This window comes from Rhizobium sp. P44RR-XXIV (assembly GCF_001999485.2).
Classification (GTDB): domain Bacteria; phylum Pseudomonadota; class Alphaproteobacteria; order Rhizobiales; family Rhizobiaceae; genus Rhizobium.
In genome coordinates this window covers 112,607-342,493 of record NZ_MPVZ02000025.1, presented here as the reverse complement: position 1 = coordinate 342,493, position 229,887 = coordinate 112,607, and the positions used below count along the sequence as shown (strand labels likewise).

The 229,887-nt window shown below is 60.3% G+C and carries 206 protein-coding genes, 4 tRNA genes, 12 pseudogenes and 1 riboswitch (2 of these 223 only partly in view); of the genes and pseudogenes, 153 read left to right on the top strand and 69 right to left on the bottom strand.

Features of this window, described 5'->3' with window-relative positions; translation table 11 throughout:
- From BSK43_RS07015 to BSK43_RS06990, 5 genes are all read left to right on the top strand, one after another.
- A protein-coding gene (locus BSK43_RS07015; RefSeq protein WP_077468585.1) for a HAMP domain-containing sensor histidine kinase crosses the window boundary here: on the top strand, positions 1–1,112 show its 3' portion. 409 nt of this gene lie to the left of the window's left edge; 1,112 of the gene's 1,521 nt are visible here — the last part of the coding sequence; its start codon lies off the left edge, out of view; it ends in the stop codon at positions 1,110–1,112.
- A gap of 124 nt (positions 1,113–1,236) precedes the next feature.
- Positions 1,237–1,313: transfer RNA gene (locus tag BSK43_RS07010), tRNA-Arg, on the top strand.
- 706 nt (positions 1,314–2,019) lie between these two features.
- The gene (locus BSK43_RS07000; RefSeq protein WP_077468587.1) at positions 2,020–2,877 is read left to right on the top strand and encodes a WcbI family polysaccharide biosynthesis putative acetyltransferase; all 858 of its coding nucleotides are present in this window, start codon (positions 2,020–2,022) and stop codon (positions 2,875–2,877) included.
- Positions 2,878–2,945: 68 nt separating this feature from the next.
- Positions 2,946–3,929: a GSCFA domain-containing protein gene (locus BSK43_RS06995; protein WP_246662510.1), complete on the top strand. Its 984-nt coding sequence runs from the start codon at positions 2,946–2,948 to the stop codon at positions 3,927–3,929.
- 57 nt (positions 3,930–3,986) lie between these two features.
- Entirely contained in the window at positions 3,987–4,847 is an 861-nt protein-coding gene (locus BSK43_RS06990) for a WcbI family polysaccharide biosynthesis putative acetyltransferase (RefSeq protein ID WP_077468589.1), read from the top strand.
- A gap of 86 nt (positions 4,848–4,933) precedes the next feature.
- On the opposite strand, the gene BSK43_RS06985 is transcribed toward BSK43_RS06990, so the two are convergent.
- Together BSK43_RS06985 and BSK43_RS06980 are read right to left on the bottom strand one after the other, a co-directional pair.
- The gene (locus BSK43_RS06985; RefSeq protein WP_136686790.1) at positions 4,934–6,487 is read right to left on the bottom strand and encodes an MDR family MFS transporter; all 1,554 of its coding nucleotides are present in this window, start codon (positions 6,485–6,487) and stop codon (positions 4,934–4,936) included.
- On the bottom strand, positions 6,484–6,933 hold the full coding sequence (locus BSK43_RS06980; protein ID WP_077468590.1) for a MarR family transcriptional regulator: 450 nt from the start codon (positions 6,931–6,933) through the stop codon (positions 6,484–6,486). The genes BSK43_RS06985 and BSK43_RS06980 overlap by 4 nt, the downstream gene beginning before the upstream one ends.
- A gap of 138 nt (positions 6,934–7,071) precedes the next feature.
- Here BSK43_RS06980 and BSK43_RS06975 point away from each other — a divergent pair, with 138 nt between their 5' ends.
- Positions 7,072–7,545 carry a BA14K family protein gene (locus BSK43_RS06975; protein WP_246662509.1) on the top strand — a complete coding sequence of 158 codons (474 nt, stop codon included), beginning with the start codon at positions 7,072–7,074 and terminating at the stop codon, positions 7,543–7,545.
- 47 nt (positions 7,546–7,592) lie between these two features.
- Here the strand turns inward: BSK43_RS06975 and BSK43_RS06970 are convergent, their stop codons facing one another.
- Entirely contained in the window at positions 7,593–8,540 is a 948-nt protein-coding gene (locus BSK43_RS06970; RefSeq protein WP_077468592.1) for an oxidoreductase, read from the bottom strand.
- 228 nt (positions 8,541–8,768) lie between these two features.
- Between BSK43_RS06970 and BSK43_RS06965 the strand changes: the two genes are divergently transcribed.
- From BSK43_RS06965 to BSK43_RS06940, 5 genes are all read left to right on the top strand, one after another.
- The gene (locus tag BSK43_RS06965; protein ID WP_077468738.1) at positions 8,769–9,467 is read left to right on the top strand and encodes a methyltransferase domain-containing protein; all 699 of its coding nucleotides are present in this window, start codon (positions 8,769–8,771) and stop codon (positions 9,465–9,467) included.
- 11 nt (positions 9,468–9,478) lie between these two features.
- A complete protein-coding gene (locus BSK43_RS06960) occupies positions 9,479–10,135 on the top strand; it encodes a TetR family transcriptional regulator (RefSeq protein WP_077468593.1) in 657 nt (218 codons plus the stop codon).
- Positions 10,136–10,382: 247 nt separating this feature from the next.
- Positions 10,383–11,264 (top strand): aldo/keto reductase, encoded by an 882-nt coding sequence (locus BSK43_RS06955; protein WP_077468594.1) that lies wholly within the window; start codon positions 10,383–10,385, stop codon positions 11,262–11,264.
- A gap of 622 nt (positions 11,265–11,886) precedes the next feature.
- Positions 11,887–13,152 (top strand): alpha/beta hydrolase, encoded by a 1,266-nt coding sequence (locus tag BSK43_RS06945; protein WP_136686805.1) that lies wholly within the window; start codon positions 11,887–11,889, stop codon positions 13,150–13,152.
- 163 nt (positions 13,153–13,315) lie between these two features.
- Positions 13,316–14,353, top strand: coding sequence for a 4-hydroxyproline epimerase (locus tag BSK43_RS06940; RefSeq protein WP_077468595.1), 1,038 nt, complete (start codon positions 13,316–13,318; stop codon positions 14,351–14,353).
- 3 nt (positions 14,354–14,356) lie between these two features.
- Here BSK43_RS06940 and BSK43_RS06935 read toward each other — a convergent pair whose 3' ends face one another.
- Entirely contained in the window at positions 14,357–14,791 is a 435-nt protein-coding gene (locus BSK43_RS06935; protein ID WP_077468596.1) for an RbsD/FucU domain-containing protein, read from the bottom strand.
- Positions 14,775–16,022 carry an ROK family transcriptional regulator gene (locus tag BSK43_RS06930; protein WP_077468597.1) on the bottom strand — a complete coding sequence of 416 codons (1,248 nt, stop codon included), beginning with the start codon at positions 16,020–16,022 and terminating at the stop codon, positions 14,775–14,777. The genes BSK43_RS06935 and BSK43_RS06930 overlap by 17 nt, the downstream gene beginning before the upstream one ends.
- Before the next feature lie 247 nt (positions 16,023–16,269).
- Here BSK43_RS06930 and BSK43_RS06925 point away from each other — a divergent pair, with 247 nt between their 5' ends.
- From BSK43_RS06925 to BSK43_RS06900, 6 genes are all read left to right on the top strand, one after another.
- The gene (locus BSK43_RS06925) at positions 16,270–17,295 is read left to right on the top strand and encodes a sugar ABC transporter substrate-binding protein (RefSeq protein ID WP_077468598.1); all 1,026 of its coding nucleotides are present in this window, start codon (positions 16,270–16,272) and stop codon (positions 17,293–17,295) included.
- A 171-nt stretch (positions 17,296–17,466) separates the two neighbouring features.
- Complete coding sequence (locus tag BSK43_RS06920; protein ID WP_077468599.1) at positions 17,467–18,531, top strand: ABC transporter permease; 1,065 nt, start codon at positions 17,467–17,469, stop codon at positions 18,529–18,531.
- Positions 18,528–19,316, top strand: coding sequence for an ATP-binding cassette domain-containing protein (locus BSK43_RS06915; RefSeq protein WP_077468600.1), 789 nt, complete (start codon positions 18,528–18,530; stop codon positions 19,314–19,316). Before BSK43_RS06920 ends, BSK43_RS06915 begins: the two co-directional genes overlap by 4 nt.
- On the top strand, positions 19,313–19,945 hold the full coding sequence (locus tag BSK43_RS06910) for a nucleoside triphosphate hydrolase (protein ID WP_068397470.1): 633 nt from the start codon (positions 19,313–19,315) through the stop codon (positions 19,943–19,945). The genes BSK43_RS06915 and BSK43_RS06910 overlap by 4 nt, the downstream gene beginning before the upstream one ends.
- Before the next feature lie 144 nt (positions 19,946–20,089).
- On the top strand, positions 20,090–21,130 hold the full coding sequence (gene pyrC, locus BSK43_RS06905; protein WP_077468740.1) for a dihydroorotase: 1,041 nt from the start codon (positions 20,090–20,092) through the stop codon (positions 21,128–21,130).
- Positions 21,131–21,327: 197 nt separating this feature from the next.
- Positions 21,328–22,479 carry a GGDEF domain-containing protein gene (locus tag BSK43_RS06900; protein WP_077468741.1) on the top strand — a complete coding sequence of 384 codons (1,152 nt, stop codon included), beginning with the start codon at positions 21,328–21,330 and terminating at the stop codon, positions 22,477–22,479.
- Positions 22,480–22,519: 40 nt separating this feature from the next.
- Here the strand turns inward: BSK43_RS06900 and BSK43_RS06895 are convergent, their stop codons facing one another.
- Complete coding sequence (locus BSK43_RS06895; RefSeq protein WP_077468601.1) at positions 22,520–22,999, bottom strand: anthrone oxygenase family protein; 480 nt, start codon at positions 22,997–22,999, stop codon at positions 22,520–22,522.
- A 2-nt stretch (positions 23,000–23,001) separates the two neighbouring features.
- Positions 23,002–23,826: an NmrA family transcriptional regulator gene (locus BSK43_RS06890; protein WP_077468602.1), complete on the bottom strand. Its 825-nt coding sequence runs from the start codon at positions 23,824–23,826 to the stop codon at positions 23,002–23,004.
- Between the two features lie 99 nt (positions 23,827–23,925).
- Here BSK43_RS06890 and BSK43_RS06885 point away from each other — a divergent pair, with 99 nt between their 5' ends.
- From BSK43_RS06885 to BSK43_RS06875, 3 genes are all read left to right on the top strand, one after another.
- Complete coding sequence (locus tag BSK43_RS06885) at positions 23,926–24,576, top strand: TetR/AcrR family transcriptional regulator (RefSeq protein WP_077468603.1); 651 nt, start codon at positions 23,926–23,928, stop codon at positions 24,574–24,576.
- Between the two features lie 133 nt (positions 24,577–24,709).
- Positions 24,710–25,408, top strand: a complete 699-nt coding sequence (locus tag BSK43_RS06880; RefSeq protein WP_068397458.1) for an orotate phosphoribosyltransferase — start codon at positions 24,710–24,712, stop codon at positions 25,406–25,408.
- 77 nt (positions 25,409–25,485) lie between these two features.
- Positions 25,486–26,412 (top strand): carbohydrate kinase, encoded by a 927-nt coding sequence (locus tag BSK43_RS06875; RefSeq protein WP_077468604.1) that lies wholly within the window; start codon positions 25,486–25,488, stop codon positions 26,410–26,412.
- 401 nt (positions 26,413–26,813) lie between these two features.
- Here the strand turns inward: BSK43_RS06875 and pgi are convergent, their stop codons facing one another.
- A complete protein-coding gene (pgi, locus tag BSK43_RS06870) occupies positions 26,814–28,439 on the bottom strand; it encodes a glucose-6-phosphate isomerase (protein ID WP_077468605.1) in 1,626 nt (541 codons plus the stop codon).
- A gap of 174 nt (positions 28,440–28,613) precedes the next feature.
- On the bottom strand, positions 28,614–30,311 hold the full coding sequence (locus BSK43_RS06865; protein ID WP_077468606.1) for a long-chain fatty acid--CoA ligase: 1,698 nt from the start codon (positions 30,309–30,311) through the stop codon (positions 28,614–28,616).
- 349 nt (positions 30,312–30,660) lie between these two features.
- Between BSK43_RS06865 and BSK43_RS06860 the strand changes: the two genes are divergently transcribed.
- On the top strand, positions 30,661–31,053 hold the full coding sequence (locus BSK43_RS06860) for a PRC-barrel domain-containing protein (protein ID WP_077468607.1): 393 nt from the start codon (positions 30,661–30,663) through the stop codon (positions 31,051–31,053).
- 59 nt (positions 31,054–31,112) lie between these two features.
- On the opposite strand, the gene BSK43_RS06855 is transcribed toward BSK43_RS06860, so the two are convergent.
- Entirely contained in the window at positions 31,113–31,508 is a 396-nt protein-coding gene (locus tag BSK43_RS06855; RefSeq protein ID WP_077468608.1) for a VOC family protein, read from the bottom strand.
- Positions 31,509–31,693: 185 nt separating this feature from the next.
- On the opposite strand from BSK43_RS06855, the gene BSK43_RS06850 reads away from it, so the two are divergent.
- On the top strand, positions 31,694–32,077 hold the full coding sequence (locus BSK43_RS06850) for a YciI family protein (protein WP_077468609.1): 384 nt from the start codon (positions 31,694–31,696) through the stop codon (positions 32,075–32,077).
- A gap of 51 nt (positions 32,078–32,128) precedes the next feature.
- On the opposite strand, the gene BSK43_RS06845 is transcribed toward BSK43_RS06850, so the two are convergent.
- The 4 genes from BSK43_RS06845 to BSK43_RS06830 all read right to left on the bottom strand — a co-directional run bounded on the left by BSK43_RS06845 (position 32,129) and on the right by BSK43_RS06830 (position 36,012).
- Positions 32,129–32,878: an ABC transporter permease gene (locus BSK43_RS06845; protein ID WP_077468610.1), complete on the bottom strand. Its 750-nt coding sequence runs from the start codon at positions 32,876–32,878 to the stop codon at positions 32,129–32,131.
- Entirely contained in the window at positions 32,875–33,813 is a 939-nt protein-coding gene (locus BSK43_RS06840) for an ABC transporter ATP-binding protein (RefSeq protein WP_246662518.1), read from the bottom strand. Before BSK43_RS06840 ends, BSK43_RS06845 begins: the two co-directional genes overlap by 4 nt.
- A gap of 5 nt (positions 33,814–33,818) precedes the next feature.
- Entirely contained in the window at positions 33,819–34,985 is a 1,167-nt protein-coding gene (locus BSK43_RS06835; RefSeq protein WP_077468612.1) for an ABC transporter permease, read from the bottom strand.
- Between the two features lie 118 nt (positions 34,986–35,103).
- A complete protein-coding gene (locus BSK43_RS06830; protein WP_068397439.1) occupies positions 35,104–36,012 on the bottom strand; it encodes an ABC transporter substrate-binding protein in 909 nt (302 codons plus the stop codon).
- A 446-nt stretch (positions 36,013–36,458) separates the two neighbouring features.
- Between BSK43_RS06830 and BSK43_RS06825 the strand changes: the two genes are divergently transcribed.
- The 3 genes from BSK43_RS06825 (at position 36,459) to BSK43_RS06815 (ending at position 38,657) form a co-directional block, all read left to right on the top strand.
- Positions 36,459–37,685 (top strand): LysR family transcriptional regulator, encoded by a 1,227-nt coding sequence (locus tag BSK43_RS06825; protein WP_077468613.1) that lies wholly within the window; start codon positions 36,459–36,461, stop codon positions 37,683–37,685.
- Positions 37,686–37,789: 104 nt separating this feature from the next.
- On the top strand, positions 37,790–38,005 hold the full coding sequence (locus BSK43_RS06820; protein WP_077468614.1) for a hypothetical protein: 216 nt from the start codon (positions 37,790–37,792) through the stop codon (positions 38,003–38,005).
- Positions 38,006–38,270: 265 nt separating this feature from the next.
- Positions 38,271–38,657 carry a hypothetical protein gene (locus BSK43_RS06815; RefSeq protein WP_077468615.1) on the top strand — a complete coding sequence of 129 codons (387 nt, stop codon included), beginning with the start codon at positions 38,271–38,273 and terminating at the stop codon, positions 38,655–38,657.
- 76 nt (positions 38,658–38,733) lie between these two features.
- Here the strand turns inward: BSK43_RS06815 and BSK43_RS06810 are convergent, their stop codons facing one another.
- Complete coding sequence (locus tag BSK43_RS06810; RefSeq protein ID WP_068397432.1) at positions 38,734–39,033, bottom strand: putative quinol monooxygenase; 300 nt, start codon at positions 39,031–39,033, stop codon at positions 38,734–38,736.
- Positions 39,034–39,298: 265 nt separating this feature from the next.
- Between BSK43_RS06810 and BSK43_RS06805 the strand changes: the two genes are divergently transcribed.
- The gene (locus BSK43_RS06805; RefSeq protein ID WP_077468742.1) at positions 39,299–39,904 is read left to right on the top strand and encodes a class I SAM-dependent methyltransferase; all 606 of its coding nucleotides are present in this window, start codon (positions 39,299–39,301) and stop codon (positions 39,902–39,904) included.
- 37 nt (positions 39,905–39,941) lie between these two features.
- Here the strand turns inward: BSK43_RS06805 and BSK43_RS06800 are convergent, their stop codons facing one another.
- The 3 genes from BSK43_RS06800 to BSK43_RS06790 form a co-directional block, all read right to left on the bottom strand.
- On the bottom strand, positions 39,942–40,403 hold the full coding sequence (locus BSK43_RS06800; RefSeq protein WP_136686786.1) for a hypothetical protein: 462 nt from the start codon (positions 40,401–40,403) through the stop codon (positions 39,942–39,944).
- 146 nt (positions 40,404–40,549) lie between these two features.
- Positions 40,550–40,625: transfer RNA gene (locus BSK43_RS06795), tRNA-Thr, on the bottom strand.
- Positions 40,626–40,761: 136 nt separating this feature from the next.
- Positions 40,762–41,721 (bottom strand): nitronate monooxygenase family protein, encoded by a 960-nt coding sequence (locus tag BSK43_RS06790; protein ID WP_077468743.1) that lies wholly within the window; start codon positions 41,719–41,721, stop codon positions 40,762–40,764.
- A 314-nt stretch (positions 41,722–42,035) separates the two neighbouring features.
- Between BSK43_RS06790 and BSK43_RS06785 the strand changes: the two genes are divergently transcribed.
- Positions 42,036–43,283, top strand: a complete 1,248-nt coding sequence (locus tag BSK43_RS06785; protein ID WP_077468617.1) for a hypothetical protein — start codon at positions 42,036–42,038, stop codon at positions 43,281–43,283.
- A 17-nt stretch (positions 43,284–43,300) separates the two neighbouring features.
- Here BSK43_RS06785 and ppk2 read toward each other — a convergent pair whose 3' ends face one another.
- Positions 43,301–44,182: a polyphosphate kinase 2 gene (gene ppk2, locus BSK43_RS06780; RefSeq protein ID WP_077468618.1), complete on the bottom strand. Its 882-nt coding sequence runs from the start codon at positions 44,180–44,182 to the stop codon at positions 43,301–43,303.
- Between the two features lie 280 nt (positions 44,183–44,462).
- Here ppk2 and phoR point away from each other — a divergent pair, with 280 nt between their 5' ends.
- The 7 genes from phoR (at position 44,463) to phoB (ending at position 52,092) form a co-directional block, all read left to right on the top strand.
- A complete protein-coding gene (gene phoR / locus BSK43_RS06775; RefSeq protein ID WP_246662508.1) occupies positions 44,463–45,689 on the top strand; it encodes a phosphate regulon sensor histidine kinase PhoR in 1,227 nt (408 codons plus the stop codon).
- 185 nt (positions 45,690–45,874) lie between these two features.
- Entirely contained in the window at positions 45,875–46,909 is a 1,035-nt protein-coding gene (locus BSK43_RS06770; protein WP_077468620.1) for a substrate-binding domain-containing protein, read from the top strand.
- 60 nt (positions 46,910–46,969) lie between these two features.
- The gene (gene pstC, locus BSK43_RS06765; protein ID WP_077468621.1) at positions 46,970–48,451 is read left to right on the top strand and encodes a phosphate ABC transporter permease subunit PstC; all 1,482 of its coding nucleotides are present in this window, start codon (positions 46,970–46,972) and stop codon (positions 48,449–48,451) included.
- Complete coding sequence (pstA, locus tag BSK43_RS06760) at positions 48,448–49,782, top strand: phosphate ABC transporter permease PstA (RefSeq protein WP_077468622.1); 1,335 nt, start codon at positions 48,448–48,450, stop codon at positions 49,780–49,782. The genes pstC and pstA overlap by 4 nt, the downstream gene beginning before the upstream one ends.
- Before the next feature lie 14 nt (positions 49,783–49,796).
- Positions 49,797–50,612 carry a phosphate ABC transporter ATP-binding protein PstB gene (gene pstB / locus BSK43_RS06755; protein ID WP_077468623.1) on the top strand — a complete coding sequence of 272 codons (816 nt, stop codon included), beginning with the start codon at positions 49,797–49,799 and terminating at the stop codon, positions 50,610–50,612.
- Between the two features lie 51 nt (positions 50,613–50,663).
- Complete coding sequence (phoU, locus tag BSK43_RS06750; RefSeq protein WP_077468624.1) at positions 50,664–51,377, top strand: phosphate signaling complex protein PhoU; 714 nt, start codon at positions 50,664–50,666, stop codon at positions 51,375–51,377.
- 31 nt (positions 51,378–51,408) lie between these two features.
- Complete coding sequence (phoB, locus tag BSK43_RS06745) at positions 51,409–52,092, top strand: phosphate regulon transcriptional regulator PhoB (protein WP_004128368.1); 684 nt, start codon at positions 51,409–51,411, stop codon at positions 52,090–52,092.
- 178 nt (positions 52,093–52,270) lie between these two features.
- Here the strand turns inward: phoB and BSK43_RS06740 are convergent, their stop codons facing one another.
- On the bottom strand, positions 52,271–52,819 hold the full coding sequence (locus BSK43_RS06740) for a GcrA family cell cycle regulator (protein ID WP_077468625.1): 549 nt from the start codon (positions 52,817–52,819) through the stop codon (positions 52,271–52,273).
- A gap of 426 nt (positions 52,820–53,245) precedes the next feature.
- On the opposite strand from BSK43_RS06740, the gene BSK43_RS06730 reads away from it, so the two are divergent.
- The 3 genes from BSK43_RS06730 (at position 53,246) to BSK43_RS06720 (ending at position 56,473) form a co-directional block, all read left to right on the top strand.
- Complete coding sequence (locus tag BSK43_RS06730) at positions 53,246–54,445, top strand: aspartate aminotransferase family protein (protein WP_077468626.1); 1,200 nt, start codon at positions 53,246–53,248, stop codon at positions 54,443–54,445.
- A 73-nt stretch (positions 54,446–54,518) separates the two neighbouring features.
- Complete coding sequence (gene argF / locus BSK43_RS06725; protein ID WP_068397404.1) at positions 54,519–55,436, top strand: ornithine carbamoyltransferase; 918 nt, start codon at positions 54,519–54,521, stop codon at positions 55,434–55,436.
- 47 nt (positions 55,437–55,483) lie between these two features.
- Positions 55,484–56,473, top strand: a complete 990-nt coding sequence (locus tag BSK43_RS06720; RefSeq protein WP_068397403.1) for an Hsp33 family molecular chaperone — start codon at positions 55,484–55,486, stop codon at positions 56,471–56,473.
- Between the two features lie 6 nt (positions 56,474–56,479).
- Here the strand turns inward: BSK43_RS06720 and apaG are convergent, their stop codons facing one another.
- Positions 56,480–56,872, bottom strand: coding sequence for a Co2+/Mg2+ efflux protein ApaG (gene apaG, locus BSK43_RS06715; protein ID WP_077468627.1), 393 nt, complete (start codon positions 56,870–56,872; stop codon positions 56,480–56,482).
- A 615-nt stretch (positions 56,873–57,487) separates the two neighbouring features.
- Between apaG and BSK43_RS06710 the strand changes: the two genes are divergently transcribed.
- A complete protein-coding gene (locus tag BSK43_RS06710; protein WP_077468628.1) occupies positions 57,488–58,201 on the top strand; it encodes a DNA helicase in 714 nt (237 codons plus the stop codon).
- Positions 58,202–58,274: 73 nt separating this feature from the next.
- On the opposite strand, the gene BSK43_RS06705 is transcribed toward BSK43_RS06710, so the two are convergent.
- On the bottom strand, positions 58,275–59,462 hold the full coding sequence (locus tag BSK43_RS06705; RefSeq protein ID WP_077468629.1) for an O-succinylhomoserine sulfhydrylase: 1,188 nt from the start codon (positions 59,460–59,462) through the stop codon (positions 58,275–58,277).
- 43 nt (positions 59,463–59,505) lie between these two features.
- Positions 59,506–59,584, bottom strand: a riboswitch (SAM riboswitch).
- Between the two features lie 171 nt (positions 59,585–59,755).
- Here BSK43_RS06705 and BSK43_RS06700 point away from each other — a divergent pair.
- From BSK43_RS06700 to BSK43_RS06690, 3 genes are all read left to right on the top strand, one after another.
- A complete protein-coding gene (locus tag BSK43_RS06700) occupies positions 59,756–60,850 on the top strand; it encodes a 2'-deoxycytidine 5'-triphosphate deaminase (RefSeq protein ID WP_077468630.1) in 1,095 nt (364 codons plus the stop codon).
- Between the two features lie 58 nt (positions 60,851–60,908).
- A tRNA-Gly gene (locus BSK43_RS06695) sits at positions 60,909–60,982 on the top strand.
- Positions 60,983–61,022: 40 nt separating this feature from the next.
- Positions 61,023–61,400, top strand: a complete 378-nt coding sequence (locus BSK43_RS06690; protein ID WP_077468631.1) for a VOC family protein — start codon at positions 61,023–61,025, stop codon at positions 61,398–61,400.
- Positions 61,401–61,413: 13 nt separating this feature from the next.
- Here the strand turns inward: BSK43_RS06690 and BSK43_RS06685 are convergent, their stop codons facing one another.
- Positions 61,414–62,316 carry a LysR family transcriptional regulator gene (locus BSK43_RS06685; RefSeq protein ID WP_077468632.1) on the bottom strand — a complete coding sequence of 301 codons (903 nt, stop codon included), beginning with the start codon at positions 62,314–62,316 and terminating at the stop codon, positions 61,414–61,416.
- A 101-nt stretch (positions 62,317–62,417) separates the two neighbouring features.
- Between BSK43_RS06685 and BSK43_RS06680 the strand changes: the two genes are divergently transcribed.
- From BSK43_RS06680 to BSK43_RS06670, 3 genes are all read left to right on the top strand, one after another.
- Positions 62,418–63,644 (top strand): MFS transporter, encoded by a 1,227-nt coding sequence (locus tag BSK43_RS06680; protein ID WP_077468633.1) that lies wholly within the window; start codon positions 62,418–62,420, stop codon positions 63,642–63,644.
- A gap of 120 nt (positions 63,645–63,764) precedes the next feature.
- Positions 63,765–64,352, top strand: a complete 588-nt coding sequence (locus BSK43_RS06675) for an acyltransferase (protein WP_077468634.1) — start codon at positions 63,765–63,767, stop codon at positions 64,350–64,352.
- 200 nt (positions 64,353–64,552) lie between these two features.
- Positions 64,553–65,362, top strand: a complete 810-nt coding sequence (locus BSK43_RS06670) for a transporter substrate-binding domain-containing protein (protein ID WP_246662517.1) — start codon at positions 64,553–64,555, stop codon at positions 65,360–65,362.
- A 24-nt stretch (positions 65,363–65,386) separates the two neighbouring features.
- On the opposite strand, the gene BSK43_RS06665 is transcribed toward BSK43_RS06670, so the two are convergent.
- The 4 genes from BSK43_RS06665 to BSK43_RS06650 all read right to left on the bottom strand — a co-directional run bounded on the left by BSK43_RS06665 (position 65,387) and on the right by BSK43_RS06650 (position 68,558).
- Positions 65,387–65,800 carry a tellurite resistance TerB family protein gene (locus BSK43_RS06665; RefSeq protein WP_068397371.1) on the bottom strand — a complete coding sequence of 138 codons (414 nt, stop codon included), beginning with the start codon at positions 65,798–65,800 and terminating at the stop codon, positions 65,387–65,389.
- 182 nt (positions 65,801–65,982) lie between these two features.
- Complete coding sequence (locus BSK43_RS06660) at positions 65,983–67,311, bottom strand: hypothetical protein (protein WP_136686785.1); 1,329 nt, start codon at positions 67,309–67,311, stop codon at positions 65,983–65,985.
- 15 nt (positions 67,312–67,326) lie between these two features.
- Positions 67,327–67,992, bottom strand: a complete 666-nt coding sequence (locus BSK43_RS06655) for a helix-turn-helix transcriptional regulator (RefSeq protein WP_077468636.1) — start codon at positions 67,990–67,992, stop codon at positions 67,327–67,329.
- A gap of 137 nt (positions 67,993–68,129) precedes the next feature.
- Entirely contained in the window at positions 68,130–68,558 is a 429-nt protein-coding gene (locus BSK43_RS06650; protein ID WP_077468637.1) for a hypothetical protein, read from the bottom strand.
- Positions 68,559–68,664: 106 nt separating this feature from the next.
- Between BSK43_RS06650 and BSK43_RS06645 the strand changes: the two genes are divergently transcribed.
- Both BSK43_RS06645 and BSK43_RS06640 read left to right on the top strand, forming a co-directional pair.
- Positions 68,665–69,021 carry a DUF952 domain-containing protein gene (locus tag BSK43_RS06645; RefSeq protein ID WP_077468638.1) on the top strand — a complete coding sequence of 119 codons (357 nt, stop codon included), beginning with the start codon at positions 68,665–68,667 and terminating at the stop codon, positions 69,019–69,021.
- Positions 69,018–70,106 carry a quinone-dependent dihydroorotate dehydrogenase gene (locus BSK43_RS06640; RefSeq protein WP_077468639.1) on the top strand — a complete coding sequence of 363 codons (1,089 nt, stop codon included), beginning with the start codon at positions 69,018–69,020 and terminating at the stop codon, positions 70,104–70,106. The genes BSK43_RS06645 and BSK43_RS06640 overlap by 4 nt, the downstream gene beginning before the upstream one ends.
- Here the strand turns inward: BSK43_RS06640 and BSK43_RS06635 are convergent.
- The 3 genes from BSK43_RS06635 to BSK43_RS06625 are packed head-to-tail and all read right to left on the bottom strand — an operon-like array spanning position 70,082 to position 72,220.
- A complete protein-coding gene (locus tag BSK43_RS06635) occupies positions 70,082–71,431 on the bottom strand; it encodes an MATE family efflux transporter (protein WP_077468640.1) in 1,350 nt (449 codons plus the stop codon). The two genes, BSK43_RS06640 and BSK43_RS06635, sit on opposite strands and share 25 nt — an antisense overlap.
- Before the next feature lie 17 nt (positions 71,432–71,448).
- Positions 71,449–71,952: a CAP domain-containing protein gene (locus BSK43_RS06630; RefSeq protein WP_136686783.1), complete on the bottom strand. Its 504-nt coding sequence runs from the start codon at positions 71,950–71,952 to the stop codon at positions 71,449–71,451.
- Between the two features lies 1 nt (position 71,953).
- A complete protein-coding gene (locus BSK43_RS06625; RefSeq protein WP_068397352.1) occupies positions 71,954–72,220 on the bottom strand; it encodes a DUF6460 domain-containing protein in 267 nt (88 codons plus the stop codon).
- A 162-nt stretch (positions 72,221–72,382) separates the two neighbouring features.
- On the opposite strand from BSK43_RS06625, the gene BSK43_RS06620 reads away from it, so the two are divergent.
- Entirely contained in the window at positions 72,383–73,327 is a 945-nt protein-coding gene (locus BSK43_RS06620; RefSeq protein WP_077468642.1) for a methyltransferase domain-containing protein, read from the top strand.
- Positions 73,328–73,433: 106 nt separating this feature from the next.
- The gene (locus tag BSK43_RS06615) at positions 73,434–74,069 is read left to right on the top strand and encodes a YitT family protein (protein WP_077468643.1); all 636 of its coding nucleotides are present in this window, start codon (positions 73,434–73,436) and stop codon (positions 74,067–74,069) included.
- 11 nt (positions 74,070–74,080) lie between these two features.
- Here BSK43_RS06615 and BSK43_RS06610 read toward each other — a convergent pair whose 3' ends face one another.
- Entirely contained in the window at positions 74,081–74,272 is a 192-nt protein-coding gene (locus BSK43_RS06610; RefSeq protein WP_068397346.1) for a DUF2735 domain-containing protein, read from the bottom strand.
- Between the two features lie 440 nt (positions 74,273–74,712).
- Between BSK43_RS06610 and BSK43_RS06605 the strand changes: the two genes are divergently transcribed.
- Positions 74,713–75,753 (top strand): glutamine synthetase beta-grasp domain-containing protein, encoded by a 1,041-nt coding sequence (locus BSK43_RS06605; protein WP_068397343.1) that lies wholly within the window; start codon positions 74,713–74,715, stop codon positions 75,751–75,753.
- Positions 75,754–75,971: 218 nt separating this feature from the next.
- On the opposite strand, the gene BSK43_RS06600 is transcribed toward BSK43_RS06605, so the two are convergent.
- Both BSK43_RS06600 and BSK43_RS06595 read right to left on the bottom strand, forming a co-directional pair.
- Positions 75,972–76,433 carry a carboxymuconolactone decarboxylase family protein gene (locus tag BSK43_RS06600; RefSeq protein WP_077468644.1) on the bottom strand — a complete coding sequence of 154 codons (462 nt, stop codon included), beginning with the start codon at positions 76,431–76,433 and terminating at the stop codon, positions 75,972–75,974.
- A 32-nt stretch (positions 76,434–76,465) separates the two neighbouring features.
- Positions 76,466–76,969 (bottom strand): Rrf2 family transcriptional regulator, encoded by a 504-nt coding sequence (locus tag BSK43_RS06595; protein ID WP_077468645.1) that lies wholly within the window; start codon positions 76,967–76,969, stop codon positions 76,466–76,468.
- A gap of 390 nt (positions 76,970–77,359) precedes the next feature.
- On the opposite strand from BSK43_RS06595, the gene BSK43_RS06590 reads away from it, so the two are divergent.
- Together BSK43_RS06590 and pdeM are read left to right on the top strand one after the other, a co-directional pair.
- Entirely contained in the window at positions 77,360–79,870 is a 2,511-nt protein-coding gene (locus tag BSK43_RS06590; RefSeq protein ID WP_077468647.1) for a ligase-associated DNA damage response DEXH box helicase, read from the top strand.
- A 41-nt stretch (positions 79,871–79,911) separates the two neighbouring features.
- Positions 79,912–80,649, top strand: coding sequence for a ligase-associated DNA damage response endonuclease PdeM (gene pdeM, locus BSK43_RS06585; RefSeq protein WP_077468648.1), 738 nt, complete (start codon positions 79,912–79,914; stop codon positions 80,647–80,649).
- Between the two features lie 53 nt (positions 80,650–80,702).
- Here pdeM and BSK43_RS06580 read toward each other — a convergent pair whose 3' ends face one another.
- Positions 80,703–81,263, bottom strand: a complete 561-nt coding sequence (locus BSK43_RS06580; protein ID WP_077468649.1) for a dihydrofolate reductase family protein — start codon at positions 81,261–81,263, stop codon at positions 80,703–80,705.
- Between the two features lie 111 nt (positions 81,264–81,374).
- Here BSK43_RS06580 and BSK43_RS06575 point away from each other — a divergent pair, with 111 nt between their 5' ends.
- Positions 81,375–81,878 (top strand): helix-turn-helix domain-containing protein, encoded by a 504-nt coding sequence (locus tag BSK43_RS06575; RefSeq protein WP_077468650.1) that lies wholly within the window; start codon positions 81,375–81,377, stop codon positions 81,876–81,878.
- Here the strand turns inward: BSK43_RS06575 and BSK43_RS06570 are convergent, their stop codons facing one another.
- From BSK43_RS06570 to BSK43_RS06560, 3 genes and pseudogenes are all read right to left on the bottom strand, one after another.
- A complete protein-coding gene (locus BSK43_RS06570; protein ID WP_068397325.1) occupies positions 81,879–82,688 on the bottom strand; it encodes a TIGR02186 family protein in 810 nt (269 codons plus the stop codon). It abuts the gene before it with no gap.
- Positions 82,685–83,608 carry a sulfite exporter TauE/SafE family protein gene (locus BSK43_RS06565; protein ID WP_077468651.1) on the bottom strand — a complete coding sequence of 308 codons (924 nt, stop codon included), beginning with the start codon at positions 83,606–83,608 and terminating at the stop codon, positions 82,685–82,687. The genes BSK43_RS06570 and BSK43_RS06565 overlap by 4 nt, the downstream gene beginning before the upstream one ends.
- Positions 83,609–83,878: 270 nt before the next feature.
- A pseudogene (locus BSK43_RS06560) lies at positions 83,879–87,558 on the bottom strand (peptidoglycan-binding protein).
- A 477-nt stretch (positions 87,559–88,035) separates the two neighbouring features.
- Here BSK43_RS06560 and BSK43_RS06555 point away from each other — a divergent pair.
- From BSK43_RS06555 to BSK43_RS06540, 4 genes and pseudogenes are all read left to right on the top strand, one after another.
- Positions 88,036–89,832 carry an acyl-CoA dehydrogenase C-terminal domain-containing protein gene (locus tag BSK43_RS06555; RefSeq protein ID WP_077468653.1) on the top strand — a complete coding sequence of 599 codons (1,797 nt, stop codon included), beginning with the start codon at positions 88,036–88,038 and terminating at the stop codon, positions 89,830–89,832.
- Positions 89,833–89,867: 35 nt separating this feature from the next.
- The gene (locus tag BSK43_RS06550) at positions 89,868–91,076 is read left to right on the top strand and encodes an acetyl-CoA C-acetyltransferase (protein WP_077468654.1); all 1,209 of its coding nucleotides are present in this window, start codon (positions 89,868–89,870) and stop codon (positions 91,074–91,076) included.
- 12 nt (positions 91,077–91,088) lie between these two features.
- Positions 91,089–93,301: pseudogene (locus BSK43_RS06545) on the top strand (3-hydroxyacyl-CoA dehydrogenase NAD-binding domain-containing protein).
- 100 nt (positions 93,302–93,401) lie between these two features.
- Positions 93,402–93,845: a nuclear transport factor 2 family protein gene (locus BSK43_RS06540; protein WP_077468656.1), complete on the top strand. Its 444-nt coding sequence runs from the start codon at positions 93,402–93,404 to the stop codon at positions 93,843–93,845.
- 8 nt (positions 93,846–93,853) lie between these two features.
- On the opposite strand, the gene BSK43_RS06535 is transcribed toward BSK43_RS06540, so the two are convergent.
- Positions 93,854–95,065 (bottom strand): MFS transporter, encoded by a 1,212-nt coding sequence (locus BSK43_RS06535; protein WP_077468657.1) that lies wholly within the window; start codon positions 95,063–95,065, stop codon positions 93,854–93,856.
- Positions 95,066–95,202: 137 nt separating this feature from the next.
- Here BSK43_RS06535 and BSK43_RS06530 point away from each other — a divergent pair.
- From BSK43_RS06530 to galE, 4 genes and pseudogenes are all read left to right on the top strand, one after another.
- Positions 95,203–95,768: pseudogene (locus BSK43_RS06530) on the top strand (TetR/AcrR family transcriptional regulator).
- A gap of 251 nt (positions 95,769–96,019) precedes the next feature.
- The gene (gene mscL, locus BSK43_RS06525) at positions 96,020–96,445 is read left to right on the top strand and encodes a large conductance mechanosensitive channel protein MscL (protein WP_068397306.1); all 426 of its coding nucleotides are present in this window, start codon (positions 96,020–96,022) and stop codon (positions 96,443–96,445) included.
- 144 nt (positions 96,446–96,589) lie between these two features.
- Entirely contained in the window at positions 96,590–97,756 is a 1,167-nt protein-coding gene (locus tag BSK43_RS06520; protein ID WP_077468659.1) for a pyridoxal phosphate-dependent aminotransferase, read from the top strand.
- 442 nt (positions 97,757–98,198) lie between these two features.
- Complete coding sequence (galE, locus tag BSK43_RS06515) at positions 98,199–99,233, top strand: UDP-glucose 4-epimerase GalE (protein ID WP_077468660.1); 1,035 nt, start codon at positions 98,199–98,201, stop codon at positions 99,231–99,233.
- 18 nt (positions 99,234–99,251) lie between these two features.
- Here the strand turns inward: galE and BSK43_RS06510 are convergent, their stop codons facing one another.
- Positions 99,252–100,178: a LysR family transcriptional regulator gene (locus BSK43_RS06510; protein ID WP_077468661.1), complete on the bottom strand. Its 927-nt coding sequence runs from the start codon at positions 100,176–100,178 to the stop codon at positions 99,252–99,254.
- Positions 100,179–100,349: 171 nt separating this feature from the next.
- On the opposite strand from BSK43_RS06510, the gene BSK43_RS06505 reads away from it, so the two are divergent.
- The 8 genes and pseudogenes from BSK43_RS06505 (at position 100,350) to mmsB (ending at position 108,715) form a co-directional block, all read left to right on the top strand.
- A complete protein-coding gene (locus BSK43_RS06505; RefSeq protein ID WP_077468662.1) occupies positions 100,350–101,558 on the top strand; it encodes an ABC transporter substrate-binding protein in 1,209 nt (402 codons plus the stop codon).
- A gap of 15 nt (positions 101,559–101,573) precedes the next feature.
- Positions 101,574–102,356, top strand: a complete 783-nt coding sequence (locus tag BSK43_RS06500; protein WP_077468663.1) for an ABC transporter ATP-binding protein — start codon at positions 101,574–101,576, stop codon at positions 102,354–102,356.
- A gap of 2 nt (positions 102,357–102,358) precedes the next feature.
- Complete coding sequence (locus BSK43_RS06495) at positions 102,359–103,060, top strand: ABC transporter ATP-binding protein (RefSeq protein WP_077468664.1); 702 nt, start codon at positions 102,359–102,361, stop codon at positions 103,058–103,060.
- A gap of 3 nt (positions 103,061–103,063) precedes the next feature.
- Positions 103,064–103,951 carry a branched-chain amino acid ABC transporter permease gene (locus BSK43_RS06490; RefSeq protein WP_077468665.1) on the top strand — a complete coding sequence of 296 codons (888 nt, stop codon included), beginning with the start codon at positions 103,064–103,066 and terminating at the stop codon, positions 103,949–103,951.
- Between the two features lies 1 nt (position 103,952).
- A complete protein-coding gene (locus tag BSK43_RS06485; protein ID WP_077468666.1) occupies positions 103,953–104,936 on the top strand; it encodes a branched-chain amino acid ABC transporter permease in 984 nt (327 codons plus the stop codon).
- A gap of 176 nt (positions 104,937–105,112) precedes the next feature.
- The gene (locus BSK43_RS06480; protein WP_077468667.1) at positions 105,113–106,708 is read left to right on the top strand and encodes a GMC family oxidoreductase N-terminal domain-containing protein; all 1,596 of its coding nucleotides are present in this window, start codon (positions 105,113–105,115) and stop codon (positions 106,706–106,708) included.
- 39 nt (positions 106,709–106,747) lie between these two features.
- Positions 106,748–107,805: pseudogene (locus BSK43_RS06475) on the top strand (enoyl-CoA hydratase/isomerase family protein).
- A gap of 22 nt (positions 107,806–107,827) precedes the next feature.
- Positions 107,828–108,715: a 3-hydroxyisobutyrate dehydrogenase gene (gene mmsB, locus BSK43_RS06470; protein WP_077468669.1), complete on the top strand. Its 888-nt coding sequence runs from the start codon at positions 107,828–107,830 to the stop codon at positions 108,713–108,715.
- On the opposite strand, the gene BSK43_RS06465 is transcribed toward mmsB, so the two are convergent.
- A complete protein-coding gene (locus BSK43_RS06465; protein WP_077468670.1) occupies positions 108,712–110,781 on the bottom strand; it encodes an ATP-dependent helicase in 2,070 nt (689 codons plus the stop codon). The two genes, mmsB and BSK43_RS06465, sit on opposite strands and share 4 nt — an antisense overlap.
- 275 nt (positions 110,782–111,056) lie before the next feature.
- Here BSK43_RS06465 and BSK43_RS06460 point away from each other — a divergent pair, with 275 nt between their 5' ends.
- Positions 111,057–111,932, top strand: coding sequence for an SMP-30/gluconolactonase/LRE family protein (locus BSK43_RS06460; RefSeq protein ID WP_077468672.1), 876 nt, complete (start codon positions 111,057–111,059; stop codon positions 111,930–111,932).
- 75 nt (positions 111,933–112,007) lie between these two features.
- Here the strand turns inward: BSK43_RS06460 and secD are convergent, their stop codons facing one another.
- The 3 genes from secD to BSK43_RS06445 all read right to left on the bottom strand — a co-directional run bounded on the left by secD (position 112,008) and on the right by BSK43_RS06445 (position 116,738).
- The gene (gene secD / locus BSK43_RS06455) at positions 112,008–114,566 is read right to left on the bottom strand and encodes a protein translocase subunit SecD (RefSeq protein WP_077468673.1); all 2,559 of its coding nucleotides are present in this window, start codon (positions 114,564–114,566) and stop codon (positions 112,008–112,010) included.
- 94 nt (positions 114,567–114,660) lie between these two features.
- On the bottom strand, positions 114,661–115,080 hold the full coding sequence (locus BSK43_RS06450) for a hypothetical protein (RefSeq protein ID WP_077468674.1): 420 nt from the start codon (positions 115,078–115,080) through the stop codon (positions 114,661–114,663).
- 161 nt (positions 115,081–115,241) lie between these two features.
- Positions 115,242–116,738: a glycosyltransferase family 39 protein gene (locus BSK43_RS06445; RefSeq protein WP_077468675.1), complete on the bottom strand. Its 1,497-nt coding sequence runs from the start codon at positions 116,736–116,738 to the stop codon at positions 115,242–115,244.
- Positions 116,739–117,443: 705 nt separating this feature from the next.
- Here BSK43_RS06445 and BSK43_RS06440 point away from each other — a divergent pair.
- From BSK43_RS06440 to BSK43_RS06380, 13 genes and pseudogenes are all read left to right on the top strand, one after another.
- Positions 117,444–119,089: pseudogene (locus BSK43_RS06440) on the top strand (globin-coupled sensor protein).
- A gap of 62 nt (positions 119,090–119,151) precedes the next feature.
- A pseudogene (locus tag BSK43_RS06435) lies at positions 119,152–119,447 on the top strand (STAS domain-containing protein).
- On the top strand, positions 119,444–119,809 hold the full coding sequence (cheY1, locus tag BSK43_RS06430; protein WP_004128526.1) for a chemotaxis response regulator CheY1: 366 nt from the start codon (positions 119,444–119,446) through the stop codon (positions 119,807–119,809). The pseudogene BSK43_RS06435 and the gene cheY1 overlap by 4 nt, the downstream one beginning before the upstream one ends.
- 16 nt (positions 119,810–119,825) lie before the next feature.
- The gene (locus BSK43_RS06425) at positions 119,826–122,108 is read left to right on the top strand and encodes a chemotaxis protein CheA (protein WP_077468676.1); all 2,283 of its coding nucleotides are present in this window, start codon (positions 119,826–119,828) and stop codon (positions 122,106–122,108) included.
- A 3-nt stretch (positions 122,109–122,111) separates the two neighbouring features.
- Complete coding sequence (locus BSK43_RS06420) at positions 122,112–122,579, top strand: chemotaxis protein CheW (RefSeq protein WP_077468677.1); 468 nt, start codon at positions 122,112–122,114, stop codon at positions 122,577–122,579.
- Positions 122,576–123,484, top strand: coding sequence for a protein-glutamate O-methyltransferase (locus BSK43_RS06415; RefSeq protein ID WP_068397242.1), 909 nt, complete (start codon positions 122,576–122,578; stop codon positions 123,482–123,484). The genes BSK43_RS06420 and BSK43_RS06415 overlap by 4 nt, the downstream gene beginning before the upstream one ends.
- Positions 123,481–124,524 carry a protein-glutamate O-methylesterase CheB gene (gene cheB / locus BSK43_RS06410; protein ID WP_077468678.1) on the top strand — a complete coding sequence of 348 codons (1,044 nt, stop codon included), beginning with the start codon at positions 123,481–123,483 and terminating at the stop codon, positions 124,522–124,524. The genes BSK43_RS06415 and cheB overlap by 4 nt, the downstream gene beginning before the upstream one ends.
- On the top strand, positions 124,524–124,913 hold the full coding sequence (locus BSK43_RS06405) for a response regulator (RefSeq protein WP_034488643.1): 390 nt from the start codon (positions 124,524–124,526) through the stop codon (positions 124,911–124,913). Before cheB ends, BSK43_RS06405 begins: the two co-directional genes overlap by 1 nt.
- Positions 124,910–125,464 (top strand): chemoreceptor glutamine deamidase CheD, encoded by a 555-nt coding sequence (cheD, locus tag BSK43_RS06400; protein WP_068397236.1) that lies wholly within the window; start codon positions 124,910–124,912, stop codon positions 125,462–125,464. Before BSK43_RS06405 ends, cheD begins: the two co-directional genes overlap by 4 nt.
- A gap of 16 nt (positions 125,465–125,480) precedes the next feature.
- The gene (locus BSK43_RS06395; RefSeq protein ID WP_077468679.1) at positions 125,481–125,870 is read left to right on the top strand and encodes a hypothetical protein; all 390 of its coding nucleotides are present in this window, start codon (positions 125,481–125,483) and stop codon (positions 125,868–125,870) included.
- Between the two features lie 165 nt (positions 125,871–126,035).
- Positions 126,036–127,716, top strand: a pseudogene (fliF, locus tag BSK43_RS06390) (flagellar basal-body MS-ring/collar protein FliF).
- Positions 127,717–128,233: 517 nt separating this feature from the next.
- On the top strand, positions 128,234–128,971 hold the full coding sequence (locus BSK43_RS06385) for a helix-turn-helix transcriptional regulator (RefSeq protein ID WP_077468681.1): 738 nt from the start codon (positions 128,234–128,236) through the stop codon (positions 128,969–128,971).
- Positions 128,972–129,012: 41 nt separating this feature from the next.
- Positions 129,013–129,729 carry a helix-turn-helix transcriptional regulator gene (locus BSK43_RS06380; RefSeq protein WP_136686803.1) on the top strand — a complete coding sequence of 239 codons (717 nt, stop codon included), beginning with the start codon at positions 129,013–129,015 and terminating at the stop codon, positions 129,727–129,729.
- Positions 129,730–129,884: 155 nt separating this feature from the next.
- On the opposite strand, the gene BSK43_RS06375 is transcribed toward BSK43_RS06380, so the two are convergent.
- From BSK43_RS06375 to motA, 6 genes are all read right to left on the bottom strand, one after another.
- Entirely contained in the window at positions 129,885–130,325 is a 441-nt protein-coding gene (locus tag BSK43_RS06375) for a hypothetical protein (RefSeq protein ID WP_068397223.1), read from the bottom strand.
- A gap of 5 nt (positions 130,326–130,330) precedes the next feature.
- On the bottom strand, positions 130,331–131,410 hold the full coding sequence (gene flhB, locus BSK43_RS06370; protein ID WP_068397215.1) for a flagellar biosynthesis protein FlhB: 1,080 nt from the start codon (positions 131,408–131,410) through the stop codon (positions 130,331–130,333).
- A 92-nt stretch (positions 131,411–131,502) separates the two neighbouring features.
- Positions 131,503–132,546: a flagellar motor switch protein FliG gene (gene fliG, locus BSK43_RS06365; protein ID WP_077468682.1), complete on the bottom strand. Its 1,044-nt coding sequence runs from the start codon at positions 132,544–132,546 to the stop codon at positions 131,503–131,505.
- 49 nt (positions 132,547–132,595) lie between these two features.
- Positions 132,596–133,126, bottom strand: a complete 531-nt coding sequence (gene fliN, locus BSK43_RS06360; RefSeq protein ID WP_077468683.1) for a flagellar motor switch protein FliN — start codon at positions 133,124–133,126, stop codon at positions 132,596–132,598.
- A 64-nt stretch (positions 133,127–133,190) separates the two neighbouring features.
- Positions 133,191–134,138 (bottom strand): FliM/FliN family flagellar motor switch protein, encoded by a 948-nt coding sequence (locus BSK43_RS06355; protein ID WP_068397209.1) that lies wholly within the window; start codon positions 134,136–134,138, stop codon positions 133,191–133,193.
- A 5-nt stretch (positions 134,139–134,143) separates the two neighbouring features.
- Positions 134,144–135,016, bottom strand: coding sequence for a flagellar motor stator protein MotA (motA, locus tag BSK43_RS06350; protein WP_077468684.1), 873 nt, complete (start codon positions 135,014–135,016; stop codon positions 134,144–134,146).
- Positions 135,017–135,238: 222 nt separating this feature from the next.
- On the opposite strand from motA, the gene flgF reads away from it, so the two are divergent.
- From flgF to fliP, 13 genes are all read left to right on the top strand, one after another.
- Complete coding sequence (gene flgF / locus BSK43_RS06345; RefSeq protein WP_068397204.1) at positions 135,239–135,973, top strand: flagellar basal-body rod protein FlgF; 735 nt, start codon at positions 135,239–135,241, stop codon at positions 135,971–135,973.
- 12 nt (positions 135,974–135,985) lie between these two features.
- Positions 135,986–137,374, top strand: a complete 1,389-nt coding sequence (gene fliI, locus BSK43_RS06340; RefSeq protein WP_077468685.1) for a flagellar protein export ATPase FliI — start codon at positions 135,986–135,988, stop codon at positions 137,372–137,374.
- An 84-nt stretch (positions 137,375–137,458) separates the two neighbouring features.
- Positions 137,459–138,004 carry a flagellar protein gene (locus tag BSK43_RS06335; RefSeq protein WP_077468686.1) on the top strand — a complete coding sequence of 182 codons (546 nt, stop codon included), beginning with the start codon at positions 137,459–137,461 and terminating at the stop codon, positions 138,002–138,004.
- Between the two features lie 118 nt (positions 138,005–138,122).
- Complete coding sequence (gene flgB / locus BSK43_RS06330; protein ID WP_068397196.1) at positions 138,123–138,515, top strand: flagellar basal body rod protein FlgB; 393 nt, start codon at positions 138,123–138,125, stop codon at positions 138,513–138,515.
- Positions 138,516–138,531: 16 nt separating this feature from the next.
- Positions 138,532–138,948, top strand: a complete 417-nt coding sequence (flgC, locus tag BSK43_RS06325) for a flagellar basal body rod protein FlgC (protein WP_068397193.1) — start codon at positions 138,532–138,534, stop codon at positions 138,946–138,948.
- Complete coding sequence (locus tag BSK43_RS06320; protein WP_068397190.1) at positions 138,948–139,298, top strand: flagellar hook-basal body complex protein FliE; 351 nt, start codon at positions 138,948–138,950, stop codon at positions 139,296–139,298. Before flgC ends, BSK43_RS06320 begins: the two co-directional genes overlap by 1 nt.
- Before the next feature lie 96 nt (positions 139,299–139,394).
- Positions 139,395–140,183, top strand: coding sequence for a flagellar basal-body rod protein FlgG (flgG, locus tag BSK43_RS06315; RefSeq protein WP_077468687.1), 789 nt, complete (start codon positions 139,395–139,397; stop codon positions 140,181–140,183).
- Between the two features lie 19 nt (positions 140,184–140,202).
- The gene (gene flgA / locus BSK43_RS06310) at positions 140,203–140,703 is read left to right on the top strand and encodes a flagellar basal body P-ring formation chaperone FlgA (RefSeq protein ID WP_077468688.1); all 501 of its coding nucleotides are present in this window, start codon (positions 140,203–140,205) and stop codon (positions 140,701–140,703) included.
- Entirely contained in the window at positions 140,700–141,818 is a 1,119-nt protein-coding gene (locus tag BSK43_RS06305; RefSeq protein ID WP_077468689.1) for a flagellar basal body P-ring protein FlgI, read from the top strand. The genes flgA and BSK43_RS06305 overlap by 4 nt, the downstream gene beginning before the upstream one ends.
- Before the next feature lie 68 nt (positions 141,819–141,886).
- Positions 141,887–142,366 (top strand): MotE family protein, encoded by a 480-nt coding sequence (locus BSK43_RS06300; RefSeq protein WP_246662516.1) that lies wholly within the window; start codon positions 141,887–141,889, stop codon positions 142,364–142,366.
- Positions 142,363–143,076, top strand: a complete 714-nt coding sequence (gene flgH / locus BSK43_RS06295; RefSeq protein WP_077468691.1) for a flagellar basal body L-ring protein FlgH — start codon at positions 142,363–142,365, stop codon at positions 143,074–143,076. Before BSK43_RS06300 ends, flgH begins: the two co-directional genes overlap by 4 nt.
- A 41-nt stretch (positions 143,077–143,117) precedes the next feature.
- Positions 143,118–143,612 (top strand): flagellar basal body-associated FliL family protein, encoded by a 495-nt coding sequence (locus BSK43_RS06290; protein WP_077468692.1) that lies wholly within the window; start codon positions 143,118–143,120, stop codon positions 143,610–143,612.
- A complete protein-coding gene (fliP, locus tag BSK43_RS06285) occupies positions 143,609–144,367 on the top strand; it encodes a flagellar type III secretion system pore protein FliP (protein ID WP_077468693.1) in 759 nt (252 codons plus the stop codon). The genes BSK43_RS06290 and fliP overlap by 4 nt, the downstream gene beginning before the upstream one ends.
- A 66-nt stretch (positions 144,368–144,433) precedes the next feature.
- Here fliP and BSK43_RS06280 read toward each other — a convergent pair whose 3' ends face one another.
- Positions 144,434–146,377, bottom strand: a complete 1,944-nt coding sequence (locus BSK43_RS06280; protein ID WP_136686781.1) for a glycosyl transferase — start codon at positions 146,375–146,377, stop codon at positions 144,434–144,436.
- 332 nt (positions 146,378–146,709) lie between these two features.
- Between BSK43_RS06280 and BSK43_RS06275 the strand changes: the two genes are divergently transcribed.
- Positions 146,710–147,618 carry a flagellin gene (locus tag BSK43_RS06275; protein WP_136686779.1) on the top strand — a complete coding sequence of 303 codons (909 nt, stop codon included), beginning with the start codon at positions 146,710–146,712 and terminating at the stop codon, positions 147,616–147,618.
- Between the two features lie 255 nt (positions 147,619–147,873).
- Positions 147,874–148,782, top strand: a complete 909-nt coding sequence (locus BSK43_RS06270) for a flagellin (RefSeq protein WP_136686777.1) — start codon at positions 147,874–147,876, stop codon at positions 148,780–148,782.
- Positions 148,783–148,891: 109 nt separating this feature from the next.
- On the opposite strand, the gene BSK43_RS06265 is transcribed toward BSK43_RS06270, so the two are convergent.
- Together BSK43_RS06265 and BSK43_RS06260 are read right to left on the bottom strand one after the other, a co-directional pair.
- On the bottom strand, positions 148,892–150,154 hold the full coding sequence (locus BSK43_RS06265; protein WP_077468697.1) for a glutathione synthase: 1,263 nt from the start codon (positions 150,152–150,154) through the stop codon (positions 148,892–148,894).
- Positions 150,148–151,635, bottom strand: a complete 1,488-nt coding sequence (locus tag BSK43_RS06260) for a pyridoxal-dependent decarboxylase (RefSeq protein ID WP_077468698.1) — start codon at positions 151,633–151,635, stop codon at positions 150,148–150,150. The genes BSK43_RS06265 and BSK43_RS06260 overlap by 7 nt, the downstream gene beginning before the upstream one ends.
- A gap of 454 nt (positions 151,636–152,089) precedes the next feature.
- Here BSK43_RS06260 and BSK43_RS06255 point away from each other — a divergent pair, with 454 nt between their 5' ends.
- The 24 genes and pseudogenes from BSK43_RS06255 (at position 152,090) to folD (ending at position 174,775) form a co-directional block, all read left to right on the top strand.
- Positions 152,090–153,010, top strand: a complete 921-nt coding sequence (locus BSK43_RS06255) for a flagellin (RefSeq protein WP_077468699.1) — start codon at positions 152,090–152,092, stop codon at positions 153,008–153,010.
- A 255-nt stretch (positions 153,011–153,265) separates the two neighbouring features.
- Positions 153,266–154,246, top strand: coding sequence for a flagellin (locus BSK43_RS06250; protein WP_077468700.1), 981 nt, complete (start codon positions 153,266–153,268; stop codon positions 154,244–154,246).
- A 248-nt stretch (positions 154,247–154,494) separates the two neighbouring features.
- Positions 154,495–155,127 (top strand): hypothetical protein, encoded by a 633-nt coding sequence (locus BSK43_RS06245; RefSeq protein ID WP_077468702.1) that lies wholly within the window; start codon positions 154,495–154,497, stop codon positions 155,125–155,127.
- Positions 155,124–156,551 carry a MotB family protein gene (locus tag BSK43_RS06240; protein ID WP_077468703.1) on the top strand — a complete coding sequence of 476 codons (1,428 nt, stop codon included), beginning with the start codon at positions 155,124–155,126 and terminating at the stop codon, positions 156,549–156,551. The genes BSK43_RS06245 and BSK43_RS06240 overlap by 4 nt, the downstream gene beginning before the upstream one ends.
- A gap of 3 nt (positions 156,552–156,554) precedes the next feature.
- Positions 156,555–157,859 carry a chemotaxis protein MotC gene (gene motC, locus BSK43_RS06235; protein ID WP_077468704.1) on the top strand — a complete coding sequence of 435 codons (1,305 nt, stop codon included), beginning with the start codon at positions 156,555–156,557 and terminating at the stop codon, positions 157,857–157,859.
- 2 nt (positions 157,860–157,861) lie between these two features.
- Positions 157,862–159,463 (top strand): flagellar hook-length control protein FliK, encoded by a 1,602-nt coding sequence (locus BSK43_RS06230; protein ID WP_077468705.1) that lies wholly within the window; start codon positions 157,862–157,864, stop codon positions 159,461–159,463.
- Complete coding sequence (locus BSK43_RS06225) at positions 159,411–159,998, top strand: lytic transglycosylase domain-containing protein (RefSeq protein ID WP_077468706.1); 588 nt, start codon at positions 159,411–159,413, stop codon at positions 159,996–159,998. The genes BSK43_RS06230 and BSK43_RS06225 overlap by 53 nt, the downstream gene beginning before the upstream one ends.
- Before the next feature lie 280 nt (positions 159,999–160,278).
- The gene (locus BSK43_RS06220; protein ID WP_068397132.1) at positions 160,279–160,950 is read left to right on the top strand and encodes a winged helix-turn-helix domain-containing protein; all 672 of its coding nucleotides are present in this window, start codon (positions 160,279–160,281) and stop codon (positions 160,948–160,950) included.
- A gap of 269 nt (positions 160,951–161,219) precedes the next feature.
- Positions 161,220–161,483 carry a hypothetical protein gene (locus BSK43_RS06215; protein WP_077468707.1) on the top strand — a complete coding sequence of 88 codons (264 nt, stop codon included), beginning with the start codon at positions 161,220–161,222 and terminating at the stop codon, positions 161,481–161,483.
- A 24-nt stretch (positions 161,484–161,507) separates the two neighbouring features.
- Positions 161,508–162,991: pseudogene (gene flgK, locus BSK43_RS06210) on the top strand (flagellar hook-associated protein FlgK).
- A 3-nt stretch (positions 162,992–162,994) separates the two neighbouring features.
- Positions 162,995–164,038, top strand: a complete 1,044-nt coding sequence (locus BSK43_RS06205; RefSeq protein WP_077468709.1) for a flagellar hook-associated family protein — start codon at positions 162,995–162,997, stop codon at positions 164,036–164,038.
- Between the two features lie 37 nt (positions 164,039–164,075).
- On the top strand, positions 164,076–164,423 hold the full coding sequence (gene flaF, locus BSK43_RS06200) for a flagellar biosynthesis regulator FlaF (RefSeq protein WP_068397121.1): 348 nt from the start codon (positions 164,076–164,078) through the stop codon (positions 164,421–164,423).
- A complete protein-coding gene (gene flbT / locus BSK43_RS06195; RefSeq protein ID WP_077468710.1) occupies positions 164,420–164,872 on the top strand; it encodes a flagellar biosynthesis repressor FlbT in 453 nt (150 codons plus the stop codon). The genes flaF and flbT overlap by 4 nt, the downstream gene beginning before the upstream one ends.
- Positions 164,860–165,348 carry a flagellar hook assembly protein FlgD gene (gene flgD / locus BSK43_RS06190; protein WP_077468711.1) on the top strand — a complete coding sequence of 163 codons (489 nt, stop codon included), beginning with the start codon at positions 164,860–164,862 and terminating at the stop codon, positions 165,346–165,348. Before flbT ends, flgD begins: the two co-directional genes overlap by 13 nt.
- Positions 165,349–165,380: 32 nt before the next feature.
- Positions 165,381–165,647: a flagellar biosynthesis protein FliQ gene (gene fliQ / locus BSK43_RS06185; RefSeq protein WP_068397112.1), complete on the top strand. Its 267-nt coding sequence runs from the start codon at positions 165,381–165,383 to the stop codon at positions 165,645–165,647.
- A 151-nt stretch (positions 165,648–165,798) separates the two neighbouring features.
- The gene (gene flhA / locus BSK43_RS06180; protein WP_068397108.1) at positions 165,799–167,886 is read left to right on the top strand and encodes a flagellar biosynthesis protein FlhA; all 2,088 of its coding nucleotides are present in this window, start codon (positions 165,799–165,801) and stop codon (positions 167,884–167,886) included.
- Positions 167,883–168,635 (top strand): flagellar biosynthetic protein FliR, encoded by a 753-nt coding sequence (gene fliR / locus BSK43_RS06175; RefSeq protein WP_077468712.1) that lies wholly within the window; start codon positions 167,883–167,885, stop codon positions 168,633–168,635. Before flhA ends, fliR begins: the two co-directional genes overlap by 4 nt.
- A gap of 3 nt (positions 168,636–168,638) precedes the next feature.
- Positions 168,639–169,058, top strand: coding sequence for a hypothetical protein (locus BSK43_RS06170; RefSeq protein WP_077468713.1), 420 nt, complete (start codon positions 168,639–168,641; stop codon positions 169,056–169,058).
- 132 nt (positions 169,059–169,190) lie between these two features.
- The gene (locus BSK43_RS06165; RefSeq protein ID WP_077468714.1) at positions 169,191–169,784 is read left to right on the top strand and encodes a rod-binding protein; all 594 of its coding nucleotides are present in this window, start codon (positions 169,191–169,193) and stop codon (positions 169,782–169,784) included.
- 13 nt (positions 169,785–169,797) lie between these two features.
- Positions 169,798–170,166 (top strand): hypothetical protein, encoded by a 369-nt coding sequence (locus tag BSK43_RS06160; RefSeq protein ID WP_068397097.1) that lies wholly within the window; start codon positions 169,798–169,800, stop codon positions 170,164–170,166.
- A complete protein-coding gene (locus BSK43_RS06155) occupies positions 170,163–170,690 on the top strand; it encodes a hypothetical protein (protein WP_077468715.1) in 528 nt (175 codons plus the stop codon). Before BSK43_RS06160 ends, BSK43_RS06155 begins: the two co-directional genes overlap by 4 nt.
- 202 nt (positions 170,691–170,892) lie before the next feature.
- A complete protein-coding gene (locus BSK43_RS06150; protein WP_077468716.1) occupies positions 170,893–171,729 on the top strand; it encodes a WecB/TagA/CpsF family glycosyltransferase in 837 nt (278 codons plus the stop codon).
- A 100-nt stretch (positions 171,730–171,829) separates the two neighbouring features.
- Positions 171,830–173,758 carry a succinoglycan biosynthesis transport protein gene (locus BSK43_RS06145; RefSeq protein WP_077468717.1) on the top strand — a complete coding sequence of 643 codons (1,929 nt, stop codon included), beginning with the start codon at positions 171,830–171,832 and terminating at the stop codon, positions 173,756–173,758.
- A gap of 117 nt (positions 173,759–173,875) precedes the next feature.
- Positions 173,876–174,775, top strand: coding sequence for a bifunctional methylenetetrahydrofolate dehydrogenase/methenyltetrahydrofolate cyclohydrolase FolD (gene folD, locus BSK43_RS06140; RefSeq protein ID WP_136686775.1), 900 nt, complete (start codon positions 173,876–173,878; stop codon positions 174,773–174,775).
- 109 nt (positions 174,776–174,884) lie between these two features.
- On the opposite strand, the gene BSK43_RS06135 is transcribed toward folD, so the two are convergent.
- Positions 174,885–175,910, bottom strand: a complete 1,026-nt coding sequence (locus BSK43_RS06135; RefSeq protein WP_077471445.1) for a substrate-binding domain-containing protein — start codon at positions 175,908–175,910, stop codon at positions 174,885–174,887.
- Positions 175,911–176,220: 310 nt separating this feature from the next.
- Here BSK43_RS06135 and BSK43_RS06130 point away from each other — a divergent pair, with 310 nt between their 5' ends.
- From BSK43_RS06130 to BSK43_RS06105, 6 genes are all read left to right on the top strand, one after another.
- The gene (locus BSK43_RS06130; protein WP_077471336.1) at positions 176,221–177,582 is read left to right on the top strand and encodes an ABC transporter substrate-binding protein; all 1,362 of its coding nucleotides are present in this window, start codon (positions 176,221–176,223) and stop codon (positions 177,580–177,582) included.
- 124 nt (positions 177,583–177,706) lie between these two features.
- Positions 177,707–178,723 carry a sugar ABC transporter permease gene (locus BSK43_RS06125; RefSeq protein WP_068397080.1) on the top strand — a complete coding sequence of 339 codons (1,017 nt, stop codon included), beginning with the start codon at positions 177,707–177,709 and terminating at the stop codon, positions 178,721–178,723.
- A gap of 1 nt (position 178,724) precedes the next feature.
- Positions 178,725–179,888: a carbohydrate ABC transporter permease gene (locus BSK43_RS06120; RefSeq protein WP_077471337.1), complete on the top strand. Its 1,164-nt coding sequence runs from the start codon at positions 178,725–178,727 to the stop codon at positions 179,886–179,888.
- 35 nt (positions 179,889–179,923) lie between these two features.
- Positions 179,924–181,576 (top strand): alpha-glucosidase, encoded by a 1,653-nt coding sequence (locus BSK43_RS06115; RefSeq protein ID WP_077471338.1) that lies wholly within the window; start codon positions 179,924–179,926, stop codon positions 181,574–181,576.
- A 23-nt stretch (positions 181,577–181,599) separates the two neighbouring features.
- Positions 181,600–182,691 carry a sn-glycerol-3-phosphate ABC transporter ATP-binding protein UgpC gene (ugpC, locus tag BSK43_RS06110; RefSeq protein ID WP_077471339.1) on the top strand — a complete coding sequence of 364 codons (1,092 nt, stop codon included), beginning with the start codon at positions 181,600–181,602 and terminating at the stop codon, positions 182,689–182,691.
- 197 nt (positions 182,692–182,888) lie between these two features.
- On the top strand, positions 182,889–183,242 hold the full coding sequence (locus BSK43_RS06105; RefSeq protein ID WP_068397068.1) for a hypothetical protein: 354 nt from the start codon (positions 182,889–182,891) through the stop codon (positions 183,240–183,242).
- A 19-nt stretch (positions 183,243–183,261) separates the two neighbouring features.
- On the opposite strand, the gene BSK43_RS06100 is transcribed toward BSK43_RS06105, so the two are convergent.
- Entirely contained in the window at positions 183,262–183,870 is a 609-nt protein-coding gene (locus tag BSK43_RS06100; protein ID WP_077471340.1) for a TetR/AcrR family transcriptional regulator, read from the bottom strand.
- A 213-nt stretch (positions 183,871–184,083) separates the two neighbouring features.
- On the opposite strand from BSK43_RS06100, the gene BSK43_RS06095 reads away from it, so the two are divergent.
- Entirely contained in the window at positions 184,084–184,725 is a 642-nt protein-coding gene (locus BSK43_RS06095) for a DUF3313 domain-containing protein (RefSeq protein WP_246662507.1), read from the top strand.
- A 3-nt stretch (positions 184,726–184,728) separates the two neighbouring features.
- Entirely contained in the window at positions 184,729–184,989 is a 261-nt protein-coding gene (locus BSK43_RS35600; protein WP_246662506.1) for a hypothetical protein, read from the top strand.
- Positions 184,990–185,047: 58 nt separating this feature from the next.
- Here BSK43_RS35600 and edd read toward each other — a convergent pair whose 3' ends face one another.
- The 5 genes and pseudogenes from edd to BSK43_RS06070 all read right to left on the bottom strand — a co-directional run bounded on the left by edd (position 185,048) and on the right by BSK43_RS06070 (position 192,112).
- Complete coding sequence (gene edd, locus BSK43_RS06090) at positions 185,048–186,868, bottom strand: phosphogluconate dehydratase (protein ID WP_077471341.1); 1,821 nt, start codon at positions 186,866–186,868, stop codon at positions 185,048–185,050.
- Between the two features lie 178 nt (positions 186,869–187,046).
- Complete coding sequence (gene pgl / locus BSK43_RS06085; protein ID WP_077471342.1) at positions 187,047–187,745, bottom strand: 6-phosphogluconolactonase; 699 nt, start codon at positions 187,743–187,745, stop codon at positions 187,047–187,049.
- 15 nt (positions 187,746–187,760) lie between these two features.
- Positions 187,761–189,235, bottom strand: a pseudogene (gene zwf / locus BSK43_RS06080) (glucose-6-phosphate dehydrogenase).
- 130 nt (positions 189,236–189,365) lie between these two features.
- Positions 189,366–190,663 (bottom strand): annotated as a pseudogene (locus BSK43_RS06075) (FAD-binding oxidoreductase).
- 12 nt (positions 190,664–190,675) lie between these two features.
- Positions 190,676–192,112 carry a glutamine synthetase family protein gene (locus BSK43_RS06070; protein ID WP_077471343.1) on the bottom strand — a complete coding sequence of 479 codons (1,437 nt, stop codon included), beginning with the start codon at positions 192,110–192,112 and terminating at the stop codon, positions 190,676–190,678.
- Positions 192,113–192,249: 137 nt separating this feature from the next.
- On the opposite strand from BSK43_RS06070, the gene BSK43_RS06065 reads away from it, so the two are divergent.
- From BSK43_RS06065 to BSK43_RS06060, 3 genes are all read left to right on the top strand, one after another.
- Positions 192,250–193,431, top strand: a complete 1,182-nt coding sequence (locus BSK43_RS06065; protein WP_246662505.1) for an NAD(P)/FAD-dependent oxidoreductase — start codon at positions 192,250–192,252, stop codon at positions 193,429–193,431.
- Between the two features lie 166 nt (positions 193,432–193,597).
- A complete protein-coding gene (locus BSK43_RS35035) occupies positions 193,598–193,741 on the top strand; it encodes a hypothetical protein (RefSeq protein WP_169055370.1) in 144 nt (47 codons plus the stop codon).
- Positions 193,742–194,063: 322 nt separating this feature from the next.
- Positions 194,064–196,601 (top strand): HAMP domain-containing methyl-accepting chemotaxis protein, encoded by a 2,538-nt coding sequence (locus tag BSK43_RS06060; RefSeq protein WP_077471345.1) that lies wholly within the window; start codon positions 194,064–194,066, stop codon positions 196,599–196,601.
- On the opposite strand, the gene BSK43_RS06055 is transcribed toward BSK43_RS06060, so the two are convergent.
- Positions 196,577–196,834 (bottom strand): hypothetical protein, encoded by a 258-nt coding sequence (locus tag BSK43_RS06055; protein WP_077471346.1) that lies wholly within the window; start codon positions 196,832–196,834, stop codon positions 196,577–196,579. The two genes, BSK43_RS06060 and BSK43_RS06055, sit on opposite strands and share 25 nt — an antisense overlap.
- 88 nt (positions 196,835–196,922) lie before the next feature.
- Between BSK43_RS06055 and BSK43_RS06050 the strand changes: the two genes are divergently transcribed.
- A complete protein-coding gene (locus BSK43_RS06050; protein WP_077471347.1) occupies positions 196,923–197,795 on the top strand; it encodes a LysR family transcriptional regulator in 873 nt (290 codons plus the stop codon).
- A 33-nt stretch (positions 197,796–197,828) separates the two neighbouring features.
- On the opposite strand, the gene BSK43_RS06045 is transcribed toward BSK43_RS06050, so the two are convergent.
- The gene (locus tag BSK43_RS06045; protein WP_077471348.1) at positions 197,829–198,827 is read right to left on the bottom strand and encodes an aldo/keto reductase; all 999 of its coding nucleotides are present in this window, start codon (positions 198,825–198,827) and stop codon (positions 197,829–197,831) included.
- Positions 198,828–199,157: 330 nt separating this feature from the next.
- Here BSK43_RS06045 and BSK43_RS06040 point away from each other — a divergent pair, with 330 nt between their 5' ends.
- The 4 genes from BSK43_RS06040 (at position 199,158) to BSK43_RS06025 (ending at position 203,251) form a co-directional block, all read left to right on the top strand.
- Entirely contained in the window at positions 199,158–200,246 is a 1,089-nt protein-coding gene (locus BSK43_RS06040) for a polyamine ABC transporter substrate-binding protein (RefSeq protein ID WP_234906161.1), read from the top strand.
- Positions 200,247–200,375: 129 nt separating this feature from the next.
- Positions 200,376–201,518, top strand: a complete 1,143-nt coding sequence (locus BSK43_RS06035) for an ABC transporter ATP-binding protein (protein ID WP_077471349.1) — start codon at positions 200,376–200,378, stop codon at positions 201,516–201,518.
- A gap of 2 nt (positions 201,519–201,520) precedes the next feature.
- The gene (locus tag BSK43_RS06030) at positions 201,521–202,432 is read left to right on the top strand and encodes an ABC transporter permease subunit (protein WP_068397026.1); all 912 of its coding nucleotides are present in this window, start codon (positions 201,521–201,523) and stop codon (positions 202,430–202,432) included.
- A gap of 3 nt (positions 202,433–202,435) precedes the next feature.
- The gene (locus BSK43_RS06025) at positions 202,436–203,251 is read left to right on the top strand and encodes an ABC transporter permease subunit (RefSeq protein ID WP_068397023.1); all 816 of its coding nucleotides are present in this window, start codon (positions 202,436–202,438) and stop codon (positions 203,249–203,251) included.
- A 32-nt stretch (positions 203,252–203,283) separates the two neighbouring features.
- Here the strand turns inward: BSK43_RS06025 and BSK43_RS06020 are convergent, their stop codons facing one another.
- Positions 203,284–205,185 (bottom strand): AsmA family protein, encoded by a 1,902-nt coding sequence (locus BSK43_RS06020; protein ID WP_077471350.1) that lies wholly within the window; start codon positions 205,183–205,185, stop codon positions 203,284–203,286.
- 164 nt (positions 205,186–205,349) lie between these two features.
- On the opposite strand from BSK43_RS06020, the gene BSK43_RS06015 reads away from it, so the two are divergent.
- Together BSK43_RS06015 and BSK43_RS06010 are read left to right on the top strand one after the other, a co-directional pair.
- Positions 205,350–207,302 (top strand): acetoacetate--CoA ligase, encoded by a 1,953-nt coding sequence (locus BSK43_RS06015; protein WP_077471351.1) that lies wholly within the window; start codon positions 205,350–205,352, stop codon positions 207,300–207,302.
- 354 nt (positions 207,303–207,656) lie between these two features.
- Positions 207,657–209,616, top strand: a pseudogene (locus BSK43_RS06010) (DEAD/DEAH box helicase).
- Positions 209,617–209,633: 17 nt separating this feature from the next.
- On the opposite strand, the gene BSK43_RS06005 reads toward BSK43_RS06010, so the two are convergent.
- Entirely contained in the window at positions 209,634–209,987 is a 354-nt protein-coding gene (locus tag BSK43_RS06005) for a hypothetical protein (protein ID WP_077471352.1), read from the bottom strand.
- Between the two features lie 197 nt (positions 209,988–210,184).
- Positions 210,185–211,081, bottom strand: coding sequence for a DMT family transporter (locus BSK43_RS06000; protein ID WP_077471353.1), 897 nt, complete (start codon positions 211,079–211,081; stop codon positions 210,185–210,187).
- Between the two features lie 175 nt (positions 211,082–211,256).
- On the opposite strand from BSK43_RS06000, the gene BSK43_RS05995 reads away from it, so the two are divergent.
- The gene (locus BSK43_RS05995) at positions 211,257–212,147 is read left to right on the top strand and encodes a LysR family transcriptional regulator (protein ID WP_077471354.1); all 891 of its coding nucleotides are present in this window, start codon (positions 211,257–211,259) and stop codon (positions 212,145–212,147) included.
- Between the two features lie 119 nt (positions 212,148–212,266).
- Entirely contained in the window at positions 212,267–212,668 is a 402-nt protein-coding gene (locus BSK43_RS05990; RefSeq protein ID WP_034488469.1) for a GFA family protein, read from the top strand.
- Between the two features lie 20 nt (positions 212,669–212,688).
- Here BSK43_RS05990 and BSK43_RS05985 read toward each other — a convergent pair whose 3' ends face one another.
- On the bottom strand, positions 212,689–216,327 hold the full coding sequence (locus tag BSK43_RS05985) for an ATP-binding protein (RefSeq protein WP_136686773.1): 3,639 nt from the start codon (positions 216,325–216,327) through the stop codon (positions 212,689–212,691).
- A gap of 222 nt (positions 216,328–216,549) precedes the next feature.
- On the opposite strand from BSK43_RS05985, the gene BSK43_RS05980 reads away from it, so the two are divergent.
- On the top strand, positions 216,550–216,996 hold the full coding sequence (locus BSK43_RS05980) for a phasin (RefSeq protein ID WP_068396997.1): 447 nt from the start codon (positions 216,550–216,552) through the stop codon (positions 216,994–216,996).
- A gap of 222 nt (positions 216,997–217,218) precedes the next feature.
- Positions 217,219–217,295, top strand: a tRNA-His gene (locus BSK43_RS05975).
- A 52-nt stretch (positions 217,296–217,347) separates the two neighbouring features.
- Here BSK43_RS05975 and BSK43_RS35030 read toward each other — a convergent pair.
- Complete coding sequence (locus tag BSK43_RS35030; protein ID WP_169055369.1) at positions 217,348–217,494, bottom strand: hypothetical protein; 147 nt, start codon at positions 217,492–217,494, stop codon at positions 217,348–217,350.
- Between the two features lie 193 nt (positions 217,495–217,687).
- Here BSK43_RS35030 and BSK43_RS05970 point away from each other — a divergent pair, with 193 nt between their 5' ends.
- On the top strand, positions 217,688–217,897 hold the full coding sequence (locus BSK43_RS05970) for a hypothetical protein (protein WP_077471355.1): 210 nt from the start codon (positions 217,688–217,690) through the stop codon (positions 217,895–217,897).
- Between the two features lie 27 nt (positions 217,898–217,924).
- Here BSK43_RS05970 and BSK43_RS05965 read toward each other — a convergent pair.
- Positions 217,925–218,805: pseudogene (locus BSK43_RS05965) on the bottom strand (LysR family transcriptional regulator).
- A gap of 112 nt (positions 218,806–218,917) precedes the next feature.
- Between BSK43_RS05965 and BSK43_RS05960 the strand changes: the two are divergent.
- The 9 genes from BSK43_RS05960 to BSK43_RS05920 all read left to right on the top strand — a co-directional run bounded on the left by BSK43_RS05960 (position 218,918) and on the right by BSK43_RS05920 (position 228,082).
- Complete coding sequence (locus BSK43_RS05960; RefSeq protein WP_077471356.1) at positions 218,918–220,414, top strand: CoA-acylating methylmalonate-semialdehyde dehydrogenase; 1,497 nt, start codon at positions 218,918–218,920, stop codon at positions 220,412–220,414.
- Positions 220,415–220,557: 143 nt separating this feature from the next.
- Positions 220,558–220,905: a VOC family protein gene (locus BSK43_RS05955; RefSeq protein ID WP_077471357.1), complete on the top strand. Its 348-nt coding sequence runs from the start codon at positions 220,558–220,560 to the stop codon at positions 220,903–220,905.
- A 186-nt stretch (positions 220,906–221,091) separates the two neighbouring features.
- On the top strand, positions 221,092–221,580 hold the full coding sequence (gene rirA, locus BSK43_RS05950; RefSeq protein WP_068396983.1) for an iron-responsive transcriptional regulator RirA: 489 nt from the start codon (positions 221,092–221,094) through the stop codon (positions 221,578–221,580).
- Positions 221,581–221,922: 342 nt separating this feature from the next.
- Positions 221,923–223,518, top strand: coding sequence for an ABC transporter substrate-binding protein (locus BSK43_RS05945; RefSeq protein ID WP_077471358.1), 1,596 nt, complete (start codon positions 221,923–221,925; stop codon positions 223,516–223,518).
- Positions 223,519–223,606: 88 nt separating this feature from the next.
- Entirely contained in the window at positions 223,607–224,611 is a 1,005-nt protein-coding gene (locus tag BSK43_RS05940; RefSeq protein WP_077471359.1) for an ABC transporter permease subunit, read from the top strand.
- Between the two features lie 9 nt (positions 224,612–224,620).
- Positions 224,621–225,514: an ABC transporter permease subunit gene (locus tag BSK43_RS05935; protein ID WP_077471360.1), complete on the top strand. Its 894-nt coding sequence runs from the start codon at positions 224,621–224,623 to the stop codon at positions 225,512–225,514.
- A complete protein-coding gene (locus BSK43_RS05930; protein ID WP_077471361.1) occupies positions 225,514–226,530 on the top strand; it encodes an ABC transporter ATP-binding protein in 1,017 nt (338 codons plus the stop codon). Before BSK43_RS05935 ends, BSK43_RS05930 begins: the two co-directional genes overlap by 1 nt.
- Positions 226,527–227,480 carry a peptide ABC transporter ATP-binding protein gene (locus tag BSK43_RS05925; protein WP_077471362.1) on the top strand — a complete coding sequence of 318 codons (954 nt, stop codon included), beginning with the start codon at positions 226,527–226,529 and terminating at the stop codon, positions 227,478–227,480. Before BSK43_RS05930 ends, BSK43_RS05925 begins: the two co-directional genes overlap by 4 nt.
- Before the next feature lie 74 nt (positions 227,481–227,554).
- Positions 227,555–228,082, top strand: coding sequence for a gluconokinase (locus BSK43_RS05920; RefSeq protein WP_077471363.1), 528 nt, complete (start codon positions 227,555–227,557; stop codon positions 228,080–228,082).
- Between the two features lie 8 nt (positions 228,083–228,090).
- Here the strand turns inward: BSK43_RS05920 and BSK43_RS05915 are convergent, their stop codons facing one another.
- Both BSK43_RS05915 and BSK43_RS05910 read right to left on the bottom strand, forming a co-directional pair.
- Entirely contained in the window at positions 228,091–229,338 is a 1,248-nt protein-coding gene (locus BSK43_RS05915; RefSeq protein ID WP_077471364.1) for an FAD-binding oxidoreductase, read from the bottom strand.
- A gap of 118 nt (positions 229,339–229,456) precedes the next feature.
- On the bottom strand, positions 229,457–229,887 hold the 3' portion of the coding sequence (locus tag BSK43_RS05910) for an isoprenylcysteine carboxylmethyltransferase family protein (protein WP_077471446.1). 67 nt of this gene lie beyond the right edge of the window; only the last 431 of its 498 coding nucleotides appear in the window; its start codon lies off the right edge, out of view — the gene reads right to left on this strand; the stop codon is at positions 229,457–229,459.

The window sequence follows — 229,887 nt, the reverse complement described above, 5'->3', positions numbered from 1 at the left end:
CGGCCATCAAGGACGCGCTCGATACCCTGCTTTTCGGCGGCAATCGCATCATCCGCGTCTTCGGCCCGGTCGGCGGCGATGCTGGCAGCGGCATCGAGGTGGTGCTGAAGGACACGCGTCTGCGCAATGCGATGCTCGCCTATTCCGGCAGCGTCTTCTTCATGTCGATCCTGATCTCGCTATTCACCGCGACGCTGATCTTCTTTGCGATCAACCGCATGATGATCCGGCCGATCCGCCGCCTCACCGACAGCATGCAGGCCTATTCTGACGACCCGGAGGATCCGGGCCGCGTGCTGGTGCCCGACAAGGGGGGCGATGAGCTGGCCGTGGCCGGCCGCCATCTGGCCTCGATGCAGTCGCAGCTGCAGAAGACGCTGAAACAACAGAAAAATCTGGCCGCCCTCGGCCTCGCCGTGTCGAAGATCAACCACGACATGCGCAACATATTGTCGGCTGCGCAGCTGATGTCAGACAGGCTAGTCGATGTCGACGACCCGATGGTCAAGCGTTTTGCGCCCAAGTTGCTGCGCACCATCGACCGCGCCGTCGGCTATACGACCGAGGTTCTGTCCTACGGCCAGACCTCCGAATCCGCGCCGCGCCGGCGCAAGATTCATCTCGTCGAGCTTATCGGCGAGGTGCGCGATATCCTGGCGATCGATCCCGAAAGCGGCATAGAATTCGTCGAACAACTCAGCCCCGAGCTGGAGGTCGACGCCGACAGCGAGCAACTGTTCCGCGTCATCCACAATCTCTGCCGCAATGCTCATCAGGCGCTGATCGCCTTTGGTGAGATTACGCCGGACAGCATCAGGCGCATTACTGTCTCGGCGCATCGAATCGGCAGCGTCGTCAGCATCACCGTCGATGACACCGGCCCCGGCATGCCGCAGAAAGCCCGCGAAAACCTTTTCACCGCCTTCCGTGGCTCGGCGCGCTCCGGCGGCACAGGCCTTGGCCTGGCGATTGCGAGAGAGTTGGTGCTGGCCCATGGCGGCACCATTGCGCTGGTGGAAAAGCCGGCGGCGGGAACGCAGTTCCGAATCGAAATTCCCGACCGTCCGGTATCCCTTGACGACTACCGCAGCCGGAGCTTTCAAGAAAGTTAAGTATTTTCAGATGCTTGCCGGCATCTTGCACGAAAATTGCGATCTTTTTCACAAATCCACTTGCATTCCCTCAAGGGAGGCTTTAGAGAACCGCCACACCAAACGGTTCCTTCCGTTTCGGCACGCACCCGTAGCTCAGCTGGATAGAGCACCAGACTACGAATCTGGGGGTCAGGAGTTCGAATCTCTTCGGGTGCGCCATTTCTTCCCAAGTTTATTTTGAGTGAGAACGCGGCAGATTGCCGCGCGAAGTGGATGTATCGTTCCGTCCTGAGTGATCTGTAGCCGACACGGAGAACATCCGTGTTCCGCGCCGATGATGAGCACCTCGTCCTCGGGGCGAGACGCTATCGAGCTCCCGCGGTTTGCCGGCTCAAGGCCATCAGCAAGAACCGCAAGGCCAGAGGCTTTCATCTTGTTATCGAGAGCGCTGATGTTGCTGCGTACTCCACCACTGTCGAGCCGCAGTCGCGCTGGTGGTGATTGGCAACCAAGCGCTGCGCGATCATTTCTCCCTTGCTGATCTTCGGCGGGCTGGCTTGTCTACCTTGAATAGAAAGGCTGATGCCAGCCTGTACTCGGTTTTGGCGAAGCCGCCAGTGGCCTGAAATCCTGGCGCGTTTCCACGATATGACGCTACCGGACTGGGGACGACGCTATCTGTATAGAATTGTAGAGACACAGCCAGTTTACTTCACGCACCGCTCAATTGCTTTGGGAGCATCAATGGAGCCAGCTGAGACAGGTCTTTCTACACTTTCTACAACTGAAGAATAACTCTTCTGTCTTTCCGATAACAAGAGAACCGGGGACTGCGCATTGCGAACCATGAATAGCATAGGGGCTATCTATTCGGCATCGCGTGGGCGGGATTTTGATGTCAATGCGCATATGTTAGGGGCGTGCCATGGAGCGTTGGCTGTTGGTTTCCAATTGCAACACGTATGGTCTTGCGCGTTCGTTGCAGTTGTTGAGCAACAGCTTCCATCTTGATTGCGTCGATGTGTGGCAATTCAAGCGGAATACGCAGGACTATGCGGAGAAGATCCCGACCTATGATCGGGTGATTGTAAATCCCGAGGTCGAGCTTAGCGGCTATGATTTCTCGACGGCGCGGAATCTTCAAAGGATTCCGAACCTGGAATTTGACGCCTACCACCCGGATTTCTGTTTTGCCGGAGCAAGGGGGACGCGTATTACCGAGCCGATGGCCGCTAGCCAGTCGATGATCGCGCTCGCGGCCTTTCAGGCGGAGTTGAACGTCGAGCAGACACTGAAGCTGTTTCGCCGCGACGTTTATGAGCGGTGCGGTTTTCTTGCGCGATGGGAGCCCGCGAGAGATAGGCTCATTTCAACATTCGCAACCTTCGGAATCGATTTATCGAATTCTTTCCGGCGCTGGTCACGCGGGGAAATTTTCATGCACAGTTTGGGGCACCCGAAGGCGCAGCCGATTTTCGATATCGCGCGGGCGTTTCTCAAAAATCAGAATGTGGAGATTAACAAGACAGATATTCTGCCGTTTGACACGATGGTGGAGGCAGCCTGCCTACCAGTCTATCCCGAGATCGGAGAGGCGCTCGGCGTCAATGGCTCCTATCTCTTCAAGCTTGCGGGCGAATACAAGCTGATCTCATTGCAGAAATTCATCGAGCGCAGCTTCGAGGTCTATCGGGGATACGATCTGAACGAGATTCAGGTCGAGCCCGGTTTTCGCAGTCGTTTTCAACAGGTCACAAGCGTTGTGGCGGAGATACATGCATGACTAATCCATATGCGGGAATTCAGGATTACCAACTATGGCGGCGGTCTGTCGCACGGGTGGAAACGCACATGTTCGACCCTATCGTCAATCCGAGATTCACGATCGACAAGACGTCAAAAGTCGCAACCGCCGGCAGCTGTTTCGCTCAGCATATTTCGCGGCAAATCCAGCGTATCGGCTTTCATTATTTCATTACCGAAAAGGGAAGCGAGCTTCCCGAAGCGGAGCGCACCAAGCGCAACTTCGGCGTTTTCTCCGCGCGATATGGAAATATCTACACGGCACGGCAACTGCTTCAACTTTTCGAAGAGGTGTTCGAGGGCCGTGTTCCCTTGGAAAAGGCGTGGTTGCGCAAGGACGGCAGGTTTGTCGATCCCTATCGCCCGCAGATCGAGCCGGATGGTTATGAAACAGCCGAGGCCGTTGCCGAGGCGCGCAGGCGCCATCTTGCGGCTGTTCGGTCGGCTTTCGTCGATTCCGACGTTCTGGTTTTCACTCTCGGGCTTACCGAGGCGTGGAGATCAAAGGCGGACGGTTCCATCTTTCCGTTGGCGCCTGGCGTCACCGCTGGTTCTTTCGACCCCGATCAGCACGAGTTCATCAATCTTACCCTCGACAATGTGAACGATGATCTGTCGCTTTTTCTCAAGAAACTGAAAGCAGTGAATCCCCAGGTGAAAGTGCTGCTCACCGTGTCGCCGGTGCCGCTGGTCGCGACTTATGAGAACCGAAGCGTCCTGGTTTCGACAACGTACAGCAAATCCGTGCTGCGCGTGGCAGCCGAGCAGATGCTCTCACGCTTCGGCTGGGTGGACTATTTTCCCTCCTATGAAATCATCACCGGAAGCTATGCGGGCGGCCTCTATTACGAGGACGACTATCGCGAGGTAAATCACCTTGGCGTAGCGCACGTGATGCGATGTTTCGTACGACATTACGTATCCCAGCCGGCCGAGGCATCGGCCAGGAAGGTCGAGATGTTGCCACCTCCCGTCGCCGAGTTTCAGGACGTGGTCTGTGAAGAGCGCGAAATCGAGATGCTGCGCCCCTGATGTGAGGGCAACGGATACCAGTTCGCCGCTCACACAAGATATGCATGGGAGTTTTTCGTGGAATCGTGGTTGGTCATTTCGAACGCACAGACGCACAACCTGGCAAACTCGCTGCGGCTGCTTACCAATGACGTTGAGATCGATGATGTCACCATCTGGCACCTGAAGGCGGATCTCAACAGCTATCAGCAAAAAATTCCGGATTATGACAGGGTGATCATCCATCCCTATATCGAGCAAGCCTATTGTGATTTCTCAACCGCGGCGAAGCTGGACAGAATACCTTCCATAGCGTTTGACGCCTATCATCCGGATGTCTGTTTCACCCTCATGCGGGGTCATATTTTCAACGGTGTCATGGGTGCCTATCATTCGATGATAGGACTGGTAGCCTTCAGAGCGGGGTTGAGTGTTGAGAGAACATGCTCCCTTTTCCGGCGCGATATTTTTGAACGGTGCGGATTTTTGAATCGCTGGGAGGGCGAGCGTCAGCAGTTGATGGACAATTTCGCTCGATACGGGCTGGATATTTCGGCTCCATTCAGATCCTGGGCGCGCCGGGAGAGCTTCATGCACGGCATTGATCACTCAAAAGCGCGTCCCATCCACGACATCGCCCGCACATATCTTCAATCCTGCGGGATGGAGCCCAATCCCACGGATATCGTACCGGCAGATTTGATCATGACGGGTGTGTGTTTTCCGGTCTATCCGGAGATTGCAGAAGCCCTCGGCGTTGAAGGCTCCTATATGTTCAAGCGATATCAGGAGTACAGGCTGATCTCGCTGGAGGATTTCATGGAGCAGAGCTTTGCGGCCTACTCAAAATTCCCTATCGACGAGATCACCGTCGATCCGCGTTTTCACCAACGCTTCGAGCTGGTACGATCCGTGATAGCTGAAGAAAACCAGCACTGACATGCTCGATGCCTATACGGCATCGAGCATGTCGTTTAGACGGCGGCGGCAATCGTCTTCTTGCGAAGAGAGCGGAGCCGTTGTCCTCACTTTCTTGAGGTTGCCTCTCCATGATCCGTCGCCAGCGGCAGTTCCGGCAGGAACAGCAGCGCGACCAGCGCCAATGCCACGATCACCGTTCCCGTTGCGAAGGTCATGGCGATGGCGTGGCGATAGAGGGCGATGGCGGCGGCATGGACTTCGGGGGAGGTATTGGCGAGCTGCTTCAGGCCGGCTTCGGTGAGCGATGACATATGCACGCCATCCAGCAAGCCGCCGGCATTCTGTACGCGATAGGCAAGGATTGCGCCGGAGCCTGTGACGCCGATGAGGCCGCCGAGCGAGCGGAAGAAGGCAAGTGTTGCCGTGCCGACGCCGCGATGAGCGAAGGGCAGGGCATTCTGCACCGCGATCGTCATCGTTGGCATGACGAGCGCCAGCCCCAGGCCAAGCGCGAAGACGGCCGGTTCGATCACCCAGAAGCCCTGGCTGGCGGCAGCGGCCCAGGCAAGCACCGCAAAGGCGATGGTTGCAAGGCTGAGGCCAAAGAGCTGCGCCGGCTTGTAGCGCCCGAAGCGATGCATCAGCACGCGGCCGTTGAGCATCGACGATATGACGACGCCGACCATCAGCGGGCCGGTCAACAGGCCGGAATGCGACGGGCTGACACCCATGACCATCTGGAAGAACAGCGGAAAGAACAGGCTTGCCCCCAGCATGCCCATGAAGGTCAGGGCCAGCACGAGACAGGCGACAACGAACAGCCGGTTGCGGAACAGATCGGGTGGCAGCACCGGTTCCGGTTCCCGCCGGATGTGGAAGACGAACAGAACGCAGAGAACCAGGGCGAGTGCGGACAGGCTGAAAATCTCCGGCGAATTCCAGGCCCATTCATTGCCGCCGAGTGCCAGCACCAGCAGGAAGCTGGTCGTGCAGGCCGTCAGCAAGGCTGCTCCGAGATAGTCGATGCGGCGGCTGTGTGATTGATGCGGTCGCTTGAGGGCGCGGCCGATCATGACGAGGGCGACTGCGCCGATCGGCAGGTTGACGTAGAAGATCCAGTGCCACGACAGGAGATCGGTAATGACGCCGCCGGCAATGGGGCCGATGACGCTGCAGATGGCGAAGACCGCCGCGATCGAACCTTGATTGCGTCCGCGCCTGGCCGGCGGCACGATGTCGCCGATGATGATCTGCGCCAGCGGCATCAATCCGCCGGCGCCGATGCCCTGGATGGCCCGGAAAATGATGAGCTGCGGTAGCGTCTGCGCCATGCCGCTCAGGACCGAGCCGAGAAGAAAGATCAGGATCGCCGCATAGATCATCGGTTTGCGGCCATATTGGTCGCTGAGCTTGCCGTAGAGCGGCATGGTACTGGTGGAAGCGAGCACGTACGCGCTGACGACCCAGGAGAGATGGGTCAAGCCGCCGAGATCGCTGACGATGCGCGGCAGTGCGGTGGCGACGATGCTCTGGTCGATGGCGCCAAGGCCGAGAACGATCATCAGGCCGAGAATGACGGCGCGAATCTCGCGGCGATCGGGCGGATTATCAGCGGCTGACGCCAGTGGGGGAACGGTATTCAGGGGCGCGCCGCTCATTGTCCGATTTCCCCAAGCGGCCCAACCGCGGAGCGGATGGCCGCACGCTCTTCGGGTGATAATTTGGCCAGTTCCGATGCGAGCCAGTCGGTTCGCTTCTGCTTCATGCTGCGCATGATGTCTTGACCTTTCTCGGTCGCTATCAGGCCGTTGCGCCTGCGATCACTGGGGTCGGGTTCCGAACGCATGATGAGGCCGTCCCGCTCCATCACCTTCACATGCCCGGATATCGTCGGACCGCGCAGCTTTTCCATCCGTGCCAGTTCGGCGACACCGATACCCGGTTGGCGCATGATGGCAAAGAGCAGCAGGGCGTGCAGCGGCGAAAGCCCGGGATCGTCGCTTTCGCGCCGCAATTGCCGATACAGGCGATGGAGGGCGGGGCGCAGCGCTTCGGCGAGCGCCTGTGCTTCTTCGAGTGCATGATGAGGGTCGGATTTATCCATTGGTCTCTATCGATATTAGATAGGTAGGCTTCCTATCTATATGTCGAGTCCTTGTACTTGCGCAAGCGGTAATATTGTGAAACATTTTCAATCATTGCGCGTTGTTCATCGGTGTTGCGACTCAAGAGGAGAAGAGCTGTGAAACGACTTCTGACAACGGTAACGGTGACTGCATTAAGTGCATTGATGGCGATTTCATCTTTCGATCCGGCTGCTGCTGGCCCGATCCAGCCGATGGTTCAGCCGGCGACTACGCACACAAGCACCCAGGCTGCCGGTGTGATCGACGTACAGTATCGTCATCACAACCGGCACTATCGCCCGCATCGACCCCATTTCCGCCCACACCACCGTCCGCATTATCGCGGCGGCTACTGGCATGGCCACCGCGGCTATCGCTATGCACGCCCGGGCTATCGCCGCTATCACGACGGCTACTGGTATCCGCTGGCCGCCTTCACGGCCGGTGCGATCATCGGTGGGGCCATTTCTCATCCGCCCCGCGGCAGCGCTCATGTTCGCTGGTGCGCCAGCCGCTACAAGACCTACCGCGCCTCAGACAATACCTATCAGCCGACCAATGGACCGCGCCGTCAGTGCGTGAGTGGCTGACGGGAGATAGGTAAAGCCCTTTCCGCGCTTGCGGAGAGGGCTTTACCTCAAGCCGTTGCGGGGACAGGCATCGTCAATCCCGTCAGCTGCTCCGAAACCTCCCAAAGCTGCCGCCAGATGGCCGGATCGAGCGCATGGGCGGCAATCTTGCCGCGGACTGGTGGGCCTTTGAGTTCGAACAGACCATTTGGGCCATACATGACGCCACCTTCTGCCTTTGGCGACGTGGAGGCATAAAGGGTCGGCAATGCACCGGCCGCAGCTGATTGTGAGAACATCGGCTGCATGATTTTCATCAGAAGTTCGAGAGAGCTGGTCTTGGTGCTACCCATGCGTGGGCCGGCACTCTGCAGGCCGGTGACTGCGTAACCAGGATGGGCAGCAACGCTTTTCAGGCTCCAGTCTCGAGATCGAGCGATGCGATCGAGCTCCAGGCTAAATAGCAGGGTTGCCAGCTTGGACTGGCAATAGGCGCGCCAAGCGCCATAATTCTTTTTCCATTGCAGGTCATCGAAATGGATCTTGCCGCCGCGATGTGCACCGCTGCTGACCGTGACCACGCGCGGAGCGTCGGCGGCGAAGACCTTGGGCAGCAGTCGCATCGTCCAGGCAAAATGCCCGATATAATTGGCTCCCATCTGCATCTCGAAACCGTCTTCCGTTTCGTGCCGATCCGGAATGGCCATGACGCCGGCATTGTTGATGAGAAGATCGATGCGCGGCACGGAAGCCGCGATGCGATCGGCCGTGCGGGCGACGGAATCGAGGCTGGAAAGATCGAGAGGTTCGAAGGCTATATCCGCATCCGGCGTTGCCGAGCGGATATTGGCGAGCGCCTCTGCGCCCTTTCTTTCATTGCGTGAAGCGATGATCACCTTTGCGCCGGCGCCTGCCAGCGCCTTGGCTGCTTCATAGCCGATGCCGCTATTGGCGCCGGTGATAACTGCAGTTCTGCCTGCTTGCGCAGGAATGTCTTTCACGGACCAATCTGGCATTGCGGAACTCCTGTGACGGGATTTGGCATCGCCTATTGTATCTGGTAATTTATTGCACTAAATGCAAGTTTGTAATTGATGAAAATAATTAAAGAGAAAAATAGGTGATTGCGCTGGCATATCAGCGATTCTGGACACTCTGATGGTGTGGCGCGCCTTTGAATTGCCATGCTGCTCGGTCCTGATCGCGCCACGCTTGCTTTCGTAGCCGGAGATTGGATTCGCGGAATGACGACAAAGACATCATGCTCCGATTTTGTGCAGTTTTTCCGCTCCTGGGTAAGCGATCCGATGCGGGTTGCCGCCGTCGCGCCTTCTGGTGAGCGCCTGGCCAGGCTGATGACGCAGGAGATCGATCCGTTTGACGGCCCGGTGTTGGAACTCGGTCCCGGCACCGGTGTGTTCACGCGCGCGCTCCTCGCCCGCGGGATTCCTGAAAGCGCCCTGACCCTCGTCGAATTCGGCGAGGAGTTTGCCGTTCGGCTGCGCGCCCGCTTCCCCCAAGCCCGGGTGGTGCAGATGGATGCGGCGCAGCTCGGGGATTGTGGCCTGTTTGACGGCGCACCTTTCGGTGCCGTCATCAGCGGTCTGCCGCTATTGTCCATGCCGCCTTCCAAAGTCGCGGCGATTGTCGGCGGCGCCTTCGAGACCATGAAACCGGACGGCGCCTTCTATCAGTTCACCTATGGCCCGCGTTGTCCGGTTCCTCGGCCTGTTCTGGAAAGCCTGGGCCTTAGAGGCAAGCGCATTGGCGGCACCGTGCGCAACATCCCGCCCGCAGGCGTCTACAGGATATCACGGCAAAATCCGCTTGAGCTCTCGATTGACGGCTCCAAATATCGTAGCACCGATGCGGGCGCGGGAATCGCCGCATATGCGGCGGAAGCCGGCAAGGCCGATACGGGACGGCCCGAAGCAAGTGCATAACGGGGGAGCAGATGGCGGATTTGCCTGGCGTCGATGTCGCGGTGAGGGAAGGGCGGCGTGAACGGAAGCGCCGCCAGACCCGGGAGCGTATCGAAAACGAGGCCCTGACGCTTTTTCTTGAGCGCGGCTTCGACAATACGACGATCGAAGACATCACCGAGGCCGCCGATGTCTCCAAGCGCAGCTTTTTCGACTATTTTCCCAGCAAGGAAGACGTGGTTGCCGCCTGGCAGGACAGCTTTGCCTCCGAGTTGATCGATGCCGTCGCAGCTCAGCCCCCGGACGCGTCGCTTGTGAACGTCATCGAAGCGGCGATCAACGCGGCTTTGCACGCCGCTATATCGGATCCGCGGCACCTTGCCGTCGCAGTCCTGATCCGTGACACGCCGGCACTTCGGGCCCGCGACCAGCTGAAATATGCCAAGCTCGAAAGAAAACTCGCGGATGCGCTGCATGCCCGTTGTCGCGGTGACCATAAGGAACGGTTCCGCCTGAGTGTGCTTGCGGCTGCCGTTGTCAGCATGCTGCGCATCGGCGGCGAACGCTGGAACGATGCGCCGCAAGAAGGGACTTCGCTGGAAGACTTCGCCCGCAACATGTTCGATGAGCTTTGGGGGGCGCTTGCCGATCTTGGCGTGCACGCGCAGCAATATTTGTCGGACCGCTAGGCTCGATGAGGGCTGGCGATGGCCCCCGGCAATTGCATGCTGAAACGAGCCGCGCCGATCACTGCATTCCGGAAAGAACAGGCCGTCTTGGGGCAGCGCATTGCATATGCTGAACTGCCGACCCATGTACTAAGGCGTCGCGGCCTTATTCCCCTCTTCGCGACCAGCTCAATTTGCTCGACAGGTCTCGGCCGTTCCGTTGCCGGGAACTCTATTCATATTTCAGATCAGCAAAGGGACCATAACCATGTCAGATTTCGACGCAGCCAAGTCCGGCCAATTCAAGATCGGCGGCGATCTCCCCGTTAATCGTCTCGGCTTCGGTGCCATGCGCATCACAGGTGCCGGCATATGGGGTGAGCCCGAGGACCGTGCGGAAGCCGTCCGCACCCTGAAACGCCTGCCGGAACTCGGCATCAACTTCATCGACACGGCCGATTCCTATGGCCCGGACGTGTCCGAACGTCTCATCAAGGAAGCTCTCCACCCCTATGGTCACGGCCTTGTCGTCGCCACCAAGGGCGGGCTTACCCGGACCGGCCCGAATGTCTGGGTACCTTTGGGTCGCCCGGAATATCTCATCCAGCAGGCGCATAAGAGCCTGCGCAATCTCGGCGTCGACCGGATCGACCTCTGGCAGCTTCACCGCATCGATTCCAAGGTGCCGGCGGCCGAGCAATTCGATGCCGTGAAGTCGCTGCTGAGCGACGGCATCATCCGCCATGCGGGCCTGAGCGAAGTCTCGGTTGCCGACATCGAAGCCGCATCGAAGCATTTCAAGGTCGTGACGGTGCAGAACCGCTACAATCTCGTCGATCGCACCAGCGAAGACGTGCTCGATTATTGCGAGAAGCACAATATCGGCTTCATTCCCTGGTTTCCGCTGGCCGCCGGCGATCTTGCCAAGGAAGGCTCGCTTCTCGATACCATCGCCAAGAAGCATGGCGCTGCGCCGAGCCAGATCGCGCTCGCCTGGGTGCTGAAGCGTAGCCCCGTGATGCTGCCCATCCCGGGCACCGGCAAGGTCAAGCATCTCGAAGAGAACACCTCGGCCGTGAACATCGTGCTTTCCGACGAGGAGTTTGCTGCGTTGGATGCCGAGGGCAAGAAGGCGTTCAAGGCGGCGTAAGGTAATCGGGGCTTCAACAAAGTCCTATCGTCCAATCGACAACGGCGAGGCGGCGGAGAAAACATCTCCGCCGCCTCGCGGCGAATCTGGGTGACATTGTACGCCGATGCTTGCGATCACGATGATGTGAATCGCGGATCCCTGCTATCCGGCGACTGTAAATTAGGCGGCGGAATACCGGAATGGCTGGAGATATGCGGCATTTCCGGTGTTTTCGCGTAAAAGCAATGCGCTTGTTGCATTGCTGCATTGCGAAAGCCTGCCTTTTCATGAATGCGCCAGCATTATATCTATTTGTCTCGAAGGAAGCGCACTCCTCCTCCCAGCGCTCCTTCATTGATTGGCAACACTCCTCCTCCCAGTTGCCAATCCGGATCAAGAGCCCGACGCATCCTCCTCCCGCGTCGGGCTCTTTTTTTATTCTCCTTTCTCTCGGCATTTCAGCTTCGATCAACGGCGTTGCGCCTTTGCAATGCCGTTACGAATTAGCATCACTTCATGTGATCAAGAACACCTTTGCCCGCTTGCGCCCAAGGTGGCGATGCGTAGAGTGGCGCGACATTCAGGCGTAGGAAGAGGTTGCATGATGCAGCGTATGGCAGGTTCGGGCCGATGGAGAGGGATGCTTCTCCGGGCTGCCGCCGTCTTCGTGACGCTTTCTCTGGTGGCTTGCGGCCGTCCGATCGGGGTCATGCAGCCGATCAGCGAAAATGTGTCGGGCACATCGAAGGTCGACCTGCTGGTCGCGACAACGCGCTTGCCGGATAAGGATCCGGCGATCCTGTTCTCGGGCGAGCGCGGCCTTGGGCTGAAGGTTGATGCGGTCAGCATCTCGATCCCGCCAGAAGCCAACCGCAAGGTCGGCCAGGTGCAATGGCCGAGCCGTTTGCCCGGCAACCCCCTGAAGAATTTCGTGACGACGGCGGTCAAGCCGCTGGCGACCGAAGCGGACGGGCGAGCCTGGCTGCATACGGAGCTGCCGAAGAACAAGCGGGTGCTGATCTTCGTGCATGGTTTCAACAACCGCTACGAGGATGCGGTCTATCGCTTCGCTCAGATCGTCCACGATTCGCATGCCGACGTCGCGCCCATCGTCTTCACCTGGCCGTCGCGCGCCAGCATCTTCGACTATGCCTATGACAAGGAAAGCACCAACTATTCCCGCGATTCGCTGGAGGAACTGTTGCGCCGCGTCGCTGCCGATCCGTCAGTCGGCGAAATAACCGTCATGGCCCATTCGATGGGCAGCTGGCTTGCCGTCGAATCCTTGAGGCAGATGGCGATACGCAATGGCCGCGTTGCGCCGAAGATCAAGAATGTCATCCTGGCGTCGCCGGATCTTGATGTCGATGTCTTCGGCAGGCAGTTTGCAGCGCTAGGCAAGGACAAGCCGCATTTCACACTGTTCGTCTCGCGCGATGACCGTGCCTTGTCGCTGTCCAGGCGCATTTCCGGTAATATCGATCGCCTGGGCCAGATCGATCCCGCGGCCGAGCCCTATCGCAGCGAGCTGGAAAAACAGGGGATCACCGTACTCGATCTCACCCAGCTCAAGACCGGTGACGGGCTCAATCATGGTAAATTCGCCGAAAGCCCGGAGGTGGTGAAGCTCATCGGCGCTCGGTTGATTGCGGGACAGACGATTACCGATTCCGATGTCGGTATCGGCGATGCCGTCGGCGCGGTTGCCATGGGTGCCGCCCAGACAGTCGGCAGCGTCGCCGGTGCCGCCGTCAGTGCACCGATCGCCATCTTCGACCCGCGCACGCGCCAGAATTACGGCGAACAATGGCGCCGCGTCGGTGCCTCCGCCGGCAACACCTTCGGCTCCGTCGGCGATAGCGTGCAAGCGACTGGCAGCAATGTCGGAGAGGCATTGGGTCAATAAAAGCCGCATGCCCCGACCTGCAACAACCGTCTTCGTTGCTTTTTGAAAACGCAATAGCCAGCTCGCGCGATCTGATATATCAGGGAAGGGCGCCCATTGGGCGACATGGTTTATTGATGATCGATAACGGCATCACGCGGCACGTCTGATTGGAGCAGATGAGATGAGATGGAAGCGCACGATCCAGTTGCTGGACGTTCACTGCGAGGGCGAAATCGGCCGGGTTGCCATTGGCGGCGTGCCGAAGATCCCCGGCAACAGCATTGCCGAGCAACTGCACTGGCTGAACACCGATCCGAAGGGTCAGGAACTCCGTCGTTTCCTCGTGCTGGAGCCGCGCGGTGCACCGATCGGCTCCGTCAACTTGCTGCTGCCGGCCAAGCATCCGGATGCCGATGCCGCCTTCATTATTCTCCAGCCGGACCAGGCGCATGCCAGCTCCGGCTCCAATTCGATCTGCGTGACGACGGCGCTGCTCGAATCCGGCATTGTCGAGATGAAGGAGCCGGAAACGGTTGTCACGCTCGAGACGGCGGCCGGCCTCGTGCGGGCGACGGCGACCTGCCGCGACGGCCGCTGCGAGAAGGTGCGGCTGACCATGGTGCCTTCCTTCGTGCATGAGCTGGATGTCGAGATCGACACGCCGCAATGGGGCAAGATCAAGCTTGATCTTTGCTATGGCGGTATTTTTTATGGGCTCGTCGATGTTGGCCAGATCGGCCTGACGATCGAGAAGGCCAATGCGGCCGCCCTCGTGCAGGCCGGCATGGTCCTCAAGGACGCGATCAACCGCACCAAGTCCGTCGTCCATCCGGAAATCCCGGCGATATCAGGCGTTGCCTATATCATGTTCCGCGATGTCGATGCAGACGGAGCCATCCGCACCTGCACGACCATGTGGCCCGGCCGCGCCGACCGCTCGCCCTGCGGCACAGGCAATTCCGCCAATCTGGCGACGCTGCATGCGCGCGGCAAGGCAAAGGTCGGCGATGTCTTCAAATCCCGCTCGATCATCGGCTCGGAGTTCGAGGTGGGCCTGCAGGCAGTCACCGAAGTCGCAGGCAAGCCGGCCATTATCCCCACCATCATCGGCCGCGGCTTCACCTTTGGCCTCAGCCAGGTGGCGCTCGACCCGTTCGATCCGATGGCGGATGGTTTCGCGATGACGGATGTCTGGGGGCCTTCGGCGGGGGAAATCTAAAGACTATCCCTTCGGATAGATCACGCCCTTGCGCAGAATAATATTCCCGTAGAGCCGCGGCTCGCTGGTCTGTATCAGCGCATGCGCCTGCTTCACCCGGTCGTAAAACTCTGCCGGCAGCAGGGGAACGACCTTCATCTCGGGCACATGCCGGGCGCAGCACTCGATCATTTCGGCATGAACCGGATCGACCGCATCGCGATCCTGGCGCACGGTCGCGCGGAAGATCGCCTGCGGCACGAAATCGTCGATCGGCATCACGCTGAGCACGGCGTCGAGCACGCGGACGACGCCATGGCCGTCGAGACGGATGAGGCGGCGCGCATGTTCTAGGCCCGGATAGTTGCCGTCGACGAGGGCGATCTCGTCGCCATGGCCCATGGCGCGCAAGGTCGCCAGCAGTTCCGGGCTCAACAGCGGGTCAATGCCCTTCAGCATGCTCTATCTCCTTGAAGAGGACGTTCTGGTCGATGAGGTAGCGCGCGAAGATCGGCAAGCTGGCGCCGCCGATGGCCCGCGCCTGCGGTCCCACAGCGCCTTCGATGATTTCGGGCATGACGACGCCTTGCAGATCCAGCTCCGAGGCGGCCTTGATGGTTGCGCGCACCACGCGTTCGCGCACCCAATCGGGGAAGCCGCCATCAATGACGGCGGCGCTGAAATCGATGACCGAGGCGCAAGCAACGATCGCCTGCGCCAGTGCCTTGGCCGTATCCTGTATCCAGATTTCCAGCGGTTCGCCGAAATCGATCCAGTTGTCGGCGGAGTACCAGAGCGGGCGCGGATCGAAACCGTGATCCCTCAACAGGTTTTCAAGCACGAAGATCGAGGCGATTTCCAGGAGCTGGCGGTTTTCGCCGTTGCGTCCGCGCACGGGCAGGGGGCCGAGCGCGCCGGCTGTACCGGTGCGACCGACGAAGATCGACGAATTGAGGACGATGCCGCCGCCGAGGAAGGAACCGATGAAGAAATAGACGAAGTCGGGGTAATGCGAACCGACGCCGAAGACGAGTTCGGCGCCGCAGGCGCTGGTGGCGTCGTTCTGCAGGAAGACCGGATAGCTGACGCGCGATGCGACTTCCGCCTGCAGGTTGAAGCCGCGCCATACGTCCATGGCGCCGGGCGGCGCCCCCACCTGTTCCGCCCAATTCCACAATTCGAACGGCGCGGCGATGCCGATCCCGGCAATTCTCCGCCGCTCCTCGCTGCTCAGTCGCGCTTCAAGCTGCTGGATGCCGGCCGTGATGAAGGCAATGATATCCTGTGGAAGGGGGTAGGGATAAGTTTGATGAAGCTGCATCCTGATGCCGCCGACAAAATCCATCAGCACCAGATCGGCACTGCGTCGACCGATCTTAACGCCGAGCGAGAGCACCGCATCCGGATTGAGTCGCATGGGGATGGACGGCTGGCCGACACGGCCGCGCACCGGCGCATCGCGAGACAATAGCCCGTCCTTCTCCAACGCCCGCATAATGACGGAGACGGTCTGGGCAGAAAGGCCGCTGCGACGGGCGATATCGGCTTTCGACAACGCGCTGTGGCGGCGCACGAGCGACAGCACGAGCCGCTCGTTGTGAGCACGCACACCAAGCTGGTTCGCGCCCCCGCTGGGGTCGAGAATTGCTGGCGTGGTGTGTACGTCCTCCGGGTCATGCACGAGAGACATGGGCCTGCTCCTTCCACCATGGCCATGCCCTATTTTCTACCAGAATGCCATATCCAATTAATAATTCAATCGGATTTATTTATTGACAGACGGAAATCTTTAGGCTCAGATGTGGACCGTCGAGGACGCGCATATGACCTGGGAGGAGGTCTTTCGGAACTAATCTGACAGGCATGGCGCATCTTTAAGCCGGGTTCGGGCCCGGGGCTGCCGGGTGGTCCGGCTTTTTAAACATCGGGAGGATTGAATGAAGAAATCTGTTATTTCCGCAGCTGTTGCTGCTCTGGCACTGGGTGTTGCCTTCGCTGCGCCGGCCAAGGCCGCAGGCGTCTCCGCCTGCCTCATTACCAAAACCGATACCAACCCCTTCTTTGTCAAGATGAAGGAAGGCGCTACCGCCAAGGCCAAGGAACTCGGCGTGACGCTGAAGTCCTATGCCGGCAAGATCGATGGTGACAGCGAAAGCCAGGTCGCCGCCATTGAAAGCTGCATTGCCGATGGCGCGAAGGGCATTCTGATCGCCGCTTCCGACACGAAGGGCATCGTTCCCTCGGTCAAGAAGGCCCGCGACGCCGGTCTGCTCGTCATCGCACTCGACACGCCGCTTGAGCCGGCCGATTCCGCCGATGCCACATTCGCAACCGACAACCTGCTCGCCGGCAAGCTCGTTGGCCAGTGGGCAAAGGAAACACTGGGTGACAAGGTGAAGGACGCCAAGGTCGGCTTCCTCGATCTGACGCCGTCGCAGCCGTCCGTCGACGTTCTGCGCGACCAGGGCTTCATGATCGGCTTCGGCATCGACCCGAAGGACCCGAACAAGATCGGCGACGAAACCGATCCGCGCATCGTTGGCCATGACGTCACCAACGGCAACGAAGAAGGCGGCCGCAAAGCCATGGAAAACCTTCTCCAGAAGGACTCCAGCATCAACGTCATCCACACGATCAACGAACCGGCCGCAGTGGGCGCCTACCAAGCCCTGAAGGCTGTCGGCCTCGAAAAGCAGGTGTTGATCGTCTCCATCGACGGTGGTTGCCCGGGCGTCAAGTCGGTCAAGGAAGGCGTCATCGGCGCGACTGCGCAGCAGTATCCGCTGATGATGGCGTCGCTCGGCGTCGAGGCGATCAAGAAGTTCGCCGATAGCGGTGAAAAGCCGAAGCCGACCGAAGGCAAGTCCTTCTTCGACACCGGCGTTTCCCTGGTGACGGACAAGCCGGTTTCCGGCGTCAAGTCCATCGACACCAAGGAAGGTCTCGGGAAGTGCTGGGGCTAAGCCCATCACGAATGTGATATGATCCCTTGGAGAGCCGCGTCGTGCGCCTGCTGGCGCGGCTCTTTCACAGGGAGCAGACAATCGCAATAATCATGTCGGTCGGGCTCATATCCTGGCCGGCTCCAACAGCCGGCGGTTCCCGCGCGTCCGGCGCGGTGGCGGAGGAACAAAATGTCCGGAGCACAGGAATTCGAACAGGTTCTCGATGGAAGCGACAAGAATGTCGCCTCGTTCGAACATCAGAATGTCTCTCTTATCAAGCGCATGCAGCATTTCCTGCACTCGACGCCGGCGGCCGTGCCGCTGATCGTGCTCGTGCTGGCGATCATCATCTTCGGCGTCACCATCGGCGGGAAGTTCTTCTCGGCCTACACCTTGACGCTGATCCTGCAGCAGATCGCCATCGTCGGCATTCTGGCGTCAGCGCAGACGCTGGTCATCCTGACCGCCGGCATCGATCTGTCGATCGGCGTGATCATGGTGATTGCCTCTGTCGTCATGGGCAACTTCGCCGTTACTTATGGCCTGCCCACACCGGTCGCTGTTATTGCGGGCCTGGTCGCGGGTGGCCTTTGCGGCCTGCTCAACGGTTTCCTCGTCGCCAACATGAAGCTGCCGCCATTCATCGTGACGCTCGGCACCTGGAATATCGTCATGGCGACGAATTTCATCTATTCCGCCAATGAGACCATCCGCGATACCGACGTCGACGAACAGGCGCCGCTGCTGCATCTCTTCGCATTCAGCTTCCGTGTCGGGGGAGCCGTTCTCACCCTCGGCGTTATCGCCATGGTGCTTTTGGTCGTCGGTCTCTGGTACGTCCTTAATCACACAGCATGGGGCCGGCATGTCTATGCCGTCGGCGATGATCCGGAAGCCGCAAAATTGGCTGGTATCCAGACCAGGAAAGTGCTGCTGGCCGTCTATGGCATATCGGGACTGATCGCAGGCTTCGCCGCCTGGGTCTCGATCGGCCGCAACGGCTCGGTCTCCCCATCGTCGGCCGTGACCGATTTCAATCTTCAGGCAATCACCGCAACCGTGATCGGCGGCATCTCGCTCTTCGGCGGCCGCGGCTCGATACTTGGCACGCTCTTCGGCGCGATGATCGTCGGCGTGGTCTCCATGGGTCTCAACATGCTCGGAGCCGATCCGCAGTGGAAGGTGCTTCTGACTGGCGTTCTCATCATCGGCGCCGTCGCGATCGATCAGTGGATCAGAAAGGTATCGGCATGACCCCGACAGGCGAACCCATTCTCACCGCCCGCGGCCTCGTCAAGCGTTATGGACGTGTCACCGCGCTCGATCACGCCGATTTCGATCTCTATCCCGGCGAAATCCTTGCCGTGATCGGCGACAACGGCGCCGGCAAATCCTCGCTGATCAAGGCGATCTCCGGCGCAGTCATCCCCGATGAAGGCGAGATCAAGCTGGACGGGAAAACCGTTCAGTTCCGCTCGCCGATGGAAGCGCGCGAGGCCGGCATCGAGACCGTCTATCAGAACCTCGCTCTGTCGCCGGCACTGTCGATCGCCGACAACATGTTCCTCGGTCGCGAGATCCGCAAACCCGGTGTTCTTGGCTCGGTGTTCCGCATCCTCGACCGACCGGCGATGGAAAAACGTGCCCGCGACAAGCTCACCGAGCTTGGCCTGATGACGATCCAGAACATCAATCAGGCCGTGGAAACGCTCTCAGGCGGCCAGCGCCAGGGTGTTGCCGTGGCACGTGCTGCAGCCTTCGGCTCGAAGGTGGTCATCATGGACGAGCCGACGGCCGCACTCGGCGTCAAGGAAAGCCGCAAGGTCCTGGAACTCATCCTTGATGTCCGCGCCCGTGGCTTGCCGATCGTGCTGATTTCGCACAATATGCCTCACGTCTTCGAGGTGGCGGACCGCATCCATATCCACCGCCTTGGGCGACGCCTGACTGTCATCGATCCCAAGGAATATACCATGTCCGATGCCGTCGCCTTCATGACCGGAGCCAAGGCTCCCCCTGTGGAGACTGTCGCTGCATGACTGTTGCGCTTGAGGACGTTGCCGGCGAAATCGTTGCGCGCGCCGGCAACGCAAAGAGGATCCTGGTGGCGATTGCCGGCCCGCCTGGCGCCGGCAAATCGACACTGGCCGACAACGTCGTCAAGGCGCTCAAGGCCAAGGGCGAAAGCGCCGAAGTCCTGCCGATGGACGGCTTCCACATGGACAATGCAGTCCTGATCGAAAAAGGCCTTCTGAAGCGAAAGGGTGTGCCCGAGAGTTTCGACGTACGCGCCTTTCTCGATATCGTCAGGGCTGTGCGCGCTGCCGATCAGGAAGTGCTCGTGCCGGTCTTCGACCGCTCGCGAGAACTAGCCATTGCATCCGCCCGCGTCGTTTCGCCCGATCATCGCTTCATCGTGGTCGAAGGAAACTACCTGCTGTTCAGCGAAGGAAAATGGGCGGAGCTGGAAGGCATGTTCGACTATTCGATCATGCTTGCGCCGCCGATCGAGGTGCTTGAGGAGCGGCTCTGGGCGCGTTGGAGGGGCTATAATCTCGACGACGAGGAGGCCAGCGCCAAGGTCTATGGCAACGATCTGCCGAACGGCCGGCGTATCCTCGAAAGCCGTCGCCCGGCCGATATCACCATCGACATCGTGCAGGATTGAATCTTACGATCATTTAACCGCCGTCGCGGATTGTTTTGCGGTGGCGGTTGGTGCTATCGAAGCGCGACAGCACGAAGCGTGATCCCGAAAAGTGTGAAGCGGTTTTCGGAAGAGATCATGCTCACATTTCCAGAGGTCGCGCCCATGCAAAAGCTCACCATCCGCCGTCCCGATGACTGGCATCTGCATTTGCGGGATGGGGCCATGATGGAAGGCGTGATCGGCGATACCTCGAGGCATTTTGCCCGCGCCATCATCATGCCCAATCTGGTGCCGCCGGTCGTGACCACCGCGGATGCGACTGCCTATCGCGAGCGCATCTTGAAGGCGCTGCCGGCTGGCGACCGCTTCCAGCCGCTGATGACGCTCTATCTCACCGAGCATACCAGCCCGGAGGATGTCGAAGAGGGAAAGAAGAGCGGCCTCATCACCGCGGTCAAACTTTATCCCGCCGGTGCGACGACCAACTCCCATGGCGGCGTGCGCAATCTCGATAATGCCATGCCGGCGCTGGAGCGCATGGCGAAGATCGGCCTGCCGCTTTGCGTGCATGGCGAGGTGACGACGCCCGAGGTGGATATTTTCGACCGCGAGGCCGTATTCATCGAGACCGTCCTTGATCCCTTGCGCCAGCGCCTGCCGGAGCTGAAGGTGACGATGGAGCATGTGACGACGTCGGATGGCGTCAACTACATCAAGTCGGCCAAGGCCAATCTCGCCGGCTCGATTACGACGCATCATCTGATCATCAACCGTAACGCCATTCTCGTCGGCGGCATCCGGCCGCATTATTACTGCCTGCCGGTTGCCAAGCGCGAAAGCCACCGCCTGGCGCTGCGTGCGGCGGCGGCGAGCGGCGATAGCCGGTTCTTCCTCGGTACGGATTCGGCGCCGCACGTCGATCCGCTGAAGGAATGCGCCTGCGGCTGCGCCGGTATCTACACCTCGATCAATACGATGAGCTGCCTCGCGCATGTTTTCGAGCAAGAGGGCGCATTGGACAGGCTGGAAGCCTTCGCATCGCTGAATGGCCCGGCATGGTACGGGCTGCCGGTTAACGAGGACAGCATCACCTTGGTGCGCCGTTCGGATGCCGTTACATTCCCGGCGAAGATCGAGACCGGGGCCGGCCCGGTCACCGTATTTGACCCGATGTTCCCGCTACATTGGGACGTTGAAGTATAATTTAGTTTTTGTGTATATAAGTATTCCTGAATTTATAAGCAGTATTAAAGATAAGTATTCGTTCTTTGTCGCGATATGGAACGTATATTTTGTTGAAATATATTTTCTTTATTATTTGCCGTAACTAATTTGATACCCTTGAGGGTTAGCGTGTCATTGATCCCCTACGGTAATGATGAGACCGTTGAAAGAGCATGATGCTGGTCGATTACAATTCCCTCCTTCTCGCGCTCGGCGTTTCGGCGTCCTGTCTTGCGGTCACACTGGTGGGGAGCTGGTTTTCGCGCCGGCCTGATACCTTTCTGTTGACGTGCTCCGCCGGTCTGGTGCCGCTTGTTGCCGGCATCTTCATATATGGCGCCTATGTCGACAGACCCCTGCCGATTTTTGCCAATCTGACTTTTGTATTGTTTTTCATCGGCTTCGCCACGATCTGGGTCGCCGGTCATCAATTCCGCACGCGCCGTCTTTCAAAGGCGCGCTTTCTGCTCGGATGCCTGGTCGGCATTGCCGCCTCGGTCGGGCCGATGCTGGCGGGCTATGATGGGCTGGCCTTCATCGGCGACAATCTCGTCATCAGCCTGCTCCTGCTGCTGACGGCGCGCGAGTATTGGCTGAGCCGTCATGAAGCCCCCACGCCGCTCTATGGCATCACCGCGCTCTACACATTGACGGCCGTCTCTTTCGTGCTCTGCGCGGCAGTGCTGATCGTGGACGGCAAGCTTGTGCTGGGCCGCGCGCCGGATAACTGGGCGGAGGATTTCAGCCTTGCCGTCTGTATCGCGGGCATGACCGGGATTGGCGCTCTGTCGCTTGCCCTGCACCAATGGCGGCAGGCGGCATTGCACCGGCAGGAAGCGATTACCGATTCCCTGACGGGGCTGCTCAATCGCCGTGCCCTTTTCGATCTCTACGGTCATCGTACCTTCGGCCCGTCGATGGCGGTCATCGTCTTCGATATCGATCGGTTCAAGGCAATCAACGATCAGCATGGACATGCTGCCGGCGATCTCGTGCTCAGGCTTCTCGGTAAGGAGCTGTCCGTAGGCCTGCGCTCGTCCGATACGGTGGCGCGGCTTGGCGGTGAAGAATTCGCGCTGGTGCTCGACAATACGTTGCCCGGTCGCGCCGAGCAGGTGGCCGAACGGGTGCGAGACGCCTTTGCCGCGCAGGTGGTCAGCATTGACGACAAGGCCCTGGTCTGCACGGTGAGTGCCGGCGTTGCAACCGGCACGGTCAAGGGGATCGGCTTCGATGAGGTTCTTCGTGCCGCCGACAAGGCGCTTTATGTGGCAAAGCGCAACGGCCGCAACCGTGTCGAGGTCGCGGCCTATCTTCACGCAGTCTAGGCAATCATTTCGTTAGACGCGTCGATGCTTTGCGAACCAGTCAGAACAAGGCTCGCACGAAGGCACATGCCGCAAGAAGCGATGCCACGGTGCGCACATGGTTCCAGCGTGTCCAGTCGCTGAGATAGGTCGACCAGAGCTGGGCTCCTTCCGCCGTGTGCCCGTCGACCTTATCCAGCGCGTCGTTCAACGGCACGTTGAACACCATGGTCGAAAGAAGGCTGGCGACGATATAGAGCGCGGCCCCGGCCAGCATCAGCACGCTGATGCCGCCGCGCCAATAGAGAATTGCCATCACGGCAATGAATATCGACAGCGCCGCCGTGAGCAGGAACAGCACGATAAAGGGCGAGCGCACGATCGTCGAGTTGATCGACTGCATGGCGGCGATCCCCTGGTCGGCGGGAAGGCGGGCAAAGGCCTGCATGATGAATGTCGAGAAGGCGAAGTAGACGCCGGCCAGAAGGCCGCTGCTGAGCGCCGCGACGATAAGGGCGATATTGGTGATCGGAAAGGTCATGGCTAGATGCTCCAGATGCCGGTTGATGCGGTTTCGCGGGCATAATCGGAAAAATCCCTTGGTTGCCTTCCAAGGATCTGTCTCACGCCGTCTTCGACACGCGAATTGCGCCCGTCCAGAACTTGCGTGAACAGTTCATGCAGGAGATCGGTCGCCTCCTGCGGCAAGCCGAAAGCGGTCATCTCGGCGATAAAGGCATCAATAGGGACTGTTTCGTAGGTGACAGCCCGGCCGGAAGCGGCCGCGATTTCGGAAACGGCGTCGCGGAACGTCAGAGCACGAGGTCCCGTCAGCTCGTAGGTCTGGTTGCGATGGCGCGAATTGGTGAGAGCCTCGACAGCGGCGTCGGCAAGATCGCCTGCATCAACGAAAGGTTCGACGACATCTCCGGCCGGCAAGGCCAGCTTTCCCTGGAGAAGCCCGTCCAGAAAGGCACCTTCGCTGAAATTCTGGTTGAACCAGCTCGCACGCAAAATGGTGTAGTCGACGCCGACAGCCTTGAGTTCCTTTTCGCTGAGGATAGCGCCGTCTTCGCCGCGGCCGGACAGCAGGACGATATGCCCGATACCAGCCTCGACTGCCGTCTTCGCAAAGGCCGAAATCGCTTCGGCAGCCCACGCGACGGCGAGATCCGGCTGGAACGTGACATAGGCGGCGGAAGCGCCTTCCAGCGCCTGATACCAGGTGCCGCGGTCCTGCCAGTCGAAGCGCGGTGTCGTCGAGCGCGATGCGGCGCGAACATTCATGCCGCGTTCCTTCAGTCGCTCGGCAACCCGGCCGCCGGTTTTTCCTAATCCGCCGATGATGGCGACTGTCGAGATCTGCATATCAAACTCCCCAGGTTCAAAATGTGATAAATTCTCTCATTTGCGAAATGTGATAAACTCTCTTATATTGCTTGTCAACAGTGGCGAGCGAGGAATGAAATGGCGCAGGAACCCGTGGCGAGACGCAGGCGCAGCAAGGATGAGGCGGGCACCCCCCGGCGCATCCCCAGTCAGCAGCGCGGCCGCGAACGGGTCGAGCGCATATTGGCTGTCGCAACGGAGCTGATCGCCAGCAATGGCAGCGATGCGCTGCGCATGGGCGAGATCGTCGAGAAGGCAGACGTGTCCTTCGGCTCGCTCTATCAATATTTCCCCGACAAGACCGCGATCATCCGCGTGCTCGCCGAGCGCTTCAACGAGCAGGGGCGGCAATGTGTCGAGGATGAGCTGTTGGCGATCAAGAGCACCGGCGATCTGCAGGCCGGGCTCGGCCGCATTATCGACGGCTATTACGCCATGTTTCTTGGCGAGCCCGTGATGCGCGATATCTGGCATGCCACCCAGGCGGACAAGCTGCTTCAGCAGGTCGACGCGGAGGACACGGAATGGCATTCGCAGGCCTTCCTCACGGTTCTCGTGCGTCTTTGGCCGGAGCGTGATCGCGTGGAACTCGCAAGGATTGCCCGACTGACCATGCAGCTGGTCGCCGCCGCCGTCCGCTATGCGATTTCGATCGAAAGAGATGAGGGGGATAGAGCGATCGCCCTGTTCAAGGCCATGCTTCCCGCCGATCTCGGTACAATCCGGTAGGCGCATCCGCCACAGCCTGCAGACCTTGCGTCTATCGTGGCGACAGATGCATGCAAAACCTTCTATTCGTCTGGAAACCAGGGCCGCCAACTGCTATTGCCGCTGGAACATTAGCGCTGCGAAGGAGACCCGAATGACCCAGATGACATTTACCGATCGCGCCGTCATGGCGGAGCTGGTGGCCAGGATGCTTTGGGAGATCAAGGCGGTCCATTTCAGCGCCGACAAGCCCTATAAATTTGCCTCCGGAATGGCGAGCCCGGTCTATATCGATTGCCGCAAGCTGATCTCCTATCCGCGCATCCGCTCGACGGTCATGGATTTCGCCGCAAGCATCATCGTCCGCAATGTCGGCTTCGAGCAGTTCGACTGCGTTGCCGGCGGCGAAACGGCGGGTATTCCTTTTGCCGCTTTCCTGGCGGAGCGGCTGAACCTGCCGATGATCTATGTGCGCAAGCAGCCGAAGGGACATGGCCGCAACGCCCAGATCGAAGGTGACATGAAGGACGGCGCCCGCGTGCTCGTCATCGAGGATCTGACGACGGCCGGCGGCAGCATGTTCACCTTCATCGACGCCATCCGCGCCGCTGGCGGCATCGTCGATCATGGCATGGCGCTGTTCTACTACGGCATTTTCCCGGAGGCGGTCGAACGTTTTGCCAACAAGAAGGTCCGCCTGCATCACATCGCCACTTGGCGTGATGTGCTGGCCGTCGCCAAGGAGCAGAAGCTGTTCGACGACAAGACGCTCGAGGAAGTCGAGGCCTTTCTCAACGCCCCGCTCACCTGGTCGGGCTGGAACGGCGGCATTTCGGAGCTGCCCACAAACTGACGCTTTGCTTTTGCCGTGAATTTATCTAATCGATTTATGAACCTGGATACGACAGACGCGCTCTTTGGGAGGCCGGAATGATATTGTGCTGTGGCGAAGCTTTGATCGACATGCTGCCGCGGGAGACGACGCAGGGCGAAAAGGGCTTTGCGCCCTATGCCGGCGGCGCGATCTTCAACACCGCCATAGCGCTCGGCCGCCTCGGCGTGCCCACAGGTTTCTTCACCGGCATTGCCGACGACATGATGGGTGAGATCCTGCGCGACACGTTGTCTGCGTCCAAGGTGGATTATAGCTATTGCGCCATCGCACCGCGTCCGAGCACGATCGCGTTCGTCAAGCTTGTCAATGGCCAGGCGACCTACGCCTTCTACGATGAAGGCTCCGCTGGCCGCATGATCACCGAGGCAGACCTCCCGGCACTCGGCGATGATTGCGAAGCCCTGCATTTCGGCGCGATCAGCCTGATCCCCGATCCCTGCGGCGCTACCTATGAGGCGCTGATGAAGCGCGAATATCAAAGCCGCGTCATCTCGCTCGATCCGAATATCCGCCCCGGCTTCATCAAGGACAAACAGGCGCATATGGGCCGCATCGGTCGCATGGCCGCCATGTCCGACATTCTGAAATTCTCGGACGAGGATCTGGAATGGTTCGGCATTCCTGGCAATCACGATGAGCTGGCTGCGCATTGGCTGAACCAGGGCGCCAAGCTGGTCGTCGTGACGAAGGGTGCCGAGGGTGCGACGGGCTACACCAAGTCGCTGAAAGTCTCGGTGCCGAGCGAACGCGTCACCGTCGTCGATACGGTCGGGGCAGGCGACACCTTCGATGCCGGCATTCTGGCGTCGCTGAAGATGAATGGTCTGCTGACCAAGGCGCAGGTGGCTTCGCTCGATGAGAGGGCGCTGCAGGATGCACTGGCTTTGGGCGCCAAGGCTGCGGCCGTGACGGTATCCCGTGCCGGTGCTAATCCGCCCTGGGCGCATGAGATCGGGCTTTAATCTCTCATCTGTTTTGAAAGTTTGGAGGGGCCGGTACCCCCCTCTGTCACTGTCGTGACATCTCCCCCACATGGGGGGAGATTGGTAGCTCGCGGCACTTCATTACCCCACGCCAATATCGCATCTGCTGAGACTGAATCTATTGTATCTGAGGAAGGTACGGCAGACTCCCACGATCTCCCCCCTTGTGGGGGAGATGTCCCGAAAGGGACAGAGGGGGGTGCGCACTCTCCATGTACTGAAGCGATGAGATCGGGCTCTAGTCTAACCCTCCCCTTGAGGGGGAGGGTCGGCACGCAGTGCCGGGGTGGGGTGATCCTTCGGGCAATGGGAGAGTTCAGTCACCCCCACCCGCCGCTTTGCGGCGACCTCCCCCCTCAAGGGGGAGGTAAATAAGCACTTTACTTCGCGCGGCTTGCCAGCGCAGCCACCAGACCTTGTGTCGAGGAATCGTGGCCTGCAGCGCTTTCCTTGCCTTCGACAACCGGCAGCAGACCGGTTGCCAGTTCCTTGCCGAGCTCGACGCCCCATTGGTCGAAGGAGTTGATGCGGAACAGCACGCCTTCGACGAAGACGCGATGTTCGTAGAGCGCGATCAGACGGCCGAGGGCGAATGGCGTCAGCTTGTCGTAGACGAAGGTGATCGACGGGCGGTTGCCGGTGAAGACGCGGTGCGGCGCGATGAAATCGGCCTTCTTGTCATCCATGCCCTTGGAGGTGAGCTGTTCCTTGGCTTCCTCGAAGGTACGGCCCTTCATCAGCGCTTCCGACTGTGCAAGGCAATTGGCCATCAGCAGCTGATGCTGGTGGCGCAGCTCGGGCTCGAAACCGTTGGCAGCAATCATGAACTCGGCCGGGATGACGCTCGTGCCCTGGTGAATGAGCTGGTAGAAGGCGTGCTGGCCGTTGGTGCCGGGTTCGCCCCAGACCACTGGGCCGGAATTGCCTTCGACCGGCGTGCCGTCGATGGTGACGCCCTTGCCGTTCGATTCCATGTCGAGCTGCTGCAGATAGGCCGGGAAGCGCGACAGGCGCTGGTCATAGGGCAGGATGGCGCGCGTCGTGTAGCCGAGTACGTTGCGGTGGTAGAAGCCGATGAGGCCGAGCAGCATCGGCAGGTTTTCCTTGAACGGCGCCTGACGGAAGTGGTTGTCCATCGCATGCGCGCCGTCGAGGAATTTGCCGAAGTTCTCCGCGCCGACGGCGATCATCAGCGGCAGGCCGATAGCCGACCAGATCGAGTAGCGGCCGCCAACCCAATCCCAGAAACCGAAGACGCGCTGGCCGTCGATGCCGAAGGCGGCAACCTTGTCGAGCGCCGTCGAGACGGCGGCGAAATGATGCTGCACGGCGGCTTCACCGAGCGCGTCGGCGATGAACTTGCGCGCCGTCTGGGCGTTGGTCATCGTTTCGATCGTCGTGAAGGTCTTCGACGCGACGATGAACAGCGTCGTTTCCGGCTTAACGAGCTTCAGGATGTCGGCGATGTGGGCGCTGTCGATGTTGGAAACGAAATGCGAGCGCGGACCGTCATGGAAGGGTGCCAGCGCCAGCGTCGCCATGACCGGGCCGAGATCGGAGCCGCCGATGCCGATATTGATGACATCGGTGATCGCCTTGCCCGTGGAGCCCTTGAGCGCGCCGGAGCGGATGCCGTCGGCAAACTTGCCCATGGCCGCCAGCACGGCGTTGACGTCAGGCATCACATCCTTGCCGTCGACCAGCACGGGCGTGTTGGAGCGGTTGCGAAGTGCTGTGTGGAGCACGGCGCGGTTTTCGGTGAAATTGATGGCAACGCCGGAGAACATTTCCTCGCGCTTGGCAGCGACGCCGCCCTCGGTTGCGAGCTTTTCGAGCAGGCCGAGGATCTGGTCGTTCACCGCCGTCTTGGAATAATCCATCAGCAGATCGTCGAACGAGGCGCTGAAGTGGGAGAAGCGCTTGGGATCGGCAGCAAAGGCGGCGCGAATGTCCGTGGCCTTCGTTGCCGATGTGGTGCTCTTCAGTTGATCGACGAGGGCGTTCATGGGAGGCTCCTTGCGGTTCGCGCCACAAGCCGTCAGACAGGGCAGGGCGCTTTGAGTTCGGTCGCGGAAACTATTCCCTATGTAGGGCGTAAATCAAGTTCACGTATCGTCCAAAACGAAAAAAGGCCGCTCGCGGATCAAGACGAGCGGCCCCCTGAATGACACGGAATTATGTCAGCCGCGCAACTCCTTGCGCAGGATCTTGCCGACATTCGATTTCGGCAGTTCGGTGCGGAATTCGATGAAGCGCGGACGCTTATAGTTGGTGAGGTTGGCGGCGCAATGCGCCTTGATGTCGGCCTCGGTCAAAGCTTGGTCCTTCTTGACGATGAAGAGCTTCACCGCCTCGCCGGAATGCGGGTCCGCAACACCGATTGCCGCCGCCTCGAGAACGCCAGGATGCATCATGGCGACTTCTTCGATCTCGTTCGGATAGACGTTGAAGCCCGAGACCAGGATCATGTCCTTCTTGCGGTCCACGATCTTGGTATAGCCGCGCTCGTCCATGAAGCCCATGTCGCCGCTGCGGAAGAAGCCGTCCGATGTCATCACCCGCGCGGTTTCGGCCGGCTGTTTCCAGTAGCCGGCCATCACCTGCGGCCCGCGAATGCAGATTTCGCCGACCTCGCCAAGCGGCAGCGAATTGCCGTTCTCGTCGCGAATGTCGAAATCCGTGCCTGTTATCGGTAGGCCGATCGTGCCGGAGAATTCGGAACTGTCGAAGCGGTTGGCGCTTGCGACCGGCGAGGTCTCGGAAAGACCGTAACCCTCGGTGATCCAGGCACCCGTCATCTTCTGCCAGCGCTCGGCCACCGGCCGCTGTACGGCCATGCCGCCCGCAAGCGTTGCGGTGTTGGAAAGGTCGAGCTTGGTGAATTCCGGATTGTTCATCAGGGCATTGAATAGCGTGTTGAGGCCCGGGAACATGTCGAACTTGTATTTGCCGAGCTCCTTGATGAAGCCGGGTATATCTCGCGGATTGGCAATCAGCACGTTGTGGCCGCCGAGCGACATGCCCATCAGCGAATTCACCGTCAACGCGAAAATGTGATAGAGCGGCAGGGCGCAGACGAAGGTCAGCTGCTCGGGTCGCGGCTTGTTGATGTAGGCGGATTGCAGCCACAGCAGCAACTGCAGCTGATTGGCGAGCAGGTTTGAATGCGTCAGTATTGCGCCCTTGGCGACGCCGGTCGTGCCGCCTGTATACTGCAGGAAAGCGATGTCGTTCCCGGAAAGTTCGGCGGGCTTCAATGGCAGCCGCGCACCTTCGGCGACCACAGCCTTGAAATTGCGATGGCCGGGAATCGACCAGGCCGGCACCAGTTTCTTCACCTTGCGGACGATGAAATTGACGATATGGCCCTTCACGCCCAGCATGTCGCCAAGAGACGTGACGACGACATGGCGCACATCCGTATGCGCAAGCACCTGCTCCACGGTATGGGCGAAGTTTTCAAGGACGAAGATCGCCTTGGCGCCGCAATCGCGAAGCTGGTGCTCAAGTTCGCGCGGTGTATAGAGCGGATTGACGTTCACGACGACGAGGCCGGCGCGAAGTATGCCGTAGGTGGCGATCGGATTCTGCAGCACGTTCGGCATCATCACGGCGACGCGGTCGCCCTTCTGCAGGCCGAGGCTTTGCAGCCAGGCGGCGATCTTGCGCGTCTGCGTGCCGAGGTCACGATAAGTGATCGATTTGCCCATGCTGGTGAAGGCGGGCCGGTCGGCGTAACGCGCGCAGCTTTCCTCCAACAGCTCGACGAGTGATGCATGCTCCAGCGGCGGCAGTTCCGCCGGTACGATATCCGGATAGGAGCCAAGCCAAATCTTCTTGACCTGCGGTCTATCCGAAGGAGCGGAGACTGAATTCATGCGCACTTCCTCCTCTACGCATCATCACCACGCCCCGCCGTTTGTAGCGGCGGTTATGTAAACTGTCACTGCGCGGCCGAAAAGTCTCCCGCTTTTCACGTCGTCGCAGCTTTCGCTCTCAACTAAATCATTGAAGCTTCGCGAAAGCTACAATAACCTTGACGTAAACGTCAATAACGACTGCATACTCACGTTTTTTTACAGTTTTGAAAAAAATGCTGGAACTTTTTCGACAACGGAGCGTTAATGGGTCCGTGGGCGGAAACCCACCGGAGCATCATCTTGCCTTGAAGAGCAGATCGGACGCTCCAATATTATATGTGACGCGTATCCAAAAGGAGGTGCGCATATGCATAGGGAGATTGCCGATACCTCTGGCCGTGACCTTTACGTCAAGGACATGTCGATGCTGGTTGCCTGCGACCGCGTCGAGGGATCCAAGGTATTCGGTTCTGATGGCAGGCAGATTGGTCATATCGAGCGCCTGATGCTTGAAAAAAGCGATGGACGCATCGCTTTCGTCATTCTGAGTTTCGGTGGCTTTTTCGGTATCGGTCAGGACCACTACCGTTTGCCGTGGGAAAAGCTGCGCTACGACGCCCGCATCGATGCCTATCGCGTCGGCATGACCAAGAACGACATTGAAAAAGCGCGCCGCTTTGCCAGCAAGGACGATCACGACCACAAGGATCATGGCCACAAGAGCCATGATTATTTTGGCGTGCCGCCCTATTGGATGTAAGCGCGCCGGTAGAGCCGGCCTCAAAGCCCCGCCTGAGCGGGGCTTCGGTTTGAGTGGTTTTACTGAAACCGCCCATGTCTTTGCACAACCTCGATCTTGTAGCCATCGGGATCGGCGACGAAGAACAGTAGGGCGAACAGCTTCCCATCGCGATTGAGTTCGACGATCTTGCCGGGATTGAGCCCGAGCGAGGTCATGCGCGCGTGCTCATCCTTCAGTTCTGAGACCGAAACCGCAAGATGGCCATAGGCCTCACCGAGCGCGTAAGCCTCGCTGCGGCCCTGATTTACCGTCAATTCAAGCTCGAAGCCGGTTTCGGCATTGCGGAGATAGACAAGCGTGAAGGTTTCGAAGGCGATGCGGTCGGCAACCTCCAACCCGAACGCCTTTTCGTAGAAGTCGACCGAACGTGCCTCGTCGAGCACGCGGATCATCGAGTGAATCATCTTGGCCATCGGCGCCTCCTTGGATCATCTGAATATGCAGTCCATGCCATCGGCCACGGGTTGATGGCAAGCATGGGAGAGATGATAGCTTAATCTGAGGGCTTCTGAATTTCGGTCAGTCTGCTTACAATCCCGCGCGGTGAGGAAACGGCTGGACCGGCCGAAGCTGATGCGTGTTCGAAGAGGGAGAGCCTATGTATTTTGCCATTCTGGCCTATCACGAAGAGGGAATCGTCAAATCCTGGAGCGAGGAAGAGGACGCGGCACTGATGGCCGATCTGCTTCAGATCAATGATCGTCTCGTCAAGCAAAAGTCGCTCGGGCCGGCTGCCCGCCTTGGTGCGACACAGGGCGCAGTGACCTTGCGCGGCAAGGGCGCGGGCATGGTTGTCGACGGCCCGTTTGCGGAAACCAAGGAGCAACTGCTCGGCTTTTATGTGGTGGATTTCCCGACTCTGGAAGCGGCCGTGGAAATGGCGCGCGATCTGCGCCGCGTCAACCCGACCGCCGTTTATGAAATCAGGCCGATCTCGCTTTATCTCCCGGGAGCATCGCTGGACGCCCTCGAGGAAGACTAGCAAGTTTCAGATGCCGCTGCTTGCGATTCGGTAAGACGACACGTCTGAGCGTCAATGAGGCTGCAGGCCGATCTTGCGGGTTATGGAATGTTCGATCATTTCCATGCCGTCATAGATCAGCACCGCCATAAGGCCGACGATCAGGCCACCTTGCAGGATGAAGGCGGTGTTATCGTTGATCAGCCCGGCGATAATGACTTCGCCAAGGCCCTTGGCTGCGACGGTGGAGCCGATCGTTGCCGTGCCGATATTGATGACGGTGGCGATCTTCAGCCCTTCGATGATCAGCGGCAGGGCGAGCGGCAGCTCGACCCGGAACAGCCGCTGCCAGCCGTTCATGCCCATGCCGTCGGCGGCATCGAGAACGGAGGCCGGCACCTGTTGCAAGCCGGCGACGGTATTTTCGAAGATCGGCAACAGGGCATAGAGAAAGAGCGCGATGAATGTCGGCACCGCACCGAAGCCGGTGGTGGAAATGGCCAGTGCCAGCACCGCGACGGGAGGAAATGTCTGGCCGGCATTGGCGATCGCGCGCGACAGCGGCAGGAAGTCGGCCCCCATAGGGCGGGTAACGAAGATGCCGCCGAGAACGGCCAGTATCCCGCTCGCTGCTATCGAGACGATGATGAGCTCGAGATGGGAGAGGGCCAGGCTCGGCAGGCTGTTCTGCGTATAGATCGGCGACGCGCCGAATTTGGTCAGCGGCGCCAGAACAGGTGTCAGCCATTCCGGGCGGAAGAGCATCACCAGCAGCAGCGCCAGTGCCAGGAGGCGGAAGAGATTGGCGGCAAAAAATCTCATGCTTTGCGACCCAGTTCGATCAGATGCTGGATCGAGATCGAGCCGACGGACACCTTGCGCTCATCCTCGACGGAAGCCTCATCCGCGCCCTGCCAGATGAGCTCGGCCAGGGCATCGCGCAGATTGAGGGTTTGCGGCAGGCTATAGCCGAGGCCGGCCCTCGGAGGCTGCATGCTGTCCTTTAGCGGCAGCAGCGACATCAGCTTCAGCGCGCGGTCGGACGTACCGGTCAATTGCTGAACGAAGGGATCGGCCGGCTCGGTCAGGATTTTTTCGGGCTCGGAACATTGCAGCAATTTGCCGCCGCTCATGACGGCGATCTTGTCACCGAGATGGAAGGCTTCGTCCATGTCGTGGGTGACGAGAATGACCGTCGTGCCGAACTGCTTCTGGATGGCGAGCAGATCGTCCTGCGCCTTGCCGCGGATGACAGGGTCGAGCGCGCCGAAGGGCTCGTCCATCAGCAGCACCTCCGGCTCGGCGGCAAGGGCACGGGCAACACCGACACGCTGCTGCTGGCCACCGGAAAGCTGGCTCGGATATTTGGCGGCAAAGGTGCCGGGGTCGAGGCGGAAGAGATTGAGGAGCTCTTCGACGCGGCCGTCGATCCGTGCCTTGTCCCAGCCGAGAAGCTCGGGCACGGTGGCGATGTTCTGCGCGACGGTGCGGTGCGGGAACAGCCCATGGCCCTGGATGGCGTAGCCGATGCGGCGGCGAAGCTCCGTCGCCTGCACGCTCATGATATCCTCGCCGCCAACGAAGATCTGGCCCTTGGATATCGGTACCAGCCGGTTGATCATCCGCATCAGCGTCGACTTGCCGGAGCCGGAGGTGCCGACGATGACTGTGATCGTGCCCTTCTCCATGCTCATGCTGACGTCGTCGACCACGGTGGCGGCGCCGTAGCGCTTGGTAACGCCATTCAACTCGATCATGTTGGTCATGTGCGTTGTCCCCGAATGCTGTCGATGACCGCATCGAGGATGACGGCCGATGAAAAGGCGAGAATGACAGTCGGCACCGCGCCGAGCAGCACCAGATCATTGGCCGTCTGGCCGATGCCCTGGAAAATGAAGAGGCCGAAACCGCCGCCGCCGATGAGCGCTGCAACTGTTACGAGGCCGATCGCCTGCACCAGCACGATGCGGATGCCGGTTAGGATGACCGGAAAAGCGAGCGGCAGATCGACACCGGTCAGGATCTGCCGGCGTGTCAGGCCCATGCCGGCGGCAGAATCGCGCACGGACGGATCGACACCGGTAAGACCGACGACTGTATTGGCGACGATTGGCAGTAGCGAATAAATGACGAGGGCCACCAGCGCCGGCGCGACGCCGATGCCCTTGATGCCGATATCGGCGGCGAAGGGCACATGGGCGGCGATATAGCCGAGCGGCAGCATCAGAATGCCGAAGAGGGCCAAGCTTGGGATGGTCTGCACCAGGCTCAATGCCCGCAAGACCACGGCACGCAGCCGTGGCTGCCAAAAACAAAAGATGCCGAGCGGCAGGGCAAGCACGATGGCGATGGCAACGGAACCGAGCGACAGGAACACATGGCCGAGCGCCTCGCGCCAGAACTTATCGGCATTGTTGGCGTATTCCTTCATGATCGACAGGTTGTCGAGCAGGCCGGAGCGCAGGATGGCGAAGAGCAGCGCGGCATAGAGCGCCAGTGCGGCGACCCTGAGCCAAGGCGTCAGCCGCAGCTTCACCAGCGCATCCGAGATCATCAGGCCGACAACGGCGAGCAGCACCCAGAAGCAGCCGCCGGGCGTAATGCGTGCCACGGTGCTTCCCGTTGGTGTCGCAGCCGTCGAAACCAATCCGAGCGTGACGATCAGCACGGCGATCGCAAGCGTGGCGATGCCGAGGCGGATGAGTTGGTTATGCAGGAAAAGCGCTGCGAGCGCGGCTGCCACAAGAAGGACAAGCAGGCATATTGCCGAGGGTTGGCCGAGAAGCTGCGTCAGCAATTGCGGCTTGCCAGCGGCGATGCGGTTTGCCTTGACGATGATGAACGGCATCCAGGTGAGAGCCAGCGCGCCCCCAGCCACCAGCACCACTCCGAGACGGTCCAATCTGCGGACTGTTAGCGCATCTTCCATAAGGCAAGCTCCGTCAGCGCATGAGCCCAAAATTCAAGGCGGGTTCGGACAAGATCATGCCCATTCGAGGTCCCGCGCTCCATGGATCGAAATGGAGCCGCGGGAGCAGTGATCAAGCTTACTTCAGGAAGCCATTGTCCTTGAGGTAGGATTCAGCGACAGCCTTGGCCGGCTCGCCGTCCACCTGGATGCGGCCGTTGAGCTTGCGCAGCACATCGGCGGTCAGGCCCTTGAAGATCGGAGCCAGAACTTCTTCGATCTTCGGATTGGCTTTCAGCACGGCTTCGCGGACGATCGGCGTCGGTGCATAGACCGGCTGCACGCTCTTGTCGTCTTCGAGAACCGTCAGTTCAGCAGCCTCGATGGCGCCGTCGGTGCCATAGACCATAGCCGTGTTGGCGCCGTTGGTCTGGTCGGCCGCAGCCTTGATCGTGGCCGCGGTGTCGCCGCCGGAAAGCACGATTTCCTGATCCGGCTTCAGCTTGAAGCTATAGGTCGTCTCGAAGGCGGGAAGTGCTGCCGGGGAGTTGACGAATTCGGAGGAGGCCACAAGCTTGGCCGCGCCGCCGCCGGCAACCCATTTGCCGAAATCGGACATGGTCTTGAGGTTGGCCGGGCCGGCAACATCGCTGCGCACGGCGATCGCCCAGGTGTTGTTGGCGGGCGAAGGCGTCAGCCAGACGATCTTGTTGGCGTCATAATCCAGCTTCTTGGCGAGGTCGTAGCCCTGCTGCAGGTTCTTCCAGGCCGCGTCGTCGGCCTTGTTGAAGAAGAAGCCGGCATTGCCGGTATATTCGGCATAGATGTCGATTTCACCGGCGGTAATTGCCTTGCGCACAACCGGCGTCGTGCCGAGCGCGATGCGATCCTGCGCCTTGATGCCGTTGGCATTGAGTGCGGCCAGGATGATGTTGCCGAGCAGGGTGCCTTCAGTGTCGATCTTGGAGGAGACGACGACGTCGGCGGCGCTGGCACCGCTGGCGAGAAGCGCCGTCAGCGTGGCGGCAAGTGCAAGCTTCTTGAACATGATGTTTCCCTTTGTACCCCGTTAAATCTTTGCCCTGCATGCCCGAGCCGCCTCAGGGCCACTGTCCGGACACGCAGGTTTTCGTGCGGGTCGGCGACCCACAGGCGAATTTGTGGCTGCTTCGGGTTAAGCGCACGCATCGGAAAAATCGATGGCGCTTCGGTTTCCCGCTGCAGTCGCGCGATTATGACGAGCGTACTCGACATTCGCGCGAAATTGGATTTCTTTTTTCGGGGGCAAGTGCGTTTGTTTTTGTTCCCCTTACCCGTTTGACGCTGTTCCGATCTCATTTTGGTGTCTGGATCAGTTAGGCGACGAAAAAACGATAGCGGTCGCCTTAGTTCTTAGGGATATCTTTTTTCGAGAACACGTCATATCGTCCGGATATCATCGGCGCCGCCGCGTCCGCACTAAGGGCGCGCACTCGGCTTGGAAGGAAGAACGGCTTGTATCTCGGCGCATTGTTCATAGCCGACATGGTATTTTCCATCGGCTCGGTAAGGGAGACCGCTCGCCGGCTTTCCTTTTCGGCCTCCACCGTCTCCAGCGCGCTTCGCCGTCTCGAAACGGAGTTGGCACTGAAGCTGGTCGAACGCGCTTCCGGCGAGCTCGCAACGCTCTTGGCCAGCTCGAAGGTGCAGAAGGCGCTGCAGCCGGTTCTTGCCGGCATTCGCCAGCTGTCGCTCCTGGTGAAGGAGCCGCCCCCACCGGATGGATATGACCAATGGGCCGCGCGTCTGTCGCTGAAGATTGCCACCATCGAGCGTTTCCTTGAGGTGGCCGATCAGGGCAGCATCAATCGCGCCGCCCGCCGCCTGCGCTTGGGTCAGCCGCAGCTTTCATTGCAGATCGCCAACCTGGAGGAACTGTTCGGCTGTCGCCTGTTCGAGCGCCAGGCACAGGGATCGGTGCTGACCGAGGCGGGCCAGGAGGTTCACACCATTCTTGCCGGCATCGCCCAGGCATGGGACGAGATGAAGGCGGCGGCGGACGAACGCTTCCAGCGGACCGCCCGTGCCGTGCGCATCGGCTCGATCATTCCCACCGGGTCCGAAAGCTGGGTCGCACGCTCGCTGGCAAGCCTGGTGTCGCGCTGGAACATCGGCGGCAACCGCAACATGCTGTCGCTGATGCTGATGACCGCCGACGATCTGCGCGAGGCGCTCCGATCCGGCCGCATCGATGTCGCCATCGTCGATTCCGTCTTCGGCCTCGATGCCTTCGAGCATATGGAGCTGGTCGCGACGGACATGGTGGCGATCGCCCCGCCCGACAGCAAGGAGGAAACCTTTGCCGCGCTGGTGGAAAATCATCCGCTCTGCGTGCCGAGCCCGCGCACCGGCATCGGCAACGCGGCGACGGCCTTCGGCTATGACAGTCATGATCGGCGGCGGTTTCGCGGTCGCGACATCACCTCGGCCGATTCGCTGCCCGTCATCGTCGACCTTGTCGCCAATCACGGCTACGTCTCGTTTCTCGGCCGCGTCAGCGCCATGCCGATTTCGGACAAGGTGAGAATCGTCGACCCCGATCAGATCCTGCCATTGTCCTATCATATCGCCCACAATAGCCGCAAAGCGTCGATCGAGGCCTGCCGGTTGATCCAGCAGGCAGTCCGCGAGCTGATGGTGGAGGCGGGAGCCTCCCGAAAATATGTCCCCACGCGTGGATAGGCGGAACCATCACGCCATCTTCGCGTTTAGATACGTTACGTTAGTCCGGACGTACGAAAATTTTAAGCCCCCCAAGATCTCGTCCGGCACCCAAGGAGATTGAAATGAAAATTTTGGCAACGGCGCTCGTCGCGCTGGGCATTCTTGCTTTGCCCGCAACCTATGCCGAAGCTCGTGATTATCATCGCTGGCACCATCATGGCCCGGTGATGGTTGAGCATCACCGCCACGATCATGGCTGGGACCGCCATCACGGTTGGGACCATCATCATCGCTGGGACAGGCGGTATCACAGCAAGCCGCATTTCTCGCATAACTGACAACTAACTATCCGACCTGCAAAACGCGCCTTCTGGCGCCGTTTCCTATTGAGCCAGTGGCGGTATCGATCTCTGGGTGGAGCATCTGCCCCTTCGATACCCACGGCCTATTTCAGGCTTGGCGATGAAGCTCGAGCCTCCGGAAAATACGTCGCCATCTCCGGATGTTTTGGAACTATCGGACCGCAACCGCGTTTACCTTATCGGTCCGGACAAGTGCGGATGAATGAGCCGCCTTGGTGTCCGGCATCGAAGGAGGCTGGAAATGAAAATTCTGGCAACAGCGCTCATCGCGCTTGGCGTAATCATTCTACCCGCAACCCATGTCGAAGCGCGCCCACATCACCGCGTGTATCACCATCATACGGTGATCGTCCATCGGCATTACCATCATTACTACCGGCCTTACTACTATCGGCCTTATGGCTACTACCGCCCCTATTATTATGACGATTACTACCAGCCCTTCGTGCCTTTCGCATTCTATGGCTGGGGTAACCACTATCATCGCGGCTGGTATGGCGGCCACAGATGGTATGGCGGCGGGTATGGTCACGGCTGGCGCGGTGGCGGCTGGCACGGCGGTGGCGGTTGGCATGGCGGCGGGGGCTGGCACAGATGGCATAGCCAGCCGCATTTCTCTCATAACTGAGCATGCCACCGATATGCAAAACGGCGCCTTTCGGCGCCGCTTACTTGGCGATTAGCAGCTGTTCGAAGTCACCGGCTCATGCCGGGTTCAGCACATGCACGGCGCGGGCTGCCATAAGGTGTTTCACTTTTTCGCCATAGGCGGCCATATGCGCCGCCGCGGCATGGGCCTTCAAGGCGTCCATGCTTGCCCACTTCTCGACAACGACGAATGTATCAGGCCCGAATGCCGGATCGGCGCCTTCCACATCCACAACAGCCGTATATTCGATGCAGCCATCTTCGGCATGCACGGCCGGAACATTGGCCTGGAAGGCTTCGAGCACTTCGGCCCTCTTGCCGGGCAGAGCGGTGAGGATCGCGAGAACGTGGATCATGATGATGTCCTTGAAACTATAGATAGCACGGGTGAAAAATACAGGATGCCGCCGATTCCGCGACCGGTCTCAACCACTATCACAGAAAGACGAGATTCGAACGACGATTGCCCATAAAGAAGCCAGTACTTTGCTCTCGATCCGCGTCTTTCGTTTCGAATGCCTGACGCAAGCCATGGATGGCAAGAATTCAGCCATACAAGCTTTTCAAAGCAGATCGCTTATCCGGCTTGGGCTGCAGCAACGTCGAAGGTATCCGCCGCACATGAACACCCGCGACTCGAGATTCTACTACAAGGGCGCTCTGCCGCAGACGCAGCTCAGCCTGCATCACACGGAAAACGCCCGATTGCTGCCCGACCGCGGCGAACTTCTTTATCGCTTGCCGCATGGCGGCATCGGTGCGGAAATCGGCGCGGCCTTTGGCGATTTCACCGGCGAGATTCTTGAAAAGAATGTGCCGCGGGAGCTCTATCTGATCGATGCATGGGACACGCCCCGCTATCAGGATGGCCTGACGCAGATCAAGACGAAATTCAGGGATGAGCTGGACAATGGTCGGCTGCATATCATGCAAGGCTATTCAACGGTAAGGCTGGCCGAATTTCCCAACGGCTTCTTCGACTGGGTCTATATCGATACCAATCATAGTTTCGAGACCACCTGGGAAGAGTTGGTGATCAGCCACGCCAAGGTCAAGCAGACCGGACGCATTGCCGGTCACGACTTCTGCACCGGCAACGTCGTCGATGCCGTGCCCTATGGCGTGGTCGAGGCCTGCACCAAGTTCTGCAAGGATTTCCACTGGCAGTTCGAATACCTGACCGTGGAATCCCAGGGACATTTCTCGTTTTCCCTGAAGCGGCTCTGAGCGCATCAGCAGCCGCACGTGCTGATTCCGAAGAGGCTTAGTTGGAGCCAGCAGGCGCGTATGGCTCGCATTTATAGGGTGTCGAGCCGGCCTTGTCGCGAACGACGGCATTGCCTTCCGCATCGAGCTTCAAGGTCCAGGATGTTTGCAGGCCGTTTGAGCCCATGACGCCTCCGGTGAAGGTCACGTCGTCTCCCTGTCGGGTGAACCCGGTGACGCCGCCAAGGTGGCGCTGATAGTCCTTCGGGCGCATGACGACGCCGACCAGGGCCGCTGTTCCGCTGGGAGCCGACAGGCCATAGCCGCCATCGGGTGCGCAAGCGGTCATGTCAGTGATGAACGGCCCGCCGACACAATTGAGGATATGGCCGAACTGCTTCTTGGAATTCAAGTGCACATAGACGGTGTCACTGCCATCACCCTTGCAGAGCAGATGTGTTGGAGCTGCCAACGCCATCCCGGTGGCTGCCAGATAAACGATGGCAGTGATTGTCGTCATGAAATTCATAAAAGCCTCCGACAGCAGTCATCATTGGTTGGCACCGTAGCAAAACTTCACCTGGCCAATGAAGCAACCATGAACACCGAGTTACGGGTGATTAACAACCGCAGCGTGGTGCATTCTGTGTTGGCTTTTTTGAAGAATGGTGCCGCTTGCAGGACTCGAACCTGCGACCCCATCATTACGAATGATGTGCTCTACCACCTGAGCTAAAGCGGCATTCAAGGGGCGTTCAATTTGGCCCCGCGATTTGCATGGCGCTGATACAGTCTATGCGGCCAGATTTCAAGCGTCCAAATCGCCATTTGGTAAAAAAGCGAAAAGTCTGTGGGAGAACAGCCCGTTTTCAGCCTGTTCAAAGCGCCAGCCGCGCCCGCGCCTGGCGATATTCCGCCTCCAGCCGATCGACAAGCGCGGCGACGGGCTGGATGGCTTTGACTGCACCGATACCCTGGCCGGAGCCCCAGATATCCTTCCATGCCTTGACGCCGGTCGTGGCAGCTTCGAAGTCCATTTTGGAAGGGTCGGCTTCCGGGAGCTCGTCGGGATCGAGCCCGGCGGCAACGATGGAGGGCTTCAGATAGTTGCCGTGGATGCCGGTAAAATAGTTGGAATAGACGATATCGGCAGCAGTGCCATCGACGATCGCCTGCTTGTAGGCGTCGACGGCGCGGGCCTCTTGCGTTGCGATGAAGGGCGAGCCGATATAGGCCATGTCGGCGCCGGCTGCCTGGGCCGCCAGAACGGCGCCACCGGTGGCGATGGCCCCAGCGAGCAGCAGCGGGCCGTCGAACCATTCGCGGATTTCCTGGACCAGCGCGAAGGGCGAGAGCTGGCCGGCATGGCCGCCGGCCCCGACGGCAACGGCGATCAGCCCGTCGGCGCCTTTGCGGATCGCCGAATTGGCGTGACGGTTGTTGATGATGTCGTGCAGCACGATGCCGCCATAGGAATGCACGGCCGCATTGACCTCGGGCACGGCGCCGAGCGACGAAATGACGATCGGCACCTTGTATTTCACGCAAAGCATCAGATCGTGTTCCAGCCGCTTGTTTGACGTATGGACGATCTGATTAACCGCAAATGGAGCTGCCGGACGCTCGGGATTTGCGGCATTATAGGCTGCAAGATCCTCGGTGATCATGGCGAGCCACTCGTCGAGCTGGCTTTCAGGGCGCGCGTTCAGGGCAGGAAACGATCCGACGACACCCGCCTTGCACTGTGCCAGCGTCAGCGCCGGATGCGAGATGATGAACAGCGGCGAGGCCACGACCGGCAACCGCAGGCGCTCGGTCAGGATTGAGGGGAGGGCCATGAACATCATCCCTTTCTTTGACGTTTACGAAAACGTCAAAGAATTAGCAGATGTCCACATGGCTGGAAAGAGGCAATAGCGAACTGCGCCCCTGCACAACCTTCGCGAAAGCCATCCCTACCGGACCACCATTCAGCCATCGCAATTGTGTCGTCTTTGACATTTATCCCCGCCCGAGTGCCTGTGGCTTTGGTCGAAGGCTTGCGTATTGACGGACAGGGCGTTACCGAATCCGGTTAACGAATGATAAAGACCTTGGCCGTCTTGTCGGTAGAGTCTGCAGGTATGTTGCGAGTGAGAGTAAAGGACCTGATGTGAGCGGATTAGAAACGGCTATCAGAAGCGCGTTGGACCGGTCCGATCGCGCCAATCCGGAAATCCGGGCTCGTATCTATCAATCGGCACGGCAGGCTCTGGAAGCCGGCCTCCGCAAGCAGGATATTACTGATATCAATGTCGTCTCCGCGCAGCGCCAGCGGCTGGAGGAAACAATCCGCGAGATCGAGGCGCAGGAGCGCACTCGCCCGGCGGAGAACCTATCCGTTTCGCCCGAGCTTGGCGCGCCGCATGTCTCTCCGAGCGCAGCGCGCCCCGTGCCCCAGCAGCCGGTGCAGCGGCAAGAGCCGGTCATGAGCGTGAGCGGCGAAACCCGCGATCCGCCCCTTTCCGCTCCCACCGCCGCTTCCGTGGAATCAGAGGCCTCCGAACCTCCGGCATCGGCGGGTGATTTCGGCGATATGCGTGCAGGCCCGGCCGATCATCTCGGTGCCGATAGCGACATGCGACCGGTAGCGGCAGCCGCACCGGCAAACACCCGATCGATGAATTTCAAACCGGAGCGTGCTGCCGTTCGCCGCAAGCCGCGCAAATTCTTCTCACGCCTGCTGGTCTTTTGCATCCTGCTCGCCTTCCTTGGTGTTGGCGCCTGGTGGATCAAGACCTCGGGCGTGCTGATGTCGGCGGCGCAAAGGGATACGAGCGTCCGCAATCCCCCGGCCCATGTCGATTCGCAGGACTTCAGCGGTGATAATGCCGACGACGACACGGCGGATGACGACAATAGCGGTCCGGTCAATCCGGGGCTGGCGACCATCGATCCGCAGAACAGGTTTTCCGAAGAGTGGATCGAAGTGCTGAAGCCGACCGAAGCCTCGAAGGTTACGACCAGTACGCAGGCGAAGGCTGAGAATGTCTCGGAGAACGAAGGGCCGGCCGTGCGGCTGACCTCGCTTAGCAGCGGCTCTGACGGCAATGCCTCCGTCGAAGTGCCGGTCACCGTGCTGCAGCAGATGGCCGGCAAGCCTTCGACGGTCGCGCTCACATTGCAATCGACCTCCGACGCGCCGACGCAGATTACCGTGGAGTGCGATTTCGGTTCGCTCGGCAGCTGTGGGCGTCACCGCTTCACGGTCAGCCGTCAGAAGACGGATGCGTTGTTCCAGGTTCGTTTCGATCGGTCGCTAGCGCCGACGAGCCCCGGCCGTCTGATCATCAATAGCGATCTGGACGGCAAGGCCCGCGGCGTCAACGTCTACGCCATCCGCGTCCTGCCCGGGCAATAGGCCCGGGCTGCTGCCTTCTATTTCAGAAAGTCCGATCCCGTGCCGAGGATCTTGTCGTCGATTTCGCCGATGGCCTTCTTGTCCTTGCCGTCATAATCGAGCGCCAGCAGGATGTGGCGGATAAGGTTCAGGCGAGCACGACGCTTGTCATTGGCGCGCACGACGGTCCATGGCGCATAATCGGTGTGCGTATCCTTCAGCATGCGATCGCGCTTTTCGCCGTAATCCTTCCACTTCGGCAGGGCGGCGATATCCATGGAGGATAGTTTCCAGACGGCACGCGGATCGTGGCACCGGTCGTGGAAACGCTTCAATTGCATCTCTCTGCCGATATCGAGATAGAATTTGAAGAAGTAGATGCCGTCCTGGACGATGAGCTTTTCCATCTGCGGCGCCTGCTTCAGGAACTGCTCGTATTGTTTCGGCGTGCAGAAGCCCATGACCGGCTCGACGCCGGCGCGGTTGTACCATGAGCGATCGAACAGAACGAATTCGCCGGCCGTCGGAAATTGCGCGACATAACGCTGGAAGTACCATTGTCCCGCTTCGCGGTCCGTCGGCTTGGTCAATGCCACGACGCGTGCGAGGCGAGGGTTCATATGCGCCGATGTTGCGGCAATCGAGCCGCCCTTGCCGGCCGCGTCTCGCCCTTCAAACACTGCCATTACCCGTTTGCCGGTCGCCTGCAGCCAGAACTGCACCTTGATGAGTTCGATCTGCAGCTTTTCCAGCTCTTCCAGATAATCCTCTTCCTTGAGCTTCTTCTTGTAGGGATAGTCGCCCGAGGTCAGTGCCTCGTCGTCGATCCAGCTTGGCAGTACGGGGTCATCGACATCGAACATGCGCTTGGTGCCATGGATGTCCAGCTTCACCGCGCGGCTCTTGGCTTCCTCTCCCATATATCCCCGGCTCCTCGGTTGTTTACGTTCCGTTAATCTCACCGCTTTGACGCGGCAAAAAAAGCTCCTCAGGCAAACTGGGGCTTTTATTCAATAGTTTCAACCCCTTTGCTGTTCGCCTCATTTGCCGGCTATATTTATTGCTGTGAGTTGGCGGCTTCTGTGGATGGAGCCGAATACTTCTGTCATGAATCCCGGCTAATAGGCGGAATCCAGCATTCCATGATGGCAGGCGAAGGGACGGGCGCAGTTGGAAGACGAATGGTCATTTGTCAGGAAATTGGCAGTACGGCTGCGGCAGGAGAGTGCCATCCTGATTTTGGCGACGCTGATCGCCGCACTCGCGCTCATGGAAAACATCAATACCGGCGCCGTGTTCTGGATCTGGGCTATCGTGGTCATCGTCGCGCTGATCCGCCCGCCGCTGGTGGAGCGGATCGTCGTGCCGTCGCAGGCCGAGCGTGAACCGGCCGATTCGGGCGTCCTGCTCAATACCGTCTTCGCAGGCTTGGCCGCGCTCGACATTCCGGTACTGATCATCGACCGCGAGGCATCGGTGCTGGTGCAGAACACCGCCGTCGAAAAGGCCTTCGGCGCCTTTCCGATCGGAGCCCATATTTCGTCGAAGCTGCGCTCCCCCGGCCTGCTCGACATGGTGCGCGAGACGATCGCGACCAACACGCCAAACCAGATCGAGCATTCCGAGCGCCTGCCTTCCGAGCGCGTCTATATCGTGCGCATCGCGCCAGTCGACCTGCCGCCATCCGACGCCGAGCTGGGCTCCTTTTTCCTGCTGTCGTTCCGCGATATTTCGGAGCTTCGGCATATCGATCGCATGCGTTCCGATTTCGTTGCCAATGCCAGCCATGAGCTGCGCACGCCGCTTGCCTCGTTGCGCGGCTTCATCGAAACCATCCAGGGTCCGGCGAAATCGGATATCAAGGCGCAGCAGCGCTTCCTTGGCATCATGTTCGATCAGACCACGCGCATGAGCCGGCTTGTCGACGACCTTCTGTCTCTATCCCGATTGGAGCTGAAATCGCATCTCGCACCGGATCAGAAGGTCGATCTCGTGCCGCTGCTCGGCCATGTACGGGACTCGTTGCTGCCGCTTGCCGGCGATCTCGATGTGACGATCAATCTGAATGTTCCCTCCGGCAAGGTCGAGGTGCTGGGTGACCGGGATGAACTGGTGCAGGTCTTTGAGAATCTCATCGAGAATGCCTGCAAATATGGCCAGGAGGGCAAGTCAGTCGAAGTCTCGCTGCTGAACGAGCCGGGCCAGGCGGTCGAGGTCATCATCTCGGACAAGGGTCCGGGGATACCCGCGGAACATGTGCCGCGCCTGACCGAGCGCTTCTATCGCGTTAACGTTGAGGACAGCCGTTCCAAGAAGGGTACGGGCCTGGGGCTTGCCATCGTCAAGCACATTCTGACGCGCCATCGCGCCAGGCTGATCGTCAAGTCGGAAGTCGGCAAGGGAACGGACTTCACGGTCCGTTTCTGAAAGCCTCTGTGAATCGCCCGTTTTTGGCGTGTTTTATCTCATGTATTTCAAATGGATAGCTTGTCATAATTGTTTCACTCGCCTGACATAAAAGGGCGGTGCTTGGTCAGTAGAAAAGAGATGCTGAAACTGGCGGATGTGGCATTCGTCGCAGCGCTCTTCAAAGCTTGCCAGGGGGATTCATTATGAATGCTTTGAAACTATTCATTCTTGCAATGGTTGCGTCGACCGCTTTTGCTGGTGTCGCCGCGGCTCGCGATCAGATTCAAATCGCTGGCTCGTCTACTGTTTTCCCGTATGCGAAGATCGTTGCAGAAAGCTTCGGCGAGACCTTTACCAATTTCAAGACGCCGGTCGTCGAGTCGGGTGGTTCTGGCGCCGGACTGAAGGAATTCTGCAAGGGCGTCGGCACGGACTCCATCGATGTCGCCAATTCATCGCGCCCGATCAAGGATAGCGAAGTCGAGGCCTGCAAGGCTGCCGGTGTTGCCGATATCCAGCAGGTCAAGATCGGCTATGACGGCATCGTCTTCGCCTTCGACAAGAGCAATCCGGATATCAAGTTCGAACCTGTCGATCTCTACAAGGCGCTCGCCGCCGAGGTGGTGGTTGACGGCAAGCTGGTTGCAAACCCTTACAAGAAGTGGTCGCAGATCAATCCGGCGCTGCCTGATTTCGAAATAGCGGCCTATATCCCGGGCGAGAAGCATGGCACGCGTGAAGTCTTCGAAGAGAAGGTTTTGGCGGCCGGCTGCAAGGCTTCCGGCGCGGCAGACGTCATCAAGGCGACGGTTTCAGATGCCGGCCAACAGGCCAAGAAATGCGTTGCCGTGCGCAAGGATGGCGTTGCCGTCGATATCGACGGCGACTACCCCGAGACGCTGGCTCGCATCGACGCCAACAAGCACGGCATCGGCGTTTTCGGCCTCTACTTCTTCCAGAACAATGCCGACAAGCTGAAAGTCGCGACCGTCAGCGGCATCGTGCCGTCGGGCCAGACGATTGCAGACGGCACCTATCCGGTGTCGCGTCCGCTGTTCTTCTACGTCAAGAAGGCACATCTGGGCGTCATCCCGGGCCTGAAGGAATATGTCGACTTCTTCACGAGCGATCAGATGATCGGACCGGACAGCCCGCTGGCGGAATATGGCCTTGTGCCTGCTCCGGATAGCGAGCGCGACCAGATCCGCAAGGACTTCGCCAACGGGAAGATCATGTAAGTGCATTGAGATTGCGTCGGTGCGGGTTGCATCCGCACCGGCGTTTGCCGGGGAGTGGGAATGAGCGTATCGCTGCTGTTGTTGTGCCTGTCGGTCATCGGCGCCCTTGCCTTCGTGCTTGGGCGTGTGAGGGCGACTGCGCTATCCGACGGCAGATCTTCGTCGATGCATTCCCGGCTTGGCTATCATGGCGCCTATGCCGCGATCTGGGCGGTTCTGCCGGCTTTGGCGCTCGTCTGCGTCTGGCTGATCGTCAGCCCGATCGTCATTGATCGGCTGGTGATCAAGTCGTTTCCGGAGGAGGTGAAGAGCCTCCCGGCGGCAGAGCTCAATCTCAGCTACGGCATGGTGCGCAGCATCGCCCACGGCATGCGCCTTCTCGATGATCAGGAGCTCGCCGCCGTCGACGGTGGCTCGGCCGACCTGCAATTGCTTCTGGCGCAGAAGGGCGTGCCGCTCGCGGTTCGCCCGACGGGCTATATGATCGACGCCGCCAACAAGTATAACGGCATGCGCGAGGTCAGCCGGACAGTGATGTCCGCATCGGCGATCCTGCTGTCATTGCTTTGTGCAATCCATGGTCTGCGCGCCATCGCCTTGCGCTTTCGCGCCCGCAACCGCGTCGAGCAGGTCATTCTCGGCGCCCTGATCGTCGCATCCTCCATCGCGGTGCTGACGACGGTTGGCATTGTCGTTTCGATGCTCTCGGAAGCGGCCCGTTTCTTCAGCATGGTGCCCGCCAGCGAATTCTTTTTCGGCACGGTCTGGGATCCGCGCTTTACCGGTGCCGGCTCACAGACATCGGGCACCTTCGGCCTGATCCCGTTGCTGGCCGGCACGATCTATATCGGCTTGGTCGCTATGCTGTTTGCCGTACCGATCGGATTGTTCGCCGCAATTTACATGGCGGAATATGCATCGACCCGTGTGCGCTCCATTGCCAAACCCATGCTGGAAGTGCTGGCCGGCATTCCCACCATCGTCTACGGCTTTTTTGCCCTCGTCACGGTCGGGCCTTTCCTCAGGGACATCTCGGCCGAGATCAATGGTCTGATGACGGGAAGCTATCGAAGCTTCATTGAGGCGCAGAGCGTGCTGACCGCCGGCTTCGTCATGGGTGTCATGCTGATCCCTTACGTCTCCTCGCTGTCGGACGATATCATCATGGCCGTGCCGCGCTCGCTGCGTGACGGTTCGCTCGGTCTGGGCGCCACGCGATCCGAGACGGTGAAACGCGTCCTGTTGCCGGCGGCACTTCCGGGCATCGTCGGTGCGCTGCTGATGACGGCATCACGGGCGGTTGGCGAAACGATGATCGTCGTGCTGGCGGCAGGCGTTGCCGCCCGCATGCAGCTCGATCCCTTCGAGCCCATGACGACGGTGACAGTGAAGATCGTCAATCAGCTGACCGGCGATCTGGAGTTCACCTCGCCGCAGACCCTGGTCGCCTTCGCGCTCGGCATAACGCTGTTCTGCCTGACCCTCTGCCTGAACGTCTACGCGCTCTACATCGTCCGCCGCTACAGGGAGCAGTACGAATGAGCGGCGTCGTATCCTCCTCGTCACAGACTATTCCGCGTGGACTGGCGCCCGGCGCGCCTGTGCGACGCGATATCGGCATCAGGCGCCGTTATGCCGCCGAACGCCGCTTTCGTGCCTATGGCCTCGCTGCTGTCGTCTTCGGCCTCGTCTTCCTTTTGGCGCTTGTGTCGACCGTGGTTCGAAACGGCTATACGGCCTTCGTGCAGACGTCGATCACCTTGCCGATCGAGTTCACCGAGAAGGTCATCGACCCCACGGGCAAGCGCGCCAGCGACCCGAAGGTGCTGATGGTCGCCAACTATCCGGTCCTGATCCGCGATGCCCTGGTAAAAGCGCTTGATATCGACCCTTCCAACCGTGCGCTCGTGCGCGAGGCAACCGCCATGGTGTCGGATGGCGCCAGGATCGTGCTGCGTGACAAGGTGACCGCCAATCCGTCGATCGTGGGGACGACGCAAAACCTCACCGTCCTCGCGAGCGCCAACATCGATTCCGCCAACAAGGGACAGATCGACCTGACGGTTGATGAGAAGGATCGCAAGGTGTCGGACCGGCAGCTCGGCTGGATGAAGCAGCTGACTGCGAGCGGCGCTCTGCACGAAGCCTTCAACAGCGGCCTGTTTGTGTCGGGCAACTCAAGCCGCCCTGAGGCTGCCGGACTCGGCGTCGCACTGATCGGCTCACTCTATCTGATGCTGACGGTGCTGGTTCTGGCGCTTCCCGTTGGCGTCGCTGCGTCGATCTATCTGGAGGAATTCGCGCCGAAGAACCGGCTGACGGACCTCATTGAGGTCAACATCAACAATCTGGCGGCCGTGCCCTCGATCGTTTACGGATTGCTCGGGCTTTCGGTCTTCATCAACATGATGGGCCTGCCGCGCTCGGCCTCGCTGGTTGGCGGCCTGGTGCTGAGCCTGATGACGTTGCCGATGATCATCATCGCCACACGTTCGGCATTGCGAGCGGTGCCGCCCTCGATCCGCAGCGCAGCGCTTGGCCTCGGTGCCTCGCGCATGCAGATGGTCTTCCATCACGTCCTGCCGCTCGCCATGCCCGGCATATTGACGGGCACCATCCTCGGACTGGCGCATGCACTCGGCGAGACGGCGCCGCTGCTCCTGATCGGCATGGTCGCCTTCGTTGCCAACTACCCGGCATCGCCGCTCGATCCTTCGACGGCGCTGCCGGTGCAAATCTACATGTGGGCGAGTGAAGCCGAACGGGCGTTCGTCGAACGAACCTCCGGGGCGATCATCGTCCTGCTCTTCTTCCTCGTTGCGATGAATATCGGCGTGATCCTGCTGCGCCGCCGCTTCGAACGGCGCTGGTAGGGGAGGGCGATCGAATGAACATGATGACGGAAGCCGCAAGTGAAAGAGCATTGGCCAGGAAGATGACGACGATCCCCTACAAGATGATCGGCCAGGACGTGTCCGTCTTCTACGGCGACAAGCGTGCGCTCTTCGACGTCAACCTGAACATCCGTGCCAATACGGTTACGGCGTTGATCGGTCCTTCGGGCTGCGGCAAATCCACCTTCCTGCGTTGCCTCAATCGCATGAACGATACGATCGAGACCTGCCGCGTCACCGGCAAGATCACGCTCGACGATCAGGATGTCTACGACAACAACATTGATGTTGTGGAGCTGCGCGCGCGGGTCGGCATGGTCTTCCAGAAGCCCAATCCGTTCCCGAAGTCGATCTATGAGAACGTAGCCTATGGCCCTCGCATCCATGGTCTGCATCGCTCGAAAGCTGATCTCGAGCATATCGTCGAAACCAGCCTGCAGAAGGCCGGTCTGTGGGGTGAGGTGAAGGATCGGCTGCATGATGCCGGCACGAGCCTCTCGGGCGGTCAGCAGCAGCGCCTGTGCATCGCCCGTGCCGTCGCGGTCAGCCCGGAGGTCATTCTGATGGACGAGCCCTGTTCGGCGCTCGATCCCATTGCCACCGCCAAGGTCGAGGATCTGATCCACGAGCTGCGCGAAAACTTCACCATCGTCATCGTCACGCATTCCATGCAGCAGGCAGCCCGCGTGTCGCAACGTACCGCAATGTTTCATCTCGGCCATCTGGTCGAGGAGAACGATACCGATAAGATGTTCACCAATCCCGACGATTTCCGCACGCAGGATTACATCATGGGCCGTTTTGGTTGATGATGCCGTGCGCGCGGCTCCTTTCACACAGTTCACCTTGAGGATAGAAAAATGGTCTCCACTCACATTCTCTCTGCCTATGACGAAGACCTGAAGTTCCTGACGCGCCGTATTGCGGAAATGGGCGGCCTGGCCGAGCAAATGGTCAGCGACAGCGTTCGGGCGCTGGTCCAGAGCGACACTGGTCTTGCGCAGAAGGTCATCTCCGACGACGTCATCCTCGATCATGCCGAGCGGGAAGTCGGCGACAAGGCCATCGTCACCATCGCCCGTCGTCAGCCGATGGCTGCCGACCTGCGCGAGATCATGGGTTCGATCCGTATCGCTTCCGATCTGGAGCGCGTCGGCGACCTCGGCAAGAACACCGCCAAGCGCGTCATCGCCGTGCAGGGTACGGGCGTTCCGCGTCGCCTGGCTCGTGGCATCGAGCACCTTTCCGAATTGGCGCTTAGCCAGCTCAAGGAAGTCCTCGACGTCTACGCCACACGCTCGCCGGACAAGGCCGTGTCGATCCGCGAACGCGACGAGGAAATCGACGCGATGTACACCTCGCTCTTCCGCGAGATGCTGACCTACATGATGGAAGATCCGCGCAACATCACCACCTGCACGCATCTTCTCTTCTGCGCCAAGAACATCGAGCGCATCGGCGACCATGCCACCAACATCGCCGAGACGATCTATTACATGGCGACGGGTGCTCAGCCCGAAGGCGAGCGCCCGAAGGACGATACCGCCAATACCGTCGGCGCAGTGACGGAATAATCCGAAAGCGAAGAAAGGAGACCATAGGCGCATGGTTCCGAGAGTTGCTGTTGTAGAAGACGAGGAAGCGCTCAGCGTTCTGCTGCGCTACAATCTCGAGGCCGAAGGCTTCGAGGTCGACACGATCCTCAGAGGCGATGAAGCCGAGTTGCGTCTCCAGGAGCGCATTCCCGATCTTCTGATCCTCGACTGGATGCTCCCCGGTGTATCCGGCATCGAGCTCTGCCGCCGGCTGCGCATGCGGCCGGAGACGGAGCGCCTGCCGATCATCATGCTGACGGCCCGCGGCGAGGAAAGCGAGCGCGTGCGCGGTCTTTCCACTGGCGCGGACGATTACGTCGTCAAGCCGTTCTCGACACCCGAGCTGATGGCTCGCGTCAAGGCGATGCTGCGGCGCGCCCGTCCGGAGGTTCTCTCCACGGTGTTGCGTTGTGGCGATATCGAGCTGGACCGCGAGACGCACCGCGTTCACCGCAAGAGCCGCGAAGTGCGGCTGGGACCGACCGAATTCCGTCTTCTGGAATTCCTGATGTCCTCGCCGGGCCGCGTCTTCTCGCGCTCGCAACTGCTCGACGGCGTGTGGGGGCATGATATCTATGTCGACGAACGCACGGTCGACGTGCATGTCGGTCGCCTGCGCAAGGCGCTCAACTTCTCCAATATGCAGGATGTCATCCGCACCGTTCGCGGCGCGGGCTACTCCATGGAGGCCTGAGCGGGAATACCCGATCAGGCACTCAACATTACAGCGCCACGCGTCTTTCAAGACGCGTTAAGGTCGCTGTAATATCTTAGAATTCTGCATAATTTTCCCTCAAATCGGTTCCGATTTAAGGAATTATGCAGTCGCGGCGGAAACAGAAAACGGGCCCCAAAGGGCCCGTTTCTTTATCTCAGTGATGAAGTGTCTCAGCCGCGCGCTGAGCTGGCCTGCGCCGTTCATGCACCGGCTGGTAGGCCAGGCGCTGATGGTAGGTGCAGTAGGGCGATGAATCCGGGCTCTCGTTGCCGCAGAAGTGGAAATCGTCCTTCAGGGGATCGCCGACCGGCCACTTGCAGGTGCGCTCCGTCAGCTCCGTCAGGCCGAGGCGCCGGGAGATTGGAACGACCACATTGGCAGCCGGGCGATACTGGATCTCGTTGACCGTATCGATCTCGACCTCTTCCTTCAGCATGGTTGCGCCCTGCTGGCGGGTAACCGTGCGGGTTGCGACGCGCGCCTGATAGTTCGAAGCCCGCGGCGCCGTGGCGCTGCGCTTCGGCGTGCGAGCCGCCGCCGTCGTACCGCCAGCCTTCGCTCGGCCGGGAAGGTTCAAGCGATGCACCTTGCCGATAACGGCGTTACGGCTGACGCCACCGAGCTGTGCCGCGATCTGGCTGGCGCTCAACCCTTCGGACCATAGCTTTTTCAGCTTCTCGACGCGTTCGTCTGTCCAATTCATGCCCTGTCTCCGCTGTCGCGTTTCCGATGGCAGAATCCCTCACCATTGCCTCGCATGGGGATCGAGGCACGAAACGCTCTAAAATTGTGGTGACTAGTTCCGCCGCATGCAGTCTAGCAATTGGTTTTTAACCTAGTGTGAGGCAGACTCCGTGACAAGAGTCGCGGGAATCTTGAGGAATCGATTTCGAGGTTTTCCCCAACTTGCTGTCCGGGCGTGGCATTTCTGCAATATGCGGCGCCGAACGTATCCCTTTTGCGCGCAAGCACTTTCTCGCACCTGCTAAAGCGCCAGTTTTGTTGACATCGCGGTGCAAAACAACAATAGTGACCGGGCCGCCGCAAGGCGGCATTTTTGATTTTTTCGGACCCCTTTCGTAAAAACGAAGCGATTGGTCCTTAAAGTTGTGATCGAGGAGATATGGCCATGGCCGAGACCGCGCCGCTTTATGATACCTACATGCGAGCTCCGCTGCGGTTCGAGCGAGGCGAAGGCGTATGGTTGATCACTGAAAGCGGTGAACGCTATCTCGATTTTGCAGCCGGCGTGGCGGTCAATTCGCTCGGTCATGCTCATCCCCATCTTGTCGCCGAGCTGAAGGCGCAGGCTGACAAGGTTTGGCATCTGTCCAACCTCTACGAGGTGCCTGGCCAGGAAAAGCTGTCGAAGCGGCTGACGGAAGCCACTTTCGCCGACAAGGTGTTCTTTACGAATTCGGGTGCCGAAGCGTTGGAATGCGCCATCAAGACGGCGCGGCGTTATCAGTTCGCCAAGGGGCATCCTGAGAAGTTTCATATCATCACCTTCGAAGGTGCCTTCCATGGCCGCACCATCGCGACGATCGCGGCCGGCGGCCAGGAAAAATATATCGAAGGCTTCGGTCCGAAGGCTCCCGGCTTCGATCAGGTACCGTTCGGTGATCTCGATGCCGTGCGCGCAGCCATTACCGAGGCGACGGGCGCTATCCTGATAGAGCCGGTGCAGGGCGAGGGTGGTATCCGCCCGGCGACCAATGAATTCCTGCGTGGTCTCCGCCAGATCTGCGACGAGCACGGCCTGTTGCTGGTTCTCGACGAGGTGCAGTCCGGCGTCGGTCGTACCGGCAAGCTCTTTGCCCACGAATGGGCTGGTATCAAGCCCGATATCATGGCGGTCGCAAAGGGTATCGGCGGCGGCTTTCCGCTCGGCGCATGCCTGGCAACGGCCGAAGCGGCTTCCGGCATGAAGGCCGGCACGCATGGATCGACCTATGGCGGCAATCCGCTGGCTATGGCAGTCGGCAATGCGGTGCTTGATATCGTGCTGGCCGATGGTTTCCTGGAACATGTGCGCGATATCGCACTGGTCTTCCGCCAGGGCCTCGCCTCGCTCAAGGATCGCTTCCCGGATATCATCGAGGATATTCGTGGCGAAGGCCTCATGCTTGGCATCAAGGCGGCTATCCCGCAGGCGGACCTCTTGCAGGCGATCCGCGCCGAACATCTGCTTGGTGTCCCGGCTGGCGATAACGTCATCCGTCTGTTGCCGCCGCTGATCGTCACCGCCGAGGAAGCGCGCGAAGGCCTTGCCCGTATCGAGCGCGCCGCAGAGCGCGCGCGCGCCGTTCGCGTCAAGAAATCAGCTTGAATTCAGCGCCCGCAGTCGGGGCGTTCGTGCCCCACGCGGGCGTTATTGTTTTTTCTGGAGTACAGGTAAGGACATGGCTTCTCCGAAACACTTTCTCGACCTCTCGGCCGTAGCAGCCGCCGATCTGCGCAACATCATCGATGATGCGATCGTGCGAAAGCAGGCACTGAAGGCCGGCACGGCCGACAAGCCGCTCGCCGGCAAGATGCTTGCGATGATCTTCGAGAAGCCTTCCACCCGCACACGCGTATCCTTCGACGTCGGCATGCGCCAGCTCGGCGGCGAGACGCTGTTCCTGTCGGGAACCGAGATGCAGCTCGGCCGCGCCGAGACGATCGGTGACACGGCGAAAGTATTGTCGCGCTACGTCGATGCGATCATGATCCGCACGACCGATCATTCGCGCCTGCTGGAGCTGGCGGAGCATGCGACGGTTCCCGTCATCAATGCGCTGACCGACGATACGCATCCCTGCCAGATCATGGCCGATATCATGACCTTCGAGGAACATCGCGGTCCGATCAAGGGCAAGACCGTTGCCTGGACCGGCGACGGCAACAATGTGCTGCATTCGCTGATCGAAGGCGCCGCGCGTTTCGGCTATCGCATGAACATGGCGGTACCCCTTGGTTCCGAGCCGAAGGATCACTATCTGAACTGGGCCCGCAACGAGGGCGCCGAAATCATGCTCTCGCATGATGCAGACCGTGCGGTCGCCGGCGTCGATTGCGTGGTAACCGATACCTGGGTTTCCATGAATCAGGAACACCGGGCTCGCGGTCACAACGTCTTCCAGCCCTATCAGGTCAACAAGGCTTTGATGGCACAGGCCGGCAAAGACGCGTTGTTCATGCATTGCCTGCCCGCTCACCGTGGGGAGGAAGTGACGGACGAGGTGATCGATGGCCCGCAATCCGTTGTTTTCGATGAGGCGGAAAACCGCCTTCATGCGCAAAAGTCGATTCTTGCTTGGTGCCTGGGCGCAATCTGAGGATAGGAAGCCGCGTTTGAGAGCGCGGGCGCAGTAGGAGTAAGGCAATGGCCGAAAATGCAGCCTCGCTGGGTCAGTTCGATTTTGCCGGTGACGATCACGTTGTGCCCTTCCAGGTCGAAGGGCTCGATGTGCGCGGCCGTGCCGTGCAGCTTGGTCCGTTGTTGGATGCAATCCTTGCCCGGCATGATTATCCGACGCCGGTGGCTCGCCTTTTGGCCGAGGCTATCGTTCTCACGGTTCTGCTCGGCACGTCGCTGAAGTTCGAAGGCAAGTTCACCGTACAGACGAAGGGCGACGGCCCGGTCGACCTGCTGGTCGCCGATTTTTCGACGCCTGAAAATGTCCGCGCCTATGCGCGCTTCAACGAAGAGGCACTGGCAAAGGCTGTTGCCGAAGGCCGCACCGAGCCGGAGCAGCTGCTCGGCAAGGGCGTTCTTGCCTTTACGATCGATCAGGGCCGCTACAGCCAGCCCTATCAAGGCATCGTTGCTCTTGACGGGGCTTCGCTCGAGGACATTGCCGGCACCTATTTCCGCCAGTCGGAGCAAATCCCGACGCGTGTACGCCTTGGTGCTGCAGAGCTCTTCGACCGTGATGAGAACGGCAAGCCGCGTCATCGCTGGCGGGCGGGTGGGCTGATCGCGCAATTCCTGCCCGAGGCACCGGAGCGCATGCGCCTGCCGGATCTGCACGGCGGTGACGGCGACGAGCTCATCGGCAATCATGTCGAGGACGATGCTTGGGCCGAAGCACGCAGCCTCGTGGAGACCATCGACGCCGATGAATTGACGGATCCACTTGTCGGCACCGAACGCCTGCTGTTCCGCCTCTTCCATGAGCGCGGTGTGCGGGTCTATGAGCCGAAGGCGGTTTTTGACCGCTGTTCCTGCTCGCGCGACAAGCTGAAGGGTGTGTTGCAGGGTTTTTCGGCCGAGGAGATCGAGGCCAGCCAGGAGAACGGTGAAATCGCCGTCACCTGCGAATTCTGCTCGACCACCTACCGCTTCGAAGTGGCTGAGGTAAACGCGGCCTGACGGAGCTCAGTTCAGCGTGCGCAGCAGATTGGGCGTATCGAGAGAGAAGGCGGGGATCTTGACATGGAACTGTTCCCCGTCGTCCGTCTCCATCTGGTAATGGCCGAACATCATGCCTGAAGGCGTGTCCAGCGGGCAGCCCGATGAGTATTCATAGGTGTCGCCGGGGTTGAGATGCGGCTGCTCGCCAACGACGCCTGGCCCCGTCACCTCATCCACGATACCGTTCATATCGGTGATGTGCCAGTAGCGCGTCACCAATTTGACGGACATCTTCGAATGATTGGAGATGACGATGCGGTATCCCCAAACATAGCGATCGTCGTCCGGATCGGATTGCTCCTCCAGATAGAATGGCTCTACGACAACTTCTATGTCGCGTGTTAAGGCGCGATACATGCCTGATTACCTTGCCACTGCTCTGAAGCGACGAGCGTTCTTACAAGCGCCACTTACGCTCCAGCATTTTTAAAGTCCGCGGCATATTACCCGCTTTCCATGCTTCCCGCAAAGTGCAGGATATCTAGCGGTATCCTATAACCAGCCCGTTCCGTCAAGGAATGGAATGATGAAAATTCTCATCGGCGATTGTTCCTTGGAGAATTGGAGATATTACGACAGAAAACGAAGACTATCAGGTTGCCGTCAAAAGTATCTCGCCTTACTTGTCCTTTAGTGTTTTCTACCATAGCTCCACTCGCTATGTCTTGGTGAGGTGGAAAGGCTTGGCATCATTTAGGGTGCACTTGAGGTTTGACTGCCATATCTGTCGGGCGCCACTCGAAAACTCTCGGCCATATGAAGCTTGGTCGAGCCTTCAGGTCTGCGAAAAGAACGTCCGCGCGATTTCCCGACGACGGGATTTCGACTATCATTTGATTCTGGCATGGCCCGTGCCTCCCCCCTCCGTCCGGGAAAGTATACTTCATGCGGGGCTGTCGATCATCAAACCGACTGTTTGAGCGCCTGGCATAAGGAGGGGTTGCGGTCACTGCTCGCAATAGGAGGTTTACAATGAGGCTTTCCGCCCCTGTTTATCATTTGAAGCGCAAGGCGCGGCTTTTGTCGCGCCAGCAGAATATCCCCCTGCACGCCGCACTGGATCACATCGCGGCCGGCGAGGGGTTTGGAGGATGGAGCTTGCTTGCGTCCAAGACGCAGGCTGCCGTTTCCCCCGATGATTTCTTCTCGCTGTTGAGCCCGGGCGATCTGGTGCTGGTCGGCGCACGTCCCGGCCAGGGCAAGACGCTGATGAGCCTCAAGCTCGCCGTGGGTGCCATGAAATCGGGCAATCGCAGCGCCTTCTTCACGCTCGAGGATACCGAAAAGGTCGTTCTGGATCGTTTCCGGATCATCGGCGTGGATCAGGCCGAGTTCAGGGAGCTGTTCGAACTCGACAGTTCCGACGCCATCAGTGCCGACTACATTGCAAACAGGCTGGCCTCGGCGCCACGCGGCACGCTGGCAGTCGTCGACTATCTGCAGATACTCGATCAGAAGCGGGAGAAGCCGGAACTGGAGACGCAGGTCCGCGCGCTGAAGACGTTCGCGCGTGAGACGGGCGTAATCATCGTGTTCATCTCGCAAATCGACCGTTCATACGATCCGGCGCTGAAACCATTGCCCGATCTCGATGACGTTCGTCTGCCAAACCCGTTGGATCTGTCGCTTTTCGATAAGATGTTCTTCCTGCACGCCGGCAAGGTTCAATACAAGGCGGCGAGCTGACGACGACCGCATGGCTCCAATAGGAGCATGTCGAGCCGCCCGGAGAATCTCCGGGCGGCTTGAAGGAATAGTATCAGGCGGAAACCTGTTCCAGGGCGCGGGCGAAATCCTCGACCAGATCCTGGCTGTCCTCGATACCGGCGGAGAAGCGAACGGTGCCCGGTGAAATGCCAAGCTCCGCGCGGGCCTCGTCGGTGAGGTTCTTGTGCGTCGTGGTGGCCGGATGGGTGATCAGGCTCTTCGAGTCGCCGAGATTGTTGGAAATCTTCACGATCTCCAATGCATTCTGCAGCTTGAAGGCTGCTTCCTTGCCGCCCTTCAGCTCAAAAGCCACCAGCGTCGAGCCGCCGGTCATCTGCTTGGCGATGATGTCGGCCTGCGGATGGTCCTTGCGGCCGGGATAGATCACGCGAGCGACCTTGTTGCCCTGCTCGGCGAGGAAATCGGCCACCTTGGCAGCGTTCACCGTCTGCTGTGCCACGCGCAGCGGCAAGGTCTCGATGCCTTTCAGCAGCGTCCAGGCGGTGAATGGCGACATGGCCGGACCGGTATGGCGGAAATAGTCCTGCAGGTTCTCGTCGATCCACTGCTTGTCGGAGAGGATGACACCGCCGAGCGAGCGGCCCTGGCCGTCAATATGTTTGGTAGCGGAGTAGACGACGATATGGGCGCCGAGTTCCAGAGGTTTCTGGAAGAGCGGGGTCGCGAAGACGTTGTCGACCACGACCTTGGCACCAATCTGGTTGGCAAGCTTGGCCACCGCAGCGATGTCAACGACTTCGAGCGTCGGATTGGTCGGGCTTTCCAGGAAGAACACCTTGGTGGTGGGGCGGATCGCCTTTTCCCAGTTCTCGACGAAACGACCGTCGACCAGCGTGCATTCGATGCCGTATTTCGGTGCCAGCGTCTCGACGACCCAGCGGCAGGAGCCGAAGAGGGCGCGGGCGGCAACGATATGGTCGCCGGCCTTCAGCTGGCAGAGGATCGCGGCGGTGACAGCGGCCATGCCCGAAGCCGTGGCGCGGGCATCTTCAGCGCCTTCCAGCGCGCACATGCGCTTTTCGAACATGTCGTTGGTCGGGCTGCCATAGCGGGCGTAGATGAAACCATCCGTCTCGCCCTTGAAGCGGGCTTCCGCCGCTTCCGAGGTGTCATAGACGAAGCCCTGGGTCAGATAGATTGCTTCGGATGTTTCGCCAAATTGCGAACGGAGCGTTCCGCCGTGAACGAGTTGGGTTGCGGGGCGCCAAGTCTTGCTCATGCCATCACCACTTTCAAAACAAAAAAACCGGCCGCAATTGCAGACCGGTTTCAACCCGGTCTTTTTAGCCATTTGTTTAACGTGGCTGCAAGCCGACCGGCCAAATCACCACGGGATAAGTTGCAATACTGCCGTTGATCGCTTGCGTCAATTCCCTGAGTTTGGTTTTGTCTGCGACAAATACTGCCCGCGCGTCTCTCTGGATGCGCTAAGGTCGCAGTAACGTTTTGAATCAGCCCGCAGGCATACAAGTCGAATATGGATTTGCAGGCGTATGGGCTGGGGAAAGAGGCATGATGGCTCGCAATACAGGAATTCTAGCGGATCGCGCCATTGCGGCGCTCTTTGACGCCGGACGGCTGACGAGCGAAAGAGAGCTGGACGTCGATCAGATCCAGCCGGCAAGCCTTGACCTGCGCCTCGGTTCCCATGCCTTCCGCGTTCGCGCCAGCTTCATGCCCGGTCCGTCGCATCTGGTTGCCGACAAGCTCGACTGGCTGAAGTTGCATGTCGTCGATCTCTCCGAAGGTGCGGTGCTGGAAACCGGCTGCGTCTATATCGTGCCGCTGATGGAGCGGCTGGACTTGCCGGCCGATATGTCGGCCTCGGCCAATCCGAAGAGTTCGACAGGCCGCCTCGATATCTTCACCCGCGTCATCACCGACCGGGCGCAGGAGTTCGACAAGATCCCGGCCGGCTATTCCGGCCCGCTCTATCTCGAAATCAGCCCACGCACCTTTCCGATCGTCGTTCGCCGTGGTTCGCGCCTGTCGCAGATCCGTTTCCGCGTCGGCCAGGCTCTGCTTGACGAGCCAGAACTGCTGGCACTGCACGAGACCGAGACGCTGGTCGCCAGCAAGAAGCCGAACATCACCGGTGGCGGCATCGCGCTGTCGATCGATCTTGCCGGCGACAAGGAAGGCCTGATCGGCTATCGCGGCAAACACCACACGGCCGTCGTCGATGTCGACAAGAAGGCCCAGCACGATATCTTCGATTTCTGGGAGCCGCTTTATAGCCGCGGCCGCACCGAGCTGATCCTCGATCCCGACGAATTCTACATCCTCGTTTCGCGCGAGGCCGTTCATGTGCCGCCGCATTATGCCGCCGAGATGACGCCGTTCGATCCGCTGGTCGGCGAATTCCGCGTCCATTATGCCGGCTTCTTCGATCCCGGCTTCGGTCATGCCCCGGCCGGCGGCCGTGGCAGCCGCGCTGTGCTCGAAGTGCGCAGCCATGAAGTGCCTTTCATCCTCGAGGATGGCCAGATCGTCGGCCGCCTGATCTATGAACACATGCTGGAGCAGCCAAGCAGCCTCTACGGCTCCGGCCTCGGCTCGAACTATCAGGCACAGGGCCTGAAGCTGTCCAAGCACTTCCGGCTCTGAGGACCTATCGTCCGGCCTTGACAGAGGCCGCCAACTGTTGGACATCTCGGGATGTCAGGCGGGTGTAGCTCAATGGTAGAGCAGCAGCTTCCCAAGCTGAATACGAGGGTTCGATTCCCTTCACCCGCTCCAGCTTCCTTCCATCGTCAATGATCTCAGGGATGCGCTCGACATGTTTGATCACATAACCATCGAAGTGAGCGATCTGGAGAAGAGCAAGGCGTTCTATGAGCGCGCTTTCGAGCCGCTGGGTTACGGCTTGTCCTTTGGCAAGGAAGGTGTGTTCTGGGCATTCGACGTTGGCGACGGCAGCCTGTTCGAGATCCAGCACACGGGCAGCAAGCCGCCCTTGACGCATTTGCATGTTGCCTTTCGCGTCGACAGCAGGGCCGAGGTCGATGCGTTTTATCGCGCCGCTTTGGAGGCCGGCGCTGAGGACAATGGCGCTCCCGGCCCCCGGTCGGAATATACGGCGGATTATTATGCCTGCTTCATCCTGGACCCGGATGGCTACAACATTGAAGCGATGATCAACAAGCCGGGCGCTTGAGATCGAAACCAGTTCAGAAACTGGCTCTGTCTTTCAAAGCCTCCGTCAGCGCTTCGCCGAAAATCGCGATCGGCCGGGCGAGGCGCCCAGCCGGTGGGCGATGCACCAACCAGTTGACGACCCTCGGGCTGAAGTCCGGCGCCTCGATGACCTCGATGGAATTGCGCCAGCGGCTGCCTGATAGCGCCGCCGGCGTGAGGACGCCGATGCCGAGGCCGCGCGACACCAGCGACATGCGCAAATCGGCGCTCATGGCCTCGACGGCGACGTCGAACGGCAGTCGCTCTGCCTCGAAGCGATGATGAATGAAGGCGCGGAAGCCGCAACCGCTCTGGTTCATGATCCAGGGAAAGCGGGAGAGCTCATCGAGTTTCGGCGCCTTGGGAACTCCGAGCGAAGGCGATGCGACGAGAATGACGTTATGGATCCCCAGCATGTCGCCGACGACATTGTCCGGCGGCTCCGTGCCCTCCGCCAGGCAGACGGTCGCCGCATCCAGCTGGCTATGCGCGACCTGTTCGACGAGCTGCGGCGACCAGCCGGAGACGATGCGCAGTGTCAGTTGCGGAAATTGGCTGCGGAGTTGATCGAGCGGGGCCGAGAGTGCTGCTTCCGAGAGATAGGGCATGACGCCGAGGCGGAATTCGCCGCTGATCGCGCCGCCCGGGGAGACGCCGGCCTTGAGATCATCGAGCGAGCGCAGGACACGGCGTCCGTGCTCATAGGCTTCACGCCCCGCGGCGGTCGGCTTGAGCGGCTTGGATTGCCGATCGAGCAGGGCGATGCCGAGGCTATCCTCGAGGCTCTGTATCCGCCGGGTAATGCCCGGCTGGGTCAGGTTGATGCGTGCGGAAGCGGCAACGATAGATCCGGTTTCCACCACGGCGACAAAGGCTTCGAGATCATGAATGTTCATGAGGAACTCGCATAATCATTATTAGCTCATTTCAATTGCCGCATTATGCAACAAAGCGATAAAGATGGCTAACAATATTATTTAGGCTCATTGGAGAATCCATGGCTCAGGTCCCCGAATGCATTGCCAGCGAGCCGGAGGACGAGGCGTCCGAGACGGTTTTGGCCCCTCCGACATTGTTGTTCGCCATAGCCACCGGCGTCATCATCACCAATCTTTTCGCGCCGCAGACGCTTGTCGGCATCATCGGCCCGTCGCTTGGTTTTTCTGAAAGCGGCGCGGGCCTCGTGGCGATGGCCTCCCTGCTTGGCTATGCCGCCGGCCTGTTTTTCCTGGTGCCTCTCGCCGACCTGATGGAAAATCGCCAGCTGGTGCTGCGCATGCTCGTCTCGGCCATGGTAATGGCTATCGCTGCTGCCTTTGCGCCGACAGGATGGAGCCTCCTCATCTTCCTGTTCCTCCTGGGCGCGGCCTGTTCCGCCATCCAGATTCTCGTGCCGATCGCCGCCGCCATGACGCCGCCGGAGCATCGTGGCCGGGTCATCGGCAACGTCATGAGCGGCGTCATGGTCGGCATATTGGTGTCGCGGCCACTGGCGAGCCTGGTTGCCGATTTCTGGGGCTGGAGGAGTTTCTATGCCATCAGTGCTGCAGCCCTTGCGCTTCTTGCCGCCGTGCTCGCCCTGCGCCTGCCCGAACGGCGCCCCCTGGTGAGTTCCAGCTACGGCGCCCTGATCGGCTCGCTGTTCCAGCTGCTGCGCGATGAGCCGATACTGCGGCTGCGCGCCTTTACCGCCGCCTTGATGATGGCGAGCTTCAGCCTGTTTTGGACCTCTGTCGCCCTGCGGCTGGTGCAGCCGCCATTCTCGCTCGGCCAGTCCGGCATCGCGCTGTTTGCGCTGGTTGGAGCCGGTGGCGCTGCCGCCACCTCTCCCTTCGGTCGCATGGGCGACAGGGGCTGGACGCGGATAGCAACATTTGTATCACGCCTGATCATGCTTGCCGCCCTGGCATTGGCCGCCTGGGTGGGCGGAATACGGTCCGGTGATCCGCTGACCCTGCTGATCCTGCTTGGTGTCAGTGCCGTCATGCTCGACGTCGGCGTCACCGGCGACCAGACCTTGGGACGCCGCGCCGTCAACCTCCTCAATCCGGAGGCGCGAGGGCGGATCAACGGTCTCTTCGTCGGCATCTTCTTTCTTGGTGGCGCACTTGGTTCGGCGCTTGCCGGCACGGTGTGGGACTTTGGCGGCTGGGTCGCAGTCTGCGCAGCAGCGGCCGGCTTTGGCGTTATCGCCTTGATTACGGGCTTTGTCGCGCGCAACTGACAGTGCAATGCGTGTAGCCAACACTTGCGCTACCCCTCCGGCATCGCCATGTTCTAGCCCATTCAGGTGGGGGCCGGAAAAGCATGAGAAAACGAGCGCCCCTTGTCAGGAGCGTTTTGAATGCGTGGCATAGCATGGCTTTACAGGCTGAGGGCTCTTTTCAAGAGCGGTGTGCTTGAGATCGGCCGAAGTACGAAAGTTCCGCTCGACACCAGGATTATCTGGAAGCGTGGTGACGTTCGCATTGGCGAAAGAGTCCATTTCCGCAGGGGCGTCGTCATCGATGCACAAGAAGGCAGTATCGAAGTCGGCAACCACGTCTCCTTCAACGAATACAGCATCCTGCTAGGCCGTGGCGGCATTTCCATAGGTAATGACGTGCGGATTGCCGCCCATGCCATGGTGGTGTCCTTCGATCATAATTTCGATGATCTCACGCAGCCCATTCGCCTGCAGGGCGTGACGAAGAAACCGATCGTCATTGAAGACGACGTGTGGATCGGGGCGGGAGCGAAGATCCTGGGCGGCGCACACGTCGCACGAGGGTGCGTCATCGGTGCGAATGCCGTCGTCAAGGGAAAGACGGAGCCCTATGGAATCTATGTCGGCGCGCCGGCAAGATTGCTGAAGCGGCGCGGAGAAAAAACTAACCCGACAACCGAAAATATCGAGCTGCTGCCCGCTGCGAAAATATCGGCGAACCGATAGGCCGCCCGCTTGGTGAGCTATGGCTCGCTCTATCCCTTCGGCCATGGTGCGATATTCCCCCTGCGACGTGACTCTGCTAAACCGGATTCGTGAATCAAGGATGTGCAGCCACGACCGGAGGCCGGATCAAGACCATGCGTGTTTGCCTTTCGTCGATGATCTCCACGGCCCGGCTTTTGACGCACGCAACATTGATTGCGATGTCTTGCGCTCTGTCGCTCTCCGCCCAGGAGGCAAAGCCGCCCAGTTTGCCGATCCTGTTCGATGCCCGGGAGCGACTGCCGAAACCCGACCTGTCTACGCTGGTCAGGCTGCGGTTCCTGACATCGGTCGATTTCCCGCCCTTCAACTTCCTCGATCAGAACGGCAAGCTCACGGGCTTTCACGTCGAGCTCGCCCGCAAGATCTGCGACGAGCTCGCCATCGCGGACAAGTGCCAGATCCAGGCTCTGCCCTTCAATGAATTGCAGGGCGCGCTTTCCGCCTCGCAGGGCGATGCAGTGATATCAGGCGTCGCAGTGACGCCCGAGCTGCGCAAGAGCTTCGCTTTTTCCCGTCCCTTCCTGATGCTGCCGGCGCGTTTCGTGCGCAATCTCAAGGCGCCGATCAATGGAACGACGGCGGCCTCGCTTGCCGGGCACCCGGTCGGCGTCGTCAAGGGCACCGTGCATGAGGCGATGATGACCGCCTTTTTCCCCGCGATCAAGCCGGTGCCGTTTGACGACAAGGATGCGCTTCTCGCTGCCGTCAGGGATGGCAAGGTCGACGCTGCCTTTGCCGATGGCCTGCAGCTATCCTTCTGGGTGTCGTCACCGGCGGCCGAAAAATGCTGCGCCCTTTTCGACGGGCCGTACATGTCTCAGCAGTTCCTCGGCGAAGGCATGACGATCATGTTGCGCCAGCAGGATGCCGATCTGACGGCCGCTATCAACCATGCGCTGGCAACCCTTTCGCGTGACGGCAGGCTGCAGGAAATCTATCTGCGCTACTTCCCATATGGGCTCTACTGACGAGAGCAGTTTGAGGAAAACGCTCTAGGCCTTGCGGTAGCGGGCAATCGCGCTGCGCTCGATGGCGGCACAGGTCAGCTTGTCGAGGCCGAGACGGTCGCGGAGCAGGCTGAGGAGACGCAGTTCCTCGGCCTTGACCGACAGGTCGGCCGAAGCGACTTCCACGGCAAGCGCATAGGCGGTGTCGTAGAGCCGGGCCGGCAGCGTATCGCGCACGGTTTCGAGCACGATATCGAGGCCTTCGCTGCCAGAAAGCAGCTTGGCACAGTCGCGGGAGACGGCGATCAGCTTCTCGTCGTCAAAACCCTTGAAAACCGGCAGTGCGTGGATGAGTTCCCCGATGCGGCTGAGCTCGCGGTCGTTCATCGTTCGGTCGACGGCCGAAGCCAGCACCATGACGTAGATCAGGGCCTCGTGAGCAGAAAGCGGCTTGTTCATGACAGGCGAAGTCCTTTGAATTTGGCAGACTGAAAAGTCGCGCGTCTCATGGCAAAAGTTACTGCATAATTCCTTAAATCGGAATCGATTTAAGGGTAAAGTTATGCAGCAGATTTAAAGTGCTGCAGCGACCTTTGCGCGTCATATATGACGCGCGGCGCTGTAGTGGCGGAGGCAAGGCATCAGATTGGATTGAGCGGATCTTCCTTGGGCAGGGCCGGCCCAAGCGTCGACTTTCCATTCTTGCGCGGATCGTCGCCATACATGCCGCGCTTTTTCTGCTTGGCCTCGTCGACAAGCGCGACCAGCGGCGAGCCGGGTTCCGGATCGGCCCAGCCGAAGCGGACCAGCCAGGAGCTGAGATCGATGCGGACGTAGCGGCACGCACCGGTCACCGTGCCGGTCCAGGTCGCGCTCGGCAGATCGCAGTCGATGGATCGCCCGCGCAGATACATGCGGAATGCCGTGCGGGCGGCCTGACCGCAAGGCCAGTCCTTGCCGCTCGAGCTGGTGCACATGCGGTCGACATCGGTCGGGATGATGCCGACGAGCCGCACGCTCTTGCCCGCGATCGTAACTATGCCGGCCTGATCGGAAAAGGGGCGGTTGAGTTCGATGGAAGTCGTCTGCTCTTGCGGCTTTTGCGCCGGACCCAGCGAGGCCTGTTCCGATTGAGGTTGGGATTCTGGCTGGAGCTGGGGCTGGGCTTGGGGCGGAAGGGTTCGATGAGCCGATGCCGCGAGCTCCCTGTCGATCTGATCGGCTGGGATACGGTTGTCTGGTGCGGGATCTGCCTTGGCTTGATCTGTGCCGGCAGCTTGCGGGGATGCCGGCGTTGCGCTGGAGGCTTCGGGAGCGACGTCGGCGGGCTTCGGAATTTCGGCGGCAGCGGTTTCAGTGCTTTTTGCGGCGTCCGAGGTTGCGGGTACCGGCTGAGCCTCGCCCGGCTTTGCCGACGCGTCGTTCGACTGCGCTGGGTCTGTGGCGGCTTTGGTCTCGGGCGGTGCCGCTGGCTGCGCGGTTGCTGCCTTGTTGTCTTCGGTCTTGGCCGTATCGCCGTCTTGCGTTTTCACAGCATCGTCGTTTGTAGGTGCTGGAGTCGCAGCGGCAGCTGCCGCTACGGCAGCCTCGGAGAGCTGGGAGCTCCCATCCGGCGTGGCGGGTGAAGCCGGCGCTGCAACTGTCGGCGTCACCTTGTCCGGCACCGTCTCCGTTGCGGGCTTGGCAGGTTGCGTCTTTGCCTGGTCTTCCGGTTGTGGCTTGCTGGCGGCAGCATCATCCTGCTTGGCTGTTTCGGCCGGCTTCGGTGTATCGGCATTCTTGGGCGGCGTGAGATCGGCCTTGGCTGTTTCCGCGGGAGCGGGTGCTGGAGCCGGACGGTTGTCCGCCATCGTGTTGCTGCTGCGGCCAGGCAAGGAAAACCCATGCTCGCCAAGCTGGAGCACAATCAGGGTCAACCATGAACCGATCACCGCGCCTGCCACACCTGCAAGCAAAATATCACGACGCATACCGAGAAAACTTTCCTATTGGCTGGCCCATATGATCCGGGCAATCCATTCCACATCCGCCAGCTCGAAGCTGCGATTGGGATGTTCGGGGTTGAGCGACAGTAGCTCGATAGACCGCGCGCTCTGCCTCAGCAAGACCTTGGCCATCACTTCGCCCTCGCGGGTCTTGACCACGACGCGATCGTTTTTCCTGATTTGAGCCCCAGGCTCGACGATCAGAATATCACCATCGCGATAGAGCGGCAGCATGCTTTCGCCCTGCACCTCCAGCGCATAGGCGCCGGTCCTGTGCCCGGCGGCCGCGGGAAATTCCACCATGTCCCAGCCCTGACCGGCCGGAAAACCGCCATCGTCGAAGAAACCGCCGGCACCCGCCTGGGCAAAGCCGATGAGCGGAATTGAGCTGCCGGGCGAGGAAATTCCGTTTGCTGGCGCAGTATCCGTTACCGCGCCCGGCCGGATGAAGCTCAGAAACTGCTCGAGACTTGCCCCCGTTGCCTCCAGCACCTTGGCGATCGATTCCGTCGAGGGCCAGCGCAGGCGCCCATCCTGGCTCAATCGCTTCGACTTGTTGAAGGAGGTGGCATCGAGCCCGGCGCGGCGTGCCAGACCGGAGGGCGTCAGGGCGTGCCGCTCGGCAAGCCTGTCGATCGCACCCCATATCTGCTCATGTGACAGCATCGCCGCTCAGCATCTGTACGCCGGCTTAACCGGCTCAACTCATTTAAAAAATGTTAACCGAGGCGTATGGGCGAGTAAAGACCGGCATAGGAATAGGATCCTTTATCCCCGTGCTTTGCCAGCCGGATTTCCTGGCTTCACGTCTTCTGCGGCAGCGGTTTGGTATTCGGCTCTTCGCTCTGGAATTCCTTCGCCATGCCCATGAAGCCGCGCACGAATTTCTGCATGATGCCGAGCGTGCGGTCGACATCGGCGTCGCTTGGCAGGCTCGATCCCTTGTTCGAGGCAACGGTCTTTTCCAGTTTCGTCACGCGGTCGGAAAGGCGGTCCAGCTCGTCGTCATAGGCGGCGCGCTCGTCGGCCGCCATGCGGCAGACGAGGTTGCCTGTCTGATCCTGGCAGATGGACATCGCGCCGGTCTTTCGGTCGAGGCGGACGAAGTGATCGCCGCTGCGCTCCAGCTGGAAGCGTGCCGTATCCTGTTCGGCTGACAGAGCCGGCGTTGAGAGAAGAAGAGCGGCTGGCAAAAGCATGGCTGCAAGGCCGATTTTCAGTTCCTTCGTCATGTCATCCCCCGGATTTTCTGCGTTAAAATCTCAAATCCACCACGGAAACCGTGGACATTGGCCGATGTTTTCGTGCAAAGCCCTATCACGACAGGTTTACATAGGGATGATGACCGCCATGCCAGTGGTTTACAAGATCGTGCCGGATGCCCTCTGGCAACAAGCCAGACAAACCGGCGTTTTTCATGGCGCGGCAATCGACCTGACAGACGGTTTCATTCATCTCTCCACGGCCAAACAGGCGGTGAAAACCGCGGAACTCTATTTCGCCGGCCAGACGGGCCTGCTGCTGGTGGCGGTCGATGGCGATGCGCTTGGCGACAAGCTGGTCTTCGAACCCTCGCGCGGCGGTGACCTCTTCCCGCATCTCTATGCGCCTCTGCCGCTTTCCGCCGTGCTCTGGGAGAAGCCGCTGCCGATCGGCGCCGATGGCGCGCATGTCTTTCCGGAGATGGCTGAATGATCGACGCCTTTCGCGACCTCGGCCGACGCGGCCTCTTTCTTTTTGATCCGGAAACGGCGCACGGCATGTCGATTGCGGCGTTGAAGTCCGGCCTCGTGCCGACCTGCCGCCTCAAGGCCGATCCGCGCCTGCGCCAGACCGTGGCCGGGCTCGACTTCGCCAACCCCATCGGCATGGCGGCCGGCTTTGACAAGAATGCCGAGGTGCCGGAAGCGCTTTTGAGGCTCGGCTTCGGCTTTACCGAAATCGGTACGGTGACGCCGAAGGCGCAAGCCGGCAATCCGCGCCCGCGCATCTTCCGCCTTATCGAGGATGAGGGCGTCATCAACCGCCTCGGCTTCAACAATGAAGGCCACGAGGCGGCTCTTCGCCGGCTGCAGGCTGTTCGCAGTGGCGGCATCATCGGCGTCAATATCGGTGCGAACAAGGACAGCGCTGACCGCATCGCCGACTATGTCGCCGGTATCCGCCGCTTCTATTCCGTCGCACGCTATTTCACCGCAAATATATCTTCGCCCAATACGCCGGGCCTGCGCGATCTGCAGGGACGCGAGAGCCTCGCGGTGTTGCTGTCGGCCGTGCTCGCCGCGCGCGACGAAGAGGCAGCGAAGGCGGGCAAACGCATCCCGGTCTTCTTGAAGATCGCTCCGGATCTGACTGAAGAGGGCATGGACGACATCGCGGCGGAAGCCCTGTCGCATGCGCTTGACGGCCTGATCGTCTCCAACACCACGCTTTCACGCGACGGTTTGAAGGATCAGCGGCAGGCGAAAGAGGCGGGCGGCCTTTCCGGCAAGCCGGTCTTCGAGAAGTCGACGGCGGTATTGGCGAAGATGCGCCGCCGCGTCGGCAGTGCGCTGCCGATCATCGGGGTCGGCGGCGTTTCGTCGGCCGAAACGGCACTCGAGAAGATCAAGGCGGGCGCCGATCTGGTGCAGCTTTATTCCTGCATGGTCTATGAAGGCCCGGGCCTGGCAGGTCAGGTCGTCTCCGGCCTGTCGAAGCTCATCGACCGCGAGCGCGTTGGTTCGATCCGAGATCTCCGCGACACCAGGCTGGACTACTGGGCGAACCGGAACGTCTGATCGGCCCGCGTCTTCAGGCCCATGGCCAGGAAGATGCCGCGGAACAGCAGAAAGGCATTCATGGCCATCCACAGGCCGTGATTGCCGAGTGTCGGCACCAGGACCGCGAGCGCCACGAGGTAGCCGCCGAAGGACATCAGCATCTTGTTGCGCATCTCGCGTGACCATGTGGCGCCGATGAAGACCCCATCCATCAGGAAGGCCAGCGCGCCGGTGAGGCCGGTGACGGCCGCCCATGGCAGATAGGTTTCGGCAGCGAGGCGCACCTCCTCCGAGGTCGTCAGCAGGCGGATCAATGCCGGGCCGAGGGTGAAGAAGAAGATGGCGGCGGCAAGCGCCAGCCCGAAGGACCAGAATCCGGTCAGCTTTAATCCGCGCTCGAAGGCCGGCCGATAATTGGCGCCGATCGAGCGGCCGGTGATCTGCTCGGCCGCGTTTGCCAGTCCATCGAGATAATAGCCTGACAGCAGGAAGAAGTTCATCAGCACTGCATTGGCCGCCAGGATGACTGCGCCAAAACTGTTGCCGATGCGCGTCATCAGCGTGAAGGCCCCGATCAGCACGAAGGTCCGGATGAGAATATCGCGATTGAGCGCGAAGAGCTGCGTGAGCTTGGCGCGCGACAGAAGTTCGGCGCGTGCCGGCCGCTTCTCTCCAGCAAAGCTCCGCAGCACGATGGCAAGCCCCAGCAATGTGCCACTCGCCTCGCCGATCAGCGTGCCCCAGGCGACACCTGCCACGCCCCAGCCGAGCCACAGGCCAAGCCAGATCGCCAGCACGATGTTCACGCCGTTGATGACGGTTTGCAACAGCAGCCCGATGCCGCCCTGGCCGCGGCCGAGCACGAAGCCGAGCAGCGCATAATTGGCAAGCGCCGCCGGGCCGGAGAGCATGCGGATGGAAAAATAGGTGCGCGTCGCCTCGGCGATGGCGCCTTGCGGCCCCATCAAGGCGATGCCGAGCCAGAGCAGCACGGGTGAGAGCAGCACGATCAGGGTGCCGGAGCCGAGCGCCGAGATCAGGGCACGCCAGAAGACAGCTTGCTGCTCGTGCCGGTCACGGCGGCCATAGGCCTGGGCGGTAAGGCCCGTGGTCGAGGCACGCAGGAAGTTGAAGCTTGCGAAGATGAGATCGAACAGCACCGCGCCGATCGCGAGCCCCGCCAGCGCATCCGGCTGGCCGAGATGGCCGACCACGGCGGTGTCGACCAGGCCGAGCAGCGGCGTCGTCATGAAGCCGAGGGTCATCGGGAGCGCGATCGACAGCACGAGCCGATGCGTCACGTCGAAGGGCAGGACCCTTCTTTCTCCCTCTTGAATATCCATGTCTGCTTTGTGCCTCCTCAATCCGAGGAGAGCACCATGGACCAATAAGGCTTGCCACCGGAAGAGGGGGAAGAGGAGAGAGCGACACCAAGCCCGTCATATTTGCCGAGCATGTTGTGCAAATGCTTCGGCGAATTGATCCAGGCCGTGACCGCGGCGTTCACGTCGCGCTGGCCCTCGGCGATGTTCTCGGCGGCCGGCAGCTTGACGCCGCTTGCCTTGACCCGCTTGCCGAAAACGTCGCCGATGCCGATCAGATGCTCCATCTTGCCGGCATCCGCCATGCGCCGCGCCTGGTACATGGCGGCGCTGCTGGCGGCTGCATCGATCTTCAGCGGCGGCAGCCCGTTCCTGGCGCGCAGCGCGTTGACGAGCGGGAGGGCTGACGCGGTCTGGTCGCTGGCGGGCGTATTGGAAACGCGGGCAGGCGGCGTGGCGCAGCTGGCGATGGAGGCGGCGAGCGCAAGCGCGGCGAGGCGCAGCGCATAGCGGCGCGAGTAGATGAGTGTCTGGGAATTCATGTCAGCGGCGATGATTGAACAATCGGAGGATGATGAAGAGCGGGATGACGATGGTGGCCCCGAGCATCAGATAATCGCCGAATTCGCCCAGCGCCGCAAAGCCGCTGTGCCAGAGATCGACGACGAAGCGGCGGAAGCCATACAGGAAATCAAGCGGCCGCCAGCCGAAGAACTTCATGAGAAAGCCGACGACGAGCGACACGACGATGAGCTTCACCACCGTGCGTCCCGGCGAATCGCCGAGGAATCTGTTCACCTGATCGGACATGCTGACGTCTCCATAATGGCAGTCGGTTTTGAGATAGGGCTGCCGCCCGCAACGCGCAAGCGCTTTTGCCCGGCACTCACCTCAAACACGCGTCTGCCTGAAATAGGACTTGAGTTTTTTTGTGGCCGCGCGCAAAGCCGGACGTCAAACAGGATGAAAACCATGCTGCCGAGCCAGCTTTCCTCCGGCGATGTCATTGCCGACCGCCGTGCCGACTACGCCAGGATGCTTGCGGAAAGCGGCGAGCCCGCCAGCGCCGCCGAATTGATGGAGCAGGCGCTGGAGCTGGTGCCGGGCTGGGCTGCTGGCTGGTTCACCCTTGCCACCTATCGCGAAAAGGCTGGCGATGCGCCGGGCGCGATCACGGCGCTGAATGAGGTGCTCGCGCTCGATGCGGGCGATGTCTTCGGCGCCCGCCTGAAGCTTGCAGTTCTCGGTGGCGCCGATATGCCCGACCGGCCGCCGAGCCTTTATGTCGAGCGCCTGTTCGACGACTATGCCGATCGCTTCGAGACTTCATTGGTGGAAAAGCTTGGCTACACCGTGCCCGGCAAGCTTGCGGCTCTGATTGCCGGGGCGGCTGAAATTCCCGAGCATTTTCGCCTCGCCGTCGATCTCGGTTGCGGCACGGGGCTTTTCGGGCCGGAGATACGCGGCTGCGTGGATCGGCTCGAGGGCTACGATCTCTCGAAGGGCATGCTCGCAAAGGCGGCCGAGAAGCACGTCTATGATCATCTCGGTCAGGCGGATCTGTCGCTGGAGCCTTCGCTGTCAGGCATCTTCGATGCTGGCCTGGCGCCGGCGCGTGCGAACCTGATCACCGCCGCCGATGTCCTGATGTATCTGGGCAATCTGCAAGGGGTGATGGCGATCGTGCGTGAGCTGGCGGCTGACGGGGCCGTCTTCGCCTTTTCGGTCGAGGATGCAGAGCAGCCGGCGGGCTATGTGCTGCGCGATTCCCTGCGTTTTGTCCATTCGGAGGCCTATGTCAGGGAGGTATTGGCCACGCATGGCTTTGCGGTGCAAGATTTGGCACGCAGCGTCATTCGCATGGATGGCGGAAAACCGATCCATGGCATTCTGTTCATTACGCGCAAATCCGCCTGATTATTCGAATCTTGCGAATATCAAATAGGTCAGCATTGCTTACATATTTTCTCTTGATTGTAACTCGGCCTTTCAGCAGAAAGCCCGGGAACAAAGGGGAAAGCACATGGCGAACGCAAGGAGCGCTTTTGGCGTCTGGAATACATCCGCGACCCGGCATTCGCTGGTCGAGGACATCCAGGGCATATTTTCCGGAAGTCTGGTTTCGGCGCTCGGGCTCTTCTGCCTCTCGAGCGCAGGCCTTTTGACCGGCAGCACTGCCGGCGTCGCCTTCTTGCTGCATTATGCCATCGGCGTGAATTTCGGCCTGGCCTTCTTCGTGGTCAACCTGCCGTTCTTCTATCTGTCGCTGAAGCAGCTCGGTCCCGCCTTCACCATCAAGACCTTCATCGCCATTGCTTTGACTTCGCTGCTTTCCAACCTGCAGCCGCTCCTGTTCAACGTTGCCCATATCAATCCGCTATGGTCGGCGCTTCTCGGCGGCATCCTGCTGGGCTTCGGCCTGCTCGCGCTTTATCGCCACCGCGCGAGCCTCGGCGGTGTCGGCATATTGGGGATTTATCTGCAGGAGCGTTTCGGCATCAGGGCAGGGCTGGTGCAGCTTGCGGTCGACCTGTGCGTACTCGCAGTCGCCTTCGCCGTGACCACGCCTTTCGTGGTCATCTGCTCGGTATTGGGCGCAATCGCCCTCAATCTCTTCCTCGCGATCAATCACCGCTCGGATCGTTACATCGCCTTGTAAAAACCAGCGATTTACTGTTTGCGGGTCTCGTCGGATTCAACGATCGCGGCTTCGTGATACCAGCTGTCGAATGCAGCCGTCGCGATGCTTGCGCCGATATCGGGCGTGAGGTTGACCTTCGGGCGCTGGTTCACCGCCGTCGGGCGGGCCGCAACGGGAAACTGATAGATCTTTGCCGTTTCATGGCGAGCAATGAATGCCATTCGCTGTCTCTCCCTTTTGGTTTTCAAGCGGGCGCGCTTGAAGAGACAACTCATATATAGCAAACCCCAAGGCAAATATCAGCATTTTGCTCAAAAAAAATGCTAAACGTTGAAATTATAGGCAATTCCCTTTTGGCGAGACCCTCTATCGTTGTTTCAACCTGCCAATTTTCCAGGCTGAACCCCACTGATAGGGGTGCGACAAGTTGGCAGCCCTCCGGTGTCGGGTCGCTCGCGATTCGAAAAGAATCCGGCATTTAGCGCCCAGAAATTCCCGCAAAAGCTCCAGAATTGTAAAAACTTCGCGGATCGAATGGGATGTCTGCGCGATCTGGCATGTCAAATGCATGTCATATGGCAGCCGCTTGTAGTGAAGGATTTTTCGGCGGGCGCCGGCAATTTTTTCTACTTCGCCTGATTAACTGTTATGAGGTGCGTTAATGACGAAATATAAGCTCGAGTACATCTGGCTCGACGGGTACACCCCGGTGCCGAATCTGCGCGGTAAAACGCAGGTCAAGGAATTTGCCGATTTCCCGACGCTCGAACAGCTCCCGCTCTGGGGCTTCGATGGTTCGTCGACGCTGCAGGCCGAAGGCCGTAGCTCGGATTGCGTGCTGAAGCCCGTCGCCATCTACCCGGACCCGGCTCGCACCAACGGCGTACTCGTCATGTGCGAAGTCATGATGCCGGATGGCGTTACGCCGCATGCATCCAACAGCCGCGCAACCATCCTTGATGACGAAGATGCATGGTTCGGCTTCGAGCAGGAATATTTCTTCTACAAGGACGGCCGTCCGCTCGGCTTCCCGGAATCCGGCTACCCGGCTCCGCAGGGTCCGTATTACACCGGCGTCGGCTACAGCAATGTCGGTGACATCGCTCGCGAAATCGTCGAAGAGCATCTCGATCTTTGCCTGGAAGCCGGCATCAACCACGAAGGCATCAATGCCGAAGTGGCCAAGGGCCAGTGGGAATTCCAGATTTTCGGCAAGGGCTCCAAGCGCGCTGCCGACCAGATCTGGATGGCTCGCTACCTGCTGCAGCGCCTGACGGAAAAGTACGGCATCGACATCGAGTTCCATTGCAAGCCGCTCGGCGACACCGACTGGAACGGCTCGGGCATGCACTGCAACTTCTCGACCAAGTTCATGCGCGAAGTCGGCGGCAAGGCCTATTTCGAAGCGCTGATGGCTCAGTTCGACAAGAACCTCGAAGCTCACATCGCCGTCTACGGCCCGGACAATGACAAGCGTCTGACCGGCAAGCACGAAACTGCTCCGTGGAACAAGTTCAGCTACGGCGTTGCCGACCGCGGCGCTTCGATCCGCGTTCCGCACTCCTTCGTCAAGAACGACTACAAGGGCTACCTCGAAGATCGTCGCCCGAACTCGCAGGGCGACCCCTACCAGATCGCTTCGCAGGTTCTGAAGACCATTTCGGAAGTCTCGACTGAAGGCTTCGCTTCGGCTGCTGCCTGATAACGTCTTTGCTTAGCTTGCTGAGCATGGGAAAATCAACAAAAGACGCGGGGCTTCGGTCCCGCGTCTTTTGTTTTGGTGTTATCAAATGGCGGTAATGCTCAGCCTCTCTTAGGTCTCCGCTACCCACCCCATATTCCGTCATCCTCGGGCTTGACCCGAGGATGACGGAGTTCAAGGGAGAGCTCCGGGCCACATTATGCTCAGAGAAACCAGGCTCAAGCTGCCTTGTGCGGTGCGTCGATCGGATGCTGCGAGCGGAATCCGACGGCAAGGCGGTTCCAGACGTTGATCGTGGCGATCGCGACGGTGATCTTGACGATGTCCTCCTCGCTGAAATGCTGCTTCAGCGGCTCGTAGTCCGAATCCGGTATGCCGGTCTGGGCAATCTTGGTGACGGAGTCGACCCAGCGGAGCAGGGCGCGCTCGCGATCGTCATAAACGGGCGATTCCCACCAGACGCACATCAGGTTAATCCACTGTTCGCTCAGGCCGTCGTGGCGGGCTTCCTTCACATGCATGTCGACGCAGTAGGCGCAGCCATTGATCTGCGAGGCACGAAGCTTGATCAGATGGATGAAGCGGCGCTCCAGACCCGAGTTCTGGACGAAGTTTTCCAGCGCAGCGACCGCCTTGTAGGAGTCGGGCGAGGCTTTGGCGAAATTGAAACGGGGATGCATGGTCTTCTCCTTGGGCTTTGGTTTTCGCGGGTTCAGTTTTTGGTCTTGCGTTCATGGATCTCGAGAAAGGCGCAGCCTCTCGCATTGATGCCGCCGTCCGTATCCGTCTCGCGGAGATCGGTCAGCACGTCGGCGATGCTCGTCTTGGCCAGTTCGGCTCGATAGACGCGTTCGGCTGCGAGCATGGCGACATTGATGCCGCAGGGCTTGACGAAATAATGCCCTTCCAGCGGGTTCGGACCACGCTGGCGGATTTCCGAACAGCGAAAGGCCGGCGCCGGCCCTTCGGCGGCCAGCACGATGTCAAGCAGGGTGATGGCCTCCGGCTTTCGCGCGAGCCGATAGCCGCCCTTCGGTCCCGGCACGGTGTCGAGAATGCCGGCGCCCGAAAGCGCCTGCAGATGCTTCAAGAGATAACTGACCGAGACGCCGTGAAATTCGGCAAGGGCCGCCGCCGAAAGCACGCTGCCATCCGACAGACCCGCCAGCATGCTGACGCAGTGGATGGATTGTTCGACACCGTCTCCGAGCTTCATGTCTTGGCCTCTCAAATCATGGATATTTTTTATCTATGATTATTTTGGGAGTCAATTCCTTTTTTGAAGCGAGGCTGGAGGTAACTAAGTTCGGCATATGCCGTGCGCCCGATACCCCCATCTGTCACTGTCGTGACATCTCTCCCACATGGGGGGAGATCGTTTGGAGCATGCAGCAACGCTTCCACATGCATCTTGCTTTAATCCCTGCAGACACAATGTTTGTTTGAGGCAAGCAGGTGCCACAGGTTATCGATCTCCCCCCATGTGGGGGAGATGTCCCGAAAGGGACAGAGGGGGGTACAGACTCTCCGCAAACCTTGAAGCCAAAGATGCGAACTCAAATATCCGCAGCTTCTCATCCGTAGCATATCCATTACATTTAGCCTCATGGACCAGATCGACCCCGAGCACCGTCTTGCCCTGCCTGCACCCTTCCTCCGCTGGTTTGCGGAAAAGGGCTGGCAGCCGCGCGCGCACCAGCTCGAACTGCTGGCCCGTGCCGAGGCCGGTGAGAGCACGCTGCTGATTGCGCCGACGGGCGCGGGCAAGACGCTTGCCGGCTTTCTGCCGTCGCTCACTGATCTCACCCGGCGCGGCAAGATCCCGCCCGGCTCGGCCTTCACCGGCATCCATACGCTCTACATCTCGCCGCTAAAGGCGCTCGCCGTCGATATCGAGCGCAATCTGATGAAGCCGGTCACCGAGATGGGCCTGCCTGTATCGGTCGAGAACCGCACCGGCGATACGCCGTCTGGCAAGCGGCAGCGGCAAAAGCTCAATCCGCCCGATATCCTGCTGACGACGCCGGAACAGGTGGCACTGCTGCTGGCCAATCGCGAGGCCGAGCGCTTCTTCAAGGATCTGAAATACATCGTCTTCGACGAATTGCATTCGCTCGTCACCTCCAAGCGTGGGCATATGCTGTCGCTCGGTCTTGCCCGTATCCGAAAGCTTGCGCCGCGCGTGCAGACCATCGGCCTTTCAGCGACCGTTGCCGACCCGATGGACCTGCAGAAATGGCTGGTGGCGCAAGAGCCGGGAGAGGAGCATCATGCCGGCCTCGTCATCGTCGAGGGCGGTGCCAAGCCGGACATATCGATCCTGTCGACTGAGCAGCGCATTCCCTGGTCCGGCCATTCCGCGAAATACGCGATCCCTGATATCTATCGCGAGCTGAAGGCGCATCGCACGACGCTCCTTTTCGTCAACACGCGCTCCCAGGCCGAAATGCTGTTTCAGGAGCTGTGGACGGCGAATGACGACAATCTGCCGATCGCCCTGCATCACGGCTCGCTCGATGTCGGCCAGCGCCGCAAGGTGGAGGCGGCCATGGCCGACAACCGGCTGCGCGCCGTCGTCGCCACCTCGACGCTCGATCTCGGCATAGACTGGGGCGATGTCGACCTCGTCATTCATGTCGGCGCACCGAAGGGTGCCAGCCGCCTTGCCCAGCGCATCGGCCGCGCCAATCACCGCATGGACGAGCCGTCGAAGGCGATCCTGGTGCCGGCCAACCGCTTCGAGGTGATGGAATGTCAGGCCGCTCTCGATGCCAACTATATCGGTGCGCAGGATACGCCGCCGATCGGGGCGGGCGCGCTAGATGTTCTCGCCCAGCATGTGCTCGGCATGGCCTGCGCCGAGCCGTTCGACATGCTCGAACTCTACGATGAGGTGCAGAGCGCCGCCCCCTATGCCGATCTCTCGTGGGAGACCTTCGAGCGCATCGTCGATTTTGTCGCGACCGGCGGCTATGCGCTCAGAACCTATGAACGCTATGCCCGCATCCGCAAGACGGTGGATGGACGCTGGCGCGTCTCCAATCCGCAGGTCGCCCAGCAGTATCGCCTGAACCTCGGCACGATCGTCGAAGAGGCGATGCTGAATATCCGCATGGTCAAGCGCAACGCGCTGGGCTCGCTCGGACGAGGCGGGGCGCCGCTCGGCAAGGTCGAGGAATATTTCGTCGAGCAGCTGGCGCCCGGCGACACCTTCCTCTTCTCCGGCAAGGTGCTGCGCTTCGAGGGCATCCGCGAGAGCGAGTGTTTGGCCTCGCAGGCCTTCTCGCTGGACCCGAAAATTCCTTCCTATGCCGGCGGCAAGTTTCCGCTTTCGACCTATCTTGCCGATCAGGTGAGGGCGATGATCGCCGATCCCGACCGCCGGCACCGCCTGCCGGATCAGGTGCGCGACTGGCTGGAAATACAGAAGGAAAAATCGCTGCTGCCGAAGCGTGACGAGTTCCTGATCGAAACTTTTCCACGCGGCAGCCGCGCCTACATGGTCGCCTATCCCTTCGAGGGACGCCTAGCCCACCAGACGCTCGGCATGTTGCTCACCCGAAGGCTGGAGCGGGCAGGGGCCAAGCCGATGGGCTTCGTCGCCACCGATTATTCTCTCGGCATCTGGGGGCTGGAGGATATGGGGCTGATGATCGCTAACGGGCGTCTCAGCCTGTCCGATCTCTTCGACGAGGATATGCTCGGCGACGATCTTGAGGCCTGGCTCGACGAATCCTTTCTGTTGAAGCGCACCTTCCGCAATTGCGCCGTGATTGCCGGCTTGATCGAGCGCCGCCATCCCGGCAAGGAAAAGACCGGCCGTCAGGTGACGGTCTCCGCCGATCTCATCTATGACGTGCTGCGCAGCCACGAGCCGGATCACATCCTGCTGCAGGCAACACGGCAGGATGCGGCGACCGGACTTTTGGATATTGGCCGGCTTGCGGATATGCTGAAGCGAATCAAGGGCCACATTACCCATCGCGCGCTGGATCATATTTCGCCGCTCGCCGTGCCGGTGATGCTGGAAATCGGCAAGGTGCCGGTGCCGGGTGAGGCTCATGATGTCCTCCTGGCCGAAGCGGCTGATGATCTGATCCGCGAGGCCATGGAATAGGCAGGCTGCGAAACGGACGAAGAAGGTAGATTGGTAAGGTGATGAACAGCCTGGCGCTAGCGCGAGACATGAACGGACAAGGCAACGGCGCGACATCAGCGTCGGGCGTCGACACCGTCGTTCATGGCGTTGCTGCCGTCTGCGATCCGCTCGGCGCGCTCTATCTGCCGGATGCCGGTATCCTCGTCGTTTCCGATCTGCATCTGGAAAAGGGTGCCGCCTTTGCCCGTCGTGGCATGCTGTTGCCGCCCTACGATACGCTCGCGACACTGACCGTTCTCTCGGCCGTCATCTCCCGATACGATCCGAGACTCGTCGTCTCGCTCGGCGACAATTTCCACGACCGCGTCGGCTCGCAGCATCTGCCGGAAGAGTTTCGCGACCTGATCGTCACCATGGCGCGCGGCCGCGAATGGATCTGGATCAATGGCAATCATGATCCCGATGGTACGGTCGATCTGCCTGGCCATTCGGTCGACGAGATGCATTATGGCGGGCTGACATTCCGTCATGAGCCGAAGTCTGGTCTGCAGGCTGGCGAGATTGCCGGCCACCTGCATCCTTCCGCCACCGTCCGTCGTCGTGAAAAGTCGGTGCGCCGCCCGTGCTTTGCAACGGATGGCGCCCGCCTGCTCATGCCCGCCTTCGGTGTGATGACCGGCGGCCTTGATCTTCGTCACAAGGCCATGGCCGGTCTGTTCGAGCGGGAGAGCTTGATAGCCCATCTGCTTGGCCGTGACCGCATCTATTCCGTTCGGTTTGGCAATCTGTCGGCCTGAAGCAATTCCAGAAAAGTGCGTAGCGGTTTTTCGTCCGGAATTGCGCAGCTATCTCAGGCGGCTTTCACCGGCTCGTAGCGCAGGATCAGCCCGCCGGTCTTGAGCGCTTTGGATTCGAGCAACTTCAGTGGCACCTGTTCCGTTGCCGGCTTGAAATGCGGGTTGCCGCCACCCAGAATGACCGGAACGAGGCAAAGGCGGATTTCGTCCACCAGTCCGGCCTTGAGCAACACATCTGCAACCTCGGCACTGCCGAAGACGAAGATGGTCTTGCCGGGCTCATTCTTCAGTTTTTTCACTTCAGCGGCGATGTTGCTGACGACGCGGGTATTGTTCCAGTCCGCCTTGTCCAGCGTCCGCGAGGCGGCAATTTTGGCGATGCTGTTCATATAGGCGCCGATCTCAGGTGTTTCCGTGTCGGTCGGCCAATAGGATGCCATGCCTTCATAGGTCCTGCGGCCGAAAATCAGCAGATCGCCTTCATTGCCGAGCTCGGTCGCCAGGCGCTCCAGCTCATCGCCCCAGGCGAGCATGTGAAAATCGATGTCCCAGGGATTGGCTCCCTCGAAATAGCCGTCAAGCGTCATGAGATTCCAGACCACAAGCTTCCTCATTACATTCCTCCATCGTGATAACCGTATCATAATCAAAACCGGTTGCTAAAAGCAATCAGTTGAAAATTAGGCAGACTGATGGCAAAATGCAAGCAGTTTTTGGAGACCATTATGGACGCATTGCATCGCTCCGGCTGCCCGATCAATCTGACCCTGGAAATCCTCGGCGACCGCTGGAGCCTGATCGTCATTAGGGACATCATGTTCGGCAATCGCCGGCATTTTCGCGAGCTGTTGCAGGCGTCGCAGGAGGGTATTGCGTCGAATATCCTTGCTGACCGATTGAAGCGGCTGGTCGAGCGCGGTCTTCTCACTCGCGAGGATGATCCCACCCACAAGCAGAAGGCGATCTATAGCCTCACGGAGATGGCGATCGACCTGGTGCCGCTCTTTGCCCATATGGGCGCCTGGGGCCGCAAGCATCTTCCGGTGTCGGAAGAACTGTCGATCCGCGCCGAGCTACTCGAAAACGGTGGCCCGAAGCTATGGGAAGAATTCATGGACGAGCTTCGCGCCAAACATCTCGGCAAGGTGCTGCCGGCGGACACGCCTTCGGTGCTCGGCCGATTGACGGAGGCCTATCTTGAAGTGGCCAATCGGAAGAAAAGCGGTTGATCAGTTTTTCCGGAACATGAAGCTGGCGCCCCATCCCGTCACCAGAGCCAGCAGCACCGAGAAGACGCCATAGGCGATCGGCCGCTGATGCGCCGCGTCGGTTATCATCTGCTCGATGCCCGTCTTGATGACCCGCAACGGCAGGGATTTTTCGTTCAGGAACTTGCCGCTCTTGAAGAGATAGGCGCGCACGGTGTGCACGCCGTTCGGCACGTCGGCCGGAAGCCTCAGGGTCGCCTTGAACAATGTGGAGCTGACGAAGCGAACGCCGGCCGGATCGCTCTCATAGAGGCCGCCGGCCGTTTGCAGCCGCCGAAAGGCCTGCCGGAATTCCGGCACATCGGCGACATTGCCGACAAAGCCTACAGGGGTGAGGGGAATATGGTCGACGCCGATGCCGCGGTCGCTGAGCTCCAGCGGGGCTGTAATATTATCCACTGCACGCGTACTCGACAGCGAATAGGCCTGCGGCACATGCTCGAAGGTCATTGAGCGCGTGTTGACCCAGATGCCGAAGACGCGCTCTTTCCTGCGCACCGTGGCATTCTCGCGTGGCCCCTCCAGCACGACGACGATGTCATATTGGCCGATTGCCAGAAGCAGCTGATCGGTGTTGGAGAGCGCGCCGAAGATCGTCAGATCGGCGCCGGCAAAGTCCGAGGTGATGGCTATCTCGCTTGTGGAGGTGCCGATCTCCATCGTTTCGCGCGATGTGTTCGAGGTCGTCGGCTGGTCGAGCAGCACCTGCGCCTGGGCGGCAAGTGGCGCCAGCAGCAAGGTCGTGGCGAGAAGCAGCGCGAAACCTCTCATCGACTCACCCCTTCCAGCACGACCGAATAGACGTCTGCCGGCGTCACCACCAGGGCGATCGCCAGACGCAGCCCGACGGCGAGAACAAGCAGGCCGAGCAGGGCGCGAAGCTGCTCGCCGCGCAGCCTTTGGCCGACGCGCACGCCGTATTGGGCGCCGACGACGCCCGCAACCATCAGCAGGAAGGCCAGCACGATATCGACGGAATAGTTGGTGGCGGCCTGGACGATGGTGGTGAAGGCCGTCACGAAGATGACCTGAAACAGCGAGGTTCCCACGACCACGTTCGTCGGCACGCGCAACAGATAGATCATCGCCGGCACGAGGATGAAGCCGCCGCCGATACCCATGGGGGTCAGCATGCCGACGAAGAAGCCGAGGCCGATGACGGGAATGGCGCTGAGATAGAGCTTGGATTTCTTGAAGCGGAGCTTCAGCGGCAGGCGCTGCACCCAGCTGTGATGGCGCGGCTTGCCCGTTGCCGGCGGCAGTTTTCCGGCGGCACGGCGCATGGCCCGCACGCTCTCCCACAGCATCAGGGTTCCCACGGTGCCAAGCAGGAGCACGTAGATCAATGAGATGATCAGGTCGATCTGGCCCAGGCGTCGTAGCAGCACGAACAGCCAAAGGCCGAATGTCGCGCCCGCCAGACCGCCGGCAAGTAGGATTGTGCCCAGCTTCAGATCAAGCGAGCCGCGGCGAAAATGGGTGAGCGCGCCTGAGACCGACGAGGCAACGACCTGATTGGAACCAGTTGCGACCGCAACGACAGGCGGGATGTTGTAGAAGATGAGGAGGGGCGTGATGAGAAAGCCGCCGCCGACGCCAAACATGCCGGAGAGAAACCCTACGGCTGCGCCCATGCCGAGAATAATGAGAATATTCACCGACAGTTCTGCGATCGGCAGATAGATCGTCACACGTTGTTCCCGCTTACAGGCATTCCGGCGTGGTAACCGCAGCCTGGACCATTTTCCCCTTAAACGGCGGATTCTAATCTGAAATCATTGCCAGAGCCTTAGGAAAAGCTGTGTCGCCTCAGTTTTCGAATTGCCGAATTTACTCTAGCGCGACCTTTTCCGCATTTCTGTGACGGTGATTGGACGATCGGTGAAGACGGTGGTGTCCCCGGAAAACAAAAATGCAGGCGTCATTGCGCCGGCATCTTCATATTCCCAATTTCGGCAGGGCTATTTGTTGCGAGCGAGAAGCTCCTTGACGACCTGATCGGTCACGCGGCCATCCGATGGCAGGCCGACGGATTTCTGGAAGCTCTTCAGTGCCGCAACCGTCTTGTCGCCCATGGAGCCATCGGGCGCGCCGGCATCGAAGCCATTCTTGTTGAGGATCGCCTGGATATTGCGGATGGCCTTTTTCATGTCGATGGAAGCGGTGTTCACACCCTTGCCAGTGGTCCATTCGTCGGGAATGTCGGTGCCGTTGGCCTTGGGATCGGCCGGCTGTACCTTCCAGAGATCGACCTTGGCACGCGCGCTCTCAAGATCGGCCGGCTTCATGGCGTTGGCGACTTCGTCACGCTTCTGCGCCGCGTCCTTGTCGCCGCTCTTTGCGGCAATCGCGAACCACTTGTAGGATTCCTGCAGATCCGTCTTCACGCCATTGCCGCGTGCATAGAGGATCGCCAGATTGAACTGGCTGTCGGAGACGCCGAGGTTGGCGGCGCGGATGAACCAGTTTGCCGCCGAATCATAGTCCTGCTGGCCAACTGAGCCGGAAGCGTAGAGCACGGCAAGGTTGTGCATGGCGCTGGCATTGCCCTGATTGGCGGCCTGATCGTAATATTCCTTGGCCTTGGCAAGATCGCGGTCGATGCCGTTGCCCTTCTCGTACATGCTGGCAAGCCGGTACTGCGCCGGTGCATAGCCCTTGTCGGCCGAGAGCTGATACCAGTTTGCCGCCTGCTTGAGATCCGCTGCGACACCGCGGCCATCCGTGTAGCGCGCGCCGATCTCGAAGAGGGCCACTGGGTCGCTGGATTTGGCGGCGGCCACGAGCGATGGCGGCTGAATGCCGTCGGGCACCTGGATATCCGCGGCTGCCGGAGCGGCGGCGGCCGGCGCCGTCTTGTCGGTGGGGACGAAGGCTGCCGTTTGCTGTGCAGAGGGCGCGTTGCCGGCCGGCGCCAGGGTTTCGCCTGCTGCCTGGCTGCCATCGAGAGGAGCTGCCGCCGTCAGATGGCCGCTTGTCGGGGCAACTGCCGGATTGGTAGGAGCTGCCGCGGGCTGGGCTTCGGGCGTTTCCGTCGCGGAGACAACCGGCGTCGCGGCCTGGTTGACGGCCGACGCCGGATTGTTGCTGGTCGGAGCCGGATTGATGGCGACGCTGTTGGTTGCTGCGCTATCTGGAGGGTGCAACCATCGTCGAGACTTCAGCGGGCGGAGGCGCCTTCTGGCCGCGTGTCAGCGTATTGACCAGCGGGAAAGCCATGATCGCCAGCAAGGCCGCGCCAATGGCAAGCAGGATCGGACGGCGGAAGCGCGAGAACGCACCACCCTTCTTCGCATCCTTCTTGGAGGAAGGTGCCGAGCGCTGTGTCTGGTCGACCTCGACCGCCGCCGCCTGGGCGGCGCGGCGGGCGGCAGCGATATAGTCGGCGCGCTCGTTTTCGGTTGGTTGGCGGCCGCCACGCGTGGAATTCTGGCTGGCGCGCACGCGCTCAAGGATCTTCTTGATGTCCGGTGCGCCGGAGCCTGGCTCCAGCAGTTCGTTGGCTTCTTCTCCCGGCATGACGTCGGCGGGGTCGATCGACGGGGCCTGCTCGATGACTGGACGGTCCGGCGGGAAGATCGGTTCGGCTTTTTCCGGCGTGAAGAAACGCTTGCCGAGACCGGCAAGCAGCCCGGCCTTCGAACCGCTCTTCTTGGCGGCAGCCTTGATTTCGGCCTTCGTGTTGGCATCGATCGCTTCGGCAACGGCGGCTTCGGAAGAGGCGGCAGTTTCGGCAGGTGCAACCGTACGGATGATCGGACCGGCCTTTTGCGGCGCAGCCATTGGCGGCTTTATGGCCGGGGCGTCCTCTTCAGCGAAGACATCGCTTTCGAAGGCTGCTGCGGGCATGGCGGGTGCCGGCCTGCGGTGTTCCATATGGTCGAGTCGATCGGCGATCTGCAGCAGCGTGCCGTGCAGCGCCTCGAAGGTGCGGTGCGTACGCTCGTCGCTGGCGCGGCTGAGATCTTCGAGATGGCGGAGGTCTTCCGCGAGTGCCGTCAGCGCCGCCATGTCGCCGGCCTGCGCGCCACCACCGATCCCGCCTTCGCGCGAATAGGCCTCGACGACAGCTTCGGCCGCATGGCGTGCAGCCTCGATGATGTATTCGTCATTCGTCGCCATATAGTCTTCGATGGCGCCCATCCGGCGATCGAGATCGACAGGGATATGATCGACGGCGGCTCGTGGCTCGTTGACGAGCAAGGCGGACAGATGGGCAATCTGGTCTTCGAGATTGCGCAACGCCTGCGTATCTGTTGCCGGTGCCGCAGTGCTGGCTTCCAGCCGCGCCGCGATATCGGAGAGGCGGCCTTCCAGCCGGCGGGCCATTGTGTCGTCCAAGCCTGCTGGCGCGACCGGCGGATGATAGTCAATCTCGTCGATACGGCGAGCAAGGTAGTCCAACCGGTCCGCCAGCACATTGCCGACGGATCCATGTTCCAGCGCATCGATCTTGTGGGAGATGTCGGCGAGATAGCTGACGAGTTCTGGCTGCGGCGCAGCCTTCTGCGAGCGCTCCATCAGGTGCGAGAGCTCATCGATGCGTTCTTCGAGGCGGGCAACGGCCTTGGCGCCGCCCAGCTCATCGATGCGCATGGCGAGGGCTTCGAGACGGCCGGAAAGATCATCGGCCGGCTGGCGCTGCGCGGCATCACGGCTCATGAGATCGATCTGGTCGGCAAGGCCGCCGATGCGCCCTTCCAGCCGCTGCATCGCCTGGTCCTGCGGCTGCATCATGCTGCCAAGGCTTTCCATCGCGGTTGCGATCGTCAGCAGCTTGTTTTCGAGCGCATGCACGGCGGGGCTGTCGTTCATGCCGCCGAGGTGCTGCTTGATATCGTCGAGACGGTAGGCGAGCGAGACGAGTTCATCCTGCAGGCCTGATGTATCGATCGCCTTTACCTGGCGCTCGACATGGTGGAGGGATTCCTCGCGGGCAAGGCCGTCCATCAGCGAACGCAGCTCGTCGAACTCGGCCTTCAGGCCCGCCGTCTCCGGCTGCCCGGTAAGCTGGTTGATGCTGTCGGCAAGCCGCGCCATGTCTTCGCGCACGTCAGCTGCAAAATGCTTGTCGCCGGCATGTTCGCGGATATCGCGGATTTCGGCGCGCAGCGCGCCAACTTCGCGGGTCACGCTCTCGGCAATATCACGCTTGAGATCCTGGCGAAGACTGACAAGCGCCTGGGCGATGTCGATGGAGCTTTCGGCGGCCGGCCGCTGGGGTTGGCGCGGGTTATAGGGATCGAGCGGACGGCGGGCTGGGTGGGGTTCGGCCTGCGTGATTTCCTCGCGGCGGGCATGCAGCCGCTCGCGGTTTGCTTCAAGTGCGCGCTGGCGCTGGCGGATTTCCGCAAGCGGATCGGGGCGGACATCGCTCTCCTGACGCTCGGCACGGCAGGCGACGCTCATAGGGTCGGCTGACGGGAATTTCGCGCTCGGTGCGTGGCGGCATGCGTTCGGGCGGGGCGGCACGCCCCGGAACTGCGCCATAGCCGGCCGCGACGCGCTGGTGCGTCTCCCGCGAGGCGGCGGTGCCCATCAGACCCTCGATGCGGGCCTCCAGCCCTTCGATGGTGCGGCTCAAAGCATCCAGCGACGCCCAGTCGCCCGTGCCGGTAGGATTTGATCGCGATCCGCTCATGTCTTTGCTCGCTTCGAACTATGGACCACTCGGGCCACCGGACCGACAGGGTGAGGACATCGCGACATCTCCGCGCTGTCCTCATCCCGCCATCGGGAAAGGGATAAATGTATTGGCTTTCCTCAAACCGAGCCGCAAAACGGCGTCCCCCAAAGGATAAGATGAAGAAACGCGAAGCATTGCTGCTCAACACATACAATTTACGAAACGTGGTAAACAACTCGTTAAGTTTCGTCGAAGTCTTAACCTTTTATTCTGGTTCTGCTCTCGAATGGCCTGCTATTCTTATGTTCCGGCTGCATCGACGATCTCAGGAGCGGCATTTTGCGTTGCCTCCATCTTGGGAGCCGGCTCATCCCCTCACCAAAAATTCAGCGCTCGATACAGATTTGACGTTTACGCAAACGTCAATATTTTGTAAGAGTAATGCAATGGCCGGAATTTGAGGTCCGGCGGCGAATTGGAGGAATTCGAGAAATGCCAGTCTACAAGGCCCCGGTGAACGATACGCTGTTCGTCCTGAACGATGTGCTCGGGCTGGAGCGCTACAACAATCTTCCGGGCTATGCCGACGCCACGCCCGACATGATCGAGGCGATCGTCGGCGAGGCGGCCAAGATCTCGGAAGAGGTGCTCTTCCCGCTCAACTATTCCGGTGATCAGGAAGGCTGCGTGCGTCACGACGACGGCACCGTGTCGACGCCGAAGGGCTTCAAGGAGGCCTATGACGCCTATCGCGAAGGCGGCTGGCTGGGTCTGGCCGTGCCGGAGGAATTCGGCGGGCAAGGGCTTCCCTATGTGCTGCACTGTGCCGTCGGCGAATATACCTCCGCCGCCAACATGTCGCTGATGATGTATCCGGGCCTGACGCAGGGCGCGATCGCCGCCATCCTCGTCCATGGCTCCGACGCGCAGAAGCAGACCTATCTGCCGAAGATGGTCGAGGGCAGCTGGTCCGGCACTATGAACCTCACCGAGCCGCATTGCGGCACCGACCTCGGCCTCTTGCGCACCAAGGCGGTGCCCCAGGCCGACGGCAGCTACAAGATCTCCGGCCAGAAGATCTTCATTTCCGCCGGCGAGCACGACATGACGGACAATATCGTCCATCTCGTCCTTGCCCGCATCGAAGGTGCGCCCGAGGGCACCAAGGGCATCTCGCTCTTCATCGTGCCGAAGTTCCTCGTCAAGGAAGATGGCTCGCTCGGTGCGCGCAACCCGGTCTCCTGCGGTGCGATCGAGCACAAGATGGGCATCCACGGCAATGCGACCTGCGTGATGAATTATGACGAGGCAACGGGCTTCCTGATCGGCGCGGAGAACAAGGGCCTCAACGCCATGTTCGTCATGATGAACGAGGCTCGCCTCGGCGTCGGCCTGCAGGGTCTGTCGATCGCCGAAATCGCCTATCAGAATGCCGCCAACTATGCCCGCGAACGTATTCAGGGCCGGTCGCTCTCCGGCCCCAAGGCACCGGACAAGAAGGCCGATCCGATCATCGTCCATCCCGATATCCGCCGCTCGCTGATGACCATCCGCGCCTTCAACGAGGCCGGCCGCGCCTTCCTGCTGTGGACAGCGCTGAAATCGGATATCGCCCATCGCTCGCCGGACGAGAAGGACCGTCAGGCCGCTGATGATCTCCTCGGCCTCGCGACGCCGATCCTCAAGGGCGTCATGACCGACAAGGGCTTCGAGCACGCCGTCATGGCGCAGCAGGTCTTCGGCGGCCACGGCTATATCGAAGAGCATGGCATGAGCCAGTATGTTCGCGATGCCCGCATCGCCATGATCTATGAGGGCGCCAACGGTATCCAGGCGCTCGATCTCGTCGGCCGCAAGCTGGCGCTGAACGGCGGCCGCGCCGTCATGGCTCTCTTCAAGGAAATCGGCGATTTCTGCGAGGAGAACCGCAACGACGAGCAGATGGGTTTCTTCACCAAGCACCTGAAGAAGGGCTTGAACGACGTGCAGGCCTCAACCATGTGGTTCATGCAGAATGCCATGGCCAAGCCCGATAATGCCGGCGCCGGCTCGACCGACTACATGCACCTCTTCGGCCTCGTCGTCCTCGGCTATATGTGGGCGAAGATGGCAAAGGCGGCGCAGGATGGCCTTGCACGCGGCGACACTGCGCGCGAGGATTATCTGAAGAACAAGCTTGTCACGGCGCGGTTCTACATGGAGCGCATCATGCCGGAAACGGCACTGCGCAAGGCCCGCATCGAAACCGGCGCCGACACCATGATGGAACTGGCTGCGGAAGCCTTTTGATCAAGGCGGCGTTAGCCGCCGCAGGGAGATGAGACATGACCGAGGTTTTCATTTACGACCATGTGCGCACGCCGCGCGGGCGAGGCAAGAAGGATGGGTCGCTGCACGAAGTGCCCTCCGTTCGCCTCGCCGCCAAGACACTGGAGGCGCTCCGCGACCGCAACGGCCTCGACACCGAAACCGTTGACGACATCATCATGGGCTGCGTCGATCCGGTCATGGAAGCCGGCGCCGTTATTCCAAGGGGTGCCGCCTTCGAGGCCGGCTATTCCACCAAGGCGCCCGGCATGCAGATCTCCCGTTTCTGCGCCTCCGGCCTCGATGCCGTGAACTTTGGCGCGGCCAAGATCGCGCAGGGTGCCGACGATATCGTCATTGCCGGTGGCGTCGAAAGCATGTCGCGCGTCGGTCTCGGCATGTCCGGCGGTGCCTGGTTCATGGACCCCTCCGTCAACTTCCCGGCCTATTTCATGCCGCAGGGTGTCTCGGCCGATCTCATCGCCACCAAATACGGCTTCTCGCGCGATGACGTCGATGCCTATGCCGTCGAGAGCCAGAAGCGCGCCGCCAATGCCTGGGAAAAGGGTTACTTCAAGAATTCCGTCATCCCGGTGAAGGACATCAACGGCCTGACGATCCTCGATCGCGACGAACACATGCGTCCAGGCACCGATATGCAGGCGCTGGCTTCGCTCAATCCGTCCTTCCAGCTGCCGGGCGAAATGGGTGGCTTCGAAGCTGTCGGCATCCAGGCGCATCCGGAAGTCGAACGCATCAACTACGTCCATCACGCTGGCAATTCCTCCGGCATCGTCGATGGCGCGGCCGCCGTGCTGCTCGGCTCCAAGGCGGGCGGCGAGAGTATGGGCCTGAAGCCGCGCGGCCGCATCAAGGCTTTCGCCAATATCGGCTCCGACCCAGCACTGATGCTGACCGGTCCGGTCGACGTTACCGAAAAGCTGTTGAAGCGCAGCGGCCTGACGCTTGCCGACATCGATCTGTTCGAGCTCAACGAAGCCTTCGCCGCCGTCGTGCTGCGCTACATGCAGGCTTTCGATATCGAGCATGACAAGATCAACGTCAATGGCGGCGCCATCGCCATGGGCCATCCGCTGGGTGCCACCGGCGCGATGATCCTCGGCACTGTGCTGGACGAGCTGGAGCGCCGCGACCTCAATACCGCGCTGGTAACGCTCTGCATCGGTGCCGGCATGGGCACCGCCACGATCATCGAACGCGTCTGAGGAGGGAAAGCAATGGCTTACGCAAATTTCACCGTTGAGACCGACGCAGACGGCATCGCACTCGTCACCTGGGATATGCCCGGCAAGTCCATGAACGTCTTCACCGCCGAGGTGATGGATGAGTTGAACGCGATCATCGACGCGACCGTCGCCGATACAGCCGTCAAGGGCGTGGTCATCACCTCGGGCAAGTCCTCCTTCTCCGGCGGCGCCGATCTGTCGATGATCAAGTCGATGTTCTCGCTCTATCAGGATGAGAAGGCGAAAGACCCGACTGCTGCCGCGCAGAAGCTCTTCAATCTTGTGGGGCGCATGACGGGCCTCTTCCGCAAGCTCGAAACCTGCGGCAAGCCATGGGTCTCGGCGATCAACGGAACCTGTATGGGCGGCGCCTTCGAGCTGTCGCTCGCCTGCCACGGCCGCGTCGCTTCCAATGCCAAGAGCGTCAAGATCGCGCTGCCCGAAGTCAAGGTCGGCATCTTCCCCGGCGCTGGCGGCACGCAGCGCGTCTCGCGCCTGACGGACGCCCAATCCGCCTTGCAGATGATGACCACGGGCCAGTCTGCTGACGGGCGGCGCGCGCCAAGGCGATGAACCTTGTGCATCAGGTGGTCGAGCCGGATCAGCTGATTCCGGCCGCCAAGCAGATGATCAAGGACGGGTTGAAGCCTGTGGCACCTTGGGACGAGAAGGGCTTCAAGGCGCCGGGCGGCGGCATCTGGACGCCGGCCGCAGCCCAGCTCTGGCCGGCAGCACCGGCCATCCTGCGCCGCGAGACATCGGGCAATTATCCCGCCGCACTCGCCATTCTCAAATGCGTTTACGAAGGCCTGCAGGTCCCCTTCGATACCGGCCTGAAGATCGAGCAGCGCTATTTCACCCATGTGCTGCAGACTACCGAAGCCTATTCGATGATCCGCTCGCTGTTCATCTCCATGCAGGAGCTCGGCAAGGGCGCTCGCCGTCCGGCAGGCCAGCCGAAGACCGAGCTGAAGAAGGTCGGTGTCGTCGGCGCCGGTTTCATGGGTGCTTCCATCGCTTATGTCACCGCAGCCGCCGGCATCCCGGTCACGCTGATCGATCGCGATATCGAAGCCGCGACCAAGGGTAAGGGCGTCGGCGAAGGTCTGGTCAAGGATTCGATTGGTAAGGGAAGAATGACGCAAGACGAGGGCGCTGCTTTGCTTTCGCGCATCACGCCTTCGGCTGACTATTCCGATTTGAAGGATGCAGATCTCGTCATTGAAGCCGTGTTCGAGGATCGCGAAGTCAAGAAGGCTGTGATCGAGGCTGTCGAAGCCGTATTGCCGCCAACGGCCATCTTCGCTTCCAACACCTCGACGCTGCCGATCACCGGTCTTGCGAAGAATTCCAAGCGCCCGGCGGACTTCATCGGCGTCCATTTCTTCTCGCCGGTCGAGAAGATGATGCTGACCGAAGTCATCCTCGGCAAGGAAACGGGCGACCGCGCCATTGCCGTCGCGCTGGACTACGTCGCCGCCATCAAGAAGACGCCGATCGTCGTCAACGACACGCGCGGCTTCTTCGTCAATCGTTGCGTCTTCCGCTATATCCACGAAGCCTATGACATGCTGATCGAAGGCGTGCCTGCGGCGATGATCGAGAATGCCGCCAAGATGGCCGGCATGCCTGTCGGCCCGCTGGCGCTCAATGACGAAGTCGCCATCGATCTGTCCTACAAGATCCTCAAGGCGACCGTTGCCGATCTCGGCGAGAAGGCTGTCGACCCGCGTCATATGCAGCTGGTCAGCGGTCTTGTTGAAGGCGAGGGCCGTCTGGGCCGAAAGAATTCCAAGGGCTTCTACGACTATCCGCCGAAGCCGGCCAAAAAGTCGCTTTGGCCCGGCCTTAGGGAACTCTACCCGCAGAAGAAGGCCGATGACGTCGATGTCGGCGTGCTGAAGCAGCGCTTCCTCGTCACCATCGCGCTCGAGGCGGCCCGCACCATCGAAGAGGGTATCGTCACCGATCCGCGCGAAGCCGATGTCGGCTCCATCCTCGGCTTCGGCTTTGCCCCCTACACCGGCGGCGCGCTATCCTACATCGACGGCATGGGCGCCAAGACCTTCGTCGATCTCTGCGAAAAGCTGGCGGCTGCCTATGGCCCGCATTTCAAGCCGACGGCGTTGTTGAAGGACATGGCCGCAAAGGGCGAAACCTTCTACGGCCGCTTCGATCCCTATCGCGTCGAAAAGGCCGCTTGAGGCAGTACTCCATCGCTGACAGCAAATATTGGGCCGCTCCTGTCGGGAGCGGCCCTTTCCGTTCGTCCTCTGGTCAGTCCATCAAACCAAGGAGAATGACATGACGGAGATCATCGGCAATCACGGCGAGGCCGAGGCCATCGGCATGGTGCTGGCAAGCTGGGCGGCCGCCCTCGGCAGCAAGGATGCGGCAGGCGTTGTCGAACATCTGAGCGACGATATCGTCAGCTTCACCCTGGCGGCACCCCTAGCGCACAAGGGCAAGGGTGCCGGTGGTTTAGAAAGCTGGTTTTCGACCTGGGACGGGCCGATCGGCGGCGATGCCGTTGATGTCAGGCTGACGGTCGGTGGCACCGTCGCCTTTTGGACCGGCCTTGTGCACATGACTGGCAGGAAAACCGATGGTTTCCAAGTCGACCTCTGGTTCCGCCAGACGCTTGGCCTCAGAAAAGAGGCCGGCACGTGGAAGATCGTTCACGAGCATACGTCGGTGCCGTTTGCGATGGATGGCAGCGGCCTCGCCGAATTGGGATTGAAACCGTAAGCGTATTTTTACGCAACACTTAAAGGCTTCTCCCGGCTGGCGCGTAATGCCAGCACGCCCCAGCCGACGAGCAGAAGGATTGCTGCCGCATAGATATCGGCGGCCTCGGCATATCCGAGTGCCTTCGAGAGAAAGCCTGCGAGGATGGCGGGCACGCTGAAGGCGAGATAGCTCTGGATGTAGAAGGCCGAAAGCAGCCCGGCGCGTTCGTCGGGCTTCGCCAGCGGCATGATGCTTCTGACCGTGCCGAGGAAGGCCGCCCCGAAGCCCGCCCCGGCAATCAGGGTTCCGAGGGCGAGAATCGATACCTCGGCCGCATGCATGCCGGCGATGACGGTCAGTATGCCGAGCGTCATGCTCGGTATGCCGAACCTCATGATCGTGGTGGCGGATTTCTTGCGCAGCAGGAAAACGGCTGCCGCACCGCTGATCGTCAGGGCCGCGACCACGGAGCCGCCGACCAGCGGCGCGACGCTGCCCGTCGTCGCACGGACCACTGAGGGCACCAGCGACAGATAAAAGCCGGCGAGTGCCCAGACGGCGACATTGATCGGCGTCAGCGCCAGCAGTGTCCGGCGCACTTGTTGGGGAACCGCGACTTGCGGCTTCAGCGACGCTAGCAAACCGGCGCGCCGGACCGTGGTCTCCGGCATCAGCCAGAGCAGAACGGCTTGCAACGCGAGCAGAACAAGTGTGACGATGTAGACGAGCACGGTCGGCGCCGGCGCAAATTGGATCAGCAGGCTCGTGCCGAGCGCGCCGATCGCCATGCCGGCAAGCGGTGCAAGACTGTTGGTGATCGATCCCCTGATCGGATCGAGATCGACAAGGGCGGCGCCGACAGAGCTTACCGCCGTACCCGTTGCAAAGCCCTGTACGATGCGGGCGGCAATCAGCCAATCCGGACCCTTAGCCATTAAAAACAGCGCCGTCGCCACCATATTGAGGAGGATTGACGCGAAGATCACCGGGCGACGGCCGAGATGATCGGACAGCGAACCGACGATAAGCAGCGCGGCGAGAAGCGAGAAGGCATAAACGGCGAAGATGATGGTGAGCAGCACCGGCGAGAAGTCAAAGGCCCGCTGATAGAGGGGATAGAGCGGCGTCGGCGCGGATGAGGCGGCCAGAAACAGTGCGCTGGTCGCAGCATAGTAGGACGGCGCCAGGCGTCTGGCCGATGAAATCGGCGTGCCGGCGGTGGAATCGAACTCGCTCATCGATTATATCCTGCCTAAAGCTAAAAGATTGCGTTAGGTGGATATAGGTCGCTTGATGCATAAAAGCAAATAATTTGCGTTAGTGAATAACCGACGGTCATTCGCTATCAGCAAAAGGGAAAGATTGGCAAAGACGTATGGGCTACAGAGAAAATCCCCGCCCCGGCGGGCGCAGTGCCAGAGTGCAGGCCGCCGTGCATCAATCCGTCCGCAACATGCTTGCAACGATGGATCGCGCCGATGTGACGATCCCATTGATCGCGCAGCGCGCCAATGTCACGCCGTCGACGATCTATCGCCGCTGGGCGATCTTCAGGAGCTCCTGGCCGACGTCGCCGCCGCGCGCCTGCAGCAGGAAGGCGAGCCCGCCACGATCGGCAGCGCTCGCCAAGATCTGGAGGCCTGGGTCGAGCAATATGCCGATGAGATGGCCTCTGGCGTCGGGCGGCAGATGCTGCGCGACATTCTTGCGGCAGCCGACAGTGCAAATGCGGAGAAATGCGGCACCTATACGCGCTATCAGCTTGGCGTTTTCATCGCGCGGGCGGAGAAATGCGGCGAGCCCTTTCCGACGTTGGAGGAGCTGATGGATCACGTTATCTCGCCGATCATCTATCGTATTCTTTTCGACTGCCTGCCTGACACGGGCTACGTTCCGGGACTGATCGCAAAGGTGATGCCGAAGGGCCTGCCGGGGGCTTGAAGCATGGTCGCTGACACCGGGCGACTCACCTGAGAACCGTCCAGGCCTATGCCGAGCGCCCTTGGTAGCGTTGCCCGCGACTGACGAAGGAGCAGCTCCGTCTCTGCACTTTTAAGGTGCCAAAAAGGCAATTGCCGTGGGATATGCGTGCCGGAACGGGGCATTCAGCCAATTTACTATTGAAAAATAAGGAAAAAGATGGTGCAAATCACCAATAGTGAATTCAACGGCAACGCGAAGGGGACTGCTCCATGCTTAATGAATTCAAGGCATTTATCGCTAAAGGCAACGTCATGGATCTCGCGGTCGGCGTGATCATCGGCGGCGCTTTCGGTGGCATCGTGAAATCGTTGGTTGATGATATCATCATGCCGATCGTCGGTGCTATTTTCGGCGGCTTCGATTTCTCGAACTACTTCATCGGTCTCGCCTCGGGGGTCAACGCGCCGACGCTTGCTGCGGCCCGCGCCCAGGGTGCGGTTCTCGCCTACGGTAGCTTCATCACAGTCCTGATTAATTTCCTCATTCTCGCCTGGATCATCTTCCTGATGGTCAAGGGTGTGAATGCGCTCCGCGCCCAAGTCGAACGCAAGGACGACAAGATCGCCGAAGCAGCACCGCCGCCGGCCGACGTGCAGCTGCTGACGGAAATCCGCGATCTTCTCGCGAAACGCTGACACGCTTCATTTAATCTATTAGAAGCCTCGATCCCCCAAGGATCGGGGCTTTATGCATCACGAAAATCGATCATTCGCTAAGGCAAAGTCATGGGATTTGTCCGCCGCTCTGCTTTATGAAAGCAGAAACCGGAGACTTTTTGCATGCCAATACTGAACAGCCTCAGCCCGCGTGCGCTTGCAGCGCCCGAAAGCGGGATCGTCGAAGTGGTGAATTACGCCCGCGGCCGCGAAGGCCTTTTGCCGCTCTGGGTCGGCGAGGGCGATCTGCCGACGCCGGATTTCATCAATCGCGCCGCCGTGGCCTCGCTCAATGCCGGCGAAACCTTCTACACCTGGCAACGCGGCATTCCGGAATTGCGCCAGGCGCTTGCCGATTACTATGGCCGGCATTTCGGCACGTCCCTGCCAATGGAGAATTTTTATGTTGTCGGCTCGGGCATGCAGGCGATCCAGCTGTCCGTGCAGGCGATCACCTCGCCCGGCGACGAGATGGTCTATCTGACGCCGGCCTGGCCGAATATCGCAGCGGCTCTGGAGATTGCCGGTGCCCGCTCTGTCGGCGTGCCGCTGCAATTCGACAATGGCAAGTGGTCGCTTGATTTCGAGCGGCTGGAAGCGGCGATCACGCCGAAGACCAAGGGTCTGTTCATCAACACACCATCGAACCCGACCGGCTGGACGGCAACCCGCCAGGACCTGATTGATATTCTGGCATTGGCACGCAAGCATGATCTCTGGATCATGGCCGACGAGATCTATGCTCTGTACTATTATGCCGGCGGCCGGGCGCCGAGCTTCCTCGATGCCAAGGAAGCCGACGACAAGATCCTGTTCGTCAATTCCTTCTCTAAGAATTGGTCGATGACCGGTTGGCGCGTCGGCTGGATTGTTGCCCCTGCCGAACTTGGGCAGGTGATCGAAAATCTCGTGCAATATTCCACCTCAGGCGTGGCGCAATTCATGCAGCGGGGCGCGGTCGCGGCGTTGAACGAGGGCGATGATTTCGTCCGTTCCAATATCGCCAAGGCCACCCGCTCGCGTGACATTCTCTGCGACGCTTTGATCGCCACCAATCGCGTGCAGACGCTGAAGCCGGATGGGGCGCTCTATTCCTTCCTGAAGATCGATGGCGTCACCGACAGCCGCAAGGCCGCGATCGACATCGTCGACAAGACGGGCGTCGGCCTGGCGCCCGGAACGGCGTTCGGGGAAGGCGGCGAGCTGTTCATGCGCGCCTGCTTCCTGCGCGACCCGGCCAAGGTGGCGGATGCGGCCGAACGGTTGAGCCGGTATATCTTGAGTTTGTAGAAGCGGTCGCTCTTCTCGACGTAAACGCATAGGCTCGGGTCAAAAGGCATCCTATGTTTGCCGAACCTCTGTCACCCCCCTCTGTCCCTTTCGGGACATCTCCCCCACAAGGGGGGAGATTGGAAACTCGCGGCAGCCTCTTCCAATAAACCAATATCGCATCTGCTGAAGCCGAGGCTCGTTGTTCGTGTAGGAGGGCGGCAAACTCCCAACAATCTCCCCCCATGTGGGGGAGATGTCACGACAGTGACAGAGGGGGGTGCGCACTCTCCAAACTCGTTGCAAAAGCCATCGCGCACCCGACCCGTAAAATACAATCGATCCGCGAAAGACTATCCTAACCATTCCACCAATCTTCACCCGCCCGCCTTTCCGTTTTAACCAAATTGGCAAGTAGCGCGGCCTCATATATCGCCGATAGGACTTGGCGGGGACGCGAAGAATGACGGTGTTGGTGACGGGTGGAGCCGGTTATATCGGCAGTCACATGGTCTGGAAATTGCTGGATGCGGGCGAGGAGGTGGTGGTCATCGACCGTCTGTCCACCGGCTTCCGCTGGGCGGTTCCGCCGGCTGCCCGCTTCTATCTCGGCGATGTCGCCGATGAAGCGCTGCTGCAGACGATCTTTGCCGAAAATGACATCGACGCCATCATCCATTTCGCCGGTTCCGCCGTCGTTCCGACCTCGCTTGAGGATCCTCTCGCCTATTATGAAAACAATACCGGCAAGACCCGCATTCTGATGAGCGCCGCCGTCAGGGCAGGTATCCGTCATTTCGTCTTTTCCTCGACGGCTGCCGTCTATGGCCGGCAACCGGCGGACAGGCCGGTCGGTGAGGACGCGCCGCTGTGCCCGGAATCTCCCTATGGCCAATCCAAGCTGATGTCTGAGCTGATGCTACGCGATGCGGCGGCGGCCTATGATTTCGGTTATGTGGCGCTGCGCTATTTCAATGTTGCCGGCGCCGATCCGGAAGGGCGTGCCGGCCAGTCGAGCGAGGGCGCCACCCATCTCGTCAAGGTTGCCTGCGAGGCAGCACTTGGCCGCCGTCGGCAGGTGGATATCTACGGCACCGATTACCCGACGCATGATGGCACGGGCGTGCGAGACTATATTCACGTCAGCGATCTCGCCGAGGCGCATCTGCTGGCTTTGCGGCATCTGCGCAGCGGCGGCAGGTCGTTGGTTGCCAATTGCGGCTATGGCTCGGGCTATTCCGTGCTCGATGTGCTGAACATGGTGATGCGCGTGCATGGTCGCGCCTTCCGCATCCACATCGCCCCGCGCCGGCCCGGCGATACGGCGAGTGTTATTGCCGATGCAACGCTTGCCCATCGCGAGCTGGGTTGGACACCAAAACACAATAATCTCGAAACGATCGTCCGCTCGTCGCTGGATTGGGAGCTTCGTCTTGCCCAGCGCTCTGGCTTCGATGCCGGAGGACTGAAAAAGGTCTTCGCCGCCCCGAGCATCTGACCGGCAAGGGCGGCACCGTCAGTTATCCGTAGCCCTCCAGGGCCCGAGAAAGGCCGGCGCGTTTTTGCGCACGGCTTCCGCCACGAAATCGATGACGGTGCGCACCCGCGGCGACTGGCGCAGGTCGCGGTGGCATGTAATCCAGTAATGGCGTCTCAGATCCACCTCCTGCGGCAGCACGACTTGCAGATCCGGATGCTTGCCGGCGATGAAAAATGGCAGCACGCATAGTCCCAGCCCGTTCTTCGTCGCCGTCAACTGCGCGAAGATGCTCGAGCTCTGGAAGTGCGGCTTGATGCGTGGATGGACATCGCCGAGATAGTCCAGTCCCGGCGCGAAGATCATATCCTCGATATAGCTGATGAAGGCAAAATCGGGCAGTTCGTCACGGCTTTCGATGGCTGGATGCCGAGCGAGGTAATCTCGCGAACCATAGACCTGCAGATGATAGTCGGTCAGCTTCTCGGTGAAATAGGGGCCGGCCTTCGGCGGGTCCAGCACGACGACGATGTCGGCCTCCTTGCGTGAAAGCGACATGATCTGCTGGATGGTGATCAGTTCCAGCGAAATATTGGGATGTCTGGCGGTAAATTCCGGCAATACGCCGGTGAAGAAGAAGTTGGAAAAGCCCTCTGGCGCACTGATGCGCACGACACCGCGCTGCGCCGCTGATCCCGTTGACAGATCCGCCCTTAGGCGTTCTGTTTCCAGCTCCATGCGCTCGGCCGTCTCGATGAAGCGCTGACCCATGCCCGTTAGCATGTAGCCGCGGGGATTGCGTTCGAAGAGCTTGACCTTCAAGGCGAATTCCAACCGGTCGATGCGGCGCGAAACGGTGGCATGGCTGGTGCGCAACTGTCGGGCCGCGGTCGAAAGCTGCCCCGTGCGCGCCACCGCGAGGAAGAACTGCAGATCGTCCCAGGTAAAATGCGGCGTGACCTTCATATCTCCCCCTCTGTTCAAAAATGAACAGACCTTGTTTGCAATTAGTTGCAATCGCGACTTGCGTCAACGCGTGATTTCCTTGATCCTACGGGCACGGGAAAGTCGTTTTGAGGAAGTCGACTGGCCAATTTTGAACAGATCTGTTTTGCCAAATCTCTGGGAGGAGAGGATATGCGAAAGAGTCTTATTGCATCCCTGGCGTTTCTGCTTGCAACCAGCACCGCGGCCTTAGCCGCCGGCGCGTCCGATGGTGTCGTGAAGATCGGCATCCTGAACGACCAGTCCGGCGTCTATGCCGATTTTGGCGGCAAGTCGTCGGTGGAGGCTGCCAAGATGGCCGCCGAGGATTTTGGCGGCAAGGTTCTGGGCGTGCCGATCGAGATCGTCGACGCCGACCATCAGAACAAGCCGGATATTGCCTCCAACATCGCCCGCCAGTGGTACGACCAGGACAAGGTCGATGCGATCATGGAACTGACGACGTCTTCGGTGGCGCTGGCCGTGCAGGCCGTTGCCAAGGAGAAGAAGAAGATCGATATCGTCACCGGTGCGGCGACATCGGATCTGACCGGCAAGCAGTGCTCGCCCTATGGCTTCCATTGGGCCTATGACACGCATGCCTTGGCCGTCGGCACCGGTGGTGCATTGGTCAAGCAGGGTGGCGACACCTGGTTCTTCCTGACGGCAGACTATGCCTTCGGCTATTCGCTGGAGCAGCAGACCGGGGATTATGTCAAGGCAAGCGGCGGCAAGATCCTTGGCTCCGTTCGCCATCCGCTGTCGACGAACGATTTCTCGTCCTTCCTGCTGCAGGCGCAGTCCTCAGGCGCCAAGGTTATCGGCCTTGCCAATGCCGGCCTCGATACATCAAACGCCATCAAGCAGGCCTCCGAATTCGGCATCACCCAGGGCGGCCAGCATCTGGCAGCGCTTCTCTTCACGCTGGCGGAAGTCCACGGTCTTGGTCTGCAGGCGGCGCAGGGCCTGACGCTGACGGAAGGCTACTACTGGAACCTCGACGACAAGAGCCGCGAATTTGGCAAACGCTTCTTCGCCCGCACCGGCAAGATGCCGAACATGGTCCATGCCGGCACCTATTCCGCCGTTATGCAATATCTGAAGGCCGTGCAGAAGGCCGGCACGGACGATACCGAGGCCGTCGCCAAGGAACTGCATGAAATGCCCGTCGACGATTTCTTCGGTCGCGGCGGCACGGTCGGCGCCAACGGCCGTATGATCCACGACATGTATCTGCTCCAGGTCAAGAAGCCGGAAGAGAGCAAGGAGCCGTGGGATTACTTCAACGTGCTGGCGACCATTCCTGGCAAGGAAGCTTATATCGATCCGGCCAAGAGCGGTTGCGATCTCGTCAAGCAATAAGGTTGCAGCCGGCTTATGGCGATTCCAGCGACACATCAAACTGAAGAGCCTCGGGCGGTGTTATCCGCCCGAGGCCTCCGCCGCGATTTCGGCGGCTTCACCGCCGTCAAGAATGTCGATCTCGATGTGCATCATGCCCAGGTCCATGCCTTGATCGGACCCAATGGCGCCGGCAAGACGACGGTGTTCAACCTGCTCACCAAGTTCCTGCAGCCGACGCACGGCACGATCACGCTGCTCGGAACGGATATTACCCGCACGAGACCGGACAAGGTCGCCCGCATGGGCCTCGTGCGTTCCTTCCAGATATCGGCTGTTTTTCCGCACCTCACCGTCCTCGACAATGTGCGTGTCGCCCTGCAGCGGACGAGCGATCTTGCTCATCAATTCTGGCGTCCGATTTCGGCGCTCGACAGCCTCAATGCCCGCGCCGAGCAACTCCTCGCCTCGGTCGGTCTTTCCAAGGAGCGCGATGCCATCGCCGCCGATCTCTCCTATGGCCGCAAGCGCGTGCTTGAGATCGCGACGACCCTGGCGCTCGACCCCAAAGTGCTGCTGCTGGACGAGCCGATGGCCGGCATGGGGCTGGAAGATGTCAACACAGTCTCCGCCATCATCCGCGATGTGGCGCGTGACAGGGCCGTGCTCATGGTGGAGCACAATCTCTCCGTTGTCGCCGATATCTGCCATCATGTCACCGTGCTCCAGCGCGGCGAGATCCTGGCCCAGGGCGACTACGCCACTGTCAGCAGCGACCCGCGCGTCCGGGAAGCCTATATGGGCACGGAGGAAGCTTGACGATGGCGGCGTTGCTTGAGGTTCAGGGTCTCAATGCCTGGTACGGCGAAAGCCACATCCTGCATGGCGTCGACATGCGGGTGGGCGAGGGCGAAACCATTACCATCCTCGGCCGCAATGGTGTCGGCAAGACGACGACATTGCGCACCATCGTCGGCATCGTCCGTACCCGCAAGGGCAAGGTCGCCTTTGCCGGTACGGACATGATGCAGGTGCCCTTGCACAAGACGGCCCACAAGGGCATCGGTTTCGTGCCGGAAGAGCGCGGCATCTTCTCGACGCTCAGCGTCCATGAAAACCTCATGCTGCCGCCGGTGGTGGCATCGGGCGGTATGACGGTTGATGAGATTTTCGAGCTGTTTCCGAACCTGCATGAGCGCCGCAACAGTCCCGGCACCAAGCTCTCCGGCGGCGAGCAACAGATGCTCGCCATGGCCCGCATCTTGCGCACCGGTGTGCGCATGATGCTGCTCGACGAGCCGACGGAAGGTCTTGCACCTGTCATCGTCCAGCGCATCGGCGACGTCCTGCAGAAACTGAAGGCGCGTGGCATGACCATCCTGCTGGTCGAGCAGAATTTTCGCTTTGCCAGCCGCATTGCAGACCGCTTCTACGTGATGGATCATGGCCAGATGGTTTCGGAATTTCCGGTCGGCGAACTGCCCGAGCGCATGGACATGCTGCACAAAGTGCTGGGGGTCTGAACCATGATGACGATATTCGGTATCCCCGCCCAGGCCCTTCTCGGACAATTGCTCATCGGCCTCATCAACGGCTCCTTCTATGCGCTGCTGAGCCTGGGGCTGGCGATCATCTTCGGCATGCTGCGGGTGATCAATTTTGCCCATGGCGCGCTCTATATGCTCGGCGCCTTCACCGCCTATCTGCTGCTTGCCTATGGCGGCATCGGCTACTGGCCGGCCTTGATCCTGGCGCCGCTGATCGTCGGGCTGTTCGGAGCGGTGGTCGAGAGGCTATGCCTGCGCCAGCTCTACAAGATCGATCCGCTCTACGGCCTGCTCTTCACCTTTGGCATGGCGCTGACCATCGAAGGCACGTTCCGTTATTTCTATGGCTCCTCCGGCCAGCCCTATGCGGTTCCTGCCGAGCTGGCGGGCGCCCGGAACATCGGCTTCATGTTCCTGCCTGTTTATCGTGGCTGGGTGGTCATCGCCTCGCTGATCGTCTGCATCGGCACCTGGCTTCTGATCGAAAAAACCAAGCTCGGTGCCTATCTGCGTGCGGCGACGGAAAACTCCACCCTTGTCCAGGTCTTCGGCGTCAACGTCCCCGTGCTGCTGACGCTGACCTACGGTTTCGGCGTTGCACTCGCGGCCTTTGCCGGCGTGCTGGCTGCGCCGATCTACCAGGTCTCGCCGCTGATGGGATCGAATATGATCATTATCGTCTTCGCCGTGGTCGTCGTTGGCGGCATGGGGTCGATCATGGGCGCGATCGTCACTGGCTATATGCTCGGGATTGCCGAGGGCCTGACCAAGGTCTTCTATCCGGAAGCGTCGAATATCGTCATCTTCGTGATCATGGCGATCGTGCTGCTCATCAGGCCCGCGGGCCTCTTCGGTCGGGATGCGTGAGATGGTCGATCTAACCACATTGGGATCCAGGCGCCGCCAGAGGTTCTCGGCGCAGAAACTATTGCTTGTTCTCGGCGTCATCGGGCTGATCTGGGCGCCGTTCTTCATCTACCCGATCTTCGTGATGAAGGTGCTTTGCTTCGCGCTCTTCGCCTGCGCCTTCAATCTGCTGCTCGGCTATGCCGGGCTGCTGTCCTTCGGTCATGCCACCTTCTTCGGTGGAGCCGCCTATTTCACGGCCTATACAGTGAAGCAATGGGGCGTGCCGCCGGAACTGGGCATCCTCATCGGTGTTGCCGGTGCGGCATTGCTCGGCCTCGTCATGGGCTTTGTCGCGATCCGCCGGCAGGGCATCTATTTCGCCATGATCACGCTGGCGCTGTCCTACATGTTCTATTTCTTCTGCCTGCAGGCGGAATTCACACAGGGTGAAGATGGCATACAGTCGGTACCGCGCGGCTATCTCTTCGGCATCCTCGACCTCAGCAACTCCTTCAACATGTACTACTTTGTCCTCGCCGTGTTCCTGATCGGCGTTGTGATCACCTGGCGCTTCATCAATTCGCCCTTCGGCATGATCCTGAAATCGATCCGCGAAAACGAGCAGCGGGCGATTTCGCTCGGCTATTCCGTGGCGCACTACAAGCTCGGCGCTTTCGTCATGTCGGCGGCGCTGGCGGGTCTTGCGGGTGCGGTCAAGGCGCTGGTCTTCCAGTTCGCGACGCTGACCGACGTCGCATGGCAGATGTCGGGCGAGGTGATCCTGATGACCCTTCTCGGCGGCATCGGCACGCTGATCGGTCCGCTTTTTGGCGCGGGTTTCATAGCAACGCTGGAAAACTATCTCGCGCTGTCGGAATTCCCGGTCACCATCATCACCGGCATCGTCTTCATGGTTTGCGTCCTTCTCTTCCGCCGCGGCGTGGTCGGCGAATTATACGCGTCGCGGTTGGGACGAAAACTGGGATTTGAATATCGCCGTTGATTGCTTTGCCTTTGCTTCTCCCCATCCAGCGCTTGCCTGAGGGCGGGGAGAAGATGCCGAAGGGCGGATGACGGCTGTTTCGACATTGATCGAAAAGCCTAGACTTGCCGAACCTTCATACCCTCTCACCCTAACTCTCTCCCGCAGGCGGGAGCGGGAACCGACGAGTTTTGACTATGGATCGCTTCGACTACATTATCATAGGTGCCGGCAGCGCCGGTTGCGTGCTTGCCAACCGGCTCTCGGCCGATCGCAACAACAGGGTCTTGCTGTTGGAGGCGGGCGGCAATGACAATTACCACTGGATCCATATCCCGGTCGGCTATCTCTATTGCATCAACAATCCCCGTACCGACTGGTGCTTCACCACGACGCCCGAGGCGGGGCTGAACGGCCGGTCGCTCAGCTACCCGCGTGGCAAGGTGCTCGGCGGCTCCTCCTCCATCAACGGCATGATCTACATGCGCGGCCAGGCGCGCGACTATGATCTCTGGCGCCAGCTCGGCTGCGCCGGCTGGGGCTGGGAAGACGTGCTGCCCTATTTCACCAAGTCCGAGGATCACTACCGGGGCAAGGACGAGATGCATGGCGCCGGCGGCGAATGGCGGGTCGAAAAGGCGCGTGTGCGCTGGGCAGTGCTCGATGCCTTCCAGGCGGCGGCCCGTGAGGCAGGGATTCCCGAAACGGTCGATTTCAATCGTGGCGACAATGAGGGATCGAGCTATTTCGATGTCAACCAACGTTCCGGCATCCGCTGGAATACCGCCAAAGCTTTCCTGCGACCGGCACTGAAGAAGGGTAATCTGACCGTCTGGACTAAGGCGCAGGTCCGCCGCCTGATCATCGAGGGCGATGCCGTGACCGGCGTCGAGTTTCAGCATGACGGCGTGACGAAGCGCGCCTATGCCAACAAGGAGACCGTGTTGTCAGCCGGTGCCATCGGCTCTCCGCAGATCCTCGAACTCTCGGGCATTGGCCAGGGCGACGTGTTGCGCAAGGCCGGTATCGAGGTTACGCGCGAGGTCGCGGCGGTCGGCGAGAACCTGCAGGATCATCTGCAGCTTCGCCTGGCCTACAAGGTAACAGGCGTTCCCACCTTGAACGAGAAGGCGACGAAACTCCTGGGCAAGGCAGCAATCGGCCTCGAATATCTGATCCGCCGCTCGGGTCCGATGGCGATGGCGCCGAGCCAGCTCGGCATCTTCACCCGCTCCGGACCGGACAAGGAAACGCCGGATCTGCAATATCACGTGCAGCCCGTCTCGCTAGACAAGTTCGGCGATCCAGTCCATCCCTTTCCGGCCATCACCGCCAGCGTCTGCAATCTGAGGCCGGAAAGCCGCGGCTCCGTGCATATCGGCAGCCCCGATTTTGCCATGCAGCCGGCGATCAGCCCGAACTATCTCTCCGCTCCGCGCGACAAGGAGATTGCCATGCGATCCATCCGCCTGACGCGGCGGATCGTGGCGCAGCCTTCTTTCGTCAAGTTCAGGCCGGAGGAGTTCAAGCCTGGACCGTCCTATCAGACGGACGCAGATCTGGAGCGCGCGGCCGGCGAAATAGGCACGACGATTTTCCATCCAGTCGGCACATGCCGGATGGGCGGCGATCCGCAAAGCGTTGTTGATCCGCGCCTGCGTCTGCGCGCCCTGTCAGGGCTCCGGATTGCCGACGCCTCGGTCATGCCGTCGATCACATCAGGCAACACAAATTCGCCAACGATCATGATTGCCGAAAAAGCCGCAGAGATGATCCTTGCCGACAACCGCTGAGCGCCTATTGATAGAGGAGAGCAAGAGGAGGAGATTTGCATGAGCGGCACGGACGAGGTGATCATCGAGCGGCGAGGTTCCGCGGGCATCATCAGCCTTAACAGGCCAAAGGCGCTGAACAGCCTGACGCTGCCGATGGTACGGGCCATAGCCTTGGCCCTTGAGGATTTCGCCGCCGATCCCGCGATTGCCAGTGTCATCGTCAAAGGCGAGGGTGAGCGCGGCCTCTGTGCGGGAGGCGATATCCGCCTGCTGCACCAGAGCGGCAAGGATGGCTCGGACGAGGCCGAAACCTTCTGGCGCGACGAGTTTCTGCTCAACCATGCCATTTCACGCTATCCCAAACCCTATGTCGTGCTTATGGACGGTATCACCATGGGCGGCGGCGTCGGCCTCTCGGCGCATGGCAGCCATCGTGTCGTGACCGAGCGCACGCGCCTCGCCATGCCGGAAACCGGCATCGGCTATTTCCCCGATGTCGGCGCCACCTGGCTCCTGCCACGCGCACCGGGCGAGGCCGGCACCTGGATGGGGCTGGCGGGCCTTCCCATCGATGCGGCTGACGCATTGCACGCGGGTTTCGCCGATCACTATGTTGCATCCTCTGCGCTGCCTGCATTGGAGGATACCATCGCGGCGCTGCCTGCTCAGGCCTCAACTCAGGACGTGCATGCCCTGATCGAAACCGTTGCAACGCATGCCGGTGAGAGCCGGCTTGCGATCAATCGTGACCTGATCGATCGCGCCTTCGCCGGGGATACGGTGGAAGGCATTCTGCAGGCTTTGGGGCAGGAACCTGGAGAATTCGCCGCCGAAACTGCCGGCGTGATCGCCAGCCGTTCGCCGACTAGCCTCAAGCTGACGCTGCGGCTGCTACGCGCGGGCCGTGCGAGCGCAAATCTTGCGGAATGCCTCGATCGTGAACTCGGCGCCTGCATGGGCATATTGTATAATCCTGATTTTTACGAAGGCGTGCGCGCCGCTGTCATCGACAAGGACCGCAACCCGAAATGGTCGCCGCCGGCCTTGCGGAGGTGACGGTGGAGAGTATCGATCGCTTCTTCGTGCCGGCGCAACCGCCGCTTTTCGCAGCATAATGGATCATGGGAGGAGAAAATCATGACACGGATCGCATTCATCGGCCTCGGCAATATGGGTGGGCCGATGGCCGCCAATCTGGTCAAGGCCGGCCACGCCGTCATCGGTTACGATCTCTCGCATGACATGCTCAAGGCCGCCGAGGCGGCGGGCATCAAGGCGGCGAACGTGCTGACGGAAGCCTTGGCGGAGGCCGAAGTGGTCGTCACCATGCTGCCCAAGGGCCAGCATGTCCTCACCGTCTGGACGGATATCCTCCGCTCCGTGCCGAAGGGGACGCTGCTGATCGACAGCTCCACCATCGATGTCGATAGTGCCCGCACGGCTCACGTCATGGCAGGGCAAGTTGGTTGCCTATCGCTCGACGCGCCGGTCTCGGGCGGCACAGGTGGCGCGGCGGCGGGCACGCTGACCTTCATGGCGGGCGGCTCCCCGGAAAGTTTTGCGGCGGCCAAGCCGTTGCTCGAGGTGATGGGCCGCAAGATCGTCCATTGCGGCGATGCCGGAGCAGGGCAGGCGGCGAAGATCTGCAACAACATGATCCTCGGCATTTCGATGATCGGCGTCTGCGAGGCCTTCGTGCTCGGAGAAAAGCTCGGCCTCTCGCATCAGGCCTTGTTCGATGTCGCCTCGACCTCGTCCGGCCAATGCTGGTCGATCAACACCTATTGCCCGGTGCCGGGACCCGTGCCGACCTCGCCGGCCAACAACGACTACAAGCCCGGTTTTTCGGCGGCATTGATGCTGAAGGATCTCCGCCTGTCGCAGGAGGCGGCTTTGTCCAGCGGCGCGTCGACGCCGTTGGGTGCTGAAGCCGCACAACTTTTCGGCCTGTTCGATAAACTCGGCAATGGCGGCCGCGATTTCTCCGCCATCATCGAGATGTTTCGGGAAGCTGATCGAAGCTAGCGCCACATGCCCCGCATGCGTGCGCCCACATCGACACGCACCTGCCGCGCCCGAATGGCGGCGGGACTCTCTGCCTTTGCCTGAGGCCAGCCGCAGACTTCGAAGAATTGCAACAAGGTCGCTGGGATGAAGCGCGTGCGCGAGGCGAAGACATGCTTGTCGCCTTGCGCATGCTGGCCGTGGACGAAGAACCGCTGCGGGATGACGAGATCGAGATTGTCCTTTGCCCGCGTCATGGCAACATAAAGCAGCCGCCGCTCCTCCTCGATCTCAGCCGATGATCCGACAGCGAGATCGGCGGGGATGCAGCCGTCGACGGCATTGAGGATGAAGACCTTCGTCCATTCCTGACCCTTGGCCGAATGGATGGTCGACAGGATCAGATAGTCCTCGTCGAGCAAAGGCACGCCGGCCTGGTCGCTGGTGGCGTCAGGTGGATCGAGCGTCAGTTCGGTGAGGAAGCGTTCGCGCGAGCCGTAGCCGGCGGCGATCTGCTCAAGCTGGACAAGGTCCGCCTGGCGTGTCGCGGCGTCTTCATGCGCACGTTCGAGATGCGGCTCGTACCATTGCCGCACCAGCCCGATTTCCGTCGGCCATCCCGCCTTGCCGCTTTTGACCTCGCGCATCGTCTCCACGAATGCAGCCCAGTCGTCTCCGGTGCGGGGTGGGGGTGGAAGCTCGGTGAGCGCCGTGATCGGGCTTGCCGCTTCGCCGATCTGGTCGAGCACGCGTTGCGCTGTGGAGGGGCCGACGCCAGGCAAGAGCTGCATCAGCCGGAAACCCGCCACCCGGTCGCGCGGGTTCTGGGCGAAACGCAGCGCCGCCAGCATGTCCTTGACATGGGCGCTGTCGAGAAATTTCAGCCCGCCGAATTTGACGAAGGGAATGTTGCGACGGGTGAGCTCCACTTCCAGTGGTCCGCTGTGACTTGAGGTACGAAACAATACCGCCTGCTGCTTCAGCCTGGCGCCGCCCTCGCGATTTTCCAGCACTTGATCGGCGACGTAACGCGCCTGATCGCTTTCGTCGCGCACCGTTACCAGCCGGGGACGCTCGACGCTTTGGCGTTCGGTGCGCAAGTTCTTGGTGAAGCGCTCCGAGGCAAGGTCGATCACGGCATTGGCGGCGGCAAGGATCGGCTGCGTCGAGCGGTAGTTGCGGTCGAGCGTCACTATGTCGGCCGCCGGCGTGAAGGCTTGCGGGAAATCGAGAATGTTGCGCACCGTCGCCGCACGGAAGGAATAGATCGACTGTGCATCGTCACCGACGACGGTGAGCCCATGGCCGTCCGGTTTCAGGGCCAGCAGGATCGACGATTGCAGCCGGTTGGTGTCCTGATATTCGTCGACGAGCACATGGTCGAAACGGCTGCCAATGTCCTCGGCGATCAGCGGCTCCTGCAGCATATGCGCCCAGTAGAGCAGCAAGTCGTCGTAATCGAGCACATTCTGTGCCTGCTTGGCTTCGACATAGGCGGCGAAGAGATCGCGCAGCTGTGGCTCCCAGGTGGCGCACCACGGAAAGAAGTCGCGCAGCATCTCGGCAAGCGGCGCTTCCGAATTGACCGACCGAGAATAGATGGAAAGGCATGTCGCCTTGGTCGGAAATCGGCTTTCCAGCTTGGAAAATCCGAGATCGTGGCGCGCGAGGTTCAGCAGGTCGGCGCTGTCTTCGCGGTCATGGATGGTGAAGGCCGGGTCGAGACCGATCTGCTCGGCATAATCCCGCAGAAGCCGCGCGCCGATGCCATGGAACGTGCCGCTCCAGGCAAGGGCATCGGCAGTGACGCCCGCATTGGTGCCGAGCACTTCGCGACATATCCGTTCGACACGGCGGCCCATTTCGGCGGCGGCGCGGCGTGAGAAGGTCATCAGCAGGATGCGGCGTGGATCGGCGCCCTTGACGATCAGATGCGCGACGCGATGGGCAAGCGTATTCGTCTTGCCCGAACCGGCCCCGGCAATGACGAGTAACGGTCCGGCGACATGGCCGTTGCCCGTCGTCGTGCCGTGCTCGACTGCAAGTCGCTGCTCCGGGTTCAGCTTTTCCAGATAGGCGGCGGTCATGAACTCTCCCGATGCGTCGGATGAAGGGCGCCAGGCGCAATCCGCGACGAATCGCATGGGCGAAATGATCCGGACGTTCTATGGATGTTCCGAATCGCTCAAGCGTGTCAAGCTTGGCCGATCTGCACGCAGATGTGACCTTTCGCGCAATAATCTTATCCGGATTCGCCAGAGGCCGGCTCGAAAATGACTTTCTTCGTGCTTATGTATCATTTTGGCGCGGCAATTTGAGTTTTTGGGGATTCGCGTAGTGCGTAGAATGAAGGCTTCAGAACATGAACGAAACGATTGCCACTGGGCTGCGTCTGCCTAGCGGATTGGTGGCTTTGTCGGACGGGCGCTTTGCGCTCGTGGAGATGGATGCGAGCCGTCGCTGTCTGAAACTTTTCGACACAAGCGGCGCTTATCAGGAAATTTGCCGGATCGGTGGGAGCCCGACCGGGATTGCGATCGACGGAGACGGATGCTTCTGGGTCGCCGACGGTCCGGAGAATTCCCTTGTCCGCGTGTCGCCGCAGGGACGTGTGCTGCAGGTGATCGAAGGCAGCGCCGATGGTCCGTTCCTTCATCCCAATGCTCTCGCCTTCGGGCCTGACGGCCTGCTTTACATGACCGATTCCGGCATCCGTCTCGACGACTTGCTCGAAGGCGGCCATATTCATCCCGATTTCTTCAAGGCGGCCTATAATGGCTGTGTCTATCAGATCGATCCTGCCGAGGGCAGGGTCATCAGGGTCCTGGCCGCGGGGCTGCTGCTTGCCAGCGGCCTGGCTTTCGATGCCGATGGACTGCTTTACTACAGCGAGACGCTAACCGGAAAAATCCACCGCCAGATCATCGGCGGCCGGCAGGAGCTTTTTGCCCAGTCGATGACATCGCCTGCCATAAACGTACTGCGCGGACCGTCCGGTCTTGCCTTCGATCGCAGCGGCACACTCTATTGCGCCATGTATGGGCTGGGTGAGATTTCGCTTGTCGATGTAGACGGTAAAATGGCGGGCCATATCCGCACGAACGGCACACGGCCGGGCAATATCGCCTTCACCGTCGATGGCAAGCATTTGCTCGCCAGCGAGCAGGAAAATGGTGTCGTTGAAAAGATAACGGCGCCGCGTCCGGGGCTGCCGCTGCATATGCCGTCCATTTCGTAGAACGGCCCCATTTCTCAGGGTAGCCGGCGGACATGCCCGGTGACCGGGCATGTCCTTTTTTAATCAATTCAGAGCTTATTCGGCAGCAGGGATCTGCTTGTTGCCCTTGGTCGACTTGCCGTCTGTCGGTGCCGCATCGTTGGCAGCGGGCTTGGCATGGCGACGGCGCCAGTCGCCGAGGAAGAGCAGGATCGGCGCTGCGATGAAGATCGACGAGGCGCCGGCGACAAGTATGCCGAACACCATCGGGATCGCGAAGCTGGAGACGGCGCTACCGCCCCAGATCGCCATCGGCACCAGCGCCAGGAAGGCGGTGGCGTTGGTATAGAGGCTTCGCGCCAGGGTCTCGTTGATCGACCTGTCGATGATCTCGCGCAGCGGCATCGATTTGTAGAGCCGCATGTTTTCACGCATGCGGTCATAGACCACGACCTTGTCGTTCACCGAATATCCCACAAGTGTGAGGATCGCGGCGATGGCCGTAAGGTTGAAATCGAGGCCGGTGATCGCGAAGAAGCCTATCGCCTTGGTAACGTCGAGTACCAGCGTGACGATGGCGCCAACCGCAAACGGCCATTCGAACCGCACCCAGATATAAACGAGCATCGCCAGGCTGGCGATCACGACCGACAGGATGCCGGCCCAGGCAAGCTCGCCCGAGACCTTCGGTCCGATGACGTCGGTGCCTTCGATGGTCGCGGTCGGGTCGATCTTGACGATTTCCGCCTTGAGCTTGGTCACCGCGGCAGTCTGCGCCTCTTCGCCGCCGTCCTGGCGCTGGGCACGGACGAGAAGGCTGTTGTTATCGCCGAAGGACTGCAGCGCAATTTCGCCGAGGCCGAGCGTGTTCAGACCCTCGCGGAAGGTCGACAAATCGGCCGCGTCCTTGGTCTTGACCGACATCTGGATGCCGCCGCGGAAATCGACACCGTAGTTGAGGCCTGGATGGAAAAACAGCACGACCGAAGCGAGCGACAGGATCGCCGAGACGGTGATGCCAAAGAAGCGGGCCTTCATGAACTGGATGTGCTTGTCATAGGGGCTGAAGGGGATCAGCGGCCTGATGTTGATCACCTTGAACTTGCGGCGACGGGTGATGGCGATCATCACGACACGCACAAAGGCGACGGAGGTGAACATCGAGATAATGAGGCCGAGACCCATGGTCACGGCAAAACCGCGAACCGGGCCGGAGCCAAAGTAGAACAGGATGGCGGCCGCGATCAGGGCCGTCATGTTGCCGTCGATAATCGTCGAATACGCCTTCTTGAAGCCGTTATCGATGGCGGCGAAGGCGCCGCGGCCCTTGCGGGTTTCTTCGCGGATACGCTCGTTGATGAGAACGTTGGCATCAACCGCAAGGCCGATACCAAGCACGATGCCGGCGATACCGGGCAGCGTCAAGGTGGCGCCAACCAGCGTCAGGGCCGAGAAGGTCAGGACCGTGTGAATGAGCAGTGCCACATTCGCGAGGATCCCCCAGGTGCCGTAGAGCACGAAGATGAAGGCGGCAACCAGGACGAAGCCGACCAGGCCGCTATAGATGCCCTTCTGGATCGCATCGGCGCCGAGGTCGGCGCCGACGGTGCGTTCTTCGATGACCGTCAGCTTGGCGGGAAGCGCACCCGCGCGCAGCAGGGCTGCAAGCGTGGTGGCACTGTCGGCGGTGAAGTTGCCGGAAATCTGGCCCGAACCACCGGTGATCGGCTCGCGGATATTCGGCGCGCTCAGCACCTTGTTGTCGAGCACGATGGCGAAAGGCTTGCCGACATTTTCGCGGGTGATTTCCGCAAAGCGGTTGGCGCCGGCGCTGTCGAAGCGGAAGGTGACGAGCGGCTCATGCGTGTTCGGGTCGAAGCTGACGCGGGCGTCGGTCAGACGGTCGCCGGACAGTTCGATACGGTCGAGAACCGGATAGCTGTTGCCCTGCTCATCCTTGAGGATGGTGACGCCGGGACCGGGATTGTTCGGGTCGGCATTGTCGGCAAGCAGGTGGAAGGACATCTTCGCAGTCGAGCCGAGAAGCTCGCGTAGACGCGAGGGATCCTGAGCGCCCGGAAGCTGCACGAGAACGCGGTTCGGGCCAACACGCTGGATCGTCGGTTCGGCAACGCCCACCTGGTCGACGCGCTTGCGGATGACTTCAAGGCTCTGCTGGACGGCGGAATCGACATTGCTGGCGATGCCGGCCTGCGAGAAGGACATGGTGATCGTGCCGCCGTTCGGGGCGATCGTCAGGTCGGACTGCCCGGCGGAGAGGCCTGAGGTGACCGTGTTGGCAAGCGTCTGCAGCTGCGTCACCGCATCGCCGCTCTGTGTGGGATCGGTCAGCGTTACGACGACCTGGTTGCCGTTGCGCACGATCGAGCGGGTCTGGATGTTCTTGTCGCGCAGAACGCGGCGCGAATCCTGCTGCAGCGATTGCAGCCGACCGTTGGTCAGGTCCTTCTCGTCGACTTCGAGGACGAGATAGGAGCCGCCGCGAAGGTCGAGGCCGAGGGGTACCTGGCTATGCGGTAGCCAGTTTGGGACTTTGCTGAGAGCGGACTGCGGAAGGACGTTCGGCAAGGCGATGAGAAAGCCAAGCACGATGATCACCGAGTAGAGTGCCACCAGCCATGGTGAAGTGCGCATGGGTATTATCCTTGGAAATACACTTATGCCGGCGGTCGGGCCGCTGGCGGACGTAGGTCATGTCGGGGAATGCGCCAAAGGGCGCGTTAACCTGTCAGATGAGGCTAACCGGCGGGGCGCGAGCGAGATAGGCGCTAAATGCCAGGATTTCAGGCTGCGTGGCGTCGCTGCGATCGCGCGGCTGCCAGAGATCGATGAGAACTCGGAACGATGGGGCGACCGCGAGTGTGGCAGGCCCGATATCATGCCAGGTGGCTTTCGGCAGAGCCGTACGATCGGCGACCACCATGCCGCGAACCGGGTCCCGCAGCGAAAGGTAAAGCGGCTGATTATCCTTGCCGGAAGAAAGTGCATCCGCATCCGAGCGAGCGGCAAGATTGATGCCGCCGCCAAGTGCCAGCCCGAGATAGGCGAAGAAGGCGAGGAACAGCGAGGCAATCACGCGCGCTCCGGCGCGGTGCGTCCTGTCGTCCTTATCTTCGCTGTCGGCGGCGCCGAATTCGAGCGGGCTCAACGGTAAAAGATGCCTTTATTCCTCTGCCGGTTCGGATTCCGGCGGTTCGGTCATAATATCAGGACGCCTAGCGTCTTCATAGTGCGGCCTGTCATGCTGCACTTGTGCGAGCCGGTCAACCGTCCCGGTGCGATTTCTTCGCGCGTTACCCCGCTCAAGGATCAGGGTTTCGGCGCCAGGCAGCTTGCCGGCACGCGATAGGCATAGAGGGTTTTGCCCTTCATGTCGCCGAAGGGGGGCGACCAGCTCTTGATGAGCTCGGTCTGACCCTCGGGGCAGGTGATCGGATCGTTGTCGACGAACAGCACCGGGCCGGTCACATCGGCAGGCAGAGAGAAATTCTGCTCGTAATAGCTCTTGGGAAAGCCACCGAAATTGCGGGCGTAGATGCGGAATGGCTTCCCTTTCAGCGTATAGAAGAGATCGGCGATGATATCGCGGTCCGGGGATACGATGTCCGTTGTCTTTGCCGTCGTGGCGATATCGGCGATTTCCCGGCTTATGATGCTGCGGCCGACATAGCGCTTCATCACAAGATCGCCGTTCGGCAATTTGATATCGAGAGCGAAGACCGTCAGCACCGGAATGACGAAGGCGACGACTGCCCCGATGATCAGGGAGGTCATCAGCCCTTTCTTCGTCAGCCGGTAGAGCAGCAAGACGGCGAGGATGGTGCCCGCGGCATAGGCGGAAACCGCCCAGTTGGCATAGGCCTTGGCGAAGAGGGCCTGCAGCGTGATCAGGATCACCACCGGCATGGACAGCCAGAACAGCAGCTTTTCCCTGTCATCGCCCTGTCCACGGATCAGCCGCCATGTCGCCCACAAGAGAGCATAGAACACCACCGGTCCGACGACGCCGAACTGTGCCCCGGCGAACTCGAGCCCGTTGAGCACATGCTTCAGCAGGCTCGTTCCGCCAGTGCCCGTGCTCCATTGGGCAATGCTTTCGGTATGCTTTACGGTCGCCGCGCCATGCGTCAGGTTCCACCAGAGATTGGGCGCAACGACGATGGCGCCAACGATAGCTGCGATGACGACGTCCCGCCAGGCGATCCGCGCCGAGCGCAGCGTCAGCATGGCAATGCCCACCCCCGGCAACAGGAAGAGCACGGAGTATTTCGTCATGAAGGCAAGGCCGAGGCTGATGCCGAGGATCAGCGCTTCGGAAATGGACGAGCGCTTGGTCAAGCCGATGAAGGCCCAGATGGCGATCGTGATGAACAGGATCTGGATCGTGTCCGTCGACACCAGCACGGCCGAGAGCGAGGCAGCCGGCAGGGTGATGAAAATGACGCCGGCCCAGGGAGCGATCTCGCGCCCTGTCTCGTCATCGAACAGCCGCCGCGTCGTGCAGATCAGCATAAGCGCTGTCGCGAGATGGAAAAGCGGTGCGGACAGGCGGATCCAGAAGGTCGAGTCCGATCCCGAGATCGTATTGAAGAAGCGGATGACCCAGGCGATCATCGGCGGCTTGGAATAATAGCCGAAGTCGAGATTCTGTCCCCAGAACCAGTATTGCGCCTCGTCGACGAAGAGGTCGGTCCTGTTGGCGAGCAGCATGAGCACACGCCAGAGCGTCACGCCGAAGATGATTGCAAGCGCCACTCCCAGCGAAAGTTTCTGGGTGTTTGTTGGGGATTGGGTAGTATCGGACATTAACGGATGGATCTCGGTGCCGGGTCTTGAGGCTTAATACGGAACTATTAAGCCCAATGCTAGCTACCGCCGGACGAGAAAGATGGCGGGATGCTGCCCTGTATCGGCCTCGGAAAACCTCAGCATCCGTCTCGATTTGGGATGATTAAAGGACGCGGGAGGCGGCCCTGCCGCGTGCCCCTTCGAGACGGGATAGAAGCATGAAGGCAGCGAGCGTCATGCCGGCCATCAGCGAAGCGGTCAAACCAAGAACAATCATTGCTCTCTCCGTATCGACATCGAAGGTGTCTATAGCCTTCAGCCGTAAGGTATGAAGCTTGCTTGTGACTTACGCTGCGTGAGTTTTTCTTTCGATAAAACAAGTATTAAGGGCGGCTCTAAATTAGAGATGTTCGAAACAACGCGGTCGGCCTGCCGTCATTAACCTTCGGGCAAGGAATTAACCATAAACATTGAGCTTGAACGTCGGAATGGGAAAATTGTGACTCGTTCTCACCAGGCATGAAGCCGCCCCGCCGTACCGTATAGATCCGGTATCCATCTCATCAGACAGGTCCGCGAAAGACTTTGATGAACGAGCGAGCTTCAGCGCCACGGTCATGTGATCCGTAGCGGCCTGTGCCTTTCCTCGCCTCCTCATAGCGCTTGGCGCGGATCATCGGCAGTTTCGCCTGCGCAGGCGCGGGCAGTTCGGCGGGGACGATTTTGGCGCAGGATTCGCCGTCAGATCAGGCAGGCAGGGCGCAGGCTGGCAGCCTTCGCGACCGCTTGCGTTTTGCTGGTCTCGATGCCGGACAATGCGAAACCTTGCGCCGCAACCGGCCGGTGCTCGAGGCCCATCTCAAGGCCGGGCTTCGTGACCTCTTTCATCGTTTCCAGGCATTCCCGGACGCCGCGCGCAATTTTTCCAGCGAAAGCCAGCTCGAGCGTCTCCAGGATCTGCAGTCCTCGCATTGGGATGTGCTGACGGATGCACGCTTCGACAGCCTCTATGCCGAGCGCGTCAAGGTTCTGTCCGACAGCGAAAGCAAGATGGGCCTCGATCCGCGCTGGCATGTTGCCGGCCACGGCGTGGTCCTGGAGCATATTCTTGCCGGCCTTCTCGACGAGATGGGCGGCCGCGCCATTCTGCCCGGAGCCAAGCGCCGCGCTCGTGAATTGAGCGAGCTGGTCACCTCGGTCGTTCGCCTCGTCATGGTCGATGTCGAAATTGCCGTGTCCCTGCGCTTCAACGAATTGCGCATCGGCCATCAGCGCGCGCTCGCCGAGCAGCGGACAGCTGATCGCGCCGAGGCGGCGGATCTTTTTGCCGAACTGGCCAATAGTCTTACCGACCGCGATCTGACGGCCCGTCTGCCTGCCGATTGTCCCGAAGCCTATACGGACGTTGCCGAAGCGCTGAACGTCGCGCTGGCTGATATCCAGCAGCAGTTTGCAGCGCTTTCCAGCGGCGTGCAGGCAGCGGAGACGACCACGGAAGCCATCGCCCGCGCCTCCAGGTCTTTCGCCGAGGATTCGGCTGAACAGTCGCGGGGGCTCGCAACTTCCGCGCGGCAGCTCGCGGAGCTTGCCGATCAGGTGCGCGGCAATGCCGCCAATACACGCTCGGCAGAACGCACGGCCGCTTCCACGCGCTCGGCTGCCGAAGACAGCGGCCGGATCGTCGGTCAGGCAATCTCGGCCATGGCCGACATCGAGACCTCGGCCGAAAAGATCGGCCAGATCATCGGCGTGATCGACGAGATCGCCTTCCAGACCAATCTTCTCGCATTGAATGCCGGCATCGAGGCCGCCCGCGCCGGCGATAGCGGCCGCGGCTTTGCCGTCGTCGCGCAGGAGGTTCGCGCGCTTGCGCAGCGCTCCGCCGATGCGGCACGCGAGATCAAGGTCCTGGTGACGGGCACCAAGGCGCAGGTCGATGCCGGCGTCCAGATGGTCGGCCGCACGCAGGATGCGATCGGCAGCATCGTCCGCCAGGTGACCGATATCAACGAAGCGATCACCGGGATCGCAGCCGCCAGCGACGTGCAGGTCGCCGGCCTTACGTCGCTCACGGCCGATATCGGCGGCTTCAGCGAACGTGCCGCGGCAGGAGAGAGCCTGGCGAACCGTTCGCAGGAAGGTGCGGATCATTTGCAGACCGTGGTCGTCGAGCTTGGCCGGACCATTCGCGAGTTTCGCATCGAATGCGAGCGCGCCATGCGGCGGCTCCGGCTCCGGCGAAAGCCGTTCAGCAGCGACAGCTTCCCGTTCGCGATGAGTTTGCCGCCGGGCGCGACGAGGATGAGATGGCCGATTTCGGCTTCCCGTTTCGCCGGACTGCCAGGGGAGGCGAACGGAATGCCTACTGATTTTACTGTTTCATGTGCATGCGGGCCGGTGGGCCTGATTTCAGACAACAAGGAATGAAGCGATGCCGAGCAGGAAGGGCGAAAAGACAATCAGTCTGGCTGCGGTGCTGGACCTCAACGAGGCCTCGACGCTCCGGGGCAAGTTGATGGGGTTGCGCGGCAGCAATGTCGCGATCGATGCATCCGGCGTCGAAAGGATTGGGGCCTTGTGCGTGCAGGTCATCATGCGGCCGCCAAGACTTGGGATGAGGACAAGCTGTCCTTCACCTTTTCCAAGGTGTCGGATGCATTTCAAAAAACGATGCAGGTGATCGGGGTCGATATCTCCCATCTGCTTGCCAAGGAGATCCGGCAATGAAGAAAAAAGTGCTGACCGTGGATGATTCACGGACCATTCGAAACATGCTTCTCGTCACGCTCAACAATGCCGGTTTCGAGACCATTCAGGCAGAAGACGGCGTCGAGGGCCTGGAAATTCTGGAAGAAGCCAACCCGGACGTCATCGTCACCGACATCAACATGCCGCGCCTCGATGGCTTCGGCTTCATCGAGGGCGTGCGCCGCAACGACAGATACCGCGCCGTTCCGATCCTCGTGCTGACGACCGAGAGCGACGCTGAAAAGAAGAACCGTGCCCGCCAGGCCGGTGCGACCGGCTGGATCGTCAAGCCGTTCGACCCTGCCAAGCTGATTGATGCCATCGAGCGTGTAACCGCCTAACCAGGATCCGCCCCTCATGGATATGAACGAAATCAAAGAGATTTTCTTCCAGGAGTGCGAAGAGCAGCTCGCCGAACTGGAATCCGGTCTCCTGAAAATGAATGATGGCGACCGCGATCCGGAAACCGTCAATGCCGTCTTCCGCGCCGTTCATTCCATCAAGGGTGGGGCAGGGGCCTTCGGTCTGGATGACCTGGTCTCGTTTGCCCACGTCTTCGAGACCACGCTTGATTGCGTTCGATCCAACAAGCTGGAGCCGACCCAGGATGTCCTGAAGGTCATGCTCAAGGCCGCCGACGTTCTGGCGGACCTCACCAATGCCGCCCGTGACGGCGGCAGTGTCGATCAGGCTCGCAGCCGCGGGCTGGTGAAGGAGCTGGAAGCCTTGGCAAACGGGCTGCCGGCACCGTCAGCAGCCGTCGCAGTCGAGGCCGCTCCGAAGGCAGCCGCACCCGCGCCGACCGATGAGAGCGGTTTCCAGCCGATCCCCTTCAGCTTCGACGATGATTTCGGTCTCGATGAAGAGCCCGCCGCCGGAATGCCGGAATACGAGGTCAGCTTCAAGCCGCGCTCCGATCTCTACGCCAAGGGCAACGACGCCACGCTGCTGCTGCGCGATCTGGCGCGGCTGGGCGAGATGAGCGTCCATTGCGACGTGGATGCGCTGCCGGGTCTCACCGAACTCGATCCGGAAGGCGCCTATTTCAGCTGGACGATCTCGATCAAGACGGACAAGGGCGAAGACGCCATTCGCACCATCTTCGAATTTGCCGAATGGGATTGCGAGCTCGATGTGCGCCCGGTCGCAGCCGGTGGCGGCTCTTCCGACGACGAGGAACTGCCGATGGTTCCCGTGCCCTTCGATCTCTCCATTCTAGACGAAGACAGCAGCGAGCCCGTGGCCGCAGCGATCGAGGAAGCCTCGCCAGCCAAGAGCGACACGGCCGCCGCCGTTGCGGCTGCTGAAACTGCGAGCAATGTCACCCAGCTTGCCGCCGTTGCCGCCCGTGTCGAAAAGAAGGAAGCAGCCCTGGCCGCGTCCGCCGCCGCCAGTGCCGCTGCCGCGCAGAACAACGCCGCCGCTGCCGGCGTCGGTCAGACCATCCGCGTTGATCTCGACCGCGTCGACCGGCTGATCAATCTGGTCGGCGAGCTCGTCATCAACCAGGCGATGCTGTCGCAGAGCGTCGTCGAGAACGACAATAATGGTGCGTCCTCGATCAACATGGGCCTCGAAGAGCTGCAACAGCTCACCCGCGAGATCCAGGACAGCGTCATGGCGATCCGCGCCCAGCCGGTGAAGCCGGTGTTCCAGCGCATGTCGCGTATCGTCCGCGAAATCGCCGATATGACCGGCAAGTCGATCCGCCTGATCACCGAAGGCGAGAATACCGAAGTCGACAAGACCGTCATCGACAAGCTCGCCGAACCGCTGACCCACATGATCCGCAATGCCGTCGACCACGGCATCGAGAGCCCGGAAAAGCGCGCGACGCTCGGCAAGAACCCGGAGGGCACCGTTCGCCTGACGGCCAAGCACCGTTCCGGCCGCATCCTGATCGAACTCGCAGACGACGGCGCCGGCATCAACCGCGAGCGAGTGCGCCAGAAGGCCATCGACAACGACCTGATCGCTGCGGACGCCAATCTCTCGGATGAGGAAATCGACAACCTGATCTTCCTGCCGGGCTTCTCGACCGCCGACAAGATTTCTGACATTTCCGGCCGCGGCGTCGGCATGGACGTGGTCAAGCGCTCGATCCAGGCCCTCGGCGGCCGTATCAATATCAGCTCCAAGCCGGGGCAGGGCTCGGTCTTCACCATGAGCCTGCCGCTGACGCTTGCCGTTCTCGACGGCATGGTGGTGACGGTTGCTGGCCAGACCCTGGTCGTGCCGCTGACGGCGATCGTCGAGACGCTGCAGCCAGAGGCTTCCGCCATCCATTCCTTCGGCGCGAACCATCGCCTGATCTCGATCCGCAACAGCTTCTGCCCGCTGGTCGATGTCGGCCGCATCCTGAACTTCCGCGCAACGCAGGCCAATCCTGTTGAGGGCGTCGCGCTGCTGGTGGAATCGGAAGGGGGCGGTCAGCGCGCGCTGATGGTCGATGCCATTCAGGGCCAGCGCCAGGTCGTCATCAAGAGCCTCGAAGCGAACTACACACATGTGCCCGGCATTGCGGCCGCCACCATCCTCGGCGATGGCCGTGTCGCGCTCATCCTCGATGTCGATGCGGTGGTCGGTGCTTCCCGTGGGCAGTCGCTGAAGGCCGAAATGTCCTACGCGGCGGTGGGGTAATCCATGTCTGTTGCCGTCAAGAACCTGACCCAGGAAGCACGCGAGCTGATCGCCTTCCGGATCGGCGACCAGGAATTCTGCATCGACGTCATGTCGGTGCGCGAAATCCGTGGTTGGACGCCGGCAACTGCCATGCCGCATGCGCCGTCCTACATGCTCGGCGTCATCAATCTGCGTGGCGCCGTGCTGCCGATTATCGATCTCTCGGCCCGGCTCGGCATGAAGCGTGCGGAGCTGACGGCGCGGCATGTGATCATCGTCGCGCAGGTCAAGCGTAAGGTCGTCGGTCTTCTGGTCGACGCAGTATCGGACATATTGACGATCGCGACCGACCACATCCAGCCGACGCCGGAAATCTCTTCCGACCATGAACGGCAGTTCGCGCGCGGCATCGTCGCGATCGACCGGCGCATGATCTGCCTGATCGAACTGGAAGCTCTGTTCCCTGAAAACGAAAGCGAAGCTGCATGACTGTGATGGGAGCGATAGATCTCAAGGCATCGCCGGACGAGGTCCTGGCCAGCGGCGAATATCCGCTGACCCGGCGCGATCTCGCCGAGATCGCTGCCATGATCTATGCGGACGCGGGCATTTCCCTCAATGAAAGCAAGGCGTCGCTGGTCTATTCGCGGCTGTCGAAGCATATCCGCGCGCTCGGTCTGCGCGGCTTCCGCGATTACTGCACGCTGGTGTCTTCTCCGGCCGGAAGTGCTGCACGACGTGAGATGCTGTCGCATCTGACGACCAATTTCACCCGCTTCTTCCGCGAGAACCATCATTTCGATCATCTGCGCGACGAGGTGCTGCCGGGTCTTCTGGCGCGCGCCAAGGCCGGTGGCCGGGTGCGTATCTGGTCGGCTGCCTGTTCCGATGGGCAGGAGCCTTATTCGATCGCGCTCACCGTACTGGCGCTGATGCCGAATGCGGCGGAGTTCGATTTCAGGATCCTGGCGACGGATATCGATCCGAAGATCCTCGGTCTTGCCCGCGCCGGCGCCTATGATGAGGCGGCACTCGAAACGATCTCGCCTGCCATGCGCAAGCAATGGTTCCAGGAGGTCGATGTTCAGGGGCGTCGCAAGTTCCAGATCGACGATCGCGTCAAGCGGCTGATCACCTTCAACGAATTGAACCTGCTGGCGCAATGGCCCTTCAAGGGCACGTTCGACGTCATCTTCTGCCGCAACGTCGTCATCTATTTCGACGAGCCAACGCAGACGAAGATCTGGGGGCGGTTTGCCGGCCAGCTCCAGGACCACGGCCACCTCTATATCGGCCATTCCGAGCGCGTTGCCGGCGACGCCAAGCACCTCTTCGACAATATAGGCATCACCACCTATCGCTATCTCGGCAAGAACGCGGGGAGGAAATCATGAGCGCTGCTGCCCGTGTTCTCGTGGTCGATGATTCCCCGACCATGCGTGGCCTGATCACAGCCGTATTGCGTTCAGATCCCGAGGTTGATGTTATCGGCCAGGCCGGCGACGCGCTTGAAGCGCGAGCCGCCATCAAGGCGCTCAATCCCGATGTCGTTACCCTCGATATCGAGATGCCGAACATGAACGGCCTCGAGTTTCTGGAAAAGATCATGACGCTCAGGCCCATGCCGGTCATCATGGTCTCCACCATGACGCATCGCGGCGCCGATGCGACGCTCGCAGCCCTGGAAATCGGCGCCTTCGATTGCGTGGGGAAACCCTCTCCGGGCGAACCGCACCCATTCGGCGACCTGGCCGAGAAGGTCAAGGCGGCCGCTCGTTCGCAACGGCAATTCGTCAAGCCCGCCGCCCAGCGCGCGCCGCCGCCCGCCGTCGCCGATTTCCGTGTCGGCCGCAAGATCGTCGCCATCGGCTCATCCACCGGCGGCGTCGAGGCCTTGATCACCGTATTGCAGAAGTTTCCCGCCAACTGCCCGCCCACGGTCATCACCCAGCATATGCCTCCGAGCTTCACGCGGAGTTTTGCCGAGCGGTTGAACCGCCTTTGTGCGCCTGTCGTCGAAGAGGCGACAGACGGGGCGCGGCTGGCAATCGGCAAGATCTATCTGGCGCCCGGTGGTGACAGGCACCTGCGGGTTGTCAACCCATCGGCGCCCCAGTGTCGTCTGGCGGATGGAGGGCCGGTGAACGGTCATCGGCCATCGGTCGACGTGCTTTTCGATTCGGTCGCCGAACTGGCTGGCCGCAACGCCGTCGGCGTGATCCTGACCGGCATGGGCCGCGATGGCGCTGCCGGTCTCCTCAAGATGCGCCACGCCGGTGCGCGCACCATCGGCCAGAACGAAAAGACCTGCGTGGTCTACGGCATGCCGAGGGTCGCCCATGAGCTTGGTGCCGTCGAACAACAGTTTCCGCTGAACGCCATTGGCGAGGAAATCTTGAAAATTACAGCCGCCCGAAAGGAAGGGAGCGAATAATGTCTCTAGCGGAGAAAATCAAAGTTCTGATCGTTGATGATCAGGTCACCAGCCGTCTCTTGTTGAGTGATGCGCTGACGCAGCTCGGCTTCAAGCAGATCACCTCCGCCGGCGACGGCGAGCAGGGCATGAAGATCATGCAGCAGCAGCCGCATCATCTGGTCATCTCGGATTTCAACATGCCGAAGATGGATGGGCTCGGGCTGCTGCAGGCCGTCCGCACCAATCCGGCAACCAAGAAGGCGGCCTTCATCATCCTGACGGCACAGGGCGACCGTGCCCTGGTCCAGAAAGCGGCCCAGCTCGGCGCCAACAACGTCCTGGCCAAGCCATTCACCATGGAAAAGATGAAGGCAGCCATCGAGGCCGTGTTCGGAGCACTGAAATGATTGTCGAGGGTGCAGCCCGTCGCATGCACATCATTCAGGGCGAGTACAAGGTTGTCAGCGACCCGGACGTGGTGCTGGCAACCATTCTCGGCTCCTGCGTGGCGGCCTGCCTGCGCGATCCGATCGCCGGCGTCGGTGGCATGAACCATTTCCTCCTCCCGGGAATGGCAAGCTCGCCGATGAGCGGTGGTGATGCGACGCGCTACGGCGTGCACCTGATGGAGCTTCTGATCAACGGCCTTTTGAAGAAGGGTGCGCGGCGCGATCGGCTGGAGGCAAAGGTCTTCGGCGGCGCCAAGACGATTGCGACTTTCTCCAATGTCGGCGAGCAGAATGCCGCTTTCGCCATGCAGTTCCTCAGGGATGAAGGCATCCCGGTCGTCAGCTCAAGCACGGGCGGCGAACATGGGCGCAAGATTGAATATTGGCCGATCTCCGGACGCGCCAGGCAATATCCGCTTACCGGCGCGGAGACACAGAAGACCGTGGCGCTGGAACAGCGTCCGGTCGTCGCTCCAAAGCCGGTCGACAACACGATCGAATTTTTCTGATCAGCGAGGCTACTGCATGACTGCCTTCCAGCGCGCCGAAATGACCGCCATCGAGGAAACCCTCCCGGCCATCCTTTTGCGTATCGTCTCCGAACTGCATGACGTGGCCTATCTGATCGAGCGCATCGAGCCGCAGCTGCTCGATGTCGGCGGTGCGCATGTGCTGGAATCGCCCGATGCGGTGAAAGTCATTCAGGGCATCGACCTTGCCGTCCAGAAGACGCGCGGCATTGCCGAATTCATCGATACCATTGCCGGCGCCATGCCGGACGGATGGACGGTCGATCTTGCGACGGCATTGAGCCTCGTCAAGCTGACGGAGATGCAAAAGGCACTCGGCGGAGGCACCTTGCATGCCCACTCGCAGCCCATGGCGAAAGCCGCTGGCGATTTCGACTTCTTCTAGTCGAACGCTCAACATGTATATTGTTTTTCTTATATAATTTTAACCACTTCTCCCCGGCTTTTTCCCCTTTTCCTGGCCGGACGAAACGCTCGCACAAGTTTCGATTTCTATTTTCGCTGCAGGACACAAAGCCATCAGGTCTTTGACGAATCGTGCGAGAACAGAATGAATCTGTTAAATCAATTAGTTCCATTGTTCCGGAACATCCAGAATCTCGGGAGAACGCGGCTGCTGATCCTGGGTGGCGTGGGCGCTGTGTCCATGGTCCTGATCCTGTTTGCAGCCCTTTACGTCAATAAGCCTTCCCAGGAGACGCTCTATGTCGGCCTGGATGCGACGGATCTCAACCAGATCAGCATCGCGCTCGCAGAAGCCAAGATCAATTTCCAGGTCGGCACGGATGGCACCAGCCTGACCGTTCCGGCAGGCATGACCGGCAAGGCTCGCGCACTGCTTGCCGAGCGTGGCCTGCCCAATAGCGGCAATGCCGGTTACGAGCTGTTCGACAATGTCGGTTCGCTCGGCCTCACCTCCTTCATGCAGGAAGTCACCCGCGTTCGCGCCCTTGAGGGCGAAATCGGCCGTACCATCACCTCCATCGCAGGCATCAGCGCCGCGCGCGTCCATATCGTCATGCAGGATACCGGCAATTTCCGTAAGGCGGATCAGAAGCCGACGGCCTCGGTGATGATCCGTGCCAGCTCCGAGGCAGCCCGCAAATCGGCATCGGCGATCCGGCATCTCGTTGCCTCGGCCGTTCCGGGGCTCGAGGTCGACGACGTTACCATTCTCGACTCGACCGGCCAGCTGCTGGCATCGGGTGACGACCCCAGCAATGGCGTGCTCACCCGCAATCTCGGCATCGTCCAGAATGTACAGAGCGAAGTCGAATCGAACATCAACAAGGCTCTCGCCCCCTTCCTCGGCATGGACAATTTCCGCTCGAGCGTAACGGCGCAGCTCAACACCGACAGTCAGCAGGTGCAGGAAACCACCTACGACCCGGATTCGAAGGTCGAACGTTCGGTCCGCACAGTGAAGGAAGCGCAGAAGTCGCAGCAGAACCAGCCCGATACCGCAGCGACCGTGGAACAGAATATTCCGCAGGCCGCTCCGCAATCCGGCGGCAATACGCCGACGTCGAACGACCAATCCGACAAGCGCGAAGAGCAGACCAACTACGAAATCAACAGCAAGACGACGGCCACGACGCGCAACAGCTACAAGATCGAAAAGCTCTCCGTCGCCGTGGTGGTCAACAAGGGCCGCGTCGCACAGATGCTCGGCCAGGGTGCCGATCAGGCGAAGATCGATGCCTATATCGCCGAAATGCAGAAGATCGTGGCGACTGCTGCAGGCGTCGACCAGGGGCGCGGCGACATCGTCACCGTCAATGCGATGGACTTCCTCGACAACCAGCTGCTCGAAGATACCGCCTCCAGCTTTAGCATCACCGATATGCTGAGCCGCAACATGGCCGGTATCATCAACTCGCTGGCCTTCGTCGCCCGTCGCCTTCCTCATCGTCTGGATGGGCTTCCGTCCGCTGATCCGCTCGCTTGGCGGCGGCGCAGCCGGTGGCACGGCATTGCCTGAGGCGGCCGGCTTGGAACTGCCCGACTTCGCTCCCGCCGTCGGCGGCCCCGGCGCCGCGCTGATGGACGGCTTCGGCTCCGACTTCGGCTTCGACAGCACCGACGATCTGCTGACGATGGGCGACGATAGCGGCACCTTCAACCGTCGGGTCAAGGAAGGACCGGAGCGTCGCCTGTCGCGGATGGTGGAAATCAGCGAGGAACGCGCCGCAAAGATCCTCAGAAAATGGGCCGTCGACAAGGCAGCCTGATCAACAGGACCGGGAGAAATCCCGGTCTTTTTGTTTTATCCCGGTGGTTTCTGCCTTCAATACTGAGAAAACTGTGACCCGTTAGCCGCTGCCGGATAGTTTGACGTGTTCGTAAGATGGAATTTCGCTTGCAATTCCGTTGCTGGGCATAAAGAATCGACTTACTGGTAAAGTGCCTTTGCGTATCAGTTGTTCAGTTCGCGCGAATAGGCCTTCGATTTCAGCGTATCGCCGGTTCGAAGTGTTGCAGAGTCCGGAGCGCGGGAAAAATCAGTTCATGGTTCGCTGATTGTGTCCGCAACGCCTGTGCCGATCCGGTTGCCCACATGAAATTCAATGATGGGTGTATTTCATCCACCCGCCTTCACCGGGATGTGTTTGTATCGCGGTAGACAATGATTCGGTTCTGATGCCCTGCGGAAGGTCGATATTCGCTTTCCAGGGTGATGCACCGGGTTTCAACGGAATAGTGCTCTCGTTGACGAATGATCGTCCAACAGTGGCAGGAAATGCAAGAATGGACATGCAGATATCGCAGACGAGCAAAGGCGATTGGGATGCGCGGTCGGTCGCGTCCACGGGCGCCATGTCGCGCGAGCAGCTCATTCTTCAGCTGGGTACCGTTTCCGGCCCGGCCTATCTGCAAGCCGGCCTTCGCTCGCTGACGAGCTATGCGGGTGCCTACGGCTACCTCTTGGCGCGCTGCGATCTCATCCAGGAAAGCGGGCTGGACTTCGTCGTGTCCTCCGACTGGCCTTTCGATCTCGTGAGGCGGCTGGCATCGGAATTGACGGGCGGCTATGGCCGTATCGGCGAGCTGGAAAAATGCATGTCGCTGTTCCAGCCGAGCCTGGCCTCCTTGCCGGATGACGTCGAGCTGCCTGATGGCATCAGCCGCCGATATTACGCTTTGACCTTCAATGTCGGTCGTACACGCTTCTCTCTATTGCTGCTGGTCCGCGAATCCGAGACGCTCTCGCCGGAGCGGCTGCGCGATGTCGGCCTGCTGTCAGGCTATCTCGCCAGCTCGATCCGCTGCTTCGAAAGCAAGTCGGAGCGCGATTTCGATCTTACCGAGCGTGAGCTGGAATGTTTGTTCTGGATCGCCGAAGGCAAGACCAGCGACGAGATTGCCATGATCCTCGGCATCTCGCGCAATACCATCAACAACTACATCACCAGCGTCATGCGCAAGACCGCCACCAAGACCCGGTCGGAGGCAATCGCCTTCGCCGTGCGAAACAATCTCGTTTGAAGGCTCACTGAATGCGCTATCAGCCAGACAGGACGACGGATATGCCGGCGGAACCGCGGCTAACCCGTTCGGGCCGGATTTCTGGCCGCTCCGATCTCTTCCCGAAGCTGGTGTCGATGCAGAAGTTGATCGATGCGCAGCATTTCGCAGTTTATCGCCTCCATGGCTCCGGCCTGCCGCACAAGCAGCGTCTCGTCAGCGAACTCGACAATTGGGGGTCGGCCAATTCCGTTATGGGCAAGGCTTTCGTCGAGGCTTACAGCGAAGCCATGATCGAGCACATCGACAAATCGCTGCTTCCGCTTATGTGGAATGGCAGGGATAGCGACAGCACCGCCGAGACACCGGACTTTGCCGCCTTTACTCAGCGCCTGAAACCGCATCTTCTGCCCTTTGCCGGCGTCGCCTTTCCCGTACGTCTGGGGGCGGTTGGCAACGGCTATGTGGTCTTCACCGCAAAATTCATGGATCTGGCGAGCGATATGATCGTCGAGCTGCATGGTCGCAGCTGCCAGATCATGATGGCGCTATTGTCGCTGGACGAGCGCCGCTCCCAGGACGCCGAAGCCCTCAGCGAGCGTGAAATCGCCTGCCTGCAGCTTGCCGGCGACGGGCGCATCAGTGAAGAAATCGCCGAGAAGCTGGGATTGTCGGTCCACACTGTGAACGCCTATCTCGGCTCTGCGACCATCAAGCTCGATAGCGTCAATCGCATCCAGGCGATCGCGAAAGCGATCCGCTTCGGCTACATAAGCTGATTTTCAGCGCCTCGGCGGATAGCTTTCGTCAATCTCTAGAGCATTTCCGCTTTTCTTCGAATCGCGAAAACGCTCTATCTTTTTGTTTCTTGACGCATTCCGGACGGAAAACCGCTACGCACTTTTCCTGGAAGTGCTTTGACGTCTTGAACGGCTCAGAACACGCGTGCCGTTTCGCCGCGCGTCACATAACGCGCATCCCTGAGGCTACGCGCGAAAAGCGCCGTGTTCTCATCGGGATCGGTGGACGCCTTGTCGAAGGCGATATGGTTGATCTCGATGCCGGCATAGTGCTCCGCCAGCGCCAGTTTGGCATAAACGGTCACGCCCGGCGGCTTGATTTCCAGGTCGATCGTCACTTCCGCAGGGCCGCCCCAATCGAGCTTGTAATCGCCACCGAGGCCGAAATTGACAGTACCGGGCAGGAAATAGAGTTCGGCCGCCGAGGCTACGAGGTCGGCGAGATTGCCGTATCGTTCGAAGCGGAGCAATGAGATCAGATCGGCGGCGTCGAGGAGGCGGAGCTCGCTCGCGACGGGGCTGATGGCTTCCGCGAGGATTTTTTCACGTTCGGCAGAGTAGGGGCATTTTTTCATTTGGTTTATCGTACCCGTTTTCTATTCGACTGCGCGGCATAGATCCGATGGATGAGCTCGGCGACGGCCTTGTAAAATACTGACGGTATGACGCTATCAACCGAGACTTGCGCAAACATGGAGCGCGCGAGGGGTGGATCCTCGAAAACCGGAATATTGTTGGCCTCGGCTATCTCTCTGATCTTCAACGCAATCAGGTCCTGGCCCTTGGCGACGACGACGGGCGCGTCGCCTTCCTCCCGCACGTAGCGCAGCGCCACGGCAAAGTGTGTCGGATTGGCGATGACGAGGGTGGCGCGCGGAACCTGTTTCATCATGCGCCGGCGGGCGCGATCGCGTGCGATCGAGCGCTGGCGCGACTTGACGATCGGGTCGCCCTGCGACTGCTTGAGCTCGTCCTTGACCTCCTGCTTGGTCATCTTCAGCTCGTCGAACCAGTGATATCGGCTCCACAAAATGTCGGCGATGCCGACGACGGCGGTTGCCAGGAGCACGATGATGAGGATTCGCTGAACGATCGTCGACAGGCGCACGAAGATGGTTTGTGGGTCCGAAGCCATCGAATCGATCGAATGAAAGAACTGGCTGCGCAGCACGAAAAACATGACGATGCTGACGAGAACGATCTTCGCAAGCGATTTGCCGAATTCCACCAGGCCGGTCATGCTGAAAAGGCGTTTCCAGCCGGATGCGGGTGAGATCCGCGAGAACTGCGGCCTGATTCGCTCCAGAACTGGTGTCGGCAGGTTTTGGAAAATCGAGGCGCCGATGCCGAAGGTGAAGAAGAGCACAACGGCGGGCATCACGAGGTTACCGGCTTCCCAGCCTATGCGGGTGAAAAGCGAAATCGCGTCGGGCCCGGTTTCGATCTGCCATTGATCCGGCTTTTCGAAGAGATCGCGCAGCACTTCTCCCATGCGGCCGATGCGCTCCGGCAGGAAGAAGGTGACATAGATGACGGTCGCGAGCATGGAGGCAAAGATGGTTGCCTCCCTGGAGTGAGGCACATTGCCCTTCTCCATGGTGTCGCGGAGTTTTTTCTCCGTCGGCCTTTCTGTTCTACTGTCTTTGTCTTCGCCAGCCAAAGCAGTCGTCCTTCGCAAACGGAAAGGGGCCGCGCATCATACGCGGCCCTAAGCTAAGCACTCTAAGACGAATCAAGTGAGTCGCGGTGAGATCAAGCTGCTTCTTCCACAGGCGTATTTTCCTTGGGCTTGAGCTCGATCTGGCCAGAGTTGGCAAGACGGATGGCTTCCTGTGCGATGGCCCGCCGCGCGATGGCGATTTCGCGCGGGTTGACGCCGGCATTGCCCATCTGCAGATCCGATTCGATCATGCGGCGCTGACGCGGGCTGATCGAGGAGAGGACGATCTCGCGAATCTCGTTGCTTGAGCCACGTAGCGCCATGGTCAGGATGTCCGAGGCGATGTCGTTGAGCAACAGGACGCGGCTTGGCTGCGGCATGCGGATCAGATCGTCGAAGAGGAAGATCTTCGGACGGACCTTCTCGACCGATTCCTTGTTGATCGTTTCGAGCGAGCTGAGCAGGGTGTCGACCACGGGCTTGTCGAGTTCGTTCATCAGGTCGGCGACCTTGGTCGAGCCGGAAGCATTGCGCTCCGCATCGATTTCCGCCATCAGGCCGAGAACGCGGTTCTCGATGATCTGTGCTGCCTTCGGGCTGACGTCCTTCAGGTTGACCGTGCGGTTCATGATGTCGGGACGCTGCGCTTCGGGAAGCTGCAGCAAAACTTTCGCGCCGAAAGCGGAAGGCATCATCGACAGCACATAAGCGATGGTCTGCGGATGCTCGCGCAGGAGGAATTTGGCCACGAAGACCGGATCGGCCTCGCCCAGGCGATCCCAGATGGAGGTTTCGTAAGCCTGGAAGGCGGTGCGGCGGCCGAGCAGGCTGTCCACTTCGTCCGGTGTTAGGCCTTCCTCGAGAATGCTCTCGATGGCCTTCGCATTGTCCATAAGGCCTGCGCCTTCGGTGAACAGATCCTCGAATTCCGCCACGAGCTGCGCCAGTTCGTCCGGCGGAATGAGCCTCAGCGACTGCGCCGAGGCGATGATCATCTGCAATTCATTCTGGGTAAAATATTTGAGCAGCCGTCCTGCTACCTGCTTTCCCATGGCGAGAAGGACGGCGGCCGCTTTTTCAGTCTGCGATAACGGTTTCTCGGCGAGTGCGCCGCTGAAATCGTCAAAGTCCATCATGGTCTTCGTCTCCATCCCTCACCGGGATTGGGCTCATCATGAGCCGGGTTCAGCTTTTCTTTGTGTTGTATATTTCTGTGAGCTTGATACCGAACCTGGTGTCATCATGTTCCAGAACGGTAATTTCGCCCCGACCGATCTTGCGGCCGTTTACTGTGATTTCGACCGGTTCGCCGATCTTCTTGTCGAGCGCTATGATTGCGCCTTCGGTCAGGTTCATCAGGCCGGAGACCTGCATGCGGCTGGTGCCGAGCACGATCTGGACGTCGATCGGGATATCCATGATCATGTCGAGATTGGCGGCCAATGCGCTGCCAAGAGCGGCGGGCGCCGGAGAGGCTTCGCCGAAATCGCTGTCCGCGAAGGCTGGGCCGGAATCCTCGTCGCCGAAATCGCCGAAGGTGGAGAGGTCGGTGCTGGGCTCCGCGCCAAACTGGTCAGCTGCGAAATCCGGCATGCCGCCGTCGCTATCCTTCTTCAGGACGCCGCGCAGACCATCGATGGCGTCGTCCAATGCGGCGTCGCTGTTTGGAAATTCCAGCGATTCCTCGTTGCTTTGCTGTGTCGTCTTCGTAGCCATGAAATCACTATTCCAGTTGAAACTTGCCTCAAGCTGCCGTGGGTGGGAGCCACCCGCCGGCTGATCAATTCATCAGGTGCCGCAGAAGCTCGTCGTCGGAATTCACATTGTCCTTGACGCGCACCGTGTAATTTTCGCCAGAGCGGCCGAACTCGCAGATATAGAGGTCCTTGCTGTTGGCGCTGACCTCGACCCGCACGTCGCCGCTATTGTCCATGAAGGGAATGGTATCGCCGACCGCAAGCTTGGAAATCGTGTCGAGCGTCAGGGATTGCAGGCGGATGCGTGCCTCGAGCGTCACTTGCGAGCGGCGAACCTGCTCGTTGAGCTGGTCCGACCATGCCTGCGATGCGGCCGTCGGGTTCTTCGCCCGCGGTGCGCTGACAACGGTGCGCAGCAGATCGCGCTGCGGCACGATGATGACGATCTGGGAAATGGACTTGCCGAGCGAAACCGTCATCGTGATCGCAGCGGCGAAATCGTCATTCTCGTCGGTGATCTGCGCCATTGCCTCTTCGACATTGTAGGGCGGATCGAGATAGGGCTCGAAGCCGCCCTGAGCATTGACCGCCGAGCGGAGCACATTGGCGATCTTTTCGAACACCATGACGGAAAGATCGAGTTCGATCACCGAAAGCGGCCGGGCAATGGCCGCTTCCATGTCTTCGGCGCGTCCCCCCAGCATATGCTCCATCAGCGTCATGATGAAACCGGAGCCGCAGCCGAGCACGAATTTGGATGACCAATTGCGCAGCGAGGCGTTGACCAGGGCGTGGTTGCCGCCAAGACCGGCGATCAGGTCTTTCATGAGGCCGGACTGGCAGCCGCCATAGGCGATACCGCTGTCGAGACCGGTCTCGTTCTTGATCATATCCGGCAGGAATTCGGCATAGACCTGGGAGAAGGCCGTGCCGATCTTGGCAAGCAGCGCCTGATCGCCAAGATTGCCTGTGAGCTTGGCGAAGAGGGTGCGGTCCATCGTCTGTGCCTTGGATGCGGATTGCTGGCTCATGGTTTTCAGGCTGCCTTGCTTTCACCGCCGGGGTTCATCATTTCCTGCTCGACGGCGTCAATGGACGGACGCTCGTAGGAGGAGATGGTCTTGCGACCGTATTCGAGCGCCACCTGCGGCACGGAGCCGTTCATGTAGGCCAGCAGCGTCTGCTTCACGATGACGTAGAGACGATGCTGCTTGCTGCGGACGATCTTGATCTGCGACACCAGCGGCGCACAGACGGAATAGGACAGGATGATGCCGAGGAAGGTGCCGACCAGCGCCGATCCGATCAGGTGGCCGAGAACCTCGGGTGATTCGTTGATGTGGCTCATGGCCTTGATGACGCCGAGAACGGCGGCAACGATACCGATGGCAGGGAAGGAATCGCCCATGATCGTGATGGCATGATAGGGCTTCATCTTGTCGTGCTGCATGGTGTTCAGCTCTTCATCCATCAGCGCCTCGATCTCGTGCGAGCGGGCGTTGCCGATAATGATGAGACGGACGTAATCACAGATGAAAGCTGTCAGATCCTTGTTCTTCAGAACCGTCGGAGCGGCCTTGAAGATGACCGATTCATCAGGATTATCGATATGGGCTTCGATTTCGTTGCGCGACTTGGTGCGCAGATCGCGCATCAGGGCGTAGAGCACGCCGAGCGTGTCGAGATATTCGCGCTCCTTCGGAACCGCGTGACGGAAGGCCTCCAGCAGTGCCTTGCCTGAGTCCTTCACGATTTTCATCGGATTGGCCATGATGAAGCCGCCGAGACCGGCGCCTGCGATAATGACAAATTCGAAGGGCTGGAACAGAGCGCCTACGTCTCCGCCCATGGCCATGAAGCTGCCTATGATGCAGCCGCAGGTCACTACAAATCCGATAATAATGTTCATCGTCGGTCCACACCTGAACGTTGCTTCCTAAGATGAACTAGGGGAGCTGCCTTGCGTGAGGCTGTTCGATGCGGTCGTTCGGCCACCTTTTGCCTTGTCAGCTTCGCACAAGCCAATGCCGGCAGGATAGCGGGTAAGGGCATCCATGCCCCGCTAACGAAATGTAGGAGCGCTCCGGCGTTTCCTTTCCCGTTATTCTCCAATGTCCGGAGGGCGTTGAAAATGCAGTCTGGTATCTATGTGGCGCTATCGTCCCAGATGGCGCTCGAGCGGCGTCTGACAACGATCGCCGACAATTTGGCCAACGTGAACACCACGGGCTTCCGTGGCACCGAGGTCAAGTTCGACCAAGTCCTCAGCAATACCGAAAACAAGCTCAATGCCAAGGTGGCCTTCGTCTCGCAGGGCAACGACTATCTGTCGACCGACAATGGCGAATTGCAGAACACCGGCAATCTCTTTGATTTCGCCGTCAAGGGCGACGCCTGGTTCGGCCTCAACACGCCGGCTGGCCTGGTGGTGACGCGCGACGGACGTTTCACCATGACAGACAATGGTGCGCTGGTCTCGGTGCGCGGCTTCCCGGTGCTTGATCCCGGCGGCGCACCGATCCAGCTTGACCCGCGCGGCGGCGCGCCGACGGTTTCCTCGGACGGCACCATCTCGCAAGGTGGCAAGCGCATGGGCCAGATCGGCCTTTACAGTTCAGACGTCAGCAAGGGCTTCCTGCGTTACGAAAATAGCAGCATCCTGCCGACGGATACGCCGCAGCCGGTCATCGATCGCTCGAATATCGGCGTCGCTCAGGGCTACCTCGAAAACTCCAATGTCAACGGCATGCGGGAAATGACCAATCTGATCGAGGTCAGCCGCGCCTTCGACAATATCAGCACGCTCACCAGCAGCAGCGAGGGCACCCTCACCGACGCGATCAAGACCCTCGGCGGCAGCCAGTAACGAGGGCGGATCATGATCGAGGATCAGTTGCCGGAGGCTGCATTGTCGCCGAAGCTTTCACATATGGCCGTGCTTGCGGCGCAATATGCGACGGCGGAGAATACCGTGGCCCATGGCGGCCATGTGCGCACCATTGCGGCCGGGCATTATACGGTCGCCGGCCTTTCCAGGCAGGTCCGTCTCGGCGATTTCGTGGCGCATCGCTCCTCGACCGGCGTGCATCTCGGCGAGGTCGTCCGTGTCGAGCCCGATCTGACCTATGTCTGTCCGATCGAGCCGGGTGAGCCGATCGGTATCCAGGACACCATCATCCGCAGGGGGGCGTTTCGCATTTCTCCCGATAACAGCTGGTGCGGCCGCACGATCAATTCGCTTGGCGAGCCGATCGACGGGCTGGGCCCCCTGACGAAGGGGTTCGATGCGCGCTCGATCTCCAATACCGCTCCGCCTTCGATGACGCGCAAGCGCGTCGAAACCGGCTTCAAGACCGGCGTTCGCGCCATAGACATCTTTTCGCCGCTCTGCCTCGGCCAGCGCCTCGGCATCTTTGCCGGCTCCGGCGTCGGCAAGTCGACGCTCCTGTCGATGCTGGCCAGAGCCGATGCCTTCGACAAGGTCGTCATCGCGCTCGTCGGCGAACGCGGCCGCGAAGTGCGCGAATTCATCGAGGATACGCTCGGCAGCCATCTGCAGAAATCGGTCGCCGTTGTCGCGACCAGCGACGAAAGCCCGATGCTGCGCAAGATGGCGCCTCTCTCCGCGATCACCATTGCCGAACATTTTCGCGATCAGGGCGACAATGTGCTGCTGATCGTCGACAGCGTTACCCGCTTTGCCCATGCCATCCGCGAGGTCGCTACCGCCTCCGGTGAGCCGCCGATCGCCCGTGGATATCCGGCCTCTGTCTTCACCGAATTGCCGCGCCTGCTCGAGCGCGCCGGACCGGGACCGGAAGGTACCGGCACGATTACCGCCATCATCTCCATTCTGGTCGATGGCGACAACCATAACGATCCGATCGCCGATTCCACGCGCGGCATTCTCGACGGGCACATCGTCTTGCAGCGCAGTCTTGCCGAGGAAGGCCGTTATCCGCCGATCGACCCGCTGGCCTCGGTCTCGCGTCTGGCTCGCAAGGCATGGACGCCCGATCAGGAGAAGCTGGCATCGCGGCTGAAAGCGCTGGTGCATCGCTACGAGGAAACACGCGATCTGCGCCTGATCGGCGGCTATCGCCAGGGCAGCGACCCGGATCTCGATATCGCCGTCCGCCAGGTGCCGATCATCTACGACATCCTCAAGCAGACCCCGGGCGAACTGCCATCCGAAGACGCCTTCACCGACCTTGCGACGGCCCTGAAGAATGGCTCCGCGGCGGCGGTACCGGTCAGGGGACGGTGAGGATCGCATGAGACATCAACTCGATTATCCATTGTTCGCAGCTAGCCGAAATTTCCGAATTTAGTGCCGAAAGAGGGGCCAGACGTGACAGAAACCGACACAGACGAATCGGTCAATCCGCCGAAGGCGGCAAAGAGGCGGACCATTACCGACAGGGCACTCGTCTGCACGGGACTGGTGCTTGCCGGCGCCTCGGCCTTCTTTCCCTGGTACGTTTTCCTCAACCCGGACAAGTTCGGCATCCATGTGGCTGAAGGCGATCGCACGCGCGATCTGCCGAATTGGCCCGGCCGCGAAGTCGTGAGCGTATCGCCGCTGGCTATGGTCAATAAGAATCCCAGCGAGCCTCGAGATCTCATTCCCGATCCTTTGACGACCGCGACGATCAGCAATACCGGCCGCGAGGATGACAAGGGGCCGCCGGCCGAACAGCAGCCACTTCCCGGCAAGCTCCCATTCCACCTCCTGCACGTCGTCAATGGCCGCGCGCTGATCGAGGACGACACGGGCATGTATGTCGTGCGCGTCGGCTCGGTTCTACCCGACAACAGCCGCCTCGCATCGATCGAACAGCGTGCGGGAAAATGGGTCATCGTCACGTCTGCGGGCGATGTCTACGGCAACAACTGAAAAAACGCGGAGATGCCTGAGTTTCAGGCATTTTGAAGAGTTTACAGGAACGCATTTCTCGCAAGTCCCACGCAAGATTATCCCGCTAGATTCCTAGTGTAAGAACGGAGAGAAGCCCATGCAACCGATTCAGCTCTTTGACCTGGCCTCGCGGCAAGCCGAGTGGCTTCAGGCGCGCCAGGAGGTCGTTGCCGGCAATATCGCCAATGCCAATACCCCGAAATACCGTGCCAAGGACGTGACGCCATTTCAGGCTGTTCTGGATAACCAGAACATCAGCATGGCGAAAACCAATCCCGCGCATATCTCGGGCAACGAATTCAGCTCGAGCGGCAACATTAATGTCGAAGAGGCGCCGCTCAGCCAGGAAATAGGTGTCCAGGAGTCGGGTAACACCGTCGGCCTGGAGGATGAACTCGCCAAATCCGGTGAGATCAAGCGCCAGTACAGCTTGAACACCGCACTCGTGAGTTCCTTTCATCGCATGATGTTGATGACCGTAAAACAATAGATGAAGTGAAGATGTCATGGACCCCTTATCAGCCGCATTGAAAATTGCAGGCTCCGGCCTGGAGGCTCAATCGACTCGTCTGCGTATCGTCTCCGAAAATATCGCCAACGCCCGCTCGACGGGTGACACCCCTGGTGCCGATCCCTATCGGCGCAAGACCGTGACATTCGGCGCAGAAATGGATCGCGCCAACGGCCTGACGACGGTCGGTGTGAAGAAATTGGGCGAGGACACGGGCAAGTTCGTCGAAGAGTATGATCCGGATAACCCCGCCGCCGACCCGAAGGGCTACGTCAAGATGCCCAACGTCAACATCCTCGTCGAAATGGCCGACATGCGTGAAGCCAATCGTTCCTACGAGGCCAACCTGCAGACGGTCAGGCAGGCTCGCGATCTCATCTCTTCCACCATTGACCTGCTGAAGAACTCATAATGATCGATTCCATCAAGAATGTAGCCTCCCTCTCGGCAACCCGCGGCCTCGGCAGCATCACCACGGATCTGACATCCGCTGCTTCCAGCGCGCTCAACGCCTCTCCGGCCGTTGCCATGGGAGCGGACGCCGGAATGAGCTTTGCTTCCGTTATGTCGAACGTGGCGAAGGACTCCATCAACACGCTGAAGGAAGCTGAAAATGCCTCCTTCGCCGGCATCAAGGGCACGATGAGCACCCGCGAAGTCGTCGACAAGGTCATGCAGGCCGATCAGACGCTGCAAACCGCGGTCGCGCTGCGCGACAAGGTCGTCTCCGCGTTTCTCGATATTACCAAGATGCAGATCTAGAGCGGGATTTCTCGCTCTAATTACTTGATTTGGCGTGAATAATTCGCGGGCCGCTTTCGGTTTCGAAGATCACGCCCCAGCTCGAAGGACGAAAGCATGAGAGCGCTCGCAATTGCCGCAACGGGCATGGACGCCCAGCAGACCAATCTTGAAGTCATCGCGAACAACATCGCGAACATCAACACGACGGGTTACAAGCGTTCGCGCGCAGAATTCTCCGACCTTCTCTACCAGACCGAGCGCGCCAAGGGCATCTCCAACCGGCCGAACCAGGCGGTGGTGCCGGAAGGCGCCAACATCGGCCTCGGCGTGCAGACCGTGGCCGTGCGCAACATCCAGATCCAGGGCGAGTTGTCGCAGACCCAGAACGAGCTCGACGTTGCGCTTGTCGGCCGTGGATGGTTCCAGATCCAGATGCCCGACGGCACGACCGCCTACACCCGCGCCGGCTCTTTCAACAAGAGCGATACCGGCCAGATCGTGACGCCGGATGGCAATGTGCTGCAGCCGGGTATCACGATCCCGAACAATGCCACCAGCCTCGCCATCAACCAGTCCGGCCAGGTTTCGGCGATCATCGGCACGGCGACCACGCCGACCGTGCTCGGCCAGGTGCAGATCGCCAACTTCGTCAACGAAGCCGGCCTGCAGCCGATGGGCAGCAACCTCTTCACGCAGACGCCGGCTTCCGGCGATCCGGTCATCTCCGATCCGAACCAGAACGGCTTCGCCTACATGAAGCAGTACTACCTGGAATCGTCGAACGTCGATCCGGTCAAGGAAATTACCGATCTGATCACGGCGCAGCGCGCTTATGAAATGAATTCGAAGGTCATCACCACTGCCGATGACATGGCGCAGATCGTCAGCAAGAACCTGAAGTAGCGAAAAGGACGGGCCGAACATGAGGTTTCGCCGGATGAAAAGCTTAGCAATGGCCTGGTTCGCCGCGGCGAGCCTTTCCGTCGTGTTCGCATCGGCCGCGCCCGCAGGTGCAGCAAGAGCCGATGAGGGCAGCATGGGGACCGCCGTGGTCCCGACGGAGACGATCTACCCCGGCGACATCATCAGCGGCGGTCAGCTCGAAGAGGTTGAAGTCACCAACCCCAATCTGACGGGCGATTATGCCAAGCGGATCCGGCAGGTCACCGGCCTCGTATCCAAGCGGACGCTTCTGCCCGGCCGAACCATCTCCATCTCCTCGCTGCGCCAGCCCTATGCCGTGACGCGTGGTTCCAATGTCCGCCTGGTCATGAGCATGGGCAGCATGACGATCACGGCGGCGGGGACGCCACTGGATGATGGCGCTGTCGGCGATAGCGTGCGGGCCCGCAACATGGACTCGGGCATCATCGTCAACGGCACGGTTCTCGAAAACGGTACGATCCGCGTGGTCGCAAAATGAAACGGCTTCGTCAATTTCTCGCAGTTCTCTTCGCATTGCCCAGCCTGATCATTGCCGATCCGGCTGCAGCGATGCAATCGCGCATCAAGGACATCGCGTCGCTGCAATCCGGCCGCGACAACCAGCTCATCGGCTACGGCCTGATCGTCGGTCTCCAGGGGACGGGCGACGGCCTGCGTTCCTCGCCGTTCACCGAACAATCCATGCGCGCGATGCTGCAAAACCTCGGCATCTCGACGCAGGGCGGCCAATCCGCCGCCAAGAACACCGCCGCCGTCATGGTGACGGCGAACCTGCCGCCCTTCGCCAGCCCCGGTAGCCGTATCGACGTGACGGTCAGCTCGCTGGGCGATGCCACGTCGCTTCGCGGCGGCACGCTCATCATGACGTCGCTCAGCGGCGCCGACGGGCAGATCTACGCCGTGGCCCAGGGTTCGGTCATCGTTTCGGGCTTCCAGGCCCAGGGCACTGCGGCAACCGTCACCGAAGGCGTTACCACCGCCGGCCGCGTGCCCGGCGGCGCGATCATCGAACGTGAGTTGCCCTCACGCTTCAAGGATTCGGTCAATCTGGTCCTGCAGCTGCGCAATCCGGACTTCTCCACCTCGATCCGCATTGCCGACACCGTCAATGCCTGGGCAAGCTCGCGTTTCGGCGGGCCGATTGCCGAGGCGAAGGATTCGCAGGAAGTCACGCTCAACAAGCCGAAAATGGCCGACCTGACCCGACTGATGGCCGACATTGAAAATCTCAATGTCCAGACTGATACGCCGGCCAAGGTCGTCATCAACGAGCGCACCGGAACCATCGTCATTGGCGCCGACGTTCGCGTTTCCCCGGTTGCGGTCAGCTATGGAACGCTGACGGTGCAGGTGAGCGAGAACCCGCAGGTGATCCAGCCCGAGCCCTTCTCGAATGGCCAGACGGCCATACAGGACCAGACCGACATTACCGCCACCAAAAGCGGTGGCCGGGTTGCGGTGCTGGAAGGGCCTGATCTGAAGACATTGGTCGCGGGTCTCAACAATATCGGCGTCAAGCCGGACGGCATTATCGCCATTCTCCAAGGCATCAAATCGGCCGGCGCCCTGCAAGCGGAGCTCGTATTGCAATGATATCGATCGTCATCGCCAGAAGAATACTAGTCTCTTGCGGCCTTTCGGCAGGTTCGACAGCGGCAGCAATGCTGCTGTCGCTTGGCGTTGCAGCCGCGCAGCAAGCGCCGAAGCCCGTCGTCGATCCGGCCTCCAGCCAGGATGAGATCCGGCAGTTCTGCACCAATATCGCCGATCCGGCCCGCGACCAGCGCTATCTGCTGCAGAAGCAGGAACTTGAAAAGCTCCAGGCGGATGTCGATCAGCGCATCGCCACGATGGACAAGCGCAAGGCCGAATACGAGGACTGGCTGAAGCGGCGCGATGACTTCCTCAAGACAGCGGATCTCGGCCTGGTCGATATCTACAAGAACATGAAGCCGGACGCCGCGGCGGCAAGCCTCAATGATGTCAGGATCACCGTGGCTGCGGCGATCATCATGAAGCTCTCGGCTCGCCAGTCGAGCCTCATTCTCGCGGAGATGGATGCGAAAAAGGCGGCAGCCATTACCAACATTATGGCCAGCGCATCTGATCCGAATACATCGAAGTCGAAGGACCCCTCATGAACATGCGTCTTACGGCCACCTGCGCAATTGTCGTCTTACTTGCCGGCTGCCAGTCGCAGGCCCTCAAGGAAATCGGCAGGGCGCCTGCCATGAGTCCGATCGGCAGTGGCCTGCAATATGCTCAGACGCCACAGATGTCGCAATATCCGAAGCGGCCGCACCAGGTCGCGCAGGGATATTCGCTCTGGAACGATTCGCAGGCAGCCCTGTTCAAGGATTCGCGCGCCCTTAATGTCGGCGACATCCTGACGGTGACGATCCAGATCAACGACAAGGCGAACTGGGACAACGAGACCAATCGCAATCGCACGAACAAGAGCGATATGAACTGGAATATTGCTGCGAAGATTTTCGGCTGGCAGCCCGCGACCAACGCGACTGCCACCTCGGGCTCTGACACCAGCACCGATGCCAAGGGCAAGATGCAGCGCTCCGAGCAGATCAACCTGCTGGTTGCCGCGGTCGTTACCGGCATTCTCGAAAACGGCAACCTGATGATCAGCGGCTCGCAGGAGGTCCGCATGAACCAGGAAATCCGCATTCTCAACGTCGCCGGCATCGTCAGGCCGCAGGACGTCACCTCCGACAACACCATTTCCTACGACAAGATCGCCGAAGCCCGCATCTCCTACGGTGGGCGTGGCCGTCTGACGGAAATACAGCAGCCGCCGAGGGGACAGCAGGCCGTCGACCTGCTGTCGCCGCTCTGATCTGATGGCATCGGCCAGTTTGACAACGAACGGATAGGGACATGGCAGCAGCCGCAGACGAACCGGCAAAAGGCAAGGGATCGCCGCTGATCCTGACGATCGTCGGACTATTGGTGCTGACCGTGCTCGGCGGCGGTGGCGGCTGGTTGCTCGGCACCGTGGTTGCGCCCAGGATCAAGGCGGCCACTGCCGCTATACAGGCAACGGCGGCAGCCGCCGGCGACAGCAAGCAGGCCGCTGCAGCCGCGCAGGCAAACGGCATCATTGCACTTGACCCGATCACCACCAATCTCGCCTATCCCTCGCAGAGCTGGATAAGGCTGGAGCTTGCACTGGTTTTCAAGGGGCCGCCGGACGCCCAGCTCGCCCAGGCAATCCATCAGGATATACTGAGCTATGTGCGAACGGTGTCCCTGCAGCAGATCGAAGGCGCGCGGGGCCTGCAATATCTTCGGGATGACATTCAAGAGCGTGTTGACCTGCGCTCGGAAGGACGAGTATCGAAAGTTATGTTCAGAACTTTCGTGATCGAATGATTCGACCAATACTTATTTTGTCTATATTAGCTATTGCTGTTTTGTCGCCTGAACTGGCGATGGCGCAGCAATTGCCGTCGCAACTTCCCACCGATCTTCTGAACGCCCCGGTGAACGGTTCCGTTGCCGCCTGGATCATCCGCACCTTCGGACTCTTGACGATCCTGTCGATCGCTCCGGGCATTCTGATCATGGTGACGAGCTTTCCGCGCTTCATCATAGCCTTCTCGATCCTGCGCACCGGCATGGGGCTCGCGACGACGCCGTCGAACATGATCCTGCTGAGCCTGGCACTGTTCATGACCTTCTACGTCATGTCGCCCACTTTCGATCAGGCCTGGAAAGACGGCGTGCAGCCGCTGCTCGCCAATCAGATTTCGGAAGCCGACGCCGTGCAGCGCATCGCCGAACCCTTCCGGACCTTCATGTCCAACAATACCCGCGACAAGGATCTGAAGCTGTTCGTCGATCTGGCGAAAGAGCGCGGTCAGACGACCGTGGTCGACAACAAGATCGACTACCGTGTGCTGATCCCCGCTTTCATGATCTCGGAGATTCGCCGCGGCTTCGAGATCGGCTTCCTTGTCGTGTTGCCGTTTCTCGTCATCGACCTGATCGTATCGACCATCGTCATGGCCATGGGCATGATGATGCTGCCGCCGACATCAATCTCACTGCCGTTCAAGATTCTCTTCTTCGTGCTGATCGACGGCTGGAACCTTCTGGTCGGCAGCCTCGTGCGCTCTTTCCACTGACCAATAATTGCCTGATCGGTACCGGAAGGCCGATCGCCGGAATTTTCATCCCGGCGATCTCCAGCCTTATTCGGCAGCGATAGCCGCCGAGCGTCCGTCTTCCGTCAGGAAAGGTTCCGTGCGGGTGGGCAGTGCCGGGACATCCATGTGATCGGGCGCGAGGCCCTGTTTGGCACGTTCCACCATCATCTCGAAGGCCGTCTCCAGATGCTGGGTAATGCGCTCGGCATCGAAGAGCGGCTTGATGTAACGATTGGCGAAAAGCGCCTCCTTGAACTGGGCGACGCGCGCCGGTTCGTTGGAGAGCTCCACGGCCATGTCCTCATAGGCCTGGACGTCTTCGGCAATCAGCTCAGGTACGCCGATCGCGTTCAGCAGGCTTTCGCTGACGCGGGAGGCGAAATTGGTGCCCTTCATGGTAAGGACCGGCAGGCCGCCCCACAGCTGTTCCGAAGTGGTGGTATGGCCGTTGACCGGGAAGGTGTCGAGGCCGAGATCGGCAAGCTGCTGACGATCGATGTGGTCTTCGTAGCGAATACGCGTGGTGAAGATGACGCGCTTGCGGTTGATGCCGCGCGCTTCCATGCGTGACCAGAGACTGGCCTCGGACCGGGGATGATTGCACAGCAGCCAGAGCACGCTGTTCTTGCTGCGCTTGAGAATATTGCACCACACGTCGATCATCTGCGGAGTGACTTTGCGATTGCCGTTGAACGAGGCAAAGACAAAGGCGTCCTCGGGCAGCCCATGCTGCGCGCGCGTGACTGGCCGCGGCTTCGGACGATGTAGAGGATCGTTCGGCTGATAGCATTCCGGCAGACGGCAGAATTTCTCGTGAAAATGCGGCTTCGAATGCTCCGGCAGCACGTAGTGATCGCCGATGATGTAGTCGAGGTCGATATTGACGGTCGTGCCGGGAAAGCCGAGCCAGGCAACCTGGATCGGAGCGGCCATATGGTTGAGGATGCGAGCGCGGCTTTCCTTCGTGTGCCCCTTGAGATCGACGAGGATGTCGATGCCCCGGGCGCGGATCGCCTCTGCCGCAGCCTGATCGGACAGGCTGCGGACATCGACCATCGTTCCCCATTTCTGATGGTCGAATGGCTGCTCGTTCTGGGAGACGAGATCGGTATGGTCGAAGAGAAAGATCTCAAATCGATCCCGGTCATGCAGTTCCAATGTCCGCTGCAACAGCTTCATCGTTGCATGCTCCGGCCAGAAATCGGACGAGAGATAGCCGATGCGGATCTTGCTGCCCCAAGTGTGTGGAATCCTGCGGCGGGCCTCGGCGTGGCCGACAGGCAGCGCCGAGGTGTCATGGATCGCGTACTTGTTGATTGCTTCGTCGCCGCACCAGTGCAGATGGAAGAAGGGGTTGTCCGGGATCACATAGTCGAGATTGCCCTGGGCCATCGCTGCCGTGATCGGGGCCATGTGCTTTTCAACAGCGGCGAGATCGGACAGTTCCCGGGCGAAGATCAGATAGAGCGTGCGGAAGATGATGTTGTCCGGATGGTTCTTGAACAGCGTCGCGACGATGTGCCGGTTGCCCTCGTCATAGAGATCATCCGTGAGGAGCTTGGCCGCCAGCAGCCGATGCCTGAGTTCAGGCCCTTCGACCAGCACGGTCTTGAAGCCGGAGAGGAGTTCTCTTTGCTGACGGCTGAGGAAGATGCGGGTGAGAATGAAGGCAAGTTCCGCGTCCTTGAACGCCAGGGGCAGGATCAGGCTTCCCACCGCAAGCGCCTGATCGTCATTGCCGCATTCGCCATGGAGCAGCAGCGCCTCGCGAAGATAGTCGTCGCGACGGGGCGGCTGTCTGCCGGCTAGTTCATAGGCGCTGGCTGCATCGGACTTGAAGCCGAGTTTCAGCAGGGTTTTTGCGAGAAGCGCATAGGTCTTGGGAGACGTGTCGACGTTCAACAGCTCGTTCAGCGTTTCGAGCGCGCGCGTATATTGTCCCTTCTGATAGAAGCCGGACGCAGTCACAAAGGCGTTTTTGGTATTCACGAGCGAGAACTCCGGACGGAATGTTGAACTGGCTCTCGTCGAAGGCCGAGTGCCGGCATCATGGATTCGCCTAATCATCGCGCACGTAGCTTGCCTGAAACCGAAGCAACGGCCGAAAAGGCCTTTACGCATTCTTAGCCACGTTCCGGACAAGCTTTTTCCGGCCGCCCGCGTTTAAGGAATTCGCAAGCAATGGATGCGACTTTCACTGCGACATGACGGGTTTGGTCCTCTAGGAAAACGGATCGAGGGGCATGAAGCTGCTCCGTCATCGCCGGTATTTACAGTCCGGTATGTCCTCCTTTTGTATCCAGTTTCCAGGGGACACTCCTATGACCAGCATTCTCACTAACAATTCCGCAATGGCTGCTCTCCAGACGCTGCGTGGCATCAGCAGCAACCTGCAGGACACCCAGGCTGCCGTTTCTTCCGGCCTGCGCATCTCCAAGGCTTCCGACAACGCTGCTTACTGGTCGATCGCCACGAGCATGAAGTCCGACAACGGCGCCATCGGCGCAGTATCTGACGCTCTCGGCCTCGGCGCCGCCAAGGTTGACACCGCAACGACGGCCGTCACCAGCGCCATCGACATTGTCGGCCAGATCAAGAACAAGCTTGCGACCGCCATGGAGCCTTCGGTCGACAAGAAGTCCGTTCAGGAAGAAATCAGCCAGCTGCAGCAGCAGCTGCAGAGCGTTGCCCAGTCGGCTTCGTTCAACGGCGAAAACTGGGTCATGGCCAAGGGCGGCGACTCCGCTTCGGTTGTTTCCTCGTTCATCCGCGGCACCAACGGCACCGTTTCGGTCAGCACCACCTCCTACAAGTTCGACTCCGGCGCAACCGGCAACGTTCTGTTCGGTGCTTCGGCAGCCGGCACGATCCAGACGAGCTCTGGTATTCTCGGCACCAAGACCGGCAGCTACTCGGTCTTCAGCCTTGACATCAGCAAGATGACCAGCGGCCAGATCTCCAGCGCACTCAACATGGTTCAGACCGCTCTGAACGCCATGACCAGCATGGGTTCGAAGCTCGGCTCGATCTCCAGCCGTATCGACCTGCAGACGAGCTTTGCTTCCTCGCTCTCCGACTCGATCCAGTCGGGCGTTGGCAAGCTTGTAGACGCTGACATGGAACAGGAATCGAGCAAGCTGTCTGCTCTGCAGACGCAGCAGCAGCTGGCTATCCAGTCGCTCTCGATCGCCAACTCTTCGAACCAGCAGATCCTGTCGCTCTTCCGTTAAGCGGATAGGCCGGCGCATAGCGCTGATCGAATTCCTAAACAAGAAGTTAACCGCGCCTATCTAAGGCGCGGTTTTTTTTTATGTTTTCTGGGTAGGAGTGGTTCAGGTTTTCTTAACTATATTGCTGTTTCTTAGGACCATCGAAACGGCGAGTTAACCTTAACGAATTGGGTTAACAGGCATGATGCTGAATGCCGTTACCGGTTTTAGGTCCGGAATGTCCCTTATTTAACCAATGCCAAAGGGGCAAATATTATGACGAGCATTCTTACCAACAACGCCGCAATGGCTGCTCTCCAGACGCTGCGCACCATCGGCAGCAACCTGCAGGACACCCAGGCTGCCGTTTCTTCCGGCCTGCGCATCTCCAAGGCTTCCGACAACGCTGCTTACTGGTCGATCGCCACGAGCATGAAGTCCGACAACGGCGCCATCGGCGCAGTATCTGACGCTCTCGGCCTCGGCGCCGCCAAGGTTGACACCGCAACGACGGCCGTCACCAGCGCCATCGACATTGTCGGCCAGATCAAGAACAAGCTTGCGACCGCCATGGAGCCTTCGGTCGACAAGAAGTCCGTTCAGGAAGAAATCAGCCAGCTGCAGCAGCAGCTGCAGAGCGTTGCCCAGTCGGCTTCGTTCAACGGCGAAAACTGGGTCATGGCCAAGGGCGGCGACTCCGCTTCGGTTGTTTCCTCGTTCATCCGCGGCACCAACGGCACCGTTTCGGTCAGCACCACCTCCTACAAGTTCGACTCCGGCGCAACCGGCAACGTTCTGTTCGGTGCTTCGGCAGCCGGCACGATCCAGACGAGCTCTGGTATTCTCGGCACCAAGACCGGCAGCTACTCGGTCTTCAGCCTTGACATCAGCAAGATGACCAGCGGCCAGATCTCCAGCGCACTCAACATGGTTCAGACCGCTCTGAACGCCATGACCAGCATGGGTTCGAAGCTCGGCTCGATCTCCAGCCGTATCGACCTGCAGACGAGCTTTGCTTCCTCGCTCTCCGACTCGATCCAGTCGGGCGTTGGCAAGCTTGTAGACGCTGACATGGAACAGGAATCGAGCAAGCTGTCTGCTCTGCAGACGCAGCAGCAGCTGGCAGTCCAGTCGCTCTCGATCGCCAACTCTTCGAACCAGCAGATCCTGACGCTCTTCCGTTAACAGGAAGCGCTGGCGCCCAGGCGTCGGCAGAGCATTCAGGACAGGGACTTAACCGCGCCTTCTCACGAAGGCGCGGTTTTCATTTGAGGTGGCCGCGCCGCTCCGGCCTTCAGGGGGCTGTCGGCGATATGGCGCCAGGCTTCCGGCGAACAGCGTCAATGAAGCCGTCGAACAGCTTGCGCATGGCGATCTGCTTGTAGGGATAGACGACGGGATCATCCATGTTGTGGACGACCATCGCCACATCGAGTTCGAACACCAGAAGCCGGCCATCGGGTAGTTCGGCGCAATCTATGCCGAAATAGTCGAGCCCGATGTGGCGGTAGAGCGCTGCAAAGCTATCCTCGTGCCGAACCACGAAATCGGTGTCAAAATTCTCCATCCAGGCCTGCTCGACCGCGCGCTTTTCCGGGCTCTGTCCCATGCCGGCGCTCAGATAATGCACGATCCAATGATCGGAGAGCGCCATATGGCTTGCGAACGCCTTGCCGTTGATGAAGACGACACGCTGCTTGTTGTAGAAGCCATCGGCACCCCGGAAATCGATGAAGGGCGCGACGTATAGTTCCTCAGCTGGTTGGATTCCCAGCCAATCCGACAGCCCCGAAAGATCCGTGATGCGCTCCATCCCATTGCCGGCATGCGTGCTGATCGGTCTGACGACAAGAGGAAAGGCGAGGCCCGAAATGCAATCTTCCAGGCGTTTGGTACCGGCGCTCACCGCGACGAGATCCGCGCGCGACACCCGGTAGGTGCGCGGCGACAGGATGGATGGCTCGCCGGCGAGCATTCCACTGACGCCGTCTCGCGTCAGTCTGCTGATCAGTTCAGGATTCCGGTTCATGACCGGACCATCGAAGCCCGCAAGCAGCTTTTGCATGTGGGCGAGAAGGGGAGCGTTCTCGGTTGATTCTCCGATCGCCATGAAGGCCACGTCATATTCCGGCAGATCGGCGAGCGCGGTCGTTTCAAGACCGACATAGTGCAGCCACAGCACGCAATTGCTGCCCGCCAGCAGGAAGTCCAGCGGCGTATTAGCCATGAAGTCGCCCACAGTGACGAAGGCGAGGAGACGTGGCCCGCTCCCATCGCCATGAATCACGCAGAAGTCGCGGCGGAGCGCGACGGCAGATGTCAGCAGCTGCCGAGCTTCGTCGGCGCGGCCAAGCGTGTGCAAGATCGTCGCCATGTCGAGAAGCGTGGCCGCGTCGGTCTGGTCTGCCGTTGCCCGCTGCATGAGGTCGTTCCAAAGCGGGGTGACGTCATGGCCGGCATAGATGAGGGAGACAATGCTCTGCATGCCAAGGATTCGGGCACGATCCGGTATTTCCGAAGAAGCCGGGAGAGCAGGATGGGCTTTGGTCATCAGCATTGGGTAAGTTCCTGTCGTGAGCCAAGTGTCAAAACGCCATGCACGAGGGCGTCCATATCTGCCTGTTGCGTGCGATGATTGACGATCGCGGCACGTATCGCCGGCTGTCCGTTGAGAATGGTCACGGACGGAGCAACACGGCCTTCAGCGTGAAGATGTTCGACTATGCGAGAATTGATGGCCGGCGCTGCCTTGCCGTCGATACCGGCATAGGCAAAGCAGACGATGTTGAGTTTGACCGGCGCAAGCAGCCTCAAGGCAGGTTCCCGCTCGATCCTTTGCGCGAGGCCGCGGGCCAGCCGGCAATTGGCGCTCATGGCATCTCCCAATGCCTTGATGCCATAGGTTTTCAGGGTGAACCACGTCTTCAAGGCCCGGAAGCCGCGTGAAAGATCCGGCCCGTAGTCGCAAGGCCACCAGTCTCCTCCGGCAAGACCGGTGCTGGCGCGGCTGAGATAGGCGGCGTCCGAGGCAAAGGTCTGCCGTTGCCATGCACTGTCGCGAACGAGCAGGAAGCCGGCATCGTAGGGCACCTGGCCCCATTTGTGAAAGTCGAAGGCCAGCGAATCGCAGGTCTCGATACCCGCAAACAGAGGCGCGAGATCCTGGCTCAGAACGCCGAGCGCGCCCAGCGCACCATCGACATGAAAATGAAGATCGTAAGTGTCTGCGACCCGACGCAGGGCAAGGAGATCGTCGACCGCGCCCGTGTTCACCGTCCCGGCGCTTCCAACAATCAGGAAGGGCGTGTGGCCCTCCTGCCTGTCGTGCAGAATGGCCTGCTCCAGCGCCTCGACATCGATCTGCCCAGCACTATCGACCGGGATGCGCCGCAGTTGGTTGCTGCCGATGCCGGACATTTCGAAGGCCCGGGGAACGCAGCCATGCACTTCGCTCGAGGCGTAAGCGACCAGTCGGGTGTCCTCGCGTGAGCCGGTTTCTCGAACGCCAACGCCGAGTTTGCGGCATCTCGCTATCTGCACCGCCACGAAGTTGGCTTGGGACGCGCCGGTCAGGAATATGCCGCCAGCCGTATCTGGAAACGAAAATATCTGACGCGTCCAGCGGATGATCTGGCGTTCGACCTCGATGGGCATGTGATCCCGCCCACCGAGATTGGCGTTCAGGCCGCCGGCCAGCATTTCGGCCAACATGCCGGCAACCGTACCGCCGCCCTGGACCCAGCCCATGAAACCCGGATGAATGTTGCCGCTGCCATAGGGCAGGATGTCATCGCGGAAGATGGCATGAACGTTGGCCAAGTCGCTGGGCTCGACCGGCAATGGCGCATCGAAAGAGGCGCGCGCGGAGGAAGGAGGTTGTTGCCAAACCGGCTTCGTGCCGAGCGTTTGCAGATGGTCGAACATGTCGTCGAGCATCTGATGACCCTGCTCACGCATCTTCTGCCAGTCGTCGGGGTCGAGGCTTGTTCGTTGATGGCGATCGACCGCCGCTCGACCGGCGTCCTGCAAGCTGAACATCATAACCTCTTATATGGCCGGAAGGGCCGACGTTAACGTCGGAGTGCAGCGGAGGGCGCCTGGCCGCATCTCACCGACATTGGGCGTATCCTGACTATGCTACGCCTGCGAAGATGGCGCGAAGCTGACTTGCGTGCTCGAGGAGGTGTCAGGAAGCTGTGTTTCAAGGAAATACGCGGGCTTCCCACACGCCTCACGGAAGTCAATCGGTCGGGTTCAATGAAAGGTGGTGGAGATGGCATCGCCGGCCGGAATCGGTCGAAGGGCGGGCCGAATGATTCCGTTAACTTTTGCCGGCGGCGTTAACCTTTTATTAACCCTATTCCTGTCAGTTGCAGCTAACGCAACGGTTGGTTAACCTCTCCTAAGAGCCGGTTAACAAGCATGAGGCTGATTGCCGTTCCCGGCCGCAGACCGGATGTCCCTTTCTATTTCAGCCACAAGGGGCACCTCGATGACCAGCATCCTCACCAACGACGCGGCTATGTCCGCACTTCAGACCCTGCGCGGGATCAATACCAACCTGCAGGATACGCAGAGCCGCGTTTCGTCCGGTTATCGCGTCGCCAAGGCGGCCGACAATGCCGCCTATTGGTCGATCGCGACGACCATGCGCTCCGACAACAGCGCTCTTTCCGCAGTATCCGACGCGCTGGGCCTGGGCGCCGCCAAGGTCGACACGGCCTATACGGCGATGGACAATGCCATTACCGTTGTGCAGCAGATCAAGGACAAGCTTGTCGCTGCGACCGAAAACAGCGTCTCCAAATCGGACGTGCAGGAAGAAGTGACCCAGCTTCAGCAGCAGCTGGAGAGCATCGCCCAATCCGCGTCCTTCTCCGGCCAGAACTGGATGTTCGCGGCTAACGGCGCTTCGGCTTCCGTGGTCTCCTCCTTCGTGCGCAACAACAATGGCACGGTCGCCGTCAACAGCACGAGCTACAGCTTCAATACCAGTTCGCAAGGCAACGTGCTGTTCGGCGCCAAGGCCAGCGGCGCGATCGACACCAGCTCGGGCATCCTCGGGACCAAGCAGAATATCAACGGCACCTCCTATTCCGTCTTCAGCCTCGATATCACCAATATGACGAGCGGCGGCATCGGCAAGGCGATGAATCTCGTGCAGGGAGCCCTTAACGCCCTGACGAGCGCGTCCTCGCAGCTTGGCTCGCTCTCGACCCGCATCGATCTGCAGACCAGTTTCGTCTCCACGCTGCGCGACACCATCGACTCCGGCGTCGGCAAGCTCGTCGATGCGGACATGGAAGAAGAGTCGAGCAGGCTGTCGGCCCTGCAGACCCAGCAGCAGCTGGCGATCCAGTCGCTGCAGATCGCCAACACCAGCGCCCAGAACGTTCTTGCTCTCTTCAAGTGAGCCTTGAGTGGAGCTTGCGCCGAGATCGCGCGGCGGCATTTCTCTCTTGTCGCCGCGTATAAGCTTTTGTTAACGTTGCCGCCAATTGATTTGCAGTCTTTGCTCAAGAGCTGGCCACGGCCGTCTTCAAAGCAATTGAAGCATCTTGTTTTAGCGACGGGCCGCGCTGGGATCTTTCCCGCTGGTGGGCATGAGGCCAATCGTTGCTGCCGGATCGGCCCGGTTTGCCAGTCCCAATGATTTACGGATTTTCAGATGAGCAATGTGACGGCAAATGGAGCCACGTCCGCGGCACTGACTGTGTTGCGCGGAATCAACAAGGATCTCGGTGTCGTGCAGGAGCAGGTCTCCTCCGGCTATGCCATCCAGAATGCAAGCGACAATCCTACCTATTGGTCGATGGCAAACACCATGCGCTCCGACCAGAGCAGCCTGTCCACGATCACGGATGCGCTCGGCCTCGGCGCTTCAAAGGTCGATACGGCATCGACTGCGATGGACACGGTCGTCAGCCTCCTGACACAGATCCAGACCAAGCTGGTTTCGGCAAAAGAGGCGGGTACGGACAAGAACGCCATCAACTCCGACATCCAGCAGCTCAAGAATCAGCTGCAATCAGTCACGCAGTCGGCATCCTTCTCCGGCGAGAACTGGCTTTACAACAACAGCGCCAATCCCAGCACGCAGCAGTCGGTGATCAGTAATTTCACCCGTGGTGCAGGCGGCCAGGTAAGCCTCACCACGATCGGTTACGACAGCTCTCAAACCCTGATGATCGATACCACCGATGCCAGCAAGGGGTTGCTGACCAAGAACATCGATGCGAGCACGCTCGGCACATCGAGCGGCGGCAGCACGCCGGCTCGCAACTACTATCTTCTGGCCGCTGATTCAGGCACAACGCCGGCCGGCGGCACCGAAATCGCCATTTCGAGCAGCACGACGGATGACGAGCTGACCGATATGATCAATGTCACGAATTCACTTCTGAAGTCGGCAACCTCGGCCGATTCGACGCTCGGCCTGATGAAGTCGAATATCGACGATCAGTCGGACTATATTTCCAAGCTCAGCGACGCCATCAAGGTCAGTGTCGGAGATCTCGTCGATACGAAGATGGAAGAAGCGGCGGTGCGTCAGAGCGCATTGCAGACGGCGCAGCAGATGGGCATCCAGTCCTTGTCGATCGCCAACAGCATGGCGAGCAAGGTGTTGATTCTCCTTCAGGCGAAATGATGCATCGGGCGGCGCGGCAAGAGTGCCAAAGCTGCCCCGCATTCATCCTCGCACAAGTTTGACTGCCTACGGTTCGGCGCAGTGGCATGGTTGCGAAGCTTGCCGGAGATATCAGTCATCTCCTGTGCGCGCCACCAGAGGACGGAAACCGGAAGCGTGATGATCAACGTTTTGAGAATGGGAAATGATCGGCCCTCTTGTGGCATCGACTTGCAGCGTCTTGCCGACGCGAATGTGGAGATGCGCGCGTGAGTTTGACACTGTCCCGATATCTCAAGGATTTCAGCGTCGAACAGGCTCCGCCCGCAGGCATTGCCGATATGGTTTTCGCGGAGCCGATGGAGTTTCCGGAAAGCGCAGTGGAGCCGCCGGTCGATGTCGAGGCTGAACGCCGCGCCGCCTATGCGGAGGGCCATGAGGCGGCGACACAGGATCTCTCTCAAAAGCATCGGGCCGAGCTCGATGCGATGAACGAAACCTTTCGCGCCGAGGCCGATGCCTTGCGAGCACGGTACGAAGAGCAGGCGGCGGAAAGAATAGCTGCGGACATGACCCGCATCGCCACCATGCTCGGGCAGGCAATCAGTGCGGAAGCGGCCGCAGTCCTTGCGCCGATCATGACGGAAACGCTGGCGAACAAGGCAGTCGCCGATCTTGCGGATTTGGTCAGGTCGGCAATTCTTGACGGTGGCGCAGGCCCGATCTCTGTGAGCGGTCCCGCTCATCTCTTTGAGGCGCTCCAGGCCAAGCTCGGTGAAGAGGCTGCTCTCCTGCGCCATATCGAGGCGCAGGACGTCGATCTCACCGTCACCATCGGCGAGAGCGTTCTCGTGACACGCATGTCTGCCTGGGCCGCCAGCCTGAAAGAGATTCTGAAATGAGTGACGGCGATCAAAATCACGGCAAGCATGAGATCATCATCGTCAAGCGTCATGGTGGTGGCGATCACGAAGGCGGTCATGGTGGCGCGTGGAAGATCGCCTATGCCGACTTCATGACGGCGATGATGGCCTTCTTCCTGGTGATGTGGCTGGTGAATGCCGCCAACGAGGAGACGAAGGCTTCCGTCGCCTCCTATTTCAATCCCATCAAGCTTGCCGACGAAAAGCCGACGGAAAAGGGCCTCAAGAAGCCTGTCGACCAGGCTGACGGCGAGAAGAATCAGCAAAAATCGAACAAGCCGCAGGATAATCCGAACGACGGCAAATCCGCCAAGACGGGTGAAGACCTGACATCCACCTCGGGCGACCAGACGAACTATTCCGAAGCCGATTTCTTCGAGAACCCCTATTCGGTTCTGGCCGAAATCGCCCAGGAGGTCGGTCAGCAGGCCAATGTCAGCGCCAAGGGCGAGGGCGGTGCTGCGCAGTCCGGCCCGGCCACGGGCGCCGATGGCGGTCAGGCCTATCGCGATCCATTCGATCCGGATTTCTGGACCAAGCAGGTTCAGGTTTCCAGCGCATCGAAAAAGGCGAACGAGGAACAGTCCGCCAAATCGGATCAATCGCCGAAGGGAGAGGTCGTGGCCTTGTCCAAGGCGACGGCTGCCGACAGCGGTCAACCGGCCAGCCAGACGGAAACTCCTGAGCAACAGCCGACACAGAGCGAACAGCAGGCATCCGCCAAGCAACAGGACAAGCCAGGACAGCAACAGCTCGCCAGCAAGACGGTGCAAAGCGACGCCTCGACGTTCGAGGATAATGCCGCCGTCGCCCAGAATAAGGATGTCACGCCGACGAAAGCCCAGCAGCAGGAAGCCAAGCAACTGCAGCAGGAAATTCAGTCGCAGATCGGTGGGGTCGCCGGCCAACTGGCGGAGGGTCTGGAAGTCACTGCGGCTGAAGGCGGTGTGCTCGTGACGATCTCCGACCAGAGCAACGATCCGATGTTCAATATCGGTTCTGCCGTGCCGCGCCGGGAAATGGTGCTGGCGATGGAAAAGATCGGCAAGGTCCTGTCCGAACGTAAGGGTTCGATCCTGGTCCGTGGTCACACAGACGGACGCCCCTATATGGTCGGCGGCCGCAACGACAACTGGCGCCTGTCGCTCGATCGCGCCCAGAGCGCCTATTACATGCTGACAAGCGGTGGTCTGGATGAGAAGCGGATCGTGCAGGTTTCAGGTTTCGCTGACCGCCGGCTGAAGCTGCCCGACGATCCCTTCAACGATGCCAATCGTCGCATCGAGATCCTGATTGCCGCCCCGGCGAGCCAGGCTGCGCAGGACCCCGCCACACCGGACACCCAGAACCCTGCGAAGCCTGCCTCGGGCAAAGGCAAGCCAGGACAAGGCAAGCAGGGATAGGTCATGGCGCGCAAACAGCATCGTCGTCGCCTCGCACTTGCGCTGACCTTCGGCATGCTCGCGCCAGCGGGCGCTCGTGCCGAGGGGCAGGACAGCTTGCCGCTCTACAAGATGCTGCGCTCGCTCGAATTCGTCCAGGATTCCGTGGTTGCGGGCGATAGTTCAGCCGGCGAGATGCAACGCTTTCTGCTGGCTACCATCGACGAGCGCCTGCGCAATGCTGATAAATCCGTCTTTGAAGACAGCCGCAATGCCGATGCGGCGCTGATCTACGCGATGAGCGGCGGCAATCCGGAAACGCTCGAATATCTGATGTCGCGCGACATTAATGGCAATTTCGACAATCGCGTTGCCGATGTGCTCAGGAAATATCTGAACGGCAAGGGGCTGCTGGTCGTCAACACGCTCGCAGACATTGCCAGGGAATATCGCGACAAGCCTATCGGCCCCTATCTTTCCCTCGTTGCCGGCAACGTCATGTCGGGCAAGAATGCTCCGGCTGCGTTGAAGCTCTACGACTGGGCGCGGGTGATGGCACCCGGGACGATCGTCGAGGAATCGGCACTGCGCCGTTCGCTCGCCTTGTGTGCCGATTCCGGGCTGGTGCCGTTGGGGCTCGAATATGCGCAGCGCTATACCAGACGCTTCCTGCATTCCCCCTATGCCAGCCAGTTCGCCGATCTCTTCGTGCAGCTGGTGGTGGATCACGATTCCGACGTCAAGCAGCAGGATATCATCGACATTCTCTCCTTCATGGATCCTCCCCGGCAAAGGGAGATCTATCTGCGCATGGCGCGACGCGCGGCGATTGCCGGCAAGTCTGACCTTGCTGCCCTGGCGGCGGACCGTGCTCAGGCCATAACGAATGATGGCAGCGATGCTTTCAGCGCCTTGGCGGGCTTTTATGGCGGGGTGGCTGGTGTATCGACGCCTGGCCTCGAAGCGGCAATCAGCAATCTCAATCAGATGCCCGCTGGGGAATTGAATGCACAGGATCGGGCCTTGCGCGACGCTGCAAAGGCAGTGGCGCAGGAGATCCTGCGCACGCCAGATCCTGCAAGCCTCGGGCAAGGCAATGTTTCTAACCTGCCCAATCAACAGAGTACTGAACACGATGCTGCTGTGACGAATCAAGCGGGAGGCCAATCTCCCGGCACGGCGGGTGTTGAGCAGGGGGCAGCTACAAAAGCAGCTCCCGCCCCGGAGGGAGGGCGGCAGGAGGCCGACTCTTCGTTCAACGCATTCGTCACGACGAGCCGCTCGAAGCTGGATGCCATCGACGGCCTGTTGAAGCAAGAAAGTCATTGATCATGAACGACATCGGTGTATCCGGCGCCTCATCCGGGGCGGATATTCTTGCTGCCGCGAAAGGTGCCCGCTCCGGGAAGCAGGACAGCGGCAAAGGCTTTCTCGACGCCCTGTCGAACTCGCTTGGCAATGGGTCCAAGTCATCCGGCACGAAGGGCAATACCAGTGCGGGAGCGAATGCAGCTACCACCAGCAGCACCGATCCGGACGAAGATGCAGGCGCGACAAAGACGGCGACGGGCAATCCCGCGGCGCTCGCACTTGCCATTGATGAAAGCGCCAATGCCGGAGCGGCGATGATCGACACATCTGCAGCCAATCTCGCCAATCCTGCCGGACTGACCAAGGGATCGAAGTCTCCGCAAGGGGCAGCTGCTCTCTCGCTCACGAAATCTCTGATCGAACTGCAGAAGGCAGCTTCGGCGACAGCCCAGGCCGATCCGGCTTCTACACAAACCGATGCTGCCGCCATATCGACGGACCCGGCCGCGCCGACCACCGACGCTACCAAGATGCCGACACAGATTGATGCGTCGGCTCAGCTTGCCGACATTGCGCAGCAATTGGCCGAGGCCGTGGGTGCGGGCGGACATCCCGCTGTCGCGGATGGCAATGGCAAGGCACCCGCCGTGAAAGATACGAAGGATGCGGCCACCACTGATGACGGTAAGGCAACGTCGACGCAAGGCGCCCAGGTGGCCAACACAATCTCTGACGCGCTGTCGCTCCTGAATGTCCCGCAAGCCGCTGCTGCAGCTCAAAGCGCGATGACGACGACCGGGCAGGCAACGGGCGATACCAAGATTCAGGGCGTGCCGCTTTCCAATACGACGCTTAAGGGAACCACCGCGGATTCCATGCCGTCCGAAGATGGCACAGCAACGGATTCGTCGCAGACCTTCCGGTTGACGCGTGCTGACGGGCGAAGCGGCGCGCTGGATATGTCCATCTCCAAGAAGGGTGACGACGCCGCCGAGGTCAAGGTAGATGCTCCTGCGAGCGGCGACCTGCCGGCCGTTACCGTTCTTGATTCTCGACGTTACCTCGGGCTTGCTGCCAACTCCGCGCTGGTCGCCGGTTCGCTGGCTGGTGACCGCGAGTGGTCGGCAGCGATGCAGCCGGGCTCGGCGCTTTCCAATGCTGCGAATTTGTCCAGCACGGGCAAGGTCGTCAACACGCTGAAGATCCAACTCAATCCCGACAACCTTGGCAATGTTACCGCGACGATGCGGCTTTCGGGCGATCAACTCAGCGTCGATCTGAAGGTGCAGACCGGAGAAGCCTACAGGCAGCTGCATGCGGATCAGAGCCATATGGTCGATGCGCTGCGGGCTCAGGGCTACCAGGTCGACAGCATCACCGTCACTATGGCCTCGAATGCGGATCAACAGTCGGATAGCGGTCGGCAGTCCGGATCGAATCAGTCTCAGCAGCAATCCCTGTTGAACCAGGGGCAGGGCGGTGACGCACGTCCGAAAGGCCAGAACTATTCGGGGCAGCAGGCAAATGGAAACAATGGCAATCGCAGCTCGGCGGAACGTGGCGCGGAAGATGGCGCTGCTGGCAACACTCAGCGTTCTCGCTCTGGGGCAGTTTACCTCTGATGCTCTCGCATCGGGAAACGCAACGCCACCCGACAATGGTGCAGCCGGCCTCTGCGAACGCGAAATCCAGTCAGCCGCTGCAAAATACGGCATACCGGAAGGGATTCTCTACTCGGTCGGTTTGACGGAAACCGGGCGCAAGGGATCGCTTTATCCCTATGCGCTCAACGTCGAGGGCAAGCCGATTTTCCCTCCGTCGGAGAATGCCGCTCTGCAGGTTTTTGCAGCTGCGCGGCAGAACGGAGCGAAGCTTATCGATGTCGGATGCATGCAGATCAATCAGTATTTTCACGGTGAAAATTTCACCTCTGTGACTGCCATGTTCGATCCGCGTAGTAATGTCGAGTATGCCGCCAAGTTTCTCCGCAATCTGCATGACAGGCATGAGACCTGGACGATGGCGGTAGCAAGATACCACGCAGGTCCGAACAACGACCCCGCCCAGAAGGTCTATGTTTGTCGCGTCATCGCCAATCTGGTGGCAACGGGCTATGGCAAATGGACGGCCAACGCGGCAACTTTCTGCCAGAATTAGAACGCCCATAGGTTGTATTGCCTATCCGGTTAGCTGACGCTAACCCTTATGTCGAGGTTGACTGCCATCTCTTTGCCTGAAATGCGCATATTAACGATAAGCTAACTAACAACTTTTTTATCGGTGTAAACCGCAAGGCACCCACTACATCTAGTGCAAATCGCACCTCTAAAGTTAATCAATTATTAATTTCCGTCACTCATTTCCGACAGTTGTTCGTGATTCGCCCGATTCGTACCCATAGTCCATCGAAACACCACACTGATTCGGAGGCGGACGAATGATCGTAGTGGTTGATGAGCGAGAGCTTGTTAAGGACGGATATACATCACTGTTTGGGCGGGAGGGCATCCCGTCTACGGGATTTGACCCTCGCGAATTTGGCGAATGGGTCACGACGGCGGCAGAGGGCGATATTGCTGCTGTTGAAGCGTTTTTGATCGGACAAGGGCAGCACGTTCATGAGCTCCCAAGAGCGATTCGTGACCGTACGACTGCACCGGTGATCGCTGTCAGCGATCAACCTTCGCTGGAGTCGACGCTTGCACTCTTCGATTGCGGTGTCGACGATGTCGTACGCAAGCCGGTGCATCCCAGAGAGATTCTGGCACGAGCCGCGGCGATCCGCCGGAGGCTCAAGGCCATCAGCAACTATACCGATGTCGGACCGGTTCGCATCTTTGCGGATGGGCGCGATCCGGAAATCAACGGCGACGTTTTCGCATTGCCGCGGCGCGAGCGTCGTATCCTGGAATACTTGATCGCTAATCGCGGTCGCCGGGTGACGAAGACGCAGATCTTCAACGCGATCTACGGCATCTTCGACGAGGAAGTCGAAGAGAACGTCGTCGAAAGCCATATTTCGAAGCTGCGCAAGAAGCTGCGCAAGAAGCTCGGTTTTGACCCTGTCGATTCCAAGCGCTTCCTTGGCTATTGCATCGACTGGAGCTGAGGCTTCAATCGGCTACTAACCTCCAGAATTTGGCTAAGGGCCGGGAATCCAGTGATTCCCGGGCCCTTGCTTTGTCGGCGCACCTGGCCATTGCCCGGATTCTATGGTGCGTTGTTTCTTACATTTCTCTCCTGTATCGCGCCACACGCGGGCATTGCTTCGCTTCTCGCAGCGTCATTTTCCGATGATCGTTTTTTCGTCTTCTCAGACAGCTTCACGCAAGGCCCGCCACCTACTCTTGGTCGCATCAAGGATAACGAGGATTCCAGATGAGGAATTTCGACAGCATGAGGGCCGCGATTGCGGAGCGGAATGCACAGACGGTTCGTCTGGGCACCGCTTTCGGCATCGGCGCCAATGCGATGTCGGCTCATGATGGCTTCGTCGTATCTCAGAACGCTTGCAGACGGTCGTTTGCGGTCATTTCGGGGACCTTCTCACGGGATGCAAACGACAATCTGGAGTCCGCCGGCCTCATTCTGATGGGCTATCCCGACACATCCGGCGCGCCATCGGCCAATCTGCGGCGCTAAAACGAATAGGGTATCGAGTCAGTCATGTCGCTCACAACAGCTCTCAATAACGCGCAGGCAATATTCAACAATACCGGCACGCAGAGCAGTGTCGTGTCGAACAATATCGCCAATGCGAGCAACACGGATTATTCGCGTCGGCAGGCTGTGCTGACGACAAACGGCGCCGGCGCACAGGTCGTCAAGATTGCCCGCAGCGACGAGCCGGCATTGCAGAAGGCATACCTTGCCAACGCCTCTTCGGACGCGGCGCAGCAGCTGCTTTTGAATGCCTACAGCAACCTTCAATCGACGACACTCGGCGGCAATGCCAACGAGATCGCACCCTCGACCTATCTTTCGGCGTTCCAGACCGCGATGCAGACCTATTCGGGGTCGCCATCCAGCACGACGGCAGCGCAGTCCGCCATCAATGCGGCCCAGAGCCTTGCCACGTCGCTCAACAATGCCACGACCGCTGTACAGAACGCCCGGTCCGACGCCGACAAGCAGATCAGCTCCGACGTCGATACGCTGAACGGCCTGTTGAAGCAGTTCCAGGACGCGAACGATGCAGTGAAATCTGCGAGCACGGCCGCCGGTCCCACATCGAATGCGCTTGCCGACGCGATGGATCAGCGCGATTCGATCCTGAAACAGATTTCGCAGATCGTCGGCGTTACGCCAGTGACGCGCGGCAATAACGATATGGCGCTGTACACATCGAGCGGCACGACGCTGTTCGAGACCATTCCGCGCACTGTGACCTTCACGCCGACGAATTCCTATACGGCAGGTACCACCGGCAACAACGTCTATATCGACGGTGTTGCGCTCACCCCCGGCCAAGGCGCAACCACGACCGCGCAGGGCACGCTTCAGGCGGCGCTTCAGGTTCGCGACGATGTCGCACCGACCTATCAGAAGCAGCTCGATGAAATTGCGCGCGGCCTGGTGACGACCTTCGCGGAGACGAATAGCGACCCGACAAAGCCGACGCTGCCCGGTCTCTTCACATGGAGCGGGGGCACCGTCCCAACAGGCGCTACCGCCGTTGCGGGCCTCGCTGGCTCGATAACCGTTAATTCGAAATTAGTCACGTCTCAAGGTGGCAATCCGTCATTGCTGCGTGATGGTGGTATTAACAACACCTCGACGGAAACTGGCTACACCAAGAATACCAGCGGCGACAGCGGCTATTCTACACAGCTTGATGCCTACATCACTGGCATGAATACGAAGATGAACTTCGACCCGAAAGCTGGCTCCGACAGCAAGGCCAGCCTTATGGACTATGCATCCAGCTCTATCGGCTGGCTCGAGGGGCAACGTAGCTCGGCGACGACAGCGGCGGAAAATACCTCTGCGGCCGTATCGCGTTCCTCGACTGCCTATTCGAATGCGACCGGCGTCAACCTCGACGAAGAACTGACGCTGATGATGGATATCGAGCAGTCCTACAAGCTGGAACCAAGATATTGAACGCCGTCAACGAGATGCTTCAATCGGTACTGGATATTGCGAGCTAAGCCATGAAACTCTCTTTCATTTCAAGCCAAGCCATTCAGAACGCCATGCGCCAGACGATCCGTCAGGCGCAGAATGAAATGACCAGTGCGTCCACCGAGGCAACCACCGGCGTCTATGCCGACATCGGCGTCGCGTTGGGTAGCAATACCGCGCTCAGCGTCAACCTTACGAGGGACGTGTCGCGCATCGATTCCATTCTCGGCAGCAATTCGATTGCAAGCCAGCGGATGACGTCGTCGCAGACTGCCCTGACCGGCATGGGCACGCAGGCGCAGAAGCTGATGGATCAGCTGGTGGCTCTGCGCGGAAGCACCGACAGTACCAGCATAGCACTGACCCAGCAGGTCGCGACATCGGCGCTATCGAGCGTCATCGCGTCGGGCAATACCATGGTCAACGGCGAATATCTTTTCGCCGGCACCAACACGGATGTGCAGCCGATGACGGATAAATCTGCGTCGACGAATGCAGCGATCCAGACGGCACTGTCCGCTTATGCGACAGCCAATGGTACCACGATAGACAAGCTCACCGGCGCTCAGATGAAAGATTTCATCACGACCAAGGTCGAGCCCATGTTCACATCCGATAGCGGCTGGGCCAGCTGGTCGAGCGCGTCGGATCAGAACATGACGAGCCGGATCAGCAATTCGGAAGTCATCGAAACCTCGACGAATTCCAACTCGGCGGGCATGCGCTACATGGCGCTGGCAAGCACGGTCGCCAATGCATTGACGGGCACGACGCCGGCGCTCAATCAGGATGCGCAGAACGCCGTTACCGATCAGGCCATCAGCTACGCGCGCCAGGCGATCGATGGATTGAACAGCCAGGCAAGCCAGCTCGGCCTCTCGCAATCGCGCCTGACGGATGCGAACACGACGCTGAACGCGCAGAAGACCATTCTGAATACCAACATAGGCGACCTGACGGGCGTGGATCCCTATGAGGCCTCGACCAAGGTCAATAGCCTCCAGACCCAGCTTGAAACCGCCTACACCATTGTCTCGAAGATCCAGCAGCTAAGTCTTGTAAATTACCTTTGATGATCAAAGGGAAGGAATGACCAGGAAGGATGCATGAATGTATCAGTTCTCATATGCGGAAGTCCTGCAGGATGCAGTGGCCGACGCCAAGGAAAGAGAACGGCAAGTTCTGGACCGGTCGGTAGCTCTTCTCTCTGCGGCCCGTGATGCGGGGAAATACGGCCGCGAAGCGATTGAGGCCCTCTACTATACGCGGCGCGTATGGGTCAGTTTTGTCGAGGATCTCAAAAGCCCGGAGAACCAGCTCAACGTCGAACTGCGGGCCAACCTAATCTCGATCGCCATCTGGATTTTGAAGGAATGCGATCGAATCCGGCGGCGCCAGTCGGAAAACTATCAAGGCATCATCGATGTCACCACCATCATCAGGGATGGACTTAAATGAAAAGTACGCTTCGTATATCGCTTAAAGCCGGGGAAAAGATCTTTATCAACGGGGCCGTCCTGCGCGTCGATCGCAAGGTTGCTCTGGAATTCCTGAATGATGTGACATTCCTGCTTGAAAACCACGTGCTTCAGCCCGAGGAAGCCAAGACCCCGCTGCGCCAGCTCTATTTCATCGCGCAGATGATCCTCATCAATCCCGAGGGCAAGGAGCAATCGACGGCGATGTTCCGCAAGTCGATCGTCATGCTGCTGTCGTGCTTCCACAATGAGGAAGTGCTGGCCGAGCTGAAGCGTATCGACGGCCTCGTCGCCACCGGTCGCGCCTTCGACGCCTTGAAGGCGATCCGCGGGCTCTATCCGGTCGAAGACAACATTCTGAACAATCAGGAAATGCCGGCGGCTACGATCGAGCATATCCGCCGGGAGATTGCTCCATGGCAACGGTAGACGCCGTTAACAACAGCAGCTCTTCGAGCAATTCAGCGCAGAATGCCGCTACGGCGGGTGCGAGCGCTACCCTGAACTATAACAACTTCCTGCAGCTCCTCATCGCGCAGATGAAGAACCAGGATCCGACCGCGCCGATGGATGCGACCCAGCAGATTTCCCAGCTGGCAAGCTTTTCTCAGGTCGAACAGCAGATCCAGACGAACTCGCACCTGGAAACGGTGCTGCAGAACCAATGGATCTCGCAGGCCTCCGATTATATCGGCAAGCAGATCATGAGCGCCGATGGCAAGACCACAGGCACGATCAAGGAAGTGACCGTCTATACGGACGGTATCATTGCCCAGACCAGTGCTGGCGACAAGATTCTCATCCAGGCCGGCGTAACGATCGCTCCGGCCGGTACGGTCATTGATACGCCGTCGTCGTCGAGCGATACTAGCACCGATGATTCGTCGGATTCGTCCGGCAGCTAATAAGTAGCTGCTGAATTAGGGATGAAGATGCCATGAATGAAGCCGATGCATTGGATATCTTCCAGGCGGCGATCTGGACGGTGCTTGTGGCTTCCGGCCCGGCGGTTCTCGCCGCCATGGTCGTCGGCCTCGTGATCGCCTTGATTCAGGCTCTGACGCAGGTGCAGGAAGCGACGTTGACCTTCGTGCCGAAGATCGTTGCCGTGATGGTGACGATCGGTATTACCGCACCTTTCGTCGGCTCGCAGATTTCGATCTTCACCAATCTCGTCTTCTCCCGGATCCAGTCCGGCTTCTAGGAATCGGATCCGAGAGCCGAAACGGCCTTTCGGATCATGTGCTTTGCTGGCTATAAGCCATTCTCGCGCAAGCTTCGCCTTCTAAAGATCGGTCCGAATGGGCAAATGGGTCAACCGTTTGCCCCCTCTCATGAAGAGATGGAAACGGTCGATGGCACAACCACCCGCATTAGCACTTCCCAAAGCCAATCCCAGCGTTCGTGATATCGGGTTCGCCCTCGGTATCATGGTCATCCTTTGCGTGCTGTTTCTGCCGATTCCGCCGTTTCTGATCGACCTTGGTCTCGCCTTTTCGATCGCGCTTTCAGTGCTGATTCTCATGGTGGCCTTGTGGATCAAGAAGCCGCTGGAGTTCTCGTCTTTCCCGACAATCCTTCTGATCGCGACGATGACGCGCCTGGCGCTGAACATTGCGACGACACGCGTCATTCTCTCGCATGGCTACGAAGGACACGATGCTGCCGGCGGTGTCATTGCCGGCTTTGCCAGCCTGGTCATGTCGGGTGACTTCGTCATCGGTCTGATCGTCTTCATGATCCTGATCACGATCAACTTCATCGTCATCACCAAGGGCGCGACGCGTATCGCCGAAGTCGGCGCCCGTTTCACCCTTGATGCGATCCCCGGCAAGCAGATGGCTATCGACGCCGATCTCTCGGCCGGCCTTATCGATGAGAAGGAAGCACAGCGGCGGCGGCGTGAGCTGGAGGAGGAGAGCTCCTTCTTCGGCGCCATGGACGGTGCCTCGAAGTTCGTGCGCGGCGATGCCGTCGCCGGTCTTCTGATCACCTGCATCAATATCTTCGGCGGCATCATCATCGGTTATTTCCGTCACGGTATGCCGATTGGCCAGGCCGCAGACGTCTTCGTCAAGCTTTCGGTCGGCGACGGTCTGGTTTCACAGATGCCGGCACTCATCGTGTCTTTGGCTGCCGGCCTTCTCGTTTCGCGCGGCGGTACGGCCGGTTCGACCGATCAGGCGGTTCTCAACCAGCTGAGCGGCTATCCGCGTGCGCTCGCCGTGTCGGCAGTGCTGATGGGCATTCTGGCCGTCATGCCCGGCATGCCGTTCCTGCCTTTCGTGTTCCTCGGCGGTCTCTTGGCGGCCGGTGCCTGGTTCATTCCGCGCCAGATCGAAGCCGAGAACAAGCTTCGCCGCGACGCCGAAGAGCAGAAGGTCATGCAGACGAAGGAGATGGAAAAGGACTCGGTCAAATCGGTGCTGAAGACCGCCGAGATCGAACTGGCGCTCGGCAAGATCGTCTCCACGCGCTTGCTCGGCGCGCATCAGGAACTGGCCTTCCGCGTCGGCAAGATGCGCAAGAAGTTTGCGACCCAATACGGCTTCGTCGTGCCGGAGATCAAGGTGATCGACGACATGGGCATCGCCGACAAGTCGTATCAGATCCGCATCCACGGCACGACGATCGCTTCCAATATGCTGCGTGTCGGCGAAGTGCTCGTCGTCACCGGTTCGGGCCGCAAGCCGACCGTCCCCGGCGACGAGATTCGCGAACCAGCCTTCGGTATGCCCGCGGTCTCCGTGCTCGAGGCCTTCGTCGACGATCTGAAGCGCGAGGGCTTCCAGCCGATCGACAATGTCTCGGTCGTGCTCACCCACATGAGCGAAGTCATCCGCAACAACCTGCCGGCGTTGCTGTCCTACAAGGACGTCAAGATTCTCATCGAGCGCCTCGACCCGGAATACAAGAAGCTCGCCGACGAAATCTGCTCGTCGCACATGTCCTATTCCGGCCTGCAGGCGGTGCTCAAGCTCCTGCTCGCCGAGCGCGTCTCCATCCGCAATCTGCACCTCATTCTCGAAGCGGTTGCCGAGCTGGCGCCGCATGTGCGCAAGACCGAGCAGATCGTCGAGCATGTGCGCGTCCGCATGGCGCAGCAACTCTGCGGCGACCTGGCGGACAATGGCGTTCTGCGCGTCCTGCGCCTCGGCAGCAAATGGGACCTCATCTTCCATCAGGCTCTGAAGCGCGACCAGAAGGGCGAAATCGTCGAATTCGACATCGATCCGCGCAGCCTGGAAGAGTTCAGCGAGCAGGCGGGCAAAGTTATCCGTGAATACATGGACCGGGGCATGCCCTTCGTTCTTGTCACGTCGCCGGAAACGCGCTCCTATGTGCGCATGATCATCGAACGCCTGTTCGCGACCCTTCCGGTTCTGTCGCATGTCGAATTGGCCAAGGGGATCGAGATCAAGATTCTGGGTTCGATTTCATGATACCTGACCCTCAGGGGACCATTCTGGCGGTGTTCGTCGCCTTCTGCCGCATCGGCGGCTGCATAATGGTGCTCCCTGGGTTTTCGTCCGGTCGCATACCGATGCAGATCCGGCTGCTTCTCTCCGTGGCCCTGTCCATGGCGATCTTGCCGCTGCTCTGGAACACGATCTATCCGGCGGTGGCAAATAGTGGTGCAAGCTATATCCGCCTGATCTTCAGCGAAACGATTATCGGCGTGATCTACGGCATGATGGCCCGGATCTATACGCTGGGCCTGCAGTTCGCGGGCACCGTCATATCGATGCTGATAGGCTTCAACGCACCGGCTGGGGCGGATATCATCGAAGATTCAAGCGAGACGTCGCTGACCGGGCTTATCAGCTTTTGCGGGCTGATGATTCTTTTCATTCTGGATTTTCACCATTACGTCCTGCAGGCGCTGGTCGATTCCTATTCCGTCATTCCGTTCGGCGGCCAGATCGAGCCGCGCGCTGCGCTCATATCCATCACCGATACGCTGGAAACCACCTTTTTTATCATGCTGCGTCTGTCGAGCCCGTTTCTGCTCTATGGTCTGATGTTCCAGATTTCGATCGGCTTCATCAACAAGCTGGCGCCGCAAATTCCGATCTATTTCATTTCCACGCCATATCTTCTGATGGGCGGACTGTTCATGCTTTACCTGAGTATCGCAGAGATGATCAGCCAATTCTCCAATGCGTTCCTCACCGTCTTCAACGGGCATTAGCCGATGGTGGAAAGAAGCCGTTCCGAGAAATTGAAGCGCTTGGTCGCGATGCAGCGACATTTGGAGCGCATCGCCGAGAACGAACTTGCCGAGACGACCCGTCAGCGCTCCGATGTTACGGCATCGATGGAAAGGGTCATGGATGCGATCGGCTCGGTCGATCCCGTGCACATGGCGTTCTCTATTCATTACGCCGAACGCTACGGCCGGCTGATGGTCAGGGATCAGCAGCTGGAAGGCATCCAGACGATGATTCAGATGAAGGTCCAGCAGGAACGCACCAAAGCCGAGCGGTTGGAAGAGCACATGAAGGACGCCCGTGAGCTCGAAATGCGCGAAGCGGACGATAATGCGGTCTACGATATCATCGATCAGCGCTTTGCCGGTGCAACGCCAGCCTCCAGCAAGGTTCAAAAATCATAATCGTCACGATCATGGAGCAGCAGGTGCGTCGTTGGGTTGCCTGCCCGCTCCGACCGTTTGATTCGACATGCCCCGGCGCGAGCGTTGCATCGCGTATGTTCGGGGGAATGCGATAGCAGAAGGAGACGTGACGTGGCTATTTCGCCTCCGAGTGATTTGGTTCTTGATGTGGTCAAGGCCGCCAACCCGGCTGATGTCGAGGTTGCTCAGGCCAAGCTTGCCGCCAACAAGGCTGCTTTCGCCGCCACCAGCCTTGCCGAAAACGGCAGCGGCTTCGGGGCCGCCTTCAGCGCGCTGAACAGCGCCGCGACCCAGGCCGGCCTTGCCAATGCGAACACCCATACCGGTACGACGAAGGTGCCGCAGGTCTATCGCAAGTTCGAAGCTATGATGATGCAGAACTTCGTGAAGAACATGCTGCCCAGCAGTGAAACGCTGTACGGCAAGGGTTCGGCAGGCGAGATCTGGAAAGGCATGATGGCCGAGCAGCTCGGCAACACGATCGCCAAGAATGGCGGCGTCGGCATCGCCGAGAAGATGTATCAGGAACAGGTCACCAAGATGCGCAATACCGGCGCCATCAACTCGGCGACCAATGAGAACGACAAGAAGATGGCGTTGAGCGCCGTCACGGATTTTCAGCGCAAGACGCTTGCCGCAACTGACGCCAGCGACGGCGACACGAGCATTACCAATCAGAATACGCTGACGTCCCAGAAAGCATAAGCGAGGTAGCACCATGGAAGTGATGTCACAGGACTATCGGATCAAGTCTGTCCTTGGCCGTCTGGAGATGATTATCGACAACGAGAACAATCGGATCGGCAGCGACCCCGAATTCGATCTGAAGGTCTCGAACGCGCACAAGAGCCGCTGCCTCTACGAATTGTCGATGCTGTTTCGCGATACCGATCCCGCGGATCTCGCCGTTGCCCATATCGAGCAGCTTCATGGGCTGAAGAAGAAACTGGTGCTCAATGCCCGTCGCGTCGAAGCGCATCTCGAGGCGGTTCGCGCCGTCGCGGACATTCTGAAGAATGCCGTGCAGAATGCCGATGCGGACGGCACCTATTCGCAGGAGCAATTCCGCGTCCGTGAGGCCGGATGATCAAGCTCGTCCTCACCGGCCTGTGGGTCTGCGCCGTAACATTGGCTTCGGTCTATTTTTCGGTGCAGACGGCGACGGCGCCCGCGGTCAGTCCTGATGACGCCAAGAAGGCGCAGCAGGAACTGGTCAAGGGCGAATCGATCAATGTTCCCGTGATCGCCAACGGCCAGGTGACCGGCTATTTCCTGACGCGCATCTCGTTCATGATGGAGAAGGGCAAAGCCAATGCGCTTCAGATCCCATTGCCCGAGCTGACGACCGACGAGCTCTTTTCGCTGCTCATCGGCAACAAGGCGATCGATATCGCCCATACGCAAAGTTTCGACGTTGCCGCTTTTCGCAGCGATCTGAAAAAGCGGATGAACGAACGGCTCGGCGGCGACTATGTTGCCGACGTGCTGATCCAGCAGCTCGACTATCTCTCCAAGGAAGAGACGCACGGCGGAGAAACCGTTGGAAAGAAGACGGTCAAGCCGGTCAAGATCGTGCAGGATGCGGCGGCGGACAAGGTTCCCGCGGAGTAGATTTTCCGCCGGCAGCTTGTTTAACAAATCCTTGATGAACTCACGCAATTGCGGCCATTTATCCTAACGGAAGGTTGGGATTGCTTTGCTATAAACACCTCCTAGCGATGCTTTTATCATTGCCGCAGCACGAGCGATGAATAGGCAAAGCCTAGAACGTCGGCCTCAGTCATCTTGGCGAAGCCGGCAGGAGGTTGTTGGATTGAACCAGGTTGCTGATTTTGCTGTCGTAGCGTCACGCCGTATGATCTTCGATCTGCCGGTCTGCGATCTCGATTGGGAGGATGCGTTGACCTTCGTCAACGAGCTTGCATCCTTGCCCGTCGGACAGACATCCATTTCCTTCGTCAATGCCCACAACATGCTCGTGATGCTGCGCGACGAGAACTATCGTGAGGTTCTCGAGCGAAATCTCGTCCTGCCAGATGGGGTCGGTCTCGATATCGCTTCTCGCGTCGCTCATGGAGAAGCCTTTCCCGCCAACTTGAATGGCACGGATTTCGTTCCGGCGCTGCTCACCTTCATGGAGCGCCCCAAACGCATCGGTCTTCTGGGCGGCCGCCGTTCCGTTGTCGAGAAAGCGGCGGAAAAACTCCGGCAGCATGCGCCGTGGCATGAATTCGTCGTCGTCTCCGACGGCTTCTTCAATCCGGCTCGAAGCAATGCGATCACCGCTGAGATAAGCCGGCAGAAGATAGATGTGCTGATCGTCGGCATGGGCACGCCACTGCAGGAAAAGTGGGTCGCCGAACATGTCGGACCCCAGCATGCACGGTTGGTCCTGACGGTGGGTGCCCTGTTCGATTTTATCTCGGGCACTGTACCACGCGCTCCGGCATTGGTGCGTGCAATGCGCAGCGAGTGGCTGTTCCGCTTGGTCTTGGAGCCGGGCAGGTTGTGGCGGCGTTACATGTTGGGCGTGCCGCTTTTCCTCTACCAGGTCATCAGGCATCAGTTCGGCCGCAAGCAGCGGATCGGTCGGGTGGAGACGCAGCACACGCGGCCTCGTCTCATGCCGCCGGATAAATTAGCAAGTTGATAATTGCAGGCTTGGCGTTAACTCTTTCTTTGGCATGAAAGTTTAGAGTGGGTTAACCATTTGCACTGGTCTTGCGACCATGCGTCCGAGATGACCCGCCATGCACGAAAGCAAAGCCAGGACCGGATTCTACCCTGACGATGCAGAAGCCCTCCAGGCTTCGCACGGGCCAGGCCGACCTAATTCCCGTTATCTCGAGGACGATGGCTTTCGCAGCCGCGCCGATCTGCGCGCTGCCAATTCCGACGATCCGCGCGATGCACAGTTGCGGGCGCTACTGCGCAGGAGGCTGGCCGGCGATCCCTATCCAGTGTCGGGTGGAAGGGCGCCGGCGCAGGAAGAAGCGCCGCCGGCCCAGCCGCTGGCTGACCATATCGGCAGCATCCTCAGCCGCCGCTACGCCGAGCGTGAGCCGGCAGGCAAGCAACCCTTGGAGCCCCTCTCCGATCTGCTGGAGTTTGTGCCCGATCTGCTCGATGGTGGAGCCGAGCCTTTCGAGCACACCGCCGAACCGGCCTTGCCCAAGCCGTCATCCCGATCCCGTAATTGGTCTTTGAGTCTTCGCTCCCTCGGCTTTGTCATTGCGACGGCACTGGTGGGAGCCGCCATCCCGACAATGCTTGCCTCGCCGCCACTTTACATGTCGCAAGCTTTTCTTCATGCCGAAGGTGAGGGCAGGGCGCGTCAGGCGGTGCTGGATGTCGCGGCAAAGCGTGTGGTCGCCCCGGCCGCACTCTCGGATGTCGTCGCAAGGTTGAAGCTGGATCGAAACCCTGAATTCAGCGGGAGCCGCGCCGGTGCCCTTGGTGTTGCCATAGAGCTTCTATCCGGCAGCGGCAATGCCTCGGACGCGCCATCGCGGGCGCAGGCAGCCCTGCGCAAGGGCGTAGCCGTCGGTATTGACGATGCGACCGGCCTCCTGCGGCTGTCCGTCACGTCAGGTGACCCGCTTCTATCCGCTGAAATTGCCAATCGTCTGGCCGTCGCCGCCATCTATGATGCGGCCGTCGTGCAGGCCGCCGGAGCATCTAGCGCAGGCGGCACAGCGGTCGATCGCAGCCGCAAGGAGCTTGATCGCGCCTCGGCCGCACTTGCCAATTTCAAGGCTCAGTATGGCGAAGACAAGATAGTGGCGGCAGTGGCACTTCAACAGCAGCGTCAGCAGCTGGATAATGACATCAAGGTGGCGGAACTGGCCGTGCGTAACGCCAGAGCCAATGTCTCGGCGGCGAAAGCCGCGACACCCGCTTCCCTGATGAGCGGTGCGTTGCCACCGGATCTGGCCGCAGCTGGCCTCGATGATATTCGCAGCCGCTACAGCGCCGCCAAGGCGCAGCTCGCCCAGCTTGCGATCCAGCTCGGCCCGCGCCACCCGCGCCTCCTCGCACAGCAGGCGACAGTGAATGATCTTGCCGCTGGTATCCGTAGCCAGCTGCAGCGGCTTGTCGTCAGCAGCGATGCGGCGTTGAAAGCCGCTCTTGAGCAGCAGGACGCGCTTTCCGCGCGCATGACCGCGCTCAGTCAGAAGGGCGTCGATGTCGACATCGCCCATCTCACGCAATTGCAGGAGGCCGTCGCCGTCGCGCAAACTCGCTATGAGGCCGACCAGCAAAGCGCCGCTTTCGCTCCGCCGGAAGCCAAGCCGCCGATGACGGTGATTTCGCAGGCCGTCGCCGCCGGCGCGCCGCTTGACGACAATCTCGCCGGCAATCAGGCGATCGGTTTCCTGGCCGGTCTCGGCCTGTCGCTCTGCGTGATCTTCCTGCGAAAATCGCGGGATGACGTCACCTCAGCAGAGGACCATGAGGTCGAGGAAACCGGCATACATGATCCCGTTTTCCCTGATGGTATCGAGCCGGCATCTACGGTGCTCCCCGATCCCTCTCATGAGCCGACCGCGGTCGCTGATCCGGATCTCGAAACCCGACCGGTCAATCTCGATCAATGGGCCGGCATCCAGGAAGAGCTGGCGCTGCTGCGTGCCAAAGTCCAGACATATGCCGCGCACAGGCATGCCGGCATCGATTGATCCGGCCGCCGTTTCTCCTTGCAATTACCGCTTTCAGACACCATAGGGCGTTGGCAGGCAATTCCAGCGCGTCGATGATTTGTAGATTGGCGCCGAGTTCATATCGGAGAGACCAGCGTGACGACAGTGATCGACGGCAAGGTTGCAGCGGCTTCGGTGATCGAGGCTGTGAAGGTGGCGGCGGCAGGGCTTGAGACGGAGACCGGTGTGAAGACCGGACTTGCGGTCGTCATCGTCGGCGACGATCCGGCCAGCCACGCCTATGTGAACTCCAAGAGCAAGATGGCCAAGGAATGCGGCTTCAAGTCGGTCCAGCACACGCTGCCCGCCGAGACGACGCAGGAAGCGCTCGCAAGCCTCGTGGCATCGCTGAACGAAGATCCGTCCATCCACGGCATTCTGGTGCAGCTGCCGCTGCCGAAGCATCTGGATGCCGATCCGATCATCCAGTCGATCCGGCCGGACAAGGACGTCGATGGTCTGCATGTCGTGAATGCCGGCAAGCTGGCAACCGGCGATCTTGAAACAGGGCTGATCTCCTGCACGCCGGCCGGCGCCATGCTTCTGGTGCGGCGTATTCACGGCGACGACCTGTCGGGGCTGAATGCCGTCGTCATCGGCCGTTCCAACCTGTTCGGCAAGCCGATGGCGCAATTGCTGCTCAATGCCAATGCGACTGTGACGACGGCGCATTCGAGGACGAAGGATCTGGCCTCGGTCTCACGCGGTGCCGATATTCTGGTTGCCGCCGTCGGCCGCCCGGAGATGGTCAAGGCTGACTGGATCAAGCCGGGCGCAACGGTCATCGATGTCGGCATCAACCGGATTGCGGCACCCGAGCGGGGCGAGGGCAAGAGCCGTCTGGTGGGCGATGTCGCCTATGCGGAAGCGTCCGATGTCGCCGCTGCCATCACGCCGGTTCCGGGCGGTGTCGGGCCGATGACGATTGCCATGCTGATGGCCAATACCGTCATTGCAGCTCATCGCACCGCGGGAAAACAGCCGCCGAAGTTCTAGAGCAATTCCAGGAAAAGTGCGCAGCGGTTTTCCGCCTGGAATTGCGTAAAAACAATGACTTAGAGCGGTTAGGCGTTTCCGTGAGGCGCTTGACCGTGCTAAGCCGGCCTCAATCATCCGGCGCGACGCCGGTTGAGGCGCGAACGATCAGCTCCGTCTTCCAGAGCTCCTGCGATGGAAACTCGTCGCTATGCTTGATCTCGCCGATCAGCCGTTCGGCAATGCGGTTGCCGGCGGCGCGCAACGATGAGCGCGTCGTCGTCAGCGGCACGGTGAAATTTTCCGGTTTCAGCAAGGTCAGCACGTCGTCATGGGCGATCAGCGAGATGTCTTCGCCCAGCTTGAGCTTTGCCTGGTTGATGGCACGCACGGCGCCGAGCGCCAGCACGGTACTGGAACAGAGGATAGCGGTTGGACGCTGCTCCATCTGCAGGAGGCGCTCCATGACGAGAAGGCCTTGTTCGTCCGTCATGGCCGTGTGGCTGACACAGGCCTCATCGAGCGTCAGGCCCCGTTCGGCAAGTGCCGCCTCGACACCGTTCTTCCGGCGGATGGCGAAATCGAGATAGACCAGGCCGTTCAGCAGCGCGAAGCGCTTGTGCCCAAGCTGCAGCAGCAGCTTCGTGGCATCGTAGAAGGCGGCCTCGTTGTCGATGTCGAGATAGGGGTAGTCCGGCTCCGAGCCGATGGAGCGCCCATGCACGAGGAAGGGGATGGAGAGCGTTTTCAGCATCTCCAGACGCGGATCGTGGCCGCGCAAATAGTTGACGAACAGGGCATCGACATTGCCGCTCGCCGCCAGCCGTCTCAAGGCGCCGACCTCGTCGTTCGGATCTGCGGGCGTCAGCACGAAATGGAAATCATGCCGCAAGGCCTCCTCGCCGAGCCCGGTCAGGAATTCGCTGAAATGCACGTCGGACGAATTGCCGGGTGAGGTCGGCATGACAAGTCCGATCGAGCCCGCCTTGCCGGTCGCGAGCCTCTGCGCCGCCTTATTGGGCCGATAGCCGGTTTCCCGAACCGCTTTGAGGACGCGCTCGCGCGTCTCGCGATTGACCTCCGGATATCCGTTCAATGCCCGGCTGACTGTCGTCTGCGACAGCCCCAGCATTTGCGATAGCTGTTTCAGATTCACGAATTTCGGCTCCTCCAACTCCTGCCGCTAAGATGCCAACGCAACCTCCCGAAACGTCCACGGCTTCCAAAGCGCTTTCAAATATGTAGCAGGCGGAGCGCGTGAGACAAGACGATTAGCGAAAATATTGGCGGTTATTTTATGCTGCAATGCGAGAGTTTTCGTGTATACGGGCCGAAATCTGAAAATCGCTTGACTTTCTCCTGTCCTCAATGGATGAGAGAAGGTAGCCAAAGCGCTTTGAGGAATGGAGCGTGCAGCACGATATCGTGTTTCGGCTCGTGGGTTTTATGTTTGGGAGGACAACCACATGAAGAAGTTGTTTTTGATGACCGTTGCCGCCGCCGCTTTGATGGCAGGCACGGCGATTGCTGCCGATCTGAAGTTCCAGCCCGGCCAGGACGCCAAGTTCAATTGGAAGAGCTATGACGACTTCAAGGCCGCTCATGCGGACCTGAAGGGTGAGACGCTCACCATCTTCGGCCCCTGGCGCGGCGAAGACGAAGCGCTCTTTACCAGCGTCCTCAACTATTTCACCGAAGCGACGGGCGTAAACGCCAAATATTCGTCCTCGGAAAACTACGAGCAGCAGATCGTTATCGACACGCAGGCCGGTTCGCCGCCGAATGTCGCCATCCTGCCGCAGCCGGGTCTTCTCGCCAATCTCGCCAGCAAGGGCTATCTGACGCCGCTCGGCGATGACCTGGCTTCCTGGGTCAAGACCAATTACGGCGCCGGCGACAGCTGGGTCGGTTACGGCACCTACAAGGGCAAGGACGGCAAGGATGCCTTCTATGCTTTCCCCTATAAGGCCGACCTGAAGTCGCTGGTCTGGTATGTGCCGGAGAATTTCGAGGAGGCCGGCTACAAGGTTCCCACCACCATGGAGGACCTGCTCAAGCTCTCCGACCAGATCGTCAAGGACGGTGGTACGCCCTGGTGCATCGGTCTCGGTTCCGGTGGCGCCACCGGCTGGCCGGCAACCGACTGGGTCGAAGACCTGATGCTGCGCCTCAACACGCCGCAGGATTATGATCACTGGGTCGACAACACGCTGAAGTTCAACGATCCGAAGGTCGTTGCCGCCATCGAGGAATTCGGCAAGTTTGCCAAGAACCCGAAATTCGTCGCCGGTGGCGTCGCAGCGGTTGCTTCCACGGACTTCCGCGACAGCCCGAAGGGTCTCTTCTCGGTGCCGCCGAAGTGCTACCTGCACAAGCAGGCATCCTTCATCCCGTCCTTCTTCCCGGACGGCACCAAGCTCGGCCAGGATGCGGACTTCTTCTACTTCCCGCCCTATGCCGCACATCCTGAACTCGGCAAGCCGGTCGAAGGTGCTGGTACGCTTGCGACCATCACCAAGGACTCGAAGGCCGCTCGCGCCTTCATCCAGTTCCTGCAGACGCCGATCGCCCAGGAAGTCTGGATGGCGCAGTCCGGCTTCCTGACGCCTTACAAGGGTGTCAACACGGCCGCCTATGCCAACGATACGCTGCGCAAGGAAGGTGCACTTCTGACTTCGGCGACCACGTTCCGCTTCGACGGATCCGACCTGATGCCGGGCAAGATCGGCGCCGGTTCGTTCTGGACCGGCATGGTGGACTTCGTCGGCGGCAAGTCCGCGCAGGATGTTGCCGACGGCATCCAGAAGTCCTGGGACGCCATCAAGTAAGACTTAACGAGCCAAGCGTCGCCGGCAGGTTCCGGCGACGCCATGCACCATGTCGCGGCGCGCATTTCGTGCGCGGCCGATGTCGGACGGGTGGTCTCAAGAAGGTCAATTCGGGGAGGGAAGGATGTTTTCGCAGATCGTGTCGGCGATTGGAGCCATGATATTCGGCGTTGCCTTTTGTGCCGCCTATTTCTGGTGTTCCAACAAGCTTCTGGACGTAATTTTCCCGGCAAAGGAAGGGACCGAGGTCCATGCGGCCGCTGTCAACCTGCGCCGCCGTGGCCTGATCCGCCCCTGGCTCTTCCTGGGCCCGGCGATTTTCCTTTTGGTCGTCTACCTCGTCTATCCGGTGATCGCGACCCTCATCCTGTCCTTCTACGGGCCTGACGGCAGCCAGTTCGTCGGCGGCGCCAATTATGTTTGGGCCTTCTACGACACCGAATTCCGCCAGTCGATCTTCAACAACATCCTCTGGCTCGCCGTCGTGCCGGCCGCCTGCACCTTCTTCGGTCTCGTCATTGCCGTCATGACCGACCGCATCTGGTGGGGCAATATCGCCAAGGCCGTCATCTTCATGCCGATGGCGATCTCCTTTGTCGGCGCTTCGGTCATCTGGAAATTCATCTACGAATATCGCGGCGGCACCGATGCGCAGATCGGCCTTCTGAACGCCGTCGTCCAGCTTTTCGGTGGCACGCCGGAAGTCTGGATCACCATTCCGTTCTGGAACAATTTCTTCCTCATGGTCATGCTGATCTGGATTCAGACCGGCTTTGCCATGGTCATTCTCTCGGCTGCACTGCGTGGCATACCCGAGGAAACCATCGAAGCCGCAGTCATCGACGGTGCCAATGGCTGGCAGATCTTCTGGAAGATCATGGTTCCGCAGGTCTGGGGCACGATCGCCACCGTCTGGACCACCATCACCATTCTCGTCCTCAAGGTCTTCGACATCGTGCTCACCATGACCAACGGTCAATGGAACACGATGGTGCTCGCCAACCTGATGTTCAACTGGATGTTCCGCGGCGGCGGCGACAGCGGCCGAAGCGCCGTTATCGCGCTCGTCATCATGGCGGCTGTGACGCCGATCATGATCTGGAACATTCGTCGTGCAAACGCAGAAACGAAGGGGCGCTGACATGATTGGAACTCTCGGTCGCATCGGCCCCGCCCGCATCTTCGTTCATGCCGCGGTGCTGCTCATCGTTCTCCTCTGGCTGCTGCCGACGCTCGGCATCTTCGTCACCGCTATCCGCGACAAGGACCAGATCGTCGTCTCCGGCTGGTGGACGGCTTTCTCCGGCTCGTCGCAGACTGCGGCCGTCCGTCTCGATGGCCCGGACAAGGCAAAACAGGACGGCGCCAATTACGTTATCTCGGGTACGGTTGCCGGCGAAGGCAACAGCGGCAACGGCAAGATCCAGTCCTTCGGCCTGCGCGTGCAGGAGCCGGCTGCCTACAAGGTCGGCTCAGCCGCCGATCTCGGCAATGGTGAAACACTCACGGTCAATGCTGATGGCAGCTATCGCTATCAGAAAACCGGTCCTTTCGAAGCCGACGCCCGCAGCAAGCGCATTTACCTGACCATCGCCACGCCACCGCAATTCACCCTCGACAACTACCGTTCCGTTCTGCGCGGCGAGGGCATCGGCCAGTCCTTCATCAACTCGCTGACGGTGACGATCCCGGCGACCGTCATCCCGATCCTGATCGCCGCTTTTGCCGCCTATGCGCTTGCCTGGATGGAGTTTCCGGGTCGCGCCTTGCTGATCGCGCTCGTGGTCGGCCTGATCGTCGTGCCGCTGCAGATGTCGCTGATCCCGCTTCTGCGCATCTATAACGAGATCGGTCAGATTTTCGGTGTGCCGTCGAAGACCTATCCAGGCATCTGGCTGGCGCATACGGCCTTTGGCCTGCCGCTCGCCATCTATCTGCTGCGCAACTACATTGCCGGCCTGCCGAAGGAGATCATCGAATCCGCCCGCGTCGATGGCGCCAGCGATTTCGATATCTTCGTCAAGATCATCCTGCCGCTGTCCTTCCCGGCGCTCGCCTCCTTCGCGATCTTCCAGTTCCTCTGGGTGTGGAACGACCTGCTGATCGCCATGGTGTTTCTCGGTACCGACAAGGATCATCTGGTCCTGACGGCGGCCCTGAACGCGCTGCTCGGTTCGCGCGGCGGCAACTGGGAAATCCTGACGGCCTCGGCTTTCGTTACCATCCTTATTCCGCTCCTCGTCTTCTTCGGTCTGCAGCGCTACCTTGTCCGCGGTCTGCTCGCCGGGTCGGTGAAGGGGGGCTGATCCAAGACCATCCCAATCCAACAGGACCTACTAGCATGAGCATTGCCCCTCAATCGATTTCGGCCGTTGACAAGGACTGGTGGCGCGGCGCGGTGATCTATCAGATCTATCCGCGCTCCTACCAGGACTCGAATGGCGATGGCATCGGCGACCTCAAGGGGATCGCCGTGCGCCTGCCGCATGTCGCGGCCCTCGGTGTCGACGCGATCTGGGTCTCGCCTTTCTTCACCTCGCCGATGCGTGATTTCGGCTATGACGTCTCCAACTATGAAGATGTCGACCCGATCTTCGGCTCGCTCGCCGATTTCGATGCGATGGTCGCGGAAGCCCACCGCCTCGGCATCAAGGTGATGATCGATCTGGTGCTGTCGCACAGCTCGGATCGTCATCCCTGGTTTGTCGAAAGCCGCTCGAGCAGAGACAATCCCAAGGCCGACTGGTACGTCTGGGCCGATGCCAAGCCGGACGGCACCCCGCCCAACAACTGGCTGTCGATCTTCGGCGGCTCGGCCTGGGCGTGGGATCCGACCCGCATGCAATATTACATGCACAACTTCCTGACCTCGCAGCCGGACATGAACCTGCATAATCCGGAAGTGCAGGACAGGCTGCTGGATGTCGTGCGTTTCTGGCTCGACCGCGGCGTCGATGGCTTCCGGCTCGACACCATCAATTTCTACTTCCATGACAAGGAACTGCGCGACAACCCGGCGCTGGAACCTTCCCGCCGCAACGCCTCGACGGCGCCGGCGGTCAATCCCTATAATTTCCAGGAGCATCTCTACGACAAGAACCGTCCGGAGAACCTGAAGTTCCTCAAGCGTTTCCGCGCCGTCCTCGACGAATATCCGGCGATTGCCGCTGTCGGCGAAGTGGGTGACAGCCAGCGCGGTCTCGAAATCGTCGGCGAATACACCTCCGGCGGCGACAAGATGCATATGTGCTATGCCTTCGAGTTTCTGGCACCCGACGCCCTGTCGCCGGAGCGTGTCGAAGAGGTCATGAAAGATTTCGATGCCGCCGCTCCCGAAGGTTGGGCCTGCTGGGCATTCTCAAACCATGACGTCGTGCGCCATGTCAGCCGCTGGGGCAGCCTGGTTGCCGACCGCGATGCCTTCGCCAAGCTCTACGCAGCGCTGCTGCTGACGCTGCGCGGCTCCGTCTGCCTTTATCAGGGTGAAGAGCTGGCGCTCACTGAAGCCGACCTTGCCTATCAGGATCTGCAGGACCCCTACGGCATCCAGTTCTGGCCGGAATTCAAGGGCCGCGACGGCTGCCGCACGCCGATGGTCTGGGACAGGCAGGTCGCACAGGGCGGTTTTTCCACGGTCAAGCCCTGGCTGCCCGTGCCTGTCGAACATATCCTGCGCGCCGTCAGCGTGCAGCAGGGCGACGAGAACTCGGTGCTGGAGCAGTATCGTCGCTTCCTCGCCTTCCGCAAGCAATATCCGGCCTTCGCCAAGGGCGAGATCGCCTTTGTGGATCCGCAGGGCGACATACTCATCTTTACCCGCACCTGCGGCAACGAGACCATTCTCTGCGCCTTCAATATGAGTCCTGTCGAGGCGATGGCAGCGCTGCCCGAGGGGAACTGGCAAGCGTTGACCGGGCATGGCTTTACCAGCAACAACTACGGCAACAAGATCGATATTCCGGCATGGGGCGCTTACTTCGCGCGTCTTGCCTGAGCCCTTGGGAGGAGGAAGAACACATGACGGGACTTGTTCTGAAGGATATAAGAAAATCCTATGGCAACGTGCATGTTCTGCACGGCATCGATCTGGAGATCAACGAGGGCGAATTCATCGTCTTCGTCGGTCCTTCCGGTTGCGGCAAGTCCACCTTGCTGCGCATGATCGCCGGGCTTGAGAGCATCACGGCGGGCGACATGCTCATTGCCGGGCAGAAGGTGAACGAGGTTCCGCCTTCCAGGCGCGGCATCGCCATGGTCTTCCAATCCTACGCGCTCTATCCGCACATGACGGTCTATGACAACATGGCCTTTGGCATGCGGATCGCCGGCGAAAGCAAGCAGGAGATCGACCGTCGCGTTCGCGCGGCAGCTGCCAGCCTGCAGCTCACCCAATATCTCGAACGCTTGCCGAAAGCTCTCTCGGGTGGTCAGCGTCAGCGCGTCGCGATCGGCCGCGCCATCTGCCGCAACCCGAAGGTCTTCCTCTTCGACGAGCCGCTCTCCAACCTCGACGCCGCGCTGCGCGTTGCGACCCGCATCGAGATCGCCAAGCTCAGCGATTCCATGCCCGAGACGACGATGATCTACGTCACCCACGACCAGGTGGAGGCCATGACGCTTGCCGATCGCATCGTCGTGCTGTCGGCCGGCCGCGTGGAGCAGGTGGGCGCGCCGCTCGAACTCTACGAACGCCCGGCCAACCTCTTCGTCGCCAAGTTCATCGGCTCGCCGGCGATGAACATCATTCCGGCGACCGTGACCGAAACCGGGGCGACGACGACCGTGACACTCACGGGCGGCAAGTCTGTGACGCTCGACATACCCACCGATACCTCTCAGAAGGGCAAGTCGGCGAGCTTCGGCGTTCGCCCGGAGGACCTGCGCATTGCGACCGACGAAAACTATCTTTTCGAAGGCGAGGTCTCCATCGTCGAAGCGCTCGGCGAGGTGACGCAGCTCTATATCGAAGGTCTGGTGGATGGCGAGCCGATCATCGTCAAGATCCCGGGCATCACCGATATCCAGCGCGGCCACAAGATGCGTTTTGCCGCCGACCGGCAGAAACTGCATCTCTTCGATGCTGATGGTCATAGCTATCGCAAGCAATAGTTGACCGCATTTACGAGACGACGCCGGCCCAAGCAAAGACCAACGACAAAATTTAATTTGGGCCGGCGCACTCAAACCTTCTGTTAAAGACCCGCTGATAGTCTCGTCCTTGAAATATACTCCAGGGATTTACTCAGATGGCTGCTTTCGGCAGAGCTAATTCAGGTCAGCATTTCCTTAATAAAGAAGAATCCTTCATGTATGACCGCGAAGTGCGGTTCCGCATGGAAGACACCATGAACGCGGCGCGGCTGGAATACACCGAAAAAGGTGTGATGAACCTCGCATCCCGCCGCTGCGATATCATCCGCATCTCGCAGAGCAGCGCCGTTTTGGCGATCCTCACCCAGTATAATCTGCCGAAACAATTCTATCTGGATATCCCCGATGCGCGCATCAGCAAGGTTGGCTGCGTGCTGATGAAGGTCTTCCCCAACAATACGGTTGAAGTCCGTTTCCTGCGTCTCCTGACGGAGAAGGAAATGAACAAGATCTTCGTCTACAGCACCCATCCGGCGCATAAGAACCGCGTGCTCGATATCCGAGCATGACCGGGATCCGGAAATAAAGTTACGAGCGGACGGCGGATCGGATTTCTGCGCGGAATTTCGTGAGCGCATCTTCGACGTATTCGATCAGCGGCCGATGGCCGTCTTGCTCTATCCATTTGTCGACCGCCATGCGCGTTGGACTTACCGATATCATCGAAATGAGCCGCAATCCGTCCCGATCTTTGGCTGGAAACAACTCGCACAGGCTCTCATAGACTGCCTGTTCGAGTTGCAGGTAATTGCTGTGTCTGCGGGCGCGCAGTGCCTCGCTTTGCCGCATAACGCGAGCGGTCGCCAGAAGCTCCGGGCCCTGGAGACGTGTTATGAGCTTCCGTATCGCCTGGTGGACGACATCGATCGGTTGTTCGGTCGAGTCGCTCTCCAGAATGCAGGTCCTGATCCTTTCCATATGTCCGCGTTGATGCGCGAGTAGAATCTCGTCCTTGCTCTTGAAGTAATAGAAGAAGGTCCGGCGGGAAATCCCGGCTGCCGCCGCAATGTCGTCGAGGGTCGTTTCCTGATAGCCCTTCGAAAGAAAGGATTTCAGTCCAGCATCCACAATGCGTTGAAATGTCAGCCGCCGCTTTTGTTCGCGCAGGCCTTCCGGTTTTGAGGCGGGGTCTTGCATGGCTCAATTCTGCCATAAATCATCGCGGCGTACAAACCATGGTGCCTTGCTTCGCCATGCACGCCTCGTTTTTGCCACCGCTATTTCCGGCGAAATAATTCTGCATCCCTGTTCGCCAACCGCCGCAAAGTAGCCAACATTAATTTTTACACCAAGTGTAATATTTAATGTTGGCACGAGACCCCTGAAAGGGTGCGGGAGAGCGATACGTCAATGTCAATCAACGTAATCACGAATCATGAAACTGCCGCGATACCCGATTCACTCGCCGCCGCCGGCGTCAGATCGGGTCGGTTCAACATAGTGACGATCGCTCTTTCGATGAGCCTGTTGGCAGGCTGCGCTGCCGCGCCATTGGATCGCTCGGGATCCCTGCGATCCTATGACGGTCTGACGAAGTCGAATGGGCTGGTCGCCCGCTCGCTTCTGAGGGTGAGCAAGGACGATGTTCTGGCAGCAAAGACCGTGAAGATCATTCCGACTGCCTTTTCGATGCAGGCCGAAAGCGCCGCTTTCACACCCGCTCAGCGAAACCTCGTCACCAATGCGGTCGACAGGACGCTTTGCTCCAGCTTGAGCGAACGCTTCGTCGTTGTCGGCCTGTCGGAACCGGCTGATCTGACCGTTCGCGCTGTCGTGACCCAGGTGAAGGCGACAAACGCTACGGCGGTCGGCGTTTCGAAAGTCGCGTCAATCGGCACGAGCGTGCTGCTGCCGAATGTCCCCGTTCCGGTTCCCCGCATTCCCATCGGCATGGGTAGCCTTTCGCTTGAGGCCGAGGCGCTCGATCGCCAAGGCGTGCAAAAGGCGGTCATGATCTGGGGACGTGGCGCCAACGCGTTTCTCGATTCGTGAACGATGGCCAAGGAAGGGGATGCCTATAGCCTTGCCGCGAAATTCGGCGACGATTTCAGCAAGCTGTTGGTCAATGGCAAGACGCCGTTCGGAACGATGCCTTCCATGCTTTCCAAAGCGAAATTGGCGGCTCTCGTCGGACGCGCTCCGAAATACGAGGCATGCAAGGTCTTCGGAAAATCACCGGGTGTAGCCGGCTTTATCGGCGGGCAAATGGGTCTTCCACCCAATTGGACCGATAACGCCGCTCCGAACCCGTCCTGAGCGGATGTCTTTGCAGACCTGCCGTCAGTATCTCACGCTTTGAGGCGTGAGATATGTGTCAGTGAAAGAGCACGCTCGCGCCCTGATCGGCCGGGCCGGCGGCGCGGCGGAACGGAGCGAAGAGTTCGCGGCCCATACCGAATTCGTTTTCGGAGAGGTCCGCGGTCACCGGTTCGCGCTCGGCCATGTCGGCGGCGTCAACAAGCACTTCCAGCGTGCCGGCGACCGCGTCGATGCGGATCATGTCGCCTTCGCGGATGCGGGCGATCGGACCGCCGTCAACAGCTTCGGGCGTGACATGGATCGCTGCGGGCACCTTGCCCGATGCACCGGACATGCGCCCGTCGGTCAGAAGTGCCACGCGGAACCCGCGATCCTGCAGCACGCCGAGCGCCGGCGTCAGCTTATGCAGTTCGGGCATGCCGTTGGCCTTCGGGCCCTGAAAGCGAACGACGGCGACGAAGTCGCGGTTGAGCTTGCCGTCCTTGAAGGCCTGCTGCATCTCCAGCTGGTCGTGGAAGATCACGGCCGGTGCCTCGATGATATGGCGTTCCAGCTTCACCGCCGAAATCTTGATGACCGCCTTGCCGATATTGCCGCGCAGCATCTTCAGGCCACCGCTGCCCTGGAAAGGTGTCTCGATGCTCGCCAGCACCTTCGGGTCATGGCTCTTCTCCGGCGCCGGCTCGCGCGCGACATTGCCGTCGGCGCCGAGCTTGACGTCTATGGAGTAATTGCCGAGGCCATGGCCGTAGACGGTGCGCACGTCATCGTGCAGCAGTCCCTTCTTCAAGAGCTCCTTGATCAGGAAGCCCATGCCGCCAGCCGCATGGAAATGGTTCACGTCGGCAAGCCCGTTCGGATAGACGCGGGCCAGCAGCGGGATGATGTCGGAAAGCTCGGAAATATCCTGCCAGGTGAGCACGATGCCGGCTGCTCGCGCCATGGCGACGATGTGCATCGTGTGGTTGGTCGAGCCGCCCGTCGCATGCAGGCCGACGACGCCATTGACGATCGAGCGCTCGTCGATCATCTCGCCGGCGGGTGTGAATTCATTGCCCATGGCGGTGATCGCAAGCGCACGCTTGGTCGCCTCGCGCGTCAATGCTTCGCGCAGCGGCGTGCCCGGATTGACGAAGGAGGCGCCCGGCATGTGGAAGCCCATGATCTCCATCAACATCTGGTTCGAATTGGCGGTGCCGTAGAAGGTGCAGGTGCCGGGGCCGTGATAGGACTTCGATTCCGCCTCGAGCAGTTCGGCGCGGCCGACCTTGCCTTCGGCATAGAGCTGGCGCACGCGCGACTTCTCGTCGTTCGGCAGGCCGGAGGTCATCGGTCCCGCCGGAATGAAGACGGCAGGCAAATGGCCGAAGGAGAGGGCGGCGATGACGAGGCCCGGCACGATCTTGTCGCAGACGCCGAGGAAAACGGCCGCATCGAACATGTTGTGAGACAGGCCGACGGCTGCCGACATGGCAATCAGATCACGCGAGAAGAGCGAAAGCTCCATGCCGGGCTGTCCCTGCGTGACGCCGTCGCACATGGCGGGCACGCCGCCTGCCACCTGGGCGATGCCGCCGGCTTGCGCCGCTGCCTCGCGAATGATCGCGGGATAGGTCTCGAAGGGCTGATGCGCCGAGAGCATGTCGTTGTAGGAGGTGATGATTCCGAGATTGGGCACGCGGTCGCCGGCCAGTGCATCCTTCTCGGAGGGGGAACAGACTGCGAAGCCATGCGCGAGGTTGGCGCAGCCGAGCACGGAGCGCTGCGCGCCCTTCGTTGCAGCGTTGCGCAGGCGGTCCAGGTAGCGCTCGCGTGTCGGCTTCGAGCGCTCGACGATGCGTGCGGTAATCTTGGAAATGCGGGCGTCAGCGGCCATGGTCGATCTGCCTCCGTCTGTTTGCGCTGTGCCCCGGAAGATCGCCTCGGATCTGTCTCGGTTGAGGGCATGGCGCGGGGTCAAAAGTCAATGCTTTGCCGATACGCCCTTGCGGGCGCATGGCGCAGCACATGTTGCTGTGTCTTTCAGGGTTCGATGACGAGGCCTGTCGGCTGTGTCAGGGAGCCCAATAAATCTCGACCGGGGAGGCCGCCCGGCGCAGCATGGCGCGGATCGGCATCTCGGTTTCTTCGCCTGGCGCTTCCGCCTTGGCAAGAACGTCCTTCTTGCCCGCTCCCTCGATATGGAGCACGAGCAATCGGGCATCCTGAAGGCTGGAGAAGGTGAACGTCAGCCGTGGCTCGCCCGCATCCTGCGCTTCCATCGTGATGATGCCGCGCGGGGTGTTCGGATCGAGAGCGGTCAGAAGATTGTTGCCGCCGGGAAAGAACGAGGCAGTGTGGCCGTCATTGCCCATGCCGAGGATGGCGACATCGAAGGGATGGCCGACAGCCCTGGTCTTTTCCGTGGCGATGGCGGCGGCCTCCTCGACGGAAGCCACAGCCTGATAGAGCGGAAGAAACTTGGCCGTAGCGGCCTTGTCCTTCAGCAGGTTTTCCTGGACGAGCAGGTGGTTCGAGCGCGGGTTATCCGCCGGCACGAACCGTTCGTCGACGAGGGTGATCGTCACCTTGCCCCAGTCGATCGAACGCGACGACAGCGCCTGGAAAAAGGCCTTCGGCGTCGAGCCGCCGGAGACCGCTATGCTTGCGGAGCCGCGCGCTTCGATGGCAGCCGAGAGGGTCTCGGCCACCTTGTCCGCGAGCTTGCCGGCGAGTTCGGCGCCATTGGCGAAAGCATGCATATTTGCTGTCATCGTTATCGTCCTGGATTAGATATCGTCATGCCAAGTGCGGCCGTCGCGCTCGATGAGAGCGATGGCCTGGCTCGGACCCCAGGTGCCGGCTGTATAACCCTGCACCTGCTGGCCTGCTTCTTCCCAACCCTTGAGGATCGGATCGACCCACTCCCACGCCGCCTCGACTTCGTCGCGGCGCATGAAGAGCGTCTGGTTGGAGCGGATGACGTCCATCAGCAGGCGTTCATAGGCATCCGGATTGCGGACGTTGAAGGCCGATGCGAAGCTCATGTCGAGCGAGACGTTGCGCAGGCGCATGCCGCCCGGACCCGGGTCTTGATCATCAGCGACTGCTTGACGCCTTCGTCGGGCTGCAGGCGGATGATCAGCTGGTTGGCGACGGTGCGGCCGGCTGCCTGATCGAAAATATTGTGCGGGATCGGCTTGAAGGTGATGACGATCTCCGACATGCGGCCGGCAAGACGCTTGCCGGTGCGGATGTAGAAGGGAACGCCGGCCCAGCGCCAGTTGCCGATCTCGGCCTTGATGGCGACGAAGGTTTCCGTGTTGGAAACGCCGCCTTCGAGTTCATCGAGGTAGCCCTTGACCGGGCCGCCCGAGGATGCACCGGCGCGGTATTGGCCGCGAACCGTCGCCTGCTCGACATTGGAAGCGTTGATCGGCTTCAGTGCGCGCAGCACCTTGAGCTTCTCGTCGCGCACGGCTTCTGAATCCATCGACGAGGGGATTTCCATCGCGGTCAGGCAAAGCAGCTGCAGAATGTGGTTCTGCACCATGTCGCGCAGGGCGCCAGCGGTGTCGTAGTAGCCGGCGCGGCCTTCGAGACCGACCGATTCCGCGACCGTGATCTGCACATGGTCGATATGGTTGGCGTTCCACAGCGGCTCGTAAAGGGCGTTGGCAAAGCGCAGCGCCATCAGGTTCTGCACCGTCTCCTTGCCGAGATAATGGTCGATGCGGAAGATCTGCTCTTCCTTGAAGACCTTGCCGATCGTGTCGTTGAGCTGCAGCGCCGAGGCGAGGTCGCGGCCGATCGGCTTTTCGACGACGATGCGGGTCTGCTTGGTGATCAGCTTGTGATCATGGATCTTCTGCGAGATGTCGCCGAAGATGCCGGGAGCGACGGCGAGATAGAAGGCGCGAACGCGATCCTTGCCCTCATCGAGGATTTTCTTGAGCTGGTCCCAGCCGGCATCGCTGCGCGCATCGACCGGAACGTAGAACAGGCGGGCGAGGAATTTCTTGACTTCCGGCTCGTCATATTCGCCCTTCTTCAGGTGTTCCTTGAGGGCGGCGTCGGCGAATTTGCGGTATTCCTCGTTCGAAAGCGCGCTGCGCGATGCGCCGATAATGCGGGTCGGCTCAGAGAATTGGCCTTCGATCTGGCGATGATAAAGAGCGGGCAGGAGCTTGCGCTCGGCAAGGTCGCCGCTGCCGCCGAAAACGACATAATCAAATGGTTCAACGGGAATGATTTGGCTGCTCATGAGGTATCTCTCAATCGGTCTTGGTTGAGGCCCCTTTTAATCTAATCGATTTAAAAAGGCCAGTGTGCATCGCAAAATTCAGACTCGGCTTTTAGAGCGGATCGCCGGTGGAAGAAATCGTCTTCCAGTTTCAAAACCTGTCGCGCAGCGCAAACCACGAGAGCGCCAGGAACAGCAGAGGCGCCCGCATGCGCGCGCCGCCGGGGAAAGGCGGGACGTTCAGCTCCTTGAACAGGTGCAGCTCGTCCGCATTCCCGAGAACTGTTTTCGCATAGAGTTTACCGCAATAGTTTGACAGCATGACCCCATGGCCGGAATAGCCGCCGATCGAGGTGACACCCGGCATGACCTCGCGCACGAAGGGCTGGCGCGGCATGGTGATGCCGACCGATCCACCCCAGGCATAGTCGATGTTGATATCAGCCAGAGCCGGGTAAATCTCGGCGATCTGCCGGCGGATGTGCTGCGTTATGTCGCGCGGGTTATCCGCGGTATAGGCCTCGCGCCCGCCGAACAGCAGCCGCCCGTCCTTCGATTTACGGAAGTAGCGCACCACGAACCGCGAATCGGCCACTGCTTCGTTGCCGGGAAGAACGGTCGGAAAGCGATCGAGCGGTTCTGTCGCGCCGATGAAGGATCGGATCGGCATGACGTGGCTTGCCGTCACCGGTTCCAGATTGTCGATATAGCCGTTGCAGGCGATCAGCACCCGATCGGCGGTGATTTCCCCGCCGTCCGTCTCGATGATCGTCTTGCCCTCCGATTGCCGGAAGGCTTTCGCCCTGGTCATCTCATAGAGGGAGGCGCCGGCGCCGGCGGCGACCCGCGCCAGACCGATCAGCAACTTCATTGGATGGATATGGCCTGTGCCCATATCCCTGACGCCATAGAGATAGAATTCGGAGCCCAGCCGCTCCTGGGTCTCGGCCCGATCCATGAATTTGACGTGCGGATAGCCGTAGCTCGCCGCGGCGATCTCGGCATTGTCGATATAGGCCCGCTTGTAACTCCGCTTGTGCGTGACATTCATCTGGCCGGGCAGAAAGTCGATGTCGATACCGTGTTCGGTTGCGAAATCGAGCAGATGACGCTTCGCATCCTCGGCAAGGTCGAAAAGCGCCTTCGAGCGCTCGTAGCCGATCTTCTCTTCGATCTCCTCGGGCCAGGAGCGTTGGCCAGTGCCGAGCTGGCCGCCATTGCGGCCGGAGGCGCCGTCGCCGAAGCGGTTGCCGTCGATCAGCACGACATCGACACCGCCCTTGGCGAGATTGTAGGCGGCCTGCAGCCCGGTATAGCCGCCGCCGATAATGGCGACATCGGCACGGCGCGAGCCATCCAGCTTAGGATAGCTCGGGCGCGGGCGACGGTTGCCTGATAGAAGGAAAGTCCGGGCGCGATGGGGCTCTGCCATGTTTCCTGCAATGTCATGGGCGATCTCCTTCACACGTTGAGCAGAAGGAATTCCCGCTCCCATGGGCTGATCACCTGCATGAAGGTTTCGAACTCGCCGCGCTTGACGCCGGCATAGAGGTCGATGAACTCCTTGCCGAGGACCTCCTCGAAGGCCGGTTCATCTTCCAGCAGTGCAATGGCTTCCAGAAGACCGCGCGGCAGATCGATCGAGCCCTCATTGGCCGAATCCTCGGTCGGTGCCGTCGGGTCCACCTGCTTCATGATGCCCAGCAGGCCGGAGGCGAGCGATGCGGCAAGCGCCAGATAGGGGTTGGCATCGGAACTCGGCAGCCGGTTCTCGACGCGGCGGGCCTGCGGGTCAGAAACAGGGACGCGGAATGCCGTGGTGCGATTGTCGTAGCCCCAGGCATTGTTGACCGGGCACGACATGTTCGGCGCCAGCCGCCGGTAGGAATTCACATAGGGCGCCAGCATCGCAAGCGCATTCGGCACGTAACGCTGCATGCCGCCGATGAAGTAGAAGAACTCCTGCGATGGGCTGCCGTCCGGATTGGTGAAGACGTTCTTGCCGGTCTCGATATTCACGACGGATTGATGGATATGCATCGCCGAGCCCGCCTGGCTCTGCATCGGCTTGGCCATAAAGGTCGCGTAGATACCGTGCTTCAGCGCCGCCTCGCGAATGGTGCGCTTGAACATGAACACCTGGTCGGCAAGCTCGATCGGATCGCCGTGGCGCAGGTTGATTTCGAGCTGCGCCGGGCCTTCTTCATGGATCAGCGTATCGATCTCCAGACCCTGCTTCTCGGAGAAGTGGTAGATATCGTCGATCAGTTCGTCGAACTCGTTGATGCCGGCGATCGAATAGCCCTGACCGCCGAGGATCGAGCGGCCGGAGCGGCCTTTCGGCGGATGCAGCGGGTAGTCTGGGTCGTCATTCTTGGCGACTAGATAGAATTCGATCTCGGGCGCAACCACAGGCTTCCAGCCGCGATCGCGATAGAGCCCCATGATCTTCTTCAAAAGGTTGCGTGGCGTATAGGACACGGCGTGTCCCTCGGAATTGACGATATCGCAGATCACCTGCGCCGTCGGGTCGGTTTCCCACGGCACGACGGAAAGCGTCGAAAGGTCCGGCACCAGCTTCAGATCGCTGTCGCGCGGCTCGTAACGGAAGCTCTCGGTCTCCTCCGGATATTCGCCCGAAATCGTGTGGCGATAGATCGCCGAGGGCAGCGCCAGCGACGTATTTGAGGTGAATTTCGAGGTCGGCATCATCTTGCCGCGGGGAACGCCGGCAAGGTCTGGCGTGATGCATTCGATGTCTTCGATCCCGCGCGCCCGCAGCCATTGGGCTGCTTCCTTCCAGTTTGCCACGCCGCGTGCCGATCGCAGGCTGGGAGGCACCGTCGGGATTTTCGAGGCAGGCACTGAAGCTTTCAGCGGGGTCTTTCTCGCAGGCATAAAACACCGTATTTGGGTTGATCGGTGATTGCATCATAACCGCAGTTTGCCAATTGGCGAGGGGGAAAACCGCTCAGACTTTCGCCGTATGATGGAAAAGTGGTGAGAGCGCACGGCGAATGATTAGGGGTTCAAGCGTGGTCGGCAAATATGATGTGATCGTTCTCGGAGCGGGTGCGGCGGGCATGATGTGTGCCATCCGCGCCGGCCAGCGCGGGCGCTCTGTCGCGGTGCTGGACCACGCTTCGGCACCGGGAGACAAAATCCGCATTTCCGGCGGCGGACGCTGCAATTTCACCAATATCCATGCCGGCCCGAAGAACTTCCTGTCCGCCAATCCGCATTTTGCCAAGTCGGCGCTGGCGCGTTTCACGCCGAAAGATTTTCTCGCCATGGTGGAGCGCCATGGCATCGCCTGGCATGAAAAGACGCTCGGTCAGCTCTTTTGCGACAACAGCGCTAAGGACATCATCCGCATGCTGACGGATGAGATGCGCGCGGCAGGTGCTGAGCTATGGTTGCGCACGGAAATAAGCGGCGTCGAAGAGGTAGCCGGCGGCTATCGGGTCAGCACGTCCGAAGGCGTCTTCGAGGCATCCTCACTCGTTGTCGCGACCGGCGGCAAGTCGATCCCGAAAATGGGGGCCACCGGCTTTGCCTATCGCATCGCCGAGCAGTTCGGATTGCCTATAGTCGAGACGCGGCCCGGTTTGGTGCCGCTGACCCTTGATCCGCAACTCCTCCAGCGTCTGGCGCCATTGTCCGGTATCGCCGCACCTGCAGAAATCCGTCACGGCAAGACGGCGTTCCGCGAGGCGCTGCTCTTCACCCATCGCGGCTTCAGCGGTCCTGCCATCCTGCAGATTTCCTCTTATTGGCGGGAAGGCGAGGAGATCACCATCGCGATTGAGCCCGATGTCGATCTCCTGGCGCTTTTGAAGAAGGCGAAGCAGGTCAATGGCCGGCAGTCGGCGCAGACAGCCCTTGCCGAGATCCTGCCGAAACGGCTCGCGCAGCATTTCGTCGAGAGCGACGGCATGTCGGGCAATCTGGCCGATCAGTCCGACAAGCGCTTGCAGCATCTCGCAGCCGCCATCCAGTCCTGGCCGGTCAAACCGTCCGGCTCGGAAGGCTATCGCACGGCGGAAGTGACGTTGGGTGGTATCGACACCGCCTGCCTCGATTCAAAAACCATGCAGGTAAAAACCATCCCCGGCCTGTTCTTCATCGGCGAATGCGTCGATGTCACAGGCTGGCTCGGCGGCTATAATTTCCAATGGGCATGGGCATCCGGCCATGTTGCCGGCGAGGCAGCCTGATCTCTCATTTCGATAATTTGTTCAATAGTTTGTGTGCTGCCCGGGAAAATGGAACCTGGCTCTGGTTCTCGCGTTTTCCTTTCCTACATCATTGTTGAATATATTGGCAGTTGCCGAGATGGCCATTTGCCGGTTATCGTGTCAGTGCGAAAATGGGAATATACTCATGAACAGAACACAGCGTCGCGCTCGCGCCATTGCAATCGCCCAGACCCGGGACAATGCCAAGCTCCTGGCCGCAAGGCTTCTGATGTTGGCGACAGGCGTAACCGCGGCCTGCATCGCATATCTCGCGGTGCGCGGTTACTGATCTGCAGCTCTTGCCGCTCGTGGCCGCCGCCTGGCGACGGCCTTTTTCCACGCGCCGGTGTATGTCCGAGGCCTCCATCGCCGCAGCTGATTGCATGCGGCGGCCCGCGTTTGGCCCCTTATCCGAAAATTAATTAATCAGACCCACAATCCCCGCTGATTTCATGGGGCGCTCTACTACACGCTAGAGCCGAAGCAATGATTGCTTCCCGTTATTACTCGGGAACCCCGCCTGCGAATATTTTCAAGGATGATGGTTATACATCCGGTCAGCGCCGAGGCGGCGTCGACGGGGGAGCGGTGTGTGAGAGGTCTGGGCCACTATGTTCATTGATAAAATATTATCGCGTTTCAAGATCAAGACGAAGGTTCTCATATTCGTCCTGCCCTTCGTCATCAGCATTTCCGCCGTCGGCCTTACCGGGCTCTATGCCTCGGGCCTTCTGCAGGGGCGCATGGAAATCTCCAACAGCGTGCTGCAATCGCTGACCGGCTTCAAGAACCTCTATGCCTCCATGGATGACTTCCTGCGCATTACCAATGCGCAGCAGCGCGACAAGCTCTATGAGGACATCAAGTCCCAGCAGGGCGTGCTCAACGCGACGCTCGGCCAGCTCGGCGCGGATGCGGATGGCCGCGACAATCTGACCGAAGCGACCGCCAAGACCGCCGACACCGCCAATCTCGTCGGCAGGCTGTGGACGCTCCATGAGCAGGAACTCGCATTTCGCAAGACGATCGACGATGCGCAGAGAGCGCTGATCAGCGCCCGCTTCAACGTCGATTTCAACAGCCAGCAGCTTGAAGATCAGATGCGGCAGGATCAGGCCGATGCGACTTCGACGCTGCGCTCCGCCGACCGCCTGCTCAAGGGCGGCGACATGCTGGGTTCCGTGGCGGAAGACTTCAACAAGGCCGCAACACCGGCTGACAAGGTCAAGCTCCTCAAGGACCGGTTGCCGGATCTGAACAAGGCGCAGCGCTCCATCGATCTCGCGCTGCCGCAGAACCAGAAAAGCGTCGTCCAATCGCTGGTCGGCACAATCAAGGATCTGACCGCCTTCACCGAAAGCACGGATGTGCCGACCGACGATACCGTCGCCAATATCAGCCGTCTTCTTTCGCGCTTCCGCCAGACGTCGACCTACACGCAGCTGACGGCAACGCAGATGATGCGCCAGGCGACCACCAGCTTCGTGTCGCTGGATGCCCGCGTTGCACAGACCAATTCCGTCCTGCAGGACACGCGCCGGCTGGAAGACTCGGTCTATTCGCTCCAGCTCGTCCTTGCCGAGTTCAACGCCAACACCAACAAGGACAATCTCGTCCGCCTGCGTCAGGAAATTTCCAAGCTCGGCGGCGATATCGATACGCTGAACCAGAGCGCCAAGAGCATGGATTTTGCCGGCGATATCGATGCGGCCATCCGCCCGGCGATCAAATCGATGGATGACGCCGGCGGCAAGCTGGTCGATACCATCACGCAGCGCATCGCCGAATATGCAACCGCCCGCCAGCAGCTCGATCAGGTCTGGGGCCAGCTCACCGCCTTCGCCGAAACACAGAAGCAGAGCGCCGGCACCGAACGCGAGCAGGCAAACTACATATCAATCCTCGCGACGGCTCTGGGCATCATCCTCTCGGTCGCCGGTGGCATCGCGCTGGTGCTGACCCTGCAGCGCCCGATCGGTCAGATCACCGCCGCCATGCGCCGGATTGCCGATGGCATGCTGGAGACCTCGATCTCCGGCGAGCAGCGTCATGACGAAATCGGCGACATGGCGCGGGCGCTCGGCATCTTCAAGGAAAATGCCATCTCGAAGATCCGCATCGAGGAGCAGAGTGACGAAGAGCGCGCTGCCGCCGAACACGAACGCCAGCGCAACGATACCGAAAAGCGCGAGCTCGACCGCCAGATCGACTTCGCGGTGAGCGAACTTGCGGCCGGCCTCGAACGTCTTGCGCAGGGTGATATTTCCGCGACCATCGAGACGCCTTTCATCGGCCGTCTCGAACAGCTCCGCCAGGACTTCAACAGCTCGTTGTCACGCCTGCAGGAAACGCTGAGCCAGGTCCGCGGCAATGTCGAGATGATCCAGAGCAATGGCAGCCAGATGGCCGCCTCCGCCGAGAACCTTTCCAAGCGCACCGAGCAGCAGGCCGCCTCGCTCGAACAGACGGCCGCGGCCGTCGACGAGATCACGGTCACCGTTCGCTCCTCGGCCGAGCGCGCCAAGGATGCGGATGCCATCGTGCGCGAAGCCAAGCGCAGCGCCGATGACAGCTCCGTCGTCGTCGGTAACGCCATCGATGCCATGGCACGTATCGAAGACGCTTCCCGCAAGATCGAGCAGATCATCGGCGTCATCGACGAGATCGCCTTCCAGACGAACCTGCTGGCGCTCAATGCCGGTATCGAAGCCGCGCGCGCCGGCGATGCCGGCAAGGGCTTCGCCGTCGTCGCCATGGAAGTGCGCGAACTCGCACAGCGCTCCGCCGCTGCCGCCAAGGAAATCAAGGGGCTGATCAACAAGTCGACGCAGGAGGTCAATTCCGGCTCGCAGTTCGTGCAGGAGGCCGGTTCGGTGCTCGCACAGATCAGCAGCCAGATCGTCACGATCAGCCAGCATGTGGAAATGATTGCCCGCGCCAGCCACGACCAGGCAAGCGCGCTGCAGGAAGTGAACGCTTCGGTCAACCACATGGACCAGATGACCCAGCAGAATGCGGGCATGGTCGAAGAGACCACGGCGGCAAGCCGCGAACTCGCCACCGAAGCCGATGCCTTGCTCAGCCTTATCCAGCAGTTCAAGATCGAAGCCGGATACAATGCGGGCTATGTGCGGCAGGAAGCAGCCTGATCGCTGCAACGATCGTTAGCACAGGCGGATCGGCTCATTTGCAGCCGGTCCGCCTTTTTTGTTGTCGTGCGGCGCGGGATCAAGGCGGCAAGTATTCGTCCGAGCCACTGAGCAAATGGCGAAGGATCGCGTGCATTGTCACGGTAGAACAGGTCTTCGTTTCGGCGCCATTGCTCTTCGCGCGCTCGGCTTTCTATCTCGAGGGCCTTGGCCAAAGCAAAACTTTCCATCATGGGATGTCTCCTTGTTGTGAGGCATCCCTTCAATTACCCATGGGAATTTGCTTTATAAACAGCCGTTTTCGCTCTATGTTTTTCAACTATGAAAAACACGACTTGGGACTCCTATCAGCTTTTCCTCGATGTCGCCCGCGGCGGTGGGTTGACGGGCGCGGTCGCCTCGAGTGGCCTGAGCCCGGCGACGATTGGTCGACGCATGCTGGAGCTGGAAGGACAGATCGGCCGGCCGCTTTTTGAGCGCAGCCAGGCCGGTTATACACTGACCGGCGATGGCCAGGCGCTGTTTGATCAGCTGCTGGAGATGGAGGCCGCCGCCCGCAAGGTCGATAGCTGGCAGCGCGATGCGCAGGGAAGCTCGATCGTCCGCATCGCCGCCGGCACCTGGGTCGGCTGGCTGCTCAGCCAGAATATGCCGTCAATCTGTTCGGAGCGGGATGGCTTTCGCATCGACCTTTACCTTGGCGAGCGCCGCGCCAGCCTTGCTCATCGCGAAAGCGATATCGGCATCCGGGCCTTCGAGCCGGAGGAGAGCAATCTCGCGGCCATCAAGACCAGTGATGTTGCCTACGCCGCCTATCAGGCCCGCAACATGCGTTTTGCCGGGCCGCAGCGCTGGATCGCGGTGGCGGAGGAGGAGGCTATATCCGCCTATCTGCGCTGGCCGCATCAGAACAAGCATGACGAGATCGTCTTTACGGTCAGTCGTCCGCGATCACTTCACGATCTGGCACTGGCCGGATCGGGAATTGCGGTTCTGCCCTGCTTCGTTGGCGATCAGGAGCCGAGGTTGGAGCGTGTCGGCGAGGAGATCGCCGCGCTGCGCCACCGGCAATGGATCGTCATGAACAATGCCGATCGTCATCGCCGGGAGATCCGCACCGTGGTCGACCGCATGACCCGCTTGCTGAAAAGCCATTCGGAGCTATTTGCCGGCAAGCGCCCGACCTATGCGTAAAGCCGGCGGTGATTGACCGGCGGTTCCTTGTCTTCAACGAGCCGCGTCGCCCCAGCGATATTCGACTGTGGCATCATCCAGCTTCGCCTTCAGCGCCGGGTCGAGCTTGAGATCGATGGCGGCAAGCGTATCCGTCAACTGATCCGGCCGGCTGGCGCCGATGATGGCAGAGGTGATGACCGGATTGGCCGCCACCCAGGCGACGGCAAGCTTGACGAGTGGCTGGCCGGCCTCTTCGGCAATGCCGCGCAGCTTCTCGATCGTCGCGAACTCGCGTTCGTGCCAGTAGCGCTGCAGGTAGTTGCTGCCGGCGGCCCGCAGCTGCGAGCTGAAGCGGCCTTCGGTCGGTGCAACATCATGCTTGTGTTTGCCGGTAAGAAGACCGCCGGCGATCGGGTTGTAGGGAATGACGGCGATGCGCTGTTCTTCGGCAAGCGGCAGCAGCTCACGCTCGATCTGGCGGAAAAGGAGATTGTAGCGCGGCTGCACCGAGACGAAACGGGCTGTGCGCAGAAAGTCAGCGCGTCCAAGCGCCAAAGCCAACCGATAAGCGAGAAAATTCGATACGCCGACATAGCGGGCCTTGCCCGAGCGCACGATGATGTCGAGTGCTTCCAGCGTCTCGTCTAATGGCGTTTCGCGGTCGTCCGAATGCAATTGGTAGAGGTCGACGTAGTCGGTGCCGAGGCGGCGTAGCGAGGCGTCGATGGCGTCGAGAAGATGCTTGCGCGATGCGCCCTGGTCCCAGGGAGATGGGCCGACCTTGCCGACGGCTTTGGTTGCCACGATGAAACGGTCACGCTTGCCCTTCAGCCAGCGGCCGACAATCTCTTCGGTGCGGCCGGCAAGCTGCTCGCCGCCGCCAAGCGGATAGACATCAGCCGTATCGATGAAGTTGACGCCGGCATCGGCCGCCTTGTCGAGGATGGCATGAGCCGTGTCTTCCTGCTCGATCTGCAGGCCGAACGTCATCGTGCCCAGGCAGAGGCGCGAGACGCTGAGGCCGGTATTGCCGAATTTTTGGTATTGCATGATGCACCCTTGAATTATGGGTTGGGTTTGCCCGCTGGGCAGGGCTGCGAAACGGGCGTGAGATTATTCCAGGAGTGAGACGCAGCGATGTTAGCAAAGCCGGTTTGCGCATTCACGCGGGAAGCGGCGATTGAGTTCACAATCGCGTGCAGGCAGCTGTCGCCACCCTTTGCACTGTCCTCCATCGTTTCTGAGCAAATCCTTGAAAGCGCTCGAAGTCGCGCTTTTTCCCTTGTCGCCTTCCGATTTCCTTTCTAGTCTAACGGGAAAAACAGAGGGTTGGGTGTCGCCTGGATACCCTTGAACAAAACAGGAGAGACTATGAAGTCCATGTTCGCACGGCTTGCAGCAACGGCTTTTGCGGTCGTTTCGCTGGCGACGGTCGCTCAGGCAGAAGACAAGGTCGTCAATATCTATAACTGGTCGGATTACATCGATAATTCGATCCTGACGGATTTCACCAAGGAAACCGGCATCAAGGTCGTCTACGACACGTTCGACCAGAACGAGACGCTGGAAACCAAGCTGCTCGCGGGCAAGACCGGCTATGACGTTGTCGTCCCGACTGCCTATTTCCTGCAACGCCAGATCAAGGCTGGCGTCTTCCAGAAGCTCGACAAATCCAAGCTGCCGAACATCTCCAACATGTGGGATACGGTGCAGCAGCGCATCGCCACCTATGATCCCGGCAACCAATACGCCATCGACTATATGTGGGGCACCAGCGGCGTCGGCTATAATGTCGATAAGGTGAAGCAGATCCTCGGTACTGACGAGGCACCTGATATCAACGTGATCTTTGATCCGAAACTCGCCGCCAAGTTCAAGGATTGCGGCATCTACGTGCTGGATTCTCCGACTGACGTCATTCCAGCCGCGCTGCGCTATCTCGGCCTCGATCCGAACTCGACCAAGGCGGAAGATTTCAAGAAGGCCGAGGAGCTCCTGACGGCGATGCGCCCCTTCGTGCGCAAGTTTCACTCCTCTGAATATATCAATGCACTCGCCAACGGCGATATCTGCATCGCTTTCGGCTATTCAGGCGATGTGCTGCAGGCCCGCAATCGTGCGGCCGAAGCCAAGAACGGCGTCAACATCAGCTATTCGATCCCGACGAAGGGCGCACAGATGTGGTTCGACGTCATGGCGATCCCCGCCGATGCGCCGCATGTCGAAGAGGCGCATATCTTCCTCAACTATATCATGAGGCCCGAAGTCATCGCCAAGGCGAGCGATTTCGTTGCCTATGCCAACGGCAACAAAGCGTCGCAGCAGTTCGTGAGCAAGGACGTGCTCAACGATCCGGCTGTCTATCCGACCGATGCGGTCCGCGAGAAGCTGTACACGCTGACCCCTTGGGATGCGAAAACGCAGCGCGTGGCAACGCGCTTGTGGACAAAGGTCACCACCGGCCAATAATTCAAAGAGGCCCGGACGGCAACGTCCGGGCCTTTCCTTAAGAGGACAGCGTAAGAACGAAAAGCGTGCCGGGAAGGGGAAGAGCCGGCGCGATAAAGGCCCGTAAGGGCATCCATTTGGGGATAGATAATGAAGTCACTCGGTAATATCCGGCGTTCCTTTGCTCCTTGGACCGATCCTTCGGCCAAGCCTTACATTTCCTTCAAGAACGTGACGAAGAAGTTCGGTGATTTCACTGCCGTCGACAATCTCTCCCTGGATATCTATAACCGCGAATTCTTCGCCCTTCTGGGCGCCTCGGGCTGCGGCAAGTCCACGCTGCTGCGCATGCTGGCGGGCTTCGAACAGCCGACGACCGGCGAAATCGTGCTCGATGGCCAGAACATGGCCGGTACGCCGCCCTATCGCCGCCCGGTCAACATGATGTTCCAGTCCTACGCGCTCTTTCCGCATATGTCGGTGGAAAAGAATATCGCTTTCGGATTGCGCCAGGATGGCATGCCGAAGGCCGAGATCGACGATCGCGTCGGGCAGATGCTGAAGCTCGTCAAGCTCGAGCAGTTCGCCAAGCGCAAGCCCAATCAGCTGTCCGGCGGCCAGCGCCAGCGCGTGGCGCTCGCCCGCTCTCTCGCCAAGCGGCCGAAGGTGCTGCTGCTGGACGAGCCGCTGGGCGCGCTCGACAAGAAGCTGCGCGAGGAAACGCAGTTCGAACTCATGGACCTGCAGCAGAGCCTCGGCCTGACCTTCGTCGTCGTCACCCACGACCAGGAAGAGGCGATGACCATGGCCGACCGCATCGCGGTCATGAGCCACGGCAAGGTGGTGCAGGTGGCGACCCCCGCAGAAATCTATGAGGCGCCCAATTGCCGCTTCGTCGCTGACTTCATCGGCGATGTGAACATACTCGACGGCAACGTCACTTCAACGCAATCCGGCATTGTCGAAATCGCTGTCGATTCCGCTCTGACGTTACGCACCGCCTCCAGCGACACGCCGGCCACGGGAAGTCGCGCCAGCCTTGCCATCCGGCCGGAGAAGCTGAGGGTAACGCCGCGCCCACCCGCCAACGCTTCAGTCAATGCCACCGAGGGTGAAATCTGGGATATCGCCTATCTCGGCGACATGACCGTCTTCCACGTCAAGCTGAAGAGCGGGCAGGTGCTCAAGGCCTCGTCGCTGAACGCGGTCCGCGCCGTGGAAGAACCCTTCGCCTATGACCAGAACGTCTGGGTGTCCTTCGATGAAAATGCCGGCATATTGTTGAAGGACTGATCATGAGAGCGCTTGGTTCCTCCATCTATCAGCGCCTTGTCATCGTCATTCCCTATGCTTGGCTGCTGATCTTCTTCCTCGCACCCTTCCTCATCGTCTTCCGCATCTCGCTATCGACGAAGGTGCTTTCCGTCCCGCCCTACGATCCCTCTTTCACCTGGACGGACAGCTTCGGCGACTGGTGGGACAAGCTGCAGACCATGTCGTTCGACAACTACGTGTGGTTGACGGGCGATCCGCTCTATATGAACGCCTACATACAGAGCCTGCAGATTGCCGGCATCTCGACCTTGCTGACGCTCATCATCGCCTATCCCATCGCCTACGGCATGGCGCAGGCGCCGCGGACGATCCGTCCCACGCTGCTCATGCTCGTCATCCTGCCGTTCTGGACGAGCTTCCTGATCCGCGTCTATTCCTGGATGTCGATCCTCAGCACCACGGGCCTCTTGAACCAGTTGCTGATGACGCTCGGCATCATCCATGAGCCGCTGGTCATCCTCAACACCAATACGGCCGTCTATATCGGCATGGTCTATTCCTATCTGCCTTTCATGATCCTGCCGCTCTATGCCGCGCTGGAGAAAATGGACGGCACGCTGATCGAGGCGGCGCAGGATCTCGGCTGCACGCCGATCGGCGCCTTCTGGCGCGTCACCTTTCCGCTGTCGCTTCCAGGCGTTATCGCCGGCTGCATGCTGGTCTTCATTCCGGCCGTCGGCGAATTCGTCATTCCCGATCTGCTCGGCGGCTCGGAAACCCTGATGATCGGCAAGGTGCTCTGGACCGAATTCTACAGCAACACCGACTGGCCGCTGGCTTCGGCGGTGGCGACCATCCTCCTTCTGGTGCTGGTGGTGCCCATCGTCTTCTTCCAGCATTTCCAGGCCAAGGCCGACGAGAAAGGGAGATAACAGATGATCCGCTGGTCTCGCTTCAACATCGTCTCGGTCACGCTCGGTCTGGCCTTCCTCTATCTGCCGATCCTGCTGCTGGTCCTTTATTCCTTCAACCGGTCCCGGCTCGTCACCGTCTGGGGCGGCTTCTCGACGCAATGGTACGTGCACCTGTTGAGCAACGACACCATGCTGAGCGCTGCCTGGCTGACGGTGCGCATCGCGCTGCTGTCGGCAACCATCGCCACCGTGCTCGGCACTATGGCGGCGCTGACCCTGGTGCGCTACACGCGCTTTCGCGGGCGTATCCTGTTTTCGGGCATGATCTATGCGCCCTTGGTCATGCCCGACGTCATTACGGGTCTGTCGCTGCTGCTGCTCTTCGTGACGTCAGGCGTCGATCGCGGCTTCTGGACGATCGTCATGGCGCACACGACGCTGACCATGTGCTTCGTCGCCGTCGTCGTGCAGTCTCGCCTCTTGACCTTCGACCGCTCGATCGAGGAAGCGGCGCTGGATCTGGGCGCTCCACCGGTGCGCACCTTCTTCGAGATTACTCTGCCGATCATCGCGCCGGCGGTATTCTCCGGCTGGGTGCTCGCTCTGACCCTGTCGCTCGACGATCTGGTGATTGCAACCTTCGCGTCCGGCGCCGGCGCCAAGACGCTGCCGATGCTGATCTACAGTCAGGTCAAGCTCGGCGTGACGCCGGAGATCAACGCCATCTGCACCATCCTGATCGGGGTCGTCGCCATCGGCGTCATTTGCGCCTCCATCGTGACCAAGCGCCGCGAGGTGCAGCGCCAAAGGGACGAGCAGGCTGCGGCCGCAGGCTGAGGCGCGGCCGTCACACTTGTGTCGGGAGAAGCCTAAGGCTCCTGCGGCTGCACAGGTTTCTGCAGCAACGTCGTCACCGGCGAGACGACCGGGTTCGGCCAGCTGCCGCCAAGGAAGAACGGCAGCATCGGCAGTTCGTCGGCATCGGAAGGCGAGGTCGCCTCGATCGCTCCCGATAACGCCAGACCATTGGTGCGGAAGGGAACCACGCCGTTCAGCGTGATCGTCTCGTTGCGGCCGGCAATCGCCGCGTTCTGCACCTCTGCCGAACCCTTGGCAAAGCTCGCATCGATATTGATGCTGTCGAAATCGAAAGTCGCATCGGCGATGTCGCTCATCCGGAAGAAGGCCTTTTCGGTGGCCAGGGACCGAAAGGACGAGATGTCGAATTGACGGAAAGACCCCGCTGACGACTTGAAATGCATCTGGCCTGCAACGTCGCTCAGCGTGGCAACCCAGATCGGCCGGGTCGTGCTCAAGGCCAGATCCAGAGATCCCGATGTTGTCAGCGGCAGCGGGCCTTCCAGCTTGAGTCGGGTGAAGAGCCCGCCGAAATCCGCATTGCGGATCGATATCTGCAGCTTGCCACCGCCGTCGAAGTCGCCCGGAGCGACCTCGAGATGCGCGGTCAACGAGCCACCTTCAAAGCCGCTGTCGGCGATATCGAATTTTGCCTTGCCGCCTGCAACCAGCAGGCTGGCGCCGATATTGTCGAACTGGAATGGGCCAAGCCCCGCCTTGTTGGACGAGAGGCGCAAGTCGAGATCGAGGCGTTGCAGGGGATTGCCGTTCAGAATGGCATTGATGGCAGTCTCGGCGGCGAGACGCATGGAGAAGGCGGCCAGGAACGGATTGAGGTTCATCTGGTCGAAGGCGAGCGTGCCGGAAATTTTCGGCTTTCCGGCTGGCGTGTAGTTCAGGTCCATGACGCCGGAAGCCGCGGAATCATTGACCTTGAAATTGAGATTGTCGAAGCGCAGGCCGTTCTGGATCGCGGCGACATCGGCATTGAGCGACACGTTCTTGAGCGCATCTGCGGCGGGCAGGCGTTGGCCGCTCCACGCCAGGAAGGACGGAACGTTCGGCACGCTCAGTTGGAGATTGCCCGATAGCGTCGAAAAGTCCGATATGCTTGTCGTGCCCGTGTAAGCCCAACTGATCAAGGGCGAGGAGAAGCTGGTCTTGGCATCCACGCTCTTGCCGGCAAAGAACAGCAGCGGCTGCGTCGAGTCGAAGTTGAGCTTGATGTCTTGATCGTTGAAGCGGGCAAGGATGACAGCCGTCATCGGTTGGGACAGCCGCGGCCATGATATGTCCGCGTTGACACCATTCATCTTGTAGAGGTTGCCGCTGCGCTCGTCGGTCATCTCGACGCTGCCATCCTCGATGGTCAGCGTGCCGATGGCGGCATCCTGTTCCTTGGGTATGGACACGCCCTGGGTGGAGGAGGCGTCCACCTGCTCGATCGCCTTGGAAAGGCGACCCTCGTTCGTCCAGTCGATCAGGCCGTTCTCGTCGCGACGGATGTAGAGGGTAGGGCGCAGGAAATGAAATTCATGAAAATGCGCGTGTCCGCGGATGGCCGATAGCAGCGAGAAATCCGCCGAGAGACTGTCGACATGTCCAAGAACCTTGCCGTTTCTTGCCGGTTCGCGAATGGTGACCTGATTGAGCGTCACGCGTGGTGTCGGCCAGAATTCGAGTGTCGGGTCGCCCTCGATCTGCGCCCTGTATCCCGTCCATTCAGAAAGCGCCTTTTCGATGCCGGAGCGAACCAGGCCGCTGGAGATCAGGAAAGGTGCTGTCGCTCTGAAGACAGCAAAGAGAATGAGGACTGTTAGAAGAATGATGCCGGTTGTACGGGCGACGGCAGGTAGCCAGCGCGAGGCCGATCGGATCGTCAACCGCCACTTGTTGTTTCTCGACGCTCTCATATCCCGTGGAAACTCTCAAACTGATAGGGACGATCTGCCTGTGTTGCCGGATATAGGAAATGTTTGGCGGATGCAAACGTTGCACACTGGAAATGCCCACGACTCCGTGACTTTATAATGCGCTGCAGCATTGCTATATAGATCGAAAAGTGGGGGAGAGAAACATGCACGATCAAGACCTGCTCTGGACGCCATCGGAAGAATCCCGTCGTCAAAGCCCAATGTTTTCCTTCATGCAGGAATGCAACCGGCGTTTCGGCCTGTCAATCTCCGATTTCACTGGCCTGCATGCCTGGTCCATCGCCGATCGCGAGAATTTCTGGACTGCAGTGTGGGATTTCTGTGGCGTCAAGGGACATCGCGGTGAGCGAGCGCTTGTTAATGGCGACCTCATGCTGGAAGCCCGTTTCTTTCCCGATGCGGAACTGAATTTCGCCGAGAACCTGCTGTCGAGAAGCGGCAAGGGCGATGCGCTGGTGTTCTGGGGCGAGGATAAGGTGCGCGATCGCTGGACCTGGGATCGGCTGGCTGAGACCGTATCACGCCTGCAGCAGGCCTACCGCGCGCTCGGCATCGGCAAGGGAGATCGGGTCGCGGCAATGATGCCGAACATGCCCGAAACCATTGCCTGCATGCTGGCAGCCACGTCGATCGGAGCGATCTGGTCCTCCTGCTCCCCGGATTTCGGCGAACAGGGCGTCATGGATCGGTTTGGCCAGATCGAACCGAAGCTTTTTATCGCCTGCAGCGGCTATTGGTATGGCGGCAAGCTTCAGGACGTCACGACGAAGGTCAGCGCCATCGCGCAGCGCCTGAACGTACCGACCTTGGTCGTACCCTATGCCGGCGATGCCGATGCGGTGGTCGCGGCAACGCCCGGCGCACGGACGCTGAATGCTTTTGTCGCACCCTTTGAGGCAAAGCCGGTCGAGTTTGTCCCCGTATCCTTCTCCCATCCGCTGTTTATCCTGTTTTCCTCCGGCACGACCGGGGTGCCGAAATGCATCGTGCATTCGACAGGCGGCGCGCTATTGCAGCTCATCAAGGAGCATCGCCTGCATTGCGGCGTCGTTCCCGGCGAAAAGGTCTTCTATTTCACCACTTGCGGCTGGATGATGTGGAACTGGCTGGTGACTGGCCTTGCCGCCGGCGCGACGCTCTGCCTCTACGATGGCTCGCCCTTCGCTCCCGACGGCAACATCCTGTTCGACTACGCCCAGGAAGAGAAATTCGCGCTGTTCGGCACTTCGGCCAAATATATCGACGCCGTGCACAAGAGCGGCCTGACGCCGAAGACCTCGCATGACCTTTCAAGCTTGCGGCTGATGACCTCGACCGGTTCGCCGCTGTCGCCTGAGGGTTTCACTTTCGTCTATGAAGGCATCAAGGATGATATCCAGCTGGCCTCGATCTCCGGCGGCACCGATATCGTTTCCTGCTTCGTGCTCGGCAATCCGCTGCAGCCTGTCTGGCGTGGTGAAATCCAGGGGCCTGGCCTCGGCCTTGCCGTCGATGTCTGGAACGATGAAGGAAAGCCGGTGCGCGGTGAGAAGGGTGAACTGGTCTGCACCAAGGCCTTCCCCTCGATGCCTGTCATGTTCTGGAACGATCCGGAGCGTGCAAAGTACCACGCCGCCTATTTCGAGCGTTTCGACAATGTCTGGTGTCACGGCGATTTCGCCGCCTGGACCGAGCATGGCGGCCTTATCATCCACGGTCGCTCGGACGCGACGCTAAACCCCGGTGGCGTGCGTATTGGTACCGCCGAAATCTACAATCAGGTCGAGCAGATCCCCGAAGTCCTGGAAGCGCTCTGCATCGGCCAGGATTGGGACGACGACGTCCGGGTCGTCCTCTTCGTCCGCCTGGCGGCTGGCGCCTCGCTGACGGAAGATCTGGTCAAGCAGATGAAGACCCGCATTCGAACGGGAGCCTCGCCGCGCCATGTGCCGGCCAAGATCATTGCGGTTGCCGATATTCCGCGGACCAAATCCGGCAAGATCGTCGAGCTTGCAGTGCGCGATGTGGTGCATGGTCGCCAGGTCAAGAACAAGGAAGCGCTCGCCAACCCCGAGGCGCTCGATCTCTTCGTCGGGCTGGAAGAGCTCAGGAGCTGAGGCCTCCCCAAAAACTGATGGGCAAACGATGACCCCCGTTTGGTAACGGCGCGTTAAGAAAGATTGGTCAAAGGTAAAAGCCAACTTGAGACCGTTCGCATGAGCTAGAGCGGATTGGAGCCGGCTTCTGGCTCCGGAGACATGAAGTTCACCGACTCGAGCTTTCTTTAGGCAGCATCATTCTCAAAGGCAGCGTCGTTCGCTGCCTTTTTTTCGTTCTGTCGCGCACAAATACGCATGTGCTCTGTACATTAGCTTGCCGAGCAAGTATGTGCAGGCCTGAAGAAGAGGCCTGCGACGTGCGGGCCACGATGATCCGTGCCGTTTGGCACGAAGAATTCCGAAAGACAAATTATGACCGAATTCGAAGGCATCGTTCCTGCGATTGCCCAGGCTTTGGCAAAGCGTGGTTATGAAACGCTGACGCCGGTGCAAAAGGCCATGCTCGATCCCGGCCTGGCCGGCAAGGATGCTCTCGTTTCAGCCCAGACAGGCTCGGGCAAGACGGTTGCCTTCGGTCTGGCGCTGGCGCCGACCCTGCTTGAAGGTGCGGAACGCTTTGGCCGCGCCGGCACGCCATTGGCTTTGGCGATCGCCCCCACCCGCGAACTGGCGCTACAGGTTCAGCGCGAGCTGGAATGGCTCTATGAACTGACGGGCGCGACAATCGTCTCCTGCGTCGGTGGCATGGACATGCGCACCGAGAAGCGGGCGCTGGAGCGTGGCGCGCACATTGTCGTCGGTACGCCGGGCCGCCTCTGCGACCATATTCGCCGCAACTCGTTGGATATTTCCGAACTGAAGGCTGTCGTGCTCGATGAGGCCGACGAAATGCTCGATCTCGGCTTCCGCGAGGATCTCGAATACATCCTCGAGACTTCGCCGGCCGACCGGCGGACGCTGATGTTTTCAGCGACCGTGCCGCGCACCATTGCCAAGCTTGCCGAAAATTACCAGCGCGATGCGGTCCGTATCGCCACGGCTTCGGAAACCAAGCAGCACGTCGATATCGACTATCGCGCCCTGACCGTTACGCCGAGCGACAGGGAGAATGCCATCATCAACGTCCTGCGCTACTACGAAGCGCAGAATGCCATCGTCTTCTGCTCGACCCGTGCAGCGGTCAACCATCTGACGGCACGCTTCAACAATCGCGGCTTCTCCGTCGTAGCTCTCTCGGGTGAGCTTAGCCAGAGTGAGCGTACGCATGCGCTGCAGGCCATGCGCGATGGCCGCGCCCGCGTCTGCATCGCCACCGACGTCGCCGCTCGCGGCATCGACCTGCCGGGCCTCGATCTGGTGGTTCATGCCGACATACCGACCAATCCGGAAACCCTGCTGCATCGCAGCGGCCCGCACCGGCCGTGCCGGCCGCAAGGGCGTCAGCGCCCTGATCGTGCCGCTCAGCGCACGCCGCCGCACCGAACGCCTGCTGGAGGCCGCTCGCCTGCGCGCCACCTGGGCAAAGCCGCCGTCTGCCGATGAGGTCAATGAGCGCGACGACGAGCGTCTGCTCGCCGATCCAATTTTCGCCGAGCCTCTGCGGGAAGAAGAGCAGTCGCTGGTAAAGCAGCTGCTGGAAAGCCACGGCGCCGAGCAGATCGCGGCCGCATTCCTGCGTCACTATCGGGCGCGTCACTCCGCGCCGGAAGAGCTGCAGGACGTGCCGGCCGAAGGCGAGCGCAAGAAGCCTCGCCGTGACGATTTCCCGGTCACTCCCCGCGACGACGGCCCGGGTGCGGGACGCAATGATTTCACCGACGGCGTCTGGGTGTCGCTCTCTGTGGGACGCAAGCAGAATGCCGAGCCGCGCTGGCTGATCCCGATGCTCTGCCGCAACGGCAACTTGACCAAGCGCGACATCGGCGCCATCAAGATGCAGCCGGAAGAAACTTTCGTCGAGTTCTCGCAGGAAGGCGCTGAACGCTTCCTGGTCGCCATTGGCCCCGACAAGACGCTGGAACGCGGCATCCGCGTGAAGCCGCTCGACGGCGTACCGGATTTCTCGCAGGGCAGGCGGGAAGGGGCTTTCGAGAAAAAGAAGCCTTTCGCCGACCGAGGTCCCCGCCCGCAGGAGGGCGGCAAGCCGAAATGGAAGTCCGATCGCAAGCCGGAACGGGCACAGGCCGGCGAAGGTGGCGTTTCCGAGCGTTCCGACAAGAAGCCTTGGGTGAAGAAGGCAGGCAAGCCGAATTTCGCCAAGAACGACGGCGCTCCCCGGGGCGAAGGTGCTCCCAGGGGTGACGGTCCTCCCAAGAGCGGCAAGCCGAATTCCAGAGCCGCACGCAAGGCTGCAAAGGTGCGCGGCGAATAACCGGGTCGCTTCCGCGATCAGTTCGAAGGGTCGTCAGGGTCTGATTTTGCAGCCCTGCCGACCCAATAATGGTCGGATATGTTCCGGCCATTTTCGATGATGCGGGCGGCGATATCGGGGTTTCCACCCATGAACGTTTCCGGATCGGCGCCGCACAACAGAAGGAAAAGCTTCTGGTGGGCGACGGCGGCAAAAAACTCGTATGCCGGCGGCGTCAACTCTGATCCAACGGAACTCAGCTCGTCAGCCGCCTGTTGGCGTGCCTTCTCGATCGCTGCATAAATCGTCGCCAACATCGCCTGTTCGGCTCGCTCCTGGATGTCGACATATTGTCTCTCGTTGGGAGAGAGAACGGGGCAGCTCTCGTTCATCACGTGTGTCTCCTGCGTCGATGTTTCGGCCGGCCAATGCCACACGATTGCGTCCGCTTTAGGCCGTTCGCGAAGGAAGCCGCAGGGAACTTCGCCTTAGAGCATTTTCGCTTTTCTTCGAATCGCGAAAACGCTCTATCTCTTTGTTGTTACGCATTCCGGACGGAAAACCGCTGCGCACTTTTCCTGGAAATGCTCTAGCTGCGCGAAGTCAGCCATACCCCGACCAGCGTCACCGCCAGCCCCGCGAACATCGCCATCGTCAGCGGTTCTGAAAACAGCGCCCAGGCCCAGAGCATGGTCACCGGCGGGCTCAGATAGATGGCGGCGCTCACCTGCGCCACCGGGAAAAGACGAAGGCTGGCATAATAGACCGAATAGGCGACAAAGGTTGCGATCAGAACCAGCCAGACAATGCCGATGGCGAAACCGGACGTTAGCGGCGGGGCAAGACTGCCCTGCATCATGGCGCAGGCACCGAACAGCACCGAAGCCGTGAGGGTATGGATGCACAGGCTCTGATGAACGGGCATGTGCCCGGTGCGCTGTCGCTTGTGCAGGACCGAGGCAAAAGCAAAGACGAGCATGGAGCCGACCGTCACGCCATAGGCCCAGATGGGAGCCGCGCCAAAACTGAGACTATCCACCGAGACGATCAGCACGCCCGCCACAGCAATTGCCGTTCCCAGCCATTGGCGTCGGCTCAACCGTTCTCCGAGAACAGGTTGGGAAAGGGCAGCGATCGCGAGCGGAAGCAGATCGGAGATCAGCGCCACCAGTCCCGTCGGCACGCGCTGCTCGATCGCCAGTGCGAAGCCGCCGAGATAGAGGAAGACCGACATCACGCCGAACAGCATCTGCTGCACTATCGCCCGCATTCGCATCCGTGGCCCGATCGCCAAGGCGAAAGGCAGCAGGATCAAACCCGATAGAAGCGTGCGCCAGAACAGGACCAGCATGACGCTTGCCTCTTGGCTCGCATAGCGAATGCCAATGAAGCCGGAGCTCCAGCTGATAATCAGAAGCCCGGCCAGCAAGGGCCAAAGGAAACGGCGTTCACCTGGCGCTGGCCGGGATAGGTATTGGTCTGTCATCGGGCTCCCGATCGAATATGCTGCACCATCAAGCCATAGGGGAGCGCTGGCTCGATGGCATATGACAAATATCGATCATGACATGACAATTCAGTCGCATAGCTCATGAAAATTTGCCAGATGCAGCCGCAACATGCATTCTACTTGTAAAACCATCATCGAGGCTGAGTGTGCCATGACCGAATTGACGAGCCGCCGTTTGGAAATCGACGCTCTGCGTGCCCTCTGGGCGATCCGTCATCATGGCGGTATCACCCGCGCCGCTGAAGCCCTGGGCCTGTCGCAATCGGCCGTCAGCCACAAGATCAAGCGGCTTGAGACGAGCCTCGATTGCGATCTCTTGAGCCGCAAGCCTGGCGCGTCGATGTTCACCGCTGCGGGCGAGGATCTGCTCGATTATGCCGGGCGCATTCTCGGCCTGCATGACGAGGCGCTACTGAGCCTGTCCAAGACGTCGCTTGCCGGCCGCGTTGCCCTCGGCCTGACTGAGGATACGACCTGCACCGATCTTGCCCGCATATTGGGGCGTTTCCGCCGCCTGCATCCGAATGTGTCCGTACGCACCAAGGTTCGCATGAGCCTGGTTCTGCGGGGCATGCTGGACAAGGGAGAACTCGACGCCGCCATCATCCAGGTTTTCGCCCATGAGGTCCGTCCGACGGATGCCGTTCTCTTTCGGGAGCAGCTTTACTGGGTCAAACACCCTGACCTGTCCGTGGCTCCGGACGGCCCGATACCGTTCCTGTCCTTCGACGATGAATGCTTCTATCGCCGCTGGGCGCTCGATATCGGGCAGGATGGCGGCGTTGTCCTCGAAACCGTGTTCGAATGCACCAGCTCGGCCGGAATCATCGCGGCGGTCAGCGCTGGCCTGGGCGTGGCTCTTTTGAACGGTCGTCACCTGCCGCCCGACATGGAGGTCATCAGCCATGGGCTGCCGACGCCGCCCGCCTTGGCCTATGTGGTGCGCCGCGGCCGCAAGGTGAGAAACCCTGCGCTGGATACGCTCATTGCCGAGATAGAGAGCGAAATCAGCCGTTACGGCGGTCTGGCTCTGGCGAGCTGAGCCGATGGATGTCAGGCCGGAAAGGGCTCGATCTCTTGCAAGAGATCGCTATTTGCAGCCACTATTCGATTGAGGCAGAATGCCACCTGCTACCATACGGTGAGGGGAGCGCATAACTCATGCTGATCGGCTCATGTCATTGCGGCAAGACAGGCTGGACGCTTGAAGGCGATCCTGGCTCGATCACGGCCTGCAACTGTACGCTCTGCCGGCGCTATGGCGCGCTGTGGGCCTATGATTACGAAGGAGAGCGGATCTCCGTCACCGGGCAGACGGCGTCCTATACTCGGGCCGAGGAAAAGCAGCCGTCGCTCGAAATATTGTTTTGCCCGTCGTGCGCCAATGTATTGAGCTGGCGCGGCTTGCGGCTCCAGAAAGATGGCCGCCGCCGTATGGCGGTCAATCTTCGGCTGGCACCCCCGGATCTCGTTGATGACCTGCCGATCGATCATTTCGACGGGCTGGACACATTCGAAGACCTCCCGTCCAAGGGACGGTGCGTGCGCGATCTCTGGTTTTGATGGCGGGCCGGCGATCTCACTCAGTTCGCCAGCACTCTCGGTGACGGGAAGGTGACTTCCACCAGCGTCCCCTCGTTGGGCGAGGAGTTGATCGAGAAGGTTGCGCGGTTGGCGTCAACCATGGCTTTGGTCAGCGGCAGACCAAGGCCTGTGCCGTCGCCGCGTTTGCGGGCATTGGTCGCCACCTGTCGGAAGGGCTTCATCGCCTGTTCCAGCTCCGAGCGGGTCATGCCGACACCGGTATCTCGGATGCGCAGAACCACGCTGCCATTGCCCTCATAGGACGTCGACACGACGATCTGGCCGCCAGACGGCGTGAAGCGGATGGCATTCGAAAGTATGTTCAGCGCGATCTGCTTGATCGAACGCAGATCGGCCACGACATTCGGCACAGCCTGCGAAAGCGCGGTGCGGATGATCACGCGCTGGCTGTTGGCCTGCGGCTGCACCAGCGATACCGCCTCGGTGATCGCCTCGTTGAGGCCGACCGATGCGAACTCCAGATCCATCTCGCCGGCTTCGATCTTGGAGATATCCAGCAGGTCGTTGACGATGTCGAGCACATGCCGGCCCGAGCGGCCGATATCGGTCGCGTATTCGATATAGCGCGAATGGCCGATGGGGCCGAAACGCTCGCCAGCCATCATGTCGGAAAAGCCGATGATCGCGTTGAGCGGCGTGCGGATCTCGTGGCTGACGCGGGCAAGGAAATCCGTCTTGTGGGCATTGGCGGTTTCGGCGGCGCGCTTGGCGTTGCGCAGCTCTTCTTCCGTCCGCTTCCACTGCGTGATGTCGCGGATGACAGCGCAATAGCCGTTGGACGAGTTGAGCTGGCCCATGGTCATGAACAGCGGCAGGAAGCCGCCGGATGCCTCTCGGCCGATCACTTCGCGTCCGTCGTTGAGCACGCTGGCAACGCCGTGGCCGGAAAGGCCGCCGAGATAATCCAGCACCGCCTTCTGGCTTTCATGGGCAAACAGCATGACGAAGGGCTTGCCGCGGATTTCCTGGTCGTCGTAGTTGAAAAGCGCGCTTGCCGAGCGGTTCATCGAACGGATCTCGCCGTCCTGGCCGACGATGATGACGCCATCGGTCGCGGTCTCCAGCGTCGAGCGCAGTTCCTCGATCTCCACCTGCAGCTTGGCGACCTTCTCGAGAATACGTTCGGGACGGGCCTCCTCCGATACCGGCTCCGGCGGTGCGGGTTGCGCGGCCTTTTCCACGGGCATCAGTGCCAGCATCAAGGCGGTGCCGTCTTCCCAGCGGATCGATTGCAGCCGCGCGGTCACCGGAACCAGCGCGTCATCAGCGCGCACGACCATCATCGTGCCCGGCTGTTCGGTCTTGCCTTCAAGATCGTTGCGCTGCAGCAGCGCATCGAGCCCACCAACCTGTTCGAGATCCGTCAGATTCTCGTAGCCGGTCAGCCGCAGGAATTCTGGGTTGCCGTGGATCAACCGGTCGCCGGCATGAACGAGAACGGCAAGCGGCAGCTGGTCGACGATATCGACCGACAGACCGGTGCGCATCTTCACGCGCGGCGGGATGGCGGTGGCGAGCGCATCGAGTGGATCGAAATCTTCTTCCGGCTCGCTGGATTTGACTGATGTGTCAGGCTGAGGAGCGGGGTCGACCGTCACTGCCGTCTCGATAGGCTCGACCGTATCTTCCGTTAAGGAAGCCTCGGCCCGCGGCGCCGTGCTTTCATGGCTGGCCTCGACATTGTCATTGTCGTTTCCGATCGCCGTTTCAGGCGTCTCAGAAAGGAGCTCATCGGCTGCATTTGCCTGCGGGGCGATATCGACATTCTCTGCAGCGGGCTCGACCGGGGCCTGTTCGACAGGCGGTTCGGTACGCTTGCCGAAGGGTTCCAGCTGCCGGGCAATTTCGCGGAAGGCGGCTTGCTCGCTCAGCGAAAGGCCTGCCTGCGTCAACGTCCGGTGTTCGTGCAGGCGGATAATCTTGTCCGTTTCCCGGCGGTTTGGCGTCTCGGCAATATGAAGAGCGGGCGGTTCGTAATGGGGCGTGCCAACATCTTCCGCGGCTTCGCGCGCCGTGTTTTCGGCCCCTTCGATCGCGGTGGGGCCTTCCAGCTCGGCGGCTGGCGGTTCGTTTGAGGTTGCTTCCGTCTCTGCGGGTTGATCGGCAGCTTCTGGCGCAGCGGCCTGCTGGTTGCCTTCGAGATCCAGCGACATGCCGCGCTTCGCCGGATCTTCGATGACATCCGCCAGGCGAACGACGCCGAAGCCCCTGAAACCGTCGAATTCGCGGCTGCGTGTATAGGTCGGCAGAGCCGCCAGATCGACCGGCACCATCAGGCTGGTGCCTTCAACCGGCCAATAGATCGTGCGACCCGACCAGGTGTCGCGCCTTGCCAGAAGTTCGGCGATCTTGCCATCCGGATCAAGATTGAAGCGCGCGGCGATATCGGCAAAGGCGCTGCCGGCTATTTTTGCTGCATGCGGTCCCACAGCATCGGCAAATTCGCGCGAAACCTCGCTGAAACGACCGGCAGCATCGATCTTCCAGACGAAACGGGTAGCACGGCCATTGCGCTTGAAGGCAAAGCCTTCCGCGGAATGGTCTTCGGTGCTGGTTGCCTCGGGCTGAGCCGCTTCGGGTGTTTCGGCGGTCTGGCTGTCTGTGATGTGGTCTTCGCGATGCTCAGGCGCTTCCGCCTGTTGTTCGTCGGCTTGAGCGGCAGCCTCGATATCGGCTTCGCTTGCTCCATCCAGCAGGGCAAGCGCGTGGGTATCTTCGGCAGTCTCCTCGGTGGCCGGAATGGCTTCGGGCTGCTCGTCTGGCTGATATTCCGGTGTCTCGTCCAATTCCTCGATGCCGGCAACCGCGTCGATGACGTCGCCGAAGGGCGCTGCCAGTACGGGTTTTGCTGTTTCGTCGACTGCCGCTGCCTCGAGTTCGGCGCGGGCCTCTTCAGCCTGCGGTTCAACCGCGGCTGCGCTTGCCAGATTCTCCGTCGGATCGAGGTGGCCGAGAACGGTCTCGACCACGAACAGCAGATGCAATGCGGGTATTTCCGCCAGCTTGCCGATGGCGGCCGGCAGATAGCCGCGCCCGGTCGGGATCGGCCGCTTGATCAGGCGATCCGGCTGCGCGCCGGCCATGGTGGTCAACATCCGCGCCGTCTGCGGCGTTATGCCGAGTGTCGCAAAGCGGGTGGAGGCGGAGATGACTTCGCCGTCGCGGCCGATGACGGCCATGTGGGTATCGGGATCATCGAAGCCGTCGATCATGCGCCGGGCGCATTCGGCCGGTGCCATCGGCTTGGCCGAGACCGGCGATGAGAACAGGATGGCCTCTTCGCCCGCCTGGATGCGGATGAGCTCGACCGCCGCATTCACCACCGCGCGCTGGAAGCCGGAGGCCATGCGGATGAGGAAGGTGCGCTGGTCGCCGACGGCGCCAAGTCCGCGTGCCGTCGCCTCGATCTGGCGGAACGAGACGTCGCCATGCTTCGGCCCCTGGTCGAGGAAATCGTAAATGACATCAAAGCCGAAGAGGTTGGCGCCGGCGCCATTGGCCCACAGCACGCGATCCATCCCGGTCGAGAACATGACCATGGCTTCGCCACGAGCGAAGCGCTCCCGCACCCGCGGATGCACGGCAATGTCAATGAACGGATATTGAACTGCGGGCATATTCCAACCTGTTTTGCGGGCGTGACCGCCTCTCGTGTTTTAACGGTTTATTAATAACCGTGCCCTGCTTTCGGGTCCAGCGAAGGGCCCATCTTTCGGCCGGAAAGGTTAACGCGTTGTGCGCTGCAAAATTATGTTGCACTGCACAATATTTTATATTATATAAGCCTCACACAGGTTCACGAAGGGCGCCTCGAAGAGGGCCCATATAGGAGCGTAATCATGGCTACTGTAAAGAAAGACGACGTTTTTTCAACGGCTGCATTCGATCCGTCCAAGCTCTCCGAATCCTTCCGCGACTTCGCGGAAAAGGGCGCTGTCCAGTCCAAGGAAGCCTTCGCCAAGCTGAAGACCGCCACTGAAGAAGCCGGCAAGACGGTTGAAGCAACCGTGCAGACCGCCCAGGCTGGTTCCGTCGAGATCGGCCTCAAGGCCATCGACGTTCTGCGCACCAATGCCGAAAGCTCGCTGGCGCACATGGAAGCGCTGCTTCGCGTCAAGTCCGTCGCCGAACTCTTCGAACTTCAGACCGCTTTCATCCGCAAGCAGGCAGAAGTCACCGTAGAGCAGGCCAAGTCCATTCAGGAAACCACCAAGAAGGTTGCTGAAAAGCTGGCAAAGCCGGCCAAGGACGCCGCTGAAAAGGCAATGTCCTCCTTCAAGGCCTAATTTTAACGGTCAGCCTCCCAAGGCTTATATGTCCCGTTTCCAGGTGAAAGACCCGGAGGCGGGACTTTTCTTTTGGCAGGCCAGACGCGCTTTGCCCGATGAATGTCGAAGCACATCATTGTCTGGATATCTTTGAAGCTTTTTCACATTGCGGGGAGATAGGACTTGAAATAGTTTTAAAGTCCTCGTATGTCACCCCCGTTCGCGGCGACGCGAGCATGTGCGGTTGTAGCTCAGTTGGTTAGAGCGCAGGTTTGTGGCACCTGAGGTCGGAGGTTCGAGACCCCCCAACCGTACCATTTCTTCCCGAAGCCTATTGAAAACAGCATGCGCGCCACCGGCGAGCGTCGGCTATTTCTTGTCTTCCGGCTTCTTGGCCACGCGGCCGGGCGATATCGGATCGCTCGCCGGAAAAGTCTCTTCCAGCGCTTCTTCGAGATAGTCGTCCTGTTCCTTGCGCTGCTTTTCGTCGAGTTTCGGCTGCTTCTTATCGCTCATGATCCTGACTCCCTGATCCCTGCCTGAAATACTAGGCTCCGGCTGTCCTTTGTCCAGCTTCGTCGCTGGCGGATTGTCGCGGGCGAGGGTGCGTGGCCTTTCGCTCTTGGCGGTGCTGACGGCATTTATATTGGAACTGTGCGTGCTCCCCGTCGTTCTCTCGGTATCAGCAACGAGACGAAAGGATCAGGCCATGTCTGTACCCAACGAGCCTATTCCAGAGTCGCCTCCGATGCCGGAACCCGGCTGGACGCCAAAGCCGCCGATCGAAGAGCCGCAGCCGGACAGGTTGCCGGACGAGGTCCCCGTTCCCAACCCGGATGAAAATGACGAGCCGCCGAAGCATGCAGCCGCTTCGGCGCTGCCGCATCCGCCTTCATGGTGGTGCGCCTTGATGCCGTGAGGTTTGTGGTGGCAAGGCACTACACCCTCACAGAAACATCCGCCGCTCTTCGCTGACCAGCTCCTGCAGGAAGTCGGCGACGGTACGCACCCGCACCGATCGCGCGCGCTTTCATGATAGGTCGTCCAGTAGGCGCGCTTGATCGATACATCCGGCAGGATGCGGGTCAGCTCCGCAAATTGCCTGGCGACATAATCGTGCAGGATGCCGATGCCGGCGCCGGAGCGAACGGCTTCCGTCTGGCCGATGGCGGTGGAAATTTCGAAGGATGCATCCCAGCTGCGCATGATCTCGCCGGAGAAATTCAGCGAGGCGGTAAAGATCAGGTCTTCGACGTAGCCGACGCGGGGATGCAGCTTCAGCGCCTCGACGCTATCCGGCAATCCGGCCTGTTCCAGGTAGGCTTTCGAGGCATAGAGGCCGAGCGTGTAGTCCGTCAGCTTGGAAGAGACGAGCCGGCCTTGCTCGGGGCGCTCCAGCGTGATGGCGATATCCGCTTCGCGCTGCGACAGCGAGAAGGACCGGGGAACGGGAACGAGCTGGATGCGCAGCTCCGGATAGCGCGCGATCAGCCGGCCGAGCCTTGGAGCCAGGAAAGAAACACCGAAGCCATCCGGCGCGCCGATGCGTACCGTGCCGGTAATGGCGGTATCGAGGTGGCCGATGCTTGCCTGAGCTCGCAGCATTTCGGTTTCCATGCGCTCGGCCGCATGCAGGAAGATTTCGCCCTCGGCGGTGAGTTCACAGCCATTGGTGCGGCGCACGAGCAGCCGCGTCTTCAGCCGCTCCTCGAGCGTCGTCACGCGGCGGGAAAGCGTGGCATGGTTGACGCCGAGCCGCTTGGATGCGGCCAGAATCTGCCCCGTGCGAGCCACGGCGAGAAACATGCGGACGTCGTCCCAATCCATTTGCACATCCAGGGCTTTAATTTTTGCACAACGGTTGCTTATAACAGCTCATTGATTTGTGCAAATTGAAGTGCGATCCTGCACCCATCCAAGAAAACGAGGAGGCACACCCATGCAACAGATCGGTCATTTCATCGGCGGCAAGCACGTCGCCGGCACGAGCGGACGCACCAGCAACGTCTATAATCCGGCAACCGGCGAAGTGCAGGCGACCGTCTCGCTCGCCAGCGTCGAGGAACTCCGCGCCGCCGTCGAAAATGCCAAGGCAGCGCAGCCCAAATGGGCCGCCACCAATCCGCAGCGCCGCGCTCGCGTCTTCTTCAAGTTCGTCGAGCTCCTGAACCAGCATATGGACGAGCTGGCGACCCTGCTTTCCAAGGAGCATGGCAAGACGGTTGAGGATTCCAAGGGCGACCTCATTCGCGGCCTGGAAGTCTGCGAATTCGTCTGCGGCATTCCGCATCTCGCCAAGGGTGAGTTCACCGAAGGCGCCGGCCCGGCGATCGACATGTACTCCATCCGCCAGGCAGTCGGCGTTGGCGCCGGCATCACGCCGTTCAATTTCCCGGCCATGATCCCGATGTGGATGTTTGCGCCTGCGATCGCCTGCGGCAACGCTTTCATCCTGAAGCCGTCCGAGCGTGACCCCTCCGTGCCGCTCCGCCTTGCCGAGCTGATGATCGAAGCAGGCCTTCCGGCCGGCATCCTCAACGTCGTCAACGGCGACAAGACCGCCGTCGATGCCATCCTGACCGATCCGGATATTGCTGCCGTTTCCTTCGTCGGCTCCACCCCGATCGCCCGCTACGTCTATGGCACGGCTGCCATGAACGGCAAGCGCGCCCAGTGCTTCGGCGGCGCCAAGAACCACATGATCATCATGCCGGATGCCGACATGGATCAGGCCGTCAACGCCCTGATGGGTGCCGGCTACGGCTCGGCTGGCGAGCGCTGCATGGCGGTCTCCGTCGCAGTGCCTGTTGGCGAGGATACCGCCAACCGTCTCGTCGAGAAGCTGGTGCCGAAGATCGAATCCCTGCGCATCGGCCCCTATACCGACGACAAGGCCGATCTCGGCCCGCTCGTCACCAAGGATGCCTACAACCGCGTTACCGGCCTGATCGACCGTGGCGTCGAGGAAGGCGCCAAGCTCGTCGTCGACGGCCGTGGCTTCAAGTTGCAGGGGTATGAAGACGGCTACTTTGTCGGTGGCACGCTGTTCGACCACGTCACGCCGAGCATGGACATCTACAAGACCGAGATCTTCGGACCGGTTCTGTCGGTCGTGCGTGCCAAGAACTATGAAGACGCGCTCGAGCTGCCGATGAAGCACGAATATGGCAACGGCGTTGCCATCTACACCCGCGACGGCGATGCCGCCCGCGACTTCGCCTCGCGCATCAACATCGGCATGATCGGTGTCAACGTTCCGATCCCGGTTCCGCTCGCCTATCACTCCTTCGGCGGCTGGAAGGCTTCCAGCTTCGGTGATCTCAACCAGCACGGTACGGATTCGATCAAGTTCTGGACGCGCACCAAGACGATTACCGCCCGCTGGCCGTCCGGCATCAAGGACGGTGCTGAATTCGTCATGCCGACGATGAAATAAGCGTCGCGATTTTAGACTGGCATCGACCGTCGCCCGACAGATTTGCGGGCGGCGGTTTTTATTGCATTGGTTTTCGATAGAGTGATCTTGTCTGTATCGTCGTTTTGGATTAGAACAAAACGAGAACAATGGGAGGGCCGTTGATGTCCGCGACCTATCAGATCGACTATCTCGAATTTCCGTCGAAAGATGGCCTCAAGACCCGGCGCTTCTTCGAGGAAGCCTTTGACTGGAGCTTCATCAGCTATGGGCCGACCTACCACGTGATCGAAGCAGCCGGCATAGATGCCGGTATTGACGGGAATGCCGGGGAGGCGGCGGGCGCACCCTTGCCCGTGGTCCGCACCACCGATCTGGAAGCCGCCCAGCGCGCGGTCGAGTTTGCCGGCGGTGTCATAACCCGCCCCGCATTTGATTTCCCCGGCGGCCGGCGCTTTCATTTCCGCGAACCGGGTGGTTGTGAAATGGCGGTCTGGATTGCCGTGCCTTAAGCGCTTCAGCTCAGGCGCCGCTGCGCCTCCATTGTGAGCGGTATAGGCCTGCTGTGCGGAATGAGTGCGGTACCCGGGCTCTCGAAATACGTGAATATTAATTTCATATTTTGGAATTGTTCAAAACTAAGAAAGCCACTATATACCATCCGACCCCCTAAGCAGCCTCGATTCCAGGAGATCGGCATGCGCTTGACGAAACAGACCAATTACGCAGTGCGCATGTTGATGTATTGCGCTGCCAATGACGGCCATCTGAGTCGCATCCCGGAGATCGCGAAGGCATATGGCGTCTCCGAGCTCTTCCTGTTCAAGATCCTGCAGCCGCTGACAAAGGCCGGCCTCGTTGAAACCGTTCGCGGCCGCAACGGCGGCGTTCGCCTCGGCAGAGCGGCAACCGCGATCAGCCTCTTCGACGTTGTTCGCGTAACGGAAGATAGCTTCGCCATGGCGGAATGCTTCGAGGACGGCGTCGTGGAATGCCCGCTGGTCGATAGCTGCGGTCTGAATTCGGCGCTGCGCAAGGCCTTGAATGCGTTCTTCGATGTTCTGACCGAATATTCCATCGATGATCTCGTCAAGGCGCGCCCGCAGATCAACTTCCTGCTCGGCCTGACGGATGTGGATCACCGGGTGATCGCCAAGAAGCCGTCGATCACTGCACCCGCGGCCTGATCGTCCGCGTTCAATCGTTTGATGCTTTCCATCCGTGGTTGCTGTCGGCAGCCGCGGATTTTTGTTTTTATTGCCTCGTATCCGGGCAGTGGATGATGAACGGATCGCGATGGGAAAGCGTCAAATCATCCTGAATCTGATAAAATCACGCAAAATTTCGGCAGAATATTACCAATCCAGAGGTTTTTTCGTCTGAAAATTTCCAAACTCTACAATTTGGAAAAAATTTAGGCGGCGCTTGTTGCTTTCAAACTTAAAATAAAGTTCCATCGGCGCGATCCGAATGGGAACCTATGGGGTGTCCACGGTTTCAAAAGAATAACAAATCTGGGAAACGATATCATGAAAAAGATTTCTGCCCTGCTGGCAGTGACAGCCCTGGCTTCGGTCATGGCAACGTCCGCCTGGTCGAAAACACTTGTTTATTGCTCGGAAAGCTCGCCGGAAGGCTTTGACCCGGGCCTGTACACCGGAGGCAATACTTTCGATGCCTCTTCGCGTACCGTTTACAGCCGCCTCGTCGAATTCAAGCACGGCAGCACCGAGATCGAGCCTGGCCTCGCTGAAAGCTGGACCGTTTCCCCCGACGGCAAGGAATACACCTTCAAGCTCCGCAAGGGCGTGAAGTTCCAGTCGAGCGATTCCTTCACGCCCACGCGTGACCTCAACGCCGATGACGTCATTTTCTCCATCAGCCGTCAGCTGGGCACCGACAATCCATGGGCGAAGTATGTCGCCGGCGGCTCCTATGAATATGCCGATGGCATGGGCTTCCCGAAGCTCATCAAGTCGATCGACAAGGTTGACGACCTCACGGTCAAGTTCGTCCTGAACCGTCCGGAAGCTCCGTTCCTCGCCGACCTCGCAATGGACTTCGCCTCGATCCTGTCGAAGGAATATGCAGACAAGCTGCAGGCCGATGGCAAGATGGAGCAGATGAACCAGCAGCCGCTCGGCACCGGTCCGTTCGCTTTCGTCGCCTATCAGCCGGATGCCGTCATCCGCTACAAGGCCAACGAAACCTACTTCAAGGGCAAGGAAAAGATCGACGATCTCGTCTTTGCGATCACGCCGGATGCATCCGTCCGCGCGCAGAAGCTGAAGTCCGGCGAATGCAACATCATGCCGTACCCGAACGCAGCTGACATCAAGGACCTCAAGGCCGACAAGAACCTCAAGGTTCTCGAGCAGGCCGGTCTGAACGTGTCCTACCTCGCCTACAACACGATGGTTGCTCCTTTCGACAAGGTTGAAGTCCGCAAGGCGATCAACATGGCTGTCAACAAGCAGGCCATCGTCGACGCCGTCTTCCAGGGTTCGGCCACGGTTGCAACCAACCCGATCCCGCCGACCATGTGGTCCTACAACAAGGAAGTGAAGGACGACGCCTACAAGCCGGAAGAAGCCAAGAAGCTGCTTGAAAAGGCTGGCGTCAAGGATCTCAGCATGAAGATCTGGGCGATGCCGGTGTCGCGTCCCTACATGCTGAACGCTCGTCGTGCTGCCGAGCTGATGCAGGCAGACCTTGCCAAGATCGGCGTCAAGGTCGAGATCGTTACCTATGACTGGGCTCAGTACCTGAAGCTTTCCGCCGCGAAGGACCGCGATGGCGCGGCGATCCTCGGCTGGACCGGCGACAACGGCGACCCGGACAACTTCCTTGACACCCTGCTCGGCTGCGATGCCGTCGGCGGCAACAACCGCGCACAGTGGTGCAACAAGGAATTCGACGATCTGGTGAAGAAGGCCAAGCAGACGGCTGACATCAAGGAGCGCACCAAGCTCTACGAACAGGCCCAGGTTGTCTTCAAGCGCGAAGCACCGTGGATGACCATCGACCATTCGGAAGAGTTCATCCCGATGACGAAGAATGTCTCCGGCTACCATCAGGATCCGGTTGGTGTTCACCGCTTCGACGGCGTCGATATCGCCGAATAACGAAAAATCTGTGAGAATGCCCGGCTAGGCCGGGCGACCCGGCGGTCAGGCACATTGTCTGGCCGCCGGAAAAATTTGGACAACTGTCATGTTGCGATTTCTTTTCAGCCGCCTTGCGGTCTTGATTCCGACATTCCTCGGCGTCTCAATTGTCGCCTTTTCGCTCATTCGCCTGCTTCCGGGTGATCCTGTCATGCTGCTGTCGGGCGAACGCGTCATGTCGCCGGAACGCCATGCGCAGATTTCGCATGATCTCGGCTACGACCAGCCGATGATCGTCCAGTACGGCAGATATCTCTGGAACGTCGTGCACGGCGACTTCGGCGCCTCGATCACCACCAAGCGTGACGTATTGACCGACTTCTTCACCTTCTTTCCGGCAACGCTGGAGCTATCGCTCTGCGCCATGATCCTGGCAGCCTGTCTTGGTATTCCGGCCGGTGTCTTCGCCGCCGTCAAACGAGGTACATGGTTTGACCAGAGCGTCATGGGCGTGGCTCTTGTCGGCTTTTCCATGCCGATCTTCTGGTGGGGCTTGTTGCTGATCATCTTCTTCAGCGGCTATCTGCACTGGACGCCGGTTTCCGGCCGCATCGGCCTCATCTATTTCTTCAAGCCGATCACTGGTTTCATGCTGATCGACAGCCTGCTCTCCGGCCAGAAGGGTGCCTTCTGGTCCGCTCTCAATTCGCTCATCCTGCCGACCATCGTTCTCGGCACCATCCCGCTTGCCGTCATCGCCCGTCAGACGCGCTCGGCGATGCTGGAAGTGCTCGGTGAAGACTATGTCCGCACCGCCCGCTCCAAGGGCCTGTCGCCGCTGCGCGTCGTGTCGGTGCATGCGCTGCGCAACGCCATGATCCCCGTCATCACCACGATCGGCCTGCAGACCGGTGTTCTGCTTGGCGGCGCCATCCTGACGGAGAGTATCTTCTCCTGGCCGGGCATCGGCAAATGGATGATCGATGCCGTCACCAAGCGCGATTATCCGGTGGTGCAGGGTGGTCTGTTGCTGATTGCCGGCATTGTCATGTCCGTCAATCTCGCTGTCGACCTGCTCTACGGCTTCATCAATCCACGCATTCGTCACTAGGAGCGGCCCATGAGCACGGTTAGTGTCAAATCCGACCGCCCCTCCGCTCTTGCGGAGTTCTGGTACTATTTCTCTCGTAACAAGGGCGCTGTGATCGGTCTTGCGATCTTCGTCTTCGTTCTCTTGCTGGCGATCTTCGCCGGCGTCGTCGCACCTCATAATCCTGACGCCGCTTACGGCAGTAACCTGCAGCGCTTGCCGCCGGTCTGGGCGGAAGGCGGCAACAGCAGCTTCCTGCTCGGTACGGATGCCATTGGCCGCGATTTGCTGTCGCGCCTCATCTATGGCACGCGGTATTCGCTGTTTATCGGCCTCGTCGTCGCTTCGGTTTCCGCGATCGTCGGCGTCCTGATTGGCCTTGTCGCCGGCTATGTCCGTGGCTACACGGACACCATCATCATGCGCGTCATGGACATCATCCTCGCCGTCCCCTCGCTGCTGCTCGCCCTCGTGTTGGTGGCGATCCTCGGAGCCGGGCTCACGAATGCGATGATAGCCATCGCCATTACCTACCAGCCGCATTTCGTTCGCTTGACCCGCGCCTCGGTCATGGCGGAGCGCGACAAGGAATATGTCATCGCCTCGCGCGTCGCCGGAGCTGGGTCGTTTCGGCTGATGTTCAAGACGATCCTGCCCAACTGTCTTGGGCCGCTGATCGTGCAGGTGACGCTCGCCTTCTCGTCCGCCATTCTCGATGCGGCAGCGCTCGGCTTCCTCGGTCAGGGTGCCCAACCGCCGACGGCGGAATGGGGCACGATGCTCGCGGATTCGCGCGAATTCTTCCTAAGCAACCCTTGGCTTGTCACTTTTCCCGGTCTCTGCATCCTGATCACGGTTCTCGCCATCAATCTGATGGGCGATGGCCTGCGCGATGCCTTCGACCCGAAGCTGAAGAGGTCGTAATGGCACTTCTCGATATTGAAAATCTCACCGTTGAATTCCAGACTTCGTCCGGTCTGTTCCGGGCAGTCGACGGTGTCTCGCTCCAGTGCGACAAGGGCGAAATCCTGTCGATCGTCGGCGAATCCGGGTCCGGAAAGTCGGTCTCCATGCTCGCCATGATGGGGCTTCTGCCGTGGACGGCGAAGATCACCGCTGACCGGATGACCTTCGATGGCACGGATCTGCGTGGCATCTCCTCGCGTCAGCGCCGCAAGATCATCGGCAAGGACATGGCGATGATCTTCCAGGAGCCGATGTCGAGCCTCAATCCGTGCTTCACGGTCGGCTTCCAACTCGGCGAAACCCTGCGCATCCACATGGGTCTCGACCGCAAGGCACGGCGCGAGCGCTCGATCGAGCTCCTCAATCTCGTCGGCATCCCTGCGCCGGAAGATCGCCTGTCGAACTTCCCGCACCAGATGTCGGGCGGCATGAGCCAGCGCGTCATGATCGCCATGGCGCTTGCCTGCAATCCGAAGCTCTTGATTGCTGACGAGCCGACCACCGCGCTCGACGTCACGATCCAGGCGCAGATCCTCGATCTGCTCGTGCGCCTGCAGCAGGAGCAGGGCATGGCGCTGGTGCTCATCACCCATGACATGGGCGTCGTTGCCGAAACGGCCGAGCGCGTGCAGGTGCAATATGCCGGCCAGAAGGTCGAGGAACAGCCGGTCAAGGCCCTGTTCCGCGATCCGCATCACCCCTATACGGCGGCGCTTCTTTCGGCATTGCCGGAGCGTGCCGTGGTCGGTGAACGCCTGCCATCCATCGCCGGCGTCGTCCCCGGTCAGCATGATCGTCCGACGGGCTGTCTCTTCGCGCCGCGTTGTTCCTTTGCCACGCCGGAATGCGACAAGGGCGTTACGCGCCAGGATGTCGCTCTGGGCAGAACCCTTTGCAACTATCCGCTGGAACACGGCAAGCCGCTCGGCCATCCCGGTATTGCCGCCACGCAAGCAGCAGGAGGTGCCGCATGACCGGCGCTGTTCTCGAAGGGCGCGATCTCGCCCGTTTCTACACCGTCAAGCGCGGCAGCTTCAAACCGGAGGCGACCGTCAAGGCGCTGAACGGCGTCAGCTTCAGCCTTCAGTCGGGCCGCACGCTCGCCGTCGTTGGCGAGTCCGGTTGCGGCAAGTCGACGCTTGCCCGCCTGGTGACGATGATCGAACATCCGACGGCCGGCGAACTGCTGATTGATGGCAAGCCGGCAAAGCTCGGCGACCGCAGCCTGCGCAGCGCCGTGCAGATCGTCTTCCAGAACCCCTATGGCTCGCTCAATCCGCGCCAGAAGGTAGGCTCCATCCTTGAGGAGCCATTGAAGATCAACACTGATGACGATGCCGCCACCCGCCGCAGCAAGGCTGAGGCGATGATGGCACGCGTAGGCCTGCGTCCGGAACATTACGACCGCTACCCGCATATGTTCTCCGGTGGCCAGCGTCAGCGCATCGCCATTGCCCGCGCCCTCATGCTGCGGCCGAAGGTGCTCGTTCTCGACGAGCCTGTTTCCGCGCTCGATCTGTCGATCCAGGCACAGGTGCTGAACCTGTTGATGGACCTGCAGAAGGAGATGGGCCTCGCCTATCTCTTCATCTCGCACGGCCTGTCGGTGGTCCGCCACATCGCCGACGACGTGATGGTGATGTATCTCGGCCGCCCGGTCGAAACAGGCACGGCCGAAGAGGTGTTCAACCGCCCACGCCATCCCTATACCGCCGCTCTCCTGTCTGCGACGCCTATCGCCGATCCGGAACGCGAGAAGAACCGCATCCGTCTGCAGGGCGAGCTGCCATCGCCGCTCAACCCGCCGAAAGGATGCCACTTCAACCCGCGCTGCTGGCGCGCTCAGGAGCAATGTCGGCAGGTCGAGCCGGAATTGACGGGCGAGGGAACGCATAAATTTTCCTGTTTCTTTCCGCTGGATTGATCCAAGTTGCGAATCGGGCGTGTCTGGCCAGACCGGCCTCGCCCGATTGAATCCATTCGTTCCGGACGGTCTCCATGCGCAACAATCAAGACACTCCACTTGCCCTCATCGTCATGGGCGTGAGCGGCAGCGGTAAAACCTCGATCGGTGAGGGCGTGGCGGCCCGGCTCGGCGTGCACTTCATCGAAGGTGACGCGCTGCATCCTGCCGCCAATGTCGAGAAGATGAGCAAGGGCATTCCGCTAACCGACGAGGATCGTTGGCCGTGGCTCGAAAAGATCGGCCAGGAGATTGCGGCGAGCCTTTCCAAGGGCGAGGGGATCGCCGTCTCCTGTTCGGCGCTAAAGCGCATTTATCGCGAGCGCCTGCGGGCGGCTGCCGGCGGCCATCTCTATTTCGTCTATCTCGATGGCTCCAAGGAACTGTTGACCAAGCGCATGGGCGAGCGCAAGGGCCATTTCATGCCGGCCTCGCTATTGGAAAGCCAATTGCAGACGCTGGAAGTGCCGACCGGCGAGCCGGGCGTCGTCACCATCGATATCGACGATACGATCGACGGCATTGTCGACGCCTCCATCAAGGCTCTCGCGGCAATTCGCTAGGCTCGCGTTCAGGGCGCGAACCGGTCAGGCGCATAGGCCGAAATATCGATGAAGGGCTTCTCGCCGGTTATGAGCTCGGCGAGTACGCGGCCGGTCACGGGACCGAGTGTCAGACCGTGATGCGCATGGCCGAAGGCGAACCATAGTCCGTCATGACGTGGCGCCTTGCCGATGATCGGCATCATGTCGGGCGTGCAGGGACGGGCGCCCATCCAGGGCTCCGGATCGAGCCGTTCACCAAGCGGGAAAACACTACGAGCGACAGCCTCGGCCCGGTCGAGCTGCACCGGCGTCTTCGGCGCGTCGCGCCGCGCGAATTCGGCTCCGGTCGTCAGTCGTATGCCGCGGCTCATCGGCGCCAGCAGATAGCCGCGTTCGGCATCCAGCGTCCAGTTGTTGAGGACGGCATTGCCCTCGGCGCCATAGTGCATGTGATAGCCGCGCTTGACACCGAGCGGAAAGGCATAGCCGAAGCGCTTCGTCACCAGATCGGCCCAGGGACCGAGCGCCACGACGACATCTTCCGCTTCGATCGAGCCGTCCGCCGTCACCATTCTCCAGGCAGATCCGGCCCGCCCGAGCGAGACAGCATCCCCTGTGGTCACGCGGCCGCCGATGCTTTCGAAATAACGGCGATAGGCCGATGTCAGCCCATGCGGGTCGAGTACCGACCAGGGGTCGCGCCAGCGCAAGGCACCGGCAAAGCCGCCTCTTAGATGTGGCTCCGCCGCCGCTAGCTCCGCGCTGGTCAAGGCGTCGTAGCCAATGCCGAATTCGTGGTTGAGCCTTTCGGCCTCGGCAAACTCCGCGTCGCGCTTTTCGTTTGTGCGGAACACTTCCACCCAGCCGTTCTTACGGATCAGCTCCTCGGCGTGCGAGGCCTCGATGAGGTCATGGTGCTCGCTGACCGAATGTTCGATCAAGGGCGCATAGGCACGCGAGATCATCTCATGACGCTTGGTGTTGGAATTCCACCAATAGCGGGCAAGGAAAGCAATCTGCGAAGGCAGGGCGCGCAGGTGATAATGCGCGTCGACGCGGTTGTTGAAGGCATAGCGCAGCAGCAGGCCGAATTGCTGCGGAAAGCCATAGGGCACCACGCCCTCGCGCTGGATGAGGCCGGCATTGCCGAAGGACGTTTCCCGGCCCGGCTCCTTCCTGTCGACGAGGACGACCTGGCGCCCCCGCCGCTGCAGATGGATTGCCGTCGAAACGCCGACGATGCCGGCGCCGAGTACGATTGCGTCCTTTGTCATTTTACCCTGCTATCCGCATGCTCATTGCTTTGCCGCACGGCTCTCTTTTCCTAACGGGGACGTGAACTAAGCATCGAAAATGCCTGCCAAATTTCAGCGGAGCAAATGAAAAATGCGGTCAGGTTACACTCTGTTTCAGGCACGCGTTTTCGGCGCGGATGCGGATGATAAGAATGATGCCGTTGAGCACGGAAAAGATCGCAGCGTAGAGCGGCATGCCGAAGGCAAGCGGCAGCACGGCGATCTCGCCGACGACGATCGCATAGTTGGGATGACTGAGGAAACGATAGGGCCCGTTCGTCACGAGAGGCGCGCCGGGCAAGATGATGATGCGCGTCGTCCAACGCTCCCCAAGCGTCGCCAGCACCCAAAGCCGCAATCCCTGCAGCAGCATGAATAGGATGAACCAGAGGGGATCGACCGGCCGGCCGATGGCGAGCAACCACAGGCCGATCAGCCAGGCCGCATGCATCGCCACCATGAAAGGATAGTGCGCGCCCGCATATTCCCGTGCGCCGCGGGCAAGGAGGGCGGCGGTGTTGCGCCTGG

Coding starts and splice junctions, on each gene's coding strand:
- cheB (WP_077468678.1), top strand. CDS start 123,481: ATGAGCGCTGCTGCCCGTGTTCTCGTGGTCGATGATTCCCCGACCATG.
- BSK43_RS06935 (WP_077468596.1), bottom strand. CDS start 14,791: ATGCTGAAGGGCATTGACCCGCTGTTGAGCCCGGAACTGCTGGCGACC.
- motC (WP_077468704.1), top strand. CDS start 156,555: ATGGCGCGCAAACAGCATCGTCGTCGCCTCGCACTTGCGCTGACCTTC.
- BSK43_RS06220 (WP_068397132.1), top strand. CDS start 160,279: ATGATCGTAGTGGTTGATGAGCGAGAGCTTGTTAAGGACGGATATACA.
- BSK43_RS06095 (WP_246662507.1), top strand. CDS start 184,084: ATGTCAATCAACGTAATCACGAATCATGAAACTGCCGCGATACCCGAT.
- pgi (WP_077468605.1), bottom strand. CDS start 28,439: ATGAACGCCCTCGTCGATCAACTGAAGAGCACCACATCGGCAACGAAG.
- BSK43_RS06045 (WP_077471348.1), bottom strand. CDS start 198,827: ATGCAATACCAAAAATTCGGCAATACCGGCCTCAGCGTCTCGCGCCTC.
- BSK43_RS06465 (WP_077468670.1), bottom strand. CDS start 110,781: ATGACCGCCGCCTATCTGGAAAAGCTGAACCCGGAGCAGCGACTTGCA.
- BSK43_RS06535 (WP_077468657.1), bottom strand. CDS start 95,065: ATGAGCGAGTTCGATTCCACCGCCGGCACGCCGATTTCATCGGCCAGA.
- BSK43_RS06205 (WP_077468709.1), top strand. CDS start 162,995: ATGAAACTCTCTTTCATTTCAAGCCAAGCCATTCAGAACGCCATGCGC.
- BSK43_RS06615 (WP_077468643.1), top strand. CDS start 73,434: ATGGCGAACGCAAGGAGCGCTTTTGGCGTCTGGAATACATCCGCGACC.
- BSK43_RS06405 (WP_034488643.1), top strand. CDS start 124,524: ATGTCTCTAGCGGAGAAAATCAAAGTTCTGATCGTTGATGATCAGGTC.
- BSK43_RS06985 (WP_136686790.1), bottom strand. CDS start 6,487: ATGAGCGGCGCGCCCCTGAATACCGTTCCCCCACTGGCGTCAGCCGCT.
- BSK43_RS06215 (WP_077468707.1), top strand. CDS start 161,220: ATGAGGAATTTCGACAGCATGAGGGCCGCGATTGCGGAGCGGAATGCA.
- pyrC (WP_077468740.1), top strand. CDS start 20,090: ATGCAAAAGCTCACCATCCGCCGTCCCGATGACTGGCATCTGCATTTG.
- BSK43_RS06025 (WP_068397023.1), top strand. CDS start 202,436: ATGATCCGCTGGTCTCGCTTCAACATCGTCTCGGTCACGCTCGGTCTG.
- BSK43_RS05930 (WP_077471361.1), top strand. CDS start 225,514: ATGGCACTTCTCGATATTGAAAATCTCACCGTTGAATTCCAGACTTCG.
- BSK43_RS06995 (WP_246662510.1), top strand. CDS start 2,946: ATGTTCGACCCTATCGTCAATCCGAGATTCACGATCGACAAGACGTCA.
- flhA (WP_068397108.1), top strand. CDS start 165,799: ATGGCACAACCACCCGCATTAGCACTTCCCAAAGCCAATCCCAGCGTT.
- BSK43_RS06630 (WP_136686783.1), bottom strand. CDS start 71,952: ATGAATTCCCAGACACTCATCTACTCGCGCCGCTATGCGCTGCGCCTC.
- BSK43_RS05960 (WP_077471356.1), top strand. CDS start 218,918: ATGCAACAGATCGGTCATTTCATCGGCGGCAAGCACGTCGCCGGCACG.
- fliI (WP_077468685.1), top strand. CDS start 135,986: ATGATCGAGGATCAGTTGCCGGAGGCTGCATTGTCGCCGAAGCTTTCA.
- BSK43_RS05990 (WP_034488469.1), top strand. CDS start 212,267: ATGCTGATCGGCTCATGTCATTGCGGCAAGACAGGCTGGACGCTTGAA.
- BSK43_RS06595 (WP_077468645.1), bottom strand. CDS start 76,969: ATGAAGCTCGGAGACGGTGTCGAACAATCCATCCACTGCGTCAGCATG.
- phoB (WP_004128368.1), top strand. CDS start 51,409: ATGGTTCCGAGAGTTGCTGTTGTAGAAGACGAGGAAGCGCTCAGCGTT.
- BSK43_RS06485 (WP_077468666.1), top strand. CDS start 103,953: ATGGTCGATCTAACCACATTGGGATCCAGGCGCCGCCAGAGGTTCTCG.
- BSK43_RS06740 (WP_077468625.1), bottom strand. CDS start 52,819: ATGAATTGGACAGACGAACGCGTCGAGAAGCTGAAAAAGCTATGGTCC.
- BSK43_RS06620 (WP_077468642.1), top strand. CDS start 72,383: ATGCTGCCGAGCCAGCTTTCCTCCGGCGATGTCATTGCCGACCGCCGT.
- BSK43_RS06170 (WP_077468713.1), top strand. CDS start 168,639: ATGGTGGAAAGAAGCCGTTCCGAGAAATTGAAGCGCTTGGTCGCGATG.
- BSK43_RS06270 (WP_136686777.1), top strand. CDS start 147,874: ATGACGAGCATTCTTACCAACAACGCCGCAATGGCTGCTCTCCAGACG.
- argF (WP_068397404.1), top strand. CDS start 54,519: ATGGCTTCTCCGAAACACTTTCTCGACCTCTCGGCCGTAGCAGCCGCC.
- BSK43_RS06035 (WP_077471349.1), top strand. CDS start 200,376: ATGAAGTCACTCGGTAATATCCGGCGTTCCTTTGCTCCTTGGACCGAT.
- BSK43_RS06570 (WP_068397325.1), bottom strand. CDS start 82,688: ATGAGAGGTTTCGCGCTGCTTCTCGCCACGACCTTGCTGCTGGCGCCA.
- BSK43_RS06875 (WP_077468604.1), top strand. CDS start 25,486: ATGATATTGTGCTGTGGCGAAGCTTTGATCGACATGCTGCCGCGGGAG.
- BSK43_RS06250 (WP_077468700.1), top strand. CDS start 153,266: ATGAGCAATGTGACGGCAAATGGAGCCACGTCCGCGGCACTGACTGTG.
- BSK43_RS06625 (WP_068397352.1), bottom strand. CDS start 72,220: ATGTCCGATCAGGTGAACAGATTCCTCGGCGATTCGCCGGGACGCACG.
- BSK43_RS06845 (WP_077468610.1), bottom strand. CDS start 32,878: ATGAGATTTTTTGCCGCCAATCTCTTCCGCCTCCTGGCACTGGCGCTG.
- BSK43_RS06240 (WP_077468703.1), top strand. CDS start 155,124: ATGAGTGACGGCGATCAAAATCACGGCAAGCATGAGATCATCATCGTC.
- BSK43_RS06955 (WP_077468594.1), top strand. CDS start 10,383: ATGTCAGATTTCGACGCAGCCAAGTCCGGCCAATTCAAGATCGGCGGC.
- pdeM (WP_077468648.1), top strand. CDS start 79,912: ATGAACAGCCTGGCGCTAGCGCGAGACATGAACGGACAAGGCAACGGC.
- BSK43_RS06880 (WP_068397458.1), top strand. CDS start 24,710: ATGACCCAGATGACATTTACCGATCGCGCCGTCATGGCGGAGCTGGTG.
- BSK43_RS06800 (WP_136686786.1), bottom strand. CDS start 40,403: ATGACGACAATCACTGCCATCGTTTATCTGGCAGCCACCGGGATGGCG.
- BSK43_RS06650 (WP_077468637.1), bottom strand. CDS start 68,558: ATGACGAAGGAACTGAAAATCGGCCTTGCAGCCATGCTTTTGCCAGCC.
- BSK43_RS06115 (WP_077471338.1), top strand. CDS start 179,924: ATGAGCATTGCCCCTCAATCGATTTCGGCCGTTGACAAGGACTGGTGG.
- BSK43_RS06490 (WP_077468665.1), top strand. CDS start 103,064: ATGATGACGATATTCGGTATCCCCGCCCAGGCCCTTCTCGGACAATTG.
- BSK43_RS06890 (WP_077468602.1), bottom strand. CDS start 23,826: ATGCAGATCTCGACAGTCGCCATCATCGGCGGATTAGGAAAAACCGGC.
- apaG (WP_077468627.1), bottom strand. CDS start 56,872: ATGTATCGCGCCTTAACACGCGACATAGAAGTTGTCGTAGAGCCATTC.
- BSK43_RS06060 (WP_077471345.1), top strand. CDS start 194,064: ATGTTCATTGATAAAATATTATCGCGTTTCAAGATCAAGACGAAGGTT.
- BSK43_RS06675 (WP_077468634.1), top strand. CDS start 63,765: ATGCGTGGCATAGCATGGCTTTACAGGCTGAGGGCTCTTTTCAAGAGC.
- BSK43_RS06480 (WP_077468667.1), top strand. CDS start 105,113: ATGGATCGCTTCGACTACATTATCATAGGTGCCGGCAGCGCCGGTTGC.
- BSK43_RS35035 (WP_169055370.1), top strand. CDS start 193,598: ATGAACAGAACACAGCGTCGCGCTCGCGCCATTGCAATCGCCCAGACC.
- BSK43_RS06850 (WP_077468609.1), top strand. CDS start 31,694: ATGTATTTTGCCATTCTGGCCTATCACGAAGAGGGAATCGTCAAATCC.
- BSK43_RS06945 (WP_136686805.1), top strand. CDS start 11,887: ATGCTTCTCCGGGCTGCCGCCGTCTTCGTGACGCTTTCTCTGGTGGCT.
- ppk2 (WP_077468618.1), bottom strand. CDS start 44,182: ATGGGAGAGGAAGCCAAGAGCCGCGCGGTGAAGCTGGACATCCATGGC.
- BSK43_RS06940 (WP_077468595.1), top strand. CDS start 13,316: ATGAGATGGAAGCGCACGATCCAGTTGCTGGACGTTCACTGCGAGGGC.
- BSK43_RS06020 (WP_077471350.1), bottom strand. CDS start 205,185: ATGAGAGCGTCGAGAAACAACAAGTGGCGGTTGACGATCCGATCGGCC.
- BSK43_RS06660 (WP_136686785.1), bottom strand. CDS start 67,311: ATGCGTCGTGATATTTTGCTTGCAGGTGTGGCAGGCGCGGTGATCGGT.
- cheD (WP_068397236.1), top strand. CDS start 124,910: ATGATTGTCGAGGGTGCAGCCCGTCGCATGCACATCATTCAGGGCGAG.
- BSK43_RS06720 (WP_068397403.1), top strand. CDS start 55,484: ATGGCCGAAAATGCAGCCTCGCTGGGTCAGTTCGATTTTGCCGGTGAC.
- flgF (WP_068397204.1), top strand. CDS start 135,239: ATGCAGTCTGGTATCTATGTGGCGCTATCGTCCCAGATGGCGCTCGAG.
- BSK43_RS06840 (WP_246662518.1), bottom strand. CDS start 33,813: ATGATCGAGTTGAATGGCGTTACCAAGCGCTACGGCGCCGCCACCGTG.
- BSK43_RS06005 (WP_077471352.1), bottom strand. CDS start 209,987: ATGAACGAGAGCTGCCCCGTTCTCTCTCCCAACGAGAGACAATATGTC.
- cheY1 (WP_004128526.1), top strand. CDS start 119,444: ATGAAGAAAAAAGTGCTGACCGTGGATGATTCACGGACCATTCGAAAC.
- BSK43_RS06505 (WP_077468662.1), top strand. CDS start 100,350: ATGCGAAAGAGTCTTATTGCATCCCTGGCGTTTCTGCTTGCAACCAGC.
- BSK43_RS06900 (WP_077468741.1), top strand. CDS start 21,328: ATGCTGGTCGATTACAATTCCCTCCTTCTCGCGCTCGGCGTTTCGGCG.
- fliQ (WP_068397112.1), top strand. CDS start 165,381: ATGAATGAAGCCGATGCATTGGATATCTTCCAGGCGGCGATCTGGACG.
- BSK43_RS06965 (WP_077468738.1), top strand. CDS start 8,769: ATGACGACAAAGACATCATGCTCCGATTTTGTGCAGTTTTTCCGCTCC.
- BSK43_RS06915 (WP_077468600.1), top strand. CDS start 18,528: ATGACCCCGACAGGCGAACCCATTCTCACCGCCCGCGGCCTCGTCAAG.
- BSK43_RS06860 (WP_077468607.1), top strand. CDS start 30,661: ATGCATAGGGAGATTGCCGATACCTCTGGCCGTGACCTTTACGTCAAG.
- BSK43_RS05995 (WP_077471354.1), top strand. CDS start 211,257: ATGACCGAATTGACGAGCCGCCGTTTGGAAATCGACGCTCTGCGTGCC.
- BSK43_RS06610 (WP_068397346.1), bottom strand. CDS start 74,272: ATGGCATTCATTGCTCGCCATGAAACGGCAAAGATCTATCAGTTTCCC.
- BSK43_RS06510 (WP_077468661.1), bottom strand. CDS start 100,178: ATGAAGGTCACGCCGCATTTTACCTGGGACGATCTGCAGTTCTTCCTC.
- BSK43_RS06730 (WP_077468626.1), top strand. CDS start 53,246: ATGGCCGAGACCGCGCCGCTTTATGATACCTACATGCGAGCTCCGCTG.
- BSK43_RS06255 (WP_077468699.1), top strand. CDS start 152,090: ATGACCAGCATCCTCACCAACGACGCGGCTATGTCCGCACTTCAGACC.
- phoU (WP_077468624.1), top strand. CDS start 50,664: ATGGTCTCCACTCACATTCTCTCTGCCTATGACGAAGACCTGAAGTTC.
- BSK43_RS06000 (WP_077471353.1), bottom strand. CDS start 211,081: ATGACAGACCAATACCTATCCCGGCCAGCGCCAGGTGAACGCCGTTTC.
- BSK43_RS06040 (WP_234906161.1), top strand. CDS start 199,158: ATGTTCGCACGGCTTGCAGCAACGGCTTTTGCGGTCGTTTCGCTGGCG.
- BSK43_RS06805 (WP_077468742.1), top strand. CDS start 39,299: ATGAACACCCGCGACTCGAGATTCTACTACAAGGGCGCTCTGCCGCAG.
- BSK43_RS06665 (WP_068397371.1), bottom strand. CDS start 65,800: ATGAACAAGCCGCTTTCTGCTCACGAGGCCCTGATCTACGTCATGGTG.
- BSK43_RS06835 (WP_077468612.1), bottom strand. CDS start 34,985: ATGGAAGATGCGCTAACAGTCCGCAGATTGGACCGTCTCGGAGTGGTG.
- BSK43_RS06655 (WP_077468636.1), bottom strand. CDS start 67,992: ATGCTGTCACATGAGCAGATATGGGGTGCGATCGACAGGCTTGCCGAG.
- BSK43_RS06960 (WP_077468593.1), top strand. CDS start 9,479: ATGGCGGATTTGCCTGGCGTCGATGTCGCGGTGAGGGAAGGGCGGCGT.
- galE (WP_077468660.1), top strand. CDS start 98,199: ATGACGGTGTTGGTGACGGGTGGAGCCGGTTATATCGGCAGTCACATG.
- secD (WP_077468673.1), bottom strand. CDS start 114,566: ATGCGCACTTCACCATGGCTGGTGGCACTCTACTCGGTGATCATCGTG.
- BSK43_RS06670 (WP_246662517.1), top strand. CDS start 64,553: ATGTCTTGCGCTCTGTCGCTCTCCGCCCAGGAGGCAAAGCCGCCCAGT.
- BSK43_RS06555 (WP_077468653.1), top strand. CDS start 88,036: ATGCCAGTCTACAAGGCCCCGGTGAACGATACGCTGTTCGTCCTGAAC.
- BSK43_RS06820 (WP_077468614.1), top strand. CDS start 37,790: ATGAAAATTTTGGCAACGGCGCTCGTCGCGCTGGGCATTCTTGCTTTG.
- BSK43_RS05940 (WP_077471359.1), top strand. CDS start 223,607: ATGTTGCGATTTCTTTTCAGCCGCCTTGCGGTCTTGATTCCGACATTC.
- BSK43_RS05920 (WP_077471363.1), top strand. CDS start 227,555: ATGCGCAACAATCAAGACACTCCACTTGCCCTCATCGTCATGGGCGTG.
- flaF (WP_068397121.1), top strand. CDS start 164,076: ATGTATCAGTTCTCATATGCGGAAGTCCTGCAGGATGCAGTGGCCGAC.
- ugpC (WP_077471339.1), top strand. CDS start 181,600: ATGACGGGACTTGTTCTGAAGGATATAAGAAAATCCTATGGCAACGTG.
- BSK43_RS06395 (WP_077468679.1), top strand. CDS start 125,481: ATGACTGCCTTCCAGCGCGCCGAAATGACCGCCATCGAGGAAACCCTC.
- BSK43_RS06030 (WP_068397026.1), top strand. CDS start 201,521: ATGAGAGCGCTTGGTTCCTCCATCTATCAGCGCCTTGTCATCGTCATT.
- BSK43_RS06640 (WP_077468639.1), top strand. CDS start 69,018: ATGATCGACGCCTTTCGCGACCTCGGCCGACGCGGCCTCTTTCTTTTT.
- BSK43_RS06100 (WP_077471340.1), bottom strand. CDS start 183,870: ATGCAAGACCCCGCCTCAAAACCGGAAGGCCTGCGCGAACAAAAGCGG.
- BSK43_RS06120 (WP_077471337.1), top strand. CDS start 178,725: ATGATTGGAACTCTCGGTCGCATCGGCCCCGCCCGCATCTTCGTTCAT.
- BSK43_RS06355 (WP_068397209.1), bottom strand. CDS start 134,138: ATGAGCCAGCAATCCGCATCCAAGGCACAGACGATGGACCGCACCCTC.
- BSK43_RS05945 (WP_077471358.1), top strand. CDS start 221,923: ATGAAAAAGATTTCTGCCCTGCTGGCAGTGACAGCCCTGGCTTCGGTC.
- BSK43_RS06635 (WP_077468640.1), bottom strand. CDS start 71,431: ATGGATATTCAAGAGGGAGAAAGAAGGGTCCTGCCCTTCGACGTGACG.
- BSK43_RS06700 (WP_077468630.1), top strand. CDS start 59,756: ATGATGGCTCGCAATACAGGAATTCTAGCGGATCGCGCCATTGCGGCG.
- BSK43_RS06605 (WP_068397343.1), top strand. CDS start 74,713: ATGACGAAATATAAGCTCGAGTACATCTGGCTCGACGGGTACACCCCG.
- BSK43_RS06055 (WP_077471346.1), bottom strand. CDS start 196,834: ATGATGGAAAGTTTTGCTTTGGCCAAGGCCCTCGAGATAGAAAGCCGA.
- BSK43_RS05925 (WP_077471362.1), top strand. CDS start 226,527: ATGACCGGCGCTGTTCTCGAAGGGCGCGATCTCGCCCGTTTCTACACC.
- BSK43_RS06685 (WP_077468632.1), bottom strand. CDS start 62,316: ATGAACATTCATGATCTCGAAGCCTTTGTCGCCGTGGTGGAAACCGGA.
- BSK43_RS06815 (WP_077468615.1), top strand. CDS start 38,271: ATGAAAATTCTGGCAACAGCGCTCATCGCGCTTGGCGTAATCATTCTA.
- BSK43_RS06520 (WP_077468659.1), top strand. CDS start 96,590: ATGCCAATACTGAACAGCCTCAGCCCGCGTGCGCTTGCAGCGCCCGAA.
- BSK43_RS06910 (WP_068397470.1), top strand. CDS start 19,313: ATGACTGTTGCGCTTGAGGACGTTGCCGGCGAAATCGTTGCGCGCGCC.
- BSK43_RS35600 (WP_246662506.1), top strand. CDS start 184,729: ATGGCCAAGGAAGGGGATGCCTATAGCCTTGCCGCGAAATTCGGCGAC.
- BSK43_RS06070 (WP_077471343.1), bottom strand. CDS start 192,112: ATGCCTGCGAGAAAGACCCCGCTGAAAGCTTCAGTGCCTGCCTCGAAA.
- BSK43_RS05970 (WP_077471355.1), top strand. CDS start 217,688: ATGTCTGTACCCAACGAGCCTATTCCAGAGTCGCCTCCGATGCCGGAA.
- BSK43_RS06105 (WP_068397068.1), top strand. CDS start 182,889: ATGTATGACCGCGAAGTGCGGTTCCGCATGGAAGACACCATGAACGCG.
- edd (WP_077471341.1), bottom strand. CDS start 186,868: ATGGCCGCTGACGCCCGCATTTCCAAGATTACCGCACGCATCGTCGAG.
- flgD (WP_077468711.1), top strand. CDS start 164,860: ATGGCAACGGTAGACGCCGTTAACAACAGCAGCTCTTCGAGCAATTCA.
- mmsB (WP_077468669.1), top strand. CDS start 107,828: ATGACACGGATCGCATTCATCGGCCTCGGCAATATGGGTGGGCCGATG.
- BSK43_RS06300 (WP_246662516.1), top strand. CDS start 141,887: ATGCTGCTGTCGCTTGGCGTTGCAGCCGCGCAGCAAGCGCCGAAGCCC.
- BSK43_RS06050 (WP_077471347.1), top strand. CDS start 196,923: ATGAAAAACACGACTTGGGACTCCTATCAGCTTTTCCTCGATGTCGCC.
- BSK43_RS06260 (WP_077468698.1), bottom strand. CDS start 151,635: ATGTTCAGCTTGCAGGACGCCGGTCGAGCGGCGGTCGATCGCCATCAA.
- BSK43_RS06920 (WP_077468599.1), top strand. CDS start 17,467: ATGTCCGGAGCACAGGAATTCGAACAGGTTCTCGATGGAAGCGACAAG.
- flgA (WP_077468688.1), top strand. CDS start 140,203: ATGAGGTTTCGCCGGATGAAAAGCTTAGCAATGGCCTGGTTCGCCGCG.
- BSK43_RS05915 (WP_077471364.1), bottom strand. CDS start 229,338: ATGACAAAGGACGCAATCGTACTCGGCGCCGGCATCGTCGGCGTTTCG.
- BSK43_RS06600 (WP_077468644.1), bottom strand. CDS start 76,433: ATGCATCCCCGTTTCAATTTCGCCAAAGCCTCGCCCGACTCCTACAAG.
- flgG (WP_077468687.1), top strand. CDS start 139,395: ATGAGAGCGCTCGCAATTGCCGCAACGGGCATGGACGCCCAGCAGACC.
- BSK43_RS06540 (WP_077468656.1), top strand. CDS start 93,402: ATGACGGAGATCATCGGCAATCACGGCGAGGCCGAGGCCATCGGCATG.
- BSK43_RS06420 (WP_077468677.1), top strand. CDS start 122,112: ATGTCTGTTGCCGTCAAGAACCTGACCCAGGAAGCACGCGAGCTGATC.
- BSK43_RS06865 (WP_077468606.1), bottom strand. CDS start 30,311: ATGAATTCAGTCTCCGCTCCTTCGGATAGACCGCAGGTCAAGAAGATT.
- BSK43_RS06275 (WP_136686779.1), top strand. CDS start 146,710: ATGACCAGCATTCTCACTAACAATTCCGCAATGGCTGCTCTCCAGACG.
- BSK43_RS06305 (WP_077468689.1), top strand. CDS start 140,700: ATGAAACGGCTTCGTCAATTTCTCGCAGTTCTCTTCGCATTGCCCAGC.
- BSK43_RS06130 (WP_077471336.1), top strand. CDS start 176,221: ATGAAGAAGTTGTTTTTGATGACCGTTGCCGCCGCCGCTTTGATGGCA.
- BSK43_RS06265 (WP_077468697.1), bottom strand. CDS start 150,154: ATGCTGATGACCAAAGCCCATCCTGCTCTCCCGGCTTCTTCGGAAATA.
- BSK43_RS05935 (WP_077471360.1), top strand. CDS start 224,621: ATGAGCACGGTTAGTGTCAAATCCGACCGCCCCTCCGCTCTTGCGGAG.
- BSK43_RS06015 (WP_077471351.1), top strand. CDS start 205,350: ATGCACGATCAAGACCTGCTCTGGACGCCATCGGAAGAATCCCGTCGT.
- BSK43_RS06160 (WP_068397097.1), top strand. CDS start 169,798: ATGGAAGTGATGTCACAGGACTATCGGATCAAGTCTGTCCTTGGCCGT.
- BSK43_RS06550 (WP_077468654.1), top strand. CDS start 89,868: ATGACCGAGGTTTTCATTTACGACCATGTGCGCACGCCGCGCGGGCGA.
- BSK43_RS06645 (WP_077468638.1), top strand. CDS start 68,665: ATGATGACCGCCATGCCAGTGGTTTACAAGATCGTGCCGGATGCCCTC.
- BSK43_RS06980 (WP_077468590.1), bottom strand. CDS start 6,933: ATGGATAAATCCGACCCTCATCATGCACTCGAAGAAGCACAGGCGCTC.
- BSK43_RS05980 (WP_068396997.1), top strand. CDS start 216,550: ATGGCTACTGTAAAGAAAGACGACGTTTTTTCAACGGCTGCATTCGAT.
- BSK43_RS06830 (WP_068397439.1), bottom strand. CDS start 36,012: ATGTTCAAGAAGCTTGCACTTGCCGCCACGCTGACGGCGCTTCTCGCC.
- BSK43_RS06495 (WP_077468664.1), top strand. CDS start 102,359: ATGGCGGCGTTGCTTGAGGTTCAGGGTCTCAATGCCTGGTACGGCGAA.
- BSK43_RS06145 (WP_077468717.1), top strand. CDS start 171,830: ATGCACGAAAGCAAAGCCAGGACCGGATTCTACCCTGACGATGCAGAA.
- fliG (WP_077468682.1), bottom strand. CDS start 132,546: ATGATGGACTTTGACGATTTCAGCGGCGCACTCGCCGAGAAACCGTTA.
- BSK43_RS06460 (WP_077468672.1), top strand. CDS start 111,057: ATGAACGAAACGATTGCCACTGGGCTGCGTCTGCCTAGCGGATTGGTG.
- BSK43_RS06155 (WP_077468715.1), top strand. CDS start 170,163: ATGATCAAGCTCGTCCTCACCGGCCTGTGGGTCTGCGCCGTAACATTG.
- BSK43_RS06895 (WP_077468601.1), bottom strand. CDS start 22,999: ATGACCTTTCCGATCACCAATATCGCCCTTATCGTCGCGGCGCTCAGC.
- BSK43_RS06575 (WP_077468650.1), top strand. CDS start 81,375: ATGGACGCATTGCATCGCTCCGGCTGCCCGATCAATCTGACCCTGGAA.
- BSK43_RS06415 (WP_068397242.1), top strand. CDS start 122,576: ATGACTGTGATGGGAGCGATAGATCTCAAGGCATCGCCGGACGAGGTC.
- flgC (WP_068397193.1), top strand. CDS start 138,532: ATGGACCCCTTATCAGCCGCATTGAAAATTGCAGGCTCCGGCCTGGAG.
- rirA (WP_068396983.1), top strand. CDS start 221,092: ATGCGCTTGACGAAACAGACCAATTACGCAGTGCGCATGTTGATGTAT.
- BSK43_RS06930 (WP_077468597.1), bottom strand. CDS start 16,022: ATGTCTCTCGTGCATGACCCGGAGGACGTACACACCACGCCAGCAATT.
- BSK43_RS05985 (WP_136686773.1), bottom strand. CDS start 216,327: ATGCCCGCAGTTCAATATCCGTTCATTGACATTGCCGTGCATCCGCGG.
- BSK43_RS06690 (WP_077468631.1), top strand. CDS start 61,023: ATGTTTGATCACATAACCATCGAAGTGAGCGATCTGGAGAAGAGCAAG.
- pstB (WP_077468623.1), top strand. CDS start 49,797: ATGAACATGATGACGGAAGCCGCAAGTGAAAGAGCATTGGCCAGGAAG.
- BSK43_RS06885 (WP_077468603.1), top strand. CDS start 23,926: ATGGCGCAGGAACCCGTGGCGAGACGCAGGCGCAGCAAGGATGAGGCG.
- pstC (WP_077468621.1), top strand. CDS start 46,970: ATGAGCGTATCGCTGCTGTTGTTGTGCCTGTCGGTCATCGGCGCCCTT.
- BSK43_RS06810 (WP_068397432.1), bottom strand. CDS start 39,033: ATGATCCACGTTCTCGCGATCCTCACCGCTCTGCCCGGCAAGAGGGCC.
- BSK43_RS06705 (WP_077468629.1), bottom strand. CDS start 59,462: ATGAGCAAGACTTGGCGCCCCGCAACCCAACTCGTTCACGGCGGAACG.
- fliN (WP_077468683.1), bottom strand. CDS start 133,126: ATGGCTACGAAGACGACACAGCAAAGCAACGAGGAATCGCTGGAATTT.
- BSK43_RS35030 (WP_169055369.1), bottom strand. CDS start 217,494: ATGAGCGATAAGAAGCAGCCGAAACTCGACGAAAAGCAGCGCAAGGAA.
- pgl (WP_077471342.1), bottom strand. CDS start 187,745: ATGACAGCAAATATGCATGCTTTCGCCAATGGCGCCGAACTCGCCGGC.
- BSK43_RS06855 (WP_077468608.1), bottom strand. CDS start 31,508: ATGGCCAAGATGATTCACTCGATGATCCGCGTGCTCGACGAGGCACGT.
- BSK43_RS06580 (WP_077468649.1), bottom strand. CDS start 81,263: ATGAGGAAGCTTGTGGTCTGGAATCTCATGACGCTTGACGGCTATTTC.
- BSK43_RS06445 (WP_077468675.1), bottom strand. CDS start 116,738: ATGTCCGATACTACCCAATCCCCAACAAACACCCAGAAACTTTCGCTG.
- BSK43_RS06320 (WP_068397190.1), top strand. CDS start 138,948: ATGATCGATTCCATCAAGAATGTAGCCTCCCTCTCGGCAACCCGCGGC.
- BSK43_RS05955 (WP_077471357.1), top strand. CDS start 220,558: ATGTCCGCGACCTATCAGATCGACTATCTCGAATTTCCGTCGAAAGAT.
- flgH (WP_077468691.1), top strand. CDS start 142,363: ATGAACATGCGTCTTACGGCCACCTGCGCAATTGTCGTCTTACTTGCC.
- BSK43_RS06125 (WP_068397080.1), top strand. CDS start 177,707: ATGTTTTCGCAGATCGTGTCGGCGATTGGAGCCATGATATTCGGCGTT.
- BSK43_RS07000 (WP_077468587.1), top strand. CDS start 2,020: ATGGAGCGTTGGCTGTTGGTTTCCAATTGCAACACGTATGGTCTTGCG.
- flgB (WP_068397196.1), top strand. CDS start 138,123: ATGCAACCGATTCAGCTCTTTGACCTGGCCTCGCGGCAAGCCGAGTGG.
- BSK43_RS06425 (WP_077468676.1), top strand. CDS start 119,826: ATGGATATGAACGAAATCAAAGAGATTTTCTTCCAGGAGTGCGAAGAG.
- BSK43_RS06590 (WP_077468647.1), top strand. CDS start 77,360: ATGGACCAGATCGACCCCGAGCACCGTCTTGCCCTGCCTGCACCCTTC.
- pstA (WP_077468622.1), top strand. CDS start 48,448: ATGAGCGGCGTCGTATCCTCCTCGTCACAGACTATTCCGCGTGGACTG.
- BSK43_RS06380 (WP_136686803.1), top strand. CDS start 129,013: ATGCCGGCGGAACCGCGGCTAACCCGTTCGGGCCGGATTTCTGGCCGC.
- BSK43_RS06970 (WP_077468592.1), bottom strand. CDS start 8,540: ATGCCAGATTGGTCCGTGAAAGACATTCCTGCGCAAGCAGGCAGAACT.
- mscL (WP_068397306.1), top strand. CDS start 96,020: ATGCTTAATGAATTCAAGGCATTTATCGCTAAAGGCAACGTCATGGAT.
- BSK43_RS06230 (WP_077468705.1), top strand. CDS start 157,862: ATGAACGACATCGGTGTATCCGGCGCCTCATCCGGGGCGGATATTCTT.
- flbT (WP_077468710.1), top strand. CDS start 164,420: ATGAAAAGTACGCTTCGTATATCGCTTAAAGCCGGGGAAAAGATCTTT.
- BSK43_RS06925 (WP_077468598.1), top strand. CDS start 16,270: ATGAAGAAATCTGTTATTTCCGCAGCTGTTGCTGCTCTGGCACTGGGT.
- BSK43_RS06680 (WP_077468633.1), top strand. CDS start 62,418: ATGGCTCAGGTCCCCGAATGCATTGCCAGCGAGCCGGAGGACGAGGCG.
- BSK43_RS06225 (WP_077468706.1), top strand. CDS start 159,411: ATGGCGCTGCTGGCAACACTCAGCGTTCTCGCTCTGGGGCAGTTTACC.
- BSK43_RS06790 (WP_077468743.1), bottom strand. CDS start 41,721: ATGGCCCTCCCCTCAATCCTGACCGAGCGCCTGCGGTTGCCGGTCGTG.
- fliP (WP_077468693.1), top strand. CDS start 143,609: ATGATTCGACCAATACTTATTTTGTCTATATTAGCTATTGCTGTTTTG.
- BSK43_RS06385 (WP_077468681.1), top strand. CDS start 128,234: ATGGACATGCAGATATCGCAGACGAGCAAAGGCGATTGGGATGCGCGG.
- BSK43_RS06710 (WP_077468628.1), top strand. CDS start 57,488: ATGAGGCTTTCCGCCCCTGTTTATCATTTGAAGCGCAAGGCGCGGCTT.
- motA (WP_077468684.1), bottom strand. CDS start 135,016: ATGAACATTATTATCGGATTTGTAGTGACCTGCGGCTGCATCATAGGC.
- BSK43_RS06290 (WP_077468692.1), top strand. CDS start 143,118: ATGGCAGCAGCCGCAGACGAACCGGCAAAAGGCAAGGGATCGCCGCTG.
- BSK43_RS06770 (WP_077468620.1), top strand. CDS start 45,875: ATGAATGCTTTGAAACTATTCATTCTTGCAATGGTTGCGTCGACCGCT.
- BSK43_RS06500 (WP_077468663.1), top strand. CDS start 101,574: ATGGCGATTCCAGCGACACATCAAACTGAAGAGCCTCGGGCGGTGTTA.
- fliR (WP_077468712.1), top strand. CDS start 167,883: ATGATACCTGACCCTCAGGGGACCATTCTGGCGGTGTTCGTCGCCTTC.
- BSK43_RS06375 (WP_068397223.1), bottom strand. CDS start 130,325: ATGAAAAAATGCCCCTACTCTGCCGAACGTGAAAAAATCCTCGCGGAA.